At 52.5% G+C, this 230686-nt stretch carries 213 protein-coding genes, 3 tRNA genes, 1 rRNA gene and 1 other RNA gene (1 of these 218 cut by a window edge); 100 read left to right on the plus strand and 118 right to left on the minus strand.

What is annotated here, in order from left to right:
- A 5S ribosomal RNA gene (rrf, locus tag OGX96_RS22655) occupies positions 1 to 82 on the plus strand; the annotation flags it as partial.
- Positions 83 to 200: 118 nt separating this feature from the next.
- On the opposite strand, the gene OGX96_RS03505 is transcribed toward rrf, so the two are convergent.
- The 7 genes from OGX96_RS03505 to OGX96_RS03535 all read right to left on the minus strand — a co-directional run bounded on the left by OGX96_RS03505 (position 201) and on the right by OGX96_RS03535 (position 9594).
- The gene (locus tag OGX96_RS03505; RefSeq protein ID WP_003025300.1) at positions 201 to 959 is read right to left on the minus strand and encodes an amino acid ABC transporter ATP-binding protein; all 759 of its coding nucleotides are present in this window, start codon (positions 957 to 959) and stop codon (positions 201 to 203) included.
- Positions 960 to 966: 7 nt separating this feature from the next.
- Entirely contained in the window at positions 967 to 2070 is a 1104-nt protein-coding gene (locus OGX96_RS03510) for an amino acid ABC transporter permease (protein ID WP_191227193.1), read from the minus strand.
- Positions 2071 to 2079: 9 nt separating this feature from the next.
- The gene (locus OGX96_RS03515; protein WP_079934965.1) at positions 2080 to 3261 is read right to left on the minus strand and encodes an amino acid ABC transporter permease; all 1182 of its coding nucleotides are present in this window, start codon (positions 3259 to 3261) and stop codon (positions 2080 to 2082) included.
- A gap of 69 nt (positions 3262 to 3330) precedes the next feature.
- Entirely contained in the window at positions 3331 to 4356 is a 1026-nt protein-coding gene (locus OGX96_RS03520; RefSeq protein ID WP_008785976.1) for an amino acid ABC transporter substrate-binding protein, read from the minus strand.
- A gap of 460 nt (positions 4357 to 4816) precedes the next feature.
- Complete coding sequence (locus OGX96_RS03525; protein WP_003025292.1) at positions 4817 to 5038, minus strand: lipoprotein; 222 nt, start codon at positions 5036 to 5038, stop codon at positions 4817 to 4819.
- A 270-nt stretch (positions 5039 to 5308) separates the two neighbouring features.
- Positions 5309 to 8422, minus strand: a complete 3114-nt coding sequence (locus OGX96_RS03530; RefSeq protein WP_008785975.1) for an efflux RND transporter permease subunit — start codon at positions 8420 to 8422, stop codon at positions 5309 to 5311.
- 11 nt (positions 8423 to 8433) lie between these two features.
- On the minus strand, positions 8434 to 9594 hold the full coding sequence (locus OGX96_RS03535; protein WP_198801723.1) for an efflux RND transporter periplasmic adaptor subunit: 1161 nt from the start codon (positions 9592 to 9594) through the stop codon (positions 8434 to 8436).
- Positions 9595 to 10007: 413 nt separating this feature from the next.
- Between OGX96_RS03535 and envR the strand changes: the two genes are divergently transcribed.
- On the plus strand, positions 10008 to 10664 hold the full coding sequence (gene envR / locus OGX96_RS03540; RefSeq protein WP_008785973.1) for an acrEF/envCD operon transcriptional regulator: 657 nt from the start codon (positions 10008 to 10010) through the stop codon (positions 10662 to 10664).
- Between the two features lie 46 nt (positions 10665 to 10710).
- On the opposite strand, the gene OGX96_RS03545 is transcribed toward envR, so the two are convergent.
- From OGX96_RS03545 to acuI, 13 genes are all read right to left on the minus strand, one after another.
- Positions 10711 to 10875 carry a DUF2556 family protein gene (locus OGX96_RS03545; protein ID WP_003025279.1) on the minus strand — a complete coding sequence of 55 codons (165 nt, stop codon included), beginning with the start codon at positions 10873 to 10875 and terminating at the stop codon, positions 10711 to 10713.
- A gap of 82 nt (positions 10876 to 10957) precedes the next feature.
- Entirely contained in the window at positions 10958 to 11842 is an 885-nt protein-coding gene (gene yhdJ, locus OGX96_RS03550; RefSeq protein WP_198801874.1) for an adenine-specific DNA-methyltransferase, read from the minus strand.
- An 88-nt stretch (positions 11843 to 11930) separates the two neighbouring features.
- Positions 11931 to 12227 (minus strand): DNA-binding transcriptional regulator Fis, encoded by a 297-nt coding sequence (gene fis / locus OGX96_RS03555; protein ID WP_000462905.1) that lies wholly within the window; start codon positions 12225 to 12227, stop codon positions 11931 to 11933.
- 25 nt (positions 12228 to 12252) lie between these two features.
- Positions 12253 to 13218, minus strand: coding sequence for a tRNA dihydrouridine synthase DusB (gene dusB / locus OGX96_RS03560; protein ID WP_008785970.1), 966 nt, complete (start codon positions 13216 to 13218; stop codon positions 12253 to 12255).
- A gap of 298 nt (positions 13219 to 13516) precedes the next feature.
- The gene (locus tag OGX96_RS03565) at positions 13517 to 14251 is read right to left on the minus strand and encodes a carbonic anhydrase (protein ID WP_286582272.1); all 735 of its coding nucleotides are present in this window, start codon (positions 14249 to 14251) and stop codon (positions 13517 to 13519) included.
- 170 nt (positions 14252 to 14421) lie between these two features.
- Entirely contained in the window at positions 14422 to 15303 is an 882-nt protein-coding gene (gene prmA, locus OGX96_RS03570) for a 50S ribosomal protein L11 methyltransferase (protein WP_003025221.1), read from the minus strand.
- A gap of 11 nt (positions 15304 to 15314) precedes the next feature.
- Positions 15315 to 16766: a sodium/pantothenate symporter gene (panF, locus tag OGX96_RS03575; RefSeq protein ID WP_020996361.1), complete on the minus strand. Its 1452-nt coding sequence runs from the start codon at positions 16764 to 16766 to the stop codon at positions 15315 to 15317.
- Positions 16756 to 16998: a YhdT family protein gene (locus OGX96_RS03580; RefSeq protein ID WP_286582274.1), complete on the minus strand. Its 243-nt coding sequence runs from the start codon at positions 16996 to 16998 to the stop codon at positions 16756 to 16758. Before OGX96_RS03580 ends, panF begins: the two co-directional genes overlap by 11 nt.
- A 107-nt stretch (positions 16999 to 17105) precedes the next feature.
- Complete coding sequence (accC, locus tag OGX96_RS03585) at positions 17106 to 18455, minus strand: acetyl-CoA carboxylase biotin carboxylase subunit (protein WP_003828838.1); 1350 nt, start codon at positions 18453 to 18455, stop codon at positions 17106 to 17108.
- Between the two features lie 10 nt (positions 18456 to 18465).
- A complete protein-coding gene (gene accB / locus OGX96_RS03590) occupies positions 18466 to 18936 on the minus strand; it encodes an acetyl-CoA carboxylase biotin carboxyl carrier protein (RefSeq protein WP_003025210.1) in 471 nt (156 codons plus the stop codon).
- Positions 18937 to 19328: 392 nt separating this feature from the next.
- Entirely contained in the window at positions 19329 to 19928 is a 600-nt protein-coding gene (msrQ, locus tag OGX96_RS03595; protein ID WP_198801725.1) for a protein-methionine-sulfoxide reductase heme-binding subunit MsrQ, read from the minus strand.
- Positions 19929 to 20933: a protein-methionine-sulfoxide reductase catalytic subunit MsrP gene (gene msrP, locus OGX96_RS03600; RefSeq protein WP_103284660.1), complete on the minus strand. Its 1005-nt coding sequence runs from the start codon at positions 20931 to 20933 to the stop codon at positions 19929 to 19931.
- A 119-nt stretch (positions 20934 to 21052) separates the two neighbouring features.
- Positions 21053 to 22027, minus strand: coding sequence for an acrylyl-CoA reductase (NADPH) (gene acuI, locus OGX96_RS03605; protein WP_048236873.1), 975 nt, complete (start codon positions 22025 to 22027; stop codon positions 21053 to 21055).
- Between the two features lie 225 nt (positions 22028 to 22252).
- Between acuI and csrD the strand changes: the two genes are divergently transcribed.
- From csrD to tldD, 8 genes are all read left to right on the plus strand, one after another.
- Positions 22253 to 24193 (plus strand): RNase E specificity factor CsrD, encoded by a 1941-nt coding sequence (gene csrD, locus OGX96_RS03610; protein WP_048215442.1) that lies wholly within the window; start codon positions 22253 to 22255, stop codon positions 24191 to 24193.
- Positions 24194 to 24499: 306 nt separating this feature from the next.
- A complete protein-coding gene (gene mreB / locus OGX96_RS03615; RefSeq protein ID WP_000913396.1) occupies positions 24500 to 25543 on the plus strand; it encodes a rod shape-determining protein MreB in 1044 nt (347 codons plus the stop codon).
- A gap of 66 nt (positions 25544 to 25609) precedes the next feature.
- Positions 25610 to 26632, plus strand: a complete 1023-nt coding sequence (gene mreC / locus OGX96_RS03620) for a rod shape-determining protein MreC (protein WP_003828827.1) — start codon at positions 25610 to 25612, stop codon at positions 26630 to 26632.
- Complete coding sequence (gene mreD / locus OGX96_RS03625; RefSeq protein ID WP_003025196.1) at positions 26633 to 27121, plus strand: rod shape-determining protein MreD; 489 nt, start codon at positions 26633 to 26635, stop codon at positions 27119 to 27121.
- Between the two features lie 7 nt (positions 27122 to 27128).
- Complete coding sequence (locus OGX96_RS03630) at positions 27129 to 27722, plus strand: Maf family protein (RefSeq protein WP_032945152.1); 594 nt, start codon at positions 27129 to 27131, stop codon at positions 27720 to 27722.
- Positions 27712 to 29181, plus strand: coding sequence for a ribonuclease G (rng, locus tag OGX96_RS03635; protein ID WP_003025190.1), 1470 nt, complete (start codon positions 27712 to 27714; stop codon positions 29179 to 29181). Before OGX96_RS03630 ends, rng begins: the two co-directional genes overlap by 11 nt.
- A 111-nt stretch (positions 29182 to 29292) precedes the next feature.
- Positions 29293 to 33093, plus strand: a complete 3801-nt coding sequence (gene yhdP, locus OGX96_RS03640; protein WP_198801726.1) for an AsmA2 domain-containing protein YhdP — start codon at positions 29293 to 29295, stop codon at positions 33091 to 33093.
- A 147-nt stretch (positions 33094 to 33240) separates the two neighbouring features.
- Positions 33241 to 34686 carry a metalloprotease TldD gene (gene tldD, locus OGX96_RS03645; RefSeq protein WP_057067987.1) on the plus strand — a complete coding sequence of 482 codons (1446 nt, stop codon included), beginning with the start codon at positions 33241 to 33243 and terminating at the stop codon, positions 34684 to 34686.
- A gap of 86 nt (positions 34687 to 34772) precedes the next feature.
- Here the strand turns inward: tldD and aaeR are convergent, their stop codons facing one another.
- Positions 34773 to 35702 carry an HTH-type transcriptional activator AaeR gene (aaeR, locus tag OGX96_RS03650; protein ID WP_008785957.1) on the minus strand — a complete coding sequence of 310 codons (930 nt, stop codon included), beginning with the start codon at positions 35700 to 35702 and terminating at the stop codon, positions 34773 to 34775.
- A 184-nt stretch (positions 35703 to 35886) separates the two neighbouring features.
- On the opposite strand from aaeR, the gene aaeX reads away from it, so the two are divergent.
- The 4 genes from aaeX to OGX96_RS03670 all read left to right on the plus strand — a co-directional run bounded on the left by aaeX (position 35887) and on the right by OGX96_RS03670 (position 39401).
- A complete protein-coding gene (gene aaeX, locus OGX96_RS03655) occupies positions 35887 to 36090 on the plus strand; it encodes a p-hydroxybenzoic acid efflux pump operon protein AaeX (protein WP_003828816.1) in 204 nt (67 codons plus the stop codon).
- 7 nt (positions 36091 to 36097) lie between these two features.
- Positions 36098 to 37030: a p-hydroxybenzoic acid efflux pump subunit AaeA gene (gene aaeA, locus OGX96_RS03660; protein ID WP_003828814.1), complete on the plus strand. Its 933-nt coding sequence runs from the start codon at positions 36098 to 36100 to the stop codon at positions 37028 to 37030.
- 5 nt (positions 37031 to 37035) lie between these two features.
- Complete coding sequence (gene aaeB / locus OGX96_RS03665) at positions 37036 to 39003, plus strand: p-hydroxybenzoic acid efflux pump subunit AaeB (protein WP_071444711.1); 1968 nt, start codon at positions 37036 to 37038, stop codon at positions 39001 to 39003.
- 119 nt (positions 39004 to 39122) lie between these two features.
- The gene (locus OGX96_RS03670) at positions 39123 to 39401 is read left to right on the plus strand and encodes a barstar family protein (protein ID WP_003025168.1); all 279 of its coding nucleotides are present in this window, start codon (positions 39123 to 39125) and stop codon (positions 39399 to 39401) included.
- Between the two features lie 57 nt (positions 39402 to 39458).
- Here OGX96_RS03670 and yhcN read toward each other — a convergent pair whose 3' ends face one another.
- Entirely contained in the window at positions 39459 to 39725 is a 267-nt protein-coding gene (gene yhcN, locus OGX96_RS03675) for a peroxide/acid stress response protein YhcN (protein WP_003828812.1), read from the minus strand.
- Positions 39726 to 40101: 376 nt separating this feature from the next.
- The gene (gene argR, locus OGX96_RS03680) at positions 40102 to 40572 is read right to left on the minus strand and encodes a transcriptional regulator ArgR (RefSeq protein ID WP_003025162.1); all 471 of its coding nucleotides are present in this window, start codon (positions 40570 to 40572) and stop codon (positions 40102 to 40104) included.
- A 436-nt stretch (positions 40573 to 41008) separates the two neighbouring features.
- On the opposite strand from argR, the gene mdh reads away from it, so the two are divergent.
- A complete protein-coding gene (gene mdh / locus OGX96_RS03685; RefSeq protein ID WP_008785953.1) occupies positions 41009 to 41944 on the plus strand; it encodes a malate dehydrogenase in 936 nt (311 codons plus the stop codon).
- 147 nt (positions 41945 to 42091) lie between these two features.
- On the opposite strand, the gene degS is transcribed toward mdh, so the two are convergent.
- From degS to zapG, 3 genes are all read right to left on the minus strand, one after another.
- Positions 42092 to 43159, minus strand: a complete 1068-nt coding sequence (degS, locus tag OGX96_RS03690) for an outer membrane-stress sensor serine endopeptidase DegS (protein ID WP_008785952.1) — start codon at positions 43157 to 43159, stop codon at positions 42092 to 42094.
- Positions 43160 to 43248: 89 nt separating this feature from the next.
- The gene (gene degQ / locus OGX96_RS03695) at positions 43249 to 44616 is read right to left on the minus strand and encodes a serine endoprotease DegQ (RefSeq protein WP_008785951.1); all 1368 of its coding nucleotides are present in this window, start codon (positions 44614 to 44616) and stop codon (positions 43249 to 43251) included.
- A gap of 168 nt (positions 44617 to 44784) precedes the next feature.
- Entirely contained in the window at positions 44785 to 45183 is a 399-nt protein-coding gene (gene zapG / locus OGX96_RS03700; protein ID WP_003025147.1) for a Z-ring associated protein ZapG, read from the minus strand.
- 192 nt (positions 45184 to 45375) lie between these two features.
- On the opposite strand from zapG, the gene zapE reads away from it, so the two are divergent.
- The 5 genes from zapE (at position 45376) to sspB (ending at position 49022) form a co-directional block, all read left to right on the plus strand.
- The gene (zapE, locus tag OGX96_RS03705) at positions 45376 to 46503 is read left to right on the plus strand and encodes a cell division protein ZapE (protein ID WP_286582280.1); all 1128 of its coding nucleotides are present in this window, start codon (positions 45376 to 45378) and stop codon (positions 46501 to 46503) included.
- A 218-nt stretch (positions 46504 to 46721) separates the two neighbouring features.
- Positions 46722 to 47150, plus strand: a complete 429-nt coding sequence (rplM, locus tag OGX96_RS03710; RefSeq protein ID WP_003025141.1) for a 50S ribosomal protein L13 — start codon at positions 46722 to 46724, stop codon at positions 47148 to 47150.
- Positions 47151 to 47165: 15 nt separating this feature from the next.
- Positions 47166 to 47558 carry a 30S ribosomal protein S9 gene (gene rpsI / locus OGX96_RS03715; protein ID WP_003025138.1) on the plus strand — a complete coding sequence of 131 codons (393 nt, stop codon included), beginning with the start codon at positions 47166 to 47168 and terminating at the stop codon, positions 47556 to 47558.
- Between the two features lie 316 nt (positions 47559 to 47874).
- On the plus strand, positions 47875 to 48513 hold the full coding sequence (sspA, locus tag OGX96_RS03720) for a stringent starvation protein SspA (protein WP_003025132.1): 639 nt from the start codon (positions 47875 to 47877) through the stop codon (positions 48511 to 48513).
- Positions 48514 to 48518: 5 nt separating this feature from the next.
- Entirely contained in the window at positions 48519 to 49022 is a 504-nt protein-coding gene (gene sspB / locus OGX96_RS03725) for a ClpXP protease specificity-enhancing factor (RefSeq protein ID WP_032945142.1), read from the plus strand.
- 55 nt (positions 49023 to 49077) lie between these two features.
- Here sspB and dcuC (OGX96_RS03730) read toward each other — a convergent pair whose 3' ends face one another.
- The gene (gene dcuC / locus OGX96_RS03730) at positions 49078 to 50445 is read right to left on the minus strand and encodes an anaerobic C4-dicarboxylate transporter DcuC (RefSeq protein WP_060683127.1); all 1368 of its coding nucleotides are present in this window, start codon (positions 50443 to 50445) and stop codon (positions 49078 to 49080) included.
- Between the two features lie 359 nt (positions 50446 to 50804).
- Between dcuC (OGX96_RS03730) and nanR the strand changes: the two genes are divergently transcribed.
- The 5 genes from nanR (at position 50805) to nanQ (ending at position 55785) form a co-directional block, all read left to right on the plus strand.
- A complete protein-coding gene (nanR, locus tag OGX96_RS03735; protein WP_008785946.1) occupies positions 50805 to 51596 on the plus strand; it encodes a transcriptional regulator NanR in 792 nt (263 codons plus the stop codon).
- A 259-nt stretch (positions 51597 to 51855) separates the two neighbouring features.
- Positions 51856 to 52749, plus strand: a complete 894-nt coding sequence (nanA, locus tag OGX96_RS03740) for an N-acetylneuraminate lyase (protein WP_003828793.1) — start codon at positions 51856 to 51858, stop codon at positions 52747 to 52749.
- A 109-nt stretch (positions 52750 to 52858) separates the two neighbouring features.
- Positions 52859 to 54349 carry a sialic acid transporter NanT gene (nanT, locus tag OGX96_RS03745; protein ID WP_003828791.1) on the plus strand — a complete coding sequence of 497 codons (1491 nt, stop codon included), beginning with the start codon at positions 52859 to 52861 and terminating at the stop codon, positions 54347 to 54349.
- Between the two features lie 96 nt (positions 54350 to 54445).
- Complete coding sequence (gene nanK, locus OGX96_RS03750) at positions 54446 to 55315, plus strand: N-acetylmannosamine kinase (RefSeq protein WP_286582281.1); 870 nt, start codon at positions 54446 to 54448, stop codon at positions 55313 to 55315.
- 2 nt (positions 55316 to 55317) lie between these two features.
- A complete protein-coding gene (nanQ, locus tag OGX96_RS03755; protein WP_048216381.1) occupies positions 55318 to 55785 on the plus strand; it encodes an N-acetylneuraminate anomerase in 468 nt (155 codons plus the stop codon).
- A gap of 58 nt (positions 55786 to 55843) precedes the next feature.
- Here the strand turns inward: nanQ and OGX96_RS03760 are convergent, their stop codons facing one another.
- The 4 genes from OGX96_RS03760 to gltB all read right to left on the minus strand — a co-directional run bounded on the left by OGX96_RS03760 (position 55844) and on the right by gltB (position 64502).
- Positions 55844 to 57124: a cytosine deaminase gene (locus OGX96_RS03760; RefSeq protein WP_071444706.1), complete on the minus strand. Its 1281-nt coding sequence runs from the start codon at positions 57122 to 57124 to the stop codon at positions 55844 to 55846.
- Complete coding sequence (gene codB / locus OGX96_RS03765) at positions 57114 to 58364, minus strand: cytosine permease (protein ID WP_198801729.1); 1251 nt, start codon at positions 58362 to 58364, stop codon at positions 57114 to 57116. The genes OGX96_RS03760 and codB overlap by 11 nt, the downstream gene beginning before the upstream one ends.
- 246 nt (positions 58365 to 58610) lie before the next feature.
- Complete coding sequence (locus tag OGX96_RS03770; protein ID WP_032945128.1) at positions 58611 to 60029, minus strand: glutamate synthase small subunit; 1419 nt, start codon at positions 60027 to 60029, stop codon at positions 58611 to 58613.
- Between the two features lie 12 nt (positions 60030 to 60041).
- The gene (gene gltB / locus OGX96_RS03775) at positions 60042 to 64502 is read right to left on the minus strand and encodes a glutamate synthase large subunit (RefSeq protein WP_286582285.1); all 4461 of its coding nucleotides are present in this window, start codon (positions 64500 to 64502) and stop codon (positions 60042 to 60044) included.
- Positions 64503 to 65186: 684 nt separating this feature from the next.
- Between gltB and mnmL the strand changes: the two genes are divergently transcribed.
- The 4 genes from mnmL to mtgA all read left to right on the plus strand — a co-directional run bounded on the left by mnmL (position 65187) and on the right by mtgA (position 70247).
- The gene (gene mnmL, locus OGX96_RS03780) at positions 65187 to 66116 is read left to right on the plus strand and encodes a tRNA modification radical SAM protein MnmL/YtqA (RefSeq protein WP_198801875.1); all 930 of its coding nucleotides are present in this window, start codon (positions 65187 to 65189) and stop codon (positions 66114 to 66116) included.
- Between the two features lie 195 nt (positions 66117 to 66311).
- The gene (arcB, locus tag OGX96_RS03785; RefSeq protein WP_003828775.1) at positions 66312 to 68648 is read left to right on the plus strand and encodes an aerobic respiration two-component sensor histidine kinase ArcB; all 2337 of its coding nucleotides are present in this window, start codon (positions 66312 to 66314) and stop codon (positions 68646 to 68648) included.
- A gap of 229 nt (positions 68649 to 68877) precedes the next feature.
- Entirely contained in the window at positions 68878 to 69531 is a 654-nt protein-coding gene (elbB, locus tag OGX96_RS03790; RefSeq protein ID WP_003828774.1) for an isoprenoid biosynthesis glyoxalase ElbB, read from the plus strand.
- On the plus strand, positions 69528 to 70247 hold the full coding sequence (gene mtgA, locus OGX96_RS03795; protein WP_003828772.1) for a monofunctional biosynthetic peptidoglycan transglycosylase: 720 nt from the start codon (positions 69528 to 69530) through the stop codon (positions 70245 to 70247). Before elbB ends, mtgA begins: the two co-directional genes overlap by 4 nt.
- A gap of 66 nt (positions 70248 to 70313) precedes the next feature.
- On the opposite strand, the gene npr is transcribed toward mtgA, so the two are convergent.
- The 11 genes from npr to OGX96_RS03850 all read right to left on the minus strand — a co-directional run bounded on the left by npr (position 70314) and on the right by OGX96_RS03850 (position 78233).
- The gene (npr, locus tag OGX96_RS03800; protein ID WP_003828770.1) at positions 70314 to 70586 is read right to left on the minus strand and encodes a PTS phosphocarrier protein NPr; all 273 of its coding nucleotides are present in this window, start codon (positions 70584 to 70586) and stop codon (positions 70314 to 70316) included.
- Entirely contained in the window at positions 70583 to 71437 is an 855-nt protein-coding gene (gene rapZ / locus OGX96_RS03805; protein WP_003025085.1) for an RNase adapter RapZ, read from the minus strand. Before rapZ ends, npr begins: the two co-directional genes overlap by 4 nt.
- Before the next feature lie 45 nt (positions 71438 to 71482).
- Positions 71483 to 71974: a PTS IIA-like nitrogen regulatory protein PtsN gene (gene ptsN / locus OGX96_RS03810; RefSeq protein ID WP_003025083.1), complete on the minus strand. Its 492-nt coding sequence runs from the start codon at positions 71972 to 71974 to the stop codon at positions 71483 to 71485.
- 83 nt (positions 71975 to 72057) lie between these two features.
- Positions 72058 to 72345 (minus strand): ribosome hibernation promoting factor, encoded by a 288-nt coding sequence (gene hpf, locus OGX96_RS03815; RefSeq protein WP_003025078.1) that lies wholly within the window; start codon positions 72343 to 72345, stop codon positions 72058 to 72060.
- Between the two features lie 22 nt (positions 72346 to 72367).
- Positions 72368 to 73801, minus strand: a complete 1434-nt coding sequence (rpoN, locus tag OGX96_RS03820) for an RNA polymerase factor sigma-54 (RefSeq protein ID WP_008785934.1) — start codon at positions 73799 to 73801, stop codon at positions 72368 to 72370.
- A 46-nt stretch (positions 73802 to 73847) separates the two neighbouring features.
- Positions 73848 to 74573 carry an LPS export ABC transporter ATP-binding protein gene (lptB, locus tag OGX96_RS03825; RefSeq protein WP_198801732.1) on the minus strand — a complete coding sequence of 242 codons (726 nt, stop codon included), beginning with the start codon at positions 74571 to 74573 and terminating at the stop codon, positions 73848 to 73850.
- 6 nt (positions 74574 to 74579) lie between these two features.
- Entirely contained in the window at positions 74580 to 75128 is a 549-nt protein-coding gene (gene lptA / locus OGX96_RS03830; protein ID WP_003828759.1) for a lipopolysaccharide ABC transporter substrate-binding protein LptA, read from the minus strand.
- Complete coding sequence (gene lptC / locus OGX96_RS03835) at positions 75097 to 75672, minus strand: LPS export ABC transporter periplasmic protein LptC (protein WP_008785932.1); 576 nt, start codon at positions 75670 to 75672, stop codon at positions 75097 to 75099. Before lptC ends, lptA begins: the two co-directional genes overlap by 32 nt.
- Positions 75669 to 76235, minus strand: coding sequence for a 3-deoxy-manno-octulosonate-8-phosphatase KdsC (gene kdsC, locus OGX96_RS03840; protein WP_057067622.1), 567 nt, complete (start codon positions 76233 to 76235; stop codon positions 75669 to 75671). The genes lptC and kdsC overlap by 4 nt, the downstream gene beginning before the upstream one ends.
- Before the next feature lie 20 nt (positions 76236 to 76255).
- Positions 76256 to 77242, minus strand: a complete 987-nt coding sequence (kdsD, locus tag OGX96_RS03845; protein WP_003025063.1) for an arabinose-5-phosphate isomerase KdsD — start codon at positions 77240 to 77242, stop codon at positions 76256 to 76258.
- Between the two features lie 13 nt (positions 77243 to 77255).
- The gene (locus OGX96_RS03850; protein WP_003828751.1) at positions 77256 to 78233 is read right to left on the minus strand and encodes a calcium/sodium antiporter; all 978 of its coding nucleotides are present in this window, start codon (positions 78231 to 78233) and stop codon (positions 77256 to 77258) included.
- 215 nt (positions 78234 to 78448) lie between these two features.
- On the opposite strand from OGX96_RS03850, the gene mlaF reads away from it, so the two are divergent.
- The 7 genes from mlaF to murA all read left to right on the plus strand — a co-directional run bounded on the left by mlaF (position 78449) and on the right by murA (position 83297).
- Positions 78449 to 79261, plus strand: a complete 813-nt coding sequence (mlaF, locus tag OGX96_RS03855) for a phospholipid ABC transporter ATP-binding protein MlaF (RefSeq protein WP_003828749.1) — start codon at positions 78449 to 78451, stop codon at positions 79259 to 79261.
- A gap of 7 nt (positions 79262 to 79268) precedes the next feature.
- The gene (gene mlaE, locus OGX96_RS03860; RefSeq protein ID WP_003025053.1) at positions 79269 to 80051 is read left to right on the plus strand and encodes a lipid asymmetry maintenance ABC transporter permease subunit MlaE; all 783 of its coding nucleotides are present in this window, start codon (positions 79269 to 79271) and stop codon (positions 80049 to 80051) included.
- A 4-nt stretch (positions 80052 to 80055) separates the two neighbouring features.
- Entirely contained in the window at positions 80056 to 80613 is a 558-nt protein-coding gene (mlaD, locus tag OGX96_RS03865) for an outer membrane lipid asymmetry maintenance protein MlaD (RefSeq protein ID WP_003828747.1), read from the plus strand.
- An 18-nt stretch (positions 80614 to 80631) separates the two neighbouring features.
- Positions 80632 to 81267, plus strand: a complete 636-nt coding sequence (gene mlaC / locus OGX96_RS03870; RefSeq protein ID WP_008785928.1) for a phospholipid-binding protein MlaC — start codon at positions 80632 to 80634, stop codon at positions 81265 to 81267.
- The gene (mlaB, locus tag OGX96_RS03875; RefSeq protein WP_071444702.1) at positions 81267 to 81560 is read left to right on the plus strand and encodes a lipid asymmetry maintenance protein MlaB; all 294 of its coding nucleotides are present in this window, start codon (positions 81267 to 81269) and stop codon (positions 81558 to 81560) included. Before mlaC ends, mlaB begins: the two co-directional genes overlap by 1 nt.
- A 169-nt stretch (positions 81561 to 81729) precedes the next feature.
- Positions 81730 to 81984, plus strand: coding sequence for a BolA family iron metabolism protein IbaG (gene ibaG, locus OGX96_RS03880; protein WP_003025040.1), 255 nt, complete (start codon positions 81730 to 81732; stop codon positions 81982 to 81984).
- Between the two features lie 53 nt (positions 81985 to 82037).
- Positions 82038 to 83297, plus strand: a complete 1260-nt coding sequence (gene murA, locus OGX96_RS03885; protein WP_032945112.1) for a UDP-N-acetylglucosamine 1-carboxyvinyltransferase — start codon at positions 82038 to 82040, stop codon at positions 83295 to 83297.
- 56 nt (positions 83298 to 83353) lie between these two features.
- On the opposite strand, the gene sfsB is transcribed toward murA, so the two are convergent.
- Together sfsB and ispB are read right to left on the minus strand one after the other, a co-directional pair.
- Entirely contained in the window at positions 83354 to 83638 is a 285-nt protein-coding gene (gene sfsB / locus OGX96_RS03890) for a DNA-binding transcriptional regulator SfsB (RefSeq protein WP_003025035.1), read from the minus strand.
- Between the two features lie 220 nt (positions 83639 to 83858).
- The gene (ispB, locus tag OGX96_RS03895; RefSeq protein ID WP_003839953.1) at positions 83859 to 84830 is read right to left on the minus strand and encodes an octaprenyl diphosphate synthase; all 972 of its coding nucleotides are present in this window, start codon (positions 84828 to 84830) and stop codon (positions 83859 to 83861) included.
- Positions 84831 to 85088: 258 nt separating this feature from the next.
- Here ispB and rplU point away from each other — a divergent pair, with 258 nt between their 5' ends.
- From rplU to cgtA, 4 genes are all read left to right on the plus strand, one after another.
- Complete coding sequence (rplU, locus tag OGX96_RS03900) at positions 85089 to 85400, plus strand: 50S ribosomal protein L21 (RefSeq protein WP_003025032.1); 312 nt, start codon at positions 85089 to 85091, stop codon at positions 85398 to 85400.
- Positions 85401 to 85419: 19 nt separating this feature from the next.
- Positions 85420 to 85677, plus strand: a complete 258-nt coding sequence (gene rpmA, locus OGX96_RS03905) for a 50S ribosomal protein L27 (protein ID WP_003025030.1) — start codon at positions 85420 to 85422, stop codon at positions 85675 to 85677.
- 127 nt (positions 85678 to 85804) lie between these two features.
- Positions 85805 to 86770, plus strand: a complete 966-nt coding sequence (locus OGX96_RS03910; RefSeq protein WP_008785922.1) for a DMT family transporter — start codon at positions 85805 to 85807, stop codon at positions 86768 to 86770.
- A 15-nt stretch (positions 86771 to 86785) separates the two neighbouring features.
- A complete protein-coding gene (cgtA, locus tag OGX96_RS03915; RefSeq protein WP_003828732.1) occupies positions 86786 to 87958 on the plus strand; it encodes an Obg family GTPase CgtA in 1173 nt (390 codons plus the stop codon).
- Between the two features lie 105 nt (positions 87959 to 88063).
- Here cgtA and dacB read toward each other — a convergent pair whose 3' ends face one another.
- Positions 88064 to 89497 carry a serine-type D-Ala-D-Ala carboxypeptidase gene (gene dacB, locus OGX96_RS03920; RefSeq protein ID WP_032945109.1) on the minus strand — a complete coding sequence of 478 codons (1434 nt, stop codon included), beginning with the start codon at positions 89495 to 89497 and terminating at the stop codon, positions 88064 to 88066.
- A gap of 248 nt (positions 89498 to 89745) precedes the next feature.
- Here dacB and greA point away from each other — a divergent pair, with 248 nt between their 5' ends.
- Complete coding sequence (gene greA, locus OGX96_RS03925) at positions 89746 to 90222, plus strand: transcription elongation factor GreA (RefSeq protein ID WP_003025019.1); 477 nt, start codon at positions 89746 to 89748, stop codon at positions 90220 to 90222.
- Between the two features lie 153 nt (positions 90223 to 90375).
- On the opposite strand, the gene yhbY is transcribed toward greA, so the two are convergent.
- Positions 90376 to 90669, minus strand: a complete 294-nt coding sequence (gene yhbY, locus OGX96_RS03930; RefSeq protein ID WP_003025016.1) for a ribosome assembly RNA-binding protein YhbY — start codon at positions 90667 to 90669, stop codon at positions 90376 to 90378.
- A gap of 124 nt (positions 90670 to 90793) precedes the next feature.
- Here yhbY and rlmE point away from each other — a divergent pair, with 124 nt between their 5' ends.
- The 4 genes from rlmE to glmM all read left to right on the plus strand — a co-directional run bounded on the left by rlmE (position 90794) and on the right by glmM (position 95734).
- Complete coding sequence (rlmE, locus tag OGX96_RS03935; protein ID WP_003025015.1) at positions 90794 to 91423, plus strand: 23S rRNA (uridine(2552)-2'-O)-methyltransferase RlmE; 630 nt, start codon at positions 90794 to 90796, stop codon at positions 91421 to 91423.
- A gap of 99 nt (positions 91424 to 91522) precedes the next feature.
- The gene (ftsH, locus tag OGX96_RS03940) at positions 91523 to 93457 is read left to right on the plus strand and encodes an ATP-dependent zinc metalloprotease FtsH (RefSeq protein WP_003025013.1); all 1935 of its coding nucleotides are present in this window, start codon (positions 91523 to 91525) and stop codon (positions 93455 to 93457) included.
- Positions 93458 to 93555: 98 nt separating this feature from the next.
- Complete coding sequence (gene folP / locus OGX96_RS03945; RefSeq protein ID WP_020996352.1) at positions 93556 to 94404, plus strand: dihydropteroate synthase; 849 nt, start codon at positions 93556 to 93558, stop codon at positions 94402 to 94404.
- Positions 94397 to 95734: a phosphoglucosamine mutase gene (glmM, locus tag OGX96_RS03950; RefSeq protein WP_008785919.1), complete on the plus strand. Its 1338-nt coding sequence runs from the start codon at positions 94397 to 94399 to the stop codon at positions 95732 to 95734. Before folP ends, glmM begins: the two co-directional genes overlap by 8 nt.
- 44 nt (positions 95735 to 95778) lie before the next feature.
- Here the strand turns inward: glmM and dcuC (OGX96_RS03955) are convergent, their stop codons facing one another.
- Positions 95779 to 97245, minus strand: a complete 1467-nt coding sequence (dcuC, locus tag OGX96_RS03955) for a C4-dicarboxylate transporter DcuC (protein WP_048215463.1) — start codon at positions 97243 to 97245, stop codon at positions 95779 to 95781.
- A 10-nt stretch (positions 97246 to 97255) separates the two neighbouring features.
- The gene (iadA, locus tag OGX96_RS03960) at positions 97256 to 98389 is read right to left on the minus strand and encodes a beta-aspartyl-peptidase (RefSeq protein WP_198801734.1); all 1134 of its coding nucleotides are present in this window, start codon (positions 98387 to 98389) and stop codon (positions 97256 to 97258) included.
- 148 nt (positions 98390 to 98537) lie between these two features.
- Between iadA and OGX96_RS03965 the strand changes: the two genes are divergently transcribed.
- The 3 genes from OGX96_RS03965 (at position 98538) to OGX96_RS03975 (ending at position 100027) form a co-directional block, all read left to right on the plus strand.
- Positions 98538 to 99431: a LysR family transcriptional regulator gene (locus OGX96_RS03965; protein WP_008785916.1), complete on the plus strand. Its 894-nt coding sequence runs from the start codon at positions 98538 to 98540 to the stop codon at positions 99429 to 99431.
- A gap of 167 nt (positions 99432 to 99598) precedes the next feature.
- A complete protein-coding gene (secG, locus tag OGX96_RS03970; RefSeq protein WP_003025000.1) occupies positions 99599 to 99931 on the plus strand; it encodes a preprotein translocase subunit SecG in 333 nt (110 codons plus the stop codon).
- 9 nt (positions 99932 to 99940) lie between these two features.
- Positions 99941 to 100027 (plus strand) — tRNA-Leu (locus OGX96_RS03975).
- A gap of 196 nt (positions 100028 to 100223) precedes the next feature.
- Here the strand turns inward: OGX96_RS03975 and argG are convergent.
- Positions 100224 to 101567 (minus strand): argininosuccinate synthase, encoded by a 1344-nt coding sequence (argG, locus tag OGX96_RS03980; RefSeq protein ID WP_267438712.1) that lies wholly within the window; start codon positions 101565 to 101567, stop codon positions 100224 to 100226.
- Between the two features lie 333 nt (positions 101568 to 101900).
- On the opposite strand from argG, the gene OGX96_RS03985 reads away from it, so the two are divergent.
- The 12 genes from OGX96_RS03985 (at position 101901) to mtr (ending at position 115781) form a co-directional block, all read left to right on the plus strand.
- Positions 101901 to 101977, plus strand: a tRNA-Met gene (locus OGX96_RS03985).
- 207 nt (positions 101978 to 102184) lie between these two features.
- Positions 102185 to 102637: a ribosome maturation factor RimP gene (gene rimP / locus OGX96_RS03990; RefSeq protein WP_003024996.1), complete on the plus strand. Its 453-nt coding sequence runs from the start codon at positions 102185 to 102187 to the stop codon at positions 102635 to 102637.
- A 28-nt stretch (positions 102638 to 102665) separates the two neighbouring features.
- A complete protein-coding gene (gene nusA / locus OGX96_RS03995; protein WP_003024992.1) occupies positions 102666 to 104153 on the plus strand; it encodes a transcription termination factor NusA in 1488 nt (495 codons plus the stop codon).
- Between the two features lie 24 nt (positions 104154 to 104177).
- A complete protein-coding gene (gene infB / locus OGX96_RS04000) occupies positions 104178 to 106868 on the plus strand; it encodes a translation initiation factor IF-2 (protein WP_003828710.1) in 2691 nt (896 codons plus the stop codon).
- Between the two features lie 149 nt (positions 106869 to 107017).
- Entirely contained in the window at positions 107018 to 107422 is a 405-nt protein-coding gene (rbfA, locus tag OGX96_RS04005; protein WP_003024988.1) for a 30S ribosome-binding factor RbfA, read from the plus strand.
- Entirely contained in the window at positions 107422 to 108366 is a 945-nt protein-coding gene (gene truB, locus OGX96_RS04010; RefSeq protein ID WP_048225707.1) for a tRNA pseudouridine(55) synthase TruB, read from the plus strand. Before rbfA ends, truB begins: the two co-directional genes overlap by 1 nt.
- A 273-nt stretch (positions 108367 to 108639) precedes the next feature.
- Positions 108640 to 108909 (plus strand): 30S ribosomal protein S15, encoded by a 270-nt coding sequence (gene rpsO / locus OGX96_RS04015; protein ID WP_000059465.1) that lies wholly within the window; start codon positions 108640 to 108642, stop codon positions 108907 to 108909.
- Between the two features lie 246 nt (positions 108910 to 109155).
- Complete coding sequence (pnp, locus tag OGX96_RS04020) at positions 109156 to 111288, plus strand: polyribonucleotide nucleotidyltransferase (protein ID WP_008785911.1); 2133 nt, start codon at positions 109156 to 109158, stop codon at positions 111286 to 111288.
- 109 nt (positions 111289 to 111397) lie between these two features.
- Positions 111398 to 112282: a lipoprotein NlpI gene (nlpI, locus tag OGX96_RS04025; RefSeq protein ID WP_003024982.1), complete on the plus strand. Its 885-nt coding sequence runs from the start codon at positions 111398 to 111400 to the stop codon at positions 112280 to 112282.
- A 106-nt stretch (positions 112283 to 112388) separates the two neighbouring features.
- Positions 112389 to 112469, plus strand: a complete 81-nt coding sequence (gene yrbN / locus OGX96_RS04030) for a protein YrbN (protein WP_010723222.1) — start codon at positions 112389 to 112391, stop codon at positions 112467 to 112469.
- Positions 112462 to 114390, plus strand: coding sequence for a DEAD/DEAH family ATP-dependent RNA helicase (locus tag OGX96_RS04035; protein WP_003828643.1), 1929 nt, complete (start codon positions 112462 to 112464; stop codon positions 114388 to 114390). The genes yrbN and OGX96_RS04035 overlap by 8 nt, the downstream gene beginning before the upstream one ends.
- Before the next feature lie 146 nt (positions 114391 to 114536).
- The gene (gene mtr, locus OGX96_RS04040; RefSeq protein WP_003828642.1) at positions 114537 to 115781 is read left to right on the plus strand and encodes a tryptophan permease; all 1245 of its coding nucleotides are present in this window, start codon (positions 114537 to 114539) and stop codon (positions 115779 to 115781) included.
- A gap of 88 nt (positions 115782 to 115869) precedes the next feature.
- Here mtr and OGX96_RS04045 read toward each other — a convergent pair whose 3' ends face one another.
- The 3 genes from OGX96_RS04045 to ubiU all read right to left on the minus strand — a co-directional run bounded on the left by OGX96_RS04045 (position 115870) and on the right by ubiU (position 118938).
- Positions 115870 to 116877, minus strand: a complete 1008-nt coding sequence (locus tag OGX96_RS04045; protein WP_071446013.1) for a luciferase-like monooxygenase — start codon at positions 116875 to 116877, stop codon at positions 115870 to 115872.
- Between the two features lie 178 nt (positions 116878 to 117055).
- Positions 117056 to 117934, minus strand: coding sequence for a U32 family peptidase (locus OGX96_RS04050; RefSeq protein WP_416665113.1), 879 nt, complete (start codon positions 117932 to 117934; stop codon positions 117056 to 117058).
- A gap of 8 nt (positions 117935 to 117942) precedes the next feature.
- Positions 117943 to 118938 (minus strand): ubiquinone anaerobic biosynthesis protein UbiU, encoded by a 996-nt coding sequence (gene ubiU / locus OGX96_RS04055; RefSeq protein WP_003024971.1) that lies wholly within the window; start codon positions 118936 to 118938, stop codon positions 117943 to 117945.
- 220 nt (positions 118939 to 119158) lie between these two features.
- Here ubiU and ubiT point away from each other — a divergent pair, with 220 nt between their 5' ends.
- Positions 119159 to 119683 carry a ubiquinone anaerobic biosynthesis accessory factor UbiT gene (gene ubiT, locus OGX96_RS04060; protein ID WP_286582291.1) on the plus strand — a complete coding sequence of 175 codons (525 nt, stop codon included), beginning with the start codon at positions 119159 to 119161 and terminating at the stop codon, positions 119681 to 119683.
- The gene (locus OGX96_RS04065) at positions 119677 to 120180 is read left to right on the plus strand and encodes a GNAT family N-acetyltransferase (protein WP_008785907.1); all 504 of its coding nucleotides are present in this window, start codon (positions 119677 to 119679) and stop codon (positions 120178 to 120180) included. The genes ubiT and OGX96_RS04065 overlap by 7 nt, the downstream gene beginning before the upstream one ends.
- On the opposite strand, the gene OGX96_RS04070 is transcribed toward OGX96_RS04065, so the two are convergent.
- Positions 120177 to 120467 carry a GIY-YIG nuclease family protein gene (locus OGX96_RS04070; protein ID WP_032945094.1) on the minus strand — a complete coding sequence of 97 codons (291 nt, stop codon included), beginning with the start codon at positions 120465 to 120467 and terminating at the stop codon, positions 120177 to 120179. The genes OGX96_RS04065 and OGX96_RS04070 overlap by 4 nt on opposite strands.
- Positions 120468 to 120519: 52 nt before the next feature.
- Here OGX96_RS04070 and OGX96_RS04075 point away from each other — a divergent pair, with 52 nt between their 5' ends.
- Both OGX96_RS04075 and OGX96_RS04080 read left to right on the plus strand, forming a co-directional pair.
- Complete coding sequence (locus tag OGX96_RS04075) at positions 120520 to 120948, plus strand: YhbP family protein (protein ID WP_003828634.1); 429 nt, start codon at positions 120520 to 120522, stop codon at positions 120946 to 120948.
- 36 nt (positions 120949 to 120984) lie between these two features.
- The gene (locus OGX96_RS04080) at positions 120985 to 121620 is read left to right on the plus strand and encodes an NAD(P)H-binding protein (protein WP_003828632.1); all 636 of its coding nucleotides are present in this window, start codon (positions 120985 to 120987) and stop codon (positions 121618 to 121620) included.
- An 84-nt stretch (positions 121621 to 121704) separates the two neighbouring features.
- Here OGX96_RS04080 and dolP read toward each other — a convergent pair whose 3' ends face one another.
- From dolP to OGX96_RS04100, 4 genes are read right to left on the minus strand one after another with little or no spacing between them, the layout of a single operon-like run.
- On the minus strand, positions 121705 to 122280 hold the full coding sequence (dolP, locus tag OGX96_RS04085; protein WP_008785904.1) for a division/outer membrane stress-associated lipid-binding lipoprotein: 576 nt from the start codon (positions 122278 to 122280) through the stop codon (positions 121705 to 121707).
- 9 nt (positions 122281 to 122289) lie between these two features.
- Positions 122290 to 122880, minus strand: a complete 591-nt coding sequence (gene diaA, locus OGX96_RS04090) for a DnaA initiator-associating protein DiaA (RefSeq protein ID WP_003024948.1) — start codon at positions 122878 to 122880, stop codon at positions 122290 to 122292.
- Between the two features lie 34 nt (positions 122881 to 122914).
- Positions 122915 to 123310 carry a YraN family protein gene (locus tag OGX96_RS04095; RefSeq protein WP_003828625.1) on the minus strand — a complete coding sequence of 132 codons (396 nt, stop codon included), beginning with the start codon at positions 123308 to 123310 and terminating at the stop codon, positions 122915 to 122917.
- Positions 123268 to 125319 (minus strand): penicillin-binding protein activator, encoded by a 2052-nt coding sequence (locus OGX96_RS04100; protein WP_198801740.1) that lies wholly within the window; start codon positions 125317 to 125319, stop codon positions 123268 to 123270. The genes OGX96_RS04095 and OGX96_RS04100 overlap by 43 nt, the downstream gene beginning before the upstream one ends.
- Positions 125320 to 125382: 63 nt before the next feature.
- Between OGX96_RS04100 and rsmI the strand changes: the two genes are divergently transcribed.
- The gene (rsmI, locus tag OGX96_RS04105) at positions 125383 to 126246 is read left to right on the plus strand and encodes a 16S rRNA (cytidine(1402)-2'-O)-methyltransferase (RefSeq protein WP_003024942.1); all 864 of its coding nucleotides are present in this window, start codon (positions 125383 to 125385) and stop codon (positions 126244 to 126246) included.
- Positions 126247 to 126301: 55 nt separating this feature from the next.
- On the opposite strand, the gene kbaY is transcribed toward rsmI, so the two are convergent.
- From kbaY to kbaZ, 8 genes are all read right to left on the minus strand, one after another.
- Complete coding sequence (gene kbaY, locus OGX96_RS04110; protein ID WP_016151042.1) at positions 126302 to 127183, minus strand: tagatose-bisphosphate aldolase subunit KbaY; 882 nt, start codon at positions 127181 to 127183, stop codon at positions 126302 to 126304.
- A gap of 12 nt (positions 127184 to 127195) precedes the next feature.
- A complete protein-coding gene (locus OGX96_RS04115) occupies positions 127196 to 128350 on the minus strand; it encodes an AgaS family sugar isomerase (RefSeq protein WP_008785901.1) in 1155 nt (384 codons plus the stop codon).
- A 301-nt stretch (positions 128351 to 128651) separates the two neighbouring features.
- Positions 128652 to 129785, minus strand: a complete 1134-nt coding sequence (gene nagA / locus OGX96_RS04120) for an N-acetylglucosamine-6-phosphate deacetylase (RefSeq protein WP_198801741.1) — start codon at positions 129783 to 129785, stop codon at positions 128652 to 128654.
- Complete coding sequence (agaF, locus tag OGX96_RS04125) at positions 129782 to 130216, minus strand: PTS galactosamine/N-acetylgalactosamine transporter subunit IIA (RefSeq protein ID WP_048215476.1); 435 nt, start codon at positions 130214 to 130216, stop codon at positions 129782 to 129784. Before agaF ends, nagA begins: the two co-directional genes overlap by 4 nt.
- Positions 130217 to 130232: 16 nt before the next feature.
- Entirely contained in the window at positions 130233 to 131111 is an 879-nt protein-coding gene (gene agaE / locus OGX96_RS04130; RefSeq protein WP_003024929.1) for a PTS N-acetylgalactosamine transporter subunit IID, read from the minus strand.
- Positions 131101 to 131880 carry a PTS N-acetylgalactosamine transporter subunit IIC gene (gene agaW / locus OGX96_RS04135; RefSeq protein ID WP_003839998.1) on the minus strand — a complete coding sequence of 260 codons (780 nt, stop codon included), beginning with the start codon at positions 131878 to 131880 and terminating at the stop codon, positions 131101 to 131103. The genes agaE and agaW overlap by 11 nt, the downstream gene beginning before the upstream one ends.
- Positions 131881 to 131890: 10 nt before the next feature.
- Positions 131891 to 132364: a PTS N-acetylgalactosamine transporter subunit IIB gene (gene agaV / locus OGX96_RS04140; protein ID WP_003024925.1), complete on the minus strand. Its 474-nt coding sequence runs from the start codon at positions 132362 to 132364 to the stop codon at positions 131891 to 131893.
- A 19-nt stretch (positions 132365 to 132383) separates the two neighbouring features.
- Positions 132384 to 133679: a tagatose-bisphosphate aldolase subunit KbaZ gene (kbaZ, locus tag OGX96_RS04145; protein WP_020996349.1), complete on the minus strand. Its 1296-nt coding sequence runs from the start codon at positions 133677 to 133679 to the stop codon at positions 132384 to 132386.
- Positions 133680 to 133928: 249 nt separating this feature from the next.
- On the opposite strand from kbaZ, the gene OGX96_RS04150 reads away from it, so the two are divergent.
- Positions 133929 to 134735, plus strand: coding sequence for a DeoR family transcriptional regulator (locus tag OGX96_RS04150; protein ID WP_153686695.1), 807 nt, complete (start codon positions 133929 to 133931; stop codon positions 134733 to 134735).
- A 324-nt stretch (positions 134736 to 135059) separates the two neighbouring features.
- Complete coding sequence (gene agaR / locus OGX96_RS04155; RefSeq protein ID WP_003024920.1) at positions 135060 to 135830, plus strand: transcriptional repressor AgaR; 771 nt, start codon at positions 135060 to 135062, stop codon at positions 135828 to 135830.
- A gap of 37 nt (positions 135831 to 135867) precedes the next feature.
- Here the strand turns inward: agaR and OGX96_RS04160 are convergent, their stop codons facing one another.
- The 7 genes from OGX96_RS04160 to garD form a co-directional block, all read right to left on the minus strand.
- The gene (locus OGX96_RS04160) at positions 135868 to 136788 is read right to left on the minus strand and encodes an ROK family protein (protein ID WP_008785896.1); all 921 of its coding nucleotides are present in this window, start codon (positions 136786 to 136788) and stop codon (positions 135868 to 135870) included.
- Between the two features lie 18 nt (positions 136789 to 136806).
- The gene (locus OGX96_RS04165; RefSeq protein WP_048236827.1) at positions 136807 to 138063 is read right to left on the minus strand and encodes a Gfo/Idh/MocA family protein; all 1257 of its coding nucleotides are present in this window, start codon (positions 138061 to 138063) and stop codon (positions 136807 to 136809) included.
- Positions 138064 to 138099: 36 nt separating this feature from the next.
- Entirely contained in the window at positions 138100 to 139206 is a 1107-nt protein-coding gene (locus OGX96_RS04170) for an ABC transporter ATP-binding protein (protein WP_008785894.1), read from the minus strand.
- A gap of 11 nt (positions 139207 to 139217) precedes the next feature.
- Positions 139218 to 140042, minus strand: coding sequence for a carbohydrate ABC transporter permease (locus tag OGX96_RS04175; protein WP_003024907.1), 825 nt, complete (start codon positions 140040 to 140042; stop codon positions 139218 to 139220).
- Between the two features lie 9 nt (positions 140043 to 140051).
- Positions 140052 to 140996 (minus strand): carbohydrate ABC transporter permease, encoded by a 945-nt coding sequence (locus OGX96_RS04180; protein ID WP_079934944.1) that lies wholly within the window; start codon positions 140994 to 140996, stop codon positions 140052 to 140054.
- 78 nt (positions 140997 to 141074) lie between these two features.
- Positions 141075 to 142334, minus strand: a complete 1260-nt coding sequence (locus OGX96_RS04185) for an ABC transporter substrate-binding protein (RefSeq protein ID WP_071445996.1) — start codon at positions 142332 to 142334, stop codon at positions 141075 to 141077.
- 355 nt (positions 142335 to 142689) lie between these two features.
- Complete coding sequence (gene garD / locus OGX96_RS04190; RefSeq protein ID WP_198801743.1) at positions 142690 to 144261, minus strand: galactarate dehydratase; 1572 nt, start codon at positions 144259 to 144261, stop codon at positions 142690 to 142692.
- A gap of 405 nt (positions 144262 to 144666) precedes the next feature.
- Here garD and garP point away from each other — a divergent pair, with 405 nt between their 5' ends.
- The 14 genes from garP to OGX96_RS04260 all read left to right on the plus strand — a co-directional run bounded on the left by garP (position 144667) and on the right by OGX96_RS04260 (position 162337).
- Positions 144667 to 146001, plus strand: a complete 1335-nt coding sequence (gene garP, locus OGX96_RS04195) for a galactarate/glucarate/glycerate transporter GarP (protein ID WP_008785890.1) — start codon at positions 144667 to 144669, stop codon at positions 145999 to 146001.
- 15 nt (positions 146002 to 146016) lie between these two features.
- Positions 146017 to 146787, plus strand: coding sequence for a 2-dehydro-3-deoxyglucarate aldolase (gene garL / locus OGX96_RS04200; RefSeq protein ID WP_008785889.1), 771 nt, complete (start codon positions 146017 to 146019; stop codon positions 146785 to 146787).
- Positions 146788 to 146817: 30 nt separating this feature from the next.
- Entirely contained in the window at positions 146818 to 147708 is an 891-nt protein-coding gene (gene garR / locus OGX96_RS04205; RefSeq protein ID WP_003828600.1) for a 2-hydroxy-3-oxopropionate reductase, read from the plus strand.
- Between the two features lie 65 nt (positions 147709 to 147773).
- Complete coding sequence (garK, locus tag OGX96_RS04210) at positions 147774 to 148919, plus strand: glycerate 2-kinase (RefSeq protein ID WP_032941740.1); 1146 nt, start codon at positions 147774 to 147776, stop codon at positions 148917 to 148919.
- 32 nt (positions 148920 to 148951) lie between these two features.
- Positions 148952 to 149328: RNase P RNA component class A (rnpB, locus tag OGX96_RS04215), an RNA gene on the plus strand.
- 967 nt (positions 149329 to 150295) lie between these two features.
- Positions 150296 to 151234 carry a transcriptional regulator TdcA gene (gene tdcA / locus OGX96_RS04220; RefSeq protein ID WP_003828596.1) on the plus strand — a complete coding sequence of 313 codons (939 nt, stop codon included), beginning with the start codon at positions 150296 to 150298 and terminating at the stop codon, positions 151232 to 151234.
- A 98-nt stretch (positions 151235 to 151332) separates the two neighbouring features.
- On the plus strand, positions 151333 to 152322 hold the full coding sequence (gene tdcB, locus OGX96_RS04225; protein ID WP_003828594.1) for a bifunctional threonine ammonia-lyase/L-serine ammonia-lyase TdcB: 990 nt from the start codon (positions 151333 to 151335) through the stop codon (positions 152320 to 152322).
- A 22-nt stretch (positions 152323 to 152344) separates the two neighbouring features.
- Positions 152345 to 153676, plus strand: a complete 1332-nt coding sequence (tdcC, locus tag OGX96_RS04230; protein WP_008785886.1) for a threonine/serine transporter TdcC — start codon at positions 152345 to 152347, stop codon at positions 153674 to 153676.
- 31 nt (positions 153677 to 153707) lie between these two features.
- Positions 153708 to 154916 carry a propionate kinase gene (gene tdcD / locus OGX96_RS04235; protein WP_286582300.1) on the plus strand — a complete coding sequence of 403 codons (1209 nt, stop codon included), beginning with the start codon at positions 153708 to 153710 and terminating at the stop codon, positions 154914 to 154916.
- A 28-nt stretch (positions 154917 to 154944) separates the two neighbouring features.
- On the plus strand, positions 154945 to 157239 hold the full coding sequence (gene pflB, locus OGX96_RS04240; RefSeq protein ID WP_043017750.1) for a formate C-acetyltransferase: 2295 nt from the start codon (positions 154945 to 154947) through the stop codon (positions 157237 to 157239).
- A 13-nt stretch (positions 157240 to 157252) separates the two neighbouring features.
- Positions 157253 to 157648, plus strand: coding sequence for an enamine/imine deaminase (locus OGX96_RS04245; protein ID WP_003828585.1), 396 nt, complete (start codon positions 157253 to 157255; stop codon positions 157646 to 157648).
- 87 nt (positions 157649 to 157735) lie between these two features.
- Complete coding sequence (gene tdcG / locus OGX96_RS04250; protein ID WP_008785882.1) at positions 157736 to 159100, plus strand: L-serine ammonia-lyase; 1365 nt, start codon at positions 157736 to 157738, stop codon at positions 159098 to 159100.
- 570 nt (positions 159101 to 159670) lie between these two features.
- Positions 159671 to 161002 carry an SLC5/6 family protein gene (locus tag OGX96_RS04255; protein WP_020996346.1) on the plus strand — a complete coding sequence of 444 codons (1332 nt, stop codon included), beginning with the start codon at positions 159671 to 159673 and terminating at the stop codon, positions 161000 to 161002.
- A gap of 24 nt (positions 161003 to 161026) precedes the next feature.
- A complete protein-coding gene (locus OGX96_RS04260; RefSeq protein ID WP_008785880.1) occupies positions 161027 to 162337 on the plus strand; it encodes an L-cysteine desulfidase family protein in 1311 nt (436 codons plus the stop codon).
- Positions 162338 to 162391: 54 nt separating this feature from the next.
- Here the strand turns inward: OGX96_RS04260 and OGX96_RS04265 are convergent, their stop codons facing one another.
- A complete protein-coding gene (locus OGX96_RS04265) occupies positions 162392 to 162541 on the minus strand; it encodes a protein YhaL (protein WP_003828578.1) in 150 nt (49 codons plus the stop codon).
- Positions 162542 to 162567: 26 nt separating this feature from the next.
- Complete coding sequence (locus OGX96_RS04270) at positions 162568 to 163269, minus strand: pirin family protein (protein ID WP_057067547.1); 702 nt, start codon at positions 163267 to 163269, stop codon at positions 162568 to 162570.
- A gap of 104 nt (positions 163270 to 163373) precedes the next feature.
- Here OGX96_RS04270 and yhaJ point away from each other — a divergent pair, with 104 nt between their 5' ends.
- The gene (yhaJ, locus tag OGX96_RS04275; RefSeq protein WP_003024855.1) at positions 163374 to 164270 is read left to right on the plus strand and encodes a DNA-binding transcriptional regulator YhaJ; all 897 of its coding nucleotides are present in this window, start codon (positions 163374 to 163376) and stop codon (positions 164268 to 164270) included.
- 108 nt (positions 164271 to 164378) lie between these two features.
- Here the strand turns inward: yhaJ and OGX96_RS04280 are convergent, their stop codons facing one another.
- The 11 genes from OGX96_RS04280 to OGX96_RS04330 all read right to left on the minus strand — a co-directional run bounded on the left by OGX96_RS04280 (position 164379) and on the right by OGX96_RS04330 (position 172397).
- Positions 164379 to 164744, minus strand: a complete 366-nt coding sequence (locus tag OGX96_RS04280; protein ID WP_008785879.1) for a DUF805 domain-containing protein — start codon at positions 164742 to 164744, stop codon at positions 164379 to 164381.
- Positions 164745 to 165608: 864 nt separating this feature from the next.
- Positions 165609 to 166595, minus strand: a complete 987-nt coding sequence (gene yqjG, locus OGX96_RS04285; protein WP_008785878.1) for a glutathionyl-hydroquinone reductase YqjG — start codon at positions 166593 to 166595, stop codon at positions 165609 to 165611.
- A 72-nt stretch (positions 166596 to 166667) separates the two neighbouring features.
- Entirely contained in the window at positions 166668 to 167060 is a 393-nt protein-coding gene (locus OGX96_RS04290; protein WP_003024847.1) for a DoxX family protein, read from the minus strand.
- Between the two features lie 173 nt (positions 167061 to 167233).
- A complete protein-coding gene (locus OGX96_RS04295; protein ID WP_003828569.1) occupies positions 167234 to 167533 on the minus strand; it encodes a YqjK-like family protein in 300 nt (99 codons plus the stop codon).
- A complete protein-coding gene (locus OGX96_RS04300; protein ID WP_003828567.1) occupies positions 167533 to 167928 on the minus strand; it encodes a phage holin family protein in 396 nt (131 codons plus the stop codon). Before OGX96_RS04300 ends, OGX96_RS04295 begins: the two co-directional genes overlap by 1 nt.
- A 2-nt stretch (positions 167929 to 167930) precedes the next feature.
- Positions 167931 to 168236 carry an ElaB/YgaM/YqjD family protein gene (locus OGX96_RS04305; protein ID WP_003024832.1) on the minus strand — a complete coding sequence of 102 codons (306 nt, stop codon included), beginning with the start codon at positions 168234 to 168236 and terminating at the stop codon, positions 167931 to 167933.
- A gap of 33 nt (positions 168237 to 168269) precedes the next feature.
- Positions 168270 to 168638, minus strand: a complete 369-nt coding sequence (locus OGX96_RS04310) for a DUF1090 domain-containing protein (RefSeq protein WP_103284684.1) — start codon at positions 168636 to 168638, stop codon at positions 168270 to 168272.
- A 148-nt stretch (positions 168639 to 168786) separates the two neighbouring features.
- Complete coding sequence (gene mzrA, locus OGX96_RS04315; protein ID WP_172111181.1) at positions 168787 to 169155, minus strand: EnvZ/OmpR regulon moderator MzrA; 369 nt, start codon at positions 169153 to 169155, stop codon at positions 168787 to 168789.
- An 18-nt stretch (positions 169156 to 169173) separates the two neighbouring features.
- The gene (gene yqjA, locus OGX96_RS04320) at positions 169174 to 169836 is read right to left on the minus strand and encodes a DedA family general envelope maintenance protein YqjA (RefSeq protein ID WP_003828561.1); all 663 of its coding nucleotides are present in this window, start codon (positions 169834 to 169836) and stop codon (positions 169174 to 169176) included.
- A gap of 348 nt (positions 169837 to 170184) precedes the next feature.
- Entirely contained in the window at positions 170185 to 170961 is a 777-nt protein-coding gene (gene exuR / locus OGX96_RS04325; RefSeq protein WP_003828559.1) for a transcriptional regulator ExuR, read from the minus strand.
- 134 nt (positions 170962 to 171095) lie between these two features.
- The gene (locus OGX96_RS04330) at positions 171096 to 172397 is read right to left on the minus strand and encodes an MFS transporter (RefSeq protein WP_003828557.1); all 1302 of its coding nucleotides are present in this window, start codon (positions 172395 to 172397) and stop codon (positions 171096 to 171098) included.
- Positions 172398 to 172868: 471 nt separating this feature from the next.
- Here OGX96_RS04330 and uxaC point away from each other — a divergent pair, with 471 nt between their 5' ends.
- The 3 genes from uxaC to OGX96_RS04345 all read left to right on the plus strand — a co-directional run bounded on the left by uxaC (position 172869) and on the right by OGX96_RS04345 (position 176477).
- A complete protein-coding gene (uxaC, locus tag OGX96_RS04335) occupies positions 172869 to 174281 on the plus strand; it encodes a glucuronate isomerase (protein WP_048236818.1) in 1413 nt (470 codons plus the stop codon).
- A gap of 15 nt (positions 174282 to 174296) precedes the next feature.
- Positions 174297 to 175784 (plus strand): UxaA family hydrolase, encoded by a 1488-nt coding sequence (locus OGX96_RS04340; protein ID WP_008785871.1) that lies wholly within the window; start codon positions 174297 to 174299, stop codon positions 175782 to 175784.
- Positions 175785 to 175922: 138 nt separating this feature from the next.
- Positions 175923 to 176477, plus strand: a complete 555-nt coding sequence (locus OGX96_RS04345) for a YgjV family protein (RefSeq protein ID WP_008785870.1) — start codon at positions 175923 to 175925, stop codon at positions 176475 to 176477.
- Between the two features lie 16 nt (positions 176478 to 176493).
- Here OGX96_RS04345 and sstT read toward each other — a convergent pair whose 3' ends face one another.
- From sstT to OGX96_RS04365, 4 genes are all read right to left on the minus strand, one after another.
- Complete coding sequence (gene sstT / locus OGX96_RS04350) at positions 176494 to 177738, minus strand: serine/threonine transporter SstT (protein ID WP_103284687.1); 1245 nt, start codon at positions 177736 to 177738, stop codon at positions 176494 to 176496.
- Between the two features lie 242 nt (positions 177739 to 177980).
- Positions 177981 to 178949 carry a TerC family protein gene (locus tag OGX96_RS04355; protein WP_003828551.1) on the minus strand — a complete coding sequence of 323 codons (969 nt, stop codon included), beginning with the start codon at positions 178947 to 178949 and terminating at the stop codon, positions 177981 to 177983.
- A gap of 271 nt (positions 178950 to 179220) precedes the next feature.
- Positions 179221 to 180219: a Gfo/Idh/MocA family protein gene (locus tag OGX96_RS04360; RefSeq protein ID WP_048225663.1), complete on the minus strand. Its 999-nt coding sequence runs from the start codon at positions 180217 to 180219 to the stop codon at positions 179221 to 179223.
- A 72-nt stretch (positions 180220 to 180291) separates the two neighbouring features.
- A complete protein-coding gene (locus tag OGX96_RS04365) occupies positions 180292 to 180792 on the minus strand; it encodes a M48 metallopeptidase family protein (protein ID WP_008785867.1) in 501 nt (166 codons plus the stop codon).
- Positions 180793 to 180874: 82 nt separating this feature from the next.
- Between OGX96_RS04365 and rlmG the strand changes: the two genes are divergently transcribed.
- Positions 180875 to 182011, plus strand: coding sequence for a 23S rRNA (guanine(1835)-N(2))-methyltransferase RlmG (gene rlmG / locus OGX96_RS04370; RefSeq protein WP_286582303.1), 1137 nt, complete (start codon positions 180875 to 180877; stop codon positions 182009 to 182011).
- Positions 182012 to 182064: 53 nt separating this feature from the next.
- On the opposite strand, the gene OGX96_RS04375 is transcribed toward rlmG, so the two are convergent.
- From OGX96_RS04375 to ebgR, 7 genes are all read right to left on the minus strand, one after another.
- A complete protein-coding gene (locus tag OGX96_RS04375; RefSeq protein WP_191226752.1) occupies positions 182065 to 184083 on the minus strand; it encodes an oxidoreductase in 2019 nt (672 codons plus the stop codon).
- A 229-nt stretch (positions 184084 to 184312) separates the two neighbouring features.
- A complete protein-coding gene (gene ygjK, locus OGX96_RS04380) occupies positions 184313 to 186664 on the minus strand; it encodes an alpha-glucosidase (protein ID WP_286582305.1) in 2352 nt (783 codons plus the stop codon).
- A gap of 16 nt (positions 186665 to 186680) precedes the next feature.
- Positions 186681 to 187742, minus strand: a complete 1062-nt coding sequence (gene ygjJ / locus OGX96_RS04385; RefSeq protein WP_032945071.1) for a protein YgjJ — start codon at positions 187740 to 187742, stop codon at positions 186681 to 186683.
- 207 nt (positions 187743 to 187949) lie between these two features.
- Complete coding sequence (locus tag OGX96_RS04390) at positions 187950 to 189383, minus strand: amino acid permease (RefSeq protein ID WP_003828538.1); 1434 nt, start codon at positions 189381 to 189383, stop codon at positions 187950 to 187952.
- A gap of 65 nt (positions 189384 to 189448) precedes the next feature.
- A complete protein-coding gene (locus tag OGX96_RS04395) occupies positions 189449 to 189898 on the minus strand; it encodes a beta-galactosidase subunit beta (protein WP_153686680.1) in 450 nt (149 codons plus the stop codon).
- A complete protein-coding gene (gene ebgA, locus OGX96_RS04400; protein ID WP_198801747.1) occupies positions 189895 to 192987 on the minus strand; it encodes a beta-galactosidase subunit alpha in 3093 nt (1030 codons plus the stop codon). The genes OGX96_RS04395 and ebgA overlap by 4 nt, the downstream gene beginning before the upstream one ends.
- A gap of 207 nt (positions 192988 to 193194) precedes the next feature.
- Positions 193195 to 194178: a transcriptional regulator EbgR gene (gene ebgR / locus OGX96_RS04405; protein WP_032945068.1), complete on the minus strand. Its 984-nt coding sequence runs from the start codon at positions 194176 to 194178 to the stop codon at positions 193195 to 193197.
- A 209-nt stretch (positions 194179 to 194387) separates the two neighbouring features.
- On the opposite strand from ebgR, the gene OGX96_RS04410 reads away from it, so the two are divergent.
- Positions 194388 to 194720: a tRNA-binding protein gene (locus OGX96_RS04410; protein ID WP_016157522.1), complete on the plus strand. Its 333-nt coding sequence runs from the start codon at positions 194388 to 194390 to the stop codon at positions 194718 to 194720.
- A 77-nt stretch (positions 194721 to 194797) separates the two neighbouring features.
- On the opposite strand, the gene ygjG is transcribed toward OGX96_RS04410, so the two are convergent.
- Complete coding sequence (gene ygjG, locus OGX96_RS04415) at positions 194798 to 196177, minus strand: putrescine aminotransferase (RefSeq protein ID WP_167371260.1); 1380 nt, start codon at positions 196175 to 196177, stop codon at positions 194798 to 194800.
- Positions 196178 to 196607: 430 nt separating this feature from the next.
- Between ygjG and OGX96_RS04420 the strand changes: the two genes are divergently transcribed.
- Positions 196608 to 198128 carry a methyl-accepting chemotaxis protein gene (locus OGX96_RS04420; protein ID WP_103014964.1) on the plus strand — a complete coding sequence of 507 codons (1521 nt, stop codon included), beginning with the start codon at positions 196608 to 196610 and terminating at the stop codon, positions 198126 to 198128.
- Positions 198129 to 198181: 53 nt separating this feature from the next.
- Here OGX96_RS04420 and OGX96_RS04425 read toward each other — a convergent pair whose 3' ends face one another.
- Positions 198182 to 198865, minus strand: a complete 684-nt coding sequence (locus OGX96_RS04425; RefSeq protein WP_162623414.1) for a PadR family transcriptional regulator — start codon at positions 198863 to 198865, stop codon at positions 198182 to 198184.
- A gap of 235 nt (positions 198866 to 199100) precedes the next feature.
- Here OGX96_RS04425 and OGX96_RS04430 point away from each other — a divergent pair, with 235 nt between their 5' ends.
- On the plus strand, positions 199101 to 199874 hold the full coding sequence (locus tag OGX96_RS04430; protein ID WP_198801748.1) for a siderophore-interacting protein: 774 nt from the start codon (positions 199101 to 199103) through the stop codon (positions 199872 to 199874).
- On the opposite strand, the gene OGX96_RS04435 is transcribed toward OGX96_RS04430, so the two are convergent.
- A complete protein-coding gene (locus OGX96_RS04435) occupies positions 199875 to 200723 on the minus strand; it encodes a helix-turn-helix domain-containing protein (protein WP_020996343.1) in 849 nt (282 codons plus the stop codon).
- Between the two features lie 67 nt (positions 200724 to 200790).
- Here OGX96_RS04435 and cfa point away from each other — a divergent pair, with 67 nt between their 5' ends.
- A complete protein-coding gene (gene cfa / locus OGX96_RS04440) occupies positions 200791 to 201945 on the plus strand; it encodes a cyclopropane fatty acyl phospholipid synthase (protein ID WP_048215499.1) in 1155 nt (384 codons plus the stop codon).
- 200 nt (positions 201946 to 202145) lie between these two features.
- Here cfa and OGX96_RS04445 read toward each other — a convergent pair whose 3' ends face one another.
- Positions 202146 to 203804, minus strand: a complete 1659-nt coding sequence (locus OGX96_RS04445; protein WP_198801749.1) for a glycerone kinase — start codon at positions 203802 to 203804, stop codon at positions 202146 to 202148.
- Between the two features lie 562 nt (positions 203805 to 204366).
- On the opposite strand from OGX96_RS04445, the gene OGX96_RS04450 reads away from it, so the two are divergent.
- Together OGX96_RS04450 and dhaR are read left to right on the plus strand one after the other, a co-directional pair.
- Positions 204367 to 205464 carry a glycerol dehydrogenase gene (locus OGX96_RS04450; protein WP_003024745.1) on the plus strand — a complete coding sequence of 366 codons (1098 nt, stop codon included), beginning with the start codon at positions 204367 to 204369 and terminating at the stop codon, positions 205462 to 205464.
- A gap of 91 nt (positions 205465 to 205555) precedes the next feature.
- On the plus strand, positions 205556 to 207481 hold the full coding sequence (dhaR, locus tag OGX96_RS04455) for a dihydroxyacetone kinase operon transcriptional regulator DhaR (protein ID WP_003828512.1): 1926 nt from the start codon (positions 205556 to 205558) through the stop codon (positions 207479 to 207481).
- Here the strand turns inward: dhaR and OGX96_RS04460 are convergent.
- The 4 genes from OGX96_RS04460 to OGX96_RS04475 are packed head-to-tail and all read right to left on the minus strand — an operon-like array spanning position 207459 to position 209974.
- Complete coding sequence (locus OGX96_RS04460) at positions 207459 to 207989, minus strand: cob(I)yrinic acid a,c-diamide adenosyltransferase (protein WP_198801750.1); 531 nt, start codon at positions 207987 to 207989, stop codon at positions 207459 to 207461. The genes dhaR and OGX96_RS04460 overlap by 23 nt on opposite strands.
- Complete coding sequence (locus OGX96_RS04465) at positions 207990 to 208343, minus strand: glycerol dehydratase reactivase beta/small subunit family protein (protein WP_048225637.1); 354 nt, start codon at positions 208341 to 208343, stop codon at positions 207990 to 207992. It abuts the gene before it with no gap.
- Between the two features lie 16 nt (positions 208344 to 208359).
- Positions 208360 to 209523, minus strand: a complete 1164-nt coding sequence (gene dhaT / locus OGX96_RS04470; protein WP_003024734.1) for a 1,3-propanediol dehydrogenase — start codon at positions 209521 to 209523, stop codon at positions 208360 to 208362.
- 22 nt (positions 209524 to 209545) lie between these two features.
- The gene (locus OGX96_RS04475) at positions 209546 to 209974 is read right to left on the minus strand and encodes a GlcG/HbpS family heme-binding protein (protein WP_020996341.1); all 429 of its coding nucleotides are present in this window, start codon (positions 209972 to 209974) and stop codon (positions 209546 to 209548) included.
- A gap of 392 nt (positions 209975 to 210366) precedes the next feature.
- Between OGX96_RS04475 and OGX96_RS04480 the strand changes: the two genes are divergently transcribed.
- The 5 genes from OGX96_RS04480 (at position 210367) to OGX96_RS04500 (ending at position 215319) form a co-directional block, all read left to right on the plus strand.
- Positions 210367 to 212034, plus strand: coding sequence for a propanediol/glycerol family dehydratase large subunit (locus tag OGX96_RS04480; protein ID WP_198801751.1), 1668 nt, complete (start codon positions 210367 to 210369; stop codon positions 212032 to 212034).
- 11 nt (positions 212035 to 212045) lie between these two features.
- The gene (locus OGX96_RS04485; protein WP_008785852.1) at positions 212046 to 212630 is read left to right on the plus strand and encodes a propanediol/glycerol family dehydratase medium subunit; all 585 of its coding nucleotides are present in this window, start codon (positions 212046 to 212048) and stop codon (positions 212628 to 212630) included.
- A 2-nt stretch (positions 212631 to 212632) separates the two neighbouring features.
- On the plus strand, positions 212633 to 213058 hold the full coding sequence (locus OGX96_RS04490; protein ID WP_198801752.1) for a diol dehydratase small subunit: 426 nt from the start codon (positions 212633 to 212635) through the stop codon (positions 213056 to 213058).
- 13 nt (positions 213059 to 213071) lie between these two features.
- Positions 213072 to 214886 (plus strand): diol dehydratase reactivase subunit alpha, encoded by a 1815-nt coding sequence (locus OGX96_RS04495; RefSeq protein WP_286582311.1) that lies wholly within the window; start codon positions 213072 to 213074, stop codon positions 214884 to 214886.
- 109 nt (positions 214887 to 214995) lie between these two features.
- A complete protein-coding gene (locus tag OGX96_RS04500; RefSeq protein ID WP_001573898.1) occupies positions 214996 to 215319 on the plus strand; it encodes a DUF1889 family protein in 324 nt (107 codons plus the stop codon).
- A gap of 269 nt (positions 215320 to 215588) precedes the next feature.
- Here OGX96_RS04500 and OGX96_RS04505 read toward each other — a convergent pair.
- Positions 215589 to 215664, minus strand: a tRNA-Ile gene (locus tag OGX96_RS04505).
- A gap of 125 nt (positions 215665 to 215789) precedes the next feature.
- On the opposite strand from OGX96_RS04505, the gene mug reads away from it, so the two are divergent.
- Positions 215790 to 216296: a G/U mismatch-specific DNA glycosylase gene (gene mug, locus OGX96_RS04510; protein ID WP_198801753.1), complete on the plus strand. Its 507-nt coding sequence runs from the start codon at positions 215790 to 215792 to the stop codon at positions 216294 to 216296.
- 45 nt (positions 216297 to 216341) lie between these two features.
- Here mug and rpoD read toward each other — a convergent pair whose 3' ends face one another.
- From rpoD to rpsU, 3 genes are all read right to left on the minus strand, one after another.
- On the minus strand, positions 216342 to 218189 hold the full coding sequence (gene rpoD / locus OGX96_RS04515) for an RNA polymerase sigma factor RpoD (RefSeq protein ID WP_003024699.1): 1848 nt from the start codon (positions 218187 to 218189) through the stop codon (positions 216342 to 216344).
- 358 nt (positions 218190 to 218547) lie between these two features.
- Positions 218548 to 220293 (minus strand): DNA primase, encoded by a 1746-nt coding sequence (dnaG, locus tag OGX96_RS04520; RefSeq protein ID WP_267439065.1) that lies wholly within the window; start codon positions 220291 to 220293, stop codon positions 218548 to 218550.
- 237 nt (positions 220294 to 220530) lie between these two features.
- On the minus strand, positions 220531 to 220746 hold the full coding sequence (gene rpsU, locus OGX96_RS04525; protein ID WP_001144069.1) for a 30S ribosomal protein S21: 216 nt from the start codon (positions 220744 to 220746) through the stop codon (positions 220531 to 220533).
- Between the two features lie 236 nt (positions 220747 to 220982).
- Between rpsU and tsaD the strand changes: the two genes are divergently transcribed.
- Positions 220983 to 221996, plus strand: coding sequence for a tRNA (adenosine(37)-N6)-threonylcarbamoyltransferase complex transferase subunit TsaD (tsaD, locus tag OGX96_RS04530; protein WP_003024694.1), 1014 nt, complete (start codon positions 220983 to 220985; stop codon positions 221994 to 221996).
- Between the two features lie 48 nt (positions 221997 to 222044).
- Here the strand turns inward: tsaD and ureG are convergent, their stop codons facing one another.
- The 10 genes from ureG to ttdA all read right to left on the minus strand — a co-directional run bounded on the left by ureG (position 222045) and on the right by ttdA (position 230120).
- Positions 222045 to 222662: an urease accessory protein UreG gene (gene ureG / locus OGX96_RS04535; RefSeq protein WP_003828463.1), complete on the minus strand. Its 618-nt coding sequence runs from the start codon at positions 222660 to 222662 to the stop codon at positions 222045 to 222047.
- Between the two features lie 9 nt (positions 222663 to 222671).
- Positions 222672 to 223343, minus strand: coding sequence for an urease accessory protein UreF (locus OGX96_RS04540; protein ID WP_286582315.1), 672 nt, complete (start codon positions 223341 to 223343; stop codon positions 222672 to 222674).
- The gene (gene ureE / locus OGX96_RS04545) at positions 223343 to 223801 is read right to left on the minus strand and encodes an urease accessory protein UreE (protein WP_020996339.1); all 459 of its coding nucleotides are present in this window, start codon (positions 223799 to 223801) and stop codon (positions 223343 to 223345) included. Before ureE ends, OGX96_RS04540 begins: the two co-directional genes overlap by 1 nt.
- 9 nt (positions 223802 to 223810) lie before the next feature.
- Positions 223811 to 225514: an urease subunit alpha gene (gene ureC, locus OGX96_RS04550; protein WP_100271890.1), complete on the minus strand. Its 1704-nt coding sequence runs from the start codon at positions 225512 to 225514 to the stop codon at positions 223811 to 223813.
- A complete protein-coding gene (locus tag OGX96_RS04555) occupies positions 225507 to 225827 on the minus strand; it encodes an urease subunit beta (protein ID WP_003828455.1) in 321 nt (106 codons plus the stop codon). Before OGX96_RS04555 ends, ureC begins: the two co-directional genes overlap by 8 nt.
- Positions 225828 to 225836: 9 nt before the next feature.
- Positions 225837 to 226139 carry an urease subunit gamma gene (locus tag OGX96_RS04560; protein WP_003024678.1) on the minus strand — a complete coding sequence of 101 codons (303 nt, stop codon included), beginning with the start codon at positions 226137 to 226139 and terminating at the stop codon, positions 225837 to 225839.
- A gap of 10 nt (positions 226140 to 226149) precedes the next feature.
- A complete protein-coding gene (locus tag OGX96_RS04565; RefSeq protein ID WP_286582355.1) occupies positions 226150 to 226974 on the minus strand; it encodes an urease accessory protein UreD in 825 nt (274 codons plus the stop codon).
- A gap of 123 nt (positions 226975 to 227097) precedes the next feature.
- Positions 227098 to 228561 carry an anion permease gene (locus tag OGX96_RS04570; RefSeq protein WP_008785842.1) on the minus strand — a complete coding sequence of 488 codons (1464 nt, stop codon included), beginning with the start codon at positions 228559 to 228561 and terminating at the stop codon, positions 227098 to 227100.
- 48 nt (positions 228562 to 228609) lie between these two features.
- Positions 228610 to 229215, minus strand: coding sequence for a L(+)-tartrate dehydratase subunit beta (gene ttdB, locus OGX96_RS04575; protein WP_003828447.1), 606 nt, complete (start codon positions 229213 to 229215; stop codon positions 228610 to 228612).
- The gene (gene ttdA, locus OGX96_RS04580; RefSeq protein ID WP_003828445.1) at positions 229212 to 230120 is read right to left on the minus strand and encodes a L(+)-tartrate dehydratase subunit alpha; all 909 of its coding nucleotides are present in this window, start codon (positions 230118 to 230120) and stop codon (positions 229212 to 229214) included. Before ttdA ends, ttdB begins: the two co-directional genes overlap by 4 nt.
- A 213-nt stretch (positions 230121 to 230333) precedes the next feature.
- Here ttdA and ttdR point away from each other — a divergent pair, with 213 nt between their 5' ends.
- Positions 230334 to 230686, plus strand: partial view of an L-tartrate utilization transcriptional activator TtdR gene (ttdR, locus tag OGX96_RS04585; protein ID WP_048236787.1) — the 5' end (the start) only. It continues 589 nt past the right edge of the window; the window shows 353 of its 942 coding nt (coding positions 1-353); it begins with the start codon at positions 230334 to 230336; its stop codon lies beyond the right edge, outside the window.

The following is a 230686-nucleotide window of genomic DNA, read 5'->3' on the forward strand; positions in this document are numbered from 1 at the left end:
CCATGCCGAACTCAGAAGTGAAACGCCGTAGCGCCGATGGTAGTGTGGGGTCTCCCCATGCGAGAGTAGGGAACTGCCAGACATCAAATAAAAGCGAAAGGCTCAGTCGAAAGACTGGGCCTTTTGTTTTATCTGTTGTTTGTCGGCGAGCGTTCTCCTGAGGAGGACAAATCCACCGGAACTTTATCCGGCATATATATTTAATGAATAACCTGCGATAAAAACGCGCGAGTGCGTTCCGATTTGGGGTGAGCAAAAAACTCATCCGGTGGTGCCTGTTCCACAATCTCGCCAAGATCCATAAAGATCACCCGGTCAGCGACTGTGCGGGCAAAGCCCATTTCATGGGTTACACATAGCATGGTCATGCCCGATTGCGCCAGACCTATCATGGTATCCAGCACTTCTTTTACCATTTCAGGATCCAACGCTGATGTGGGTTCATCAAATAACATGATTTTGGGTTTCATACACAGCGAGCGTGCAATGGCCACGCGCTGTTGTTGTCCACCAGAGATTTGCCCGGGATATTTATGTGCATGTTCGGCAATGCGGACCCGCTCAAGGTAGTGCATTGCCAGTACTTCAGCCTCTTTTTTCGGCATCTTTTGCACCCAGATAGGCGCCAGCGTGCAGTTTTGCAAGACAGTCAAATGAGGAAAGAGATTAAAGTGCTGAAAGACCATGCCAACTTCTTGTCGGACGCGCTCAATATTGCGGATGTCTTCATTGAGCTCAATCCCATCCACTACTATGCGTCCTTGCTGATGTTCTTCCAGATGGTTAATACAGCGGATAGTTGTCGATTTACCCGAACCGGAAGGCCCGCATAATACGATGCGCTCTCCTTGTTTTACCTTCAGGTTGATGTTTTTCAGGACATGAAACTGTCCGTACCATTTGTTGACGTTTTCCAGCGTAATCATCGCGTCGGTAGACGGCATTAATAATTGGCTCATAAATTCCTCAGTGCGGTGTACGCCCGGTGTTAAAACGTTTTTCCAGATGTTGGCTGTAACGCGACATACTGAAACAGAAGATCCAGTAAATCAGTGCAGCGAAAACATATCCTTCTGTCGACATACCCAGCCACGCAGGGTCCACAGTTGCCTGCTGTACGCTACTGAAGAGATCAAACAGACCGATGATGATGACCAGGCTGGTATCCTTGAACAGGGCGATAATCGTGTTAACCAGACCCGGGATAACCAGCTTGAGGGCTTGCGGAAGAATGACCAGCCCCTGAGTTTTCCAGTACCCTAGCGCCAGTGATTCCGCGGCCTCATACTGACCTTTCGGTAGGGCCTGTAACCCTCCGCGAACCACTTCTGCGACATAGGCCGACTGGAAAAGAATAACGCCGACCAGCGCCCGGATAAGCTTGTCGATACTGGTTCCTTCGGACATAAACAGAGGAAGCATGACCGAGGACATAAACAGAACGGTAATCAACGGTACACCGCGCCAGAACTCAATGAAAATGACGGATAAAACCCGCACGACTGGCATATGGGAACGACGTCCCAACGCCAGTAAAATGCCCCATGGAAGCGCGCCTGCAATCCCCACGGATGCAATAATAAGCGTCAGTGTTAATCCGCCCCACTGCCGGGTTTCTACGCGTTCAAGTCCGAAAAAACCACCGTACATCAGCCACCAGACGACAATCGGATATATGACTGCCCAGATAGCGATATAACGGCCACGGTGGGGAATGGTTTTCCAGAACATCGGAACAATAGAAGCCAGACCAATTATCAGGGCCAGATTTACGCGCCAACGCTGATCGTGTGGATAAAGCCCATACATGAATTGCCCGAAGCGTTCATGGATGAACACCCAGCAGGCTCCGGCTTTGGTACAGTCTGCCCGGGTAGAACCGACCCAGTTGGCCTGAAAGAATACCCAGTTCAACAGTGGCGGGAGAAATGACCAAATCAGCCATACGCATAGCAGGGTGAGCAGGCTATTTGACCAACTGGAGAACAGGTTTTTACGCACCCAGAGTAGACAGCGGCTTGCCGGATTGCTGCGCTGGCGCGAGGGGTGAGACAGCAGTGCTTTTGTCATCATGGCTCCTTAGCGCTCAATCAGTGCAATACGGCGGTTATAAATATTCATCAGCAAAGAAATACTCAGACTGATGATCAGGTATACCGACATGGTGATGGCGATCGTTTCAATGGCTTGCCCTGTTTGATTGAGTACCGTGCCGGCAAACAGTGAAACCATGTCCGGGTAGCCAATGGCGGCTGCAAGAGAAGAGTTCTTGACGATATTCAGGTACTGGCTGGTCAGTGGGGGTATGATGACGCGTAGCGCCTGTGGAATGATTACCTGGCGTAGCGTCACCGGATTTGGCAGACCCAGCGAGCGTGCGGCTTCATGTTGGCCGTAAGGAACGGCCTGAATGCCCGCCCGAATAATTTCTGCAATAAATGCCGAGGTATATACCGAAAGCGCCAGAGTCAGTGCCGCCAGTTCAGGAATAAGCACCATACCGCCACGGAAGTTAAAACCACGGAGCGCGGGAATATCCCAGTGAAGCGCAGCGCCAAACATCCACTGTGAAATCACCGGTAAAAGTACGATCAACGCCAGAGCCGTGGGCCAGGTCCGACGTAGCTGACCGGTTTTGGTCTGATGCATTCTGTTGAAGCGAAATAATCCGATGGTGACGACGATAGCGATAACGACAGCGGTACAAAAGGCAAAAAAACCTTCTCCCATTTGCGGGGACGGAATATAGAGCCCCCGGTTACTCAGGAACATCAAATCCAGCGCGTTAACGGCCTGGCGTGGGCCGGGCAGATTACGTAATACGGCGAAATACCAGAAGAAGATCTGCAGCAGCGGCGGTATATTGCGGAACGTTTCGATGTAGATCGTCGAGAGCTTTCGCAATAACCAGTTATCTGACAGGCGTGCCAGCCCGAGAAAGAAACCGAGAATTGATGCGAAAACAATGCACAGTGCTGAAACTAACAGCGTATTGAGCAGGCCGACCACAAAGACACGACCATACGTATCGCCTTGCTCGTAATCGATCAGATGCTGGACAATGCCAAATCCGGCGCTGCGATCGAGAAAAGAAAACCCCGAGGTAATACCGCTATTGTTCAGGTTATTTATCGTGTTATGAATGAGATAGACCGCAATGCTGATAACCGCAATGACGGCGAGTATTTGAAATAACCAGGCGCGGACCGCAGGGTTAGAAAAGGATAACGATCCTTTTACGGTTGAGCGGCGATGGAACATAAGAAAACCTCAGTAACTATGACTCTGGGCTGAGCGCCGCAGTTGCGGCGCCCGTTACATCACTACGCATTAGCGCACCGGTGGCGCATACTGAATGCCACCGTTATTCCAGAGGTTGTTCTGTCCACGTTTGATCTTCAGCGGACTTTCCGATCCAACGTTACGTTCAAAGATCTCCGAATAGTTACCAACTTGCTTGATAATGTTGTAGGCCCATTTGTTATCAAGCTTCAGATCCTTGCCATAATCCCCTTCTTTACCCAACAGGTGTGCCATATCCGGTGTTGCTGGATTAGCCGCTTTTTCATCGACGTTTTTCGAGTTAACACCCATTTCTTCCGCATTTAGCATGGCGAACAGTGTCCAGCGAACAATGGAGAACCACTCATCGTCCCCGCGACGTACGACAGGTCCCAGCGGTTCTTTAGAAATAACTTCTGGCAGGACGATCCATTCCGCAGGATTGCTCAGCTTGATGCGTAGGGCATACAGCTGAGACTGGTCGGAAGCCAGCGTATCGCAACGTCCAGATTCCAGAGCTTTGGCTGATTCATCCGAACGGTCAAAGGTGACGGGGGTGTACTTCATCTTGTTGGCTTTAAAGTAGTCGGCCACGTTTAGTTCGGTATCGGTTCCCGCCTGAATACAGACCGTTGCACCATCCAGCTCTTTAGCGCTCTTCAGGCCTGCTTTATTGTGGGTAAGAAAACCAATGCCGTCGTAATACGTTACACCAGTGAAGGACATGCCCATACCGGCATCACGAGAAGAGGTCCACGTGGTATTACGAGAGAGCATGTCGACTTCACCAGACTGTAATGCGGTAAAGCGTTCCTTGGCGGTGAGCGGGGTATATTTTACTTTGCTATCATCGCCAAATACGGCGGAGGCAACGCCACGACATACATCAACATCAATACCCGAGAACTTGCCGCTTGCATCGGCGTAAGAAAAGCCAGGCAAGCCGTCGCTGATCCCACATTGCACAAACCCTTTTTTCTTTACGGCATCAAGTGTTGCGCCGGCATGTGCCTGATTTGCAACAGCAAGCAGCACACCGGCCGCAGCCAGGCTGGCGATTATCATCTTTTTCATAGAGCATCCTGTGTGGAGGAATTATTGTTATGGAAACGTTCTGAAAACGTCTTTTACCTGTCTGTGGCTTTGGCCATACTCTTTTAAGCAAAGGTAGTGCCAGTTTTTTGCGCCTGATTATTCGACGCAATATGCAGAGTGTAGACAGGAAAAAATAAATGCAGCGCCCTGAAGTGGTGCAAAATTGAAACGTAAGCCACATTTCGGCGCAAAAAATTTAAAAATCAGACAGGACGCGTGATAACGATTTCTGGCGTTAATATTAATGACGTGAGAATAATGAAAAGAAAATGTGGTGTTACGAAAAACAGAAAAAATGCTAATTTCAAATCGCGGATGTGTGAGTGAAATCTATAATAATTTTATTACATGTCAGGTTCTATTAAGCAACGTTTTGTCTTATATGTAGATTTTATGCTTATTGCTAAAAGCGCGGTAATAACCGCGCTTTTAATATGATTTATTTGGTCAGGGCGACAATCCCAAGCGTCAGTCCGGCAACGGCTGCAGCACCACCGGCGATGGCTCCGGCTGTTTCCCAGTTATCCTGGGTGGTGCCTTTCATACAGGTATTGGTATGAACCAGGCGTCCCTGATCGTCGTATACAGGTACGCAAGGAGAATCGTGTGCACAGCCAGCCAGGAATGCGGTAAGCAGTGCAACGGATATTAATCTTTTCATGGTGTTACCTCAAAATAAGCGTTTCGCTAATTAAGCAAAGACAAACGCTAAGCCATCTGCGAACTCGGCGATTATTTTACCACTTCTTAAAAAAGGACTGACATGAGGAATAATCTCAATTCATGTGGATTGTAAAAATAATGGATAAAAAGAAAGGCTGCAGGCGAGTTTAGAGGGATAGTTTAAATGAAATAAATGGCTATCTTACTAATAAATAAAGAGGAGCATCGTAGGTGAAAAAGGCGTCCGTAGACGCCTTTATTTTACAAATTAATCGTTGTGCCGACTAAAACGCCGTCTTACGACAACAAAGAAGACGGGGACGAAGAAGATAGCCAACAATGTTGCGGTCAGCATTCCTCCCATAACACCGGTACCGACCGCATTCTGCGCACCACTACCTGCACCGTGACTGATAACCAGAGGCATAACCCCCAGAATAAAGGCCAGGGATGTCATCAGGATAGGACGAAGACGCATGCGCGATGCCTCCAGCGTCGCTTCAATCAACCCCTTGCCTTCTTTATCCATCAGGTCTTTGGCAAACTCGACGATCAGGATGGCGTTCTTAGCCGAGAGGCCGATTGTGGTTAGTAAGCCAACCTGGAAATACACATCGTTATTCATCCCACGCAGTGATGCTGCTAACAATGCGCCCACAACACCGAGCGGTACAACCAGCATCACCGAGAAAGGAATAGACCAGCTTTCATACAATGCGGCAAGGCAAAGGAAGACAACGATTAGCGAGATGGCATACAGCGCAGGAGCCTGGTTACCCGACAGTCGTTCCTGATAGGACATCCCCGTCCAGTCATGACCAATACCGTTTGGCAGTTTTTCCGCCAGGCTTTCCATCAGCGCCATTGCTTCACCGGTACTTCTGCCAGGCGCAGCTTCTCCCAGCAGTTCCATAGAAGGCATACCGTTATAGCGCTCCAGGCGCGGTGAGCCGTAGATCCAGTGTGCGGAACTGAACGTGGAGAACGGAACCATTTCGCCATTGGCGCTACGAACATACAGATTATTGATGTCTTCCGGCAACATACGGAATTTGGCATCGGCCTGTACGTACACTTTTTTCACGCGGCCACGGTCAATGAAGTCATTGACGTAATAGCCACCCAGCGCAGCGGAGATGGTTTCATTAATATCGGACAGCGAGACGCCAAGGGCCTGAGCTTTTTCCTGATCGACATCCAGCTTGAACTGTGCGGTATCCTCGAGACCGTTTGGACGCACGCGAACCAGCAGGTCAGGGTGTTTGGCAACCATGCCCAGCAGTTGGTTACGTGCCTGGGTTAGCGCAGCATGCCCCAACCCGCCCTGGTCAATCAGCTCGAAGTCGAAGCCCGTCGCGGTACCCAGTTCAACGATGGCTGGCATGTTGAAAGGGAACACCAGACCATCACGAATCTGACTAAACGCTCGGGTAGCGCGGGCGATAATTGATTCAACGTTATTTTCGTTACCGCTACGTTCTTCCCAGGGCTTGAGGCTGACGAACGCCATCCCTGAGTTTTGCCCCTGGCCGCTGAAGCTAAAGCCGTTAACCGTAAAGACGCTTTCAACGTTGGCTTTTTCATTGTTCAGGTAGTAGTGGGTGACCTGATCCAGCACCTTCTGGGTGCGTTCTTGCGTGGCGCCTGCAGGAAGTTGAATCATCGTCAGGAAGACGCCCTGATCTTCCTCTGGCAGGAAGGAGGTTGGCAGGCGCATAAACAGCACCGCCATCCCGATGACGATTATCAGGTAGACGACCAGGTAACGCCCAGTTTTACGCACAATACCGCTGACGCTATTGGTGTAATGATTGACGCTGTGATCGAATTTGGCGTTGAACCAGCCAAAGAAACCGCTTCTTTTCTCGTGATGTTCAGCTGATACCGGCTTCAGCAACGTTGCACAAAGTGCGGGAGTCAGGATCAGCGCGACCAGTACTGAAAGCGCCATGGCGGAAACGATGGTGATGGAAAACTGCCGATAGATAGCCCCGGTTGAACCGCCAAAGAAGGCCATCGGGATAAATACCGCAGACAGCACCATGGCGATACCAACCAGTGCTCCCTGTATTTGTGACATGGATTTTTCCGTCGCCTCTTTGGGCGGCAGATGATCCTCCATCATCACGCGTTCCACGTTTTCCACCACCACTATCGCATCATCGACCAATAGACCGATGGCGAGCACCATGCCGAACATCGTCAGGGTGTTTATTGAGTAGCCAAACGCAGCAAGCACGGCAAATGTGCCCAACAATACGACAGGTACGGCGATGGTCGGAATGAGCGTTGCCCGGATGTTTTGCAGGAACAAATACATGACCAGGAACACCAGCACGATCGCTTCAAACAGTGTTTTTACCACTTCATGAATGGAGATGGTCACAAATGGCGTCGTGTCGTACGGGTAGACCACCTTCATTCCCTGCGGGAAGAATGGTTGCAGTTCAACCAGCTTGGCTTTAATAGCGTTCGCGGTATCCAGCGCGTTTGCCCCAGTTGCCAGCTTGATCCCAAGGCCGGATGCAGGCTTACCGTTAATACGCGCCACGACGTTGTAGTTTTCCCCGCCTAACTCGATACGCGCGACGTCTTTCAGGTGAACAACCGAACCATCGCTGTTCACGCGTAAAGTCACTTTGCCGAACTCTTCAGGGTCTTTCAGTCGCGTTTGCGCAATGATAGAAGCGTTAAGCTGCTGGTTAGGTAATGCAGGCGTCCCTCCTAACTGACCTGCGGCAATCTGATCGTTCTGTACCTTCAACTGATTGATCACATCAACCGGCGTGAGCTGATATTTGTTCAATAAGTTTGCATCCAGCCAGATGCGCATGGCGTACTGTGCACCAAACAGCTGCACGTCACCCACGCCATTCAGACGGCTGATTGAGTCTTTAACGTTCGAGGCGACGTAATCGGAAATGTCATCCTGTGTGGTTTGTGGGTTGTCAGAAACAAAACCCGCAACCATCAAAAAGCTGCTGCTGGATTTCTCGACGCTGATCCCTTGCTGCTGAACTTCTTGCGGCAGTAGCGGAGTGGCGAGCTGCAGTTTATTTTGCACCTGCACTTGCGCGATATCGGGATCGGTACCGGACTGGAAAGTCAGTGTAATAGTCACACTCCCGGCCGAGTCGCTGGTGGAGGACATATACATCAGGTTATCGATACCATTCATATTCTGTTCGATAACCTGTGTGACTGTATCCTGAACCGTCTGTGCATCCGCACCAGGATAGGTGGCCGAAATGGCGACCGCAGGAGGCGCAATGGTCGGGTACTGTGCCACGGGCAGTTGCATGATTGCCAGAGCACCCGCCATCATCAGAATGATAGCCAATACCCAGGCAAAGATAGGACGCCTGATAAAAAAGTTAGCCATGTCCGGTTACCTTATTGGGCTTTCGTGGCAGGGGTTTCGGTATCGGCGGTTGCTTTAACCTGAACGCCTGGACGTGCTTTCTGTAAGCCACTCACGATAACTTTGTCACCCGATTGCAGGCCTTCGCTGATGAGCCACTTGTCACCAATAGCTTGTGCGGCAACGACTGCGCGAGACTCAACCTGACTCTTGTCGTTAACGACCATTACGGTGGCATCACCGCGAGGCGTACGCGTTACCCCCTGCTGCGGAACGAGAATGGCATTCGGCTGGACGCCTTCATCAATGCGTGCGCGCACAAACATGCCCGGCAACAGCGTGTGCTGTGGGTTAGGGAACACGGCTCTGAGGGTGATTGATCCGGTGCTTTCATCAACCGTCACATCAGAAAACTGCAAAGAGCCTTTTAGCGGGTATGACTGACCATTTTCCATCACCAGTTCGACAGTACTGCTGGCGCTGTCTTTATGCAGACTCCCTTGTTCAACGGACTGTTTGAGGCGCATAAAGTCGTTACTGGACTGTGTCACGTCGACGTAAATGGGATCGAGCTGTTGAACGGTAGCAAGCTCAGTAGCCTGGCCATTCGTGACTAATGCACCTTCGGTGACGTTAGATTTACCGATGCGTCCGCTAATTGGCGATGTCACTTTGGTGTAGGCCAGATTGATACGCGCGCTTTCGACCGCCGCTTTTGCCGCGATCACGGAGGCATCGGCCTGACGAGCATCAGCAATTGCCTGATCGTACTCTTGCTGGCTGATGTACTTGGTGCCAACCAACGGCACATAGCGTTTCACCGTTAAATGCGCGATTGCAGCCGCCGCTTCACTCTTCGCCAGTTCACCTTTGGCGCTGTCATAGTCAGCCTGATAAGTCGCGGGATCGATCTGATAAAGTGACTGTCCGGCTTCAATATCGCTTCCCTCAGTGAAATTCCGTTTAAGCACTATCCCGCTGACCTGGGGACGAACTTCTGCAATTCGGAATGCCGTTGTGCGCCCGGGTAATTCGGTCGTTACGGCTAAAGGAGCCTTTTCGACGACATGGACAGTCACCTGCGGTTCTGCGGGATGAGCTTGTGTTTCTCCCTGATCGTTACAACCGGCGAGTAATGCAGCGGAGACGATGATGAATGAGGGCAGGAGTGAAAACCTGGCATTTTTCGTCATTTCTATTCCTTAAAAAAGCGAACGCTCGTTATTAACCGGGTAACGCAGGGGGCGATAACGTGCACAAGAAAAATAATAGTTGGCTATCCTACAAATTATTAGCTTGCGATGTAAGCAATACTTATTTATAGGCACGATACACGGCACGTAAAAGCAAAAAAAGATTAATCGACAGCTGTTTCATTGTGGTGTTAATAGCAATACTATGATTCGCATAAACACAAATTGAAATAAGCATTTGGTTTGTGAATATATTGTTTGTTGGTATTCGTTTTGTTTATTCGTGTGCAAAGTCCGTAATAATATTTTTTAGAACTCGTTTAAATAAATGCTAAGTGATACATTTGTTCCGTATCGCAAATATTAGATAAGAAAGTTAATCATTCTCTACTCTACCTCAGACAGTCGGAACCATGGCCAGAAAAACGAAAGCTGATGCCCTCAAAACGCGGCAGCACCTGATAGAAACGGCAATTGTACAGTTTGCCGCACGTGGCGTAAGCAATACGACGCTAAACGACATTGCGGATGCCGCCAGCGTGACGCGTGGCGCGCTCTATTGGCATTTCGAAAATAAAACTCAATTGTTTAATGAGCTATGGTTACAACAACCACCTTTACGCGATCTTATTCAGGACAAGCTAATTGGTCGTTGGGGTGATAACCCTTTACAGCGATTGCGAGAAAAGTTTGTGGTGGGGTTACAATATATTGCAGAGAACCCTCGTCAGCAGGCATTAATGCAGATTTTATATCATAAGTGTGAATTTCATAACGATATGATATCTGAGCAGGATATTCGCGATAAAATAGGTATCAGTCATCAAAGCATTCGTGATTCCCTGCAAAAGTGTGTCGATGACAATCTGATTGCCACCACTCTTGATTTAGATGTCATCATCATTATTCTGCACGGTAGTTTTAGCGGAATTATAAAAAACTGGTTAATGAATCCAGTGAGTTATGATCTATATGGGCAAGCTCCAGTATTAGTTGATAATGTACTAAAAATGTTAAGCCCAGACGGTAGCGTCATGCAATTAATGCAGAGTGAAAACCAGGTCGGATAGTTTTTACCGCCAGAGGCTGACGGCTGTCGAAGTGTTATCTGAGGTGCTATTCGAGGTCGACGCAGTTGACCAGCTTAAGGGGATTCACTGAGTTCATATTCCGGCACTTGTCGTGCTCTGTTGTCATCAGCTCTATCCATTGGATGAGCAGCGCATCAAAAAGAAAAACGAAGACCGCAAAAACAACCAGCCACCAATACTTGCGAATCATTCCTAAACCCTGTGTATTCATGCCCAAGTGTGCAGGGAATATACACGAAATTTTTAAGCTGAAAAGCAGACTTACAATGCCTTTACTTTGTTGAAAGATCGCCACTCTTTGCCGTCAATCGACTCTTTTTAGACAGGTTTTTTGTCTTACGTTTTTTCACCTTGGCAAGCTCAATTTCTGAAAAATGAGAACCGATACTCAGTCTTCTGAGCCCCATTTTTACGTATTCAGTATTGATCTCAATCCCGACAAACTTGCGACCCAATTCCACGGCGGTAGCTCCGGTGGTGAAGCTGCCGGCAAACGGATCCAGTACCTTGTCATCTGGGTTCGAGGACGCCAGAATTATACGCTCCAGGAGGGCTTTGGGTTTCTGGGTGGGGTGGTTTTCGTATTCGTCCATCAGATAGCGTACGCGTGGGAACTCCCAGACATTGCCCGGCACTTTTTTCTGATTGTAGGGCTGCGGCGGGTTTTTTCTGTAGTCTATTAGCGCGCGTTTAGCGCCAGTTTTGGCTTCAACCAGAATATCGTCACGATTAAATGTGTAGTTTTTCTGATCTTTTACCATCATCAGGATCGGTTCATACATCGAACCAAAGTAATTTTTGGCCTGTACCCCTGAGCTATCGTATGACCACACGATACGACTCTTGATGGTAAAAAGCGGGCGGCATTTGAGGTCGATGTACGGCATGTTCTCCGTACTGTTCATGATGTACATGGTGCCGTGTGGTTTGAGGATGCGATGGCACTCGTCGATGCACTCAAACAACCACGCCAGAAAGTTCTCTTCGTCCCAGGATTCAACCATCCCGTCAAAGTCTTTCCCGATGTTATAAGGAGGGTCAGCAAAAATGAGTTCGACGCTTTCAGACGGCAGTTTTTTCAGTTCAGTTAGCGCATCGCCCAGGATTATCTTTTTAGATTCATCGCCAAAATAGACAGGTTCACATCTCGCGTTCATCGCCAAAGCCTCCCGTGTGGCGTCAATAAAAAAGGCGCTTCCCCATGCCGAGTAGCGCCTTTTAAAACAAACATTTAACTGATTAGTATCAGTTCATGCCGTATTTTTTCAGTTTTTTACGCAGCGTACCACGGTTGATGCCCATCATCAGGGCAGCACGGGTCTGGTTACCGCGGGTGTATTGCATCACCATGTCCAACAGGGGCTGTTCTACTTCAGCCAGTACCAGCTCATAGAGATCATTCACATCCTGACCATTCAATTGAGCAAAATAGTTCTTCAGTGCCTGTTTAACCGAGTCACGCAGGGGCTTTTGAGTTACCTGGTCCTGAGAGTTAACGGTAGAAACGGTCAGTACGTCAGAATTTACGCGTTGTTCGAACATAGTTCTGTCAGCTCTTTATTTCTGTTTACGCAAAATTTTCGAAGTATGCCTCCAACGCCGCCAGCTGTTCGCTGGAATCTTCAATGGCGTTGAATGTGCGCCGAAACTGGTCATCCGGAGCGTGTTCCTGGAGATACCAGGATACGTGTTTACGCGCAATTCGGTACCCTTTTGCCTGACCATAAAAGTCGTGCAGTTCCCGAATGTGCGCACAAAGCAAGCGCTTCACCTCTGCCAGAGGCAGCGGGGGCAGCAGCTCCCCAGTGTCCAGATAATGCTGGATTTCCCGAAAGATCCAGGGTCTTCCCTGAGCTGCACGTCCTATCATCAGGGCATCCGCCCCCGTATAGTCGAGTACAGCTCTGGCTTTATGCGGGTCAGTAATGTCGCCATTCGCGATAATCGGAATGGAAACTTTCTGCTTAACTGCCCGAATACTGTCGTACTCAGCATCTCCATTGAACAAACAGGCGCGGGTGCGTCCATGAATGGTCAGAGCCTGAATGCCACAGTCTTCAGCCAGTTGGGCAATCTCTACGCAGTTACGGTGTTCCGGAGCCCAGCCGGTGCGAATCTTGAGTGTGACAGGAACGTCCACTGCATTGACGACCTCGGTTAGTATCGATTTCACTAAATCCGGGTACTGCAAGAGGGCTGAACCTGCGAGCTTGCGATTCACTTTTTTAGCCGGACACCCCATATTGATATCAATAATCTGGGCGCCGCTTTCCACGTTAATACGTGCGGCATCGGCCATCTCAACAGGGTCGCTACCGGCAATTTGCACCGTGCGAATTCCTGGCTCATCAACGTGCACCATCCGTAAACGAGACTTGTCACTTTCCCAAACCTGCGGGTTAGAAGACATCATCTCGGATACTGTCAATCCTGCTCCCATCTCATAGCACAGCGTCCTGAATGGTCTGTCAGTGATGCCAGCCATAGGTGCTGCGATCAGGCGATTTCTGAGCTGGTATTGTCCGATGCGCATGAGTTAAGAAATGACCATACTGTGACTGCAAGGCGGCGTATATTACGCATTTTTCGCACGAGATGAAAGGCCAAACTTTGACCAATCCACTGAGGTGGATCAATGAATTGCCGTAAATGTGAACGCATGAAAATATTTAATCATATAAATCATCGTATTATAAAAATGTGTCGATTTTATATACACATATAATTTTGCGTAACTTCTCATTTTTTCTTCAGCTGCAGACGGTACTGACAAGATATTCTGCTGAATTAATCAGCAAATTACCTCGTCATTGTGTGATCGCTACCTCATTTTAGTACAGGATCTCGGTATCCCCAGAATAGCTGTCCGTAATCTTGCGTTCATTCAACGGCTGCAGCGGGCGATTGTTTGCCGTCCCAACAATGTAGTGGAATTTATCCATCTGTTCGGCAGAAAGAGCAACAGGCGTTTTCAGGATAGTCCAGGTGACGCCTTCGGTGCAGGGAGGCGTTGTTAACGAACCACGGTAGCGCCAGTAGGTTTTATTGTCGGGTAAAAGCTGGTGGATATCGACCGGCGAGAAGATGGCCATGCTGCTGTCCTCCATGGTTGGAAAGGACTCCCACAAATTTTGAATCGCCTGGTTTGGTTCGCCGATATCAAACATAACCGCCATGATAGCGATGTCTCCGGATTGATTTTTGTGGACCAGCTGCAGCTCCAGCGGATAGGTTTTACCGTTGAGGGTATGTTCGCTCGGGGCATGAAAATCAAATTGTTTTAAATAATAAAGCGTTTCATCAATTTCAATAGAATTAGATGCGTAGCTACTCATCGTTGCCTGCAACGTATGGTTAATGCTCCGAAATCTAGTTGGGCCATCGACGTACTGCATGTTCAGCGCGGGGAGACCGAGTTTACTGGTTGTGGTGGTCTGGATGTCTATGGGGGATTGGTTTATGCCTGTCTGGCACGTTGCATACGCTTTGCTGATTTCTCCCCACCGTGCGGGGCCGTTTTCTTCGGTATATCCCCATGGTACGGCCAGCGTGGTCAGTGGCATCATGCATGCTGCCAGCAAAGTTGTTGTAAAACAGTTGAAACGCATACGTTTACTCAACGAGAATCAATATAAAAAATAACAAAATCAATTGATTATTATATCGCTGAGGAAAGTGTCGGTATGCTGGTCAATTGTCTGAAAATGGCGTGGTCAGATAACCACGCCGGAAGGGATTATTTTTTCTGGCCGGTAATGCGACACCACTCTTCTTTCTCGATAACCGGATCGAGCGTAAAGAGATCGGCATAGGCTTCACAGACGCTTTCCGCCTGGCTGGCAAGAATACCAGAAAGCCCCAGCAAACCGCCCTCAACGGGCAGTACGCTGATTAACGGAGCCAGTTCACGTAATGGGCCAGCAAGGATGTTGGCGACCACCACGTCGGCTTTCATCGCCTCTGGCTGGTCTTTCGGCAGATAAAGCTCCAGACGCTCAGAAACACCATTACGCTGGGCGTTATCACGGCTGGCCTGAATCGCTTGCGGATCGATATCCACGCCAATGGCTTTCGCCGCACCCAGCTTCAGCGCCGCAATGGCAAGAATGCCGGAGCCGCAGCCAAAGTCGATAACCGTTTTACCGTTAAGATCAAGACCGTCCAGCCATTGCAGGCACAGAGAGGTAGTGGGGTGCGTGCCTGTACCAAACGCCAGACCCGGGTCCAGCATCACGTTGACAGCATTCTCATCCGGGACATCGCGCCAGCTTGGGCAAATCCACAGACGTTCACCAAAGCGCATCGGGTGGAAGTTATCCATCCATTCGCGTTCCCAGTCTTTGTCTTCGAGCTGTTCGATTTTATGCGCGAAGCCTTCACCCAGCAGCGGATGCTGTTCCAGGATAGCAACTACTTCTTTCATGTCGGTTTCTGCATCGAACAAGCCGATAACGTCGGTATCACCCCACAGGCGAGTCTCGCCCGGCAGAGGTTCAAATACCGGCGTATCATGCGTATCCTGGAAAGTAATGGAAACGGAGCCCGCTTCCATTAGCGCATCGCTCAACTCTTCAGCGTTGGCACCGGTCGTGTTCAGTTTCAGTTGGATCCATGGCATGGCAAAACTCTTTATTTATCAGTAGTCAATATGGCGGCTTGCGGGACGGCGGAACCGAAACGGTTGCCTATCAGGAAAGCCAGCAAGCTTATCAGTAACGAGGGCACGATTGGGTGGAAGCCCAGGAACTGAACGTTAAAGGTGGCGAGTAGAGCATAAAGCACGCCGCCGACAATCATCGCGCTCAATGCGCCTGACGCGTTTGCCCGCTCCCAATAGAGGCCCAGCACCAGCGGCCACAGGAAGACGGCTTCCAGCCCGCCAAACGCCAGCAGATTAAGCCAGATAATCATCTCTGGCGGTTTCCAGGCGGCCAGCAACAGTAACGCGCCCAGCAGCAGGGTAATCACTGCCGACATGCGTTTCAGCCGGGTTTCGTTTTCCAGCTGTTCCGGGCGAAGGTTCAGGTACAGATCCTTAATGATCGTAGCGGAACTTTGCAGCAATTGGGCATTGATCGTCGACATGATCGCGGCCATAGGTGCGGCGAGGAAAATCCCGGCAGCGACCGGCGGCAGGACTTTGACCATCAGCGTAGGGATTACCAGATCCGGTACCGTCAGGTCAGGGATTACCGCCCGTCCCAGGGCGCCCGCCAGATGCATACCAAACATCAGGATCGCCACCACGATGGTGCCGATGATAATGCCGCGGTGTACCGCTTTACTGTCTTTATAAGAGATACAGCGTACCGCCGTATGCGGCAGGCCAATCACGCCAAAGCATACCAGCACCCAGAATGAGGTCATAAACGTGGGTGACAAAATGTCATCAGCGCCCTGCGGCGAAACCAGTTTAGGATCGATAGTCTGCAGGGTTACCACCGCATTGCTGAGGCCACCGGCAGCATGAACAACGCCGACCAGCAAAACGATAGTACCAATCAGCATCACCATGCCCTGCATGGTGTCGTTCAACACGCTGGCGCGAAAGCCGCCGAACGCCGTGTATAACGCGATGCTGACGCCAAAAATCAGCAGACCGGTTTCGTAGGGGATACCCGCTGCGGTTTCCAGCAAACGTGCGCCGCCAATAAACTGTACGGTCATTGCCCCGACAAACGCGACCAACAGGCTGAGGCTTGCCAGCCATACCAGCAGGCGGCTCTGGTAGCGTGCAAATAGCATATCGTTGAGGGTAACAGCATTATAACGGCGTGCCAGAATGGCGAATTTCTTACCAAGAATCCCCAATGAGAGCCATACGGCGGGCAACTGGATCATCGCTAGCAGCACCCATCCCAGTCCGTATTTGTAAGCGGCACCAGGACCGCCAATAAACGAGCTGGCGCTAATGTAGGTTGCCGTTAGCGTCATCGCTAACACGACGCCGCCCATGGAGCGGCTGCCGAGGAAATATTCATTCAGGAAGGTACCGGTCGATCTCTTGCGCATGGCATAAACTGAGAGACCGAAGACCACCAGAAGATAGGCGACCAGCGGAAAAATAACTTCAAGCTGCATCGTCATCCTCCAACGGAATGTCGCGATAGATAAACTTCACCATCGCCCAGCACAGCACGATAAAAACCAGCGGCGTTAGCAGGCAGGCCATTTCGAACCAGTGCGGTAAGCCGGTAAAACCCAGCGTTGAATCTGGTAAGTAAGCGGCCACTAACCATGTGACCATATATAAAAGGGTTAGCCACAGCGCCCAGCGCGCCTCTTTATGGGCCTGAACAAAACGAGCGTCCATTTTTTGTCCCTTGTGGATAAAGAAAGCGGGGATTGTACCTTATGGCACGTGCGGGAGGGGAGAAAAACAAAAGGCCGGAATTTCCGGCCTTTTCGGTTAACGCACGCTTACTTTTCCTGAAGTCCGAGTTTTTTCTCCAGGTAGTGGATATTGGTTCCACCGTGCTGGAAGTGCTCGTCATTCATGATACGGATCTGCAGGTCAACGTTGGTTTTGATACCGTCGATGATCAGTTCCTGCAATGCGTTTTTCATACGGGCGATAGCGACGTCGCGGTTTTCGCCATAGCAGATCAGCTTACCGATCATTGAGTCATAGTACGGAGGTACGGTGTAGCCTGCGTAAATATGAGACTCCCAACGCACACCAAAGCCACCCGGTGCGTGGAAACGCGTGATTTTACCCGGGCTTGGCAGGAAGGTGTTCGGGTCTTCGGCGTTGATACGGCATTCTACCGCATGGCCTTTAACCACAACTTCGTCCTGCTTGATGGACAGCGGTTGACCCGCTGCGATGCGCAGCTGCTCTTTGATCAGATCAACGCCGGTGATCATTTCGGTTACCGGGTGTTCAACCTGAATACGGGTGTTCATCTCAATGAAGTAGAACTCGCCGTTTTCGAACAGGAACTCGAAAGTACCCGCCCCGCGATAGCCGATATCAACACAGGCTTTGGCGCAACGCTCGCCGATGTAGCGACGCAGTTCCGGGGTAATGCCCGGCGCTGGTGCTTCTTCGACAACTTTCTGGTGACGACGCTGCATGGAGCAGTCACGTTCTGCCAGATAAATCGCGTTACCCTGACCGTCAGCCAGCACCTGAATTTCAATGTGGCGTGGGTTTTCCAGGTATTTCTCCATGTAGACCATGTCGTTATTGAAAGCGGCTTTTGCTTCCGCTTTGGTCATGGAGATGGATTGTGCCAGTTCGGCATCGCTACGCACGACGCGCATACCGCGACCGCCGCCGCCGCCGGAGGCTTTGATGATAACCGGGTAGCCGATGCGTTTAGCATGAGCGCGGTTAGCGTCCATGTCATCGCCCAGCGGGCCGTCAGAGCCAGGAACGGTCGGTACGCCCGCTTTCTTCATCGCGGTGATTGCAGACACTTTGTCGCCCATCAGGCGGATGGTGTCAGCTTTCGGGCCGATGAAGATAAAGCCAGAACGCTCTACCTGCTCAGCAAAGTTGGCGTTCTCAGAGAGGAAGCCATAGCCCGGGTGAATTGCCACCGCGCCGGTGATTTCAGCGGCGCTGATGATAGCCGGGATGTTCAGATAGCTTTTTACGGACGGAGCCGGGCCGATACAGACCGTCTCATCCGCCAGCAATACGTGTTTTAAATCGCGATCCGCACTTGAATGCACAGCGACAGTCTTGATGCCCAGTTCTTTACAGGCACGAAGAATACGCAGGGCAATCTCGCCGCGGTTGGCGATAACAATTTTATCCAACATGTTCGCCTCGTTATTCGATGACGACCAGCGGCTCGTCAAATTCTACCGGTTGACCACTTTCTACCAGAATCGCTTTAACTACGCCGGATTTGTCGGCTTCGATCTGGTTCATCATTTTCATGGCTTCAACGATGCACAGGGTATCGCCCGCATTCACTTTCTGTCCGATTTCGATGAACGCTTTAGCATCCGGGCTCGGGGTGCGGTAGAACGTACCAACCATTGGGGAGCGTACGATGTGACCACTGATTTCCGCTGCTGCCGGAGCTTCCATACTTGGAGAGGCAGTTTGTGCGACAGCGTTAGACAGAGCTGGTTGCTGCATCACTGGTGCAGCATAAGCCTGTTGCATCATCGGAAAACTTGCAGCTGGCGCTGCACGGCTGATGCGTACAGATTCTTCGCCTTCAGAAATTTCCAGTTCGGAGATGCCTGATTCTTCAACCAGCTCGATCAGTTTTTTAATCTTACGAATATCCATGAGTGGGTTCCGTACTCTTTGTTTAGTGAGATTGTGACAGGCGTTTTACCGCCGTCTGTATAGCATTTTTATAACAGTGAGTGACAAGATGCCACGCATCTCAGGCGCTGCACTGGGTGCTGCTGCCATTAAGTGAGATTGCCAGACTTGTTAGTCATTGTGCGGCTATCTTCTGCCATTTTCGGGTAAAAGACAAAATATACCTTCAATATGCGATTGTCACCCTTTCAGCGCCTTAAAAACGCTACCGAGGATAGCAAAGTCGCACATTATAACTATTTCGTAGCAATTGGCAGCTAAATACTGGTCTTATCAGGGAAGATAATCAACCGTTAACATGTAAAGAAAATCGGATCGTCCGTGTTTTGCAACGCACTGCACATATCGTGAAACTACCGCCACCACTGGCGAAACTTCTTGTAACGGCACGCTAACAGCACCGCAGCGAGCGCTGCATAAATAATCGGTTGAGGGGAGATAATTTTTACCGACCACAGATAATGTATGGGTGCCAGGATCGCCACAAGATAGACGAAGTTATGCAAATACTGCCAGTTTTTACCCAGCTTTCGCTGTGCAGCCTGCGTGGACGTTAAGGTGAGGGCGAATAATATGACCCAACTGACAATGCCCAAGGTTAAATAAGGCCGCGTAATTAATTCCCGCCCTAACAACGCCAGATTATTAATGCCCAGTTCCAGTAACGCGTAGCTGGTTAAATGCAGTGTTGCCCAGGCGAAACACCATAGCCCTAACAGGCGACGTGTGCGTATCAATAATGGCTGTTTAGCGTAGCGCGCGAGTGGAGAGACCAGCAAGGTTGCCAGCAAGAATTTCAGAGCTGTCCTACCGGTAAAGTGCTGGATATCTTTGACCGGATCGGCGCCCAGAACGCCGTGATTTATCGCCCAAAATAGCCAGATAAACGGCAAAAAACCGGCAAGATGCAGGCAAACTTTCAGCCCGGTAATGTGCTTTGCGGTCAGTCGCACTTAAAAATTCTCCTGCAAATTGAGTCCGCGATACAGTGACGCAACCTCTTCGGCATAGCCGTTAAACATCAGCGTGGGCTGACGCTGTACGTCCAGAATACCGCCAGCGCCAATAAAACGCTCTGTGGCCTGGGACCAGCGGGGATGATCGACATGCGGATTCACGTTGGCATAAAACCCGTATTCATTGGGCGCGGCCAGATTCCAGGTTGTCGGAGGGCGTTCGCGTGTGAGTTTGATACTCACGATCGACTTAATGCCTTTAAATCCATATTTCCACGGCACAATTAAGCGAATGGGCGCGCCATTTTGTGGCGGAAGGGCCTTACCATAAACCCCCACGGTAAGCAGTGTGAGTGGGTGCATCGCTTCATCCAGGCGCAACCCTTCAACATAGGGATACTTCAGCCCGCCGCCAATAAAGCGATCTTTTTGTCCTGGCATTTCTTCCGGTGCGTACAGCGTTTCGAACGCGACATACTTCGCATTGCTGGTGGGTTCTACCTGCGCCAACAGTTTATGTAACGGAAAGCCAATCCACGGCACGACCATTGACCAGGCTTCCACGCAGCGCATGCGGTAAATCCGTTGCTCCAGCGGGAAACGGGTGGTCAAGGTATCGTGATCGAGAGTGAGTGGTTTGGCGACCTCACCACTGATTTTTAATATCCACGGATCGGTTTTCAGGCTACCCGCGTTGGCTGCCGGATCCGCTTTGTCGAGACCGAATTCATAGAAGTTGTTGTAGCCAGAAACTTTATCCGCTGGCGTTAAAGGAAGCGAATTTTGCCAGGCGGCGGGCTTGCTGAAATCAAGCGGCTTTCCCGCGGGCGCGGGCGGGCGGTCATTACCCTTAAACCAACTCAGAAGGTCAGCCTGCGCAGAGTGGGGTAAAGACAACGCGGCTGCGCTGATCCCTAATGCTTTCAGCACATGGCGACGCTGCATAAAAAAAGCCGACTCGTCAGTGACGTCGGCTTCTGTAAATGGACGTAATTTCTTCATAACAGACTCCCGGCTTACGCGTCATAACTGACAGGGGACGCGTAGTTAATATGGCAGGGAGTCTGTAGATGTGCCGCGAAATTTCGTTAATTAAGTGTAAATTTCTGCGCCAGGGTCTGTTACTTCACCTTCACCAGCGTACGGCCTTGCACCTGGTTATTGATGATGGCATCGGCGAACTTCGGCGCATCCGCCAGCGTAATTTCCGTTGCCGCCTGAGCATAGAACGATTCCGGCAGATCCTTAACCAAACGCGCCCAGGCTTCTGCACGGCGTGCCGGCGGGGTCATCACCGAGTCCACTCCTTGCAAACGAACGTTACGCAGAATGAATGGCATTACCGTGGTTGGCAGAGCGAAACCGCCCGCCAGACCGCAGGCGGCAACACAGCCGCCGTAGTTCATCTGCGCGAGGACTTTCGCCAGAACTTTGTCGCCAACGGTATCCACCGCGCCAGCCCACAGCTGTTTTTCCAGCGGGCGAGATTCAGCAAATTCATCGCGGCCAAGAACACGATTAGCGCCCAGGCTTTTCAGGTAGTCGTGGGTGCTTTCACGACCCGAAACCGCCGCAACCTGATAACCCAGCTTATGCAGTAACGCAACGGCCGTGCTGCCCACGCCTCCGCTGGCACCAGTGACGACAATCTCACCGTCTTGCGGACGAATTCCTGCATCTTCAAGCGCCATGACGCAAAGCATGGCGGTAAAGCCAGCGGTACCGATGACCATGGCTTTACGTCCATCCAGCCCTTTTGGCAACGCAACCAGCCAGTCGCCTTTCACGCGTGCGCGTTCTGCCAGTCCACCCCAATGATTTTCACCTACGCCCCAACCGGTCAGTAAAACCTCCTGACCCGCATGAAAACGGGGATCTTCGCTTGCACGCACGGTACCAGCGAAATCGATACCAGGAATCATCGGAAAATTACGAATGATTTTTCCCTTGCCGGTGATAGCCAGGGCGTCTTTATAGTTCAGGCTTGACCAGTGGACATCCACCGTTACATCGCCTTCCGGTAGCTGATTTTCGTCGAGGGGTTGAACGGATGCGAGGGTTTTTCCGTCCTGCTGTTCTAAGATCAAAGCCTGCATAACCTGTCCTCAATTCGTATAGTGGATTGGAAAATTAATAATGAAGACTATACTCGCTAATCAAAACATGATGCCGATTCTGCGCAATAAATTGCCAGATATACCTGATTTGGTAGTATGCCCTCACAGTTTGTATAAATTGGCGGATTTTGCGGTCAGTTTTGCATTTTAGAGTCGATTTATCACTTTCAGGCCTGTTTCATAACTGTCGGAGTTAACACAAGGATGCGATTAACGACGAAATTTTCAGCTTTTGTCACGCTGCTTACTGGGTTAACGATCTTCGTGACTCTGATCGGCTGTTCGCTGAGTTTCTACAACGCTATTCAATATAAGTTCACCACGCGCGTTCATGCGGTCGCGACGGCGATTGATACGCATCTGGTCTCCAGAGATGTCGTTGCGTTAACCCCGCAAATCGATGAACTGATGGTTTCTGTTGATATCGTGCGCATCGAACTGTTGCAGGGCGAAAACGTGGTGTATGACCACTCCCGGACCAGCAGCTACCGACCGGCAGGGACAAACAATCTCTACCGCGAGATTACCGTACCGTTGGTCAAGCATCCGGGTATGTCATTGCGTCTGGTTTATCAGGATCCGATGGGTAACTATTTCCATTCGCTACTGACCACCGCGCCGCTCACGATAGCCATTGCTTTCATTATTCTGATGCTCTTTTTGTCTGTGCGCTGGCTTCAGCGTCAGCTTTCGGGTCAGGAGCTGCTGGAGATTCGTTCCACACGTATTCTGAACGGCGAACGTGGACCGAACGTGCGGGGAACGGTCTATGAATGGCCAGCGCGTACCAGCAGTGCGCTCGATATGCTGCTGACTGAAATTCAAAATGCCCGCGAGCAACGCAGCCGCCTGGATACGCTGATTCGTTCCTATGTCGCGCAGGATACAAAAACCGGGCTAAGCAACCGCTTGTTCTTTGATAACCAACTGGCCACGCTGCTGGAAGATCAGGAAAAAGTAGGCTCGCATGGCGTTGTGATGATGGTGCGCCTGCCGGACTTTACGCTGCTGCGTGATAGCTGGGGAATCACCCTCGCGGAAGAACAAATCTCGACGCTGATCAATTTGTTGTCGACTTTTATGACGCGCTATCCGGGCGCGTTGCTGGCGCGCTACCACCGTAGCGATTTTGCTATTCTGCTGCCGCACCGTACGCTGAAAGAGGCGGAAAGTATCGCCGGGCAATTATTAAAAGCGGTAGATGCACTTCCGGCTAATAAAATGATCGATCGTGCCGATATGGTTCATATTGGCATTTGCGTTTGCCGCAGCGGTCAGTCGCCGGAGCAAGTGATGGATCATGCTGAAGCCGCCACCCGGAATTCGGTATTGCAGGGCGGAAATAGCTGGTCGGTCTATGATGACTCGCTGCCGGAAAAAGGTCGGGGCAACGTACGCTGGCGAACGCTGATCGAACAGATGCTCAGCCGGGGCGGGCCGAGAATTTATCAAAAGCCTGCAGTAACGCGTGAAGGCCGGGTGCACCATCGGGAGTTGATGTGCCGAATTTTTGATGGCAACGAAGAGGTCATTTCGGCGGAATATATGCCGATGGTCCTGCAATTTGGTCTGGCAGAAGAATATGACCGTTTGCAGATAAGCCGTCTGATCCTGCTTTTGGGCTACTGGCCGCAGGAAAATCTGGCGATGCAGACAACGGTTGAATCGCTTATTCGTCCACGTTTTCAGCGCTGGCTGCGTGATACGCTGATGCAGTGCGAAAAATCATTACGCAAACGCATAATTATTGAACTTGCTGAGGCAGATGTCTGTCAACATATCAGCCGGTTACAGCCCGTCATCAGATTGATGAATGCGCTGGGCGTGCGTATTGCCGTTACGCAGGCGGGGTTAACGCTGGTGAGCACCAGTTGGATCAAAGAGCTTAACGTTGAGTTATTGAAGCTTCATCCAAGTCTGGTGAGGAACATTGATAAGCGAACGGAAAATCAGCTTCTGGTTCAAAGCCTGGTGGAGGCCTGTTCGGGAACACCCACGCAGGTTTACGCCACGGGCGTACGTTCGCGTAGTGAGTGGCATACGCTGACAGAACGCGGAGTTGCGGGTGGGCAAGGAGATTTTTTTGCCGCATCACAACCACTTGACACTAACGTGAAAAAATATTCGCAAAGATACTCGGTTTAACCTGCCGTTTAATTTGTTTTCACGTAGAATAACGCGCGCTGTGCCTTCTGGGGGTGTGCTTGCCTGCTCGCCAGGTTGTAACAGCAAACATGCAGGTGAATGACCTTTGACAGGTTGCAAACAAAAGCGAGGAGTGCTGCTGATTTATTCAGCCCTGATGGACTCAGGCCGGTTTTGTAACAAAGGAAACGAACTGCACTAATTTTCACCGTAGCAGATGATTTTTGCGCCTTGTCGCTGCTGCGTGTGGTTGGTAAAGTAAGCGGATTTTGTTTTCCGCCCCAGCTTTCAGGATTATCCCTTAGTATGTTGAAAAAATTTCGTGGCATGTTTTCCAATGACCTGTCCATTGACCTGGGTACCGCGAATACCCTTATTTATGTAAAAGGACAAGGCATCGTATTGAATGAGCCTTCTGTTGTGGCCATTCGTCAGGATCGTGCCGGTTCGCCGAAAAGCGTGGCTGCAGTAGGTCATGATGCGAAGCAGATGCTGGGTCGTACGCCGGGCAATATCGCTGCAATTCGCCCAATGAAAGACGGCGTTATTGCTGACTTCTTCGTGACTGAAAAAATGCTCCAGCACTTTATTAAGCAAGTGCACAGCAATAGCTTCATGCGCCCAAGCCCGCGCGTACTGGTGTGTGTACCGGTTGGAGCAACTCAGGTTGAACGCCGTGCGATCCGTGAATCCGCTCAGGGCGCAGGTGCTCGTGAAGTCTTCCTGATCGAAGAGCCGATGGCGGCCGCGATCGGTGCGGGTCTGCCAGTTTCTGAAGCAACCGGTTCAATGGTTGTGGATATCGGTGGTGGTACCACTGAAGTTGCCGTTATCTCCCTGAACGGCGTGGTTTACTCCTCTTCTGTCCGTATTGGCGGCGACCGCTTCGATGAAGCCATCATTAATTATGTTCGTCGTAACTACGGTTCACTGATCGGTGAAGCGACCGCAGAACGTATTAAACACGAGATCGGTTCCGCTTATCCGGGCGACGAAGTGCGCGAAATCGAAGTTCGCGGTCGTAACCTGGCTGAAGGCGTTCCGCGTGGCTTTACCCTGAACTCTAACGAGATTCTGGAAGCTCTGCAGGAACCACTGACCGGTATCGTAAGCGCAGTAATGGTTGCACTGGAACAGTGCCCGCCGGAACTGGCGTCTGACATCTCCGAACGCGGTATGGTGCTGACCGGTGGCGGTGCGCTGCTGCGTAACCTTGACCGTCTGTTAATGGAAGAAACCGGTATTCCAGTTGTTGTTGCTGAAGATCCGCTGACCTGCGTGGCGCGCGGCGGCGGCAAGGCGCTGGAAATGATCGACATGCACGGCGGCGACCTGTTCAGCGAAGAGTAATCGGATGCAGGTTGGGTAGCCCCCGCGGGTTGCCCTTCCGCTCTGATACGAGAATACGCATAGACTATGAAGCCAATTTTTAGCCGTGGCCCGTCGCTACAGATTCGCCTTATTCTGGCGGTGCTGGTGGCGCTCGGCGTTATTATTGCCGACAGCCGCCTGGGTACGTTTAGTCAAATCCGAACGTACATGGATACCGCCGTCAGTCCTTTCTACTTTATCTCAAATGGTCCTCGTGAATTACTCGACGGCGTGTCGCAAACGCTGGCTTCGCGTGACCAACTCGAACTTGAAAACCGGGCGTTGCGTCAGGAACTGCTGCTGAAAAACAGCGAACTGCTGATGCTGGGGCAATACAAACAGGAGAATGCGCGTTTGCGTGAGCTGCTGGGATCGCCATTGCGTCAGGACGAACAAAAGATGGTGACGCAGGTCATCTCAACGGTTAATGACCCTTACAGCGATCAGGTCGTGATCGACAAAGGGAGCGTTAACGGCGTCTACGAAGGCCAGCCGGTTATTAGCGACAAAGGCGTAGTAGGTCAGGTCGTGGCGGTGGCTAAATTGACCAGCCGCGTGCTGCTGATTTGCGATGCGACGCATGCGCTGCCCATTCAGGTACTGCGTAATGATATCCGCGTGATCGCTGCGGGTAACGGCTGCACCGACGATCTTCAGCTCGAACACCTGCCGGCTAACACCGACATTCGCGTTGGCGATGTGCTGGTCACCTCGGGGCTGGGTGGACGTTTCCCTGAAGGTTATCCGGTTGCTGTTGTTTCTTCCGTTAAGCTGGACACTCAGCGCGCATATACCGTGATTCAGGCTCGCCCGACTGCGGGTTTGCAGCGTCTGCGCTATCTGCTGCTGTTGTGGGGTGCCGATCGTAATGGCGCAAACCCGATGACGCCGGAAGAAGTACACCGCGTTGCGAATGAACGTCTGATGCAAATGATGCCGCAAGTTCTGCCTGCACCAGATACCATGGGACCGCCTGCGCCAATGCCAGCACCTGCAACAGGCGTGGCTCCAGCGCCCGCAGATACCACGCCGCCACAACCTGCTCCGCGTAAGCCGGGAGGACAGTAAGTGGCAAGCTATCGTAGCCAGGGACGTTGGGTGATTTGGCTCTCGTTCCTTATTGCACTGTTGCTGCAAGTCATGCCCTGGCCGGATGACATTCTGGTTTTCCGGCCAAACTGGGTACTGCTCATCTTGTTGTATTGGATCCTGGCGCTGCCGCATCGCGTAAATGTGGGCACGGGATTTGTGGTGGGTGCCATACTGGATCTCATCAGCGGCTCCACGCTTGGCGTGCGCGCATTGTCGATGAGTATCATTGCTTATCTGGTCGCGCTGAAATTCCAGCTATTCCGAAACCTCGCGCTCTGGCAACAGGCACTGGTGGTCATGTTGTTATCACTGGTCGTGGATATTATTGTTTTCTGGGCCGAGTTTTTAGTGATCAACGTCTCTTTCAGACCTGAAGTGTTCTGGAGTAGTGTAGTGAATGGTGTGCTTTGGCCATGGCTATTCTTACTGATGCGTAAAGTCCGTCAGCAGTTTGCGGTGCAATAAGGTTGATATGAATACTCTGTATCTTGCTTCAGGTTCTCCACGTCGTCAGGAGTTGCTCGCTCAGCTTGGTGTTACGTTTGAACGACTGGTCCCTGGGATTGAAGAACAGCGGCACCCGCAGGAAAGCGCGCAGCAGTACGTTTCCCGTCTGGCGCGCGAAAAAGCGCAGGCTGGCGTAGCGCTGGCCCAGCGCGATTTGCCGGTATTGGGTGCGGATACCATCGTTATCCTTAATGGCGAAGTGTTGGAAAAACCGCACGACGCCGACCATGCCGCAGTAATGCTGCGCAAACTGTCGGGCAAAACGCATCAAGTTATGACGGCCGTGGCACTGGCCGATCGCCAGCACAGTCTGGACTGCCTGGTAGTGACGGAAGTGACATTCAGAGCACTAACCGATGAGGACATCGCGGGCTATGTTGCCAGCGGTGAACCAATGGATAAAGCAGGTGCATACGGTATTCAAGGGTTGGGTGGCTGTTTTGTCAGGAAGATAAATGGCAGCTATCACGCCGTAGTCGGCTTACCGCTGGTAGAAACGTATGAGTTGCTGACCAATTTTAACGCACTGCGTGAGAAAAGGGATAAACATGACGGCTGAATTGTTGGTAAACGTAACGCCATCGGAAACTCGGGTGGCTTACATTGATGGTGGTATTCTGCAGGAAATTCATATTGAACGTGAGGCGCGACGCGGAATCGTAGGCAATATCTACAAAGGTCGTGTAAGTCGTGTACTTCCGGGTATGCAGGCGGCTTTTGTAGATATTGGACTGGATAAAGCCGCATTTCTTCACGCTTCTGACATCATGCCGCACACCGAATGCGTGGCGGGTGAAGAACAAAAACAGTTCACCGTACGCGACATTTCTGAACTGGTGCGCCAGGGTCAGGATCTGATGGTGCAGGTGGTAAAAGATCCGTTGGGAACTAAAGGCGCACGCCTGACGACGGACATCACGCTACCTTCCCGTTATCTCGTCTTTATGCCGGGTGCTTCGCACGTTGGCGTATCCCAACGTATCGAAAGCGAAACCGAACGCGAACGCCTGAAAAAAGTGGTGGCGGATTACTGCGATGAGCAGGGTGGCTTCATCATTCGCACGGCGGCGGAAGGCGTATGTGAAGAGGATCTGGCCTCGGATGCTGCCTACCTGAAGCGCGTCTGGACGAAAGTCATGGAGCGTAAAAAACGCCCGCAAACGCGCTACCAGATGTACGGTGAATTGGCACTGGCACAGCGCGTGTTGCGTGACTTTGCCGATGCGCAGCTTGACCGTATCCGCGTCGACTCCCGTCTGACCTATGAGGCGTTACTGGAATTTACGGCGGAATATATCCCCGAGATGACCAGCAAGCTGGAACATTACAGCGGGCGACAGCCTATTTTTGATCTCTTTGACGTTGAGAATGAAATCCAGCGCGCGCTGGAACGCAAAGTTGAGCTGAAGTCCGGCGGCTATCTGATCATCGATCAAACCGAAGCGATGACCACCGTCGATATCAATACCGGCGCGTTTGTTGGGCATCGTAATCTTGATGACACTATCTTTAATACTAATATTGAAGCAACGCAGGCCATTGCTCGTCAGCTGCGTCTGCGTAACCTCGGCGGTATTATCATTATCGATTTTATCGACATGAATAATGAAGATCACCGTCGCCGGGTGCTGCACTCCCTGGAGCAGGCTCTGAGTAAGGATCGCGTAAAAACCAGCATTAACGGTTTTTCACAGCTGGGCCTGGTGGAGATGACGCGCAAACGCACACGTGAAAGCGTGGAACATGTACTGTGCAACGAGTGTCCGACCTGCCATGGGCGTGGCACGGTGAAAACGGTGGAAACCGTATGCTATGAAATCATGCGCGAAATCGTGCGCGTACACCATGCATATGACTCTGACCGTTTCCTGGTTTATGCCTCTCCGGCAGTGGCTGAAACCCTGAAAGGTGAAGAGTCACATGCGCTGGCGGAAGTTGAGATCTTTGTCGGCAAACAGGTCAAAGTACAAATCGAACCGCTGTATAACCAGGAGCAGTTCGACGTCGTCATGATGTAAATCGTGTAGTGGCACCCGCGCATGTAGGCCGGATAAGGCGCAAGCGCCGTTATCCGGCAATATTCACTCAAGGGGTGTGAGTCATATTTTTTGGTAGACAAGGAGAGGCGCGTGAGGCGATTGCCGGGGATTTTACTGCTCACTGGAGCCGCATTCGTTGTCATCGCAGCGCTGCTGGTCAGTGGACTGCGCCTTGCGTTACCTCATCTTGATAGCTGGCGTCCGGCCATTCTTGGCAAGATTGAATCCGCCACAGGTCTGCCTGTTTCCGCTAGCCAGCTTTCTGCCAGCTGGCAAAATTTCGGTCCTACGCTTGAAGCGCGTAATATCCATGCGCAGCTGAAAGATGGGGGAGAATTTTCGGTAAAACGCGTCACGCTGGCGCTGGATGTCTGGCAAAGTTTGCTGCACATGCGCTGGCAGTTTCGCGATCTCACCTTCTGGCAACTGCAGTTGCGCACCAATACGCCTATCCAGCGCAGCGAAGGCGGAGATGGGATTGAAACCGGCCATCTCAGCGATCTCTTCCTGCGTCAGTTTGATCATTTCGATCTACGCGACAGCCATATCAGCTTTATAACCCTCTCAGGTCAACGTGCTGAACTGGCGATCCCCCAGCTTACCTGGTTGAATGGTAAAAATCGGCATCGCGCCGAGGGTCAGGTCAGCCTCTCCAGCCTGACCGGACAGCACGGCATTATGCAGGTGCGTATGGATCTGCGTGATGACGAAGGGCTGTTGAATAACGGTCGGGTCTGGCTGCAGGCAGACGACATCGACGTCAAACCATGGCTGGGCAAATGGATGCAGGATAATGTCGCGCTACAAACCGCGCGTTTTAGCCTGGAAGCATGGATGACGATCAGCAAAGGCGTCGTTTCTGGCGGTGATGTCTGGCTGAAAAAAGGCGGGGCAAGTTGGCTGGGTGAAAATCGTACGCATACGCTTTCCGTCGATAATCTGACGGCGCACATCAGCCGTGAAGAGCCGGGCTGGCAATTCTCTATTCCCGATACGCGTATCACCATGGATGATAAACCCTGGCCTAGCGGGGCATTAACGCTGGCCTGGATCCCTGAGCAGGAAGTCGGTGGTGAGAATAACAAACGCAGTGATGAGCTACGCATTCGAGCCAGTAATCTGGAACTGGCCGGGTTAGAAGGACTGCGTCCGATGGCGTCTAGGCTATCGCCTGCGCTGGGTGATATCTGGCGGGCCACGCAACCCAGCGGCAAAATAGACGTGCTTGCGCTGGATATCCCGTTACAGGCGACAGAAAAAACCCGCTTCCTGTCCTCGTGGACCGATTTGGCCTGGAAACAGTGGAAGCTGCTGCCGGGGGCAGAACATTTCTCCGGTACGCTTGCGGGAAGCGTTGAAAATGGGGCGCTCACCGCCTCCATGAAACAAGCAAAAATGCCGTATGAAACCGTCTTCCGTGCGCCGCTGGAAATAGAGAACGGCGTGGCGACGCTAAGCTGGCTGAAGAATGATAAAGGCTTCCAGTTAGACGGGCGCAACATTGATGTTAAAGCGAAAGCGGTACATGCGCGCGGTGGTTTTCGCTATCTGCAACCGGCTGATGATGAGCCATGGTTGGGCATTCTGGCCGGTATCAGCACCGACGATGGCTCCCAGGCCTGGCGCTATTTCCCGGAAAACCTGATGGGTAAGGATCTGGTTGACTACCTCAGCGGCGCTATTCAGGGCGGCGAAGCGGATAACGCCACGCTGGTGTATGGCGGTAACCCGAATCTGTTCCCGTATCTGCACAATGAAGGGCAGTTTCAGGTCCTGGTGCCGCTACGCAATGCGAAATTTGCTTTCCAGCCCGACTGGCCTGCGCTAACCGATCTTAATATCGAACTAAACTTCATTAACGATGGCCTGTGGATGAAGACGGATAGCGTCAATCTAGGCGGCGTGAAGGCCAGTAACCTGACGGCTAATATTCCCGACTATGCAAAAGAAAAGCTGCTGATTGATGCCGATATCAACGGGCCAGGCAAGGCGGTTGGACCTTATTTTGATGAGACTCCGTTGAAGGATTCTCTCGGCGCCACGCTGGAACAGTTGCAAATTGACGGTGATGTGAATGCTCGCTTACATCTTGATATTCCGCTAGACGGCTCGCTGGTTACCGCCAAAGGCGACGTCAACCTGCGTAATAACAGCTTGTTTATTAAACCACTCGACAGCACGCTGAAGAATTTGAATGGTAAATTCAGCTTTATCAACGGCGATCTGAAGAGCGAGCCGATGACGGCGAACTGGTTTAATCAGCCGCTGAACGTCGACTTCTCCACCACCGAAGGGGCGAAAGCCTATCAGGTAGCCGTGAACCTGCAAGGCGACTGGCAGCCAACCCGCATGGGGATTTTACCGGCGCAGGTCAACGATGCCTTAAGCGGCAGCATGGCGTGGAATGGCAAGGTGGGTATCGATCTTCCGTATCATGCCGGGCCGACTTACGACATTGAGCTAAAGGGTGACCTGAAGAATGTAAGTAGTCACTTACCTGCTCCGCTGAATAAAGCGCCCGGTGAAGCGTTGCCGGTGAATGTTAAGGCCAACGGCAATCTGCGCAGCTTTGAACTGACCGGTAATGCTGGCAGTAAGAACCACTTTAACAGCCGCTGGCTGCTGAATCAGAAACTGACGCTTGACCGCGCTATCTGGACGTCGGAAAGCCGTACTGTGCCCGCGTTACCCGATCAGCAAGGCATTGAGCTTAATCTTCCCCCTATGGATGGCGCGCAATGGCTGGCGTTGTTCCAAAAAGGCGCAGCGGATAACGTTGGCACTAATGCCAACTTCCCACAACGCATCACCGTGCGTACGCCATCGTTATCCCTGGGCGGTCAGCAGTGGAATAATTTGAGTATTGTGTCTGAGCCTGCGAGCAATGGCTCCATCGTACAGGCGCAGGGTCGTGAAATTAACGCCACGCTGGCGATGCGCAATAATGCGCCATGGCTGGCCAATATTAAGTATCTTTATTACAACCCCAGCGCGGCGAAAGCGTCACCGGGCAACACATCAGCCTCGCCGTTTTCCGCCGTGGACAACTTCAGCTTCCGCGGCTGGCCGGACCTTCAGTTACGCTGTGCCGAGTGCTGGATGTGGGGACAGAAATATGGGCGCATTGATGCCGATGTAGCAATTAAAGGCGACACGCTAACGTTGAGCAACGGTCTGTTGGATACGGGCTTTGCCAGACTGACCACCGATGGCGTGTGGGTGAATGCGCCGGGCAAAGAGCGAACGTCACTGAAGGGTAAACTGAGCGGCAGTAAAATTGACTCCGCTGCCAGTTTCTTTGGCGTATCGACCCCGATTCGTAATTCTTCGTTCAACGTGGAGTATGACCTGCACTGGCGTAACCCGCCGTGGGATCCGGACGAAGCATCGCTGAATGGGATTTTGCGTACCCGGTTGGGCAAAGGTGAGCTTACCGAACTCAGTACCGGGCATGCGGGGCAACTGTTGCGACTGCTGAGCTTTGATGCGTTGCTACGTAAACTGCGTTTTGATTTTAGCGATACCTTCAGTGAAGGTTTCTATTTCGACTCGATTCGCAGCACGGCGTGGATCAAAGATGGTGTGATGCATACCGACGACACGCTGGTGGATGGTCTGGAGGCAGACATTGCGATGAAAGGCTCAGTGAACCTGGTCCGTCGGGAGCTGAATATGGAAGCCATTGTCGCGCCTGAAATTTCTGCCACCGTAGGGGTTGCCGCTGCGTTTGCTGTCAACCCGATTGTCGGCGCGGCGGTATTTGCTGCCAGTAAGGTTCTGGGGCCATTATGGAGCAAAGTTTCGATTCTGCGCTATCGCATCACCGGTCCGGTCGATAAACCGCAGATTAACGAAGTTCTGCGTCAGCCGCGCAAAGAAAGCCAGCAATGATTTGACGGGGGCGAGTAATTGCCCCAATCTCAGTACATAGTATTGCCGGATGGAGCAGCGCTTATCCGGCCTACAGTAGCCTAACAACGTAGGCCGGATAAGGCGTTTTTGCCGCCATCCGGCAGAATTAAATGAGTAACCAAAACGATGAGTCTGAACCTGGTAAGTGAACAATTGCTAGCGGCGAATGGCCTGAAACATCAGGATCTGTTTGCCATTCTGGGCCAACTGGCCGAACGCCGTCTTGACTACGGCGATCTCTATTTTCAGTCGAGCTATCACGAATCCTGGGTTTTAGAAGACCGCATCATTAAAGACGGCTCTTACAATATCGATCAGGGTGTTGGCGTGCGCGCCATCAGCGGCGAAAAAACAGGGTTTGCCTATGCAGACCAGATTAGCCTGCTGGCGTTGGAGCAAAGTGCTCATGCTGCCCGTACTATCGTGCGTGACAGCGGTGACGGCAAAGTAAAAACGCTGGGAGCGGTCGAGCATCAGGCGCTTTACACTTCGGTTGATCCGTTACAGAGCATGAGCCGCGAAGAGAAACTGGATATTCTGCGTCGCGTTGATAGCGTGGCCCGTGCCGCCGACAAACGCGTCCAGGAAGTAACCGCCAGCCTGACCGGTGTTTATGAACTGATCCTGGTAGCAGCGACCGACGGTACGTTGGCCGCTGATGTTCGTCCGCTGGTACGCCTGTCCGTAAGCGTACAGGTCGAAGAGGACGGTAAGCGCGAGCGCGGTGCCAGCGGTGGTGGCGGTCGTTTTGGCTATGACTATTTCCTTGGCGACCTTGATGGTGAAGTCCGTGCTGACGCTTGGGCGAAAGAAGCCGTACGCATGGCGTTAGTTAATTTGTCCGCGATAGCAGCGCCTGCTGGTACGCTGCCGGTAGTACTCGGCGCTGGCTGGCCTGGCGTTCTGCTGCATGAAGCGGTCGGTCATGGTCTGGAAGGTGACTTTAACCGCCGTGGTACCTCGGTATTCAGCGGTCACATGGGTGAGCTGGTGGCGTCGGAACTGTGTACCGTTGTGGATGATGGCACAATGGCGGACCGTCGTGGCTCTGTGGCTATTGATGATGAAGGCACACCGGGTCAGTACAACGTGCTGATCGAAAACGGTATTCTGAAAGGCTACATGCAGGACAAACTGAACGCGCGCCTGATGGGCGTCGCGCCAACGGGTAACGGTCGCCGTGAATCTTACGCGCACCTGCCGATGCCACGCATGACCAACACCTACATGCTGCCGGGGAAATCCACGCCGCAGGAAATCATCGAATCCGTTGAATACGGTATTTATGCACCTAACTTCGGCGGCGGCCAGGTGGATATCACCTCCGGGAAATTTGTGTTCTCGACGTCTGAAGCGTATCTGATTGAAAACGGTAAAGTAACCAAACCGGTGAAAGGCGCGACGCTGATTGGGTCTGGTATCGAAGCGATGCAGCAGATTTCAATGGTAGGTAACGACCTGAAGCTGGATAACGGGGTTGGTGTGTGCGGTAAAGAAGGGCAGAGCCTGCCGGTGGGCGTGGGCCAGCCGACACTGAAGGTGGATAACCTGACGGTGGGTGGTACTGCATAACATCATGATGTATGCCCGATAAGCACCAGCGCTATCGGGCATCTTTCCGGACGCGGCGTCAACGCCTTATCCGGCCAATACTCTTTTTATTTCTCTTTTCCCCGGCCGTACATCCCCTGAAAAAGCTGCGCTACATCGACAAAATACTCCGTCAGATAGTTAATCACCACCTGGACCTTGAGCGGCAGTTTGTCTTTTTCGGTATACAGCGCATAGACCGGACGCGGATCCGACTGGTAGCGGGGGAGCAGGATCTCCACTTCGCCACGATTGATCTCATTGATCACCCACATTAGCGGCACATAGGCAATGCCTGCACCCGCAGCCAGCCAGCGCACCAATGTCATCGGATCGTTAGTCACAAAACGACCCTCTGGGATCAGGCGGGTGGAAATTCCTTCCGGAGCGATAAGCTCGAATTCATTATCCGGGCGCACGCTGTATTCCAGCCACGAGTGGTTGCTGAGATCGGCGGGTTTCTCCGGGGCACCAAACTGTGCGAGATAGCTTTTAGCCGCGCAGACCACCATCGGCATGGCGCCCAGGCGACGCGAGAACAGACTGGAGTCCTGCAACGCACCGACGCGGATGACCACGTCCAGACCATCGGCGATTAAATCCGGTGCCGGGATGCCTGTTACCAGATTTACCGTCAGACCGGGGTATTCCTTCAGCATGGTCGCGGTCAATCCGGCGAGGACATTTTGTGCCATGGTTGAAGAACAACCAATGCGCAGCGTGCCGATGGGCGTGTTGTTAAAGGCATAAAGCTGCTCGTGAACATCCTGCGCTTCGTGCAGCATTCTCCGGCAGCCCTGGTAGTAAATTTTACCGGCTTCGGTCAGCCCAATGCTGCGTGTACTGCGGTTTAGCAGCTTAACCTGTAGCTCATCTTCCAGTTTGGAGACCGTCTGGCTTATCGATGAAACGCTCATTTGTAGCTGTCTTGCGGCGGCGGTGAAGGAGCCCAGTTCGACGACTTTGGCGAACACCGACATACGTTTTAATCGTTCCATTGTTCACTCTGGCTTAAAAGTGATTTAGATCACATAATATAGATAACAGCATAACAGTTACGTTAATATATTATTATTCAAATAACAGCTATGTCGCTCTCGCCTGGCTCATCCTTGCCCTTCTCTGCGGTGACATACGCTAGAAAATCTATCACCTGCACTCTCTTAAGTTACCAAGGTCAACATGAGTCTGTTTCCCGTTATCGTGGTGTTTGGTTTGTCCTTCCCACCGATTTTTTTCGAATTACTTTTGTCACTGGCGATTTTCTGGCTGGTGCGCCGGATGCTGGTTCCAACCGGCATCTATGATTTTGTCTGGCATCCGGCTCTGTTTAACACCGCGCTGTATTGCTGCCTGTTCTATTTAATAACGCGCCTGTTCGTTTGAGGTTGAAGTGAAAACACTAACAAAAAAACTCTCCCGTACGGCCACGACTCTCGTACTGGTCATTCTGGCCTTCATCGCTATTTTTCGCGCATGGGTGTATTACACCGAGTCGCCATGGACACGTGATGCGCGTTTCAGCGCGGAAGTTGTCGCTATTGCGCCGGATGTTGCGGGTCTTATTTCCAACGTTAACGTCCATGATAACCAACTGGTGAAAAAGGATCAGATTCTGTTCACCATCGATCAGCCACGCTATAAGAAAGCCCTTGAGCAGGCCGAAGCAGATGTTTCTTATTATCAGGTTCTGGCCCAGGAAAAACGCCAGGAGGCTGGCCGTCGTAACCGCCTTGGCGTGCAGGCCATGTCTCGTGAAGAGATTGACCAGTCAAACAACGTCCTGCAAACCGTATTACACCAGCTTGCGAAAGCACAAGCGACCCGCGACCTGGCAAAATTAGATCTGGAACGTACCGTCATTCGCGCACCAGCAGACGGTTGGGTCACTAACCTGAACGTTTATAGCGGCGAATTTATTACGCGTGGTTCCACAGCGGTGGCACTGGTCAAACAGCATTCTTTCTATGTGCTGGCTTATATGGAAGAAACCAAACTAGAAGGCGTTCGCCCTGGTTATCGCGCTGAGATCACCCCGCTTGGCAGTAATAATGTCTTAAAAGGCACCGTTGATAGCGTGGCGGCGGGGGTAACAAATGCCAGCAGTACGCAGGATGCAAAAGGTATGGCGACCATTGATTCAAATCTGGAATGGGTGCGCCTGGCGCAGCGTGTACCGGTGCGAATCCGCCTTGATGAGCAGCAGGGAACTCTGTGGCCTGCCGGGACAACGGCTACCGTTGTCATTACCGGTAAGCAGGACCGTGATGCAAGCCAGGAGTCCTTCTTCCGTAAAATGGCGCACCGCCTGCGCGAGTTTGGTTAATCGCGATGGGTATTTTCTCCATTGCCAATCAGCATATCCGCTTTGCGGTAAAACTGGCGTGCGCGATTGTACTGGCGCTGTTCGTTGGTTTTCACTTCCAACTTGAGACTCCGCGTTGGGCGGTGCTGACTGCAGCCATTGTGGCGGCAGGCCCGGCCTTTGCTGCCGGTGGGGAACCCTATTCAGGGGCTATTCGCTATCGCGGCATGCTGCGTATTGTCGGGACATTTATCGGTTGTATTGCCGGACTGATCATTATAATCAGTATGATCCGCGCTCCGTTATTGATGATCCTGGTGTGCTGTATCTGGGCCGGATTTTGTACCTGGATCTCGTCACTGGTGAAGATCGAGAACTCCTATGCCTGGGGGCTTTCGGGCTATACGGCGCTGATCATCGTCATTACCATTCAGGCTGAACCGCTGCTGACGCCACAATTTGCGCTCGAACGTTGCAGTGAAATTGTGATGGGGATTGTCTGTGCCATTGTGGCCGATCTGCTTTTCTCTCCCCGTTCGATAAAACAAGAGATTGATGTTGAGCTGGACAGCCTGCTGGTGGCGCAATATCAACTGATGCAGTTGTGCATTAAGCACGGCGACAGCGAGGTTGTGGATAAAGCCTGGGGCGATTTAGTCCGTCGTACGGCAGCGCTGGAAGGTATGCGCAGTAACCTGAATATGGAGTCTTCACGCTGGGGGCGTGCTAACCGCAGGCTTAAAGCATTGAACACGCTGTCGCTCACGCTTATCACGCAGTCCTGCGAAACCTATCTTATTCAGAACACCCGACCGGAACTGATTACTGATACTTTCCGCGAGTTGTTCGATACGCCGGTTGAAACGGTGCAGGATGTCCATAAACAGTTGAAGCGGATGCGTCGGGTTATTGTCTGGACTGGCGAACGTGAAACACCGGTAACGATTTATAGCTGGGCAGGTGCGGCGACGCGCTACCTGCTGCTCAAACGTGGTGTGGTGAGTAATACCAAGATTAGCGCTACGGAAGAAGAGATCTTGCAAGGTGAGCCGGTGGTGAAAGTGGAGTCTGCCGAGCGTCATCATGCGATGGTTAACTTCTGGCGTACCACGCTTTCTTGTGTGCTGGGGACCTTATTCTGGCTATGGACCGGATGGACCTCCGGCAGCGGTGCAATGGTGATGATTGCGGTCGTCACCTCGCTGGCAATGCGTTTGCCAAATCCTCGCATGGTGGCGATAGACTTTATCTATGGGACGTTGGCAGCGTTACCGCTCGGAGCGCTCTATTTCCTGGTGATTATCCCTAATACGCAACAAAGTATGCTGTTACTGTGCCTGAGCCTGGCGGTGCTGGGATTCTTTCTGGGGATTGAGGTACAGAAACGACGGCTGGGATCGATGGGGGCGCTGGCCAGCACCATTAATATCATTGTGCTGGATAACCCGATGACCTTCCACTTTAGCCAGTTCCTTGATAGTGCGCTGGGGCAGATTGTTGGCTGCGTGTTGGCGTTTATCGTCATTCTGCTGGTGCGTGATAACTCTCGCGACCGAACGGGTCGTGTATTGCTCAACCAGTTCGTGTCGGCGGCGGTTTCAGCAATGACCACCAATGTAGTCCGTCGTAAAGAAAATCATCTTCCGGCACTTTATCAGCAGCTGTTTTTGCTGATGAACAAGTTTCCCGGCGATCTGGCGAAGTTTCGCCTGGCGCTGACGATGATCATCGCGCACCAGCGCCTGCGTGATGCACCGGTACCGGTAAACGAGGATCTATCCGCATTCCATCGTCAGCTTCGGCGTACTGCCGATCACGTAATTTCAGCAGGAAATGACGACAAGCGCCGACGCTACTTTAGCCAGTTACTGGAGGAGCTCGAGGTCTACCAGGAGAAATTAATTATCTGGCAAGCACCGCCGCAGGTGACCGAGCCGGTAAAACGACTCAGTGGGATGCTGCACAAATACCAGCATGCGCTGGTCAGTAATTAAGAGTTGTAAACCGACGCTAAAAGCGTCGGTTTTTTTATGGCTATACTTACCTGAAAATGCGAGAGACCCCTGGATATTGGCGGTCTGTAGAGTAGCTGGCGTCGGGATGGTGGCTATAGATGAACATCTATACATTTGATTTTGACGAGATAGAAGATCAGGGCGATTTCTACCGCGAGTTCACGCGCACATTCGGTCTGGCCCGGGAAAAGGTTGTTGATTTGGATTCTCTGTGGGAGGTGGTGATCGGGGAAGTCTTGCCGCTGCCGCTGGAGATTGAATTTGTCCATTTACCGGACAAGCTGCGCAGGCGATACGGCGCGTTGATTTTACTGTTCGATGAAGCGGAAGAAGAGCTGGAAGGGCAGTTGCGTTTTAACGTTCGTCACTCAATGTAAGACATAAAAAAGCCCCCGGCAGGCGGGGGCAAGTCGTCGGACTTAGACGACGAGGGTTTATTTGTAGAGTTCTGCAGTAGCGTGCCAGTGAGCACCTTCACGGAGTTCGGTGACGCGATAGCTGCTGGCGCCTGCTTTTTCAGCTTTAGCGGCGATGGCCTGACGCATGTCCATTGGTGAACTACCGATCTGAGAGACGGAGACGCTACCGATGGATTGCAGATTCTGTGCTTCTTGTGAGTTCACCTGAGTAACCGCGGCGCTTGCACCGAAGGAGAGAACAGAAAGAAGGCTTAAGGTTGCAATAGTAGTTTTGATTTTCATGATATTTACCTCGTCGAATTCTTTTATTGGGGTCTGTGTTTCGTGACCCTCATCACAAAATCAAGTATACACTAATCACCCGATAAATTAATACCACGCTAATTGTTTCATTGGGTTTTGAGTATTAAGAAAATGATTTTTTATAACTCAATGGAATTAAAAAGAGCATTTCAAACAGCTTACACAAAATAAATTTAATTAAATCATGTAGATAATTGATTTTGCAAAATGTGCGTTTTTAAGGCTGCACATTCACCATGTGAATGTATTTTGATGGTTAAACGCACCATTTGTTAAATCAATAGCAGTGGAAAAGAGAAGGAGGGGGATGAAAAGAGAGTGTTTTCCCCCGCCGCGAGGCGACGGGGAGGTGGTATTACAGTTCTTGTTCGAACAGTTCCAGAATAGCTTCGTACAGATCTTTTACCGTAAAACCCTTAGCTGGGGTGGTGAAGATGGTATCGTCACCGGCAATCGTACCCAGGATACCTTCCGCTTTCCCCAATGAGTCCAGCAGACGTGCAATTAACTGAGCAGCGCCAGGGCTGGTATGAATAACCACGACCGCATCGTTATAGTCGATATCCAGCACCAGATTTTTCAGCGGACTGGAGGTCGTGGGTACGCCCAGTTCCGCCGGAAGGCAGTACACCATTTCCATTTTCGCATTGCGGGTACGCACGGCGCCAAATTTGGTCAGCATGCGTGAAACCTTGGACTGATTGATATTATCAAAGCCCTGATCCTGCAACGCGAGGACGATTTCGCCTTGAGAGCTGAACTTTTCTTCTTTAAGTAGCGCTTTAAACGCCTTTACTAATTCTTCTTGTTTTGCCGAGCTTCGCATAAGTCACCCGTAATATGGCGGTAGAAACAACATTATTGTGCATACAGATGAATTTTTATGCAAACAGTCTGCCTTGTTCAAGGCTGAAATAATGTTATGAAAGAGCGGAATTTTATCAAATTTCGTTATCAAGAAACATGCCTGCGTCACGGCTCGCAAATAAGGTTAAAAGTAAATTAAATGTTATCAAATTGATGTTGTTTTGAGAGGCGGGTAGGGTATATTGTCAGCACCTGTTGGAAAGTTGCTCTACTGTGTGGGTGGTTTTGAATTACGTAACTTAGGTTTTATTTTACGTAAGTTAAATGCATAAAAGCCAAATTTGCGTGACTACGCATTCTTGACGCGTGGTTGTTGTATTCATTGGATTTGTGAATTAAGGTCGCCGCCGCGGAGCAATAGACATTTTGCTTATCAATATAATAAGGAGTTTAGGATGAAAGTTGCAGTCCTCGGCGCTGCTGGTGGTATCGGTCAGGCGCTAGCATTACTGTTAAAAACCCAACTGCCTTCAGGTTCAGAACTCTCCCTGTACGACATCGCTCCAGTAACACCTGGTGTGGCCGTTGATTTGAGCCATATCCCTACTGCTGTGAAAATCAAAGGCTTCAGCGGCGAAGATGCTACCCCTGCACTGGAAGGTGCTGATGTGGTACTGATCTCTGCGGGCGTCGCACGTAAACCGGGTATGGATCGTTCCGACCTGTTCAACGTCAACGCCGGTATCGTGAAGAACCTGGTGCAGCAAGTTGCTAAAACCTGCCCGAAAGCGTGTATCGGTATCATCACCAACCCGGTGAATACTACCGTTGCTATCGCTGCAGAAGTGCTGAAAAAAGCAGGCGTATACGATAAGAACAAACTGTTTGGCGTGACCACGCTGGACATCATCCGCTCCAACACCTTTGTTGCGGAACTGAAAGGCAAACAACCAGGCGACGTTGAAGTTCCGGTTATTGGCGGCCATTCTGGCGTGACCATCCTGCCACTGCTGTCACAAATTCCTGGCGTAAGCTTCACCGAACAAGAAGCAGCTGACCTGACTAAACGTATCCAGAATGCGGGTACTGAAGTTGTGGAAGCCAAAGCCGGTGGCGGTTCTGCAACCCTGTCTATGGGTCAGGCTGCTGCACGTTTCGGCCTGTCCCTGGTTCGCGCATTGAGCGGCGAAAAAGGTGTGGTTGAATGTGCTTACGTTGAAGGCGACGGCCAGTATGCTCGTTTCTTCTCTCAGCCGCTGCTGCTGGGTAAAAACGGCGTAGAAGAGCGTCAGTCTATCGGCAAGCTGAGCGCGTTTGAACAAAGCTCGCTGGAAGGCATGCTGGATACGCTGAAAAAAGATATTACTCTGGGCGAAGAGTTCGTTAAGTAACGCGAAGAAAGGCCTGCGTGTATTTGTAGGCCTGATAAGCGTAGCGCCATCAGGCATTACGTACTAACTCTCTACGATACCGCCTAATAAAAACCGGAGCCAACATGCTCCGGTTTTTTTATGGTCAGTAGGCCGCCAGACGTGACGTTAATTGGTGGCCGGGTATTCCTGGATCGTTACCTGCAGCGTCAACTGTTTGTCATCACGCATCACGACAACGGAGATAACTGAACCTGGTCGAATCTCTGCCACCTGGTCCATCGTTTCCAGTGCAGACACCGCCGGTTTGTTATTGACCGAGATAATCAGATCGTTAACCTGAATGCCCGCCTGCGCTGCCGGACCATCCGGGGAAACTTCGTTAACCACAATCCCCTGAATTTGATCCATCCCGCCGCCCTGAGCGTGCAGTGGTGCAATTTCGCGACCGCTGATGCCGATGTAGCCACGAATCACGCGCCCGTCACGAATCAGCTTATCCATGATTTTGGTCGCCAACTGAAACGGAATGGCAAAGCCGATCCCTTCCGGGGTTTCGCCATCGTTGCTCTTATCAAATGACAGCGTGTTAATCCCCATCAATTCACCCAGTGAGTTGACCAGCGCACCGCCAGAGTTTCCGTGGTTGATGGAAGCATCGGTTTGCAGGAAGTTTTGCCGTCCTGTCGGGTTCAGGCCAATTCGACCGGTGGCGCTGATAATCCCCTGAGTGATGGTTTGCCCAAGGTTGTACGGGTTACCGATGGCGAGTACCACGTCACCAATGTGCGGCACGCGTTTGTTATTAATTGGGATTGTTGGCAGCCCGCCAGTGGCGTTGATTTTCAGCACCGCAAGGTCGGTTAACGTATCAGACCCCACAAGCAGCGCTTCAAATACGCGGCCGTCCTGCAATGCGACGATGATTTGGTCGGCATCGTTAATGACGTGCTTATTGGTAATGATATAGCCGCGCTGATCCATGATAACGCCTGAGCCGAGCGTGCGGATCTCAAGCTGGTTGTGCGCGGTACTGTTCATACTGCGGTTATAAACGTTCACGACGGCAGGCGCTGCGCGGCGAACCGCCGGGTTATAGCTAGCGGGCGTTTCATCTGCACTGTCGAACTGCGGTGCGGTAAGCGTATTAATTTTTCGCAGAGAGGGCATCGCGGCCAGCAGGATGGCGCCGACGATTAAACCAATCGCGACCGAACGTAAAAGCTTCACAAACATGATGGCGGCGTCATTAATAAAGGGAACGGCAGCAGCATATCACGAGTTTACCGGACATCACACGAGGGGCTGATGTCCGGTTGCATGCGTTAACGCAGGAGCAGGTAAATACTCTCGTTACCGCGCACCACCTGCAGAGCAATGATCGACGGTTTCGCTTCCAGCACTTTTCGCATTTCGGCGATTGAGTTTACGCGATCGCGGTTAACGCCAATGATAACGTCATCTTTATGCAGACCGGCCTGTGCTGCAGGGCTGCTTTTTTCTACGTTATCAATTCTGATGCCTTTGGTGCCGTCTTTTAACTGACCATCGCTGAGCGTGGCCCCTTGCAACGCAGGCGCAATCATCTCTGCGCTGGCGGACGATGATGTGCTGGTATCGAGGGTGACTTCAACCTCCAGCGGTTTACCGTTACGCAGCAGGCCCAGTTTGACCTTGGTCCCAGGTTCAGTTGTCGCAATGCGTGAACGCAGTTCGGCGAAGCTGTTGAGCGGTTTACCGTTGAGGCTGGTAATGACGTCACCAGATTTCACTCCCGCTTTTGCGGAGCCGGAGTTAGGCAGAACCTCACTGACAAACGCGCCACGCTGTACGTCCAGTTTGAACGCTTTGGCGATATCCGAGGTCATTTCGGTGCCTTTGATACCCAACAGACCGCGTTTGATTTCACCAAACTGCATCAGCTGCTGTGCCAGCGTGCGCGCCATGTTGCTCGGGATTGCAAAACCAATCCCGATGCTGCCGCCGCCGGGGGCCAGAATCGCAGTGTTAATACCGATCAGCTCACCGTTCAGGTTGAGCAATGCGCCGCCGGAGTTACCGCGGTTGATAGAGGCGTCAGTCTGAATAAAGTTTTCCAGACCTTCCAGGTTCAACCCACTGCGACCCAAGGCAGATACAATGCCGGAGGTGGCTGTTTGACCCAAACCGAACGGGTTACCCACAGCCACCGCGAAATCACCTACGCGGAGTTTGTCGGAGTCAGCAATGGCAATTTGCGTCAGGTTGCTGGGGTGCTGAATTTGTAGCAGTGCGATATCGCTCTGATCGTCGCTGCCGATAAGCTTAGCGTCGAACTCTCGGCCATCATTAAGCTGAACGCTGATTTTTTGCGCCTGATTAATAACGTGGTTATTGGTCAGAACGTAGCCTTTGGCTGCGTCAATGATGACCCCTGAGCCCAGTCCTTCAAAGGGTTGTGACGGTTGATCGGGAAGTTCGTCACCAAAAAACTTTTTGAACTCTTCCGGGACTTTCTGCCCCTGAGTGGCGGTGCCTTCAACCCTTACGCTCACCACGGCAGGTAACACTTTCTCCAGCATCGGAGCGAGGCTGGGAAGCGCAGCCTGACCGGGAACCTGGCCGGGGATAGACGCTGCGGCCGGGAATGGCGCCGAGAGAGTTAACCCGACACTTAACGCTAATGCACTCAACAGCTGGGTTTGTTTTTTCATGGATCCTGCTCTCGTACCTTGAGTAAACGGAAGATGATTCAAAACAGGTTGATGTTATTGAATTTTCGGTTAGGTCACAATGCGGCTAACGACTAAATAATAGCTGGGACAGGAAGAGAAGCGGAGGGCGCAATTGCTGCGCCCAATAAATTTCTTAACGATGTGCGGTTAGTCGCGCTTTGCGCCGCTACGCAGCAGGCCGGATGCCCCTTCAGAATAGTCACGTGGCATCTGAACCGGCGCCTGATCGTTGCCAGCTTCAGACTCTGCCAGACGGTTACGGAACGGGTTGTTTTCCGGCGACATACCCGGCAGCAGGTTGCTGGAGCTTTTCGCCATGTGCTGGTAAATCTGACGATAATCGTCCGCCATGTTATCCAGCAATTCAGCGCTGCGGGCAAAGTGGCTCACCAGCTCTTCGCGGTACTCTTCCAGCTCAGCTTTATTTTTTTCCAGTTCGTACTGCAATGCCTGCTGTTGGCGTAATTTACGATTACCAAAACGCATGGCTACAGCACCAATAATGATACCGACGACTAACCCAATTAGCGCATATTCCCAGGTCATGAACATCTCCCGTTGTCTTGTGTTTCCGTAGGGTGTTGGCTTTAGGCTCCATGCCTGCGCCTGATTATGCCACTATAACCGCTAATCCCGTAGAAGTGGAATCCCGTGTTTATATCACGTAATGTAGAACGGCCTTTTTTTCGTCAACCGTGAGCGACGGCACATCGATTCTCAAGGAATAACAATAACATCATGCAAAGCTTTTCCCCTACATCGCGTTACCAGCAAGCCCTCAACGACGGCAGTTATCAACCCGACAACGTACAACTCGAAGCCGTGAATCGACTGGAAACCATTTTCCAGGCGCTTACGACGCCAGCACGTCCTGCGCCGCAGGAGAGTGGACTGATGGCGCGTTTTGGTAAGTTGCTGGGCAAGCGTGAGTCACCGATCAACGCGCCGGTGCGTGGTTTATATATGTGGGGCGGAGTTGGGCGCGGAAAAACCTGGCTGATGGATCTGTTCTACCATAGCCTGCCGGGCGAACGTAAACAGCGTTTGCACTTTCACCGTTTTATGCTGCGCGTGCATGAAGAGCTTACTGCCTTACAGGGGCAGAGCGATCCGCTGGAAATCATCGCCGACCGCTTTAAGGCCGAAACCGACGTGCTGTGCTTCGACGAATTTTTTGTTTCTGATATCACCGACGCCATGCTGCTCGGCGGCCTGATGAAAGCGCTGTTTGCCCGCGGTATTACGCTGGTGGCGACCTCCAATATTCCGCCAGATGAGCTATATCGCAACGGTTTGCAACGCACGCGTTTTCTTCCTGCCATTGATGCCATCAAACAGCATTGCGACATCATGAATGTCGATGCCGGCGTCGATTATCGTCTGCGCACCTTAACGCAGGCGCATTTGTGGTTGTCGCCATTGAATGAGGAAACCCGCCAGCAGATGGATAAGCTTTGGCTGGCATTAGCGGGAACCAAAGGTGAACATGCGCCAACGCTGGAGATCAATCATCGTCCGATGCAGACGCTGGCCGTCGAAAACCAAACGCTGGCGGTGTCGTTTACCACGCTCTGCGTCGATGCCCGGAGTCAGCATGACTACATTGCGCTGTCGCGTCTGTTTCACACGGTGCTGTTGTCTGATGTGCCGGTCATGACCCCGCTGATGGAGAGTGAAGCGCGACGCTTTATCGCATTGGTGGATGAGTTCTACGAACGCCACGTCAAGCTGGTGGTCAGTGCGGCATCACCCCTCTATGAAATTTATCAGGGCGAGCGTCTGAAGTTTGAATTTCAGCGTTGTTTGTCGCGTTTGCAGGAGATGCAAAGCGAAGAGTATCTGAAGCGGGAACATTTAGCCGGTTAAACCTGCCGCAAATCACATAAAGGGGTCGATCTTTGACCCTGACTTCTCTATAATCTTGCGACCCCACGTTACGAGAGAGTTTTTTTCCCAAAACTTTCTATGCGCCGGCATAGGCTATTCGAAGGGGTAGGTTTGCTGGACAATGTCGTGTGAACCTCAACTGACAAAACGTTTGGGTGTTCACCAACGTGTAACTTATTTATTTGGGTAAGCTTTTAATGAAAACTTTTACAGCTAAACCAGAAACCGTAAAACGCGACTGGTATGTTGTTGACGCGACCGGTAAAACTCTGGGCCGTCTGGCTTCCGAACTGGCTCTGCGCCTGCGCGGTAAGCACAAAGCGGAATACACTCCGCACGTAGATACCGGTGATTACATCATCGTTCTGAACGCTGACAAAGTTGCTGTAACCGGCAACAAGCGTACTGACAAAGTGTACTATCACCACACCGGCCACATCGGTGGTATCAAACAAGCGACCTTTGAAGAGATGATTGCTCGCCGTCCTGAGCGTGTGCTTGAAATCGCGGTTAAAGGCATGCTGCCAAAAGGCCCGCTGGGTCGTGCTATGTTCCGTAAACTGAAAGTTTACGCTGGCAACGAGCACAACCACGCGGCACAGCAACCGCAAGTTCTTGACATCTAATCGGGATTATAGGCAATGGCTGAAAATCAATACTACGGCACTGGTCGCCGCAAAAGTTCCGCAGCTCGCGTTTTCATCAAACCGGGCAGTGGTAAAATCGTAATCAACCAACGTTCTCTGGAACAGTACTTCGGTCGTGAAACTGCCCGCATGGTAGTTCGTCAGCCGCTGGAACTGGTCGACATGGTTGAGAAACTGGATCTGTACATCACTGTTAAAGGTGGTGGTATCTCTGGTCAGGCTGGTGCGATCCGTCACGGTATCACCCGCGCTCTGATGGAGTACGACGAATCCCTGCGTGGCGAACTGCGTAAAGCTGGCTTCGTTACCCGTGATGCTCGTCAGGTTGAACGTAAGAAAGTCGGTCTGCGTAAAGCACGTCGTCGTCCTCAGTTCTCCAAACGTTAATTGTACTCTGCTTCGGCAGACGACAATTTGCGAAAAAACCCGCTTCGGCGGGTTTTTTTATCGTTATTTCTCGCCTCAGATCCACGGTAATCCGCTGATTGCCACCTCTTTTTCCCCATTTCAAGAATCGACTCACCACAAAGGTCACAAAATCTGGTAAACTATCATCCAATTTTCTGCCCAAATGTCCGGTATCGTTCATTTTTTGTTTGCATTTTGAGCAGTAATGACTTTCCCGAGTTTGGGTGACATCACTTCTGGCTGGCCACTGAGTGGCTGGTAGCAGTAAAAATTCTGAATATACCTGGAGGTTTTCATGGCTGTCGCTGCCAACAAACGTTCGGTAATGACGCTGTTTTCTGGTCCTACTGACATCTATAGCCATCAGGTCCGCATTGTGCTGGCTGAGAAAGGTGTTAGTTTCGAGATTGAGCATGTGGAGAAGGACAATCCACCTCAGGATCTGATCGACCTCAACCCGAATCAGAGCGTACCGACACTGGTGGATCGTGAGCTGACCCTGTGGGAATCTCGCATCATTATGGAATACCTGGATGAGCGCTTCCCGCATCCGCCGCTGATGCCGGTTTACCCGGTTGCGCGTGGTGAAAGCCGCCTGTACATGCAGCGTATTGAAAAAGACTGGTACACGCTGATGAACGTCATCGTGAACGGTTCTGCATCTGAAGCCGAAGTCGCGCGTAAGCGTCTGCGCGAAGAACTGCTGGCAATCGCGCCAGTATTTGGCCAGAAACCTTACTTCCTGAGCGATGAGTTCAGCCTGGTAGACTGCTACCTGGCGCCGCTGCTGTGGCGTTTACCGCAGTTGGGTATTGAATTCAACGGTGCAGGTTCGAAAGAACTGAAAGGGTACATGACTCGCGTCTTCGAACGAGACTCTTTCCTGGCTTCTCTGACTGAGCCTGAACGTGAAATGCGTCTGGGCCGGGGTTAACCTGTATGGATTTGCCACAGCTAACACCACGCCGTCCGTATCTGCTGCGCGCGTTCTATGAGTGGTTGCTGGACAACCAGCTCACGCCGCATCTGGTGGTGGATGTGACGCTCCAGGACGTGCAGGTTCCAATGGAATATGCGCGTGACGGGCAAATTGTTCTGAATATTGCACCGCGTGCGGTGGGCAACCTGGAACTGGCTAACGATGAAGTGCGCTTTAACGCGCGCTTCGGTGGTGTGCCGCGTCAGGTGTCTGTGCCGTTGGCTGCCGTTCTGGCAATTTATGCACGTGAAAATGGCGCCGGTACGATGTTTGAACCGGAAGCCGCCTACGACGAAGATGTTGCCAGCTTAAATGATGACGACAACGACACGTCTGGTTTTGAGAGTGAAACGGTCATGTCGGTCATTGATGGCGATAAACCTGATAATGGCGACGACAACGATCCGGATGATACTCCGCCACCGCCTCGCGGTGGGCGTCCAGCGCTGCGCGTAGTGAAATAAGTAGTGAAATAAAAAACAGGCCCTTTGGGGCCTGTTCTGTTTTCTGGCTTTGGTATCAATAAAACAGCGCGATGGTGGCTACCATATTCACCACAAATCCTACTGCCATCGGGATTGCTGTACGTTTTACCACTTCAAAGGGCGATACGCCGGCAATACCCGATGTCACGACAATTACAGCGGTTATGGGTGACACCGCGCGGGCAAGCGTAGTGGCAAAATGCATCGGCATAATCATTACTACCGCAGGAATATGCAGCCCGGCGGCAATATCCGGAATGAGGCTGGCAAAAGACATAAACGGCGCGTTGCCTGACCCCATGACGATTGCGCAGGCGGCGATGACCACCGCCATGATGATCATCACGCCGATACCGCCAAGACCGGAATGCTCTGCGCCTTTTATTACGGCATCGACAGTCCCGATAGTCGTCAACCCTTTCGCAAAGATTTCACCGGCGACCACCAGGGTGACAACGTTGGCAAACTGCGTCCCCATGCCGTCAAAAAAAGCCTGCACATCATCCATCGTTTCGCGCAGATTATGTTTATGCAGGAATTCAACAAACATAGTCAGCGTCATGCTCATCAACATTACCACCACCAGATTCAACTCTGCTTTCATTAGCCCCATTTGTGCAAGGGCAAGCGAGCCCAGCATCAGGATCAGCGGCATCACCGGCAAAATGGCGTAATAGAGCGGGGGTACGTTTTCCAGCGTCTTTTGTTCCGCAAATCCGTTACTTTCCGGTGCGGCTTTTTTATCAAATTGACGCTGAACGAAAAAATGCGCAATGGCGACGGCGACAATGACACACGACGCGACGGGCAACTGGTATTGAAAGAAATAGGTGGCGATTTTCATGCCCGCGACCTGCGCGGCAAAAATAGAGTTGGTTTCCAGAATGCCCCATTCAATCGACATCGAAGTGGCAATGACCGCAACAGCGGATAAACGGCTTACGCCAAGACTAACCAGCGTTGGGAACAGCGTCACCATCAGCAACATACCTAACCCGGATGCGCTGGTAATGAACTGCGCCATGATCTGACCAATCACATAGGTGGCGGCAAGCACTACATAGGGGGAGCGGATTAGCTTGAGCGGGCGACTTAACAGGCTAACCATCGCTCTGCTGGCCCCCATTCTGTCCATATAACGGGCATAACCGCCCACCGCCATGATTGATAACCCCAGTCCGGCCGCGCGGTTGGAGAGCATACGCAAAATTTCATTGTAAATATCGACCAGTAGATAGCCACTGCTTTTGTCGTTAGCGACCAACGCGCCGTAGCCCAGCCAGACGCCGCAGATCATCAGGAAGATCCCGGCGGCGGCCAGCACGACCTGCGGTTTGTAGTTTTTGAGGATCAGGTAACCCATCGTTAATAAAACGATGACAGAGATAATGATGCCGAACATTGTTTCACTCCATGCCAGAGAAGAAGATAAATCCGGTAATAATGCTGTTGTCAAAACGGATGTTATATTTTTCTGGGCATTTTTTATGGAGTGAATATCTTATTTTTAATTCGATGATGTAATTATTTATCGTTATAAAATAGAAGGTTATGATAAATAATCACGTTCATATTCATAATTTTCATGAAGCTATTTAACTCCATTCAATTAAAGTGAGGCAGAAGATACTCGCTTAAAATAATATTGCTGTTACGTATATTATCAATAAGCCAGCCGGATCAGATCGTCCATCATTTCACCCTGCTTTCGATCCTGTGTTAGGATAAACCCGCTGTTGTTTGTCACCACGACTTAGCTGAATGGACCCTATGAACGCATTTGATTCGCAAGCTGAAGACTCTCCATCCACCATTGGCCGTAGCTTACGCAATCGCCCGTTGGCGCGTAAAAAACTGTCTGAAATGGTTGAAGAAGAACTGGAGCAGATGATTCGTCGTCGGGAATTTGGCGAGGGCGAACAGTTGCCGTCTGAGCGGGAGCTGATGGCCTTCTTTAACGTGGGCCGTCCTTCTGTACGAGAAGCGCTGGCCGCGTTAAAACGCAAAGGTCTGGTACAAATCAACAACGGCGAGCGCGCCCGCGTTTCGCGTCCTTCAGCTGATACCATCATCAGCGAGCTGTCTGGTATGGCGAAAGATTTCCTCGCACATCCCGGTGGCATTGCCCACTTCGAGCAGTTGCGACTGTTCTTTGAATCCAGCCTGGTACGATACGCCGCCGAACATGCGACAGATGAGCAAATCGACAGACTGGCTAAAGCACTGGAGATCAACAGCCAGTCGCTCGATGACAATACGTTGTTCATCCGCTCGGACGTTGATTTTCACCGTGTACTGGCTGAGATCCCGGGTAATCCTATCTTTATGGCTATCCATGTTGCGCTGTTAGACTGGCTGATTGCCGCCCGTCCGACCGTCGCCGATCAAGAGTTGTATGAGCACAACAACGTGAGTTATCAGCAGCATATCGCTATTGTCGACGCAATTCGCCAGCGCGATCCTGAAGAAGCTGACCGCGCACTGCAAGAACACCTCAACAGCGTTTCCGCGACCTGGCACGCCTTCAGCAAAAGTAAAAAGCTGCGTAAGTGATTGCGATCCCGACGATCGTTTAAACACAAAATCATTCAAGTTGCATCAAGGCGGCAAGAGAGCGAGTTCCCTGGAGCATAGATAACTATGTGACAGGGGTGAGCGAACGCAGCTAACGCAGAGGCGGCTCGAAGGATGAAGTGTTTAGTGAAGTAGATCGCACTATAAGCGTTCTGTATTGTATTGCTGCTTATTTGATCTGGTATAACAGGTATAAAGGTGTGCAGTTAGATAACACTAATCATCGTCAGAGGTCGTTATGGCAAGAGATTTAAAAGGCGTAATGCCAGCGTTGTTAACCCCATTCGATAACCAACAGAGACTGGACATCGAGAGTTTGCGCCGCCTGGTGCGTTTCAACATTGGTCAGGGTGTAGACGGGCTCTATGTCGGTGGCTCAACGGGTGAGGCCTTTGTCCAAAACCGCGTTGAAAGAGAGCAGGTACTGGAAATTGTTGCCGAAGAGGCGAAAGGTAAGGTGACGCTGATCGCCCATGTTGGCACGGTGAGTACTGAAGAGAGCCAACAGCTGGCGAGTGCGGCACATCGTTACGGCTTTGATGCTGTTTCGGCCGTTACACCGTTTTACTATCCGTTCAGCTTTGAAGAACATTGCGATCACTACCGCGCAATTATTGATTCCGCTGATGGTTTACCGATGGTGGTCTATAACATTCCGGCGCTGAGTGGCGTAAAACTGACGCTGGATCAAATCAACACACTGGTGACGCTGCCAGGTGTTGGCGCACTGAAGCAAACTTCGGGCGATCTCTATCAGATGGAACAGATCCGCCGCGCTCATCCCGATCTGGTGCTTTATAACGGCTATGACGAGATCTTTGCTTCCGGACTGCTTGCGGGCGCAGATGGCGGTATCGGTAGCACTTACAACATCATGGGGTGGCGCTATCAGGGAATTGTGAAAGCGCTCAAAGAAGGTGACATCCGCACGGCGCAAAAGCTGCAAACCGAGTGCAATAAGGTTATCGATCTGCTTATTAAGGTTGGCGTATTCCGCGGTCTGAAAACAGTACTGCACTATATGGATGTGGTTTCTGTCCCACTGTGCCGTAAACCCTTTGCCCCGGTAGATGAACACTATCTGCCGGAACTGAAAGCGCTGGCAAACCAACTGCTGGCGGAAAAGGCGTAATCACGGGTAGCCGGGGGCGCTTCGCTTGCCCGGCCTGGATCTTCGACCGTAGGCCGGGTAAGGCAAAGCCACCACCCGGCACAACAACAAAAATCGTCGGGAGAGTAAAATGAGTACTTCTACCCAGAACATCCCGTGGTATCGCCATCTCAATCGGGCACAATGGCGGGCATTTTCCGCCGCCTGGCTGGGATATTTGCTTGATGGTTTCGATTTTGTGTTAATCGCCCTGGTGCTGACAGAAGTGCAGGGCGAATTCGGACTGACGACGGTGCAGGCTGCCAGCCTGATCTCGGCCGCCTTTATCTCCCGTTGGTTTGGCGGGTTAATGCTGGGGGCAATGGGCGACCGCTACGGACGCCGCCTGGCAATGGTCACCAGCATCATTCTGTTCTCTGTGGGAACGCTGGCCTGCGGTTTCGCGCCGGGCTACACCACCATGTTTATCGCCCGCCTGGTTATCGGTATGGGAATGGCCGGTGAGTATGGCTCCAGCGCAACCTATGTTATTGAAAGTTGGCCTAAACACCTGCGAAACAAAGCCAGTGGTTTCCTGATTTCCGGCTTTTCCGTTGGTGCCGTGATCGCCGCCCAGGTTTACAGTCTGGTGGTCCCGGTCTGGGGATGGCGCGCGCTGTTCTTCATCGGCATCCTGCCAATTATCTTCGCCCTCTGGCTGCGTAAAAATATTCCGGAAGCGGAAGACTGGAAAGAGAAACACGAAGGCAAAGCGCCAGTGCGCACGATGGTGGACATTCTCTACCGGGGCGAGCATCGGGTAATTAATATTCTGATGACGCTCGCCGCTGCAACTGCGCTGTGGTTCTGCTTTGCTGGCAACCTGCAAAATGCGGCTATCGTGGCGGTTCTTGGACTGATATGCGCGTTTATCTTCATTAGCTTTATGGTGCAAAGCAGCGGGAAACGCTGGCCGACGGGCGTGATGCTGATGGTGGTCGTGCTATTCGCCTTCCTGTACTCGTGGCCGATTCAGGCGCTGTTGCCAACCTATCTGAAAACCGAACTGCTGTACGATCCTTCCACGGTGGCCAGAGTGCTCTTCTTTAGCGGCTTTGGTGCGGCGGTCGGTTGTTGCGTCGGCGGTTTTCTTGGTGACTGGCTGGGCACGCGTAAAGCTTATGTCTGCAGTCTGTTGGCCTCGCAGTTGCTGATTATTCCGGTGTTTGCGATAGGCGGTTCAAACGTCTGGGTACTGGGTTTGCTGCTGTTTTTCCAACAAATGCTCGGCCAGGGGATCTCCGGGATCTTACCAAAACTGATTGGCGGCTATTTCGATACCGATCAGCGTGCGGCGGGATTGGGCTTCACCTATAACGTGGGCGCACTGGGCGGGGCTTTGGCACCGATCATCGGCGCACTGATTGCCCAACGTCTGGATCTGGGTACCGCGCTGGGATCGCTCTCTTTCGGCCTGACATTTGTAGTGATCCTGCTGATTGGTCTTGATATGCCGTCCCGTGTACAGCGCTGGCTGCGTCCTGAAGCGTTGCGTACGCATGATGCCATTGATGGTCGACCGTTTAGCGGTGCCGTGCCGTTCGGCGGTGACAAAAGCACTATGGTGAAATCCAAAAGTTAATCCAGTTGCCCGGTGCTGAACCGGGCAATAGCCGTAAGGGAAGAATATGTCGTTCTTTGAGCTACAGAGCGCCACCACGATGCATGAGGCGGCGTCATGACCACATTGGCGATTGATATTGGCGGCACCAAATTGGCTGCCGCGCTGATAGACAACAATCTGCAAGTCCGCGAGCGGCGTGAACTTCCGACGCCTGCCAGTAAAACGCCGCAAGCGCTGCGCGCCGCGTTACAAACACTGGTTGCACCGCTACAGGGGCGTGCTAATCGGGTGGCGATCGCCTCGACGGGGATTATCCGTGAGGGGGCTTTACTGGCGCTGAATCCGCATAACCTCGGCGGGTTGATGCATTTTCCGCTGACACAAACGCTGGAACAAATCACCGGCCTGCCGACGCTGGCCGTCAATGACGCACAGGCAGCGGCGTGGGCTGAGTACCATGCGCTTGGTGGTGAGTACCGCGATCTGGTGTTTATTACCGTCTCCACAGGCGTTGGCGGGGGAGTCGTCAGCGGTGGGAAACTGCTGACTGGAGTCGGCGGTTTGGCTGGGCATCTGGGACATACGCTGGCCGATCCGCATGGGCCTGTTTGCGGCTGCGGGCGTGTGGGCTGCGTTGAGGCGATCGCATCCGGTCGTGGAATAGCGGCGGCTGCCGAAGGCGCGCTTGCCGGATGCGACGCCAAAACTATTTTTAGCCGTGCCGGGCAGGGGGATGAGCAGGCAAGCCGGTTGATCCATCGCTCAGCGCGTACTTTGGCAAGGCTTGTTGCCGATGTGAAGGCCACGACTGATTGTCAGTGCGTGGTCATTGGCGGCAGCGTTGGGCTGGCTGAAGGGTATCTGGCGCTGGTGGAACATTATCTGGCACAAGAGCCTTTGGCCTATCACGTGGAATTGCTGGCGGCGCATTACCGTCATGACGCTGGATTACTGGGGGCCGCGCTGTTGGCCCAGGGAGAATGATGATGATATCAGATGCGTTGAATTCACTGCCTTCTGCCGGATTACATCCGGTCTTGCAGCAGGCGTTAACGCTTGCCATTGCGGCGAATCCGCAGGAGAAGACGCCTGGGCGCTACACGTTGCAGGGCGAGAATATTTTTATGAATGTCATGCAATTTACAACGCAGAGCCCAGAGCATAAGAAAGCGGAGCTGCATCAGCAGTACATTGATATTCAGATGCTGTTGTCCGGCGAAGAACGGATTCTGTTCGGGATGACAGATTCTGCTCGTCACTGTGAAGAGATGCACATCGAGGATGATTATCAGCTGTGCAGCCAGATTGCCGATGAACAGGCTATGGTACTGAAGCCGGGAAAATTTGTGATTTTTATGCCGGGCGAGCCGCATAAACCGGGTTGTGTGGTGCAGGCCCCGATGGACATCAAAAAAGTGGTGATCAAAGTCCGCGCCAGCTTATTACAAGCTTGAGAATGAGAGACTGTGTCGGATGGCAGGGCTAACGCCATCCGACATGGAATGTAACGACCTAGCGCTTAAACGTCACCGTTTCTGGCTGCGTCAGATGCAGTGTGGTTTGGCTTGGGACCGTCTCGGCAATGACTCGACCATGACGAATGGAATAACGGGCAGGCGTCTGGCGACGAACCGCGTCAAACCCATTTTCTGCAGGCAAAATCACCAGATTCGCAGAATTCCCCACGTTCAGACCGTAGTCCTGCAGGTGCAGGGTTTTCGCGCTGTGGGTGGTGACCAGGTTCAACCCATCGTTAATTTGTCCGTATCCCATCAGCTGGCACACGTGTAATCCCATATGCAGCACCTGCAGCATATTCGCAGTGCCCAGCGGATACCACGGATCGAAGACGTCATCATGACCGAAGCAGACGTTGATATCCGCTTCCAGCATCTCTTTGACGCGCGTAACACCACGACGCTTAGGATAAGTGTCAAAGCGCCCTTGCAGGTGAATATTCACCAGTGGATTTGCGACAAAGTTAATGCCGGACATTTTCAACAGGCGGAAAAGACGGGAAGCATACGCGCCGTTGTAGGAATGCATCGCCGTGGTATGGCTGGCGGTCACGCGCTCGCCCATATTGTAGCGATGCGCCAGCGCCGCAACGGTTTCAACAAAGCGGGATTGCTCATCATCGATTTCGTCACAGTGCACGTCGATAAGTTTGTCGTATTTTTGCGCCAGAGCGAAAATCTTATGCAGCGACTCTACGCCATATTCACGCGTGAATTCAAAGTGCGGGATCGCGCCAATGACGTCGGCGCCCAGACGCACGGCTTCCTCCAGGAGCGCTTCACCGTTGGGATAAGAAAGAATGCCTTCTTGCGGGAACGCGACAATCTGTAGCTCTACCCACGGAGCGACTTCTTGCTTCACCTCCAGCATGGCTTTTAGCGCCGTCAACGTAGGGTCGGAAACGTCAACGTGAGTACGGACATACTGGATGCCGTTGGCCATCTGCCACTTCAGGGTCTGCATGGCGCGCGCTTTGACGTCTTCGTGAGTGAGCATTGCCTTACGTTCAGCCCAGCGTTCAATGCCCTCAAACAGCGTACCAGACTGATTCCAGCTCGGCTCGCCCGCGGTTTGCGTAGTGTCCAGATGGATATGTGGCTCAACGAACGGTGGGATAGCCAGACCGCCTTCAGCATCAAGCACTTCACCCTGTGGTAACGTCGCTGCGTCTTGAGGCTCAATACGGCTAAAGCGCCCGTTTTCAATCGTGATTTGCCATAACCCTTCACGTCCCTGTAAACGCGCCTGATGAATGGTGATGTTATTATTCTGCATGGCTGACCTCCGGGGATTTAGCAAGGCTGCGATTGAAAAGTGGATTCAGCAGGATATAGCTGAATACGCCGCCGAGTACGGCATTGACGGGCACGATGCCGGGAATATAGTGGCCTGCGGCAATGCCCAGTGCAACGGACAGGATCGCTATCCAGTTTACGGAAATAAATTGCGCTTTGCTGAAGTCGGCATAGCGGCTATGGTTCAGCAGATAGTCGGCGATGATCACCCCGCCAATCGGGGGAATCGCTGCCGACAGAAATGTCAGCCAGCCGACAAAGTTATTGTAAAGCCACAGCGCGCACAGTGTGCCAATAATACCGTTAGCCACCGACAGCGTACGGCTGGAAAGGCCGGTAATATTGGCAAATCCCAGGCCCGATGCGTACAGCGCATTATCGTTGGTGGTCCAGATATTCAGACCAAGAACGATGATTGCGGGCAGCAGCAGTCCCTGGGCAATCATCACGTCAGAGATATCCGCCTGTCCAACCGCAGCCGCGCCCGCAGCGCCGAAGATGAACATCAAGGAGTTGCCAAGGAAAAACGCCACCATGGCGATCAGCACCGCGCCTTTGGCGTTGCGGCCAAAACGGACGAAGTCAGCGGTTAACGTCCCTGCGCTGACAAACGAGCCGACTACCAGCGCCAGTGCGGTGGAGAAATCCAGCGGCGTTTGCGGCACTATCGCTTTTAAATGCTCCAAACCGCCGACATCGCTCACCGCCAGCCAGACGGAGTAGCTGCCAAGAACAACGATGGCAGGTACGGCGATGATTGATAAAACGGTCAGCGCTGAGATGCCAAAAAAGATGGTCAGGGTCATCAACAGACCGGAAACCGCAATCAGGATATTGACGTCAATTCCCGTCGCTTTGCCAACCGGGATAGCAAACATGGCCACACCAACGCCAAACCAGCCTACCTGTGTGCCGCCTAACAGCAGAGAGGGAAGCCATGAACCTTTCACACCAAATGAGTAACGCGCCAGAAGGTGGGTTGAGAGCCCTGTTTTTGCGCCGATAAAACCGAGAAATGCAGTGTAAATACCGAGGAGAAGATTACCGAAGAGAACTGCCAGGAAGAAATCATTATAAGAAAGACCGGTACCGAGTGTGCCACCGGTCCACATACTGGCGGAAAAGAATGTGAGTCCCAACATGACAAATGTTAGTGGAACTACGCCTTTTCGCGCCGCCAGAGGGACGGGGCCCTGGCTATAATTGTTGTCTTGCGACACAACGCCTCCATGAATTTTGCCCAAAAAATCCGCCGCATAATATACAGTTCTCAACGTAAAGCAAACGTTTTCGTCTGATTTTTACATGGTTATTATTCATGATGTTGATCTGTTTGGGGTGTTAAGGTTATTTGCCCTGTTTACTAAACGTGTTGTCAGACTGGCTTAATCGGCAGGTTTGGCGGTATGCGGCAGGAATTTGGCATCTCACCCACCAGAGCAGATGAGATGCCTTAAGAGGCTGTATTACACTTCCAGGTAGTTCAGGATACCGTCTGCCGCTTTACGACCTTCGGCAATCGCGGTGACTACCAGATCCGAACCGCGCACGATGTCGCCACCGGCGAAGATTTTCGGGTTGCTGGTCTGGAAGGCGTTGTCGCTGCGCTCTGGAGCAATAATGCGGCCCTGAGAATCCAGTTCGACGCTGTGTTTTGCCAGCCACTCCATACTGTGCGGACGGAAGCCAAACGCCAGTACCACCGCATCTGCCGGAACAACGTGTTCGGAACCGGCGACGATCTCCGCACGGCGACGGCCCTTCGCATCCGGTTCACCCATTTCGGTACGCGCCATTTTCACACCGCATACCTTACCGTTGGCGTTCACTTCCACGCCTAAAGGCTGGACGTTGAACTGGAATTCGACGCCTTCTTCACGCGCATTTTTCACTTCGCGTTTGGAACCCGGCATGTTCTCTTCGTCACGACGATAAGCGCAGATGACATGTGCTGCGTTCTGGCGAACCGAGGTCCGCACGCAGTCCATCGCGGTATCGCCACCGCCGAGAACGACGACGCGTTTGCCTTCCATGCTGATGTACGGCTCGTCGCTGCTTTCGCCAAAGCCCATCAACTGTTTGGTATTGGCGATCAGGAACGGCAGGGCATCAAACACACCGGAAGCGTCTTCGTTTTCCAGCCCACCGCGCATCGACTGATAGGTACCTACGCCAAGGAACACGGCGTCATAATCTTTCAGCAGATCGTCAAGCTGTACATCGCGGCCCACTTCCACGTTCAATTTGAACTCAATGCCCATATCGGTGAAGATTTCACGACGGCGGGTCATCACCTCTTTTTCCAGTTTGAAGGCTGGAATACCGAAGGTCAGCAGACCGCCGATTTCCGGGTGGCGGTCAAATACCACCGCCTTCACGCCGTTGCGGGTCAGCACATCAGCACAGGCCAGGCCTGCCGGACCGGCACCGATGATCGCCACGCGCTTGTCGGTTTGACGCACGCCGGTCATATCCGGGCGCCAGCCCATTTCGAATGCTTTATCGTTGATATAGCGCTCGATGTTACCGATAGTCACCGCGCCGAACTCATCGTTCAGCGTACAGGATCCTTCACACAGACGATCCTGTGGGCACACGCGGCCACAGACTTCCGGCAGAGTGTTGGTCTGGTGCGACAGTTCTGCCGCTTCAAAAATACGCCCCTCGTTCGCCAGTTTCAGCCAGTTCGGGATGTAGTTATGCACCGGGCACTTCCACTCGCAGTACGGGTTACCGCAGGACAGGCAGCGGTCTGCCTGTGCTTTGGCCTGGCCTTCGGAAAACGGCTCGTAGATCTCGATAAACTCGATCTTACGGATCTTCAGCGGCTTCTTAGGCGGATCAACGCGCTGCAGGTCGATAAATTGGTATACGTTCTGACTCATTGCTGCTACCCCTTACTGCGCCTGCACACGCAGCTCTGCTGCGCTACGACTACGGTGACCCAACAGTGCTTTCACATCACTGGATTTTGGTTTTACCAGCGCGAATTTCGCCGAGAATGCTGGCCAGTTAGCCAGGATCTCTTCGCCGTGTGAAGAGCCGGTATGCTGTACGTGCTCGGTAATCAAACCGCGCAGGTGTTCCTCGTGGATAGCCAGCGAGTCCACGTTCAGCACTTCTACCAGTTCCGGGTTCACGCGTTTGCGGAACTCACCGTCTTCGTCGAGCACGTAGGCGAATCCGCCCGTCATACCCGCTCCGAAATTGACGCCCGTTTTTCCGAGAATACAGACGATGCCGCCGGTCATATATTCGCAGCCGTTGTCGCCAATACCTTCAACCACGGTGATTGCGCCGGAGTTACGTACTGCAAAGCGCTCACCTGCACGACCCGCGGCAAACAGGCGGCCACCGGTGGCGCCATACAGACAGGTGTTACCAATGATGCTCGCCTCATGGCTACGGAAAGCAGAGCCAACCGGAGGACGCACTGCCAGCAGACCGCCCGCCATACCTTTACCGACATAGTCGTTGGCATCACCGGTCAGATACAACTCCACGCCGCCCGCGTTCCACACGCCGAAGCTCTGGCCTGCGGTACCGCTGAAGTGCGCTTTGATTGGGTCAGACGCCAGCCCCTGATCGCCATGCGTTTGCGCGATATAGCCCGACAGCGACGCGCCAACGGAACGGTCGGTGTTGCGGATATCGAACCAGAAGGTTTTACTCTGGCGCTCGTCGACAAACGGTTTCGCTTGCTGTAACAACTGAGCGTTCAGCACGCCGTTATCAAACGGCGGGTTGTTCTCGGTGCAATGCAGCGCTTTACCCGGATGCGGTTCGGCGGTTTCCAGCAGACGAGACAGCTCCAGTTTCTGTTGCTTGGCGGTAAACCCTTCCAGCTCTTTGAGCAGGTCGGTACGACCAATCAGATCCACCAGACGCTTCACACCCAGTTGCGCCATCAGCTCACGGACTTCGCGGGCGATAAATTCAAAGTAGTTAGTCACTTTGAACGGCAGGCCGTGATAGTGATTCTTACGCAGTTTGTCATCCTGAGTCGCCACGCCGGTTGCGCAGTTGTTCAGGTGGCAAATACGCAGGTATTTACAGCCCAGCGCCACCATTGGACCGGTACCGAAGCCGAAGCTTTCCGCACCCAGAATCGCCGCTTTAATGATATCGACACCGGTTTTCAGACCGCCATCAACCTGCAGGCGAATCTTGTGACGCAGACCGTTAGCGACCAGCGCCTGCTGGGTTTCCACCAGACCGAGTTCCCACGGGCAGCCCGCATATTTCACCGAGGAGAGCGGGCTTGCGCCGGTACCGCCATCGTAGCCAGCAATGGTGATCAGATCCGCATAGGCTTTCGCCACGCCTGTGGCGATGGTGCCAACGCCTGGTTCGGAAACCAGCTTCACGGAGATCATCGCTTTCGGGTTGACCTGTTTGAGGTCGAAAATCAGCTGCGCTAAGTCTTCGATAGAGTAAATATCGTGGTGCGGCGGCGGGGAGATCAGCGTCACGCCCGGTACCGAATAGCGCAGTTTGGCGATGTACGGGGTGACTTTATCACCCGGTAACTGACCGCCTTCGCCAGGTTTCGCGCCCTGAGCGACTTTAATCTGGATGACATCGGCGTTGACCAGATACGCCGGGGTTACGCCAAAGCGACCGGAAGCAACCTGCTTAATGCGCGACACTTTATTGGTGCCATAGCGCGCCGGGTCTTCGCCGCCTTCACCGGAGTTCGAGTTGCCGCCGATGCTGTTCATGGCTTCGGCCAGCGCTTCGTGTGCTTCGGGGCTTAATGCGCCGATGGACATAGCTGCGGTATCAAAGCGTTTAAACAGTTCGGTCGCGGGTTCTACTTCGCTAATGCTTACGGCTTCATCGCCAGGCGTTATCGCCAGCAGATCGCGCAGCGTGGCCGCCGGACGCTCATTGACCAGCTTGGCATATTCCTGATAGTCGCTGTACTCGCCGCTTTGTACCGCCTGTTGCAGCGTGCGCACCACGTCCGGGTTGTAGGCATGGTATTCGCCGCCGTGGACGTATTTGAGCAAACCGCCCTGGCTGATAGGTTTACGTGCCAGCCATGCATGTTTGGAGAGGTTCAGCAGATCCTGCTGGAAGTCGCTAAACCCTGCGCCGCTGATGCGGCTGACCACGCCCTGGAAGCACAGCGCCACGACATCATCATGCAGACCAACGGCTTCAAACAGCTTCGAGCAGCGGTAAGAGGCAATGGTCGAGATGCCCATTTTGGACATGATTTTGTACAGACCTTTGTTGATGCCGTTACGGTAGTTCAGCATCACGGTCCGGTAATCTTTGGCAATCGCCTGAGTGTCGATCAGTCGTCCCAGCGTTTCATACGCGAGATACGGATAAATGGCCGTCGCGCCAAAGCCGAGCAGGACAGCAAAATGGTGCGGGTCGCGGGCACTGGCGGTTTCAACGATGATGTTGGCGTCGCAACGCAGACTTTGTTCTACCAGACGCGTTTGCACTGCGCCTACGGCCATCGGTGCCGGAACCGGCAGGCGGTTTTTCGCGATGTTACGGTCAGAGAGCACCAGCAGCACCGTACCGTTACGCACCATCTGTTCCGCCTTATCGCACAATGCCTTGACGGTCTCTTCGAGGGTGGTTTCGGTCACGTCGAAGGTGATATCGAGACGGTCGGCGCGGTAATGCTCCTCTTTCATGGTGGTGAGCTGGGTGAAATCGGAGTACAGCAGGATCGGCGATTTAAAGCTCAGGCGGTGTGCCTGACCTTCGGCTTCGCAGAAGACGTTCATCTCACGACCGATGCTGGTGGCCAGCGACATAACGTGCGCTTCACGCAGCGGGTCGATCGGCGGGTTAGTCACCTGCGCGAACTGCTGGCGGAAGTAGTCATAAATGATGCGTGGCTGGCTTGAGAGCACCGCAAACGGGGTATCATCACCCATTGAGCCGACCGCTTCCTGACCGTTTTCACCGAGCACGCGGATCACGGAATCCAGCTCTTCGGCGCTGTAGTTAAACTGTTTCTGATAGCTGGCGAGCGTGTCATCGTCCAGTTCGCGGCTGCCGACCTGATCGTCAGCGAGGTCTTCGAACGGCACCAGACAGCGGACGTTCTTCTCCATCCACTCTTTGTACGGATGGCGGCTTTTCAGATCGTCATCGGTTTCGGCGGAGTGCAGAATGCGCCCGCTGCGGGTATCGATAACCATCAGCTCGCCAGGGCCGACGCGACCTTTCTCGACGACTTCATCCGGCTGATAATCCCAGATCCCAACTTCAGAGGCGCAGGTAATCAGCTTGTCTTTGGTGATGACGTAGCGCGCCGGACGCAGGCCGTTACGGTCAAGGTTACAGGCGGCAAAGCGGCCGTCGGACATAACAATGCCCGCCGGGCCATCCCACGGCTCCATGTGCATGGAGTTAAAGTCAAAGAACGCGCGCAGCTCCGGGTCCATATCCGGGTTGTTCTGCCAGGCCGGCGGCACCAGTAAACGCATGGCACGGATAATGTCCATCCCGCCAGCCAGCAGCAGTTCCAGCATGTTATCCATTGAGCTGGAGTCGGAGCCGGTTTCGTTAACGAACGGTGCGGCGTCGTGCAGGTCTGGGATCAGTGGCGTCTGGAATTTATAGGTACGTGCGCGTGCCCACTGGCGGTTGCCGGTGATGGTGTTGATTTCACCGTTATGCGCCAGGTAGCGGAACGGTTGCGCCAGCGGCCAGCGCGGTACGGTATTGGTGGAGAAGCGCTGGTGGAACAGGCAGATGGCCGATTCCAGACGCAGATCCGCCAGGTCCAGGTAAAAGCGCGGCAGATCCGCCGGCATACACAGACCTTTATAGATATTGACCAGGTTCGACAAGCTACAGACGTAGAAGTCTTTATCGTCCTGGAGGCGTTTTTCGATGCGACGGCGCGCGATGAACAGGCGGCGCTCCATATCACGCGGACGCCAGCCCGCAGGGGCGTTGACAAAAATTTGCTCGATACGAGGCAGGGAGGAGAGGGCGATTTCACCGAGAACACCTTCGTTGGTCGGCACGTCGCGCCAGCCGACAATCGACAGGGTCTCCTGCTGTAATTCTTCTTCGATAATGCGACGAGAAGCCGCAGCCAGTTCAGCGTCTTTATTTAAAAAGATCATGCCGACGGCGTAGTTTTTAGCTAAACGCCAGCCGCGCTCTTGCGCCACGATGCGGAAAAAGCGGTCAGGTTTTTGTAACAGCAAACCGCAACCATCGCCGGTTTTACCATCGGCTAGAATTGCGCCACGGTGCTGCATGCGGGCCAGTGCGTGTATGGCGGTACGCACTACCTTGTGGCTAGGTTCGCCTTCTATGTGGGCGATCAGGCCGAAACCACAGTTATCCCTCTCAAGGGATTTATCGTACAACATATCAGTGAACCTCCCCAGGCTCTGCGGGATTCCCATCTGGACCGTTGCGCACGGGCACACCAAGAGCATGGCGACGGGGTTTGCGTGTCATACGCTTACCTCGCATTCGCCCTCTTTATCCTTTTCGCATAGGTCAAACAAGTTTGAGGACTTGCTTCAGAGGGAATCTCAATTACTGCATAAATATGATGAGCAGACTGCTCATCCAGAAAGCTTCCAGCGGATTTCCACGTTATCGGGAATCCACACACAGGTCAAATGGCAATCTTATTTATGCAAAAATGTGCTATAGGGCGATTAACTTTATGAATATGTTGAAATTTAAGGCTTTTTTACATTGATTTAACGCAAGGAGAATGGAGAGCGAAGTGTGATCTGTCTCACTGTCAGAAAGGCTGTATATCCCCCGTCCTCCCTTTGTTTATCGCTATGCTTGGCATTTTATGCTGGTTTTTGGAGTTTTGGCGTCTTAAAGATACTGTTTTTATGCTGAGAGTATAAGAAGATAAAAAAAACAGTCGGATATAAGGAAAAGTAATTTCATTTTGAATGAATGAAATTTCGATTATTTTGATTTGTTATGCAATGAATAAAGGCACGCCAGGGCGATTGATCCAGGTCATCGCCGACTGGGGCAAAAAATGGCAGGCTTTGGCCTCTTTTCAAGGCGCGGTCTACCAGATTATGCAGTTACAGAAATTAGTCAATATGTTTGGTGGGGATCTTTCTCGCCGTTACGGGCAAAAGGTTCATAAACTCACGCTTCACGGCGGCTTTAGCTGTCCAAATCGTGATGGCACCATCGGACGTGGCGGGTGTACTTTCTGCAATGTCGCCTCGTTTGCCGATGAAGCACAGCAGCACCATTCTATTGCCGAGCAGCTTGAGCATCAGGCGCATCTGGTCAATCGCGCGAAACGCTATCTGGCCTATTTCCAGGCCTATACCAGCACCTTTGCTGAAGTGCAGGTGCTGCGTTCGATGTATCAGCAGGCGGTTAGCCAGGCCAGTATCGTCGGGTTATGCGTTGGGACGCGCCCCGACTGCGTGCCGGGTTCGGTACTCGATCTGCTTTGCGAGTATAAAGACCTCGGCTATGAGGTATGGCTGGAGCTCGGTTTGCAAACCGCGCATGACAAAACCCTGCATCGTATTAACCGCGGCCATGATTTTGCCTGCTACCAACGCACTACGCGATTGGCACGCGAGCGTGGGCTGAAAGTGTGCTCGCACCTGATTGTCGGTCTGCCGGGAGAAGGGCAGGCAGAATGCCTGCAAACCATGGAACGTGTAGTGGAGACGGGTGTTGACGGTATTAAGCTGCACCCGCTGCATATTGTGAAAGGCAGTACGATGGCGAAAGCCTGGGAAGCCGGGCGGCTGAACGGAATTGAACTGGACGACTATACGGTTACCGCCGGGGAGATGATCCGTCATACGCCGCCAGAGGTGATTTATCATCGAATTTCCGCCAGCGCGCGCCGCCCAACGCTGTTGGCACCGCTATGGTGTGAAAACCGCTGGACCGGCATGGTCGAACTGGATAAGTACCTTAACAAGTACGGTGTGCAAGGCTCGGCGCTCGGTACGCCATGGGTACAGCCTGAGAACTAACTCTCCGTAGGCCGGATAAGGCAAAGCCGACATCCGGCAATCTGCGCCTGCTTGCCTGATGGCGCTTTGCTTATCAGGCCTACGATGGCCTCTCCGCGGTCATTTCACCGATAACCTCCGCATTTCTTGCACAATCTTCAACGTCACGCTGAGAATTGAGTATTATTGTGCCAAGTTGTCGTGAAGGAACCCTCTATGAAGCAAATCCGTATGCTGGCGCAATATTACGTCGACCTGATGATGAAGTTAGGTCTGGTGCGCTTTTCGCTGCTGTTGGCGCTGGCTCTGGTCGTGTTGGCAATTGTGGTGCAGATGGCTGTCACCATGGTGCTGCATGGCCAGGTAGAAAGCATTGATGTCATCCGTTCTATCTTTTTTGGTCTGTTAATTACCCCCTGGGCCGTCTATTTCTTGTCTGTGGTGGTGGAGCAACTTGAGGAGTCCCGGCAACGCCTGTCACGACTGGTACAAAAGCTGGAAGAGATGCGCGAGCGAGATCTCAAGCTCAATGTGCAGTTGAAAGATAATATTGCCCAGCTCAATCAGGAAATTGTTGAGCGTGAAAAAGCCGAAGCAGAGCGCCAGGAAACATTCGAGCAACTGAAGGTTGAAATCAAAGAGCGCGAAGAGGCGCAGATCCAGCTTGAGCAACAGTCTTCCTTTTTACGCTCTTTCCTTGATGCCTCGCCGGATCTGGTTTTTTATCGCAATGAAGATAAGGAGTTTTCCGGCTGTAACCGTGCCATGGAGCTGCTGACCGGCAAAAGCGAAAAGCAGCTGGTGAACTTAAAACCGGCTGACGTTTACTCTCCTGAAGCGGCTGAAAAGGTGATTGAGACCGACGAGAAGGTGTTCCGTCATAATGTTTCGCTCACCTACGAACAGTGGCTGGACTACCCGGACGGACGCAAAGCCTGCTTTGAAATTCGCAAAGTGCCTTACTATGACCGCGTAGGTAAGCGACATGGTCTTATGGGCTTTGGGCGCGATATTACCGAGCGTAAGCGTTATCAGGACGCGCTTGAGCGCGCCAGCCGCGATAAGACCACCTTTATTTCTACCATCAGCCACGAGCTGCGCACCCCGCTTAACGGCATTGTCGGCTTAAGCCGGATCCTGCTGGATACGGATCTGACCGCGGAGCAGGAAAAATACCTGAAAACAATCCACGTCTCTGCTGTGACGCTGGGGAATATTTTCAACGATATTATCGACATGGATAAGATGGAACGACGTAAAGTTCAGCTCGATAACCAGCCAATCGATTTCACCAGCTTTATGGCGGATCTGGAAAACCTCTCTGGCCTACAGGCGCAGCAAAAAGGGCTGCGCTTTGTGCTTGAGCCGACGTTACCGCTGCCGCATAAGGTCATTACCGACGGAACGCGTCTGCGTCAGATCCTGTGGAATCTGATCAGCAACGCCGTGAAGTTTACCCAGCAGGGGCAGGTGACCGTGCGGGCGCGCTATGACCAGGGGAATATGCTGCATTTCGAAGTTGAAGATTCCGGCATCGGCATTCCGCAGGATGAGCAGGATAAAATCTTCGCTATGTATTATCAGGTGAAGGACAGCAACGGCGGTAAACCGGCTACGGGGACAGGGATTGGTTTGGCCGTGTCGAAGCGTCTGGCGAAAAACATGGGCGGTGATATTACGGTTTCCAGCCAGGCAGGAAAAGGGTCCATCTTTACGCTAACCGTGCATGCCCCTGCGGTAGCGGAAGAGATTGAAGATGCTTTTGAAGACGATGAACTGCCGCTGCCAGCCCTGAATGTGCTGCTGGTAGAAGACATTGAGCTGAACGTTATTGTTGCGCGCTCCGTGCTGGAAAAATTAGGCAACAGCGTGGATGTCGCGATGACCGGGAAAGCCGCGCTGGAAATGTTTACGCCGGGTGAATATGACCTGGTGCTGCTGGATATTCAGCTACCGGATATGACCGGTCTGGATATCTCGCGGGAGCTCACGCAAAAATACGCCCGTGAAGATCTGCCACCGCTGGTTGCACTCACCGCCAACGTTCTGAAAGATAAAAAAGAGTATCTGGACGCAGGCATGGACGACGTGCTGAGTAAGCCGCTGTCGGTTCCGGCGCTAACCGCCATGATCAAAAAATACTGGGATACCCGAAACGAAGAGGAGAGCACTGTGACATCTGAAGAAAGCAGTAAATCGCAAGCGCTGTTAGATATTCCTATGTTGGAACAATACCTCGAGCTGGTGGGACCGAAGTTAATTACCGACGGGCTGGCGGTGTTTGAGAAGATGATGCCGGGATATTTGAGCGTGCTGGAGTCCAACCTGACGGCACGGGATAAAAAAGGTGTTGTTGAGGAAGGCCATAAAATTAAAGGCGCAGCAGGTTCAGTGGGGCTGCGTCACCTGCAACAGCTAGGTCAGCAAATCCAGTCGCCGGATCTTCCTGCCTGGGAAGATAACGTTGCTGAATGGATTGAAGAGATGAAGCAGGAGTGGCAGCACGACGTGGCAGTATTAAAAGCCTGGGTGGCGAGTGTGGAAAAAAAATGACCCCGGCTTGACCGGGGTGCGCGAATACTGCGCCAACACCAGGGAAATCGTGGCTGCGCCGTAAATTATTATCATTGTTTACAAGGGCGCAGCCCTAATTTTCAGGCCGCACGCAGTTAAGATAGCAAATCTTAAATAATTTGTTACATGAATCAGTTAAATGTGTGAAGCGTAGCATTTAAATCATAATAACTAATATGTTTCAGCCAGTTGAGAAAGGAGTATTGCGATGAAAAAAGTGGGTGTAGTGCTCAGCGGATGCGGCGTGTATGACGGTGCAGAGATCCATGAAACTGTTCTCACGCTTCTGGCGATTGCCCGCAACGGCGCTCAGGCTGTCTGTTTCGCACCAGATAAACAACAAGCGGATGTGATTAATCATCTGACCGGCGAGCCGATGCTGGAAACTCGCAATGTGCTAATTGAAGCCGCGCGTATCACACGTGGCGATATTCGCCCACTTGCGCAGGCAGTCTCATCGGAACTGGATGCGTTGATCGTGCCGGGTGGGTTTGGTGCGGCCAAAAATCTGAGCAATTTTGCCAGTCAGGGCAGCGAATGCCGGGTTGACAGCGATTTAGCCGCGCTGGCGGTGGCCATGCATCAGGCGGGTAAGCCGTTGGGGTTTATGTGCATTGCGCCTGCCATGTTACCTAAAATTTTTGACTTCCCGCTGCGTCTGACCATCGGCACTGATATCGACACGGCAGAGGTGCTGGAAGAGATGGGCGCTGAGCATGTGCCTTGTCCGGTTGATGACATTGTCGTCGATGAAGACAACAAAATCGTCACCACGCCTGCCTATATGCTGGCGCAGGACATCGCTCAGGCTGCGAGTGGCATCGATAAACTGGTATCGCGTGTGCTGGTGCTGACCGAATGAGAAAAGGAGTAACCGCCTTTCTGCGACGTATTTTTCTGCGGGTGGTGGTTGTCCTCGCCGTATTCTGGGGCGGGGGCATCGCACTTTTCAGCGTGATGCCTGTGCCTTTCTCGGCGGTAATGGTCGAGCGACAGCTGGGCGCATGGCTGTCCGGTGATTTCGGCTATGTGGCGCACTCGGACTGGGTGAGCATGGATGAGATCTCACCGTGGATGGGACTGGCGGTGATTGCTGCAGAGGACCAGAAGTTTCCAGACCACTGGGGGTTTGACGTCACCGCCATAGAGAAAGCGCTGGCGCACAATGAACGCAATGAAAACCGCATTCGCGGGGCGTCGACGTTATCGCAACAGACGGCGAAAAACCTCTTTTTGTGGGATGGACGTAGCTGGGTGCGTAAGGGCCTTGAAGCCGGGCTAACGCTGGGTATGGAAACCGTCTGGAGTAAGAAACGTATTCTGACCGTCTATTTGAATATCGCCGAGTTTGGCGATGGGATATTTGGCGTGGAGGCGGCGGCGCAACGGTATTTTCATAAACCGGCCAGTCGGTTGAGCCTGTCTGAAGCGGCCTTGCTGGCGGCAGTATTGCCCAATCCTTTGCGTTTTAAGGCGAATGCGCCTTCTGGTTATGTGCGTAACCGCCAGGCCTGGATTATGCGCCAAATGCGCCAGTTAGGTGGTGAGTCGTTTATGCGGGAAAATAAGCTGTATTAGCGTAGTTATTGCCGGATGCGGCGTAAACGCCTTATCCGGCCTACTGGCTACGTTCTGTGTACTCGATTAATCTTCATCAAACCCTGAATTAAACAGGGCAATCACTGCGGCCAGGGCTTCTACTTCCTGTGGTCCCGTGGCTTCGACTTCTATCTGACGCCCTTTGGCTGAATCCAGCATCAGCAGAGCGATAACGCTGTTGGCCTCGGCTTCCGTTCCTTCATCATTACGCAGCAAAACTTCTGCTTCGAAACCCTGCATCAATTCAAACAGTTTCATCGCTGGGCGGGCATGCATGCCCAGCTTATTGGTGATTTCAACGGTTTGCTTCACGGTCATGATTTACGTTTTTCCAGCGTACGATGGCGTGACTGCACGTTTTTACCGCGTGAGCGGAAGTAGTCTGCCAGCTGCTCTGCAATATACACCGAACGGTGTTTCCCGCCGGTACAGCCGATGGCTACGGTAAGGTAGCTACGGTTGTTGGTCTCCAGCATGGGTAACCATAGCTCAAGATAGCTGCGAGTCTGGTAGATAAAATTGTGTACTTCTGTGTGCCTGTCGAGGAATGCGGCGACGGGGCGGTCAAGACCGGTCATTGGGCGCAGCTTCGGATCCCAGTGTGGGTTAGGCAGAAAGCGCACGTCAAAGACGTAATCCGCATCAATCGGGATACCGTGTTTGAAACCAAAGGATTCGAATACCATCGTCAATTCACGTTCACGTTTACCCAGCAGTCGGGTACGTAACATTTCCGCCAGTTCGTGTACGGACATTTCGGAGGTATCAACGATCAGGTCAGCGCGAGAGCGCAGTGGCTCCAGCAAATCGCTTTCCTTATCGATAGCGCTTTCCAGAGACAAGTTCTTGCTGGAGAGCGGGTGTAAACGGCGCGTGTCACTGTAGCGACGAATCAGCGTGTTACGGTCTGCATCAAGGAACAGCAGCTGTGGTGAGAAACCCTCGGGCAGATTATTCATTGCCTGCTCGAAAATTTCCGGGGACTCAGGCATGTTGCGCACATCAATGCTGACGGCCGCAGAAATCTGGCGATCGGCCAGTGTACGAGCCAGATCGGGCAACAGCACTACGGGAAGGTTATCCACGCAGTAAAAACCCATATCTTCCAGCGCACGCAGGGCGACAGATTTACCTGACCCTGAACGGCCGCTGACGATCATCAGTACCATGTACTGTTTCTCCTCACAACGACAAAAAAGGATGCCATTGGGTTGTTATGCTTCATCCTGTCCACCTTCGGTGTCCGTGATGATTTGATACAACTCCTGGTCACTCTGCGCGGCGCGCAGACGACGACAGATGGTTTTATCTGCCAGACGTTTTGCGACCAGTGACAACGTATGCAAATGCGTCTTGGTTTGGTCTGCCGGGACCAGCAGGGCGAAAAGCAGATCGACAGGTTGATTATCAATGGCGTCGAAGGCGATGGGTGTTTCGAGTTGAACAAACACACCAACCGCGCGCATCGTGTCTTCTTCCAGCTTTCCGTGCGGGATTGCAATACCATTACCGATGCCGGTACTGCCCATTTTTTCACGCGTCAGAATGGCTTCAAATACCACCTGAGAAGGCAGGCTAAGCTGTTTTGCCGCAAGTTCGCTGATGATTTCCAGTGCGCGTTTCTTGCTTTGGCAGTGAACGCCTGCGCGTGTACATTCCTGGTTAAGAACAGTGCTCAGTTGTAGAGTCGTATCGTTATTTGTCATAATTTCACCTAAGCGCTAACTGTACAAATGGCCCGTTGTGCTACACAACAGGCCGTCCTGCACCCGCTAACTGCCCGGACAAGTTAGTGCTGTTTCAGTTTATCTTTATGTTTTGTTAACTGCCGAGCCAGTTTATCAATTAAACCGTCAATGGCGGCGTACATATCCTGACCTTCCGCGCTGGCATGAATTTCGCCACCGTTCACATGCAGTGTTGCATCCGAGATATGTGTAACCTTCTCCACTTTCAACACAATATAGACCTGATTAATCCGGTCGAAATATTGTTCGAGCTTGGCAAATTTTGTATTCACAAAATCGCGCAGGGCTTCGGTGATTTCGACGTTGTTTCCAGTGATGTTGAGCTGCATAGTGTCTTCCTTATCGGTTGGGTCACACCAGCTGTTTGCGCTGGTTAGACGGCGGAATGGATAAAGACTCTCGGTACTTCGCAACGGTGCGGCGCGCCACCATGATACCCTGTTCTGACAGCATAGAGGTTAACTTGCTGTCACTCAGCGGTTTCGCGGGGTTTTCCGCAGCAATTAATTTCTTCACCAGCGCACGGATAGCTGTGGATGAGGCTTCACCTCCGCCTTCAGTGTTAACGTGACTGGAAAAGAAATACTTCAATTCAAAAATGCCGCGCGGACTGTGCAGATACTTTTGCGTGGTCACACGGGAAATGGTCGATTCGTGCATCTCGACGGCCTGGGCGATATCCGCCAGTACCATCGGTTTCATATACTCTTCGCCTTGCTCAAAGAAGGCTTGCTGTTGCTCCACGATGCAGCGACTGACGCGCAGCAACGTATCATTGCGGCTTTCCAGGCTTTTAATCAGCCACTTCGCATCTTGCAGATTGCTACGAATAAACTGGCTGTCGGCATCGTTACGCGCGCTATTGCACATGGCGGCGTAGTGCTGGTTAATCTGTAAGCGCGGAATGCTGTCGCCGTTGAGTTCGACCACCCAGCGATCGTTATGCTTACGCACCAGCACATCCGGAATGACGTACTCCGGCTCGCCGGTCTGGATCGATTGCCCAGGTCTTGGATCCAGCGACTGAATAAGATTGACGGCTTCTTTCAGCACGTCTTCTTTCAGCCGGGTCACGCGCATCAGGGTGCGGAAGTCATGGTTGGCTAACAGATCGAGGTGATCGCTGATGATCAGACGCGCTTCTTCCAGCCACGGTGTGGCTTTATCAAACTGCGAAAGTTGGATCAGTAAGCAGTCGCGGAGATCTTTGGCGGCCACGCCAACGGGATCAAAGCGCTGAACGCGTTTAAGCACAGCTTCGATTTCGTCCATACCGACGTCGTCATCGCCCATGCTTTCGAGAATATCGTCCAGGGTCACGGTGAGATAACCGGTTTCGTCTACCGCATCCACAATGGATGTCGCAATGGCGCGATCGGTATCCGAGAACGGGGTCAGTTCCACTTGCCACATCAGGTAATCTTGTAGTGATTGCGTGGTCTCACCCTGATACACAGGCAGTTCGTCGTCGATGTAATCTCCGCTGGTGCCCGAAGGCGTCCCGGCGGTGTAAATTTCATCCCAACTGGCGTCAAGCGGCAACTCCTCAGGCATCTCTTTTTGTTCGAGTGCATCTGCGGTGTCGAGGGTTTCGCTGTCCTGTTTTTCCTGGGTATCAATTTCGTCGTGAAGATCGGTTTGCTCGAGCAGTGGGTTACTTTCCAGCGCTTGCTGAAGTTCTTGCTGAAGTTCCAGCGTGGACAGCTGCAACAGACGGATAGCCTGTTGTAGCTGAGGCGTCATCGCCAGTTGTTGGCTAAGCCTGAGTTGCAAACCTTGCTTCATGTTCAGAGTTGTTTTCTCCTGCAGTGACGTGAAGTCTTCTACCCTATCAGAGTCTGAAGTCTTCCCCAAGGTATACGCGCTTAACGTGCTCATCCTGCAGTATTTCTGTTGGCGTGCCGTGCGCGATCAGGTGCCCCTGACTTACGATATAGGCGCGCTCACACACTGCCAGCGTTTCGCGGACGTTATGGTCGGTAATCAGCACGCCAAGGCCGCTGTCGCGCAGGTGTTCGATGATCCGTTTAATATCAATAACAGAAATCGGGTCAACACCGGCAAACGGTTCATCCAACAGGATAAATTTCGGATTAGCGGCCAGTGCGCGGGCGATCTCCACGCGGCGTCGTTCACCACCGGAGAGCGACTGACCTAAGCTGTCGCGCAGGTGCTCGATGTGGAATTCTTCCATCAGCTCGTTAGCGCGATCGTCCCGCTGCTCGCTGGTCAGATCGTCACGAATTTGCAGTACCGCCATCAGGTTATCAAACACGCTCAGGCGACGGAAAATAGACGCTTCCTGCGGTAAGTAGCCGATGCCGCGACGCGCGCGCGCATGCAGAGGCAGCAGACTGATGTCTTCGTCATCAATGATAATGTTGCCCGCATCGCGCGGGACAATGCCGACTACCATGTAAAAGGTTGTTGTCTTGCCTGCACCGTTAGGACCGAGCAGACCGACGATCTCCCCGGAGTTGACGGTCAGACTGACATCTTCAACCACACGACGGCCTTTATAGGCTTTTGCAAGGTTCTTTGCAGTTAATGTTGCCATAACGAATCAGTTACCTTTTTTCTCTGCCGGAGCCTTGTTTTTGTCCTGCAACTGCGACGGAACCAGAACGGTGGTGACGCGTTTGCCTTTATCGCTGAAGGCCTGCATTTTCTGCTCTTTTACCAGATAAGTGATCTTATCGCCCGTGATGTTGCTATCGAGCTGTTCCAGATACGCCTTGCCGGTGAGAACGACAAAGTCTTTCGCCAGTTCATAGTGCATCTGAGAGGCGTGGCCTTTAACCGGTTTACCGTTGTCCTGCATCTGGTAAAACGTCGCTGGATTGCCATAGCCATCAATCACTTCTTTGCCGTCTTCACCGCCAGGACGGGTCACGACGACTTTATCGGCGTTAATTTTGATGGTGCCCTGAGTCACAATCACGTTGCCAGTAAACGTCACCACGTTGCCCTGCATATCCAGGGACTGCTGGTCCGATTCAATGTGAATCGGCTGCTCGGTATCGCCGGTGACGGCAAATGCCGGAATGCTGGCGGCCAGAAGTGAGCTGGCAAGTACAAGATTAAGGCTGAGTTTGTTTGTTTTGGATTTCATATGAGGTTCTAACCTTTTCAATCAGCTCGGCGTTCTTGCTGCGTAAGTTGCCGCGCATCTTCAGTCCGCTGGAGTTAAATGTTGTGCCATACAACGTCACCAGATCATCGGAAGTGACGTCTTGTGTCACCAGGTTAATCTGCGCGTTATCGGTCGTAATTCTGCGTAGTTGAGAGTCAGGCACCAGGGCGTTAACCTCAACATGGCCGTACAGATACAGCATCCGATCGTTGGTCAATTTGGCTTTGTCGGCCTTGATCGTCCAGGTCGGTACTTTATCCTTATCAAACGTGGTTAATACTGGTTGAGTAAACCACGAAACCGCTTGTTCCGAATAATATTCAACGTGTTGTGCGATCAAGTGATAGCTCAGCGCGCCTTCCGGACTATACACGACGGTATCAGTATGTTCGCTCTTATAGGTTGGCTCGTTGTTATTGACGACGACCTGAGTGGTGTCATCTTTGTCTGCCAGATTAATACCAATCATCACAAGGACAGCCAGCGACAGTAGAATGATAACCCAACGTCTGGTTTTGCTCATATCGATTGCCCTTTGGCCTCGTCCAGTTTGCCCTGCGCCAGGAGTAATAAATCGCAGACTTCACGCACAGCGCCACGTCCCCCATCAATGTGGGTGACATAATCAGCTCGCGGGATCAGCAAAGGGTGGGCATCTGCCACCGCGACGCTTAATCCCACTTTAGCCATCACCGGCCAGTCGATCAGGTCATCGCCAACGTAGGCGACATTCTCCGGCGCGATCGCCAGTTTGCTAATGAGATCGCCAAAGGCAACCAGTTTGTCTGACTGTCCCTGATACAGGTGGGTGATCCCCAAAGTGGCACAGCGATCTTCTACAAGTTTAGCCTTTCGTCCGGTAATAATGGCAACCTCAATACCGGAAGTGAGCGCACAGCGAATTCCGTAACCATCACGGACGTTAAAAGCCTTCAGCTCTTCACCGTTGTTGCCCATATAAATCAGACCATCAGACAGTACGCCATCCACATCCAGGATCAGCAAACGGATGTTTTCTGCCCGGGTGATAACGTCTGCGCTGACGGGTCCATAACAGGTCGCAAGCGACGCACCTGCTTTACTCATTTTCGTTATCCTTGAGTTTCTTACACTACACCTGCACGCAGCAGATCATGCATATGTAACACACCGAGTAACTGGTCGCCATCAGCAACCATTACCGAGGTGATATGGCGGGACTGCATTAAGTTCAGGGCATCGACGGCAAGAATACCCGGACGCACGCGAATGCCTCCAGGGGTCATCACATCGGCAATGCCTAACTGGCGTACATCAACGCCCATATCGAAGACACGACGTAAATCGCCATCGGTGAAAATACCGTCAATCTTCATGGCATCATCGCAAATGACGGTCATGCCGAGATTTTTACGCGTGATCTCAATTAAGGCGTCACGCAGGCTGGCGTTTTTGGTCACATGCGGGATCTCGTCGCCCGTATGCATAATATCGTTAACGCGCAGTAAAAGCTTACGGCCCAGTGCGCCACCGGGATGAGACAACGCAAAATCTTCCGCGGTAAAGCCGCGCGCTTTTAATAATGCCACCGCTAGGGCATCGCCCATCACCAGTGTTGCTGTCGTACTGCTGGTCGGTGCCAGACCTAACGGACAAGCTTCCTTGGGCACTTTAACACACAGATGCACATCTGCCGCACGCGCCATACTGCTTTCAGGACGACCGGTCATGCAGATAAGCGGTACATGAAGACGTTTTAATACCGGGATCAGCGCCGCTATCTCATTGGATTCACCGGAGTTAGAGATGGCGATGACCACATCCTGCGGCGAGACCATACCCAGATCGCCATGTGCGGCTTCGCCTGGGTGTACAAAAAATGAGGGGGTGCCGGTGCTGGCAAATGTGGCTGCCATTTTCCGCCCGATATGGCCGGATTTCCCCATTCCCATCACCACCACTTTGCCCGGGCAACTGAATATTTTCTCGCATGCGAGGGTAAAATTTTGGTTGATGTACTGATCAAGCTCCGCCAGGCCTTCACGTTCAATTGCCAGGACTTCCTTGCCTGCTTGCTGAAAGTCAAAACCCGGTTGCAACTCTAAGTGCGACATAATGCGTTTCCAGTTATCCAACGAGAAGTGGCGATAACCAATACAGCATCGCCAGCCATATGATAAAACCGCCGGTCAGCAGCGCACCTGCGCCGCGACCAATCTGGCGCGGACGTCGCCAGCAGAGTAGTGCAAAAATCACGCTCACCAGCAGCATGACGCTATAGTCACGGGTGAAGGCCATCGGATTGACTTCACCCGGCGTAATCAGCGCCGGTAGCCCGAGGACGATAACGATATTAAAAATGTTTGCGCCGATAATGTTACCGACGGCAATATCGTTTTCACCTTTACGCAGACCCGCAATCGCTGTTGCCAGCTCCGGCAGGCTGGTACCAATGGCGACCACTGTCAGCCCGATAGTAAGTTCGCTCATGGCGAAATAGTTCGCCAGCACGGTAGCGTTATCCACCACCATACGTGTTGCCATTGGCATAATAATCAGCGCAATGCCCAGCCACAAAAACGCGACAGGTAACCCGCCTTCGCGCGGCAGCTCAGCTATCTGCTCACGCGTCAGGCTGTCATTGCCTTGTCGCTCGGCCAGACGGGCGATTTTAACAATGAATAGCAGCCATAGCACGGCCAGAAGCAGAAGAAAGAAACCGTCGCTGCGGCTTAACTGTCCGTCATACAGGACGGATGCAGCTAAAATACTTACCAGCAACATTAGCGGTAATTCACGACGCAGAACATCAGAATGCACGGTAAAAGGATGAATCAGCGCCGACAGGCCTAAAATAAGCAGAATGTTGGTGATGTTAGAACCTATGGCGGTCCCGACAGCCAGATCGAGTTGCCCATTCATCGATGCGGCAACGGAGACAATTATCTCGGGTAATGACGTACCCATGCTGACCACGGTCATTCCGATGATAATGGGAGGAATACCGAAGTTTCGACATAAAATGGATGCAGCAAATACCAGACGGTCGGCACCGTAGACCACCAGAAGTAAACCAATTATTAACAGCGCCGTCGCTAAAAGCATCTAAAGTCCTTTCTTCAGGTATACTCGCCGGTCCACTTGAAGGATCTTCTGGAAGCCGTAACGAAGTCTTAATTTTGACTTTATGCGGCTAAAAAGTAAAACAAATGCCAGCTTTCGCTAACCAGGACAGGCAATAATCTGTAAATATGTTGAGTTCATGGCTAAATTGAGCGCCAAACTCTTCGATCAACGAGGCAATAGTAAAGGATGAATCAATGGGGCAGTCTGTGGCGAATCTAGTCGATATGCGCGATGTCAGCTTTTCCCGGGGTGACCGCTGCATCTTTGATAATATTTCCCTGACGGTACCGCGCGGTAAGGTGACGGCGATCATGGGGCCATCAGGCATCGGCAAAACGACGCTGTTGCGTCTGATTGGCGGACAGATCCCCCCGGATAAGGGCGAGATCCTGTTTGACGGTGAGAACGTCCCGGCCATGTCCCGTTCGCGTTTATTTACCGTGCGTAAGCGCATGAGTATGCTGTTTCAGTCTGGTGCGCTGTTTACCGACATGAACGTGTTTGACAACGTCGCGTACCCTCTGCGCGAGCATACGACGTTGCCAGCGCCGTTGCTGAAGAGCACGGTGATGATGAAGCTCGAGGCCGTCGGCCTGCGGGGTGCGGCCAAATTAATGCCTTCTGAATTATCCGGTGGGATGGCGCGTCGCGCCGCGTTAGCACGTGCTATCGCGCTGGAGCCAGACCTCATCATGTTTGATGAGCCGTTCGTCGGCCAGGATCCCATCACCATGGGCGTTCTGGTGAAGCTGATTTCAGAACTGAACAGCGCGCTGGGCGTCACCTGTGTGGTGGTATCCCATGATGTGCCTGAGGTACTGAGTATTGCGGATTACGCCTATATAATGGCGGACAAAAAAATAGTGGCCTACGGTAGTGCTCAGGCACTACAAGAAAATGCCGATCCGCGCGTACGCCAGTTCCTGGACGGCATTGCCGATGGACCGGTTCCGTTCCGTTACCCGGCGGGCGACTACCACATCGATTTACTCAAAACAGGGAGTTAAGCCACCCATGTTGTTAAATGCGCTGGCATCACTCGGACATCGGGGAATAAAAACCCTCAGGACGTTCGGGCGAGCCGGATTAATGTTGTTCAATGCGGTTGTCGGCAAGCCGGAGTTTCGCAAACATGCGCCGCTGCTGATCCGCCAGCTCTATAATGTCGGTGTCTTATCGATGCTGATCATTATTGTTTCTGGCGTGTTCATCGGTATGGTGCTGGGGTTGCAGGGATACCTGGTGCTGACCACCTACAGCGCGGAAACCAGCCTCGGTATGCTGGTGGCACTGTCATTGTTACGTGAGTTGGGACCGGTTGTTGCGGCGCTGCTGTTTGCCGGGCGGGCCGGGTCGGCCTTAACCGCAGAAATTGGCCTGATGCGGGCGACCGAACAGCTTTCCAGTCTGGAGATGATGGCCGTCGATCCACTGCGCCGGGTGATTTCCCCACGTTTTTGGGCTGGCGTCATTTCATTGCCGTTGCTGACGATTATTTTTGTCGCAGTGGGTATCTGGGGTGGTTCACTGGTTGGCGTAAGCTGGAAGGGTATTGATGCAGGCTTTTTCTGGTCGGCTATGCAAAATGCCGTCGACTGGCGTCTGGACCTGGTCAACTGTCTGATTAAGAGCGTGGTGTTCGCCATTACGGTCACCTGGATTGCATTGTTCAATGGTTATGATGCGATCCCGACCTCTGCCGGGATTAGCCGGGCAACGACACGCACCGTTGTGCACGCCTCTCTTGCCGTTCTGGGGCTGGATTTTGTGCTGACCGCACTGATGTTTGGGAATTGAGTTCATGCAAACGAAAAAAAATGAAATTTGGGTCGGGTTATTCCTGTTGGTTGCGCTGCTGGCAGCGCTGTTTGTTTGCCTGAAGGCGGCGAACGTTACCTCAATGCGTACTGAGCCGACTTACACGATTTATGCGACCTTTGATAATATCGGCGGCCTGAGAGAGCGTTCTCCGGTGCGGATTGGCGGGGTGGTAGTTGGACGCGTATCGGACATCTCGTTAGATCCGAAAACGTACCTGCCGCGCGTGACGCTGGAAATCGAATCGCGTTTTAACCATATTCCTGACACCAGTTCTCTGAGCATCCGTACTTCCGGTCTGCTGGGCGAACAGTATCTGGCATTGAATGTGGGTTTTGAAGATCCTGAGCTGGGAACGTCTATCCTCAAAGATGGCGGTACGATTCAGGACACGAAATCCGCGATGGTGCTGGAAGATATGATTGGTCAGTTCCTTTACAACAGCAACAGTAAAGGTGATGACAATAAGAATTCTGGCGATGCGCCAGCCGCAACTGACGGCAATAATGAAGCCACTACGCCTGCGGGCGCAACGAAATAATCTCAGGAGAATCGACGTATGTTTAAACGATTGATGATGGTGGCTATGCTGGTGATTGCCCCGCTTAGCGCAGCAACTGCAGCCGACCAAACGAACCCGTACAAACAGATGAATGAGGCGGCGCAGAAGACATTTGACCGTCTGAAGAATGAACAACCTAAAATCCGCGCAAACCCGGATTACCTGCGTCAGGTTGTCGATCAGGAACTATTGCCATACGTGCAGGTTAAATATGCGGGTGCGCTGGTACTGGGGCGCTACTACAAAGATGCGACCCCTGCTCAGCGTGAAGCCTATTTTGCCGCATTCCGTGAATATCTGAAGCAGGCCTACGGCCAGGCTCTGGCGATGTACCATGGCCAGACTTATGAAATTGCACCAGAGCAACCGCTGGGTGATGCGACCATCGTGCCTATCCGCGTAACCATCATCGATCCAAACGGTCGTCCTCCGGTACGTTTGGATTTCCAGTGGCGTAAAAACTCCCAGACCGGTAACTGGCAGGCTTATGACATGATTGCTGAAGGCGTAAGTATGATCACCACCAAACAAAATGAGTGGAGCGACCTGCTGCGTACCAAAGGTATTGATGGCCTGACGGCGCAGCTGAAATCTATTGCTCAGCAGAAAATCACGCTGGAAGAGAAAAAATAATGACGCAGTCACTCACCTGGTCGCGTGAAGGTGACAAGCTGGTGCTGGTGGGGGAGCTGGATCAGGACGTGTTAAACCCATTATGGGATGCGCGAATTGAGGCGATGAAAGGGGTGTCCTGCATCGACCTGAACCAGGTATCCCGGGTAGATACCGGCGGTCTGGCGTTACTGTTGCATCTGATTAATCAGGGCAAGCAGCAGGGAAACAGCGTTTCACTCACTGGTGTTAACGATAAAGTGTACACGCTGGCGCAGCTTTACAATCTGCCTGACGACGTCCTTCCGCGTTAATTTTTCCAGGCCGGATAAGGTCTTGTGCCGCTATCCGGCAAAACCCCTGAGGGGGATCTGCCACTAAAGCCTTGTCTGATTTATCAGCGAGGCTTTTTGCTTATTTATGACAGCGCCACTTTGCTCTAAGATGTTGGGCTGTTTTCACTATCTGACGAATGAAGAGCCCATGGAAAATAATGAAATTCAGAGCGTGCTGATGAATGCACTCTCCCTCCAGGAAGTCCACGTTTCTGGCGACGGCAGTCACTTTCAGGTTATTGCCGTGGGTGAGATGTTTGAAGGCATGAGCCGGGTCAAGAAGCAGCAATCGGTCTATGGCCCGTTGATGGAGTACATTGCGGACAACCGCATTCATGCCGTGTCGATTAAGGCGTTTACCCCAGCGGAATGGGCGCGCGATCGCAAACTTAACGGTTTTTGAGCTACGGGTGATGTGCCGGTAGCGAAGATAAATTCTTAACAGAGAACAGAATAATGGATAAATTTCGTGTTCAGGGGCCAACTAAGCTCCAGGGCGAAGTCACAATTTCAGGCGCTAAAAACGCCGCACTGCCGATCCTGTTTGCGGCGCTGCTGGCTGAAGAACCTGTAGAGATCCAAAACGTCCCGAAACTGAAGGACGTTGACACATCAATGAAGCTGCTGAGCCAACTGGGTGCGAAAGTTGAGCGTAATGGTTCTGTGCACATCGATGCGCGTGATGTGAACGTCTTCTGTGCGCCGTACGATTTGGTGAAAACCATGCGTGCATCCATTTGGGCGCTCGGGCCGCTGGTTGCCCGCTTTGGTCAGGGCCAGGTTTCACTGCCGGGTGGCTGTACCATCGGTGCACGTCCGGTTGACCTGCACATTACCGGCCTGGAGCAGTTAGGCGCGACAATTAAGCTGGAAGAAGGCTATGTGAAGGCGTCCGTTGAGGGCCGTCTGAAAGGCGCGCATATCGTCATGGACAAAGTGAGCGTCGGCGCGACGGTCACCATCATGTGCGCAGCAACGCTTGCCGAAGGCACCACTATCATCGAAAACGCTGCGCGCGAGCCGGAGATTGTGGATACCGCGAACTTCCTGATTGCGCTGGGCGCGAAGATCACTGGTCAGGGCACCGATCGTATTACCATCGAAGGCGTTGAGCGTCTTGGCGGTGGTGTTTATCGCGTTCTGCCAGATCGTATCGAAACCGGTACCTTCCTGGTGGCGGCGGCAATTTCTCGCGGCAAGATTATCTGCCGTAATGCACAGCCGGACACGCTGGATGCCGTTCTGGCGAAGCTGCGTGATGCGGGTGCGGATATTGAAGTGGGTGATGATTGGATCAGCCTTGATATGCACGGTAAACGTCCGAAAGCGGTCAATGTGCGTACTGCACCGCATCCGGCGTTCCCTACCGACATGCAGGCCCAGTTTACATTGCTGAACCTGGTGGCAGAAGGGACCGGCTTCATCACGGAAACCGTGTTTGAGAACCGCTTTATGCACGTGCCTGAGCTGAGCCGTATGGGCGCTCACGCAGAAATCGAAAGCAATACCGTGATTTGCCACGGCGTGGAAACGCTCTCTGGCGCACAGGTTATGGCGACCGATCTGCGCGCATCTGCAAGCCTGGTGCTGGCAGGGTGTATTGCTGAAGGTACGACGGTAGTCGACCGTATTTATCACATCGATCGCGGCTATGAGCGCATCGAAGATAAACTGCGTGCGCTGGGCGCAAACATTGAGCGCGTGAAAGGCGAGTAATCGTCAACGTCTCTTGTAACCCCCAGTTCAGTTGGCCGGGGGTTATAGCTCAATGTTCATTCCGGATTCTTTTTCTCTCTGCGACTCCTCATCATCCGCGTTCTGTCGATGAACTCATGCGTTTTGGCATCGTGATAGCGTGACGGCCAAATCACCCAGGGGTCAGTTCCCAGTGCCCGGGCGATAATCAACTCACCTTTTGGCCATGGTCTCGTTAACGCATTGGCCAGCGTTGATGAACTCAATCCATTTTTACGTGATTCAGCGGCCATTGAGGTCCCTTTCTTGCGCAGTCCGGCGATGATGTCGGCCGGATGCCAGTCAATCAGCTTGCTTTCCATCAATTCATCTCTCCTTTGGTTAACGGCTTACGGTTTCACGATCGGTTGTGCCGACACTATAACGCCCGAAGAACGAATGTTCTAAAATGTTCATGTAAGGTGTGTGTATATTCAGAATATGCCAAGGTTCTGCGTGATTATCTGGAAGGGGAAAATGATTATTGGAACTTATAAGAAAATCCCGTGCAGGGCACGGGATGAGGGAAGATGCTGTAGGGAATTAACGGTCGCGCTGCACGGCGATATGTGCCAGACCAATCAGCGCTTCTCTCCACGGCGTATCGGGCAGCACCTGAAGCGCAGCGATGGCTTTATCAGCCTCTTCTTCTGCCCGCTGACGGGTCCATTCCAGAGAACCACAGGCGTTCATCGCTTCCAGAACCGGCTCCAGAAGGTGACGACCATTACCTTGCTCAATGGCCTGGCGAATCATTAGCGCTTGTTCTGGGGTGCCGTGGCGCATGGCATGCAACAGTGGCAGCGTTGGTTTACCCTCGTTGAGGTCATCACCGACGTTTTTACCCAGTTGCTCGCCATCTGCGCTGTAATCCAGCAAATCGTCAATTAACTGGAAAGCGGTACCGAGATAACGGCCATAATCCTGCAACCCTTTTTCTTGTTCTTCGCTACAGCCAGCCAGAATACCTGAACATTGGGCTGCCGCTTCAAACAAACGCGCGGTCTTACTGTAGATGACGCGCATATAGTTTTCTTCGGTGATGTCCGGGTCGTTGACGTTCATCAACTGCAAGACTTCGCCTTCAGCAATGACGTTGACTGCTTTCGACATGACTTCCAGCACTTTCAACGAGCCAAGGCTGGTCATCATCTGAAATGCACGGGTATAGATAAAATCGCCAACCAGCACGCTGGCCGCATTACCAAACGCCGCATTTGCTGTGGCTTTCCCACGGCGCATGTCTGACTCATCCACAACATCGTCGTGCAGTAGGGTCGCTGTGTGGATAAACTCGATGAGGGCCGCAATCGTAACGTGCGCATTTTCCTGGTAGCCAACGGCCCGCGCGGCGAGGACGGCGATCATTGGGCGAATGCGTTTTCCGCCGCCGCTAACGATGTAGTACCCCAGTTGATTGATCAACTGAACGTCGGAATTGAGCTGTTCAAGGATTGTCGCATTGACCCCCGCCATATCTTGCGCGGTTAACTCATTGATTTTTTCTAAATTCATCGCAAAAGCCGGGCTTCTCGCCCCGATTACCTTACTGTGTGGGAAGGTAACGTCGGGTTTAGGGTTATAAATATATGCTGATTGTACTGAAAAAACGCCGTAGATAAACGTTACCGTACGTGTTGTGTTTTTTTTCTTCATGTATTGACGGTAGCACTTGTCAAAGGCTCGCGTTTTGCGTAATATTCGCGCCCTATTGTGAATATTTATAGCGCACTCTGAATCATCAAAAAGGTGTGCGCGGAAGCGGAGTTTTTTATGTACGCGGTTTTCCAAAGTGGTGGTAAACAACACCGAGTAAGCGAAGGTCAGACCGTTCGCCTGGAAAAGCTGGACATCGCAACTGGCGAATCTGTTGAATTCGCAGAAGTTCTGATGATCGCAAACGGTGAAGAAGTCAAAATCGGCGTTCCTTTCGTTGATGGCGGCGTTATCAAAGCTGAAGTCGTTGCTCACGGTCGTGGCGAGAAAGTTAAAATTGTTAAGTTTCGTCGTCGTAAACACTACCGTAAGCAGCAGGGCCATCGTCAGTGGTTCACTGATGTGAAAATCACTGGCATCAGCGCTTAAGTTAAGGGGAGCAGATTAAATGGCACATAAAAAGGCTGGCGGCTCGACTCGTAACGGTCGCGATTCAGAAGCTAAACGTCTGGGCGTAAAACGCTTCGGCGGTGAAACAGTTCTGGCTGGTAGCATCATCGTTCGTCAACGTGGTACTAAATTCCACGCTGGCTCCAACGTTGGTTGCGGCAAAGACCACACTCTGTTTGCTAAAGCAGACGGTAAAGTGAAATTTGAAGTGAAAGGCCCGAAAAACCGTAAATTCATCAGCATCGTTGCTGAATAAGTTTTTCGCGTCCCGGTAACGGATAAAAGCCCCGCAACACGTTGCGGGGCTTTTTACATTCGACGGCCGGTAAATACGCTCGTCGCGCCGTGACAACCCGGAAACGAGCCCTTGCAGGGAATACGGCATGAAGCAGCAGGCAGGCATTGGTATTCTGTTAGCACTCACAACGGCGGTATGTTGGGGCGCTTTGCCAATAGCAATGAAGCAAGTGCTGGAGGTGATGGAGCCTCCTACCGTGGTGTTCTACCGTTTTTTAATGGCAAGCGTTGGCCTTGGCGCTATTCTTGCGGTTAAAAAAAAGCTCCCTCCGTTGCGTATTTTTCGCAAAGCGCGTTGGCTGGTGTTGCTGGCTATCGCAACCGGTGGGCTGTTCGGTAACTTCATTCTGTTTAGTTCATCCTTGCAGTATTTGAGCCCAACGGCTTCGCAGGTTATCGGTCAGCTGTCACCGGTTGGTATGATGATCGCCAGCGTCTTTATCCTGAAAGAAAAGATGCGCGGCACGCAGGTGATTGGCGCCATTATGCTTCTGAGCGGCCTGGTCCTGTTTTTTAATACCAGTCTGATCGAAATTTTTACCCGACTCACCGATTACACCTGGGGCGTTATCTTTGGTGTCGGTGCGGCGATGGTCTGGGTGAGCTATGGGGTCGCGCAAAAGGTGTTATTGCGCCGCCTGGCATCACCGCAGATCCTGTTTTTACTGTACACTTTATGTACGATTGCGTTGTTGCCGCTGGCTAAACCCGGTGTCATCACGCAGCTCAGCGACTGGCAGCTGGCATGCCTGATATTCTGCGGCCTGAATACGCTGGTAGGATATGGCGCTCTCGCGGAAGCGATGGCGCGTTGGCAGGCGGCGCAGGTGAGCGCTCTTATCACGCTCACACCGCTGTTTACGTTGTTATTTTCAGATTTATTATCACTGGCCTGGCCCGATTTCTTCGCCAGACCGATGCTAAACCTATTAGGTTATCTCGGTGCGTTTATCGTGGTTGCGGGCGCGATGTATTCCGCCATTGGTCATCGAATTTGGGGCGGTTTACGTAAGCATGAAACGGTGGTTTCGCAACCCCGCTCAGGCGAATGATTTACGGAGAGTAAAATGAAGTTTGTTGATGAAGCATCGATTCTGGTCGTTGCAGGTGATGGCGGTAATGGTTGCGTCAGCTTCCGCCGCGAAAAGTACATCCCAAAAGGCGGTCCGGACGGTGGTGATGGTGGTGACGGTGGTGACGTTTGGCTGGAAGCCGACGAAAACCTGAACACGCTGATCGATTACCGTTTTGAAAAATCATTCCGTGCGGAACGTGGTCAGAATGGCGCGAGCCGTGATTGCACCGGTAAGCGTGGCAAAGACGTTACCATTAAAGTACCTGTTGGTACGCGTGTTATCGATCAGGGCACGGGCGAAACCATGGGCGACATGACCAAACACGGTCAGCGTCTGATGGTCGCTAAAGGTGGCTGGCACGGTCTGGGCAACACCCGTTTCAAATCCTCGGTTAACCGTACTCCGCGTCAGAAAACAATGGGTACGCCGGGTGATAAGCGCGATCTGATGCTGGAGCTGATGCTGCTGGCGGACGTGGGTATGCTGGGCATGCCAAACGCTGGGAAATCGACCTTTATCCGTGCGGTGTCCGCGGCGAAGCCGAAAGTCGCTGATTATCCGTTTACCACCCTGGTGCCGAGCCTGGGCGTGGTGCGTATGGACAACGAAAAGAGCTTCGTGGTTGCCGACATTCCGGGACTGATTGAAGGCGCGGCTGAAGGCGCAGGCCTGGGCATCCGCTTCCTGAAACACCTGGAACGTTGCCGTGTACTGCTTCACCTCATCGATATCGATCCGATTGATGGCTCTGATCCAGTTGAAAACGCCCGTATCATTATTGGCGAACTGGAAAAATACAGTCAGGATCTGGCATCTAAACCGCGCTGGTTAGTGTTCAACAAAATTGATTTGATGGACAAGGCTGAAGCGGAAGAGAAAGCGAAAGCGATCGCCGAAGCGTTGGGTTGGGAAGGTAAATATTACCTGATCTCTGCCGCCAGCCAGCTGGGCGTGAAAGATCTCTGCTGGGATGTGATGACCTTTATCATCGAGAACCCGATTGTTCAGGCTGAAGAAGCGAAACAGCCAGAGAAAGTTGAGTTCATGTGGGATGATTATCACCGCCAGCAGCTCGCTGAAGTCGAAGACGAAGCGGAAGATGACTGGGATGACGATTGGGACGAAGACGACGAAGAAGGCGTTGAGTTCATCTACAAGCGTTAATCGCATTAAAAACCCCGGCCATGTTGCCGGGGTTTTTGTTTCCAGGTCTCACTGTAGGCCGGATAAGGCACGTTAATGCCGCCATCCGGCAATCAAATTACCCATTTAGTTGTTCTGATAAATATCCTTGTACAACCGGCTCTCGAAGCGCACCAACGGAATACGGCGATTACGCTGGTCAGCCGGCTCTACCGCATAACCAGATAAATACTGCACGAATGCCATGCGTTGGCCGCTTGCCGTGGTGATGAAACCTGCGAGGTTATAAACCCCCTGCAACGAGCCTGTCTTCGCCGATACTTTGCCATCCACACCAGCCTGATGCAGACCCGCACGGTATTGCAGAGAGCCGTCGTGGCCCGCCAGCGGCAGCATAGTGATAAAGTTCAGCTCGTTATCGTGTTGAGCGATATATTGCAGCACCTGCATCATGGTCGCTGGGGCAATCAGGTTATGGCGGGAGAGGCCAGAACCGTCGGCAATAATAGTGTTGCCGATATCGACGCCTGCCTGCTGACGCAAAATCTGGCGCACGGCGTCAGAACCCGCCCGCCAGGTGCCCGGCACGTTAAATCGGGCATGACCAATCATACGGAAAACGGTATCGGCAATCATGTTGTCCGATTTTTTCAGCATAATCTTAAGCAGGTCATGTAGCGGCGCAGACTGCTTACTGGCGACCACCGTTCCTGGTTCGTTGACCAACGTCTGGCGCAGCAGTGTACCGCTGTAGGTGATACCTGCTTGTTTTAGCTCATCTTTGATAATTGCCCCGGCATAGCTGGCACCGTCCTGAATGGCGAACGCCAGCGGCAGCGGATCGGCACGTTGTGGCAGGCATCCGGTCAGCGTATAGCGGTTGAGATCGCCGGGAACTACATCCAGTTCACAATATTGCGCTTCCGCAGAACCTCGGGCGAGAGTACGCACCTGACTGAACATGGTGACCGGGTAATAAGATGCCACGCGAATAAAGGCGAGATCGTTGGGTTTTTGCGCGCTGTAGAGTGAAACTGAGAAACAGTTTCTATCGACAATAGCCGCTGCGGGCGGTGCACTAAAACACTGCGTCATGTCGTTCCAGGGCCAGCCGGGCGCTTTATCATGACTGGCAAAAATAGAGGTGTCGATCAGGACATTTCCGGCAATTTGCGTCACACCTGATTTTTTCAGGGTTGCCACCATATTGCGAATATCCTGGCGTTTTAGCGTCGGATCGGCACCAAATCGTGCCACTAAGTCACCTTTCAATACGCCGCCTTCCACGCTGCCTTTGGTCTCAAGCGTGGTGGTAAAACGAAAGTCAGGCCCGAGCTGAATCAATGCTGCCAGCGCGGTGATTACTTTCTGGGTACTGGCGGGCAGCGCCATCTGCTGGCTATGAAAATCAATCGCGGGTGCAGGTGCGCCAACCTTCTGTACCATAAGGGCGAGGTTGGCCCCGGCAGGGAGCTGATTGATATACTCGTCGACGTTCGCAGCCTGAACGCTGAACGCTATACTGGCAGTCAATCCGATGGTAAATCTGGAAAATCGCATAATCTCGCGCTAACAACCTGGAAACAGGCCGTCATACTACGGCGCAACGCCCCAAAAAGTAAACGATGACCCATAAGGAACTCCAGGGTAAAATGATCATCAAATAGAGAATTGTAGCTGACCTGGGACCTTGAGCCCCGGGTCGGTATTTTTTTGCTTCTGACTCTGGCATGACACACGCCAGGGTGGGCTTAGCAGCCGGGGTGAGAGCAACTACCCCCTACAGGAATGTTCAAGAGGTATAACAAATGCAAGCTATCCCGATGACCTTACGTGGTGCTGAAAAACTGCGCGAAGAGCTGGATTTTCTGAAATCTGTGCGCCGTCCTGAAATTATTGCCGCTATCGCTGAAGCGCGTGAGCACGGTGACCTGAAAGAGAACGCGGAGTATCACGCGGCGCGCGAACAGCAGGGTTTCTGCGAAGGACGCATTAAAGATATCGAAGCTAAACTGTCCAACGCGCAGGTAATCGACGTTACTAAAATGCCGAACAATGGCCGCGTTGTTTTCGGTGCGACGGTTACCGTTCTGAATCTCGATAACGATGAAGAGCAGACATGGCGTATTGTCGGCGATGATGAAGCCGATTTTAAACAGAACCTGATTTCAGTGAACTCGCCTATCGCTCGTGGCCTGATCGGTAAAGAGCAGGATGACGTCGTAGTTATCAAAACGCCGGGCGGCGAAGTGGAATATGAAGTGACGAAGGTAGAATACCTGTAATTCGCATCTTGGTTAAGATGTTGATACATTGTAAAGAAAGGAAAAAGGCCGCATAGCGGCCTTTTATCAACGAAGAGAGCGTGGCATTTTGCTCTCCTGCTAGCGGAAAACCCCGCGTTTTACACAAACTTCGTGTGCAACTTTGGGATATTCTTAGCGTGGCAGCGAGATTTTACGTTCTTTAGTCGGGCGATACAGTACCAGCGTTTTGCCGATGACCTGTACATTGCAGGCGCCGGTTTCGCGTACGATAGCTTCCACGATCAAGGTTTTAGTATCGCGATCTTCCGAGGCGATTTTCACCTTGATAAGTTCATGGTGCTCTAACGCTTGTTCAATCTCGGCCAGTACCCCTTCGGTCAAACCATTATTGCCAAGCATAACTACAGGCTTGAGCGGATGTGCCAGACCTTTCAGGTGCTGTTTTTGTTTAGTACTCAGATTCATCGTATATTTTTGCTTACGTTGGGATTGAAAACGGGTCATTCTACCGCCATCTCCCATATATCACCAAATAGCTGTGTAGAAATTTACACCATTGGTTACGATGAACTGCCCTTGGGAATGTGAAATGACAGGTAAAAAGCGTTCTGCCAGCTCGAGTCGCTGGCTTCAGGAACACTTTAGCGATAAATATGTTCAACAGGCGCAGAAAAAGGGGTTACGTTCCCGTGCCTGGTTTAAACTTGATGAAATACAGCAAAGTGACAAAATTTTTAAACCGGGGATGACGATAGTTGATCTCGGTGCTGCACCCGGTGGCTGGTCGCAATATGCAGTTACGCAGATCGGCAACACCGGCCGCATTATCGCTTGCGATCTTTTACCTATGGATCCAATCGTTGGTGTGGACTTCCTTCAGGGCGACTTTCGTGATGAATTAGTCCTGAAAGCGTTACTTGAACGCGTAGGTGACAGTAAAGTACAAGTTGTCATGTCTGATATGGCGCCAAATATGTGTGGAACACCGGCGGTGGATATTCCCCGGGCCATGTATCTGGTAGAGCTGGCGCTTGGAATGGCTCGTGATGTATTAGCGCCAGGTGGTAGTTTTGTAGTGAAGGTGTTCCAGGGCGAAGGCTTCGATGAGTATCTAAGAGAGATTCGCTCCCTGTTTACGAAGGTCAAAGTTCGTAAGCCGGACTCTTCTCGCGCCCGTTCGCGTGAAGTGTATATTGTAGCGACCGGGCGTAAACCATAACCGGCAGATTTCAAACGAAAGTTTGAAAGAAACTGGATATAGAGTATCCTGACGCTGTTTTTAACACAGTTGTAATATGAGGTTAATCCCTTGAGTGACATGGCGAAAAACCTAATTCTCTGGCTGGTCATTGCCGTTGTGCTGATGTCAGTATTCCAGAGCTTTGGGCCCAGCGAGTCTAATGGCCGTAAGGTTGATTACTCTACCTTCCTGCAAGAGGTCAATCAGGACCAGGTTCGTGAAGCGAAGATCAACGGACGTGAGATTAACGTTACCAAGAAAGATAGTAACCGTTACACGACCTACATCCCGGTTAACGATCCGAAGCTGCTTGATAACCTGCTGACCAAAAACGTCAAGGTTGTTGGCGAACCACCTGAAGAGCCGAGCCTGCTGGCTTCTATCTTCATTTCCTGGTTCCCAATGCTGCTGCTGATTGGTGTCTGGATCTTCTTCATGCGTCAGATGCAGGGCGGTGGTGGCAAAGGTGCCATGTCGTTCGGCAAGAGCAAAGCGCGCATGCTGACGGAAGATCAGATCAAAACGACTTTTGCTGACGTTGCGGGTTGTGACGAAGCAAAAGAAGAAGTCGCTGAGCTGGTTGAGTATCTGCGCGAACCGAGCCGTTTCCAGAAACTGGGCGGTAAAATCCCGAAAGGCGTCCTGATGGTTGGTCCTCCGGGTACGGGTAAAACCCTGCTGGCGAAAGCTATCGCAGGTGAAGCGAAGGTTCCATTCTTCACAATTTCCGGTTCTGATTTCGTGGAAATGTTCGTGGGTGTCGGTGCATCTCGTGTGCGTGACATGTTCGAACAAGCCAAGAAAGCGGCACCGTGCATCATCTTCATCGATGAAATCGACGCCGTAGGTCGCCAGCGTGGCGCAGGTCTGGGCGGTGGTCACGATGAACGTGAACAGACTCTGAACCAGATGCTGGTTGAGATGGACGGCTTCGAAGGTAACGAAGGTATTATCGTTATCGCGGCAACTAACCGTCCGGACGTTCTTGACCCTGCGCTGCTGCGTCCAGGCCGTTTCGACCGTCAGGTTGTGGTTGGTCTGCCAGACGTTCGCGGTCGTGAACAGATCCTGAAAGTGCATATGCGTCGCGTACCGCTGTCTCCGGATATCGATGCGGCAATCATTGCACGTGGCACACCTGGCTTCTCCGGTGCGGACCTCGCGAACCTGGTGAACGAAGCGGCGCTGTTTGCTGCTCGTGGCAACAAGCGCGTAGTGTCGATGGTTGAGTTCGAAAAAGCGAAAGACAAAATCATGATGGGTGCGGAACGTCGCTCCATGGTGATGACGGAAGCGCAGAAAGAATCTACCGCGTATCACGAAGCTGGCCACGCGATTATCGGTCGCCTGGTACCGGAACACGATCCGGTGCACAAAGTAACGATTATCCCGCGCGGTCGTGCGCTGGGTGTGACCTTCTTCCTGCCTGAAGGCGACGCAATCAGCGCCAGCCGTCAGAAACTGGAAAGTCAGATCTCCACACTGTACGGTGGCCGTCTGGCGGAAGAGATCATCTACGGTGCTGAACATGTTTCTACCGGTGCGTCGAACGACATTAAAGTCGCGACTAATCTGGCGCGTAACATGGTTACTCAGTGGGGCTTCTCCGATAAACTCGGTCCGTTGCTGTACGCTGAAGAAGAAGGCGAAGTGTTCCTGGGACGTTCTGTGGCGAAAGCGAAACACATGTCCGATGAAACCGCTCGCATTATCGATCAGGAAGTTAAGCTGCTGATTGAGCGTAACTATGACCGTGCACGTCGTTTGCTGAACGAAAACATGGACATTCTGCACTCAATGAAAGATGCGCTCATGAAATATGAGACCATCGATGCGCCGCAGATTGACGATCTAATGGCTCGCCGCGACGTACGTCCGCCAGCGGGTTGGGAAGAACCGGGTTCTTCTAACAACAACTCTGGTAGCACCGGTAAGCCGAGTGCACCGCGTCCGGTTGATGAACCGCGTGCGCCGGACTCTGGCACTATGTCAGAGCAACTGGGCGACAAATAAGTTATCGTTGATGATGACCGTGTTTTAATTGAAAACCCTGGGGCTTGCTCCGGGGTTTTTCTTATCTGCATATTCAAGATTTTACCAGGGATAAAACTATGAAACTCTTTGCTCAGGGTTCTTCACTGGATCTCAGCCATCCGCACGTCATGGGGATTTTGAACGTTACGCCAGACTCATTTTCCGATGGTGGAGCGCACAACTCTCTGGTTGAAGCGGTGAAACACGCAAACCTGATGATTAACGCCGGGGCGACTATCATTGATGTGGGCGGTGAGTCCACGCGTCCGGGCGCGGCTGATGTGAGTGTGGAAGAAGAGTTGCAGCGAGTGATCCCAGTGGTCGAGGCGATTGCTCAGCGTTTTGAAGTGTGGATTTCGGTCGATACCTCAAAACCCGAAGTGATTCGCGAATGCGCCAGAGTTGGCGCGCATATCATCAATGATATTCGCTCACTCTCGGAGCCTGGAGCGCTGGAAGCCGCAGCGGAGACCGGATTACCGGTTTGCCTGATGCATATGCAGGGGCAGCCGAAAACCATGCAGGAAGCGCCAAAGTATGAGGATGTTTTTGCTGAGGTAAACCATTACTTTGTTGAGCAAATAGCACGTTGCGAGCGGGCTGGAATCACAAAAGATAAATTGTTGCTCGACCCCGGATTCGGATTCGGTAAAAATCTCACTCACAACTACACATTACTGGCACGTTTGTCTGAGTTTCATCATTTTAATCTGCCATTGCTGGTTGGGATGTCACGAAAATCAATGGTTGGCCAGTTACTGAATGTGGGGCCATCTGAACGCCTGAGCGGTAGCCTTGCGTGCGCGGTGATTGCCGCAATGCAGGGGGCGCAGATCGTTCGTGTCCATGACGTCAAAGAAACCGTAGAAGCGATGCGTGTGGTGGAAGCCACATTGTCTGCAAAGGAAAAAAAACGCTATGAGTAATCGTAAATATTTTGGCACTGATGGGATCCGCGGTCGCGTAGGCGATGCCCCAATTACTCCTGACTTTGTGCTCAAGCTGGGCTGGGCTGCAGGGAAAGTGCTTGCTCGTCATGGTTCACGTAAAATTATTATCGGTAAAGATACGCGTATTTCCGGCTATATGCTGGAGTCTGCGCTGGAAGCGGGCCTGGCTGCCGCCGGACTCTCAGCCTCATTCACAGGGCCAATGCCAACACCCGCCGTTGCGTATCTGACGCGCGCCTTCCGTGCTGAGGCCGGGATTGTTATCTCCGCTTCGCACAACCCGTACTATGACAACGGGATTAAATTCTTCTCTACCGACGGGACTAAACTGCCAGATGCAGTGGAAGAAGCCATTGAAGCCGAGATGGAAAAAGCGATCACCTGCGTGGATTCCGCTGAACTGGGTAAAGCCACGCGTATCGTTGATGCTGCCGGTCGTTATATCGAGTTTTGCAAAGGCACCTTCCCGAACGAACTGAGCCTGAATGAACTTAAAATTGTGGTGGATTGCGCTAACGGTGCGACGTACCACATTGCGCCAAATGTACTGCGTGAACTGGGTGCAAACGTGATTGCCATTGGCTGTGAGCCAAACGGTGTGAATATCAATGAAGAAGTCGGCGCCACCGACGTCCGTGCTCTGCAGGCGCGCGTGATTGCGGAAAAAGCCGATCTGGGTATTGCGCTGGATGGCGATGGCGACCGTGTCATTATGGTTGACCACGAAGGTAATAAGGTCGATGGCGATCAGATCATGTACATCATCGCCCGTGAAGCCCTGCGTCAGGGTCAGCTGCGCGGTGGCGCGGTAGGTACGCTGATGAGCAACATGGGCCTCGAGCTGGCGCTGAAACAGCTGGGTATTCCGTTTGCCCGTGCAAAAGTTGGCGACCGCTATGTGCTGGAAAAAATGCAGGAAAAAGGCTGGCGTATCGGTGCCGAAAACTCAGGTCATGTGATCCTGCTGGACAAAACCACCACTGGTGACGGTATCGTGGCGGGTCTGCAGGTGCTGGCGGCGATGGTACGCAACCATATGAGCTTGCACGACCTGTGCAGCGGCATGAAAATGTTCCCACAGCTGCTGGTTAACGTACGATACACAGCAGGTAGCGGCGATCCACTGGAACATGAAAACGTGAAAGCGGTGATGGCGGAAGTGGAAGCGGCGCTGGGTAACCGTGGACGCGTCCTGCTGCGTAAGTCTGGTACCGAACCGTTAATTCGTGTGATGGTTGAAGGTGAAGACGAAGCGCAGGTGACTGAATTCGCCCACCGTATTGCCGATGCTGTGAAAGCGGCGTAATTCCGAAGAAAGTGAAAGCCGGAGTCTGAGACTCCGGCTTTTTTTTACTGTACGGCAAGCTGCTGTTTACGTCGGCGCTGCCAGAAGTAACCACCGACCATCAGTAGCACAAGGACTGCCAGCCACGGCAGAACCGCCAGCAGATGCCCAGACCGGGCAAAGGTTAACGCAATCATCAGTAGCCAACCGCCCAGCATCGGAATCGCGGTACGCTTAACAATATCCACAGGCGAGACACCTGCAATCCCTGCGATAGCAATGATTACGCCGGCGATGGGCGATAGTGTACGACCAATACCCGCCGAGATCTGGATAGGCAACATCATGACAGCGATATCGCTACCGATATGACGGCTGATGTCCGGCACCATGGGTGCGAAGGAGAAAAATGCCGCATTCCCGGAGCCCATCAGCGCTGAAATTGCGAAGGTGATCAGGGTCATCAGCAGGATAATAGAGGCGGCGCTGAGGCCAAATTCACCGGAAAGTGACAACAGTGCGTCAACGGCACCAATGGCTTTCAGTCCGGCGGAAAAGACTTCACCGGCGATAATCAGTGTCACGACGGTGGCAAAAACGCTGCCCATGCTGTCGAAAACCTTTTGTACGCCAGCCATCACCTCGCGCGCCTTGCGATGACGGCAGTACTCACAAACCAGCGTAATAGCGAGGCTTATCAGTACGGCGGTATCCAGCGTGATCTTGAGAGAGCTGAATACTAAATCGCTGCACACCAGCATCAATACCAGCGGCAGCATGGGCAGAAACAGCCAGGCGATAGGTGCGTCGGCTTCATCAGTCGCCGTTAATGTCTGCATTTGCTGAGCTGCATTGTCGCCACTTTCCCGACGGTCAAAAAAGCGTTGCACAACAATATGCAGTAGGGCGATGAAAAGAATGACGGGCACAACGATCGGCAACTGATCCTGCACGAAATAGTTCACGACCTCGATGCCTGCGGTTTTGGCGGCGAGAACAGAGTTGCCGGAGCCGGGGCCAAACTCAACCGCACAGGTACTGGCGATAACGGCGGCAACCGCGGCGCGGCTACAGCCAAGACGGGTAAGCAGCGGGTAAAGCGTCGCCATCAGCAGCAGACCCAATCCGGTGGCGCTGCTGATAAACAGCGACAGGAATTGACCCAATAGCAGTGCCAGCCCCAGCAGCAGATATGGCGAGTTCAGCCGTTGCAAAGGACGAGACGTCACCCGAACCAGTACCTGGCTTGCGCCAATGGCCGACATATAAGTGGCAAAACCACCAATCAGCATAATTTGCAGACCGAGGCCGCCGAGACGCACGCTCAGGGTATCGCGAATAAACTCAAAGGCGTCAAAGGGGCCAAATCCGGTGCTCTTTTTCACCAGGCCACTGAGTGAGGTCATTCCGCTAAAATGCGCGATAAGCAACAGCACAATCCCGGTCAATAACAGTACCGACTGGGGGTGATATTTTTTGAGGATCAGACGTCCGGCAAAAATGATGGCGATTAGCGCCAGTAGCAATGACATTCTTGCCCCCTTACTCGAAGTTGCCGGTAACCAGGCACTCGCCATCCCGCAGCAACGGTTTACCCGCGGCAAACAGATGGGCCAGCGAGAGGTCATCATTGAGTACACAGATATCGGCACGTTCCCCGGCGCAGAGCACGCCCCCGGAAATACCCAGCGAGCGCGCAACGTTTGCCGTCAGCATCGCGATGGCCTGTGGCACCGGAATCCCGACATCAATCAGGCGAGGAAGCAGGTTAAGATTGCCTGCGACCGGTGCCGCGCTTAAACCTTCAACGATACCCTGAGCGTTAAAGCGCGGAACGCTGCCATTGCCGTCAGAACTGATCGTGATGCGCTCCGCCGGAACCTGTGCGTCGAGTGCGTGGAGAATCGCTTGCTCCTGAGGCATAAAACGACTGCCACCGGACGTAATATCGATATGGCCGCCGCGATGGGCGAAAGCAATCGCCTGTTCGAACAAGGGTTCAGTTCTCGCAACATGCGTCGGTGAAATATGGTGAATCGGAATACCCGCATCACACAGCTCAATAAGTTGCGACATCCCTTCCGGCAGATTCCCCAGGTGCACATGCAGCAAGCCTTTTTTCCCAGCCAGCAGGGAAGCGACGCGAATATCGCTCACTATCCTCAGCAACTCCTGGAAAGAGGGGTAAGAACCGCGGTGATCGGCGAGGGCGATTTTTACACCAAGAATTGCCGGAATGAAGGCCATATCATCGCGGATGGATCGCGTAATAGTTGGGCTGGGAACGGCGTAGGCTCCCGTGTGCATAAACGCGCGTAATCCCTCAAGGTTGAGAGACTGCATTTTAGCGTAGAGATCTTTGGGGGAACGAGAAATGGCATCGGTGCCTAACACGCCAACCACCGTGGTAATACCTGCCTGAATCAGATCGCGCAGCTTGACGGCGGGCGTCCGACTGGCAAATCCGGCTTCACCACCGCCACCGGTGAGATGAACATGCTGATCGATGATACCAGGGATAACCCATTTACCCCGACAATCGATGACCTCGTTGATGCCATCAAACAATGAAATATCTTTTTCTACCGCCACAATTCGGTCGGCATGAATGAGCAGGGAGCAGAGGCCTAAATCCTCAGGAGAAAAAACACGGGCATTGGTCAATAAAGTAAACATAGCGGTCCTGTCAAACGTCGAGGGTGAGAGTCGGCAGGTGAAACGAAATATTGTTGTTATGATGCCCACCATAAAGCCATTACTATAACTATGACTATTACCGATTTGTTATTGGAGGATGCGGTTATGGCATGGCGGAGAGCACAACGTGGATTGTAAGTGGCTGGAAGATTTTCTGGCCTTGAGCCAGCATGGAAACTACTCTCAGGCCGCTGCGCAGCGGCATATTACTCAACCTGCGTTGAGTCGGCGTATAAAGGCGCTGGAAGAGGTGCTGGGCGTACCTTTGTTTGACCGGACAACGACCCCTGTCACGCTGACGCGCTATGGTGAACGCTTTGAACCTTATGCCCGGCACGTTCTCAGCACGTTAACAGAGGCACGCCATGAGCTGTCGGCGATGACGCCAGCAACGGATAACACGCTGGTGATGGTCAGCCTGCATACGCTGTCGGTGAATATCCTGCCGGATATGATCAACTACCTGCGACAGAGTGAGCCGCAGTTAAACTTTACGGTAAACGCCAGTATCCAGGGGATAGACAACCACTTCAATGCCCTGATGAACCGGCAAATTGATTTACTGGTAACCTACGATTTACCGTCTGCCCAGCCGGGGCTGGAGATCGCCGGAGGGTTAAAACGTTCACTATGGCGGTATGAGCGATTTATACCGGTTATTTCCGCCCAGTTGGCTGATGCGCTTAATGATCCGCATGCTCCGATTCCGTGGCTATGCTATAGCGACTACACCTTTGTCAGACGTATTATTGAGTCGGCAGAACAACGCGTCCGCCCACGGCTAAAAAAAGTATTTGAGAGTGGTTTAAGCGAAACGATACGAGAAATGGTACTGCGCCATATGGGAATGGCCTGGTTACCTGAATCGATGGTGGCGGAAGAGTTGGTGAATCAGCAAATTATTCACTGCTGGCCAGAAAATACAGACCTGATTTGTGAAATCCCCGTTGTGGTATGGGCGAATCTTGAAGATCAACGTGCCGTTATGCAGAGATGCTGGGAGAAGTTGCTGCGTTTTTGATTGATATGGCGATTTTTTCCGCAGTTGATACAATGCTAACAAATTGCCCTTGCGAAGGTTATTCGCTTTGGTTAGTATTCACACCCGCTTCAGTGGGAAACAGTAAATATTCCCGCTTTAATGGTCGAAGCATTGTACGCGGCAACTCCGCAAGGAACAGGTTGATTATGCACGAAGCTCTTTTAGTAGTTTTCCTTATTGTGGCAATTGGCCTGGTAGGCTTGATCATGCTGCAGCAAGGCAAAGGCGCTGATATGGGAGCCTCTTTTGGCGCAGGCGCTTCTGGTACTCTGTTTGGTTCAAGTGGTTCTGGTAACTTCATGACCCGTATGACAGCTGTATTGGGAACCTTGTTCTTCATCATCAGTCTGGTGCTGGGTAACATGAACAGCAATAAGACCAATAAAGGAAGTGAGTGGGAAAATCTGAGCGCACCGGCGAAAACCGAGCAAACTCAGCCAGCTGCTCCGGCTCAGCCGACCAGCGATATCCCACGCTAAGTATTCTGTACCGAGGTGGTGGAATTGGTAGACACGCTACCTTGAGGTGGTAGTGCCCTAACGGGCTTGTGGGTTCGAGTCCCATCCTCGGTACCAAATTCCAAAAAAAAGACGCTGCAAAGCGTCTTTTTTTTCGTCTGTTATTTATGGCTATCCTGTAGGTCGGATAAGGCGTTAACACCTTATCCGACATTATTACAACGCCTGATGGCGCTACGCTTATCAGGCCTACAGACACCTTATATTTCGCGCATAAAAAAGGCCGCTTTCGCGGCCTTAAGATAGTGAATCTTTACTTCGCCTTATTTTCCAGATTCTCAACCTGCGGCAGGCCGGTTGCGGAAGAGGCGGTCAACAGACCGGCTTTCGCGTAGCCGAACAGCTTCTCGCGGGTATCGGTGATGTCCAGATTACGCATGGTCAACTGGCCGATACGATCGTCAGGTGAGAATACTGACTCGCCTTTCTCCATGGTCAGACGCTCAGCCTTATAAGTCAGGTTGTCGGACACGGTATTGAGGATCGAGTAGTCGTTGCCGCGGCGCAGTTCCAGCGTGACTTCGCCGGTAATCTGGCTGGCGACCCAACGCTGCAGACCGTCACGCAGCATCAATGCCTGCGAGTCGAACCAACGGCCCTGATACAGCAGTTTGCCCAACTGACGACCATGAGAGTGATATTGCTCAATGGTGTCTTCGTTATGGATACCGGTCAGCAGACGCTCGTAGGCGATGTGCAGCAATGCCATCCCCGGGGCTTCGTAGATGCCACGGCTCTTCGCTTCAATGATACGGTTTTCAATCTGATCGCTCATACCCAGACCGTGACGGCCGCCGATACGGTTGGCTTCCAGCATCATCTCAACGTCGTCGCTGAAGGTTTTACCGTTCAGAGCAACCGGATGACCCTGTTCAAAACGCACGGTCACTTCTTCTGCCGGGATCTTCACGCTCTCATCCCAGAACTTCACGCCCATAATCGGGTTGACGATTTTGACGCTGGAATTCAGGAATTCCAGATCTTTTGCTTCGTGAGTCGCACCGAGCATATTGGAGTCTGTTGAGTACGCTTTCTCAACGGACATTTTGTAGTCGAAACCACAGGCAATCATAAATTCGGACATCTCATGGCGACCACCGAGTTCATCGATAAAATCGGTATCCAGCCATGGTTTGTAAATCTGCAGTTCGGCGTTGGTCAGCAGACCGTAACGATAGAAACGTTCAATATCGTTACCTTTATAGGTGCTACCGTCGCCCCAGATGTTTACACCATCTTCTTTCATGGCGGCAACCAGCATGGTGCCGGTCACGGCACGGCCCAGCGGGGTGGTATTGAAATAGGTCAGTCCGCCGGTGGTGTTGTGGAATGCACCGCACTGAATGGCAGCGATCCCTTCGGCAACCAGCTGCTTACGGCAATCTACCAGGCGAGCATTCTCAGCACCATATTCCATTGCACGGCGAGGAATGGCGTCATAGTCATCCTCATCCGGCTGGCCCAAATTCGCAGTATATGCATATGGGACAGCCCCTTTTTGTCGCATCCACAGCAGTGCTGCACTGGTGTCCAGGCCGCCGGAAAAAGCGATACCAATACGTTGACCTACCGGGAGATGCTTGAGAATCGTCGTCATAAAATAAAACCCTGCTTGATAGACTGGTGAAGAGGTTGGCTTATTATGTTAATTGCATTTTTATGCAAAATAAATGAGTTTTCATTTAATCATCTTTTCTGGATGACAGGAAGAGTTTAGTGATAATTTCGTTAAATAACGGCGTGGGCGGCATATTTATCTTGCTGGGCTAGCGCTGGGCAGCATTCATTGATTTGCATAGTCGTAACAAGGTTGACATAACGCATAGTGAATCAATATACTGTGCGCAGATTTTACGTCCCGTCTCGGTACCAAATCCCAGCAGTATTTGCATTTTTTACCCAAAACGAGTAAAATTTGCCACGTTTCAGGCGCGGGGTGGAGCAGCCTGGTAGCTCGTCGGGCTCATAACCCGAAGGTCGTCGGTTCAAATCCGGCCCCCGCAACCACTTTCCCTTAGAGTTCTTTTTCAAATATACTGTGAAGACTTAGGCCTTCGTAGCTGGATTTGAAAAAAATTCTTTCGGAAGGTTCTCCGAACCGCAGGTGCGGTTATAGGGTTCAGTTATCTAAAGCCCCGATTTATCGGGGTTTTTTGTTATCTGACTACAGAATAACTGGGCTTTAGGCCCTTTTTTTATGTCTTGGGGGTGGGCTTGTCCACATTAGAGCAAAAATTAACAGAGATGATTACAGCGCCAGTTGAAGCCCTGGGCTACGAACTGGTCGGCATCGAATTTATTCGTGGTCGCACATCCACACTGCGCATCTATATTGATAGTGAAGATGGCATCAATGTTGATGATTGTGCTGATGTGAGCCATCAGGTAAGCGCCGTGATGGATGTCGAAGACCCAATCACCGTTGCCTATAACCTGGAAGTCTCCTCTCCGGGTCTCGACCGTCCTCTGTTCACAGCTGAACACTACGTGCGTTTCCTGGGTGAAGAAGTCACGCTGGTTCTTCGTATGGCGGTACAAAACCGTCGTAAATGGCAGGGCGTTATCAAAGCGGTGGACGGTGAGATGATCACGGTCACAGTCGAAGGCAAAGATGAAGTGTTCGCGCTGAGTAATATCCAGAAGGCGAACCTGGTTCCCCACTTTTAACAGTCTGGATTGAGGTGAAAAGCCCGCGATGAACAAAGAAATTTTGGCTGTTGTTGAAGCCGTATCCAACGAAAAAGCGCTGCCACGCGAGAAAATTTTTGAAGCGCTGGAAAGTGCGCTGGCTACAGCAACAAAGAAAAAATATGAGCAAGAGATCGACGTTCGCGTAGAAATCGATCGTAAAAGCGGTGATTTCGATACCTTCCGTCGTTGGGTAATCGTAGAAGAAGTTACTCAGCCGACCAAAGAAATTACGCTGGAAGCGGCACGCTTCGAAGACGAAAGTCTGAACGTGGGCGAATATGTTGAAGATCAGATTGAATCTGTCACCTTTGACCGTATCACTACCCAGACCGCGAAGCAGGTTATCGTACAGAAAGTACGTGAAGCTGAACGCGCAATGGTTGTTGATCAGTTCCGCGAACATGAAGGCGAAATCGTCACCGGTGTGGTGAAGAAAGTAAACCGCGACAACATTTCACTGGATCTGGGCAGCAATGCTGAAGCTGTGATCCTGCGTGAAGACATGCTGCCGCGTGAAAACTTCCGCCCTGGTGACCGTATTCGTGGCGTTCTGTACTCAGTTCGCCCGGAAGCGCGCGGTGCACAGCTGTTCGTAACCCGTTCCAAGCCGGAAATGCTGATTGAGCTGTTCCGCATTGAAGTGCCGGAAATCGGCGAAGAAGTTATCGAAATTAAAGCGGCTGCTCGCGATCCGGGATCGCGTGCGAAAATCGCCGTTAAGACCAACGACAAGCGTATTGATCCGGTCGGCGCCTGTGTTGGTATGCGCGGTGCGCGCGTTCAGGCGGTTTCTACCGAACTGGGCGGCGAGCGTATCGATATCGTCCTGTGGGATGATAACCCGGCGCAGTTCGTGATTAACGCAATGGCACCAGCAGACGTCGCTTCTATCGTGGTGGATGAAGACAAACACACCATGGATATCGCGGTTGAAGCCGGTAACCTGGCTCAGGCGATTGGACGTAATGGTCAGAACGTCCGCCTGGCTTCACAACTGAGCGGTTGGGAACTCAACGTGATGACCGTTGATGACCTGCAAGCGAAGCATCAGGCTGAAGCACATGCAGCCATCGATACCTTCACCAAATATCTCGATATCGATGAAGATTTCGCGACCGTTCTGGTGGAAGAAGGTTTTGCGACGCTGGAAGAACTGGCCTACGTGCCAATGAAAGAACTGCTGGAAATTGACGGCCTGGATGAACAGACCGTTGAAGCGCTGCGCGAGCGTGCTAAAAACGCACTGACCACTCTGGCACTGGCCCAGGAAGAAAGCCTCGGTGATAACAAACCGGCTGACGATCTGCTGAATCTGGAAGGATTGGATCGTGAGATGGCCTTCAAACTGGCGGCCCGTGGTGTTTGTACGCTGGAAGATCTCGCTGAACAGGGCATTGATGATCTGGCTGATATCGAAGGGTTGACCGACGAAAAAGCCGGTGAGCTGATTATGGCTGCCCGTAATATTTGCTGGTTCGGCGACGAAGCGTAATAAACTGTAGCAGGAAGGAACAGTATGACAGATGTAACCGTAAAAACGCTGGCTGCAGAGATACAGACTTCCGTAGATCGCCTGGTACAGCAATTTGCTGATGCCGGTATCCCGAAGTCTGCTGACGACTCTGTGTCCGCACAAGAGAAACAAACCTTACTGGCGCATTTGAACCGTGAAAACGGCTCAGCGCCGGATAAGTTGACATTGCAGCGTAAAACGCGCAGTACTCTCAATATTCCAGGTACCGGTGGAAAAAGCAAATCGGTACAAATCGAAGTCCGCAAGACACGCACCTTTGTGAAACGCGATCCGCAAGAGGCTGAACGCCTTGCCGCGGAAGAGCAGGCGCAGCGTGAAGCGGAAGAGCAAGCCCGTCGTGAGGCAGAAGAAGCTGCCAAACGCGAGGCGCAACAAAAAGCCGAACGTGAGGCCGCAGAACAAGCTAAGCGTGAAGCCGCTGATAAAGCGAAACGTGAAGCTGCGGAAAAAGACAAAGTGAGCAATCAACAGACCGACGATATGACTAAAACCGCCCAGGCCGAAAAAGCCCGCCGTGAAAATGAAGCCGCAGAACTGAAGCGTAAAGCGGAAGAAGAAGCACGTCGCAAGCTTGAAGAAGAAGCGCGCCGCGTAGCGGAAGAAGCTCGCCGTATGGCGGAAGAAAACGAGAAAAATGGTGTGAATAACGCTGAACCTGTCGAAGACACCAGTGATTATCACGTCACCACCTCTCAGCATGCTCGCCAGGCTGAAGACGAGAACGATCGTGAAGTTGAAGGCGGTCGTGGTCGTACTCGCAGCACTAAAGCAGCGCGTCCGGCGAAGAAAGGTAACAAACACGCTGAATCTAAAGCTGACCGTGAAGAAGCACGTGCAGCGGTTCGCGGCGGTAAAGGCGGTAAGCAGCGTAAAGGTTCCGCTCTGCAGCAGGGCTTCCAGAAGCCAGCTCAGGCCGTTAACCGTGACGTTGTGATCGGCGAAACCATCACCGTTGGCGATCTGGCGAACAAGATGGCGGTCAAAGGCTCTCAGGTCATCAAAGCAATGATGAAACTGGGCGCAATGGCGACCATCAACCAGGTCATCGACCAGGAAACCGCACAACTGGTTGCCGAAGAGATGGGCCACAAAGTTATCCTGCGTCGTGAAAACGAACTGGAAGAAGCAGTAATGAGCGACCGTGACACCGGCGCTGCGGCTGAACCGCGCGCACCGGTAGTGACCATCATGGGTCACGTTGACCACGGTAAAACGTCTCTGCTGGACTACATTCGTTCAACGAAAGTGGCCTCTGGCGAAGCGGGCGGCATTACTCAGCACATCGGTGCGTACCACGTTGAAACTGACAACGGTATGATCACCTTCCTGGACACCCCGGGTCACGCCGCGTTTACCTCCATGCGTGCTCGTGGTGCTCAGGCGACGGATATCGTTGTTCTGGTTGTTGCAGCAGACGACGGCGTGATGCCGCAGACTATCGAAGCTATCCAGCACGCGAAAGCGGCAGGTGTGCCGGTAGTTGTTGCAGTCAACAAAATCGATAAACCGGAAGCGGATCCAGATCGCGTTAAAAACGAACTGTCCCAGTACGGCATCATGCCGGAAGAGTGGGGCGGCGAGAGCCAGTTCGTTCACGTTTCTGCGAAAGCGGGCACCGGTATCGACGAACTGCTGGATGCTATCCTGCTGCAAGCCGAAGTACTGGAACTGAAAGCTGTGCGTAAAGGTATGGCGAGCGGTGCGGTTATCGAATCCTTCCTGGATAAAGGTCGTGGCCCGGTTGCTACCGTCCTGGTTCGCGAAGGTACCCTGAACAAGGGCGATATCGTTCTGTGTGGTTTCGAATACGGCCGCGTTCGTGCGATGCGTAACGAACTGGGTCAGGAAGTACTGGAAGCAGGTCCGTCCATTCCGGTGGAAATCCTCGGTCTGTCCGGTGTTCCGGCTGCGGGTGACGAAGTTACTGTTGTTCGTGACGAGAAGAAAGCGCGTGAAGTTGCACTGTACCGTCAGGGCAAATTCCGTGAAGTTAAACTGGCTCGTCAGCAGAAATCTAAACTTGAGAACATGTTCGCCAACATGACCGAAGGCGAAGTTCACGAAGTGAACATCGTGCTGAAGGCTGACGTACAGGGTTCTGTAGAAGCGATTTCCGACTCTTTACTGAAACTGTCTACCGACGAAGTAAAAGTGAAGATCATCGGTTCTGGCGTAGGTGGTATCACCGAAACCGACGCGACCCTGGCTGCGGCATCCAACGCGATTCTGGTTGGCTTCAACGTACGTGCTGATGCCTCTGCACGTAAAGTTATCGAATCAGAAAGCCTGGATCTGCGTTACTACTCCGTCATCTATCATCTGATCGACGAAGTGAAAGCAGCGATGAGCGGCATGCTGTCTCCGGAACTGAAACAGCAGATCATTGGTCTGGCTGAAGTTCGTGATGTGTTCAAATCACCGAAATTCGGCGCTATCGCAGGCTGTATGGTTACCGAAGGCACGATTAAACGTCACAACCCAATCCGCGTACTGCGCGACAACGTGGTTATCTATGAAGGCGAGCTGGAATCCCTGCGCCGCTTCAAAGATGACGTCAACGAAGTCCGTAACGGTATGGAATGTGGTATCGGCGTTAAGAACTACAACGACGTTCGCGTTGGCGATATGATCGAAGTGTTCGAGATCATCGAGATCAAACGTACAATTGCTTAAGGTTGTTCGGGTGTAGGCCGGATAAGGCGTTTACGCCGACATCCGGCAATGTAATGCCTGATGGCGCTACGCTTATCAGGCCTACAGCCTAATCACCGAATTATTTTCAAAAGGGGCTGAATGCCCCTTTTTTGTCTGGAGAATTTATTATGGCGAAAGAATTTGGTCGCCCGCAGCGTGTCGCGCAGGAGATGCAGAAAGAAATCGCACTCATCCTGCAACGCGAAATCAAAGACCCGCGTGTTGGCATGATGACCACCGTATCGGGTGTTGAGATGTCCCGTGATCTGGCATATGCCAAAGTATTCGTGACTTTCCTCAACGATCAGGACGAAGCTGCCGTGAAAAACGGCATTAAGGCACTGCAGGAAGCCTCTGGTTTTATCCGCTCTCTGCTGGGTAAAGCAATGCGTCTGCGTATCGTGCCTGAGCTGACCTTCTTCTACGACAACTCGTTGGTTGAAGGGATGCGCATGTCCAACCTGGTGACCAGCGTGGTGAAACATGACGATGAGCGTCGTGTGAACCCAGCGGACGACAGCAAGGAGGACTGATGAGTCGTCCTCGTCGTCGTGGTCGCGATATTCATGGTGTCCTGCTGCTGGATAAGCCGCAGGGCATGTCCAGCAATGACGTGCTGCAAAAAGTAAAGCGCATCTACAATGCCAACCGCGCGGGACATACCGGCGCGTTGGATCCGCTGGCGACAGGCATGCTGCCTATCTGCCTTGGTGAAGCGACAAAGTTTTCACAGTATTTGCTGGATTCTGACAAACGCTATCGCGTGGTTGCCCGTCTGGGCCAGCGTACTGACACTTCCGATGCCGATGGGCAGATCGTACAGGAGCGTCCGGTAACCTTCACCGCAGAACAACTGGCGAGCGCGCTGGAGACTTTCCGCGGCGATATCGAGCAGATTCCGTCGATGTATTCGGCGCTGAAGTATCAGGGTAAGAAGCTGTACGAATATGCGCGTCAGGGCATTGAAGTGCCGCGTGAAGCGCGCCCGATTACCGTCTATGAGCTGCTGTTTATCCGTCATGAAGGTAACGAACTGGAGCTGGAAGTTCACTGCTCCAAAGGCACCTATATTCGTACCATCGTTGACGATCTCGGTGAGAAGCTGGGCTGCGGCGCGCACGTAACGTATCTGCGTCGTCTGACGGTCAGCAAGTATCCGGTGGATCGTATGGTCACACTGGAACACCTGCGTGAGCTGGTTGAACAGGCAGAACAGCAGAACATTCCGGCGGCTCAGTTGCTTGATCCTTTGCTGATGCCAATGGACAGTCCGGCATCGGACTATCCTGTTGTTAATTTGCCTTTAACATCGTCGGTTTACTTTAAAAATGGTAATCCGGTACGGACGACAGGCGCCCCGCTGGAAGGGCTGGTACGCGTGACGGAAGGCGATGACGACAAGTTTATTGGCATGGGGGAGATGGACGATGAAGGTCGTGTCGCCCCCCGCCGCCTGGTGGTTGAGTATCCTGCATAGCGCTCTCTGTCTTGCGATAAAAGGGCGCTGCGAGTAGAATACTGCCGCTTAACGTCGCGTGAATTGTTTAACAATCCGCGTGGCGTATACACAAAATCATTCGAGCTGCATCAAGGCGGCAAGTCTGAGGATCCTCAGGAGCTTACTTAGGTAAGTGACTGAGGTGAGCGGACGCAGCCAACGCAGAGTCAGTTTGAAGGATAAAGTGTATACACTGGGATAGCTGAATTAGAGATCGGCATCCTTTCATTCTTATCACTTTGGAGTTTTAAAATGTCTCTAAGTACTGAAGCTACCGCTAAAATCGTTTCTGAGTTTGGTCGTGATGCAAACGACACCGGTTCTACCGATGTTCAGGTTGCTCTGTTGACTGCACAGATTAACCACCTGCAGGGCCACTTTGCAGAGCACAAAAAAGATCACCACAGCCGTCGTGGTCTGCTGCGCATGGTTTCTCAGCGTCGTAAACTGCTCGACTACCTGAAACGTAAAGATGTTGCACGTTACACCGCGCTGATCGAGCGTCTGGGCCTGCGTCGCTAATTCTTTCGAGTTTCAGAAAGAGGGGGCCTTCATGGCCCCTTTTTTCCAGCAGATGGCAGCAATTCGCTGGAAACTAATGTATTGTTGCTATGAATGATCTTCCGTTGCAGAGGTTCGCGCGGCTAATGAGAGGCTTTACTCATGCTTATGGGTTAGGGTTGTCATTAGTCGCGAGGATGCGCAGAAGATCGGGTATTAACGATGGCGCAAAAATGTGCCGTCAAAAAATAGAGAAAGGATATTATTTTGCTTAATCCGATCGTTCGTAAATTCCAGTACGGTCAGCATACCGTTACGCTGGAAACCGGCATGATGGCGCGTCAGGCGACTGCCGCTGTTATGGTTAGCATGGATGACACCGCGGTATTCGTTACCGTTGTTGGTCAGAAAAAAGCGAAACCAGGCCAGGACTTTTTCCCGCTGACCGTTAACTATCAGGAGCGTACCTACGCTGCTGGCCGTATCCCGGGTAGCTTCTTCCGTCGTGAAGGCCGTCCGAGCGAAGGCGAAACTCTGATCGCGCGTCTGATTGACCGCCCGGTTCGCCCGCTGTTCCCGGAAGGCTTCGTTAACGAAGTTCAGGTTATCGCGACCGTTGTTTCCGTTAACCCGCAGGTTAACCCGGACATCGTGGCAATGATTGGTGCATCTGCTGCGCTGACTCTGTCTGGTATCCCATTCAACGGCCCGATCGGTGCTGCACGTGTTGGTTACATCAATGACCAGTACGTACTGAACCCGACTCAGGACGAACTGAAAGAAAGCAAGCTGGACCTGGTTGTTGCAGGTACTGAAGCAGCCGTACTGATGGTTGAATCCGAAGCTGAACTGCTGAGCGAAGATCAGATGCTGGGCGCTGTTGTGTTCGGTCACGAACAGCAGCAGGTTGTGATTCAGGCGATCAACGAGCTGGCGAAAGAAGCTGGCAAACCGCGTTGGGACTGGCAGCCAGAAGCCGTCAACGAAGCGCTGAATGCACGCGTTGCCGCACTGGCGGAAGCTCGCCTGAGCGATGCTTACCGTATCACTGACAAACAAGAGCGTTATGCTCAGGTTGACGTGATCAAATCTGAAACCATCGCGACTCTGGTGGCTGAAGACGAAACCCTGGACGCTAACGAACTGGGTGAAATCCTGCACGCTATCGAGAAAAACGTTGTTCGTAGCCGCGTACTGGCAGGCGAGCCGCGCATCGATGGCCGTGAAAAAGACATGATCCGTGGCCTGGACGTGCGTACTGGCGTTCTGCCGCGTACCCACGGTTCCGCACTGTTCACCCGTGGCGAAACTCAGGCGCTGGTTACTGCGACCCTGGGCACCACGCGTGATGCGCAGAACCTCGACGAACTGATGGGCGAGCGTACTGACAACTTCCTGTTCCACTACAACTTCCCTCCGTACTGCGTAGGTGAAACCGGTATGGTCGGTTCTCCGAAGCGTCGTGAGATTGGTCATGGTCGTCTGGCTAAGCGTGGCGTACTGGCAGTAATGCCGGAACTGGATAAATTCCCGTACACCGTGCGTGTGGTTTCTGAAATCACCGAATCTAACGGTTCTTCTTCCATGGCTTCCGTATGTGGTGCTTCCCTGGCGCTGATGGACGCAGGCGTGCCGATCAAAGCAGCCGTTGCGGGTATCGCGATGGGTCTGGTGAAAGAAGGCGACAACTTTGTTGTTCTGTCTGACATTCTGGGCGACGAAGACCACCTGGGCGATATGGACTTCAAAGTGGCGGGTTCCCGCGACGGTATCTCTGCACTGCAGATGGATATCAAAATTGAAGGTATCACCAAAGAAATCATGCAGGTTGCTCTGAACCAGGCTAAAGGTGCGCGTCTGCACATCCTGGGTGTGATGGAACAAGCGATCAACGCTCCGCGTGGCGATATTTCTCAGTTCGCTCCGCGTATCCACACTATCAAGATCAGCCCGGACAAGATCAAAGACGTTATCGGTAAAGGCGGTTCTGTTATCCGTGCTCTGACCGAAGAAACCGGCACCACCATTGAAATCGAAGATGATGGCACCGTGAAGATTGCTGCGACCGACGGTGAGAAAGCGAAATATGCTATCCGTCGTATCGAAGAGATCACCGCAGAGATCGAAGTAGGCCGTATCTACAATGGTAAAGTGACCCGTATCGTTGACTTTGGCGCATTCGTTGCCATCGGTGGCGGTAAAGAAGGTCTGGTACACATCTCTCAGATCGCTGATAAGCGCGTTGAGAAAGTGACCGACTACCTGCAGATGGGCCAGGAAGTACCGGTCAAAGTTCTGGAAGTTGATCGCCAGGGCCGTGTGCGTCTGAGCATTAAAGAAGCAACTGAGCAGTCTCAGCCTGCAGGCGAACCGGAAGCTCCGGCAAGCCAGGGCGAGTAAGGTTGCCATTGCCCTCCGTGAAAGCGGAGGGCCTTTAACCCGGCAGGATGCCTTGTTAGCAACCGGGGAACCTGGACGTTCATTCAATCGTTGTCTTCGGGAGTGGGAAATGAAGCCTTTTTTGCGCTGGTGTTTCGTTGCGACAGCACTCACGCTGGCTGGATGCAGTAATTCCGCCTGGCGAAAGAGTGAAGTCCTCGCAGTACCATTGCAACCGACTTTGCAGCAGGAAGTGATTCTGGCACGTATGGAACAAATTCTTGCCAGTCGGGCTTTAACCGATGACGAACGCGCACAGCTTTTATATGAGCGCGGAGTGTTGTATGATAGTCTCGGTCTGAGGGCATTGGCGCGAAATGATTTTTCACAAGCGCTGGCAATCCGACCAGATATGCCTGAAGTATTCAATTACTTAGGTATATATTTAACGCAGGCAGGCAATTTTGATGCTGCCTATGAAGCGTTTGATTCTGTACTTGAGCTTGATCCAACTTACAACTACGCGCACTTAAATCGCGGTATCGCATTGTATTACGGCGGTCGCGACAAGTTAGCGCAAGATGATCTGCTAGCGTTTTATCAAGACGATCCCAATGATCCTTTCCGTAGTCTGTGGCTTTATCTTGCCGAGCAGAAGCTCGATGAGAAGCAGGCTAAAGAAGCGTTGAAGCAACGCTTTGAGAAATCGGATAAAGAGCAATGGGGATGGAACATTGTCGAGTTCTACCTGGGCAACATTAGCGAAGCAACGCTGATGGAACGCCTGAAGGCGGACGCAACGGATAACACCTCGCTCGCTGAGCATCTCAGTGAAACCAACTTCTATTTAGGTAAGTACTACCTAAGTCTGGGGGATTTGGACAACGCTACGGCATTGTTCAAACTGGCGGTGGCTAACAACGTTCATAACTTTGTTGAGCACCGATACGCATTGTTGGAATTATCGCTCCTGGGCCAGGACCAAGATGACCTGGCAGAATCGGACCAGCAATAGCTGACGTACACATCAGCCCGTAATCTTTTTTGATTGCCATCACCTTCACGGGTGAGGGCGTTGTTGTTCGTTAATACACCTACTTTGAGCCGGTTCACACTTTTCAATGAAAATTGCAGATCAATTTCATGATGAGTTATGTAGACTGGCCGCCATTAATTTTGAGGCACACGTACTACATGGCTGAATTCGAAACCACTTTTGCAGATCTGGGCCTGAAGGCTCCTATCCTTGAAGCCCTTAACGATCTGGGTTACGAAAAACCATCTCCAATCCAGGCAGAGTGCATTCCGCATCTGCTGGGCGGCCGCGATGTTCTGGGTATGGCCCAGACAGGTAGCGGCAAAACCGCAGCGTTCTCTTTACCGCTGCTCAACAATCTTGATCCTGAGCTGAAGGCACCTCAGATTCTGGTGCTGGCACCGACCCGCGAACTGGCGGTTCAGGTAGCAGAAGCCATGACGGATTTCTCTAAACATATGCGCGGCGTGAACGTGGTTGCCCTGTACGGCGGCCAGCGTTATGACGTGCAATTACGTGCCCTGCGTCAGGGGCCACAGATCGTCGTCGGTACGCCGGGTCGTCTGCTGGATCACCTGAAGCGCGGTACTCTGGACCTCTCCAAACTGAGCGGTCTGGTACTGGACGAAGCTGACGAAATGCTGCGTATGGGCTTCATCGAAGACGTTGAAACCATCATGGCACAGATCCCGGAAGGTCATCAGACCGCTCTGTTCTCTGCAACCATGCCGGAAGCGATTCGTCGTATTACCCGCCGCTTTATGAAAGAGCCGCAGGAAGTACGTATTCAGTCCAGCGTAACTACCCGTCCTGACATCAGCCAGAGCTACTGGACTGTGTGGGGCATGCGTAAAAATGAAGCGCTGGTGCGTTTTCTGGAAGCGGAAGATTTTGATGCGGCGATTATCTTCGTACGTACCAAAAATGCGACCCTGGAAGTAGCAGAAGCGCTGGAGCGTAGCGGTTATAGCAGCGCTGCACTGAACGGCGACATGAACCAGTCCCTGCGTGAGCAGACTCTGGAGCGTCTGAAAGATGGCCGTCTGGATATTCTGATTGCAACCGACGTTGCGGCCCGTGGCCTGGACGTTGAGCGTATCAGCCTGGTTGTTAACTACGACATCCCGATGGATTCCGAGTCTTACGTTCACCGTATCGGCCGTACCGGTCGTGCGGGTCGTGCGGGTCGTGCGCTGCTGTTCGTTGAGAACCGCGAGCGTCGTCTGCTGCGTAACATCGAACGCACCATGAAGCTGACTATTCCGGAAGTAGAACTGCCGAACGCAGATCTGCTGGGCAAACGCCGTCTGGAAAAATTCGCTGCTAAAGTTCAGCAGCAGCTGGAAAGCAGCGATCTGGATCAGTACCGTGCTCTGCTGGCGAAAATGCAGCCGGAAGAAGAGCTGGATATCGAAACGCTGGCAGCTGCACTGCTGAAAATGGCTCAGGGCGAACGTCCTCTGATCCTGCCGCCAGATGCGCCGATGCGTCCGAAACGCGAATTCCGCGACCGTGATGACCGTGGTCCGCGTGACCGCAACGATCGTGGCCCTCGTGACCGTAATGACCGTGGTGGTGAAGACCGTCCGCGTCGTGAACGTCGTGATGTTGGTGACATGCAGCTGTACCGCATTGAAGTGGGCCGTGATGACGGTGTTGAAGTTCGTCATATCGTTGGTGCGATTGCTAACGAAGGTGATATCAGCAGCCGTTACATCGGTAACATCAAGCTGTTTGCTTCCCACTCCACCATCGAACTGCCGAAAGGTATGCCGGGCGACGTGCTGCAGCACTTTACCCGTACTCGCATCCTGAACAAGCCGATGAACATGCAGCTGGTTGGCGATGCAGTTCCGCACACCGGTGGTGAGCGTCGTGGCGGTGGTCGTTTCAGCGGTGAGCGTCGTGAAGGCGGTCGCGGTGAAGGTCGTAACTTTAGCGGTGAACGTCGTGAAGGCGGTCGTGGCGATGGTCGTCGTTTCAGCGGCGAACGTCGTGAAGGCAACCGTGGTCCGCGTCGTGACGATTCTTCTGCTCCGCGTCGTGATGATTCTGCTGGTCGTCGTCGTTTCGGCGGTGATGCATAAGCCTTTTAGCTTTATAGCTGTAAAGTAAAATATACGGCCCCGATCTCAACAATCGGGGCTTTTTTTATTTCAATTGTACTCGTGTACTGGTACAGTGCATCACATTGAGATGTAGTCACAATATAAATGACTGGAGAGATGGCTAAATGGCAACACTAACCACCACCCAAACGTCACCTTCGCTGCTCGGCGGCGTGGTGATCATCGGCGGCACCATTATTGGCGCGGGGATGTTTTCTCTGCCAGTGGTCATGTCCGGGGCGTGGTTCTTCTGGTCAATGGCAGCGCTGATCTTCACCTGGTTCTGCATGCTGCACTCCGGGCTGATGATCCTTGAAGCTAACCTCAATTACCGCATTGGCTCCAGCTTCGACACCATTACCAAAGATCTGCTGGGCAAAGGCTGGAACGTGGTGAACGGCATCTCGATTGCTTTCGTTCTCTATATTCTGACCTACGCGTATATCTCGGCGAGCGGGTCAATCCTGCATCACACCTTCTCGGAGATGTCGTTGAACGTTCCGGCGCGTGCGGCAGGTCTTGGCTTTGCGTTGCTGGTGGCGTTTGTGGTGTGGTTAAGTACCAAAGCGGTGAGCCGCATGACGGCGATTGTGCTGGGCGCGAAGGTGATTACCTTTTTCCTGACCTTCGGCAGCTTATTGGGACACGTTCAGCCCACAACGTTGTTTAACGTGGCGGAAAGCAATGCTTCGTATACGCCGTACCTGCTGATGACGCTGCCGTTCTGTCTGGCCTCATTCGGCTATCACGGCAACGTCCCGAGCCTGATGAAGTACTACGGTAAAGATCCGAAGACCATCGTTAAGTGTCTGGTGTACGGCACGCTGCTGGCGCTGGTGCTGTATACCGTATGGTTGCTGGGGACGATGGGTAATATTCCGCGTCCGGAGTTTATCGGTATTGCGCAGCAGGGCGGTAACATTGATGTGCTGGTACAGGCGCTGAGCGGTGTACTAAACAGCCGCAGTCTGGATCTGCTGCTGGTGGTGTTCTCCAACTTTGCGGTGGCGAGTTCATTCCTCGGCGTTACGCTCGGTCTGTTTGACTATCTGGCGGATCTGTTTGGCTTTGATGACTCGGCAATGGGACGTTTCAAAACGGCATTGCTGACGTTTGTCCCACCAATTATCGGTGGCTTGCTGTGGCCGAACGGTTTCCTGTACGCCATTGGCTATGCAGGACTCGCGGCAACCATCTGGGCCGCCATTGTTCCGGCGCTGCTGGCACGTAAATCCCGCGAGCGTTTCGGTAGCCCGAAATTCCGTGTCTGGGGCGGCAAGCCGATGATTGCGCTGATCCTGGTATTCGGTATCGGCAACGCGGTTATCCATATTCTGTCGAGCGTGAATCTGTTGCCTGTATACCAGTAGAACAATTGCCCGGTGGCGCTACGCTTACCGGGCCCACAGAGATTGAGTAGGCCGGATAAGGCGCTGCCGCCATCCGGCACAAATAGTACTACCCCAATAATTCCTGCTTCACATCCATCGCCAAATCAAACGAATGTAGACGTGCCTGATGATCAAAAATCTGGCCGTTAACCATAATCTCATCAGCCTGGGTTTCACGCAAAATGGCGTCGAGACCATGCCGCACTTTTGCCTTATCACCGACCAGCGACATGCTCAGCGCCTGTTGTACGCCGTACTGCTCAGAAGCGGACCACAGCTGCTGCATATTCTCTACCGGCGGCGGTAGCTGGCCGGTTTCGCCACGACGCAGCTTCACAAATGCCTGCTGCATGGAGGTGAAAAGAAACTCGGCGTCGCGATTGCTGTCGGCGGCAATAATGTTGATGCACACCATCGCATACGGTTTTGCCAGCCGCGCTGAGGGTTTGAATTGGGTGCGATACAGATGCAGCGCCTGATGCAGCATATCCGGGGCAAAGTGCGAGGCGAAGGCAAACGGCAGACCAAGCTGGGCCGCCAGTTGTGCACTGTACAGGCTGGAGCCTAATAACCAGACCGGGATCTGCTCGCCGTAGCCGGGAACCGGGCGTACATGGGGATTAGGATCGCGGGCGTCGAACCAGTCCACCAGTTCAGCGACGTCGCGTGGGAAGTTATCGATATCACCGCTCATATGGCGGCGCAGTGCGCGCATGGTTGGTTGATCGCTACCCGGTGCGCGACCAAGCCCGAGATCGATTCGTCCCGGATATAGCGTGTTCAGGGTACCGAACTGCTCGGCGATCACCAGCGGCGAATGGTTAGGCAGCATCACGCCGCCAGACCCGAGATGCAGCGTAGTGGTATTGGCAGCCAGAAAACCAATCAGCACTGAGGTTGCTGCGCTGGCGATGCCGGTCATGTTGTGATGTTCCGCCAGCCAATAGCGGTGGTAGCCGCGCTTTTCAGCCAGTTGAGCGAGATCAAGCGAGTGTGTGAAGGCCTCTTTTGCCGAGGATCCTTCAGGGATCGGCGCCAGATCCAGCACCGAGAACGGAATAGTTTTGTCAGTCATAACGGCTCACTTTGTTACCGGTTAATCTTTTAATACTGCATTAAAGATTAGCGAATGTTGTTAACAAAGTGAGCTTTATACGGCGGGCACCGAATATAACATGTCCGATGGCGCTGCGCTTATCGGGCCTACGGGATCGCTATTTGTAGGCCCGATAAGGCATTTATGTCGCATCCGGCTAGGCCTGCAGCTCCAGTCCAGCCAGTCGCTTCCAGTAGCCGTTACAGTCACTGTGGGCGGCAAGCGGTAATGGGGCCGTGCCATTTTCATTGGCGCGGAAGGCGTCGAGCATGGCGAATGTTTCAGTGCCTGAAGGGGACAGACGCACAATATCAACCAGCCCCTGCATCGATGTCAGTTCGTTGCCGAGGTTGTAAACATAGCCGCTCATGGTCTGGATCCCGTTAAGGACAAAGACCTGCTGATTCTCCTGCGACAGCACATCGCGCCCGTTCGGGTATTTTATGCAGCAGGTTTCACACTCGTCTTTTGGACGGTCTTCAGAGCGTGCGGTAAAGCAGCGGGCAGAGTACGCCAGCGGCAGATGCCCGTAGCTCAGCACTTCTACTTCAAACTGATTGCGAATACCCAGCTCATCACACTGGTTGAGCAAGTTTGCCAGCCAGTCGCGGGAAAGCTCTACCGGCATACACCAGCGCACCATGCCTTGTTTGAGCAGAATACGCAGGGTAACCGCGTTGTAGCAGTTGAGCGCATGCCCGGCGACAAACGGCAGCTTACGCTCGGCGCACATGTTTACTACGCCGAGATCGCTGGCTTCCAGCAGGAAGTCACCGTTTTCGACATAGCGCTTCAGCTCTCCCAGTTCAGAAGAGGCCTGTACCAGCGCCAGTGTTGACAGCACAACCTGTTTACCGCTGCCAGCGAGCGATTTCGCCATATCGAGCCAGTCGCCCACTTTGGTGGCACGGCGTTTACTGCATACCGCTTCACCAAGATAGATAACGTCGGCCTGGCTTACGGCAGCCTGCTGATAAAAATCTTCCAGCGTTTCTTTCGGCCAGTACCACAGCACCGGCCCTAAGGAATATTTCATTGCTTCTCTCACTGCCATTTACGGTGATACGCGCCAAGCGTGGTCTGTGTGCCTTCGGACATAGAACCGAGCGTTTCCATCCACGCGGCCTGCGGGACGTAGTTTTGCGGGTCGGCCATACAGCGGTCGATCGCCTGACGCCACACTTTCGCCACCTGGCTGACATAGGCCGGACTACGCTGACGACCTTCGATTTTCACCGAGGCAATATTGGCTGCCAGCAGTTCCGGCAGCAGCTCCAGCGTGTTCAGGCTGGTGGGTTCTTCCAGCGCATGATAACGCTCGCCGTCAACCAGATAGCGGCCTTTGCATAGCGTCGGATAACCGGCGTTTTCCCCGTCCTGATAGCGGTCGATCAGCACTTCATTAAGACGGGATTCCAGCCCCTGTTGGGTCTGTTGCCAGCGGACAAAACGGGCAGGTGAGCAGGCACCAACCGTGTTAGGAGACTCACCCGTCAGATAGGACGAAAGATAGCAACGGCCTTCCGCCATAATGCACAGGCTACCGAAGGCGAACACTTCCAGGGGAACAGGTGTGACGCGAGCAAGCTGCTTCACCTGATGAATAGACAGCACGCGCGGCAGCACCACGCGGGCGACGTCAAAGTTGCGATGATAGAAATTAATTGCCTCTTCATTGGTTGCAGATGCCTGAACAGAGACATGGCGCTCAATATGCGGGTAGCGCTCTGCGGCATACTCAAGCATGGCGAGGTCGGCAAGGATCAGCGCGTCTGCACCCAGTTGCGCTGCCATATCAACGGCACGTTGCCAGCGCGCGTAACCATCCGGGTGCGCAAAGGTGTTAATCGCAATGTGCAGCTTACGGCGGTGCTGATGGACAAAACTCACCGCTTCCTGCAATTTTTTCTCGGTAAAATTAAGGCCGGCGAAATGACGGGCGTTGGTATCATCTTTCAGCCCGATGTAGACAGCATCAGCGCCGTTCTCGATGGCCGCCTTAAGCGCCGGTAGGTTTCCGGCAGGGCAGAGCAGCTCCATAATTTATCCTGAACGTTGCGCCGTGATGGGCGCAGAAATGTTAACGAATGGGGATTTTAGTTAACCTTGCTGAGACAATTTTTGATTTGAGGCAGTTAAAGTCGTATTGGTGACACCAATAAAGAGGTAACAATTTCGCATCGAATTGTTGATTTATGCCGCTATGTCGTTTATTTGATATGGCAAAATAGCAGGACTATTGAAACAGGGAGTAAAGCTCGTGTTGGATAAACTGCGTTCACGCTTAGTACAATTTGGTCCTTCTCTGATGAGTGTACCAGTTAAACTGACGCCCTTTGCGCTGAAGCGCCAGGTTCTGGAACAGGTCCTGAGCTGGCAGTTTAGTCAGGCGCTGGCCGATGGGGAGCTGGAGTTTCTCGAAGGTCGCTGGCTGAGCATTCATGTGCGTGACATTGACCTCAAATGGTATACCTCTGTTGAGAACGATAAACTTATCGTCAGCCAGAATGCAGATGCGGATGTAAGTTTTAGCGCCGATGCCAGCGATCTCCTGATGATCGTGGCCCGCAAGCAGGATCCAGATACGCTTTTCTTCCAGCGTCGCCTGGTGATTGAAGGTGATACAGAATTAGGGCTATACGTAAAAAATCTGATGGATGCCATCGAAGTGGAGCAGATGCCTAAAGCGTTGCGCGTCATGCTGATGCAGTTGGCGGATTTTGTTGAGGCGGGGATGAAAACGTCGCCAGAAACCAAACAGACCTCGGTAGGTGAGCCATGCTGATTCGAGTTGAAATTCCCATTGATGCCCCTGGTATTGATGCGCTGCTGCGCCGTTCATTTGAGAGCGATGCGGAAGCGAAATTAGTGCACGACCTGCGTGAAGATGGTTTCTTAACGCTGGGTCTGGTTGCTACCGATGACGAAGGTCAGGTAGTGGGTTACGTCGCGTTCAGCCCAGTCGATGTTCAGGGTGAAGATCTGCAATGGGTCGGCATGGCGCCGCTCGCGGTGGATGAAAACTACCGGGGGCAGGGCCTGGCGCGTCAGCTGGTCTATGAAGGACTCGATTCACTGAACGAGTTTGGCTACGCAGCGGTGGTTACGCTGGGGGATCCGGCCCTGTACAGCCGCTTTGGCTTTGAGCTGGCGGCCCATCATGACCTGCGTTGCCGCTGGCCGGGCACCGAAAGCGCGTTCCAGGTTCATCGCCTGGCGGACGATGCGCTGGATGGCGTGACGGGACTTGTGGAATACCACGACCACTTCAATCGCTTTTAAGCTTCCGGGGTTTGCAGGCTGCTTAATAGCGCCTCAAACCCTTCGCCTTCGACAAGGCGCTCTTTCTGCCGCTTGGTGAGCTGTTTAACGCGATACTCTATGCGCAGGGCCAGCGAACGGTCGCCGACCTGCGCCGCAAATGCCAACGTGAGTTCCCCCTTTCCGCGTAGCGCCTTCGCGCCTTTCCCACTTTGATGCTGCTTATAGCGGCGCTGCACATCGGTGGTTATTCCGGTGTATAAGGCGTTGTCTGCGGTACGGATCAGGTACAGATACCAGGGTGTCATTGTTACCATCGACGTGATAATTTTCAGGCCTACAGTATAAAAGAGAACAGAAATGGAAACACTGACTGCGGTGTCTCGCTGGCTGGCAAAACAGCACGTCGTGACCTGGTGCGTACACCATGAAGGTGAATTGTGGTGCGCCAATGCGTTTTACCTGTTTGATGCGCAGAAGATGGTGTTCTATGTGCTGACCGAAGAGAAAACGCGGCATGCGCAGATGTCCGGACCACGCGCACCGATTGCCGGTACAGTAAACGGTCAGCCTAAAACCGTCGCTCTGATTCGTGGCGTACAGTTTAAAGGGGAAATCCGGCGTCTTGAAGGGCAGGAGAGCGAAGACGCGCGTAAAGCCTACAACCGCCGTTTCCCCGTCGCCAGAATGCTGCCAGCGCCCGTATGGGAGATTCGACTGGATGAAGTCAAATTTACGGACAACACGCTGGGCTTCGGTAAAAAGATGCACTGGCTGCGTGATCTATAGTTAGAACAGTGATTGAAGACCTGGGGAAGATAAGCGATGAGTCAGGTGTTAATAACGGGAGCCACGGGGCTGGTGGGCGGACATTTGCTGCGTATGTTGCTCAATGAACCCCGGGTCAATGCCATCACGGCACCAACGCGTCGACCGCTGGCAGATACGGTTGGTATCTATAACCCCCATGATCCGCAGCTAACCGATGCTCTGGCACAGGTCACCGATCCGGTCGATATTGTCTTTTGTTGTTTGGGGACTACCCGGCGTGAAGCGGGCAGCAAAGAGGCGTTTATCCATGCTGACTATACGCTGGTGGTAGATACAGCCCTGACGGGACGTAGGTTAGGCGCCCAGCATATGCTGGTGGTGAGTTCGATGGGCGCCAATGCGAATTCACCGTTTTTTTATAATCGGGTGAAAGGTGAAATGGAGCAGGCGCTGATCGCGCAGAATTGGCCACGGCTGACGATTGTCCGGCCTTCAATGCTACTGGGTGATAGGGACAAACAGCGGACGAATGAGATGTTTTTAGCGCCGTTGTTCAGGCTGCTGCCGGGTAACTGGAAGTCGATTGAAGCGCGCGATGTTGCGCGGGCAATGCTGGCAGAAGCGTTGGCGCCTGGGCATGAAGGGGTTTCGATCCTGACCTCTTCCGAGCTACGCGAAAGGGCTAAATAAAAAAATGCCGGATGGCGCTGACGCTTATCCGGCCTACAAACGATTACGTTCTGTAGGCCGGATAAGATGCCATCTACAGGCGTGTTACTTAATAAACGTAAAGGCCGTCGTGACGCGTTTCACGCCGCTTACCCGGCTGGCGATATCCGCCGCCGCCTTCGCTTCACGCTCGGTCACCAGACCTAACAGGAACACTTCTCCGTTCTCAGTCGTTACTTTCACGTTAGAGGATTTCACCTGATCGCTGGTCAGTAACTGGGAACGTACTTTGGTGGTTATCCAGGTATCGTTGGACGCATCGCCCAGACCGATTGGCTGGCCCTGACGGATCTCATTAAAGACCTCAGTCGTACCTTCTACGCCCATCGCAATCTGTTTTGCACGTGCAGACAGTTCGCTATTCGGCGACTGGCCGACCAGCAGCACTTTACCCTGATATGCGCTCACGTTGATTCGCGCTTCTTTCTTGATCTGGGCATCTTTCGACAACGCCGTATTGACGCGTAATTCCAGGGTACTGTCATCAACCTGGGTGCCGACACTACGAGGATCCGTCGCGGCTTTAGTCCCGACAGCTGCAGTTCCAACAACGGCGGCAGCGACACAGCCTTGCAGCAGCAGTGCAGCGATAATCACAGCAAGCGGCGAAAATGCCTTCATGTGTACTCCTTAATCATCCTGGTGAGGGAAAAGCGTGTTATCGATAAGATCGCAAAGGCAGTTGACCGTCAGCATGTGCATTTCCTGAACGCGGGCGCTGTGGTGTGAGGGTATACGGATTTCAACATCCTGTGGCCCCAGTAATCCGGCCAGTTCCCCTCCGTCATACCCGGTCAGCGCGACGATTGTCATGTCGCGTGTCACGGCGGCTTCAACGGCTTTTACGATATCGCGGCTATTACCACGCGTAGAGATTGCCAGCAGAACATCACCTGCATGTCCCAGCGCACGGACTTGTTTTGCATAAACTTCGTCGTGCAGGCGATCGTTGGCAATCGCAGTTAAGACCACATTATCAGTATTTAGTGCAATCGCAGGTAAACTTGGGCGTTCTGTTTCAAAACGATTGATCATGCTGGCAGCAAAATGCTGTGCGTTGGCAGCGGACGTCCCATTACCACAACAGAGAATTTTGTTGCCATTGAGCAGGGACTGAACCAGCGTCATGGCGGCACGGGAGATCGCATCCGGAAGTGCTTCAGCCGCAGCTATCTGAGTTTGAATGCTTTCTGTAAAGCAGACTTTAATTCTATCTAACACGCTAATCCTTAAGAACCAGGCTCTGAATCTTCAACTATGAGCGGTCGTTGAACGCGTCCTTAAACCACTCAACATCATTTCCGGTGAAGGCTAACACATCGAACCGGCAATCCACAGTATCAAAACTCCCATTGTGGCGCGCAAGCCACAAGCGGGCGGTCTGTAATAATTTGTGTTGTTTGCTCCGGGTCACACTCGCCGCCGCACCGCCGAACTGTGCTGAGCGTCGGTAGCGAACCTCAACAAATACGGTGGTGTTGCCTTCACGCATTATCAGGTCGATTTCGCCACCACGTTCACGCACGTTGGCGGCGATAAAATGCAGTCCCTTGCTCAGCAGCCAGTCACGCGCGGTGGATTCCCACGCGTCACCGGTCTGTTTACTCGTTAACTGGCGGGGACGACTTGTCCTTGCTGGTATTTGAGCCATGATAACTTCCTGTTAATCACACAATCCTGCGTTGCGGTTAAGGCCCCGGTATTACCGTTAATTTCGAAACCCTGCACCTGACGCATTTGCGAGAAGTGGTTGGCAAGCGACCAGGCATCGACACCCATGGCATACATACGCGCCAGCGAGTAGTCGTTACGAACCGCGCCAAGCGCCTGCTGCATAAGAGGTGCGTTAGCGCCTGCCAGCATCGGAATTTCGCTGTACTGCAAGCCTTCCATCTCCAGACGGAAATCCGGGCCGGCAGTGCCCTGCGCACTACGAGAGCTGGCGTACAGCGTTGCTCCGCTCTGGCTGCCGTTGCGCATGGCGATCATCGGCTTAATAAATGCAATTTCTTCCGGCGTCGCCAGAATATACACGGCATCAACACGACCGCTGCCGCCGGTGATTTGCGCATCGGTAGGTGCTGCCGGGATGGTGAGACCGCCAATCGTCACGCCGGGTTGGGCTGTCACAGAGGAGGCCACAGGGCTGCCTGTCAGGGAAATCCCTGAGCCGCCGTTGACGCCCATTTTCAGTTCAGCGGTGGAGCCGAACTTCTGCTGCAATACCACGCCGCCACCCAGTTTTTGCCATTCCTGTGCAAAGGCGTTGGCAACGCGATCGCCTAATGAACTCCGTGGAATCAACAACAGCGGCGTCTGTTTTCCCTGATCGCGGATGTGGCGTGCGGCGTCGCGCGCTTCATCTTCTGGCGACAGGGCGAAGTAGCAGACGTTCGGCAGATTTTTCACCGACTCCGGCTGGTTAAGCGCCAGGACGTTCAATGGCGTGTTGCTTTTCATCAGCTCTTCAACATTGTTCTTCAACAGTGGGCCAACCACGATGCTGGCGCCATCCTGCTGAACCTGAGTCAGGATCTGGTTCAGCGGCTGTGATGAAGTGTCGTAGATTTTCAGCTCAGCGGATGGATTCGCCGGTGCGCTGGCGGTTGTTGGCTGAGCGGGTGCTGCGGGCTGCACAGCAGGGGTTTCTGGCTGAGCCGGCGTCTCATTGGTCAGATCGCTTACTGACGCCTGAGACGGGCTGGCAACGCCGTCAGTCGTTTGCGGCTGTTCTGTGGTGGTCGCGGCAGCTGGAACTGCGGCAGGTGCGACAGCAACAGGGGCTGCGACAGGTTGAGTGCCCATGTTTTTCGCAGCTTCAAAGCCTTGCTGAATAGTACGGCCAAATACAGCGGCCTGACCGTTCAGTGGTAACAGCAGGGCGATTTTGCTGGTGGAGGCGGGCTTAAAGCTCTGCACGTTAACCAACTGTGTTGGTAACAGTTTTGCTCCTGGGTTTTGCGGATAACGTTTCTGCCAGTCCGCAATACCAGCTTTCATCATGTCCGGATCGTTACGGTTATCGAACCAGACGCGCTGGAGATCCAGCCAGCCTTGCAGCACGTTTTCATCAGCATTGATGACCAGCGCTTGCGCTTGCTCCTGGGTCATGGACGACAGCGCCTGCCAGGTGGCGTCCATATTTTTCTGCTTAGCATTCGCGGCCAGCAGCGGTTCCTGGGCGATCAGGGCGCGCAGCAGCGTCAGAGACGGGCGACCCTGGTTGACGTCGATTTGCGCCTGCCAGTAGCGTGCCTGTTGGTTTTGATCAAAATCGGCGGGAGTTAACTTATCCAGCAGGGCCTGTGCGCCAGCGACATCTTTCTGCGCGAGCTTAATCTCGACGGCCAGCAGTGACTGCTCACGCTGCTGGGTATCGCTTAGCTTCTGCGGTAGCTGGTTAAACAGTTCGATAGCCTGCTGGCTCTTGCCTTCTTTCAGCAGTGCACGAATGGCGAGTAATTGCCAGTTGGTCTTGCTATCATCTGAGCTTTGCTGCATTTGTTGCAGATAAAAGCCGGAATCAGCCTGCGCAGTGCCCTGCATATGGGCTGCACTCTGGTCTGGCGCCTGGGTGCCACAGCCTGCGAAAATCAGTGCTGCCAGAATGACTGGTAGCGCGCGTGCGGCTTTCAAACGAGAAAATGTTGAGGGTACCATACTGTATCCAGTGATATTTTTTTACTCAATGCTCAATATTAAATCGGCAATACGGACGACACAATGAAACAACACGAATCGGCGGATAATTCTCAAGGCCAACTCTTTATTGTACCTACTCCTATAGGAAATTTGGCTGATATTACCCAACGAGCGCTCGAAGTTTTACAAGCCGTTGATTTGATTGCCGCTGAAGACACTCGTCATACAGGATTATTGTTACAACACTTCGCGATTAACGCGCGTCTGTTCGCGCTACATGACCACAACGAGCAGCAAAAGGCCGAAACGCTGGTCGCGAAGCTCAAGGAAGGACAAAACATTGCGCTGGTTTCCGATGCCGGAACGCCGCTGATTAACGATCCTGGTTACCATCTGGTGCGTACCTGTCGCGAAGCGGGGATCCGCGTTGTTCCTCTGCCAGGTCCTTGTGCGGCGATTGCTGCCCTGAGCGCTGCAGGCCTGCCTTCAGACCGTTTTTGCTATGAAGGATTTCTGCCTGCCAAATCGAAAGGGCGTCGTGATGCGATGAAAGCCATTGAGGCCGAGCCGCGTACGCTTATTTTTTATGAATCTACCCACCGCTTGCTGGATAGCCTGGAAGACATGGTTGCCGTGTGGGGCGAATCCCGCTACGTGGTGCTGGCGCGCGAGCTGACCAAAACCTGGGAAACTATTCACGGTGCACCGGTTGGTGAACTGCTGGCGTGGGTCAAGGAAGATGAAAACCGTCGCAAAGGCGAAATGGTGCTGATTGTCGAAGGGCATAAAGCGCAGGAAGACGACCTTCCTGCCGATGCGCTGCGTACGTTGGCCTTATTGCAGGCAGAACTGCCGCTGAAAAAGGCCGCCGCGCTGGCTGCTGAAATCCATGGCGTGAAAAAGAATGCGTTGTATAAGCACGCGCTGGAACAGCAGGGAGAGTAAGCCCGATTGCTGATGGCCAAACCGACAAGGGTATGGCCATTAGCTAACACAGTGCTTAAGACTGAGCGGCAGTTTCACTGATTAATAAGCGGTTTGCTGACCCGCATACAGTGATTTTGCTACGCACCACTTCTTTCATCGCATCCATACCGACCCGCATGTAATAGCGAGGATCGTTGCCCTGCGGATTCTCCGCAAACCACGCTTTGACCGCATCGGCAAAAGCGATTTTCAGTTCGGTCGCGACGTTAACTTTGCAAACGCCAAGCTCGATCGTGCGGCGGACGTATTCGTCAGGGACATCGCTTGCGCCATGCAGCACCAGCGGAACGTCGACTACCTCACGAATTTCACCCAGCCGCTGGAAATCGATTTTGGGCGTTTTGGTGTACAAACCGTGTGCTGTGCCGATGGCAACAGCAAGGCTATCTACGCCAGTACGCTCAACAAACCGTTTAGCTTCTTGTGGATCGGTGAGGAAGGCGCTTTCTGCATCCACACTCATATCATCTTCTACGCCACCGAGGCGACCCAGCTCAGCTTCCACGCTGCAATCTTTGGCATGGCAAAAATCCACAACGGATTTCACCAGCTTCACGTTTTCTTCAAACGGAAAGTGGCTGCCGTCAATCATTGCGCTGCGCACTCCTGCATTCACTTTACGACGAATGTCGTCCAGCGACTCATGGTGATCGAGGTGCAGCGCCAGCGGTATACCGTAGCTGGTGGAATAAGCGCTGCACAGCGCGTAGATCTCTTCCAGAGCGATATGCTTAAAGGTACCCGGCGTTCCTGCCAGGATCACCGGCGATTGCATTTCATAGCACACTTCAAGGATCGCCTGGATCGTCTCGGCGTTATGAATGTTAAAGGCGGGTACGGCATAGCCCTTTTTTTGGGCATCCAGCAGGAGGTATTTCGTGGAAATAATGCTCATAAAACGATCCTTTTAGGCGTTCCAGGGATGAATAACAACGCCCTGTACAACGCGGTTCACAGTGCCGCTGGCAGAAGGCGTATCCGGTGTATTGCCGATATTGATGGATTGCGTCAAAGCAAAAACCTGGGCGTAGATCAGGAAGCAGAACGCCAATTCCATATCGATGAAAGAGCGTGCTGGTGGCAGCAGAATATGTGGGCCTGCTTCAATCACCTCATGGGTTTGTGCGGCAATCGCGACAACCCGCAATGCCTGCCGATCGCGGCGTAACTCTGCCAGCAGATCGAGATCGTATTGACGTGTATACGGATGGCTGGAAACAAAGACCACTACCAGCGTTTCGTTATCAACCAGTGACTTTGGACCGTGACGAAAGCCTGTCGGGGAGTCATAGAATGCGGCCAGTTTGCCTGCAGTCAGCTCCAGGACTTTCAGTGCTGATTCCCGCGCTGCTCCCTGTAATCCACCGCTACCGAGGTAAACGATCCGTTTCCAGGGTTCATTGCCAAATACACCGTCGCTGAAATCGCCCAGCGAAGTCAGAATCGTCTGGCACCGATCGGCCACGTCACGGAAGGTCTGGCTGTTGATTTTCTCTGGGGCAAATACTGCCAGGCAGCTGGCCATCATGGTGGTAATGCTGCTGGTCATGGCGAAGCCACGGTCATGTGTCTCTGCGGGCATTAACAGAGCAAAGGCATTGTCGCTTGCAACTGCGTTTTGATAGAGGCTACCTGCTTCGTTGCAGGTGATCGGCAGGTGATAACACTCAGGCACAAACTGATTAGCCAGTTCCACTGCCGCAACGCTTTCAGGGCTGTTACCTGAGCGAGCGAAAGAAATGAGCAGCAGCGGATGTGCGGGATTCAGGTAATCCATCGGATTGGTGACCAGATCGGTGGTCGGCACAGCGCTGATATTTTTTCCGGTGTAGCTTGCCAGCCAGGGAGCGATGATGTCGCCAATGAATGCTGATGTTCCAGCCCCGGTCAGTATGATACGCAGATCGTTTTTGCGCAGTAATGGCGCGAGAAAGCTGTCAATGGCAGATCGAATGTTGTCGATATTCGTAAGGGAACGGATCCAACTGGCAGGTTGTTGACGGATCTCTTCTTCGGTCCAGGTGCCCGTTACCGCGGTAACAGGGGTATAGGTTTCTGGCATAACTTAAGTCCTTAGTCTTGTAAATTCCACATAAGACGCTGGCGAGAATGTCGCTATCTTTCGTTTCGTTTCACTTGTTCATCTTGTCGATTGATTAAAATTTATAGGAAAGAAATCGAAAGAGCAATAATCCAAAAGGAAATAAAACGAAATTTGTGATCGTGGGAACGAAAGGTGTGGTTATCTTATTGATCTATAAGAAGTAGGCTTGTTGTAGGATGGTTAGGTATTTACTCAAGCGAAAGGAAAAGAAAGGCCTTGCGATCGAAGACCGCAGGCCAACACGAGACAAAATGAAAGGTCAAAGGGGGAGAGCCTGACCCTGAATCCAGATCTGTTGTAAATGTAGCCCGCTATTGAGCGCGATCGCGTCTGCACGTTTTCCCACTGCTAACGATCCCAGTTGGCGATCGATACCCAACAGACGTGCGGGGTGGAGAGAGGCCATATGAATTGCCTCTTCTGCCGTTATCCCGGTGAGCTCGACCATATTACGTACGGCGGCGTCAACCGAGAGCGTGCTACCAGCCAGGCCACCGGAAGCGGTACGCACAATACCACTGTGCATTTCTACTTCCTCACCGCAGAGCGTATAGCGTCCGTCTGGCATTCCTGCAGCCTGCATGGCATCGGTGATCAGCACCAGCCTGTCTTTGGCGCAACAGCAGCAGAGTTTCATGGCTGCCGGGTGGACATGGTGTCCGTCAGCGATAAGTTCCAGCCAGGCGCGAGGGTCGGTTAACCCTGCGCCAACCATTCCTGGCTCCCGATGATGTAAGCCGGTCATACCGTTGTAGCAGTGAACCAGTCCGTCAGCGCCGGCGTCAAAGGCTGCGCGGGTTTGTTCCCAGGTAGCTGCGCTGTGTCCCAGCATCACCCGTACGTTGCGCTGCTTCAGATGTTCGATGGCCTGCAATGCACCAGGTTTTTCTGGTGCCAGCGCAACGACGCGCAATGTTTGCTGGGAAATCGATATCAGTTCATCCAGTTCACTGAGTTCCAGTTCCCTGAAAAGCTCAGGTGGGTGCGCCCCTTTGTTCTGCGGCGTAAAGTACGGGCCTTCAAGATAACTGCCCAGTACCTGTGCGCCGGGCCCTCCGGAATGGTAGCGCTGGGCGATACGCTCAAGCGCCTTGTGAATATCCGGTAATGGAGCGGTGACGGTAGTGGGTAGCCAGTTGGCTACCCCTTCACGTGCTTTGTGCATCGCCAGTTTGTCGAGTGTATCCGGTGCTTCATCCATCACATCGGCACCCGCGCCCCCGTGTACGTGGGTATCAATGTATGCCGGACAGAGCAGTTCAGCATCGCGGACCATAACGCCGGAAGGAATTGGCTCTATTGCCGCAATGATACCGTCTTCAACATGCAATTGATGATCGTCCAGCCAACCCTGTTCGGTCAGTAGACGTCTGGCGCGCAGTAGCAGTGTCATATCCCTTCCTCAACGGGCTTTTCCTCACGGCAGCGTCCCAGCTCGTCCACCAGGCTGGTTAAACCCCGGTGCCCGCACTCCAGCGCCTGCAAACGAAACGCTTCGCTGCTCAGGCCGTCGCGCTCCAGCACCATCTCCAGTAGCAGTTGTAGATTGGTACCGGTGATCACTTCAGTACCTTGCCTTTGCATGGCTAGTGTGGAAGCGACGCGAAATGGTGTTCCGCCCAACAAATCAGTCAGAAACACGATGTCTTGCTGCGCATCCAGTTCACCCACCGCCTGTTCAAGTTGTGAGGTGAGCAAGGCAGTGGTTGAGGTTTCCGGAAAGTCGATGGCAATGAACTGAGTCTGCTCACCCAGAATCTGTTTCATCGCTTTTTCCATTCCGCTGGCAAACCCGCCATGACCCGTCAAAATAATACCTAACATCTACAACCCCTTATATTTACAGGAAATGACAGAACTTACCTACGACGCCGAGCACCACGGTAATGGCGATAAGGCGCAGAGGACTCCAGCCACGGCGGACCAGCCAGAACATGGTTAATGTGTAGACCAGCGGTAAAAAAGCAGGCATCAGCTTGTCTATCACGTCTGTTTGCAGTTTCACTACCGCATCGCCAGCAGTGATTTCCAGCGTAGTGCTCAGGCGAACATAGGTCGCTACCAGCGCACCAATCACCGTCATCCCAACGATGGATGCCGCATGTCCAACCTTTTTGGTGTTAGCTTTAATCAGCGGAATGGCAGCAACGCCCATTCGATAAGCATAGTGTGCCAGCCCAAAGCGCAGACCAAGATGAACCACGTTGAACATAACAATAAAGACAACTGCGCCAAGAATAGAGCCTTGCAGCGCCAGACTAGCCCCGATACCGCCGCAAATAGGCAGTAACGTTAACCAGAACATGGCATCGCCGATGCCGCCAAGCGGCGCACCCACGGCAATCTTGGTGCTTTGAATACTGTTCACATCCTGCTTGGAGCGTTCCATCGCCAGGATAATCCCGATAACAAACGTGACCAGGAACGGGTGCGTGTTGAAGAAGCCCATATGGCCTTTCATCGAACGCGCCAGATCGCGCTTATTGGTATGGATCTTTTTCAGAGCAGGTAACAGGCCGTACAGCCATCCTGATGCCTGCATACGCTCGTAGTTAAAAGAGGCCTGCAACAGCATTGAACGCCAGGCAACACGGTTGATATCTTTTTTCGTCAGCTCGGCACCGATATTCTGGTCTTCGTAGACGTTTTCATTGGTGCCGGACAGCAGCGTTTCTTCGGTTTCGGAAACGTTCGGCAGAGCCGTTTGATTAGATGCCATCTTCGAATTCCTCTTTTTGTGCTGCGGGAGCTGTAGGTTCAGGTGATTTACGCAGAAAATCGATCAGCGCCATTGCCAGTGCTGCGGCGGCGATCGCCAGCACAGGGAGTTTGAGCCAGGCTGCTGCTACAAAACCCAGGATGAAGTAGGGGATATAGACGTTTTTCATCATGATTTTCAGCAGTACGGCGAAGCCGATAGCTGGCATGATGCCGCCTGCCACACCCAGGCCGTCAATCAGACGCGTCGGCAGAACATCTATCGCGGTTTTGGCATGTTCCGCGCCAAAGTAAATCGGCAGGAACGCGCATAAAAAGTAGAAGGTCCCCAGCGCGAGCAACGCCAGATAGTTGACTCGCTCAATCCCGGCGGTATCGGCATTCGCTGCCATGCGATCGCAGCGAGCCATCACCCCGGACATCACAGAGAACAGGAAGGTAATCCCCATCTGTACTGCTACGGCGAACGGTACCGCCACACCTACGGCAACTTCAGGTTTCACTCCGGTCGTTATGGCAAACGTGGTTCCCACGATAGTGCCGATAATCACGTTTGGCGGTTGAGCTCCCGCCAGTGGGGCAAGACCCATCCACACCAGTTCCAGCGTACCACCTGTTAAAATACCGGTATGCAGATCGCCCAGAATCAGGCCGACCAGCGGCCCGAGAACAACCGGGCGGTGCATGTGCGTTAACCCATTGAACATATCCAGGCCTGCAATAAAGGCGAGAATACCCAACGCAAAAGCCTGCAACAGACTGATTTCCATTGTGAATCCCTCAGAGAAGTTTATAGAGGTCCTGGGCGGGTTCTGTTGGAACGCCCTGAACGAAGCATTCCACTCCAGCGGCTTTGAGCCCGTTGAACGCCGTAATATCTGCAGCGTCTACAGAAACCGTTTTGGCGATTTGTTGCTTGCCGTTGGCGTAGTGCATATTGCCAACGTTGATACGGTTAACAGGAACACCGCCTTCGACCAGACGGAAGAAATCCGCAGGCGATTTGCAGACCAGCAGAATTTTCTGGCGATCGGCGGCACGGTGAATATTGTCGATCACTTTTTGTAGTGACCAGAAGCGTACGGCGATCCCTTCTGCCAGTACCATTTCCATCAGGTTTTGCTGCACTGGATCTTCAGCCACCTCATCATTAGCGACCAGCACCAGGTTTGCCCCCGCAAACCCGACCCATTGCACACCAACCTGACCGTGAATCAGACGTTCATCAATGCGACTTAATACAATGTTTGGCATGGTATTTTTCTCTTTTTTGTTATGCGTTACGATCTGGAGCACCCAGGCAGGCGCAGTGATATTGCTGCAGTATGTCCTGAATATGGTTAATGATGAGTTCTCGCGGCGTGGCGCTGAGATCTCCCTCGCGCACTTTTACGTACTGCAAAGGTAAATACTGGCTAATCAGCGGTAGTGGAATGGGGTCGTCCGCCAGGTTACGTACCAGACGTTCAAATGCTTCATCAATCTGGCTGTCCGGCCAGTAGTAACGAACCCGATCAGAGTAGCTGTATCCACGGGCCAGACGGCGTGCGTTGCCATCACCGTGATAATGGCTCTGCCAGTACTCTGGTCTATCAAGCATTACGCTTTCCAGCACATGTCGCAGGCCTGAGCTGGCTTTTGCAGGCAGCAATTCTTCTTCAATGGCAGCTAACGAAAACAGCGCTTCGCGCAGGGCGAAGGTAAGCGCGGGTCCCACTTTCAGAATAGCGAAGTGGTCTATCACCAGTTGGCGCAAGGACTGTGGCGTTTGGTAATCGGTAGAATGCGCTTCAAAAACCAGCGTGTCGTAGTCTTCCACCATTTTGCTGAGTGCCACGGCTTTCTGCGGTTGATAATCAATGATGTGCGTGTGGTCGAATTCAACGCCAGGTTGCACGACCAGGGCGATAATACGTGCCCATATACCTTCCAGCCCGCGCTTTTCAAAGGCGTGATAGTGGGCCTGCAGCGTTGCACGTGCGGCATCTGGCGTTGTTACCGCCAGTTCGGTTAACGCTTCGTGTGCGCCACCAGGAACCGGAACTTCTGTGCCAATCACATAGACCAGGTCAGACTCGCCAAAATGTGCCATACAGGTTTCTTCGGCGACTTTGGCCAGGCGTGCGGCGCGCTCAGCGACGATTTCATCCGTCAGTGGAACCGGGTCGTTGGCACAAGACATGCTGCAATCGAGGTGGATTTTTTTAAAGCCTGCGGCGACATAGCTCTTGATCAGATCGTCAGCATTGGCCATTGCCTGTTCCGCAGGCAGATTTTGCCAACGGTTTGGCCCGAGATGGTCTCCGCCGAGAATCAGCATATCCTGAGAAAAATCAAGCGAGTCGGCTAATCGGCAGACAAAACTGCGAAAATCGGCTGGCGTCATACCTGTATAGCCGCCAAACTGGTCAACCTGATTAGAGGTTGCTTCGATCAACAGCGGTGTATGGTTTGCATGGGCGTAGCGTATTGCGGCTTCCAGTACGATTGGATGCGCGGAACAAACGGCATAAATCCCATTTGCCTTCCCCCGTTTATGCTGCTCGACCATTTTAGTTAGATGTTTCACTTTCCTCTCCAGGTCAGATTACTGCGACATCAATCTTTCGTTTTGTTTCATTTAATACTGCATCATGGTGTTATAAAAATAAAACGAAAGATAATAGTTTTCCGATCTGTTTCACAAAAGAAACACAATGAAAGGTTTCAGCGTAAGTTCGTCCGGCTCTTCCCTGCTTGCGGGGCTTGCATTCGCGCAAAAGAAAGGCGTTAATAGACAAAACGAAATAAAACGAAAGGTTCAACTAAAGGATTTCTTATGAGTAACACCGAGTCCTCTGCAGACAAGCGCGTTATTGGCACCAGCGAAAGACGTGAGCAGATCATCCAGCGGTTACGGCAGCAGGGAAGCGTTCAGGTTAACGATCTCTCCTTATTTTTTGGCGTCTCCACGGTCACTATTCGCAACGACCTCGCTTTTCTGGAAAAGCAGGGGATTGCGGTACGTGCCTATGGCGGAGCGCTGATTTGCGAAAGCAATGCATCTGTTGTGGAGCCTTCTGTTGAAGATAAGAGTTCACTTAATACGGCAGTAAAACGCAGTATTGCCAGAGCTGCCGCAGAGTTGATTCAACCGGGACACCGCGTGATCCTTGACTCCGGTACCACGACCTATGAAATTGCCCGCCTGATGCGCCAGCATACTAATGTCATTGCTATGACCAACGGTATGAATGTCGCCAATGCGCTACTGGAAGCCGAAGGGGTTGAGCTGCTGATGACCGGCGGTCATTTGCGTCGTCAGTCACAATCGTTTTATGGCGATCAGGCTGAGCAGTCGCTACAAAATTATCACTTCGACATGCTGTTTCTTGGCGTTGATGCTATTGATTTAGAGCGTGGTGTTAGCACGCACAACGAAGATGAAGCGCGTCTCAACCGTCGGATGTGTGAAGTGGCTGAACGTATTATTGTTGTTACCGACTCGACGAAGTTTAACCGCTCCAGCCTGCATAAGATCATTGATACCCAGAGGATCCATACCATCATTGTTGATGAAGGTATCCCAGAGGAGAGTTTGCAGGAACTACGCCGCAGCGGTGTTGAAGTGATCATTGTTGAGTAGTCCCGCTCTAAAATTCAAAAATGTGATCCCATTCAATTAAACAAAAACAAACCATAAGCGAGCTTTTTTAGTAGCTCGCTTTCGTTTTTTTGCATGCTTCCCGTCTCTTTCTCGCATCTTACCCGCTTTGAGTCTTTTCATTTTTTCGGTTTTCTTCGTTTCGGTTTGCTAAAACGAAAGAAAATAGTCAGTTTTGGTTAAATTAAACGCTGAGTCTGTGCGCACAAATTCACCTTATTGCTTCTGATGTAATATATTCAAAAGAAAACGAAAGTGCTAAAGCGCTAAAACAAAACAACATGAATATTTGATGGAGCAATAGAAATGCTGGATAACTTAAGACGTCGCGAGCAAATAATTGATCTGCTGTGCGATCAGGGTAGCGTTCGTGTCGAGCCACTGAGCGTCCATTTTGGTGTGTCATCGGTCACGATCCGCAACGACTTACGTTATCTGGAGCAGAAAGGATGCGTCATGCGCTCCTACGGCGGGGCGGTTCTCAATCAGCACTTTGCCCTTGACCGGCCTTTGCAGGATAAGGACCGGCTGAATCGCGATGTGAAAACGCGTATTGCCGAAAAAGCAGCCAGCTTTGTGAAAGATGGTGACACGTTAATCCTCGATTCCGGTTCGACCACCACGCTCATTCCTCCAATGTTAAAGAATCGCCGCGATCTGGTGGTGATGACCAATGCGCTCAACATTGCGTGGGAACTGGCGAATTTTGAGCGCGTAGACGTCATGATCCTGGGAGGGAATGTCAGGCAAAGCGTCTATTCATTGTATGGCCCTTCAGCAGAACACCAGCTCAGACAATACCGGTTTGATAAGCTTTTTTTGGGCGTTGATGGATTCTGCCTTGAAGCGGGGATTACCACGCCACATCCGGGAGAAGCACATCTGAATCAGGTAATGTGTGAGGTTGCGCAGGAGGTCACGGTAGTCGCTGACTCCAGCAAGTTTGGCCGCAAAAGTTTCTGTATGATTAGCGAAATCAGCGGGATTGACCGGGTGATTACCGACAGCGGTATCCCTGAAAATTATCACCGGACGTTAATCCAGCTTGGGGTGGATGTGGTGATTGCGGATGAATAACTGAAATTGCTGGCGAGATTTTCTCGCCAGCAGTGTTTTAGTGGGTCAGCGTACCCTGTTCAACCAGCAGCAATGCGGCACCGCGAACCCCGCTGGATGCACCATGGATGGCCGGGAATACGCGGGCAGGCTCTAATCCCGGGAACAAGTAACGTGACATGGCCTGCGGCAGCAACGTATAAATTTCCTCGATGTTGGAAACTCCACCGCCGAGAACAAAAGCATCGACATCCAGAATCAACTGCAATTGCGCCAGCGTACAACCCAACATATCAATCCATGCTTCTATGGTTGTAACGGCGCTGGCATTGCCATGACGATAATGCTCCAGCAGGGTCTCCATTTTGAGTTGTTCTCCACTGAAGTGTTTGTGGAGCCACAGTAAACCAGGACCGGATTGATAGCGTTCCAGACACCCTTGTAAGCCACAGCCGCACTTCAACTCCGGCAAGTGATAACGACGCATAAACGTTGCCGGAAGCGGTAAATGGCCGAACTCACTGGCCATTCGGTTGCGACCCCGATACAACTGACCGTCAATGACTAACCCTCCACCCATGCCGGTGCCAATAATGGCACCAAAAATTCGGGAGAACTGGCGAGCCTGCTGGGTATGGGCTTCCGAGAGTGCAAAACAGCAGCAGTCATTGTCCAGTTCAACCGAACGATTGAGGCGGTGGGCCAGATCGTTCATCACCTGGCGTCCTGTGAGGCAAGGCACGTTAGATGACAGTAATTTTCCGGTATGTCTGTCCATAAGACCGGGCATGCCGATGCCAATTTTTCCTTGCGTTCCAGTCGCCCAGTCGGCGGTATCAATAAGTGAAGTAAAGGTCGAAAGAAAGAGTTCATAATCCTGCACTGGCGTGGCGACGCGCTTACGCCAGCAAACCTGCATTTCCTTATCAAAAGCGACAATTTCAGTTTTGGTTCCACCAATATCAACACCGTAAAACATGCCTCATCTCCTCCGGCTTCACAGCGTAACCAGACAGTTTTCCTTGCGAGCGCGCTCTGCGGCAAAGACCATTAAGTGACTTTCCAGTGATTCATCCGGGCCAGAAAGGATCATATTTTGATCGTTGGCCATCACTGCGTGGATGAAGCGATCCATCAGGTAGTAATCGCCACCACCATGCCCCCCCATCTGGGTTTGTGTGCCAGCGGCGATCTCCTCGATCTGATGCACTGTTTCTTTGTCTGTCAGGAAATCAAACACCCGGATCTGCTCGCCATCGCCTTCCAGATAACCTCTGGTACCAAACAGGCGCGTTTTTCGATCTTCCATTTTGGTAAACGCGGTCATGGTAAAGGTCACTGTCTGTTGGTGGGCAAAACGTAAGTTAACAACCTGATGATCCACCACATCATTATCACAACGATAAACGCAACGACCATAAGGCCCATCGCGCAGCGCCTGGCGAACATTCTCTTCGCTAGGATCTGCAGTCAGCACCCGACGGAAGTGTGGAGTGCATTTGTGGTTTTCACCCAGATAAATTTTGCAGGCAGACCAGGGACAGGTTGATTCAACCTGACAATCAAGGCAGCGGTCGGCGGCACCAGCAGGCTGATTCTCTTTCACAAAGTGACTCAGGCTACCAAATGATCCTACGTCCTGGCAGTTGTCGCTCATGATGTAGCGGATCCAGTCCAAATCATGACAGGATTTCTGTAACAACATAAATGACGATTCTGCTTCATTGCGCCAGTTACCACGTACAAACGAGTGCGCCTGATGCCAGTAACCTACGGGTTCGAGATGCTGCATGCTGACAATATCGCCAATTACGCCATCATCAAGCAGTGATTTCAGCTTTTGCGTATAGCGGGTGTAACGCAGGACGTGCGCGACGGCCAGTAATACGTTGTTGCGTTTGACCGCATCAATAATGATCCGGCAATCTTCTGGCGTAGGGGCGAGCGGTTTTTCCAGCAGAATGTGATAGCCGAGATTAGCAAACGCCACGGCAGGATCTTTGTGCATATTATCCTGCGTGCAAATAAGTACCACATCGGCCATTTTGGGTTGGGCCGCAGCTTCTTGCCAGTCGCAAAACACGTTATTTGGGTCAATCTTATGCTGTGCGACAAACTGCTGGCGGTATGCCTCTCTGGGCTCGGCAACGCCTACCACCTGCATTCTGTCTGGATGTTCAAGCGCATAGCGAGAATATATTTCTCCGCGCGCACCAGCCCCTACCACTAATACGGTCACTTTATTCGCACACATATAAACCTCTCATTTTTCACTTAGCCTGAATAACGGTCAGGCCAAATTTTCTTCATGTTTTTTATCAAACAAAAAGGCGGCATCCAGATTAAATTTCACTTTGATAGATTCACCGGGAAGTGGGGTCCAGTCGGGTGAGGAGTTAATACGTAAGATCATATGTTGCTCACCAATATCAAAATGCAGAAGGTCTTCGTTGCCCATCCTTTCTACGTTGGTAATGTGCGCATCGAACGCAGAGGCATCATGCTGCGAGGCTAACTGAATGGCCTCTGAGCGGATGCCAAACCAGACGCTGGAGTGCGGATATTGCTCCAGTAGGTTACTCAAGCGCGTATTTAATGGCAGGATTAAATTATCAGCCAGGCGCAGGCCACGAGTGCTGGGGTCAATATCAAGCAGCATAATATTCATTGCCGGATTACCAATAAAACCAGCAACAAATTTATTCCTGGGGTGATGGTAAATATTCCCTGGGGTATCCACCTGCATAATACGACCGCCATTTAGAACGCAAATCCTGTCTCCCATCGTCATCGCTTCAATCTGATCGTGCGTGACGTACACCATGGTTGCGCTCACGCCTTCGTGACGCAGTTGTCGATGCAGTTCTGTCAGCCGCACGCGCATTGAAACACGCAGTTTTGCATCCAGGTTGGACAGCGGCTCATCAAACAAAAAAACGTCTGGCTTACGCACGATGGCCCTGCCAACGGCTACTCGCTGGCATTGACCGCCTGAAAGCTGACCGGGCTTTTTGTCGAGCAATGTTTCGATTTCCAGCTTGTGTGCAGCTTCCCGGACGCGGATATCAATTTCTTCTTTGCTCATTTTCCCTAACAGACTGAATGCCATATTTTTATAAATCGTCATGTGGGGATAGAGGGCATAATTCTGGAAGACCATGGCAACGCCTCGCTCCTTTGGTAGCAGGTCGTTGACGCACTTCTCTCCGATTGCGATATGGCCATGAGTGATATCTTCCAGACCTGCAATCATGCGTAGCAGCGTTGATTTGGCGCAGCCTGATGGCCCGACAAACACCATGAATTCGCCGTCGTGGATTTCAAGATCAACGCCATGGATCGCCTGAAAGCCATTGGGATAGACTTTGCTTACTGCCTGTAATTGAATACCTGACATAACACTGCCCCTTATCCTTTAATTCCGGCACCAGCGATGCCGCGAATAAAATAGCGCTGGAAGAAGATATAAAGTAACAACATCGGGATAATCGCCAGCAATGCGCCCGCCATTAACATCGGATATTCCACGCCTGAACGGCCAGAAAGTGAGGCTAATCCTACTGGTAATGTCATTTTATCCATGGAGGTGTTGACGATCAGTGGCCACATTAAATTATTCCAGCTCCACAGTCCGTTAATAATGACGCAGGCAATCAGTCCCGGTTTAATTAATGGCAGCATAATTTTGAAGAAAATAGTCAGATGGTTATACCCATCCATAATGGCTGCCTCTTCCAGTTCTTTAGGTACTGACAGAAAAAACTGACGTAATAAAAAGGCGCTATATATGCTGAATAAACCCGGTAACACCAGTCCAGGAATTGAGTTCAGCAAACCGATTTTTTCAACGGTTAAAAACTGTGGGATTAAAAAGATCTGACCGGGCACCATCAGAATTGAAATACACAGCATAAACAGGACATCTCGTCCTTTGAAACGCAGTCGGGAGAAACCGTACGCTGCCATTGCCGCAATCAGCGTCTGCAAAATGACGATGACCAGCGTGGAGACGATCGAGTTAAAGTAAAAGCTGCCAAAAGGCATTTCATGCAAGATTTTACCGTAAGCCTGAAACCCTGGGTTGGCGGGTAGCAGTATCGGCGGAAAGGCGATGCTTTCTGCCTGGGTTTTAAAAGAGGTGATGATCATCCAGATAAACGGAACCACCGTTACCAGCGTCGCGAGGATCATCAGGCCGTAAATTAGCCATTTTTCACGTTTTGTCATGAACATCGTGGTGCCTCACTGTGCTTTAAGTCGTTTACCAATCCATATTTGCAGCAGCGTCAGGACCATCGTGATAACGAAAATCACCACGGCGATTGCTGAGGCATACCCTTTTTCATGGTAGATAAAGGCGTATTTATAGAAGAGATAGGCGATGGTCATCGTCTGATCGTCCACCATGGATGAACTGCCAAACAGCAGATAAACCACATCGAAAATTTGCAGCGTTTCGATAAAAGAGATCACCAGTACGAAAAACAGCGTTGGGATCATTAGCGGTAAGGTAATAGACCAGAATCCACGCAATTTGCTGATGCCATCCAGCGACATCGCTTCATAAATTTGTTTGGGGATCCCCTGCAATCCAGCGAGCAGAATGATCATCTTCAACGCAATAGCCGACCAGATGATAACCAACGAGGCGCTCAGGCGGACGACATCGGGATCGGATAACCAACCGATGGACGGAAGATCGAAAAAAGCCAGGATCTGATTAATTAAGCCGAAGTTTCGGTTCATCAACCACTGCCAGACCATAGCAATGGCCGCAGGCATAGTGACAGCGGGTAGAAATAATAGCGTGCGAAACAACCACTGACCGCGAATCGCCTGATTCAGGCCAATTGCGAGCAGTAATGACAAAACGGTGATTATCGGTACGCAAATAAAAACATAGGCCAGGGTGTTATATATTGCTGAACGAAACTCATCATCGCTGAATAAATTAATATAGTTATCTAAGCTGATCGTCGTCCAGATCTGAAACTCGCCCAGGTCGGTGAAACTATAAAAAACGTTCTGGAAGAATGGAGTAAAGTAAAAAACAATTAACCCCGCCAGTAACGGCATAATCATTATCCATCCCCAAAAGCGTTCTTCTTTTTCCAGCTTGGTCAGGGATTTTTTGTGCACTTCCCTGGCTGGTAATTGTGGGGATGCAGCTTCATCTGAATAGCTCATACAGACTCCGGGATGCTCACTGTGCAACCAAAATATATTGCGTGGGCGAAAGCGAGAGGGAGCATGGCTCCCTCAGGATTATTTCTGCATTTCTCGTTCAACGCGTTTTGCAACACCAGGCATGACTTTTTCAGGGTCAGTACCCGTCCAGACTTTTTTCAAGCCATCATTCAGGATGCTATTCCACTTGGCGGTATTAGAGCCTGCGGTTGGATATTTATGTGAGAAAGCCAATGAATCTATATAGGCTGAAACATCAATACCCTTAAAGCCTTCAGCCCACTCTTTGGCCACTTTTTGGTTCGCAGGGATCACGACTTTTCCCGTAGCCAGCGTCTGCTGCGCATGCTCAGAACTCATGAACTCAATGAACTTCCACGCCGCATCTTTATGCTGACTTTTTGCTGACATGGCAAATGCCAGGCTATGGGATACACCTGCTTGCTCTGCCATTTTAGGCATTGGTACCACGCCGATGTGATCCTTAATCAGCTCATTTTGAGAGAAGGGTAATGCCCACCATGAGCCTGCGTAGACCATGGCTACCCGGTTTGACTGGAAGACATCCGAGGCTTCCATCTCGCCTGGCGGTTGGATTAGTCCCGCGTTCAGCATGCCTTGAACATCGCGATAGACGGCGATGGCTTTGTCATTGGCAACATCCGTTTTGCCCTCAGGCAGGACAATCTTATCGCCAGCCTGTAATAGCAGGTTAAAATAACTGTCCTGTCCGCTGCTGAATTCCATTGCCAGTGGATAAGACTGTTTATCCAGCCCTTTACGCAACTGCGCTGATTTTTGTTTTAAATCGTCCCATGTCCAGTTTTTATCGGGATAGCTCACGCCAGCCTGATCGAACATTTTTTTGTTGTACCAGACGGCAATTGCATCAATATCTCTTGGGATGGCATATTGCTGCGACTGGTATTGATAGGCATCGACTGAGCTTTTAACAAAATCATCCAGTTTCGGCGCTGATTTCTCTTTCAGATAATTGCTCAGTGGTTCCAGCATGCCATTTTTAACATATTGCTGGAAATTAGGCATGTTCATCCAGAATACATCCGGTGCTACATTTCCACCGACTGCTGAACTTAGCTTGATAAAATATTGGTCATAAGGTGTTAATTCAATTTCGACTTTGATGCCAGGGTTGTTTTTTTCGAATTCATTAACGAGCTGTTGTTCGCCAGGGAGTTGATTACGGTCCCATAACGTGTAGCGTAATTTAACAGGCTTTGCGTCCGATTGGCCTTCAGCACTCGCGACGACAGGAGTTGCCAGTAAACAGGAAATAAGACAGGCCAATGCGACATTATTTTTATTCAGGGTATACATAACTTCCCTCTTTATTCAGGTCAGAATGCTTATGAGGTAAATTACAGGAGCCTATGAATAATCTGTTTTACATCGGAGAAAGTCAAAGCGGTAAAAAATAGGGGATTATCGCATTAAAACAAGGTCGTCTTTCGGTAGGTTTCTCTTTTATCAAAACGAAAATATAACATAAAACAATGGCGATGTTATTTCGTTTAATTTCATGTTGTTAGGTTCATTTTGTGGGTTTGAATCGAAAAAAACAGATGTTTAAAAAAACCTCTTAAAATGCGAACGTTATCACTTTATTTGTTGTTACATAGACATAAAAAACGGGGATAAATCCCCGTTTTTTCGTTGGCTTTCGTTTCGATAATCAGGTCACTGGCGCTGGGTTAAACACCGCCAGCTGGTTATGCAGTCCCCACTGATCCGAGAAGGTTTTCTTACGCCCGCTGGCGACGTCGAGAATAAATTCGAACAGTTTCAGACCCACATCTTCAATGGTTTCTTCTCCGGTGGCGATGGTGCCCGCGTTAATGTCCATCAGGTCAAACCAACGGTTGGCCAGCTCGGTGCGTGTCGCCATTTTAATCACCGGCACGGCCATCAGGCCATATGGCGTACCGCGACCGGTAGTGAACACCTGCACGGTGATCCCGGAAGCGACCTGTTGTGTACCGCAAACAAAATCACTGGCGGGGGTTGCAGCGTAAATCAGGCCACGTTTGGTTGGACGCTGACCCGGCGACAATACTTCGACAATCGCGCTCTTGCCAGACTTGGCAATCGAACCCAGCGCCTTTTCCACCACGTTTGCCAGACCGCCTTTCTTGTTGCCCGGAGAAGGGTTGGCGCTGCGATCCGTTTTGCCCATATCAAGGTAGTTATCGTACCAGGCCATCTCTTCGAGCAGGCGTTTACCTACTTCTTCGTTAATCGCACGTGGGGTCAGAAGGTGGATGGCATCGCGCACTTCGGTTACTTCAGAGAACATTACGGTCGCGCCGCAGCGTACTAACAGGTCGGAGGCATAACCCACCGCCGGGTTGGCCGTCACGCCGGAGAACGCATCGCTACCGCCGCACTGCATGCCGACCACCAGTTCTGAAGCCGGGCAGGTTTCACGTTGGCGCTGATTGAGTTTTGCCAGGTGACGTTCGGCCACCTGCAGAATATCGGTGACCATCGATTGAAAGCCGACGTGCTTTTCATCCTGCAGGCTGACGATACTGGCGCTGTCGACCGGAATACTTTTCACGTCGTGCGTGCCTTCCAGCAGCCGCTCTGGCTGCAGTTTTTCGCAACCGAGGCCGATGACCATCACTTCACCGCCAAAATTTGGGTTAAGCGCAATATTGTGAATGGTGCGAATCGGCATGATGGCGGCTGGAGCATTGATCGCCACGCCGCAGCCGTAGAGATGATTGAGCCCCACCACACCGTCGACGTTCGGGTATTTAGGCAGCAGATCGCGCTCAATGATTTTCACCACATAATCCACCACGCCCGCTACGCAGTGCACGCTGGTGGAGATACCGAGTAGATTTTTGGTACCAACGCTACCGTCAGCATTGCGGTAACCTTCAAAGGTATAACCCTCAAGAGGCGGCAGCGGCTCTGGCACTTTAGTTGCCAGCGGCAGCGTCTCCAGCGGCGGGGCTTTGGGCAGCTCAACCATTGATTCATCAATCCAGCTGCCGCGTGGGATATCGCGAACGGCATAGCCTATCACTTCGCCATAACGCACGATTTCGCCATGAACAGGAATATCCAATAGCGCCACTTTATGACCCTGGGGAATATGTTCAATGAGTTCCAGTCCGTCCGGAAAACGCGTTCCGGCTTTCAGACCATTGTCATTGACAATTATCGCCACATTATCTGTTTCGTGAACTTTAATATAAAACGCCGTTGGCGATTCTTGTCTGATTTCGATGTCGGCCATTGTCCAGTATTCTCCAACAAGGTGGTGATAATAGTGTGGATATTTATATTTTGAATCTAATTGTAAGTAATAAAGATTCGGTATCGTGAAATAAGAATGTCAGGAGTTTAACGTGAAGAATGTGACGATGATCACTTAAACTCAGCAAGGCCGCGTCACCAGTGGTAGCAATACGTAAATGTGTGCATTAGCGCCCATGCTTGTGTGCATATGCCCAAAACATTAATTTAATAACGTGTATTTAATGAGCGCTTGCACAATGATTAACGTTGTGCTGATGATTATACTAAATCACGGTTTCATAACGTCTGATAAATTATTATCTATTTTTATTATCGGTAATTTATCACGAGAAATACCCACAAAATAATAATAAAAACCTTTTATGTGCCCGAGGTAAATAGAATGATATTGGATACAGTTGTCGAGAAAAAGAAAGGTACGCACACCCGTTATTTAATATTGCTGATAATATTTATTGTTACAGCCGTTAACTATGCGGACCGTGCGACGCTGTCTATTGCCGGAACTGAAGTGGCGAAAGAGTTACATCTCAGCGCCATCTCAATGGGTTACATTTTCTCCGCCTTCGGCTGGGCTTACCTGTTGATGCAAATCCCCGGCGGCTGGCTGCTGGATAAATTCGGCTCGAAGAAAGTCTACACCTACAGTTTGTTCTTCTGGTCACTGTTTACCTTCCTGCAGGGCTTTGTGGACATGTTCCCGCTGGCCTGGGCGGGTATTTCAATGTTCATCATGCGCTTTATGCTGGGCTTCTCGGAAGCGCCATCCTTCCCGGCTAATGCCCGTATCGTGGCAGCCTGGTTCCCAACGAAAGAGCGCGGCACGGCATCCGCGATTTTTAACTCCGCACAGTATTTCTCCCTGGCGCTGTTTTCCCCGCTGCTCGGCTGGCTGACCTTCGCCTGGGGCTGGGAGCACGTCTTTACCGTGATGGGTGTGATTGGTTTTGTGCTTACCGGACTGTGGGTAAAGTTTATTCATAACCCAACCGATCACCCGCGCATGTCGCAAGAAGAGTTGAAGTTTATCTCTGAAAACGGCGCGGTCGTGGATATGGACCATAAAAAACCGGGCGATGTGAAGTCAGGTGGTCCTAAACTGCATTATATCAAGCAGTTGCTGACAAATCGTATGATGCTTGGTGTGTTCTTTGGCCAGTATTTTATCAACACAATTACCTGGTTTTTTCTCACCTGGTTCCCGATTTACCTGGTTCAGGAAAAAGGTATGTCGATTCTGAAAGTGGGCCTGGTGGCTTCGATTCCGGCACTGTGTGGGTTTTTCGGTGGCGTGCTCGGCGGCGTGTTCTCTGATTATCTGATTAAACGTGGTTTCAGCATTACCCTGGCGCGTAAGCTGCCGATAGTGCTCGGCATGTTGCTCGCATCGACCATTATTCTGTGTAACTACACCGATAATACCGCTCTTGTGGTGGCGCTGATGGCGCTGGCGTTCTTCGGTAAAGGTTTCGGCGCGCTGGGTTGGCCGGTGATTTCCGATACCGCGCCGAAAGAGATTGTCGGTCTGTGCGGTGGGGTATTTAACGTATTTGGCAACGTGGCTTCCATCGTCACCCCGCTGGTGATTGGGTATCTGGTGAGCGAGCTGCACTCATTTAATGCTGCGCTGATGTTTGTAGGGTGCTCGGCGCTGATGGCAATGGTTTGCTACCTGTTTATTGTCGGTGACATTAAACGTATGGAATTGCAGAAATAAACAAAGGTATAGGCGATGAATAACACGATTTTCCCGAATAAGTTTAAAGCGGCCCTCGCGGCGCAACAAATTCAGATTGGCTGCTGGTCTGCATTGGCCAGCCCAATCAGTACCGAAGTTTTAGGCCTGGCAGGTTTTGACTGGCTGGTACTGGATGGCGAACATGCGCCGAATGATATCTCGACGTTTATTCCGCAATTGATGGCGCTGAAAGGCAGCGACAGCGCGGCGGTAGTGCGTGTACCAACCAACGAGCCGGTAATTATCAAGCGTCTGCTGGATATCGGGTTTTACAACTTCCTGATCCCGTTCGTTGAGACGGAAGAAGAAGCGGTTAACGCTGTGGCGTCGACCCGCTATCCGCCGGAAGGTATTCGCGGCGTGTCCGTATCCCATCGCGCCAATATGTTTGGCACCGTACCGGACTACTTTGCGCAGTCGAATAAGAACATCACCATCATCGTGCAGATCGAAAGTCAGCAGGGCGTTGATAACGTTGACGCAATCGCGGCGACAGAAGGTGTTGACGGTGTCTTCGTCGGACCAAGCGATCTGGCCGCGGCGCTAGGTCACCTCGGCAATGCGTCACATCCTGATGTGCAGAAAGCTATCCAGCACATTTTTGCCCGCGCGAAAGCACACGGCAAACCAAGCGGCATTCTGGCCCCGGTAGAGGCGGATGCGCGTCGTTATCTGGAGTGGGGCGCGACGTTTGTTGCCGTTGGCAGCGACCTTGGCGTGTTCCGTTCAGCCACGCAGAAACTGGCTGATTCTTTTAAGAAATAACCACCATCGACAGTAGAGAGAGATAAAGACATGACAATGAAAGTTGGTTTTATTGGCCTCGGTATTATGGGTAAACCAATGAGTAAAAACCTCCTCAAGGCAGGTTACTCGCTGGTGGTTGCTGACCGTAACCCGGAATCTATTGCGGAAGTGATTGCCGCAGGCGCTGAAACTGCCGCCACGGCGAAAGATATCGCTGAGCAGTGTGATGTGATCATCACCATGCTGCCGAACTCTCCGCATGTTAAGGAAGTAGCACTGGGTGAAGGCGGCATTATTGAAGGGGCGAAACCGGGCACAGTGCTTATCGACATGAGCTCCATCGCGCCGTTAGCCAGCCGTGAAATTAGCGATGCGCTGAAAGCGAAAGGCGTGGATATGCTGGATGCGCCGGTCAGCGGCGGCGAGCCAAAAGCGATTGACGGCACGTTGTCGGTGATGGTCGGCGGCGATAAAGCGATTTTCGACAAGTACTACGATCTGCTGAAAGCGATGGCAGGCTCCGTGGTACATACCGGTGAAATTGGCGCGGGTAACGTCACCAAGCTGGCGAATCAGGTGATTGTGGCGCTGAACATTGCCGCGATGTCTGAAGCGCTGACGCTGGCGACCAAAGCGGGTGTGAATCCGGATCTGGTGTATCAGGCGATCCGTGGCGGGCTGGCAGGCAGCACCGTGCTGGATGCGAAAGCGCCGATGGTGATGGATCGCAACTTTAAACCAGGTTTCCGTATTGACCTGCATATCAAAGACCTGGCGAACGCGCTGGATACCTCTCATGGCGTTGGCGCTCAGTTGCCGCTGACTGCAGCAGTCATGGAGATGATGCAGGCGCTACGCGCAGATGGATTGGGTACTGCCGATCACAGTGCGCTCGCATGCTACTACGAAAAACTGGCGAAAGTGGAAGTCACTCGCTAACAAGAAGGGCGCGGATGTGCGCCCTGTATTTCTTGCCTTGCGCGGCACAGTCAGGCTACATAACTATGAAAATCGTAATTGCCCCAGACTCTTATAAAGAAAGCCTTTCTGCCACCGAGGTAGCTCAGGCAATAGAAAAAGGATTTCGGGAAATTTTCCCCGATGCGCAATATGTTTCTGTTCCGGTTGCCGATGGCGGCGAAGGAACGGTTGAAGCCATGATTGCCGCGACGCAAGGGAGTGAACATTCAGCGCAAGTAACGGGGCCGCTGGGCGAAAAAGTGAATGCCTGCTGGGGCATGTCTGGAGATGGTAAAACTGCGTTTATCGAAATGGCGGCAGCCAGCGGTCTGGCGTTGGTGCCTCCTGAAAAGCGCAACCCTTTAGTCACTACGTCACGCGGTACCGGAGAGCTGATTTTGCAGGCGCTGGATAGCGGTGCGCAGAGCATCATTATTGGCATCGGCGGCAGTGCGACCAACGACGGTGGCGCGGGTATGGTGCAGGCGCTGGGGGCAAAACTTTGTGACGCCAACGGGACAGAAATTGGCTACGGTGGGGGAAGCCTGATGAGTCTGAACTCCATCGATATCTCGGGTCTGGATCCGCGCTTAAAAACCTGTTCTATTCGCGTGGCCTGCGATGTGACTAATCCACTCATCGGCGATTCTGGCGCTTCGCGCATTTTTGGCCCGCAGAAAGGGGCGACGGAAGAACGCATTCTCGAACTGGACCGTAATCTGTCTCACTATGCCGACATCATTAAAAAATCGCTGCGGGTCGATGTGAAAGATGTGCCAGGCTCCGGTGCGGCAGGCGGAATGGGCGCGGCATTAATGGCTTTTTTAGGCGCCGAGCTACGCAGCGGTATCGAGATTGTGACCCAGGCGCTCAATCTGGAAGAGCATATTCACGACTGTACGCTGGTGGTGACCGGCGAAGGGCGGATCGACAGCCAGAGCATTCACGGCAAAGTGCCGGTAGGCGTGGCGAATGTCGCGAAGAAGTACCACAAGCCGGTTATTGGTATTGGCGGCAGCCTGACGCGCGATGTGGAGATAGTGCATCAATATGGTATCGATGCGGTGTTTAGCGTATTGACCAGCATCAGCACGCTGGAAGAGGCCTTCCGTGGGGCATTTGATAATATTTATCGCGCCTCAAGAAACATCGCTGCCACGTTAGCGATAGGAATGCGCAGTGCGGGGTGACATTGCCCCGCAAACCCTCTATACTGCGCGCCGAAGCTGACCAGACAGTCGCCGCTTCGTCGTCGTCCTCTTCGGGGGAGACGGGCGGAGGGGAGGAAAGTCCGGGCTCCATAGGGCAGGGTGCCAGGTAACGCCTGGGGGGGAAACCCACGACCAGTGCAACAGAGAGCAAACCGCCGATGGCCCACGCAAGTGGGATCAGGTAAGGGTGAAAGGGTGCGGTAAGAGCGCACCGCGCGGCTGGTAACAGTCCGTGGCACGGTAAACTCCACCCGGAGCAAGGCCAAATAGGGGTTCACAAGGTACGGCCCGTACTGAACCCGGGTAGGCTGCTTGAGCCAGTGAGCGATTGCTGGCCTAGATGAATGACTGTCCACGACAGAACCCGGCTTATCGGTCAGCTTCACTCTTTATAAAACCCCGCTTCGGCGGGGTTTTTGCTTTCTGGGTAAGCCAGATGAATGACTGTCCACGACGTTATGCTCAAAAGAACGCGCCTTATCGGTCAGCTTCACTTTTTAATAAAACTCCGCTTCGGCGGGGTTTTTGCTTTCTGGGCAGGTTGCCATGCCTGATGGCGCTGCGCTTATCAGGCCTACTGGGGGAGAGACTGGTTTTGTAGGCCGGATAAGGTGTTTACACCGCCATCCGGCAGAGGTTTTACAGCGAGCATTGAGATTGGTTTTCGAGGATGCAGGCGCTTATTTCCTTCTTATCTAATTTTTATATCCCTATTATTTATGCACCGAATTTCTTTTATCTGAGGGGAATGTGTCGGTGGATATTTCTAATTTTGTGACGACCAACACAAAACACTGTGCGATACGTTTTTATCGAGAATAATCGAACGCAATCGATCGCCATCACAAAATTACTTGCTAATAAATTGCACAAAATCAGTGTTAATATAATGTTGCATATGATAATTGTTTGTGTTTTTTAGATTGAATTTTAATAAATGCAATGTTTCTTTACAAACAAATATGGCGAAAAAATGTGATGCATAACGTTATTTAATAGCCATAATCATTAAAATATAATTAAATTTGATAAGTTGTTTATTAAATTTAAGCGCCATCTTGCCTGATAATTGTTCTGTAATTGATTGAAATATAGCCTTTCATGGTTTTAAAAAATAGTGGAAAAAATGGGGGGGTTATAGCCATAAAAAATCGTTATCCCCCCATCTTTTTTTGACTAAAATCAGGATAAAGTGAGATCGATAATTCATATCTATATGATTATTAAGTGATTTAAATTTCAACGATAGTCTTACAAAATGTAAGTCAAGGGGATTTGTGAGGGGTAGCACATATCCTTGTTCGCTTAATTTGGTACACTTCCTGCCGTCAACAAAGTAATTAACGCAGGTCGATATGAATACTATTACACTCCCTAAAACACAGCACTTAGTGGTCTTTCAGGAAGTCATTAGAAGCGGTTCTATCGGCTCAGCTGCAAAAGAATTAGGTTTAACTCAACCGGCTGTCAGCAAAATCATTAATGATGTAGAGGCTTATTTCGGTATTGAGTTAGTTGTACGTAAAAATACTGGTGTGACATTGACTCAGGCAGGGCAGGTGATGCTCTCATGGTCTGAATCTATTACCCGTGAAATGAAAAACATGGTTGATGAGATGAACAGCATGACGAGCAACGCGGTCGTTGATGTGTCGTTTGGCTTTCCTTCACTGATTGCCTTCACCATCATGTCCGGCATGATTAAAAAATTCAAAGAAGTGTTCCCGAAGGCGCAGGTTTCTATGTATGAAGCTCAGCTCTCCTCCTTCTTACCGGCAATCCGTGACGGACGTCTGGATTTCGCCATCGGTACGCTGAGTGATGAGATGAAACTGCACGATCTGCATGTTGAGCCGCTCTTTGAGTCAGACTTTATCCTGGTTGCCAGCAAGTCCCGAACATGCACCGGCATCACCTCGCTGAGCGCGTTGAAAAACGAACAGTGGGTGTTGCCACAAACGAATATGGGGTACTACAGCGAACTTCTTACCACGTTACAGAATAATGGCATCAGCAGTGAAAACATCGTTAAAACAGACTCTGTCGTTACGATTTATAATCTTGTTCTCAATGCTGATTTCTTAACAGTAATTCCCTGCGATATGACCACACCGTTTGGCTCAAACCAGTTTATTACTATCCCGGTAGAAGAAACCTTACCCGTCGCGCGCTATGCCGCCGTGTGGTCGAAAAATTATCGAATTAAAAAAGCAGCATCTATTTTGGTGGAATTAGCCAAAGAATATTCATCATATAATTGTCGGAGACGAAGGCAATTAATTGAAATTGATTAAAGATTGAATTTGTTTTAACACGAAATAAACGCCATTTGTCTATATCTGACAATGGTCACGGCTATCTATTTACTTTAATACCCAGGTAAGAGGTTCTAATGCACATTACATACGATCTCCCAGTTGCAATTGAAGATATCCTCGAAGCGAAAAAAAGACTTGCGGGGAAAATTTATAAAACGGGAATGCCTCGCTCTAACTATTTTAGTGAACGTTGCAAAGGGGAAATTTTCCTCAAGTTTGAAAACATGCAGCGTACCGGTTCATTTAAAATCCGTGGTGCTTTTAACAAGCTCAGTTCATTAACCGAAGCTGAAAGATGTAAGGGCGTGGTGGCTTGCTCTGCAGGTAACCATGCGCAAGGTGTTTCTCTCTCCTGCGCTATGCTCGGAATCGACGGCAAAGTGGTGATGCCGAAAGGCGCACCGAAGTCTAAAGTAGCGGCAACCTGCGATTATTCCGCAGAAGTTGTACTGCACGGCGACAACTTCAACGACACCATCGCTAAGGTTAGCGAGATTGTGGAAACTGAAGGCCGCATCTTTATTCCACCCTATGATGACCCGAAAGTTATTGCTGGTCAGGGCACTATTGGTCTGGAAATTCTGGAAGATCTGTACGATGTCGATAACGTGATTGTGCCAATTGGCGGTGGTGGATTGATTGCTGGTATTGCGGTGGCAATTAAATCTATTAACCCGACCATTAAAATTATTGGCGTACAATCTGAAAACGTTCACGGCATGGCGGCTTCTTTCCACGCTGGAGAAATAACCACGCACCGAACGACCGGCACCCTGGCGGATGGTTGTGACGTTTCCCGCCCGGGTACTTTAACGTATGAAATTGTTCGTGAGTTGGTGGATGACATTGTCCTGGTCAGCGAAGATGAAATTCGCAACAGCATGGTGGCATTAATTCAGCGAAATAAAGTTGTGACTGAAGGTGCCGGCGCGCTGGCATGCGCAGCATTATTAAGCGGGAAATTAGATAGCTATATCCAGAACAGAAAAACAGTCAGCATTATTTCTGGCGGTAATATCGACCTTTCTCGTGTATCTCAAATTACTGGTTTAGTTGACGCTTAATATACTTCGTTGAGGATAGGATATGAGTACTACTGATAGCATTGTATCCAGCCAGACAAAACAGTCGTCCTGGCGCAAATCGGACACCACCTGGACACTGGGTTTATTTGGTACAGCCATCGGCGCTGGGGTGCTGTTCTTCCCTATCCGCGCAGGTTTTGGCGGACTGATCCCCATTCTGATCATGCTGGTGTTAGCATACCCCATCGCCTTCTATTGCCACCGTGCGCTGGCACGCCTGTGTCTTTCCGGTTCTAACCCTTCCGGTAACATCACAGAAACGGTTGAAGAGCACTTTGGTAAAACGGGCGGCGTGGTTATCACGTTCCTCTACTTCTTTGCGATTTGTCCGCTGCTGTGGATTTATGGCGTCACCATTACCAACACCTTTATGACCTTCTGGGAAAACCAGCTGCAGATGCCCGCGCTGAACCGTGGCTTCGTGGCGCTGTTCCTGCTGCTGCTGATGGCATTCGTCATCTGGTTTGGTAAAGATCTGATGGTTAAAGTGATGAGCTACCTGGTATGGCCGTTCATTGCCAGCCTGGTGCTTATCTCTCTGTCACTGATTCCTTACTGGAACTCTGCGGTTATCGATCAGGTTGATATCAGCAATATCGCCCTGACTGGCCATGACGGCATCCTGGTTACCGTATGGCTGGGTATTTCCATCATGGTGTTCTCTTTCAACTTCTCGCCAATCGTTTCTTCCTTCGTCGTCTCTAAACGCGAAGAGTATGAAAAAGATTACGGTCGCGAATTCACCGAGCAGAAATGTTCTAAAATCATCTCCCGCGCCAGTATGCTGATGGTTGCGGTGGTAATGTTCTTCGCCTTTAGCTGCCTGTTCACGCTCTCTCCGGCAAACATGGCGGATGCGAAAGCGCAAAACATTCCTGTGCTGTCTTACCTGGCAAACCACTTCGCTTCACTGTCCGGTACGAAGTCCACCTTCGCAACTGTTCTGGAGTACGGTGCTTCAATCATCGCCCTGGTTGCTATCTTCAAATCTTTCTTCGGCCACTATCTGGGGACGCTGGAAGGTCTGAACGGTCTGGTGCTGAAGTTTGGTTACAAAGGCGATAAAACGAAAGTTTCTGCCGGCAAACTTAATACCATCAGCATGATCTTCATCATGGGATCCACCTGGGTTGTGGCTTACGCCAACCCGAACATCCTGGACCTGATTGAAGCAATGGGCGCGCCGATTATTGCCTCTCTGCTCTGCCTGCTGCCGATGTATGCCATCCGTAAAGCGCCATCACTGGCGAAATACCGTGGCCGTCTGGATAACGTGTTTGTTACCGTGATTGGTCTGCTGACCATCCTGAACATCGTCTACAAACTGTTTTAATCCTTAAGCTCAGGATGAGCGGAGTAGTGAAATGAATGAGTTTCCGGTAGTACTGGTTATTAACTGTGGTTCGTCTTCCATTAAATTCTCAGTGCTGGATGCAGCAAACTGTGAAGTTTTAATGGCGGGGATCGCAGACGGTATTAACTCTGAAAATGCGTTCATAGCAATTAATGGGGGAGAGCCAGCTAAGCTGGCTCACCACAGCTACGAAGACGCATTAAAAGCAATTGCCGTTGAACTAGAGAAACGTAATTTAATGGACAGTGTGGCCTTAATTGGCCACCGCATTGCCCACGGCGGAAATATCTTTACCGAATCAGCAATTATTACTGACGAAGTTATCGATAATATTCGTCGGGTATCGCCGCTAGCTCCGTTACATAATTATGCGAACCTGAGTGGGATCGAATCTGCTCAGCACCTTTTCCCAGGCGTGCAGCAGGTGGCGGTATTTGATACCAGCTTCCACCAGACGATGGCTCCTGAAGCCTATCTGTACGGTTTACCGTGGAAATATTTTGAGGAGTTGGGCGTTCGTCGTTATGGCTTCCACGGCACGTCGCACCGCTATGTTTCTCAACGGGCGCATGAGCTTCTTGAGCTGCAGAGTGATGACTCCGGTCTGGTTGTGGCGCACCTTGGGAACGGCGCGTCAATCTGTGCGGTACGTAATGGACAGAGCGTTGATACCTCAATGGGCATGACGCCGCTGGAAGGGCTGATGATGGGCACACGCAGCGGCGACGTCGATTTCGGCGCGATGGCGTGGATTGCCAGCGAAACCAACCAGACGCTGAGCGACCTTGAGCGCGTAGTGAATAAAGAGTCCGGTTTACTGGGTATTTCCGGTCTGTCCTCTGACTTACGTACGTTAGAAAAAGCCTGGCACGAAGGACATGAGCGTGCGCAGCTGGCGATTAAAACGTTTGTGCATCGTATTGCACGCCATATCGCCGGACATGCCGCATCGCTGCATCGTCTTGATGGGATTATTTTCACCGGCGGAATTGGTGAAAACTCGGTATTAGTTCGTCGTCTGGTTATTGAACATCTCGCCGTTTTAGGGGTGAATATCGACAGCGAAATGAATAGCCTGCCAAATTCCCATGGCGAAAGAATTATCTCTAATAAAGATGCTCGTGTTATTTGTGCGGTTATTCCCACAAATGAAGAGAAAATGATTGCGCGTGATGCCATTGCCTTAGGCAAAATTAATACACCAGTAGAATTTGCATAATTAAATTTCAGCAGAGAGATTATTTTTCATGAAGGTAAATATCGATACCAGCGATATGCTGTATGCCGAAGCCTGGAATGGCTTTAAAGGTACGGACTGGAAAGAAGAAATTAATGTCCGTGATTTTATTCAGCACAACTATACGCCTTATGAAGGGGATGAATCTTTCCTCGCCGAAGCAACGCCTGCGACCACTGCATTGTGGGAAAAAGTCATGGCGGGCATCCGTATTGAAAACTCGACGCACGCGCCGGTTGATTTCGATACCAATATTGCTACCACGATAACCGCGCATGATGCGGGTTATATTGAACAAGAACTGGAAAAAATCGTCGGTCTGCAAACGGATAAGCCGCTCAAGCGTGCTCTGCATCCGTTTGGCGGCATCAACATGATCAAAAGCTCTTTTGATGCTTATGGTCGTGAGATGGATGCTGATTTTGAATACCAGTTTACTGAACTGCGTAAAACCCATAACCAGGGCGTATTCGATGCCTACTCTCCGGATATGCTGCGCTGCCGTAAATCCGGCGTGCTGACCGGTCTGCCGGATGGTTACGGTCGTGGCCGTATCATCGGTGACTACCGCCGCGTCGCGCTGTACGGTATCCGCTATCTGGTGCGTGAGCGTGAACTGCAGTTTGCCGATCTCCAGTCGAACCTGGAGTGGGGCCAGAATCTTGAAGCCACGATTCGTCTGCGCGAAGAGCTGTCTGAACACCGTCGCGCCCTGCTGCAAATGCAGGAAATGGCGGCGAAATACGGCTGCGATATCTCCCGTCCGGCGCGTAATGCGCAGGAAGCGGTGCAGTGGGTGTACTTTGCTTACCTGGCTGCGGTGAAATCTCAGAACGGTGGCGCTATGTCGCTGGGCCGTACCGCATCGTTCCTCGACATCTACATTGAGCGCGATTTCAAAGCGGGAATTTTAAACGAGCAGCAGGCGCAGGAGCTGATCGACCACTTCATTATGAAGATCCGTATGGTGCGCTTCCTGCGTACGCCGGAATTCGACACCCTGTTCTCAGGCGACCCAATCTGGGCGACCGAAGTTATCGGCGGTATGGGACTGGATGGCCGCACGCTGGTGACCAAAAACTCGTTCCGCTATCTGCATACGCTGCACACCATGGGCCCGGCACCTGAGCCGAACCTGACGGTGCTGTGGTCTGAGCAGCTACCGATAGCCTTCAAAAAGTACGCCGCCCAGGTGTCTATCATCACCTCGTCTTTGCAGTATGAAAACGACGATCTGATGCGTGCCGACTTTGACAGCGATGACTATGCCATTGCCTGCTGCGTCAGCCCGATGGTTATCGGCAAGCAAATGCAGTTCTTCGGGGCGCGTGCCAACCTCGCCAAAACGTTGCTGTATGCAATCAACGGCGGCGTGGATGAGAAGCTGAAAATCCAGGTCGGGCCGAAAACGGCACCGCTGATGGATGACGTGTTGGACTACGACACGGTGATGGAGAGCCTGGACCACTTTATGGACTGGCTGGCCGTGCAGTACATCAGTGCGCTGAACATCATCCACTACATGCACGACAAGTACAGCTACGAAGCTTCGCTGATGGCGCTGCACGATCGTGATGTCTATCGCACGATGGCCTGTGGTATGGCGGGTCTGTCCGTGGCGGCGGATTCTCTGTCGGCTATCAAATACGCTCGCGTGAAACCGATTCGTGATGAAAATGGTCTGGCAGTTGATTTCGAAATCGAAGGCGACTATCCGCAATACGGTAACAACGATGAGCGCGTAGACAGCATTGCCTGCGACCTGGTCGAACGCTTTATGAAGAAAATTAAGGTGTTGCCAACCTACCGTAACGCGGTGCCGACGCAGTCCATTCTGACCATTACCTCCAACGTGGTGTACGGACAGAAAACCGGTAACACGCCGGACGGACGTCGCGCAGGTACGCCGTTTGCGCCAGGGGCGAACCCGATGCACGGCCGCGATCGTAAAGGTGCGGTGGCGTCGTTAACCTCGGTTGCCAAACTGCCGTTCACCTATGCCAAAGACGGTATCTCGTACACCTTCTCCATTGTTCCGGCAGCGCTGGGCAAAGAGGATGGGGTGCGTAAAACCAACCTGGTCGGTCTGCTGGACGGTTACTTCCACCATGAAGCGCATGTGGAAGGCGGGCAGCATCTGAACGTTAACGTTATGAACCGTGAAATGTTGATGGATGCCATTGAGCACCCGGAAAACTATCCGAACCTGACGATCCGCGTGTCTGGCTATGCGGTGCGCTTCAACGCGCTGACCCGCGAACAGCAGCAGGATGTTATTTCACGTACTTTCACCCAGGCGCTCTGACGCCGGAGGGACTATGAGAAAAGTAATTGCAACCGAATGTGCGCCAGGGGCGATTGGGCCTTACGTACAGGGTGTGGATCTGGGCAGCATGGTGTTGACGTCAGGTCAAATCCCGGTGTGTCCACAGACCGGTGAAGTGGCTGAAAACGTGGCCGATCAGGCGCGTCAAAGCCTGGAAAACGTGAAAGCGATCGTCGAGTCCGCAGGTTTGAAAGTGAGCGATATCGTGAAGACGACCGTTTTCGTTTCTGACCTGAACGACTTCGCCACCATTAATCAGGTGTACCAGCAGTTCTTTGATGAGCATAAGGCAATCTACCCCACGCGCAGCTGCGTGCAGGTCGCCCGCTTACCAAAGGATGTGAAACTGGAGATTGAAGCCATCGCCGTACGTGGCGACACGCTGTAATCCCTTGCGGGGCGATCTCAGGATCGCCCCGATCCTTAATGAGTGTGAAACCTGGTCTTCACTGAACGGCAATCCGAGGGTGTGGATATGATTAGCGCATTCGATATTTTTAAGATTGGCATTGGACCTTCCAGCTCCCATACCGTGGGGCCAATGAACGCAGGTAAAAGCTTTATCGATCTGTTGGTCAGCAGCGGGGAACTCCCCAAGGCTACGCATATTGTGGTCGATCTTTATGGATCACTTTCCCTGACCGGAAAAGGTCATGCGACAGATGTCGCCATCATGATGGGACTGGCCGGTAACAGTCCGCAAAACGTTAATATAGATTCTATCGCTGGTTTTACTCAGGAAGTGGCCCGTACCGGACGTTTACCGGTTGCAGAGGGCACGCATATTGTCGATTTCTCCCCAGACAAAAATATCCTCTTTCACGCCGAAACGCTGCCGCGCCATGAAAATGGCATGCGTATCACCGCATGGAACGGTACCGAGACGCTATTAAGCAAAACCTATTACTCCGTCGGCGGTGGTTTTATCGTTGAAGAGGAACAATTTGGTCAGGCGCATGATGTTGAAGCACACGTGCCCTACAATTTTCATTCCGCCAGCGAACTGCTGAAACTGTGCGAGCGCAACGGGCTATCCGTTTCCGGTCTGATGATGCAGAACGAACTGGCGATGCGTAGCAAAGAAGAAATCGATGCTGGTTTTGCCGCCATCTGGGACGTCATGCATGCCGGAATTGAGCGCGGCATGAACACCGAAGGCGTCCTGCCTGGCCCGCTTAACGTCCCGCGCCGCGCTGTGGCATTACGCCGGTTGCTGGTTTCCAGCGATAACCTGTCCAGCGACCCGATGAACGTTATTGACTGGATCAACATGTTTGCGCTGGCCGTGAGCGAAGAAAACGCCGCCGGATGCCGGGTTGTGACGGCACCGACCAACGGCGCATGTGGAATTATCCCTGCCGTATTGGCCTATTACGACAAGTTCCGCCGTCCGGTGAATGCAAACTCCATTGCCCGTTACTTGCTGGCCGCGGGGGCGATAGGGGCGCTGTATAAGATGAACGCCTCTATTTCTGGTGCCGAAGTCGGCTGTCAGGGTGAAATTGGCGTAGCCTGTTCAATGGCGGCAGCCGGGCTGACCGAGTTGCTCGGCGGTAGTCCGTCGCAGGTTTGTATTGCGGCGGAAATTGCCATGGAGCATAACCTGGGGCTGACCTGCGATCCGGTTGCTGGACAGGTGCAAATACCGTGTATTGAACGTAATGCGATCAACGCGGTAAAAGCCGTCAACGCCGCGCGTATGGCGCTACGTCGCACATCTGAGCCACGCGTTTCGCTCGATAAAGTGATCGAGACCATGTATGAAACGGGCAAAGATATGAACGACAAATACCGCGAAACGTCACGCGGTGGTCTGGCGATTAAAGTGGTCTGTACCTGAGATGAAAGGGTGCGTTTGTAGGCCGGATAAGGCGTAAGCACCGCCGCCTCCCTTGCATCCCAGGCTCCCGGCGGGAAAATCGTCGCTGCGCGAGCTATTCGTCTTATTCCGTCTGCCTGTCGGGTCGGGGCCGAGCCTGCATCCATGCAGGCCGTCCCCTCTGCCCGCATCCCTGCGGGCAGTCCCGGTCAGCCGTCAACGCCTCATCGATTTTCAGCCGGACCGGGGTCATCGCTTCAACCCTCTGACTTCCAGTTAAATCTGTTTTGCTGTTTTAACAAAAAACGCAGAAGGTGAGGTGTTAACTGATCAGCATTAGCACTTTGGTGTGCATTTTTTGTTGTGATCTGCTTCAAAAATAGAATTTAAATCCTATATATGCATATAAAAGAGAAAATATTTCTTAACTTTTAGAAATTACAGGGGTTTGTTTGTGAAGTTTTTCTCTGATCCTGCGCGTATGATTTCTTCATTACTCCAATAGCTCACCTGCACCTAAGTACTGCGTATCGCATTGATGCAGTACGAAAAAAATATAAAAACCTCTACCTACACATTAAGCGGGAAATTATGGAAACGGCAACGAATAGTAGCGTAATACTCGACGCATCTGCTCCGGCACGTCGGGCGGGAATGACCGAAAGCGAATGGCGTGAAGCCATTAAGTTCGACAGCACGGACACCGGCTGGGTCATTATGAGTATCGGTATGGCAATTGGCGCGGGGATTGTTTTTCTTCCTGTCCAGGTTGGATTGATGGGGCTGTGGGTGTTCTTGCTCTCCTCTATCATCGGCTACCCTGCCATGTACCTGTTCCAGCGCCTGTTTATCAACACGCTGGCTGAGTCCCCAGAGTGTAAAGACTACCCGAGCGTGATCAGCGGCTATCTGGGTAAGAACTGGGGCATCCTGTTAGGTGCGTTGTATTTTGTGATGCTGGTTATCTGGATGTTCGTTTATTCCACCGCCATCACCAATGACAGCGCCTCCTATCTGCACACGTTTGGTGTGACGGAAGGTTTACTGTCCGACAGCCCGTTCTATGGCCTGGTACTGATTTGCATCCTGGTGGCTATCTCGTCACGCGGGGAACAAATGCTGTTTAAAATCTCCACCGGCATGGTAATGACCAAGCTGCTGGTTGTGGCAGCGCTTGGCGTGTCGATGGTAGGGATGTGGCATCTGCATAACGCGGGTTCACTGCCGCCGATGGCGCTGCTGATCAAAAATGCGATCATCACTCTGCCGTTTACGCTGACCTCGATTCTGTTTATTCAGACCTTAAGCCCGATGGTTATCTCATACCGTTCACGCAACAAATCCATCGAAGTGGCGCGCCATAAAGCCCTGCGTGCCATGAACATCGCGTTCGGTATTCTGTTTGTTACCGTCTTTTTCTACGCCGTTTCCTTCACGTTGGCGATGGGCCACGACGAAGCGGTTAAAGCTTATGAGCAGAACATTTCCGCTCTGGCGATTGCCGCGCAATTTATCAATGGTGCGGGTGCTGGCTGGGTGAAAATCGTCAGCGTTATTCTGAACATTTTCGCCGTTATGACCGCTTTCTTCGGTGTCTACTTAGGTTTCCGTGAAGCGACTCAAGGGATCGTGATGAACATTCTGCGCCGCTATATGCCGGCTGAGAAAATCAACGAAACCTTTGTTCAGCGCGGCATTATGATTTTTGCCATCCTGCTGGCCTGGAGCGCAATTGTGCTCAACGCGCCGGTGCTGAGCTTCACCTCTATTTGTAGCCCTATCTTCGGCATGGTGGGTTGTCTGATCCCGGCCTGGCTGGTCTACAAAGTTCCTGCACTGCACAAATACAAAGGCGCTTCCCTGTATCTGATTATTTTCACGGGCCTGCTGTTGTGCGTTTCTCCGTTCCTGGCATTTTCCTGAGATATTTGAGCAAAGGTTGTTGTTATGTTTGAGACTACATTGAATCCATTATGGGATAGTTTTATCCGCGCGGTGCAGGAAGAAGTTAAGCCTGCGTTGGGCTGTACAGAACCTATCTCTCTGGCTCTGGCGGCGGCGGTTGCATCCTCTGAGCTGGACGGCGCGGTTGAACGCATTGACGCGTGGGTCTCACCGAACCTGATGAAAAACGGCATGGGCGTTACCGTGCCGGGTACCGGAATGGTCGGGTTACCTGTCGCGGCGGCGCTGGGTGCGCTGGGGGGAAATGCCCGTGCCGGTTTAGAGGTACTGAAAGATGCGTCACCACAAGCGATCGCCGATGCGAAAGCGATGCTGAGCGCTGGCAAGGTTGCGGTGATGCTGCAGGAGCCTTGCGAGGACATCCTCTTTTCCCGCGCGAAGGTTTACAGCGCTGAAGGATGGGCGTGCGTGACGATTGTGGGCGGTCATACCAACATTGTGCACATCGAGACCAATAAGGGCGTAGTGTTCACCACAGAACAGAATGCTCAGGAAGAGGAACAGGAGTCGCCGCTGGCGGTACTGTCTCACACCTCGCTGGAAGAGATTCTGGCGTTCGTGAATGCGGTACCGTTTGAGTCAATCCGCTTCATTCTCGATGCGGCAAAACTGAACGGTGCGCTGTCTCAGGAAGGGCTGCGCGGTAACTGGGGTTTGCACATCGGAACCACGCTTGAGAAGCAGTGTGCGCGTGGCCTGCTGGCGAATGATCTCTCCACCTCTATTCTGATCCGCACCAGTGCGGCATCGGATGCGCGAATGGGCGGGGCGACGCTGCCGGCCATGAGCAACTCCGGCTCCGGTAATCAGGGCATTACCGCGACTGTTCCGGTGATGGTGGTGGCTGAGCACTTTGGCGCGGATGAGGAGAAACTGGCACGTGCGCTAATGTTGTCTCATCTGAGCGCTATCTACATCCATCATCAGCTTCCGCGTTTGTCTGCACTGTGTGCGGCAACCACTGCGGCGATGGGGGCAGCTGCGGGGATGGCATGGATCGTAGATGGTCGCTACAACACCATCGCGATGGCGATCAGCAGCATGATTGGCGACGTGAGCGGAATGATTTGCGATGGCGCTTCAAACAGCTGCGCGATGAAAGTCTCAACCAGTGCTTCCGCGGCGTGGAAAGCGGTACTGATGGCGCTGGATGATACTGCTGTAACCGGCAATGAAGGGATTGTGGCACATAACGTGGAGCAATCTATCGCTAACCTGTGTGCGCTGGCGTGTCGTTCAATGCAGGAAACCGACAAGCAGATTATTGAGATCATGGCCAGTAAGGCACATTAATCTGTAGGCCGGGTAAGGCGTTGCCGCCACCCGGCATAAGTCTAAGCCGCCTGTTCAGGCGGCTTCTTCGTCTTCCAGCCGTAGTTCGGCATCGGCCACAATCGCTTCCAGCTCTGTCAGCATTTCTTCATAGCCGAAGGTAACTGTTTCCTGTTTTTTCGGCTCAACCTGAGGCTGGCGTTTTTTTGATGATTTCTTGCTCAATAGTCGTACTCCATTGTTTTCCCTGACTATACGGGCAAATCTATCAGCAAAGCGCGCAGCGGGGTATCGGCGACTAACGTTATGTTAGTTTCGTCACGAATAAATGCCCCATCGCCACAGGTGAGCGCTTCTTTTTCGGCGCCAGACGTCACCGCATGGAATCTGCCGTGAATCGACTGTAAATAAGCACGTGGCCCATGTAACTGAAAACTCAACGATTCACCTTGCTGTAGCTCAACGTGGTGTACCCATACCTGTTGGCGCAGATGCAGGCTGCCTTGTTCACCGTCCGGTGAGGCCAGCAACTGATGCTTACCGGTGCTCAGCATGGCTTTCTGTACACAGGCGTTTTCACGCTGCGGGCAGGCGTCCAGCCAGAGCTGCATCCGGGTTAACGGTTTGTCTTTGCTGATATTGTGTTCGCTATAGCTAATCCCGGGCTGTGTCGCGAGCAGCAAAACTTCACCTGCTTTGGCCTTGATATGGTTGCCTTCGCTGTCTCGGTACTCCGCTTCCCCTTCGAGGATCAGATTGACGATATCCACCTTCGGATAGGTCCGTGGCTGGAAAGAGGCCCCCGGTGCCAGAACTTCCTGGTTCAGAACACGCAGCGAGGCATAACCCAGCAGTTTAGGATCAAAATAGTGTCCAAAGGAGAAGGTATAACGGGCCTGCAGCCAGCCGTAGTCTGCTTGCCCGCATTGTTTGGCTGTACGGGTAGTAATCATAGTTCTTGACCTCTCTTTACTTCCTTTTATGTTAAATGGCTAGACGCTGCATTGTTAGCCAGATATTCTGCCCGGTATGTTCAAATTTCCTGAATGAGAACGAGATGGCCAAAGAAAGGGCTTTAACGCTTGAAGCGTTACGCGTCATGGACGCAATAGACAGACGCGGTAGTTTTGCTGCTGCGGCAGACGAACTGGGACGTGTTCCTTCCGCACTTAGCTATACCATGCAGAAGCTGGAGGAAGAGCTGGACGTGGTGCTGTTTGACCGCTCAGGGCACCGCACAAAATTCACTAACGTTGGGCGTATGTTGCTGGAGCGCGGGCGCGTACTGCTGGAAGCTGCGGATAAACTGACTACCGATGCCGAAGCATTGGCTCGCGGTTGGGAAACGCATCTGACTATCGTTACCGAAGCGCTGGTGCCGACGGCGGCGTTTTTCCCGCTGATCGACAGGCTTGCCGGGAAGGCCAATACCCAGCTTTCCGTTATTACCGAAGTTCTGGCCGGGGCGTGGGAGCGTCTTGAGCAGGGGCGGGCGGATATCGTGATTGCGCCGGATATGCATTTTCGCTCATCCTCAGAAATCAACTCGCGCAAGCTGTACTCGCTGATGAACGTCTATGTAGCGGCCCCGGATCATCCCATTCATCAGGAGCCGGAACCGTTATCGGAAGTCACCCGCGTTAAATACCGTGGGATCGCGGTGGCGGATACCGCCCGTGAACGTCCGGTGCTGACGGTTCAACTGTTGGATAAGCAGCCGCGTCTGACGGTGAGTACGATAGAAGATAAACGTCAGGCGCTGTTGGCAGGACTTGGCGTGGCGACGATGCCGTACCCACTGGTGGAAGAGGATATTGCGGCTGGTCGGCTGCGGGTCGTTAGTCCGGAATCGACAAGCGAGATAGATATTATTATGGCCTGGCGTCGTGACAGCATGGGCGAGGCGAAATCCTGGTGTCTGCGGGAAATCCCCAAGCTGTTTGCGGGTAAATAGCCTGACTGTTACGCCGGATGCGGTGCGAAGCACCTTATCCGGCCTGGAAGACGGAGTATGTTGTAGGCCTGATAAGCGCAGCGCCATCAGGCATCTACATATGCTACGTCAGGATAACTGTTTGGGATCGGGCCCGAAGCGGTTACTCCCCTGAGTACCGTTTTGACAGTTGAAAATGATGATCACCAGCCAGCCTACGATCGGGATCAGCAGCACCAGTAGCCACCAGGCTGAACGATCGGTGTCATGTAAACGCCGGAACTGTACCGCCCACCACGGAATAAAGACCAGAACCCCGTAAATCGTCGTTAATATGCCTTCTCCACCGGCGCGCTCCCAGCCAAACATTCTGTCCAGAATACCCAGCACGAATGTGAAGATGATGTTGACCAGCACAAACATCCAGTATTCTTTACGACGTGCGCGGCCACCAAAACCAAAGTAATTCTTTAATACGTTTAAATACCAATCCATTTTTGCCTCGTTCTGCATTCAATTACTTGTTTTTAAAGTAATCAAATTAAGAATAGCTGTGAATGAAATGATGGTAAATATTTGTGGTGTTAATTATTTGGTCCTCTGATGGGTAATACTTATCAGTGAACGCCTCAGTTTCAGAAAGTATCAACCTGTGTTGGCGGGAGTAATGAATATGCGCTCTCAGAGAAAGGGTTCCGTTCACCTTATGTTCATCGCTTCTCTTAAGCATTGGTTCATGTGAACGTGTAAAGGGCGTTCTCCGCCACGCCCTTTACAATCCCGGCTCCCGGCGGGAAAATTGCCACTTCGTGGTTCCCTCCGCTTTTTCCTTCAGGCTTTCGGGCCGGGCGCGATGTAACGTCCCTGTAAAGCGCGCCCTGAACCCGCATCCCTGCGGGTTCTCCCGGCCTTACGGAAACACGTCGGCAATTTTCAGCCGGACCAGCCACGCCTAACCACCGGTATTTTTATATGAATATGTCTGAACAGCATAAGAGATTTAACTGAAAGTCAGAGAGTTGAAGCGATGACCCATGTCCGGCTGAAAATCGATGAGTCGTTGACGGCTGACCGGGTCTGCCCGCAGGGATGCGGGCAGAGGGGACGTCCTGCAAGGATGCAGGCTCGGCCCCGACCCGACAGGCAGACGGCATAAGACGAATGAATCGCGTAGCGACGATTTTCCCGCCGGGAGCCTGGGTTGCAAGGGAGGCGGCGGTGAGCCTCCCTTGCACGTTCACGGGTAACGGCGTTTCAGAGAAATGACACAGCTGAGGTGAACGGAACCCTGAGCAAAAATCACATGTTCGCCATACATGCTTAACTAATCGGCCTAACCCCAAAGTGGACCCGTGTAAATCATGCGAAACGCTCGTCACGCCCATGAGGTTCGTTGAGGTCCTGCCACGGCCCAACAGAAATAATGCCGGTCGGGTTAATGGTTTTGTGGCTACGGAAGTAGTGATTGCGGATATGATCGAAATTGACGGTTTCCGCAATACCCGGCATCTGGTAGATATCACGCAGGAAACCGTACAGGTTCAGATAGTCGCTAATCCGGTGTTTGTCGCACTTGAAGTGGGTGACATACACGGGATCAAAGCGTACCAGCGTGGTCCACAGGCGAATGTCGGCCTCGGTTAACTGGTCGCCGGTCAGGTAGCGATGTTGCCCAAGGATCTGCTCCAGTCGTGCCAGAGATTGAAAGACGTTATCCACGGCGTCGTCGTAGGCTTCCTGACTGGTGGCAAATCCGGCTTTATACACGCCGTTATTAACGTTGTCATAAATCCAGCCGTTCAGCTCGTCGATTTTGCTTTGCAGGGCTGGGGGATAGTAATCTCCGGCTTTGGCGCCCAGCGCATCAAACGCGGTGTTAAACATGCGGATGATTTCTGCAGATTCGTTGCTGACAATGGTGTGGTTCTTTTTATCCCACAGCACCGGAACGGTGACCCGACCACTGTAGTGCGGATCGGCGTGTAAATAGAGCTGATAAAGAAATTCGTGTTGATACAGGGTATCGCCGGTTGCCGCCGGGAAGTTATCGTCAAAGGTCCAGCCGTTTTCCAGCATCAGCGGATGCACAACAGAAACGGAAATAAACGGTTCCAGCCCTTTGAGTTTGCGCAAAATCAGCGTGCGATGCGCCCACGGACAGGCCAGAGAAACGTACAGATGATAGCGGTCTTTTTCGGCAGCAAAGCCACCTTCACCGGTCGGGCCAGGCGCGCCATCCGCGGTGAGCCAGTTACGGAAAGCCGATGCAGAACGTTGAAATTTTCCACCGGTTGATTTGGTGTCGTACCAGGTGTCATGCCAGACGCCGTCAATCAGTTGTCCCATGATTTTCGCCTCCTCAGATAGCAAAAGCGAGGAGATATCTCCTCGCTTTTTGATGTGTTCAGTATAGTTTGCTTACCACTTTTTATTCAGCACGCGGTCAATACTAAATGCGCCTGGACCGGTGATAGCCAGCAGCAGGAAACCGCCTGCGATGGTCAGGTTTTTCATGAACATCAGAGAGTTCACACCTTCCGCAAAGTTGCTGTGGAAGAGGAACGCCGTCAGCAATGTGAAGCCTGCGGTGAACAGCGCGGTTGTACGGGTCAGGAAACCGAACAGAATTGCCAGACCGCCGCCAAACTCAAGCAGAATCACCAGCGGCAGCATAAATCCTGGGACGCCCATGGCTTCCATGTATTGTTGGGTACCCGCATATCCGGTGATTTTTCCCCAACCTGCGGTAATAAACAGGATTGGCATCAGAATGCGCGCTACCAGTACACCAACATCTTCTAATTTCTTCATCATACTCTCCAGGAAACCACTCAGGCGGCTTATTGTGTTTTTTTGTGCATCGACGCTGCAGAGCGCGTCGTTGCTGTCGATGGAGAGAATCATAAACGTGCTTAATGAGAATTGTTAGCAAGGAAAACTGTCAGTATTTTTCAAAATTTTTGAGGTTGGGGGTAAGGAAAGGATTAGCCGCGCAGTTGCTGCTGTCTGATGGTCGATTTCACCAGACGCCAGATACTCCAGACGCTAAAGCCGCGCTTAGCCCAGCGTACCAGCAGATTCGGGTTGCGGATGGTGCGAACCGCCATAATACTGCTCCCGACCAACACCCAGCCACGCAGGTTCAGTAGCGTCTTCCAGCCACGATCGTAGACCTCGGTGGCTTCCAGCCAGTCGCGGCGAGTAGCAGACAAATCCAGCCGTTGCTGCTGGATCTGTCCAAGCAGTTGCGCCTTACGCTTTTGACGTTCGACTTTGCTGCTCATTATGCATCATCCTCCAGGGCTTGCCTGTCATTAGCGAGTTCCTGGCGTGTATGGCGTAGCAGCGTTGTTTTACGTGCTTTACGCAGCGTCCATATCCCGCCAATCAGCGCTAACAGCAACAGCACAACGGTGGTAGCAATCATGGCGTTCAGGCGGTATTGAGGGTCAATGGCCCAGATGATAAGCACCATCAGGCTCATCAGGCCAAACGCCGCGAACAGCATAGTCAGCCCAAGCATCAGCAGGATCTGGATGAGATTGGCTTTTTCCTCTTCCAGCTCAACGACGGCCAGCCGCAGCCGTGTTTCTACGATCTCAACGAGAATCGTCAGGATCCGCTGTCCAATACCCAGTACGCCTTTGCCTGGACCTTGTGCGTGTTGAGAATCAGCCATTGTTAACGGCGCGACAGCAGTACACCAAGCACCACACCGACTGCAGCGCCAATGCCGACGCCTGTCCATGGGTTTTCGCGCACGTAGTTATCGGCTTTAGCCGCGGCCTCACGGGTCTGTTTGGCAATTACATCGCTGGTTTCACTCAGACGATGGCGGCTCTCGCGCAGCGCATGTTCGGCTTTGCTGCGAATTTTACTCATCTCTTCCTTCGACTTATCGCCAGAGGAGCTAAGTACTTCTTCAAGCGTATCCGCAAGAGATTTCAGCTCAGCGCGCAGGTTTTCCGTAGCATTATCTTTCGACATAGTTTTCTCCAGTTGAGTGGCTAGTTACCGTACTTAGTAATCGCGGGTCTCGAGTTCTTTTAGCTCTTGCTGAGCTTCAGCAAGCTTGTGTTCGCGCTTTGCGATTTTTTCCGCATCGCCTTTTTGCTTAGCTTCGGCTAAGTCACGTTGACGCTCGGCAATCTCATTTTTCTGCTCGGCGATTTTTTTCTGATGGTTAGCGCGCAGTTTGCTGTCAGTACAGTTTGCTCTGACTTCGCTCAGCGCTTTGTTCAGCCCATTGATACGGCTCTGATTGTTGTGTTTTTCGGCATAGCTAATCTCCCGCTGAATGTCTTGTTCTTTTTCCTGACAGAGGGTGGTGGCGTAGCTGCCGGCACTGAGAGCGAAAAGGCTAATTGCCAAAGCGATGCGGTATTTCATTCTTGAACCTTCCATTGTGATTCGACCTCGTCGTTTAGGGTCGATGCTCCAGAATAATAAAGCGTTGGGTCATAAACCCAGTTTATTAATCATAGGCGCTAAACGGTGAAATCACCAAAGTGAGTGATCTAATTCAGATTCCTGGAAATTAACCAAAACGGTGTGGGGTCTCACGTAAGCGGGATAACCACTGAACCGCCTGATTATTATCATCCTGCTGAGCGATAACGAAACCGTGCGGTAACGTTCGATCCAGTACGACCTTCGCCGCTGCGCTCTGTGCACTGGAATCAAAGGTAATCAGCAGGGCGTCATTTTGCGGAGTGATGCTTTTAAAACGAATGCCGTTGGCATCCAGGTGATGCCAGATAGAGAAGCCATCAGGCATGCTGACTCCCTGGTTTACGGCACGAATGGCAAGCGTTGACTCCTGCTGGCGAATGACCGACCAGGTCAGGAGCAACGCGCCGATGAACAACATAAAAGTGGTGGACCAGGCAAGTCGTCGGAGCGTTATGCATGATTTCAGCATAATTTACCCTCGGTTCCCGTATTTCTTTTTCCAAAGAACAACCAGTGAACCTGCCAGACCAAACACCAGTAACACCACAGGAAGCAGCATCAGGCAAGACATCAGTTGATCTTCATATTTGAGAAACACCGGTGTTTTGCCAAGCAGATAGCCCAGCGATGTGAGAATAAGGACCCAAAGCAGTCCGCTCATCCAGTTGAAGAACTGAAAGCGCGCATTGTTCAGGCCGGACAATCCTGCGATGGTCGGCAGTAATGTTCTGACAAACGCGATAAAGCGACCGACCAGCAGCGCAGACAAGCCATGCTTATGGAACAGATGATGCGCACGCTGATGGTAATGTGCAGGAAGATGAGATAACCAGTTTTGCACTGTGCGGGTATTGCCCAACCATCGACCTTGTATATAGCTGAGCCAGCAACCGAGGCTGGCTGCGGTGGTGAGTAGTAGCACCGTTTGCGGAAAACCCATTGCGCCTTTGGCAATAAGTACGCCGACCAGTACCAGCAAACTGTCGCCAGGTAAAAAGGCTGCTGGCAGCAGTCCGTTTTCCAGAAACAAAATGGTAAAGAGTACAAAATAGAGCATGCCAATCATGGAAGGATTGGCCAGCGTTTCAAAATCCTGAGCCCATAAAGCATTTAGTAATTGAGTCAGTAGTTCCATTCAATATTCCTGGAGAATCGGTTGTCGTCATGCCGGTTTTCTGGTTTTTGTAACACCACGATTTTATTAATATTTTTTACATGACTCGCGGTTTGATACAAATTCACGGCCTGAACTATTCCCTGTAAAGTTGTGAAGTTAGCAAGCTCTTAAACACAAAAATTCAAACAGCATCTAATTGTAACAAAGGTCAACGTAGTCCGTTATAGAAATTACGGTTGTTGAACTGTGATTTTGCTTATCGCAATGGAGGGTGGCGAGAGGATTTACACAGGCTGACATTTTATACCTAATGCTTACCAAGTGTCAGAAACAGGCGCGTGGTCGCGCCTGCATTGATAAGATTGTTTATTTTGCGCTGTTAGCCGCTGTATCAAGATGAACGACCGGATTTTCGGTAAATAGATAACGGTCCGCATTGAACTCAAAATCATCGCTGGTTTCGTTAAACAGCATCTGCTTCGTGTTCTCAAGATGCTGCCACATCGCCAGTTTGGCGGCATGAGGATCTTTGCGAATCAGCGCCCGAAGGATCTGGTCATGGTCATCACACCAGTTATCAACCGTGCGCAGGTCGATGTGGTCGTGCAGTTTCTTCCAGTAGGGGTTATGAATGCGCTGAGTCCACATTTTTTCAACAATCGCGGCCAGAGCCGAGTTCTGCGTTGCCAGGGCAACCTGCACATGGAACTGGAGATCCCACTCGGAGTCACGAAAGCTTTTTTCGTTACGTGATTTCTCCTGAATCTCCATCAGCTTCATGATGTCCTGTTTGGTCACCTGGGTGGCGGCAAACTCGGCAATGTTACTCTCAATGAGCTGACGCGCCTGGAGCAGCTCGAAAGGACCGTAGCTGGCAAATTCCAGGTTTTCATCTGGCGCAACATAATGTCTGGGTTGGTTGGAAATGACGTGGATCCCCGATCCTTTGCGCACCTCAACGTAACCCTCTACCTCGAGCATGATAATTGCTTCACGAACCACGGTACGGCTGACATTTTTTTCATCGGCGATAAAGCGCTCGGCAGGGAGTTTGTCACCCACCAGATAGACGCCTTGCTCAATGCGTTCTTTCAGATCAGCTGCAAGTTGTTGGTACAAACGTCGTGGTTCGGTGATTTCCATATGCGCTCCAGGCATGATACGGCAGACTATATTTGTTATACCACTTTTGCGATTACTGCTCCACTCGCGGCGATAAAAAAGCCGCCAGATGACTGGCGGCTTTGCATTATATACCCTTGATGAAAAGCAGCGGGTTAATTTTGCGGAGCGGGATCGCCAGTCTGTGATCCCGAGTCGACCTCGCTGGCCGATTTGTTTTGCAAGACCGTCCAGATAACGAGTGCGCCGAGCAGGTCGAATACCGCCAGTACGGCGAACAGCGGGCTAAAGCCGATAGTGTCAGCCAATGCGCCAACAACCAGTGCAAACAGCGTACTGGCAAGCCAGGCGGACATACCGGTCAGGCCGTTTGCCGTTGCCACTTCATTACGACCAAATACGTCAGAAGAAAGCGTAATCAGCGCACCGGACAGCGCCTGGTGAGCAAAGCCTCCGACGCACAGCAGGGCGATAGCAATGTACGGGCTGGTGAACAGACCAATCATCCCTGGGCCAATCATCAGCAATGCGCCCATGGTGACGACCATTTTACGTGAAACGATCAGGTTAACGCCGAACCAGCGCTGGAACAGCGGCGGTAAGTAGCCCCCAACGATACAGCCCAGGTCAGCAAACAGCATCGGCATCCAGGCAAACATCGCAATCTCTTTCAGGTTAAAGCCGTAGACTTTAAACATGAACAGCGGGATCCAGGCGTTGAAGGTACCCCAGGCCGGCTCTGCCAGGAAACGCGGCAGCGCGATGCCCCAGAACTGGCGGTTACGCAGGATCTGACCGAGCGACATTTTTTTCGAGGTCGCGTTTTTATGCTGTGATTCCTGACCATTCAGAATGTAATCACGTTCTTCATCAGACAGTTTTTTCTGGTCGCGCGGGTGTTTGTAGAACACAAGCCAGCACATCGCCCAGATGAAGCTCAGCGCACCGGAAATAATGAATGCCATCTGCCAGCTGTGCATGACGATTGCCCAGACGACCAGCGGCGGAGCAATCATCGCACCGATAGAAGAGCCGACGTTAAAGTACCCAACGGCAATTGAACGTTCTTTTGCCGGGAACCACTCAGAACTGGCTTTCAAACCCGCAGGGATCATTGCGGCTTCAGCGGCACCTACCGCGCCACGCGCCAGCGCCAGTCCACCCCAACTGCCAGCCAGTGCGGTCGCGCCACAGAAGACGGCCCACAGAACGGCGAACATCGCGTAACCAACTTTTGTGCCGAGCACATCGAGCACGTAGCCGGCAACGGGTTGCATTACGGTGTAAGCAGCAGAATACGCTGCGATGATATAGGAATACTGTTGAGTGGAGATGTGTAACTCTTCCATCAGAGTTGGCGCAGCTGCCGCCACAGTGTTACGTGTCAGGTAACCCAGCACGGTGCCAAGCGTCACCAGTGCAATCATGTACCAACGTAACCCTTTAATTTTACGCATGTAAAACCTCATCGTTTTGTTATGTCCGCGAACGAGCGGTCATCTTCCAGTTCAGGGCGGAGGATGTTCTTTTACGAGGGGGGACCGAAAAAAAGCCGGTACTCCCCGAACTTTGCCATGTCAATAATTGTGCTAATTCGGTTTCCGTACCGGTCAATCCGATGGTGATACATCGGTAATTTGCATTCCGTCGGCTTATGTATCGCGACGGCCAAAAGATAACTTGTCATACAGCTTTAAAAGGTGAGTGCCATCACAAAAGTGTGAATCTTCGTGTGGTCATTATTTCGATTCAGCAAAGCCAGCACTGGCGCGGCTTGACGCGTGATTTACCTCTTTGAGAGTAATTTTTTTGTCACCATTTGTTGATCTAACTCACGAAAATATCTTCTGTGTATGGAAATTGGTGTGATAACTTTGTCAACATCAAAACATAAGCAATCTGACGCACTCGTTGAGAGGAAGACGATAATGACCCCGTTTATGACTGAAGATTTCCTGCTGGACACCGAATTTGCCCGCCGTCTGTACCATGATTACGCCAAAGACCAGCCGATCTTCGATTACCACTGCCATTTACCACCGCAACAAATCGCTGAAAACTACCGTTTTAATAACCTGTATGACATCTGGCTGAAGGGTGATCACTACAAATGGCGTGCGATGCGTACCAATGGCGTCGCTGAGCGCTTGTGTACCGGCGATGCGTCCGATCGCGAGAAGTTTGACGCATGGGCCGCCACGGTTCCGCACACTATCGGTAACCCGCTGTACCACTGGACCCACCTCGAATTACGTCGCCCGTTTGGTATTACAGGTAAGCTGCTTTCTCCTGCGACTGCTGATGAAATCTGGAACCAGTGCAACGAGCTGCTGGCGCAGGATCAATTCTCCGCGCGCGGCATCATGCAGCAGATGAATGTGAAAATGGTCGGCACTACCGATGACCCGATCGACTCTCTGGAGCACCATGCGGCCGTTGCTAAAGACGGAAGCTTTGATGTGAAAGTGCTGCCGAGCTGGCGTCCGGATAAAGCCTTTAACATTGAGCTGGCGACCTTTAATGACTACATGGCGAAGCTCGGTGAAGTGTCTGACACGGATATCCGCCGCTTCAGCGATCTGCAAGCTGCACTGACCAAACGTCTGGATCACTTCGCGGCTCACGGCTGTAAAGTTTCTGACCACGCGCTGGACGTGGTGCTGTTTGCCGAATCTAACGAATCTGAACTGGATAGCATTCTGGCGCGTCGCCTGGCGGGTGAAACCCTGAGTGAGCATGAAGTTGCCCAGTTTAAAACCGCCGTGCTGGTGTTCCTTGGTGCGGAATATGCTCGTCGCGAATGGGTACAGCAGTACCACATCGGCGCGCTGCGTAATAACAACCTGCGCCAGTTCAAACTGTTGGGCGCGGATGTTGGCTTCGACTCCATCAATGACCGTCCGATGGCTGAAGAACTGTCCAAACTGCTGAGCAAGCAGAACGAACAGAACCTGCTGCCGAAAACCATTCTCTACTGCCTGAACCCGCGTGATAACGAAGTGCTGGGCACCATGATCGGCAACTTCCAGGGCGAAGGTATGCCGGGCAAGATGCAGTTCGGTTCCGGTTGGTGGTTCAACGATCAGAAAGACGGGATGGAACGTCAGATGACGCAGCTGGCCCAGCTCGGCCTGCTGAGCCGTTTCGTCGGCATGCTGACCGATAGCCGTAGCTTCCTGTCATACACGCGCCATGAATACTTCCGTCGCATTCTGTGCCAGATGATTGGCCGTTGGGTTGCTGCAGGTGAAGCACCGGCAGATATCCAGTTGTTGGGTGAGATGGTCAGAAATATTTGCTTTAACAATGCGCGTGATTACTTCGCCATTGAACTGAACTAAGGCCCGGGTGAAGGTATGCAATACATCAAGATCCATGCGCTGGATAACGTCGCGGTAGCGCTCGCTGATTTGGCTGAAGGAACCGAAGTCACCGTTGATGGGCAGGCGGTAACCCTGCGTCAGGCGGTCTCTCGTGGCCATAAATTCGCTTTACGCGATATTGCGAAAGGCGAAAACGTCATTAAATACGGTTTGCCAATTGGCCATACGCTGGTGGACGTTGCGGCGGGTGAGCATATTCATGCTCACAACACGCGCACCAATCTGAGCGACCTGGACACGTATAGCTACCACCCTGATTTTCAGGCGGAAGTTGCACAACCGGCGGATCGTGATGTGCAGATCTACCGTCGTGCCAACGGGGATGTTGGCGTGCGCAACGAACTGTGGATCCTACCGACGGTAGGCTGTGTTAACGCCATGGCGCGCCAGATGCAGAACCGTTTTCTGAAAGAGACTAACGACGCCGAAGGAATCGACGGCGTGCATCTCTTCAGCCACACCTACGGCTGTTCACAGCTCGGCGACGACCACATTAACACCCGCACCATGCTGCAAAACATGGTTCGTCACCCGAATGCGGGTGCGGTGCTGGTGGTTGGCCTTGGTTGTGAAAACAACCAGGTTGATGCCTTCCGCGAAACCTTAGGCGAGTACGATCCTGAGCGCGTTCACTTCATGGTCTGCCAACATCAGGAAGACGAAGTGGAAGCGGGGATTGAACATCTTCACCAGTTGTACAACGTGATGCGTAACGATAAGCGTGAGCCGGGTAAGCTGGGCGAGCTGAAGTTTGGTCTGGAATGCGGCGGCTCTGACGGCCTGTCTGGTATTACCGCCAACCCGATGCTGGGGCGTTTTTCTGACTACGTGATTGCCAACGGCGGCACCACCGTACTGACCGAAGTACCGGAAATGTTCGGCGCCGAGCAACTGCTGATGGACCACTGCCGCGATGAAGAAACCTTTGGCAAGCTGGTCACCATGGTCAATGACTTCAAGCAGTACTTCATTGCTCACGACCAGCCGATCTACGAGAACCCATCGCCGGGTAACAAAGCTGGCGGTATCACCACGCTTGAAGATAAATCTCTCGGCTGCACGCAAAAAGCAGGCTCCAGCCAGGTGGTGGACGTACTGCGCTACGGCGAACGTCTGAAGACGCATGGTCTGAATCTACTGAGCGCACCGGGTAACGATGCGGTGGCGACCAGTGCCCTGGCGGGCGCGGGCTGTCATATGGTGCTGTTCAGTACCGGTCGCGGTACACCTTACGGTGGTTTTGTGCCGACGGTGAAAATTGCCACCAACAGCGAGCTGGCGGCGAAGAAAAAGCACTGGATCGATTTTGACGCTGGACAGTTGATCCATGGTAAAGCGATGCCGCAGTTACTGGAAGAATTTGTCGATACCATCGTCGATTTTGCCAACGGCAAGCAAACCTGCAACGAGCGGAATGATTTTAGAGAGTTAGCGATATTTAAAAGCGGCGTAACGTTGTAGTAAATACCTGATGGTACCTGCATACAGGTCTGCGCAAACCGTAGGCCTGATAAGCGCAGCGCCATCAGGCACAAACCGTTGCCGGATGGCGGCGAACTCGCCTTATCCGGCCTACGAGATAGAATTGGGGTTGCTTGCATGACCGCGTATTGGCTGGCCCAGGGCGTAGGTGTCATCGCCTTTCTGATCGGCATTACCACCTTTTTCAATCGCGATGAGCGCCGGTTCCGGCTGCAACTCGCTGTCTATAGCGCCACCATCGGCGTGCATTTTTTCCTGATGGGTGCCTGGCCTGCGGGAATGAGCGCAGAACTCAACACCATCCGCACACTTGTCTCAATGCATACCCGCAAACTGTGGGTAATGACCGTTTTTATTGTCCTCACCCTGGTTCTCGGGCTGGCGAAATTACAGCATGCGATGGAGCTGTTGCCGATAATTGGCACGCTGGCCAGCACCTGGGCGCTGTTTCGCTGCAAAGGGTTAACCGTGCGCTGCGTCATGTGGTGCGCAACTGCCTGTTGGGTTATCCATAATTTCTGGCTGGGATCGATTGGTGGGACGATGATCGAAGGGAGTTTTCTGGTGATGAACGGCCTGAACATTATTCGCTTCAGGCGGATGCAAAAACGCGGAATTGATCCGTTCAAAATTGAAAAAAGCGTACAAGAAGAGAACCCCTCCGCCCGATGACGGAGGGGCGTAGGGATTAGCCGCGCAGGGCGTTATTTGCCAGACGCTCGTCTTCTGCCTGGCAGGCTGCAGCGGTAAACAGGACGTCTGTAGAAGAGTTCAACGCCGTTTCACATGAGTCCTGCAATACGCCGATGATAAAGCCAACGGCAACAACCTGCATGGCGATGTCATTCGGGATACCGAACATGTTGCACGCCAGCGGGATCAGCAGCAGAGAACCGCCGGCCACGCCCGATGCACCACAGGCACACAGCGAAGCCACCACGCTCAGTAACAGCGCAGTCGGTAAATCAACCGGAACACCCAGCGTATTCACCGCCGCCAGCGTTAGTACGGTAATGGTGATCGCCGCGCCCGCCATATTGATGGTGGCTCCAAGCGGAATAGACACCGAATAGGTATCACGATCCAGATTCAGCTTCTCACACAGTGCCATGTTCACCGGAATATTTGCCGCCGAACTGCGGGTAAAGAAGGCATACACGCCACTTTCACGCAGACAGGCCAGCACCAGCGGGTACGGGTTACGGCGAATTTTCCAGAAGACCAGCAGCGGGTTGACCACAAACGCCACCAGCAGCATACAGCCTACCAGTACGGTCAGCAGTTGGGCGTAGCCCCAAAGCGTTGCGAAACCGGTGGTTGCCAGCGTGGAGGAGACCAGACCAAAGATACCGATTGGCGCGAAACGAATCACCAGTTTCACCATAAAGGTGACGGCGTTGGACATATCATTGACCAGATTTTTGGTCGTTTCATTACCGTGGCGCAGTGCAAAGCCCAGACCAACGGCCCATACCAGAATACCGATATAGTTAGCGTTAAGCAGGGCATCAACTGGGTTAGAAACCATGCTCATCAGCAGGCCGCGCATCACTTCAACAATCCCGGACGGCGGTACGATATCCCCCGCGCTGCTGGAAAGATGCAGTGTTGATGGGAAAGCAAAGCTGAAGACAACGGCGGTTAATGCCGCTGAAAATGTTCCGAGCAGGTAGAGGAACAGAATGGGGCGGATATTGGTTTTTTGCCCGTGCTGGTGGTTGGCGATAGAAGCCATCACCAGCATCAGAACCAGAATTGGCGCGACGGCTTTTAATGCGCCGACGAACAGCGTACCCAGCAAACCAACGGCTTCAGCCGCAGGTTTTGACACCAGTGCCAGTAAAATCCCCAGTACCAAACCGATCAAAATTTGTTTAACCAGGCTCCCTTGCGCCAAACGCGAGAGTAGCCCCGATGAACGTTGCGTAGTCATGTAGTAATCCTTTCATTGTGTTGTTGCCTTACCTTTGTGCGTTCTGTTGACGCATCTTTCAGGATCGGGCAAATGTTTGCATGGCTGAGTATAAGGAAAGAACAGGGTTCTGGAAGCGAAATATCCTGGATTCCGCGTTGAGATCATATTTTATAACTTTGACTTAACATTATTTTGACATGATAAACAAAAAGCCCGACGCACGCAGTGTGCTGTCGGGCTTTTCAGCTAGCAGATGAAACTTACTGTATTTGCTGCTTTTTATCGTGCTGGTGGTTGACCCACGCGTTCACAATCAGCGTCACAAACAGAATGCCAAATACCACGCCTAACGAGATAGCGATCGGGATATGGTAGAAATCGACGATCAGCATCTTAATACCGATAAACACCAAAATGACCGACAAGCCGTACTTCAGCATGGAGAAACGCTCCGCCACGCCCGCCAGCAGGAAGTACATCGCACGCAGACCCAAAATAGCAAACAGGTTCGAGGTCAGCACGATGAACGGGTCGGTGGTCACGGCAAAGATAGCCGGAATACTGTCGACGGCAAAAATCACATCGCTCAGCTCAACCAGAATCAACACCAGCATCAGCGGCGTAACAAACAGCAGGCCGTTTTTACGCACGAAGAATTTTTCATCTTCGATGGTATCGGTCATGCGCAAATGACCGCGCAGCCAGCGTACTAACGGTCTGTCGCCAATACCGGAGGCATCTTCTTTCGCCAGCGCCATCTTCACGCCGGTAAACAACAGGAACGCGCCGAACACGTATAACAGCCACTCAAACTGGGTGATAAGCCAGCTGCCCGCGAAGATCATGATCGTACGCAGCACAATCGCACCCAGCACGCCATACACCAGTACCCGACGCTGCAACGCAGGCGGCACGGAGAAGTAGCTGAAGAGCATCAACCAGACAAAGACGTTATCTACAGCCAGCGATTTTTCGATCAAATAGCCGGTAAGGAACGCCAGCGCCTGTGGGTCGGCAACGGCTCGCCCCTGGGTTTCCGCCAGGTACCACCAGAAGGCAGCGTTAAACAGTAACGACAGCGTTACCCAGACGATTGACCAGGCCGCAGCCTGCTTCATTGACATCGTATGCGCGCCACGACGCCCCTGCAACAGCAGGTCGATGGCCAGCATAATTACCACTACGACAGCGAAGCCACCCCATAACAACGGTGTGCCGACAGTATTCATTGTATTTCCCCATGCATAAAAAAAACGGCCAACGCCGAATGACGTTAGCCGCTGCTTTTTATGCATAGACCTTGCCATTCGGCAAGGTCTCACTTACAACAACAAAGGAATACGGTGGCGTATTCCTTTGTTATCGCCCGGTGACCGGATGTGGTTTTTCACACATCGTAATGACGATCAACCGACAACGAAGTTACTCCCCTTTGCGGGTTACAAAATATTACAGGCCATGCTTTCAGTCAATGGCCTGCAACATTCGTTTTACACACCTTTACGCAGTCAGCGATGTTTCCGCTTCGTCTGCCGGGAAAACCACGCCGGTCTGGCGGCGAATCTCCGTTTGCAGTTTGGCGGTAATACGGCTGACGGCCAGTGCCGGGTGATCCACTTCGCCGGATTCAACCAAATGGGCAAAAGCCTCTGCCTCATACAGCATAGTATTGATGTGCTGAGGCGTCGTCAGATCCTGCGTTTTCCCCCCGCGTGGCACGAAGCACACCTTTTGGCATTCGGAGATATGCTCGATGACCAGCGATCCCGACTCGCCCTGAATTTCACTGGCTAATACCGAGTCGCTTACTTTTGAGTGCTGGAGAGTAACGCTGAAATCACCGTAATTCAGCACCACCACGCCGTGGGCATCCACGCCGCTTTCCAGCAGGCTGGCGCTGGCCTGAACGCTCAGCGGTTCGCCCCACAGCGCAACCGCTGAGGCCAGGCAGTAAAAACCGATATCCATAATCGAGCCATTGGAGAATGCCGGATTAAACGTGTTCGGATTTTCACCGTCCAGATAGCGCTGGTAACGCGAGGAGTACTGGCAGTAATTGATAAACGCTTTCCTGATTTTTCCTACTCTGGGTAGTGATTGCTGTAACTGCAGGAAATTAGGCAGGTAGGCGGTTTTAAACGCTTCAAACAGCACGACCTGATTCTCACGCGCGCAGGCGATAGCGGCTTCGGCTTGCGCCAGATTGGAGGCCAGCGGCTTTTCGCAAATAACATGCTTTTTGTGCCGCAAAAACAGCTCGGTCTGAGGGAAATGCAAAGAGTTTGGACTGGCTATGTAGACGGCGTCGATCGCCTCGCTTTGCGCCATCGCTTCCAGCGAGGTAAACAGATGTTCGACAGGGTAATCGTTGGCGAAGGTCTGCGCCTGCTCAAGGCTACGAGAATAGACTGCGGTTAACTTATATTTGCCGGTTTCATGGGCGGCATCGACAAACTGGCGGGTGATCCAGTTTGTGCCAATTACTGCGAAACGTATCATAAAGGCCTTCAGGCTGCGAAAAGGGATTCTTTCGTCAATTTAGCATGCCCTGAAGACAAAGCCAGTGCGCGACTACGCAGTTTGCTTTAACGATTGTTGCGTTAACCACAGGCGGGTATCGAACTCCAGTTGATGATACTGAGGCTCCATATGACAGCAAAGCTGGTAAAACGCTTTGTCGTGCTCTTTTTCCTTCAGATGCGCCAGTTCATGAACGACGATCATGCGTAAAAAGGGTTCTGGGGCGCTGCGAAACACGGTGGCGACGCGGATCTCCGCTTTGGCTTTGAGCTTACCGCCCTGCACGCGAGAGACGGCGGTATGCAGCCCCAACGCATTCTTCAGAACGTGGATCTTGCTGTCATACATGACTTTATTCAGCGGAGGGGCGTTACGCAGAAACTGATTTTTCAGATCCTGGGTATATTGCCAGAGCGCTTTGTCAGTCGCGAAGTCATGCGTACCCGGATAGCGCTTCTCCAGCACTGCGCCCAGGCGCTGCTCAGCAATCAGCGTTCTCACTTGAGAAAGCAAATGTTCCGGGTAGCCCTGGAGGTAAGTTAGTTGGTTCATTCATGTCCACGCAAATCATAAAAGTGTATACTCACGCACCCTTTTCAGGGATACGCCGAAATTTTACCATTCAGGAGGGCCGATGAGCCACATAGACAACGGTTTCCGTTCGCTGTCACTTAAACGTTTCCCGGAAACGGATGACGTTAACCCGCTGCTGGCGTGGGAAGCTGCAGATGAATATCTGCTGCAACAGCTGGACGATACCGAGATTAGCGGCCCGGTGCTGATCCTGAATGATACCTTCGGCGCGCTGGGCTGTGCGCTGGCGGAACATACGCCGTACAGCATCGGCGATTCCTATCTTAGCGAGCTTGCCACGCGCGAGAACCTGCGTCACAACGATATTGCCGAGTCGAGCGTCAAGTTCCTCGACAGTACCGCTGACTATCCGCAGGCGCCGGGCGTGGTGCTGATTAAGCTGCCAAAAACCATGGCGCTGCTGGAGCAGCAACTGCGTGCGCTGCGCGAAGTGGTAACGCCAGAAACGCGCATCATCGCCGGGGCAAAAGCGCGTGATGTACATACCTCGACGCTGGAACTGTTTGAAAAAGTGCTGGGTCCAACCACCACTACGCTGGCGTGGAAAAAAGCCCGATTGATCAACTGTACGTTCAGCAAACCGGAGCTGGCCGCTGCCTCACAGACGCTAAGCTGGAAGCTGGAAGGCACCGACTGGACTATCCATAACCACGCCAACGTCTTCTCCCGTACCGGGCTGGATATCGGCGCGCGCTTTTTTATCGAGCATCTGCCGGAAAACCTTGAAGGGGAGATTGTTGATCTCGGCTGCGGCAACGGCGTCATCGGTGTGACGCTGCTGGCGAAAAACCCAGAAGCCAGTGTGGTATTTGTTGATGAATCGCCAATGGCGGTGGCTTCAAGCCGCCTGAACGTGGAAAGTAACATGCCTGAAGCGCTGGATCGCTGCGAGTTTATGATTAACAACGCGCTGTCTGGCGTCGAACCGTTCCGCTTTAACGCTGTGCTGTGCAACCCACCGTTCCACCAGAAGCACGCGCTGACGGATAACATTGCCTGGGAAATGTTCCACCACGCCCGTCGCTGCCTGAAAATCAACGGTGAGCTGTATATTGTGGCTAACCGTCACCTCGACTACTTCCACAAGCTGAAGAAGATTTTCGGCAACTGCGTAACCATCGCCACCAATAATAAATTCGTGGTGCTGAAAGCGGTCAAAACCGGTCGCCGTCGGTAATAGCGGGTGCCGGATGCGGCTAACGCCTTATCCGGCCTACGAAATACATCCTGTTAAATTTCCAGTGCCAGCCTGGTGCCTTGCGCAATAGCGCGTCGGGCATCCAGTTCCATCGCCACATCGCAGCCGCCGATCAGATGCACCGTTTTACCTGCCGCGTGCAGCGGATCGACCAGCTCACGGCGCGGCTCTTGTCCGGCACAAATCACCACGTTATCCACGTTAAAGATCACCTGTTCACCGTTCAACACAACGTGTAACCCATCATCATCAATCTTCTGATAGCTGACTGCCGGGATCATTTTCACGCCGCGTGAGAGCAGGGTGGCGCGATGGATCCAGCCCGTCGTTTTACCTAAACCTTGCCCCGGTTTGCTGGCTTTTCGCTGTAACATCACTATCTGGCGCGGGCTGCGGGATAAGTGCGGGCCTTCCGGGCGTAAGCCGCCAGGCTGTTGCAGGCTGGTGTCGATCCCCCATTCCACGCAGAACTCCGCAATGTTCTGGCTGGTGGGTTCACCGGGCTGACTCAGATACATTGCGGTATCAAAACCGATCCCGCCGCAGCCCACGATCGCCACGCGTTTACCCACTGGCGTCTTATCGCGCAGAACGTCGAGATAGCTCAGCACTTTAGGATGATCGATCCCCTCGATCGGCGGCATGCGTGGCTCGATCCCACTGGCAAGGATCACTTCGTCGAAGGAGTGCAGATCGTGTGCGCTGACAAAGTGATTCAGCTTCAGGGTCACGCCAGTCACGTCGATCATCCGGCGGTAGTAGCGCAGGGTTTCATAAAATTCTTCTTTGCCGGGGATCTGTTTGGCGATATTAAACTGCCCGCCAATCTCGCCATGTGCGTCAAACAGCGTCACGTGATGCCCGCGCGCTGCGGCATTAATGGCGAAGGCGAGGCCCGCAGGACCCGCACCGACAACCGCCAGGTTCTTTGGCACAGCTGCCGCAACGATCGGCATTTTGGTTTCATGGCAGGCGCGCGGATTGACCAGGCAAGAGGTGACTTTGCCGACGAAGATCTGATCCAGACAGGCCTGGTTACAGCCGATACAGGTGTTGATCTCATCCGCTCGTCCGGTTTGCGCTTTTGACAGCAGTTCGGCATCGGCGAGGAACGGACGGGCCATCGACACCATATCGGCATCGCCACGGGCCAGAATGTCATCGGCGACCTGGGGATCGTTAATGCGGTTGGTGGTGACCAGTGGGATTGTCACATGCCCTTTTAGCTTACGCGTCACCCAACTAAACGCGCCGCGCGGTACCGGGGTAGCGATAGTGGGAATACGCGCCTCATGCCAGCCAATACCGGTGTTAATAATGGTGGCCCCCGCGGCTTCTATAGCCTGCGCCAGTTGAACGGTTTCGTCGAAGGTTCCGCCGTTTTCCACCAGATCGAGCATCGACAGGCGGAAGATAATAATAAAGTCATTCCCGGCACGCTGACGTACCGCTCGCACCACCTCAACGGCAAACCGCATGCGGTTGGCATACTCACCACCCCATTGGTCATCGCGCTGGTTGGTACGCAGGGTCAGGAATTCGTTGATGAGATACCCTTCCGACCCCATCACTTCCACGCCATCGTAGCCCGCTTCCCGCGCCAGCTGTGCGCAGTGGGCAAAATCTTCAATCAACTGCAGCACTTCATCGTGCGTTAATTCATGTGGCGTAAAGCGGTTAATGGGTGCCTGAATAGCAGAAGGCGCCACCAGATGCGGCTGGTAGCTGTAACGTCCGGTATGCAGGATTTGCAGGGCGATTTTGCCGCCTTCGTCATGCACGGCATCGGTAATCACGCGATGGTGAGCAAGCTGGCTGGTGTCGTTCAGCATCGCACCGCCTTCCATCCCCACGCCGGAAAGCGCAGGCGCAATACCTCCGCTCACAATTAACGCTACGCCGTGACGAGCGCGCTCGGCGTAGAACGCGGCCAGCCGTTCTGCACCATCAGGATACTCTTCCAGCCCGGTATGCATTGAACCCATCAGCACGCGGTTTTTAAGCGTGGTGAAGCCTAAATCGAGCGGGGCGAACAGCGACGGATAGCTCATAAAGGTGTCCAGTATGTAAAATTATTGTTATGTGGTCGGATGAGTTAATAATTTAGCCGTCGCCGCGTAAAAGGGAAAAGGGGAATGCCGTGATTGTGATGGGATTCAAAAAAGGAGTGGAGCCAGAGGACGAATATGCCGGATATCGGTGCAAGCACCTAATCCGGCCTGTGAAAATGTGTCTTTGTAGGCCGGATAAGCGAAGCGCCATCCGGCGTTATGTCACAGATTACTGTTTTTTAAGAAAATCGTTATACAGCATATAGAGATGCGCCGCGCTCCAGGAGAAATTCGGTGCGCCCTGCTGTGCGCCGGTCAGCGGGTTATAGTTTTCCTGAATCGGACCGTCAGCGGTGAGGCCTTTGGCGTGGCTGAAGAAGGTATCCGCCAGTTTTAACGCGTCATCGCGATAGCCGTAACGCTCCATCCCTTTTAGCCCGAACCAGAACTGATCCACCCAGACGCGCCCGCGCCAGTATATATCCGCACCAAAAGCCGGGTTGGTCAGCGCCGCTGTGCCAAGTGGGACAAAGGTGTTGAACTCTTTGGGGTCGAGCATCACCTTAACCACTGCGTCCGCATGGGGCTGTGTTGCTGCGCCGTTAAACAGCGGCGACCAGCCTTCCGGCCCTTTGCCACGTTCGACGATCGGTTCACCCGCGCAGCCGTTTGCCAGCGGTTGGTCCTCAATACGAACGTCATAAAAGAATTTTGTTGCCGGGTCGAACATGCAGGTGTTGATGTAATCTGCGAGGTTTTGCGCCAGTTGGCGATAGCGCTGCGCCTCTTGGTGTTTGCCGAGCAGGGTTGCCATCTGCGCCAGATAATGGTTGTCGCTGTACATGTAGCTGGCCTGATCGACTGACTCCTGCAACAGCGAGTAACCCAGCAAATTACCGTCTTTACTGCGATTTTCGGCAAATTTCACCACCCAGTCGCTGCGTTTTCCACCACCCGCGACGTATTTATCCAGTTGATCTTTATCGATAAAACCGAATACAGCCGCATCGTCACGACCGGACTCCCACGAGGCGGCAACCTGCGCTGGGATCTCCAGGCTGTCATACTGACCCTTATCGATCACGGTGGCGTAGTTGTTAAGCCCGGAGAGCGTTTCTTCCTTGTCGCCTTTTTTCACCGTAAACAACATTTCGCCGCGGTCAGTATTGTGGGCTTTATCGCGGGTAGCGCCGTATTCCGGCACGCCGTTGCCGTTATGATCGCGGTTACGCAGCCACCAGTCGTGATACGCAACCAGCTTTGGATACATCTCTTCGAGCCAGGCCTTGTCTTTGGTGACGTTGTAGACCTCCATCACCGACCAGGCTGCCAGGCTGGGTTTGGTGTTGCGCTCGTTCCAGTTACCGCCGTCGCCGCCGCGTTCCGGGCTGAGATTCCAGGCAATCAGGTCGGGAATGAATCCGGCATCCTGCGGGCGAACCGGATCACCGGGTTTAACCTGCCATGAAAAGACGGCGCGAATATTCTCTTTGGCGATCTCCGGGTTAAAGTGCGCCATAGCGAAGGCCTGCTTCCAGGTGTCCCACGGCCAGGTTTGGTTGCCGGAGAACCAGCGGCCGGTGACCGATGGCGTCACGGTATTGTGTTTTACCGCACCGCCTGGCGAGCGCCAGTTGCCGTTTAGCGTTTCAATAGCTTTTACCGCGACCCGGGTTTGTTCCGTTGTGGCATCCGGGTTGGTTAAGCCTTTTTGCAGATAATCTGCCCAGCGCTTTTGTGATGCAGCAAGATACCAGGCCGGGCGCGCCAGAATATCGCGGATCTGCGGCTGCTCTTTCGCTACATCCTCGGCGGTAAGCAGATGAGACCAGGTGGTGTAAATAGTTGTCGAACCGCTGATATGGGCCTTCCCCGTAAAGCGATGACCGTTAACCGTGGTTTTCATAGCGACAGATTTGTGCACCTGATACTCCGACTCACCGGAGGTGAGCAGATCCCAGGTTGAGCGCACTTTGCCGAAGGTGACTTTCAGACCGTCGTGCGTGGCGGTGATTTTGCGCTGATAGCCAGGGAATTCGCTATCAATGGTTTTATCCGACAGCGCTTTTCCCTCTTTGGCTTCCAGTTTCTCCAGCAGCTCGCCGTCCCACACCAGATCCAGCGGCGTGTTGCTGGTGATTTTGGTTTCCAGCAGCGAGGTGCGCGGGCTGGCAAAACGCAGCGTCATCTCTATTTGCACATGCTTAGATGACAGCTTTTGCACCAGCGCGCCGGGAATGCTGTAGGCCTCAAGCGCAAAATCGACCTTTTTACCGTGCTGGTACACCGTCAGACGGTCAAAATTATTGGCCATAAAATTGATGTATTCTTCGGTCAGCAACGCCACGCCTGGAAAGCCGCCCATCGTTGCAGGGCCGTCCGGGAGCAAATGACCGTGCCAGGCGCCAAGATCGAAAAATGGATTAAAGCGCTGGTGGTCGTCGTGATCGTAGTCATGCATGTAGCCCGGCGCACCGGTGCGATTAATGATGTTTTTAAAGTCGTTAGCACTGGTGGCATATGCGGAGAAGTTCATCAGCAGGATACAGGCCAGCGGCGTAAGAATAGGTTTCATGTTCATGGTATTCCGGTCCTTGTTACCAATAGAAATATTGCATCAGGAAGATTTGGTCGCTCGGGTCGCCGGATGCATTCTGCATATAGAACCGACTGTCGAAGGCGGTAGCGAAACGGCCGCCGCCGTATTCATACCAGATACCGAACTGCATAAAGGAAGTGGTTTCGTCCTCGGCGCGATCCGGTCGGTGTTTGGCGTAGCTATAAGCAGTGGAGAGGTAAACGCCTTTTAGCGCTTCATACATCGCGCTGACCATGTAGCCGGTTTCGGTGCCGGACACATCCAGCCCGTCGGCGCGGCCCGTGTGGTGCCAGGCGCGGGCGGCGAAGTTGGGCGAAAGGATGCCGGTCAGGAACAGCTGTCCGGTACCATCTGTGATCTCCAGGCCGTTCATCCAGGTTACGCCTTCAGTCAGGTCGTACTGGATATAGCCGTTCATCATGGCCGGATAGGTATATTTATCGTCGTAGCGATCGTATTTACCAAAGTGCAGCCAGGCTTTGCTCTCGTCGTGGTGTCCGGCGGGCGTTGCTGTCACGCTGTAGCGCAAAGGACCGGTCAGGTTTTGTACCTTAATGGCGGTCATGATGTCACGGGTGTTGGGAATAACGTAGCCCAGGTCTGGAGTGAAATCCCCCCACCATTGCAGGTCATCCAGCGAAGAGTCCTGGCGCAGACTGAGCATCAGCTCCGTTCCGTCATTGGTACGATAACCGCCGTAAAAGCGGTTGATCCCGCCCTCGAATCCGCCCCAGCTATGGTCAGGAACCCAGGCATTGCCCTGATGGTCGGCCTGCACGGTCCAGCCCTCGCCGTAGATCAGACCAAACCAAGAGCCGTGTTTTATCTCCAGGCCACCTTCTATATAGGTACCATCACTGTATTTATGTTTGTCTTGTCCTTCTAAATCCATATATCCTCCCATGCCCAATTCGCCATAAAAGCGAAATGAGGGGGAAGATATTTCTGGCGTTTTCGTGTCGTCGTGTTCTGCAGGGCGAACTTCTTCTGCACCCAGAGAGGAGACGCAGAAAAAGGGCAGGGCAATAATTGCCCTGCAACAATGGCTAATGTTTTTCATGCTTCGATCCTAAGCAAATAAAATATAATTTTTATTGTTATATACCCGTCATACTTCAAGCTGCATGTGCGTTAGCTACGTTCGTTCACCCCAGTCACATAGTTATCTATGCTCCTGGGAATTCACTCACTTGCCGCCTTCATGCAACTCGAATTATTTTGGTTATAGCCTTGGAGAATATTGTTTATTGTTATTATGTTTTAGTCATTAATTGATATCTGAAGCAGGGGCTGCCTCAATAGCTTTTTCTTCTTTGGTTAGCCCTTTGATATATTTACTGTATTTCCACCAGGCAAAACCGAGGAAAATAACAATCCCACCGACGTTATAGAAAATAATGGTCATGATATTGCCGCCGGTTGGGAAGGTAGAGGCAATAAATCCGATGGTGAAAAGAACGATCAGCATCGACACCACAACAATGCCGGTTTTTTGCGAACCCATACGGAAGTCGCGCGGTAAGTGGTCCAGTTTTGCACGCAGATTCAGGTAAGCCAGCATAATAAACAGCGGCGGCAGCATCGAGGCGGCGGCGGTCATGTTGATGATAGTGTTCATTAAATCCTGCACGGTATTGGAACCGAGCGTCGGGATAATCATCAGCGGGATAACGATCAGGAACTGGATCCACGCTGCGCGGGCCGGAACGCCATTTTCATTCAGTTCGACGGTTTTTTTACCGAAAATACCCGCCGGAATTTCAGAGAAGAAGATCTTCACCGGCGTGGCGGTCCACATCAGCAGAGAGCCGAACATCGCGGTAAAGGAGACCAGGCCGACAAAGCGGTTCACGACCAGTTCCGGCAGGCCGAAATATGCCGCCAGGCCGTGGAATACCTGCACCGAACCACCGGTAAACTTCAGCTCTTTGCTGCTGACGAAGACGTTGATTAGCACCGAGGAGATGGAATAGAGCACGCCGATAAAAATCCCGGCAATGATAATGACCTTCACGAATGATTTGGAGCCGCCCTTGACGTCGTTGACGTAAACCGCCACCGACTCCGCGCCGCCTGCCGCCATAAAAATCCAGGTGGTGATACCGAGGAAGGCCCAGTTAAAATTCGGGATCATTGCGTCTACGGTGATAGGGTCAGCAGGCTGTACGCCGCCAACCAGCGCCGTACCTGCCAGTAAGATATAGGACAGCGTCAGCAGCAGCATCAACGTGGAGGTGACCGAGGTAATCGGCCCTAACATTTTTGCACCATTGGTCGAAACCCAGGTGGAGAAGGCAAACAGCACCATACTTAACACGGTGGTTGCGAACGGCGTCAGAATGTATTCGTAGCCTAAAAAAGCATATGAGGCGTAGGCAATAACGCGGGGCAAAAGCGAGGTAAAAAAGAACAGGTTAACGAACCAGTAGGTGTAGGCAGTAATAAATGCCCAACGTCCACCCAGCGAACTTTTTACCCATGCGTAGACACCGGCTTCGGAGTTTTTATTCAGCGAAACAAATTCGGCGATGATTAAGCAAAACGGAATAAAGTAGAAAATCGTCGCGAGGAAAAACATCGGTGCGGATGCCAGACCAAGCTCAATATTATTGTTGATTACGTTATTAAAACTATAAACCGCGGCAAAGGTGAGTGAAAGTAAGCCGAACTTGCCGATGGTATTACGTTTGGTATCAGACATAGCACATCTCCGATTCCTGATTATTATAGGGTACTGGCGGCGCAACGTCGGCGCCGCCTGTGTTTTTATTTATTATGAAAATAACCATCTTCGATGGTGACTTTGAGTACGACTTTTTTCACTGCGTTATTACAAATAAAACGATAGGCTTCATGGTTGTCACAAATAACCATTTGTCCTTCGTGCACTTCGATGGTTTTTCCACAACCTTTCAGATATTCGCGATCGGTTTCATCGCGATAATATTCAACCACCTGGAGATCCTCTTTGGCGGCATACTCTATTTTTTGCTGCCCTTGCAGGTAGTAATGGATCTCAAAATAACGACGATGACCGGTAAACAGCGCATCGGTCGCGGAGTCTGTCTCCACGCGGTAGCTCAGGGAATCACCGATAGAGTGGGCGACGCCTGGCTGAATATTGTCAATATTTTCAATAGCCTCGACGCAGCGTTGCCATTTCCGACCTGAAGCATAGCGTTGCTGGAACTGCTCTAAGTTGTCGATGATCCTCATTTTGTATTCTCGCTGTGCATATTCGTGGAAAAGAACCCGGTGCCAAAGGCGCGGTTGGCGGTGGTTTGAGCGCCAGATTCGCTGCCGGAAACCGGCAACAACGTGAAGCCGTAGCTGAATGACGTAAACCAGACGCGCCAGGAATCGAGCACTTCACTTCCCCACGAGTTGGAACCTAAGCCCAGCAACTGGTGGTCCAGATTCAGGGTGATGTCATCGCTACGCTGTAGCGCGTTGCAGTGTTGTGCGGCAAAGATATTTTCAGGCGTATAGCGCCAGGCGCTCAGGTTGACAGGGCGCTGTGGAACCACCAGCAGACCGTTGCCGTGGCGGTTGGTTAGCGTTGCCCAGCGCACGTCCTGACGATTGCCGTTGTTTTGCGGGAAAGGATAATTTTCGAACATCTCATCCACGCTGCTGCGCCAGATGTCGATGATGTTGGCCTGCTGGCTATCGGCATAGTTTTCACCGGGACCACGTCCGTAATACGCCACCTGGCCCAAATCACCGTTGATGCCCATCGTGAAACCGATGCACGGAATAATGTCCCGGTACTCGCCGTAAGGCTGGCCAGAAAGTTCCACATTCAGCTGACCGTCCGCGGCAATGCGCCAGCGATAGGTGCAGCGCATACCGAAATCGAATACCGGCGGGGCGATAATGGTCTGGCTGGTTATCAGCAGCGCATCATCGGTTTGCTCAAGGGTAAACTCGCGCAGATGCTCCTGCATAATCTGTAAATGATTCGGCTGCCAGAGGCCTTCGAACTCTTGCTTGTGGTTATCAATGGTCGGTTTGAAGAAATTAATCTTCGGCTCGCGGGTAATCAGCTCTTCGCCATTGACGTTCCAGGCGATCGGTTTACCGGTCAGCTTTGAGAAGGTCAGATGGAAGTTATAACCGCGAACGGTGCAGCTCTGGCGGCTGTCTTCCAGCGTCAGAGGGTTGGCGTTTTGCAGGCTAAACGGTACGGCAGCCGCCGTTCTGGCCTTCAGCGGGAACTGATAAGTCGCGATGTGATGCCCGGCTTCGCTGTATGACGTGCGGGAATCTTTCGTCACGGTGACGTTAAGGAACGCTTCGCGCGCATCCAGCTCCGGCAGTGCGCATTGCAGCAGCGCGTCGCTGTTGGGAGGAACGTCGCGCAGTTTTATCTGCTGAACAGAGAGCGTATCTCCTTCGGCGCGAACCTCAATATGCAAGGTGTAGTCGTCAAGCGTGGTGAACCAGAGTTTGTTTTCTACCCGTAGCTCGCCGCGGGCCAGATCCTGTGCGCGCACTTTCACCGGCGCAATTACCTGCTTGTACTCTTTCAGTCCCGGTCCTGGGGTTTGATCGGAATAAATCAGGCCATCAAGGCAGAAGTTGTAGTTGTTCGGATAGTCGCCGTAGTCGCCGCCATAGTTGTACCAGACGTTGCCGTCGTCATCTTTAGCCTGAATCCCGTGATCGCACCACTCCCAGACATAGTGCCCCTGAATGCAATCATGCTGATAGAAGACGTTCTGATATTCCGTTAGCCCGCCGGGACCGTTGCCCATGGCGTGAGCATATTCACAGATGATGCGCGGTTTAGGATGCGGATATTCACCAAACTCATTCATCAGCGGCACGCGGGTGTACATGGTGGAGATGATATCCACCACTTCAGCGTCACGATCTTCTTCGTAATGGATCAGACGCGTGTCATCCAGCGCTTTCGCAGCGTGATACATGGCGCGGATGTTACAGCCGTATCCGGATTCGTTACCGAGCGACCAGATGATGATCGAAGGGTGATTTTTCTGCGCATGGACGTGGCGCACGATGCGCTCAACGTAGACATTTTCCCACAGTGGATCGTCGGTGATCCGACTGATATCGCCGATATTGGCGAAGCCGTGAGATTCAACGTCTGTTTCGGCCATCACGAACAGGCCGTAGATATCGCACAATTCATAGAAACGCGGATCGTTCGGGTAATGGGCGGTGCGTACGGAGTTGATGTTGTGCTGCTTCATTAACAGCAGATCTTTTTCAACGCGATCCATACCGACCGCGCGGCCCTTAAGATGATCGTTATCGTGGCGGTTAACGCCATGCAGCATCACGTAGCGGTTATTGATGTAAAACAGACCGTCGCGAACTTTAATATCGCGGAATCCAACGCGCTGTGGCACGACCTCAAGGATGTTGCCGCTGGCATCTTTCAGCGTCATCACCAGATGGTAGAGATACGGCGATTCCGCAGACCACTGCTGCGGCGCGCTAACCTTGAAATGAAAAGCGGTCTGCGTTTGTTTATCCACCTTCAGGGTGTTAATCACATCGCTATGCAGCGCCTTCTCACCGTCAAACAAGGTGTATTCGAGCGACGCTATCGCTGGCGTAGAGGCCAGGTTTTCCAGCGCAATGTCGCAGGAGAGGGTGGCGTCGCGATAGTCATCATCGAACTCGGTGCGAACGGTAAAATCCTGAATGTGGGTCGCCTGTTTGCCGACCAGATAGACGTCGCGGAAAATTCCCGCCGACCACCACATATCCTGGTCTTCAACGTAGGTGGAATCAGCCCATTGCATTACGCGAACGCACAGCAGGTTATCACCGGTCTTCACCACCGCGCTGATATCAAATTCGGCCGTCAGGCGGCTGCCTTTACTGAAGCCAACGTACTGACCATTCACGTAAACTTCGAAGTAGGTTTCTACGCCATCAAACTTAATCAGCGTCTGTTTGCCCTGCCAGCCTTCGCTGAGGGTGAAAATGCGCTGATAGGCCCCGGTGGGGTTATTGGTCGGAACGTAGGGGACATCAATCGGGAAAGGAAAACCTTCGTCGGTATACTGCAGCTTACCGTGTCCTTCCATCTGCCACATGCCGGGGACGGTGATGCTGCCCCAGTCGTTCATAAATTGCGACGTAAAGGCTTCCGGCACCTGTAGCGGATGCTCAAAGAACTGAAAATTCCACTGACCGCTTAGCAGCTGAAAGAGGCTGCTGGTTTCGCGGGCAAACGAGCGAGCCTGCGCAACGGAGTCATAAGAGAAAAAATATGCGCGTGGCGCCAGTCGATTTTCGTGGGTGAGCTGAATGTTTTCCCAGCGATTCATAAGGCCTCCCGGTGGAGAAAAATCGGAACCATTCATTTTAATGGTGAGTAAGTGTGATTGATGGTGATTTTAGTAAAAGTTTTACTAAAATATAGCGAGTGAGGTGATTTACTTTAACTGGATCACGAAAATAATTCGGACGCGGAAAAGAATGCATGACAATGCGCGCCCGGCATCAGAAGAAACCGGGCGGGTTAGCGGGGGATTTTAGCGGGTGGTGCCGCGCAGTTTCAGCTTGCTGGGAACAAAAACCAGCAGGGGGAGCGCACGCCCGTCACGGGCTTTTTCGAACAGCAGGTTGACGCCCTGACTGCCCATCATTTCCGAATGAATGCGAACGGTGGAAAGCGGAGGAAAGGTGAAACGCGCCGTTGGGATATCATTAACGCTAATCAGCGAAATATCCTGCGGAATATTCAGACCACGCTCGTGGATGGCGCGCAGAACGCCAATGGCAATCGAGTCTGAAGCCACAAACAGGGCGCTGGGATAGTCGGGTTTCGCCAGCATTTCTTTAGCCAGTTCATAGCCTGATGAACTGGAGAAACCGCCGCGATAGATATCCTGTTCAGAAACGACCTGCTGCAGACGACCGTATTCGACAAACGCGGCTTCGCGGATATCGGCCTTGCCTGGCTGGTCTTCGCCACCGATGAAACCAATGCGGGTGACGCCCTGGGCAATGAAGAAGTCGATGCTCTCTTTGCTGATGCGTGCCAGATCGATATCGACGGCATCATATTCGCTGCCGGATTCATGGAAATCGATAAAGCAGATGTTGTCGGTAAGCGCTGTTGCCGCCTCGCGCAGAGCGGGAGAAGGTTTGCCGACAATAAGAATGCCGGTAATGTGTTTGCTCTCCGGCAGACCACTGTGCTCATAGCAGTTGGTCAGTTCGATCCCGAGTTTCTCACACTGGGTTTCAATCCCATGGCGGATCGCGAGGTAGTAAGGATCGTTGATTTCCAAATCTTGCTGATAGCTGTAGAGAGCCAGAATATGCTGGGGGCCGAGCGCGCTGGTCTGGTTCTTTCGGGCGCTGCTGGTTTTGTACTCCAGCTTTTCCGCGATCTCCAGAATGCGATGCTTAGTCTCTTCTTTTACATTCAGCGTGGGGTCATCGTTTAAAACCCGGGACACTGTCGCCAGGGACACGCCAGCTTCGATTGCGATGTCTTTAAGTGTTGCCATGTTTGCCTTTTCCCTGAGTTACCTGCGCATTGTAAATGAAGCGCTTATCTATTCATCTGTTTTCAGTAAAAAAAGCATGATTAATTGACATGCTCGGGGTAAAACTGGGCTTTCAGAGTGTGATGAGTACGTCATTTTCCCGCTTTTGAGAACAATGCCCGGAAAATATTTTGCTAGTATTTAGTAAAATTTTACCAAAGGAGAAAACAATGGATACCGTCGCATTTGCTGATTTTGCCCGAATGGAAATACGTGTTGGAAAAATCGCACAGGTAAAGCGCCATGACAATGCCGATAAGCTGTATATCGTACAGGTAGATGTGGGAGAGCGTACGCTGCAAACCGTAACCAGCCTGGTGCCTTACTACAGTGAAGAGGAGTTGATGGGCAAAACGGTGGTGGTGCTGTGTAATCTGCAAAAGGCCAAAATGCGCGGTGAGACATCAGAGTGCATGCTGCTGTGTGCGGAAACCGACGACGGTAGTGAAAGCGTACTGTTGACGCCAGAACGCCTTATGCCTGCTGGTGTGCGGATTGTTTAAGTTAGGCTAATTGCCGGATGGCGGCTACGCCTTATCCGGCCTACAAAAGAGTGTCTTTTATAGGCCGGGTAAGGTTGTTACATTTGCTCCACGCTCACCCGTAATGCTGCCAGGGCTTTGCGTGTCGATCGCAATACCAGATCGCATTGCTCGATCGTTAACGTCAACGGCGGTTCGATGCGGATCGTCTTTGCATTGTTAAGCGTGCCGGCGACCAGCACCCGCTGGCGGAACATCTCACTGGCAAAGTTGTAGCCGATTTCATTATCGACAAACTCAATCGCCATCAGCATTCCCTTACCGCGTACATCATGCACCAGGTCCGGGTACTCCCGCGCAAGCTGGCGGAAACCATCCAGCAACATATCGCCTTTCTGCTCCGCCTGAGCCGGTAAATTTTGCTCCAGCAGGACGTTAATGGTGGCCAGCGCAGCCGCACAAGCGAGCGGGTTGCCGCCAAACGTGGTGGTATGCAGGAAAGGATTGTCGAACAGGACGGAGAACACCTCTTCGGTGGCAATGGTCGCGCCAATTGGCATCACACCGCCGCCCAACGCTTTGGCCAGGCACATAATGTCGGGTTGCACGTTTTCGTGTTCGCAGGCGAACATCTTGCCGGTACGCCCCATGCCGGTTTGCACTTCGTCAAGGATCATCAGCGCGCCAAACTCATCGCAAAGTTTACGAACGGCGGTCAAATAACCTTGCGGCGGCAGGATCACCCCTCCTTCACCCTGGATCGGCTCGAGGATCACAGCTGCGACATCGTCACCGGTCTTTTTACACTCGCTGAGCATGGTGCGCATTGCGTTAATATCGCCAAACGGCACATGACGGAAGCCCGGCAGCAGCGGCATAAAAGGTTTACGGAAGGTGGATTTAGCCGTAGCGGACAGCGCGCCCAGTGATTTACCGTGGAATGCGCCGCTGGTGGCAATAAACGTAAATTTACCGCGCGGCGATTGATATGCTTTCGCCAGCTTCAGCGCGGCTTCAACCGACTCGGTCCCGCTGTTACAGAAAAAACTGTATTTCAGTTTACCGGGCGCCAGTGCGGCGAGGGTTTTTGCCAGCATGGCCCGCAGAGGGTCAAGTAACTCCTGGCTGTGTAGAGGTTGTTTCGCGAGTTGATTCTGTACGGCGGAAACCACGACTGGATTACGGTGCCCCACGTTGAAAATTCCAAAACCGCCCAGGCAATCGACGAACTCTTGCCCCTGGGTGTCGACAAGCGTATTAAGGCTTCCTGCTTGCCATTCTACGGCTCCGTAATCCCCGCCTGCAGTTACAGATTTTCGATACTCTAAGAACCCCGGATTGACATGCTCCTTGAAGTACTCAATCACCTCTCGGTTTAACGATTTCATTTCCTCATGATCAAGCGTGCGCTTTTCGATGAGATTCAGTGCGTGTGCGCTGCAGGCCAGGGCCGATGCGCTGGAAGGTAACCTGTTCAAAATATGCTCCCGGAGCTCGCGTATCACATGATACTGAATTAAGTATTGCAGGGATTGCGCCATTCCGGCGCGCTTAGCAAAAATCGGGATAAACACCAGGAAACATCTCATTTACGCAACATTTAATGCCGCGATTTAACATTTGCTGGCATTTTGCCCAAGTAAGGAGCCTGAAAACAGATCGAATAAACGCAAATTTGCGCTAAAAATGGGCAATATTTGCACTGTGACGGTGCGCTGGTAGAAGTGACGTTGAATAGTTACTAGGTGAAAGTATTTTAAATCAATGGATTAGAATGCGTACAGATTTTGAGGTTTAATCGCAAATTGCGATCTAAATCAAATTTAACAACTAAAGATAAAAAAATTATCGCCGAAATAACATAAGCCGAAAGAGTTAACAACCAGATAACCTGCACAGGACGCAATCATGTCTTCTCATCCCTACGTTAGTCAGCAAAATACACCGCTGGATGATGATATCACCCTCATGTCTACCACCGATTTACAAAGCTATATCACCCATGCGAACGATACATTTGTCCAGGTCAGTGGCTATCAGCTGAATGAATTGCTCGATAAGCCGCACAATCAGGTTCGTCACCCGGACATGCCAAAAGCGGCGTTTGCGGATATGTGGTACACCCTGAAGCAGGGCGAGCCATGGAGCGGGATTGTGAAAAACCGGCGTAAGAATGGCGATCACTACTGGGTGAGGGCCAATGCGGTGCCGATGGTGCGGGAAGGACGCGTGACCGGGTATATGTCGATTCGTACCCGGGCAACTGACGAGGAAATTGCGGCGGTCGAGCCTTTATATAAAGCGCTGAACGAAGGACGTTGCAACCGGCGTATTCATAAAGGGCTGGTGGTACGCAAAGGCTGGCTGGGTAAACTGCCGGCGATGCCGATTCGCTGGCGGGTGCGCAGCGTGATGGCATTCATGTTTGTCCTGCTAGCGGTCGCATTGCAGCAAATGGGCGCCGAATGGCCGTTACTGCTGATGAGCGCGTTGGTGATGGTGCTGGGAACGGCTATTTTCGAATGGCAAATTGTGCGTCCTATTGAGAATGTCACCCGTCAGGCGCTGAAAGTGGCGACCGGTGAGCGGAACAGCGTGTCGCATCTTAACCGTAGTGATGAACTAGGCCTGATGCTACGAGCAGTGGGCCAGCTTGGGTTAATGTGTCGCTGGCTCATTCACGACGTCTCCAGCCAGGTGAGTTGCGTGCGCAGCGACAGCGAAACGCTGGCGAAAGGCAGCGACGATTTAAACAAGCATACGCAGCAGACCGTAGAGAATGTGCAGGAAACGGTGACCACCATGAATCAGATGGCGGCATCGGTGAAACAAAACTCAGAGACCGCCGCCGCGGCCGATAAGCTCTCTATTGCCGCCAGTAGCGCGGCAACGCACGGCGGTGAGGCGATGGATACCGTCATCAAAACCATGGACGATATCGCCAACAGCACCCAGCGGATCGGCACCATTACGACGCTGATTAACGATATTGCCTTCCAGACCAACATTCTGGCTTTGAATGCTGCTGTTGAAGCCGCGCGGGCGGGCGAGCAGGGGAAAGGGTTCGCCGTGGTGGCGGGAGAAGTACGTCATCTTGCTAGCCGTAGCGCCAGTGCAGCCAATGATATCCGCAAGTTGATTGATGCCAGCGCTGACAAGGTGCAGTCCGGATCTGACCAGGTTCACGCCGCAGGACGCACGATGGACGATATTGTGGCGCAGGTGCAAAACGTCACTCAGCTGATCGCCCAAATCAGCCACTCCACGCTGGAACAGTCAGATGGTCTTTCCAGCCTGACCCGCGCGGTGAATGAATTAAGCAACATTACACAGAAAAACGCCGAACTGGTTGAAGAGAGTGCGCAGATTTCCGCGATGGTAAAACATCGCGCGGGTCGTCTGGAAGATGCGGTTACGGTGCTGCATTAATACTAAAAATACAGGCGGAACGTTGGGCATACGGGTTCCGCCTGCTGTGCAGATTAATCCAACTGAGTAATATCCAGCGCAGCGCGATCGATAATACCGATGATTTTTTTGATCTGCGCATCGCTGGTATCACCATGATTGACGCGTAGATCCAGCACGGCTTTGAAGTTTTCCAGCGCGCGTTTCATCTGTGGATTTTTGCGTAATTCAAAACCCACGCAGCGGGCTTTAATCCGTTCGTGGATATGTTCCAGATGTTCACGGTTCTCATCCAGCCACTGCTGGCCCTGAGTCGTGATCGCAATCTGTTTACGCCCACCTTCCTCGTCGCTGACGGTGATCAGTGCCTGATCCTGCAAGAAATCCAGCGTTGGATAGATAACGCCCGGGCTTGGGGTGTAATTACCCTGGGTCAGGGTTTCAATCGCTTTAATCAGCTCATAGCCGTGGCTGGCGTCGCGGGTCAAGATATCCAGAATCACCAGGCGTAATTCGCCGTGGCCGAAGAACCGCTGACGACGCCCCCCTCCGCCGCCACCACGACCGTGGCGATGTCCGCAACCCTGCTCGTGGTGATGTTCTTTGTTACAGCCTTCATGGCGATATTCTTCACCTTTGCAGCAACCTGCATGGTGCTCGTTGTGGCGGCCTTCATGGTGATGTCCTTCACCCTTGCAGCAGCCTTCGTGTTGGTGCTCTGAGTGCTTACAGCAACCTTCATGATGGTTTTGCATCATCGTCTCCTGATGTTGTTTAGATATATCTAATTTATATCTAAAAATTATCAGTTTGCAAGTCTACAAATAAAATGTTGTATAACATTATGATTATTATCTATTTTTATGTGTCTGTGATAACTGGGTAATCATAAGTTAACTATATCAAAAAGTGCTTGCAATATTTTTGATTAGCAATCATTATCATTTAAAAAATCAATTTAGATATATCGTATTATCTTCACAAGGCGAAAAAATGACAAAAAACATCTCACGCTACCCACAGCGCGTTCGCAATGAACTGCGTTTTCGAGAACTTACTGTCCTGCGCGTAGAGCGTATTAGCGCGGGCTTTCAGCGTATTGTATTGGGCGGTGACGCTCTGGACGGTTTTAGCTCACACGGCTTTGACGACCATACCAAGGTCTTTTTCCCTGAACCGGGCAGCAACTTTGTACCACCTGTCGTCACCGATGAAGGCATTGTCTGGGCTGACGGTGTACGTCCGTTATCCCGTGACTACACGCCGTTGTATGACGAAGCGCGCCATGAGTTGGCACTGGATTTCTATATTCATGACGGCGGCGTGGCAAGTACGTGGGCGATGAATGCCCGTGAGGGTGACAAGCTGACGATCGGCGGGCCGCGCGGTTCTTTGGTGGTACCAGAGGACTATGCGTATCAGGTTTACGTGTGTGATGAGTCGGGAATGCCCGCGTTGCGCCGACGCCTGGAGTCGCTCAGCCGTTTGGTGGTACGTCCGCACGTCACGGCGCTGGTTAGCGTGCAGGATGCAGCCTACCAGGACTATTTTGCCCATCTCGACGGATTTACTCTTCAGTGGTTTATCGGCCATAACGAGCAGGCGGTGAATGAACACTTATCGCGGCTAAGCATGCTCACAGACGATTATTTCATCTGGATCACTGGCGAAGGCAAGGTGGTCAAAAACCTGAGTGCTCGTTTTGAAACCGAGGCGTTCGATCAGCAACGGGTTCGTGCAGCGGCTTACTGGCATCAACGCCGTTAATCAGTAATTAGAGGGCGGAACGCCAAACGCCTGGCGGAATGCGTAGCTAAATGCCGCGGTACTTGAATACCCAACGTCGAGTGCCACGGCGGTTACGCTTTTATTTTTCTTCAGCATTAATACCGATTCAAGTATTCGCATTTTTTGCTTCCAGACGCTGAAGGGCAATCCGGTTTCTTTTTTGAAATGACGTGAAAAGGTACGGGCAGACATACCCAAATGCTGCGCCCAGTATTCAACCGAATGCTCCAGTGCGGGGGATTCTTGTATTGTTCGGCAGACTTTGGTTAATTCGCGATCCTGCGGCCAGGGTAATACAAAAGCGACTTCCGGGAGTTGCAGAATAATATCGACCAGCACACTAACCAGCTTGCCCTCTTTTGACTGACTATCATAATGGCCTGAAATTGAATTCGTGGCGTAATGAATAAACTCTCTGGCGAAATCACTGATAGCCACTACTTTGCATTCATTGATGCTCTCTTCAAGAAAACCCGGTTTAATATCCAGATTTTCTAAATATACATCATCTAATGCCCAAACCGCATGCTCCGTATTATTTGGGATCCAGATGCCATAATGCGCCGGGATTATCCAGCACTTACCGGCAACATCAATGCGCATGCTGCCTTTGCGGGCGAAATGAAACTGCATAAAAGAGTGTGAATGCTGCGGTACATGGTGGTTGGCTTCCAGGACATAAGAGCGAAAGAATACGTCCTGCGGCAGTTCGGTCATGGAGTTATCCGGGAAGGAGTTCCACTGTTTTTGCGCGAGAGTTTCCATAAATGAATCGTCAATGCTCCCGATGGTGTGTCCGCTGTTCGATAGATCTTGTCCGCGGATCATAATACATACACTCTTTTTTCCATAATAATCTTGCGTAATAATTTTTAGTCCACTTTTGGTAAATACCATGAACTCGCTTTGTTCAGATGCTGTCATCGTCAATGAAACAAATGATAACTGGACCCGAATGGGAAAAGAGCTGCTTTCGCAAGCGGATATCAGAATTAATGGCTCGCGCGCCTGGGACATTCAACTTCATCATACCGGTTTCTTTAAACGGGTATTGCAACAAGGCTCGTTAGGGCTTGGCGAAAGCTATATGGAAGGCTGGTGGGACTGCGAACGGCTCGATATTCTGTTCTGCAAAATCCTGAAAGCAAAACTCGACCAGCAGATGCCAGGTAATCTGAAAGATATTTTACGCATTGCCAGCGCACGCCTGTTTAATTTGCAGTCACGTAGCCGTGCATGGATCGTCGGTAAAGAACATTATGATATTGGTAACGATCTCTTTGCGCTGATGCTTGATCCGCATATGCAATATTCCTGCGGTTACTGGAAAGACGCGACCACATTAGACGAAGCGCAAAATGCCAAATTAAAAATGATCTGCGAGAAGCTGCAGCTTAAGCCGGGTATGCGTTTACTCGATATCGGTTGTGGATGGGGCGGGTTGGCAGAATATGCGGCGCGTCATTATGGCGTGGCGGTAGAAGGCGTTACCATTTCCAAAGAGCAGCAGAAAATGGCGCAGCAGCGCTGTGAAGGGCTGGACGTTAACATTCTGCTGCAGGATTATCGCGATCTTGATAAACACTACGATCGCATTGTGTCCGTGGGGATGTTTGAACACGTCGGGCCGAAAAACTACGACACCTATTTCAGCATCGCTGACCGTTGTTTAAAACCGGATGGACTGTTCCTGCTGCATACCATTGGTAGCAATAAAAAAGGGATGAGCGTCGATCCGTGGATCAATAAATACATTTTCCCGAACGGTTGCTTGCCGGCAATTTCCCATATTGCCGAGGCCAGCGAATCACGGTTTGTGATGGAGGACTGGCATAACTTCGGCAGCGATTATGATAAAACGCTGATGGCCTGGCATGAACGCTTTAATCAGGCCTGGCCGGAGCTGTCGTCACGTTATTCCGCCACATTCAGAAGAATGTTTAATTATTATTTATGTGCCTGCGCAGGGGCTTTCCGCGCCAGAGATATTGAGCTTTGGCAGGTGCTGTTTAGCCGCGGCGTAGAGGGCGGGATCCGCGTTTATCGTTAACGTTCTGCCGGATGGCGGCGCAAGCGCCTTATCCGGCCTACATAGGTTTGCACTCGCAGGCCAGATAAGCGTAGTGCATCAGGCTGCGCAAAAGCCTTATCTGGCCTACAAAGGTTTGTACTCGTAGGCCTGATAAGCGCAGCGCATCAGGCGTATCTTCGCCAGATGGCGGCGCAAGTGCCTTATCAGGCACTTATGGCTTAGCTCAATTCACTCTCTGCCAGCGCTTTAAATACCATCGCGACGGCGTGCGCGCCGGGGTCCATATTTCCGAGCAGGCTTTCACTGCTCAGATACGATGCGCGACCCGCATTGGCTTTGCTCGACAAACAGGTTCGTTCGGCTCCCGCTTGCGCGGCGTCGAAGGCGGCCTGCAGATTTTGCGGCTGCGTGAGCAGCGAAGTCAGGGCCGGTTGCAGTGCATCAATCATGGTGCGATCGCCTTCGTCTGCGCCGCCGTAGAACTTCATCTGCGCCAGTCCCGTATTCAGGGCTTCGGCAACGTTAGCTCCCTGTTCCAGTTTCTGCCCCGCAGCGGTAAAGAAAATAGACATCAGCACACCGCTGGAACCGCCCATCACCACGGTCAGACGTTCGCCAATCAGCGCAAACAGCGTGGCAAGGTTATCCAGCGGCAACTGCTGACGATGCAACAGGCTGGCAATTTCCCGTGCGCCTGCGGCAAAGGTTGAACCGGTATCGCCATCGCCGACTTTGGCATCAAGCGCATTAAGATGGGTCTCCAGATCGGAAAGGGTTGTGGTGACAAGCTCCACAATCCCGGCCACCAGGGCGTTCGCCGAAGGCTGGAATTCCACGCGTGCGCTACGCTGAGATGACGGTACACAGCTGATTTCACGCGGTGGGACCGGCGTCGGCCAGTTACTGGTTTCCACCTCTGTGAGCAGCGCTTTTTCGATGCTCTCTTCCAGCACGATAGCCGTCAGTGAAAAGCCTTTCATATCCAGCGCGGTAACCAGCGAGGCCGGGCCAATCAGCCAGTCGATACGCGGATGCAGCGGGCTGCTGGCCAGTTCGCGGGTAATGATGGCCATTTCGGCAACAGAAACGCCGCCAAGATTGTTAATCATCACCGCCAGACGGCCGGTTTCAGGCAGGGCAGCCAGCAGTTTATCCACCATCAGGTTCACCACCTGCGCACTGTTCTGGGTGTCGATGACCGAGGCGCCTGGTTCGCCGTGAATGCCCATACCCAGCTCCGCGTGGCCCGGATGATGACGCGGGGCGGCGTCGGTTTCTTGCGGCAGATGACAGCTGGAAAGCGCAACACCCAGACTGAAGGTGTTATTGGCCGCGTATTGCGCTTCACGCAGGACGGTGGCGAGGTTGTAGCCGCGTTCGGCAAAATAGCCCGCGATTTTATGCACCAGGATGGTTCCCGCAATGCCGCGCGGGTGTTTGTTATCCGGCAGGGAGATGTCATCGCCGACAATCAGCATTTCAACGTTGTAACCAAGGCGACGGGCTTTCTCGGCGGCAAGACCGAAATTAAGACGGTCACCGGTGTAATTTTTCACGATCAACAAACAGCCCGCCTCACCGGTTACCGCCTGAATGGCGGTCAGTACCGCATCTACGCTCGGGGAAGCGAACACGTCGCCACAGACTGCGGCGGTTAGCATACCTTTACCGATAAACCCAACGTGCGCGGGTTCGTGCCCTGAACCGCCGCCGGAAATGACCGCTACGTTATTTTTGTTGAGGTCACGACGGACCACGATGCGAATGGCCGGATCGCTTTCCAGACGCGCCAGGTTATTCCACGGGCTGGCGATAATCGTACCGTCGATGACGTCGCTCACGAGATGGGTGCGTTGATTAAAAAAGAATTGAGACATAACGGCTCCTTGAGGTTGAGTGTAAGACAAACCCCCGGAAGCATGGTCATGGTGCGGAGGCGATAGAGAGATTCTGGCGAAGTCAGCGTGGAAAAAAACAACGTTAAAATGAGTTTCATTACGGAACGTTGTTATTGTTTTTTGTTCCGAAATGAAACCTAAAAGAACGGTGAACGACCACAATGCGAGCTCGCTCGACTTTTTCCTCTCGCGATGAATGCAGGTCACACGGTACTGTCAGCTTTTTTTTTACCGGTATTTTGGCAAGTGAGTGGGTAAAAGAGAAAGTGAGATTCGTCTGTGCCGGAGATTTGGTGGCAAATGAACGGATCGGGATCGCAAACCTTATATTTTTTATGGTTAAGCGTTCCAATATGAAACATGTGTTGTTTTTATCTGTTTCATATCAGAACAAAAAGACGAAAGATTTTTTTGTGCACGCCTCGCCCTACAGTTATTGCATCGCTCCGGTACCTCCCGTTTTCGCCGTCAGCATCAGGCCAAACAGGTTAACGCCAGGGCTCACCATGTAAAAACATGTACTTATTTGAGGATGAAAGGAATGCTAAAAGTTATTCAATCTCCAGCCAAATATCTCCAGGGTCCTGACGCTTCCACCTTGTTTGGTCAATACGCTAAAAATCTGGCGGACAGCTTTTTCGTGATTGCTGATGACTTCGTGATGAAGCTGGCGGGAGAGAAGGTACTAAACGGCCTGCACAGTCATGACATTAGCTGCCATGCGGAACGCTTTAACGGTGAATGTAGCCATGTTGAAATTAATCGCCTGATTGCCATTTTGAAACAGCACGGTTGCCGCGGCGTGGTTGGGATTGGTGGTGGGAAAACGCTGGATACCGCCAAAGCGATTGGCTACTACCAGAAGTTGCCGGTGGTGGTGATCCCGACTATCGCGTCTACCGATGCGCCAACCAGCGCGCTGTCCGTTATCTATACCGAAGCCGGTGAGTTTGAAGAGTATCTGATCTACCCGAAAAACCCGGATATGGTAGTGATGGACACTGCAATCATTGCCAAAGCGCCGGTACGTCTGCTGGTGGCCGGGATGGGCGATGCGCTCTCGACCTGGTTTGAAGCGAAAGCCTGTTATGACGCCAGAGCGACCAGCATGGCGGGCGGACAGTCCACCGTGGCGGCGCTGAGCCTGGCGCGCTTGTGCTATGATACCCTGCTGGCGGAAGGCGAGAAGGCACGCTTTGCCGCGCAGGCCGGCGTGGTGACCGATGCGCTGGAGCGTATTGTCGAAGCTAACACTTACCTCAGCGGCATCGGCTTTGAAAGCAGCGGTCTGGCAGGGGCGCATGCGATCCACAACGGCTTTACGATTCTGGAAGAGTGCCACCATTTGTACCACGGTGAAAAAGTCGCCTTTGGTACGCTGGCGCAACTGGTGCTGCAAAACAGCCCGATGGAAGAGATCGAAACCGTGCTGAATTTCTGTCAGAAAGTAGGCCTGCCGGTAACGTTAGCGGAAATGGGCGTGAAAGAAGACGTTGACGGCAAGATCATGGCGGTGGCAAAAGCGACCTGCGCAGAAGGTGAAACCATCCACAATATGCCGTTCCCGGTAACGCCTGAAAGCGTACATGCCGCTATTCTGACGGCAGATCTGCTGGGACAGCAGTGGCTGGCGCGTTAATCAGTCGTCGGTAGGTTTTTATCCGGCATCTTCTCCCCCTCTGACAGTCTCTGCCGGAGGGGTTGTCTATGGTTAAACAGCGGAAAGGGATATGACGGCGCACACGCATAGCATCGGGAAGGAAGTCTCTTCAGTCATTGCCCAGTCATGGCATCGTTGCAGCAAGTTTATGCAGCGGGAAACCTGGCAGGCGCCGCATCAGGCGCAAGGGCTGACCTTTGAGTCGATTTGTCGTCGCAAGACGGCGTTGCTGACGATTGCTCAGGCTGCGCTGGAAGATGCCTGGGAGTTTATGGACGGCCGCCCGTGCGCGCTGCTGATTCTGGATGAATCAGCCTGTATTCTCAGCCGTTGCGGCGATCCGCAGACGGTGGAACAGTTGGCGGAGCTTGGGTTTCGTGACGGCAGCTACTGTGCAGAAAGCATCATTGGCAGTTGTGCCCTGTCGCTGGCGACGATGCCGGGCCAGCCGACAAAAACCTCTGGCGATCAGCATTTTAAGCAGGCGCTGCATCCGTGGTCGTTCTGCTCGACGCCGGTCTTCGATAACCATGGTCGACTGTTTGGCTCCATCTCGCTGTGCTGTCTGGTGGAACATGAGTGCGTTTCTGATTTATCCCTGACGCTGGCGATTGCCAGAGAAGTCGGCAACTCTTTGCTGACCGACAGCCTGCTGGCTGAATCCAACCGCCATCTGAACCAGATGTACGGGCTGCTGGAGAGTATGGATGATGGTGTGATGGCCTGGAACGAACAGGGCGTATTGCAGTTCCTCAATGCGCGTGCGGCGCTGCTTTTGCATCTCGACGCGCAGGCCAGTCAGGGGAAAAACATTCACGATCTGCTCAATCTCCCCATGCTGCTGCGCCGGGCGATCAAACATGCCCGCGGTCTGAATCACGTCGAAGTTACCTTTGAAAGCCAGCATCAGTTTGTTGATGCCGTCATCACCCTGAAACCGATTGTTGAGGAGCAGGGCAACAGCTTTATCCTGCTGCTACATCCGGTGGAGCAAATGCGCCAGCTGATGACCAGCCAGCTCGGCAAGGTGAGCCACACTTTTGAGCAGATGTCGACTGACGATCCGGAAACCCGCCGCTTGATCCATTTTGGACGCCAGGCGGCGAGGGGAAGTTTCCCGATCCTGCTGTGCGGGGAAGAGGGTGTTGGTAAGGAGCTGCTGAGTCAGGCCATTCACAATGAAAGTGAGCGCGCTAGCGGGCCGTATATCGCCGTGAACTGTCAGCTGTATGCCAACAGCGTGCTGGGGCAGGATTTTATGGGCAGTGCGCCTACCGACGATGAAAATGGCCGGTTGAGCCGTCTTGAACTGGCGAACGGCGGCACGCTGTTTCTGGAAAAAATTGAATATCTGGCGCCGGAGCTGCAATCCGCGCTGTTACAGGTGATCAAGCAGGGGGTACTAACCCGCCTGGATGCCCGTCGGTTGATTCCGGTGGATGTCAAAGTGATCGCCACCACCACGGTTGATCTCGCCAATCTGGTGGAGCAAAACCGCTTTAGCCGTCAGCTATATTACGCGCTGCACTCTTTTGAGATAGTGATCCCCCCGCTGCGGGCGCGGCGTAACAGTATTCCCTCGCTGATTTATACGCGGCTGAATAGCCTGAAAAAACGCTTTTCATCCAGTTTGAAGATCGACGACGACGCGCTGGCACAACTGGTGGCCTATTCGTGGCCGGGCAATGACTTTGAGCTGAACAGCATTATCGAAAACATCGCCATCAGCAGTGATAACGGCCATATTCGGCTGAGCAATCTACCGGATTATCTGTTTGCCGAACGTCCTGGTCTGGAGACGGCGTCTTCACTGCTGCCAGCCAGTCTGACCTTTACCGCTATCGAAAAAGAGGCGATTATCCATGCTGCTCGCGTCACCAGCGGGCGCGTACAGGAGATGTCGCAACTGTTGAATATCGGTCGCACTACCTTGTGGCGCAAGATGAAGCAATACGACATTGATGCCAGCCAGTTTAAGCGCAAGCATCTGGACTAGTTTCTTCAATTCTCGCCATCGAGAACAGCGCGTCCGACAGTCGGTTGATGTAACGCCTGGGTTCATCGCGTAACGTCAGCGTTCTGCTCATCGCGATAAGGATCCGCTCCAGTCGGCGGGTTAGGGTTCGCGCAACGTGTAGCTGTGCCGATGGCAGATTTTTCCCCGGAATAACAAACTCTTTGAGCGGGCCGCTTTGCGCCATATTGCGGTCAATAAGCTGCTCCAGCGCCTGAATATCCTCATCGCCAATAAGCTGTTGTAAGCGAGCGAGTCCTTTCTCATCGCTGGCGAGTTCCGCACCCAGTACAAACAGCATCTTCTGCATGGCGTGCAGATCCTGGCGTAGTTCAGCCTGGTGCGTGCTGGCATAGCAGAGGCCAAGCTGGGAAATCAGTTCATCCACCGTGCCATAGGCCTCAACGCGGATGTCGTCTTTGTCGATACGGCTGCCACCAAACAGCGCGGTCGTGCCTTTATCGCCGGTTCGGGTGTAGATGCGATACATTTATTTTATCTCGCTGAAGGGAAGTACTTTGACCAGTTGACCGGCATTGGCGCCGAGGACGCGAAGCTGGGCTGCTCCGGCGCGGATATGCCCACGGATCAGCGCCCGATCCTCGGGCAACTGGGCGTGGGTTAAAGCAATATCACCCGTGGCATTAAGACCCAGACCGACACGTAGCGTTGAGCTTTTGGCCGCAAGTTTGCTCAATGCCAGCGCGCAGTCATGCTCGTCGCAACAGATTGCCCGGCAAGGGACGCCTTGCTCTTCCAGTCCCCAGCACAGCTCATCAAGCACGCGAGTATCCTGCCAGCGTGAGTGATAAAACAGATGTACGCCCGGTGATGAAAGTGACATTGCGCCCCCTGCGTTATCAGAATGCCTGACGGAAGATCTCGGCAATTTCTTTCTCGTTCCCTTTGCGTGGGTTAGAGAAGGCGTTGCCGTCCTTCAGCGCCATTTCCGCCATGTACGGGAAATCGGCTTCTTTGACGCCCAGATCGCGCAGATGCTGCGGAATGCCGATGTCAGCGGAGAGACGGGCAATGGCGTGAATGGCCAGTTCGGCGGCATCCATGGTGGAAAGTCCGTCAGTGTTTTCGCCCATAAATTCTGCGATATCGGCAAATTTCTCCGGGTTAGCGATCAGGTTATAGCGCGCCACGTGCGGGAGCAGAACGGCATTCGCCACGCCGTGTGGCATGTCGTACAGACCGCCAAGCTGATGCGCCATTGCGTGAACGTAGCCGAGGTTGGCGTTGTTGAAGGCCATGCCCGCCAGCAGAGAGGCGTAGGCCATGTTCTCGCGAGCTTTCAGGTTGCTGCCCAGCGCTACGGCCTGACGCAAGTTGCGTGCGATCAGGCGAATAGCCTGAATAGCGGCGGCGTCGGTGACCGGGTTGGCATCTTTGGAAATATAGGCTTCTACGGCGTGGGTCAGGGCGTCCATACCGGTCGCGGCGGTCAGCGGAGCGGGTTTGCCGAGCATTAGCAGCGGATCGTTAATGGAGACCGACGGCAGGTTGCGCCAGCTGACAATCACAAACTTCACTTTGGTTTTGGTATTGGTCAGTACGCAGTGGCGGGTGACTTCGCTGGCGGTACCGGCAGTGGTATTCACCGCAACGATAGGCGGCAGCGGGTTGGTCAGGGTTTCAATCCCAGCATAGCTGTAGAGATCGCCTTCGTGAGTTGCCGCGATACCGATGCCTTTACCGCAGTCATGCGGGCTACCGCCTCCAACGGTAACGATGATATCGCAATGCTCTTTGCGAAAGACCTCCAGACCATCGCGCACGTTGGTGTCTTTGGGATTTGGCTCAACGCCGTCAAAAACCACCACGTCAATGCCCGCTTCACGTAAATGGGCGAGGGTTTTATCTACCGCACCGTCTTTAATAGCCCGCAGACCTTTATCAGTAACCAGCAGCGCTTTTTTACCGCCTAACAGTTTGCAGCGTTCGCCGACAACGGAAATAGCATTGGGGCCAAAGAAGTTCACATTTGGCACCAGGTAATCAAACATACGATAGCTCATAATATACCTTCTTAGATTTAAATTATAATTCAGAGAAACAATTCAGTGCGGTTTCTGCTAATAATATGTCTTGTTCGACAGTGCCGCCGCTAACGCCAACGGCACCAATTAATTTACCGTTTAATATGACAGGTAAGCCGCCGCCGAAAATAACAATGCGCTGTTGGTTAGTAAGCTGCAAACCATATAGCGAAGCGCCAGGTTGTACCGCGTCGGTAATTTCATGGGTACCCTGACGCAGGCAGCAGGCGGTATACGCTTTATTAAGAGAGATATCACAGCTGGTGACAAACGCATCGTCCATGCGTTGCATTAGTAGCGTATTCCCGCCGTGATCCACCACGGAAAAGACCACCGGAACATTGATCTCAAGCGCTTTAGCCTCAACGGCCTGCGCCATTTTTTTTGCAGCCGCCAGCGTAATGGTGGCAATTTGTTGGCTCTTATTCACAGTCTCTCCTGAAAATGTTGTAGGGCTGAGGTCACGAAACATATCGCGCAACAGCTATTTTTATCATTGGCTTTACCTTATTTTCTCGCCGCGCATTATTAAGTCAATAGGGTGGGGTTTTCATAAAAATTAAATTCATTTCCCTGATTTTGCGTTTATTGATAATGATCATTTAACCTCGTCACAATTCACGATGGATATTCCTGAGTTGCGTTTCAATATGAAACGATGCGTTTTTATTAGGTGCCAAATTGGAACGAAATTAATTTTATTTTTTTATTGCTTGGCTCATTTAGAGTTCGGCCATTGCTGATGAAAGGCGAATGCCGGGTGTGGTGTCCCCGGTAATGCGGCCCGGCGTCCCTATTTTTTACCTTTTGAGTCAATAAATCATGAGAAGATCAAAACGATTCGAAGTGCTTGCGAAGCGGCCTGTAAATCAGGATGGGCTGATTGGCGAATGGCCTGAAGAGGGGCTGATCGCCATGGAAAGCCCTTACGATCCGGCGTCGTCGGTGAAGGTCGAAAATGGTCGTATTGTTGAGCTGGACGGTAAGAGCCGCGCCGAGTTCGACATGATCGACCGTTTCATTGCCGATTATGCCATTAACGTGGCCGAAGCTGAGCGCGCCATGCAGCTCGACGCGCTGGAAATCGCCAGAATGCTGGTGGATATCCACGTCAGTCGGGAAGAGATTATTGCCATTACCACCGCCATCACCCCGGCGAAAGCGGTGGAAGTGATGGCGCAAATGAACGTGGTGGAGATGATGATGGCGCTACAAAAAATGCGCGCCAGACGCACTCCCTCCAACCAGTGCCACGTGACTAACCTGAAAGATAACCCGGTACAGATTGCCGCCGACGCTGCTGAAGCGGGGATCCGCGGCTTTTCCGAGCAGGAAACGACGGTCGGGATCGCCCGCTACGCGCCGTTTAACGCCCTGGCACTGCTGGTGGGTTCCCAGTGCGGTCGCCCCGGTGTGCTGACGCAATGTTCCGTTGAAGAGGCCACGGAGCTGGAGCTGGGGATGCGAGGGCTAACCAGTTATGCCGAAACGGTGTCGGTGTATGGCACAGAATCGGTGTTTACCGACGGCGATGACACGCCGTGGTCCAAAGCGTTTCTCGCCTCGGCTTATGCGTCGCGTGGTCTGAAGATGCGCTACACTTCCGGCACCGGCTCGGAAGCGCTGATGGGCTATTCCGAAAGTAAATCGATGCTTTATCTGGAGTCGCGCTGCATTTTTATCACCAAAGGCGCGGGCGTACAGGGGCTGCAAAATGGTGCGGTCAGCTGTATCGGCATGACCGGCGCAGTGCCGTCAGGGATCCGCGCGGTGCTGGCGGAAAACCTGATTGCCTCAATGCTCGACCTTGAAGTGGCCTCCGCCAATGACCAGACCTTTTCCCACTCCGATATTCGCCGTACTGCCCGCACCCTGATGCAGATGCTGCCGGGTACCGACTTTATTTTCTCCGGTTACAGCGCGGTACCCAACTACGACAACATGTTTGCCGGGTCGAACTTCGACGCTGAAGATTTCGATGATTACAACATTCTGCAACGCGATCTGATGGTTGACGGCGGTCTGCGTCCGGTCACGGAAGAGGAAACCATCGCCATTCGCAATAAGGCCGCACGCGCCATTCAGGCAGTGTTCCGCGAACTGGGCCTGCCGCTGATTAGCGATGAAGAAGTCGAAGCTGCTACTTATGCTCACGGCAGCAAAGATATGCCTGCGCGTAATGTAGTTGAGGATTTGGCTGCCGTGGAAGGGATGATGAAGCGCAATATCACCGGGCTGGATATCGTCGGCGCGTTGAGTTGCAGCGGCTTCGAAGATATCGCCAGCAATATCCTCAACATGCTGAGACAGCGTGTTACCGGTGATTACCTGCAAACGTCGGCCATTCTGGATCGCCAGTTCGACGTCGTCAGCGCCGTCAACGACATCAATGATTATCAGGGACCTGGTACCGGCTATCGCATCAGTGCCGAACGCTGGGCGGAAATTAAAAATATTGCGGGCGTGGTTCAGCCCGGCTCGATCGAATAAGGCGGTACACAGTGGAATGCACAACTGAACGTAAGCCGGTTTTCACCTTACAGGTGAGCGAAGGCGAGGCGGCTAACGCGGATGAGCGCGTGGATGAGGTGGTGATTGGCGTCGGCCCGGCCTTTGATAAGTATCAGCATAAAACCTTGATTGATATGCCGCACAACGCGATTTTGAAAGAGCTGGTTGCTGGCATCGAAGAAGAGGGACTGCATGCGCGAGTAGTGAGGATCTTGCGCACCTCGGATGTTTCTTTTATGGCATGGGATGCGGCAAATCTCAGCGGCTCAGGCATTGGGATTGGTATCCAGTCGAAAGGAACCACGGTGATTCATCAGCGCGATCTGCTGCCGCTAAGTAACCTGGAACTGTTTTCTCAGGCTCCGCTGCTGACGCTGGAAACCTATCGTCAGATTGGTAAAAACGCCGCGCGATATGCACGCAAAGAGTCGCCTTCGCCGGTGCCAGTGGTCAATGACCAGATGGTGCGCCCTAAATTTATGGCCAAGGCCGCGCTGTTTCATATCAAAGAAACCAAACACGTGGTGCAGGATGCTGCGCCTGTCACGTTGCATATTGCACTGGTAAGGGAATGACCATGAACGACAACATCATGACCGCGCAGGATTACCCATTAGCCACCCGCTGCCCGGAGAAAATCCAGACGCCTACCGGCAAGCCGCTAACCGACATTACCCTTGAGAATGTGCTGGCGGGCCGCGTAGGGCCGCAGGATGTGCGTATTTCTCAGCAAACGCTGGAGTACCAGGCGCAGATTGCCGAGCAGATGCAGCGTCATGCCGTGGCGCGCAATTTTCGTCGTGCGGCAGAACTGATTGCGATCCCGGATGCCCGCATTCTGGAGATCTACAACGCACTGAGGCCGTTTCGTTCTTCGTTCGCCGAGTTGCAGGCCATTGCCGATGAACTGGAACACACCTGGCACGCCACGGTGAACGCCGGGTTTGTCCGCGAATCGGCAGAGGTATACCAGCAGAGAAATAAGCTGCGTAAAGGCAGTTAGTGACGGAGGCAGCATGCCGTTAATTGCAGGGATCGATATCGGCAACGCCACCACTGAAGTGGCGTTGGCGCAGGATGGCCGGTTTATCGGCAGCGGGATTGTCGCCACGACCGGGATGAAAGGCACGCGGGAGAATATCGCCGGGGTGGTCGCGTCCCTGCAGCAGGCGCTGGATAAAACGCCGTGGTCGCTGCAGGACGTGGCAAAAATCTGCATCAACGAGGCCGCACCGGTGATTGGCGATGTGGCGATGGAAACCATCACTGAAACCATCATTACCGAATCAACGATGATTGGCCATAACCCGCAAACGCCCGGCGGCGTTGGCGTGGGCATGGGAACTACCATCGCCGTGGAGAAGTTGGCGGCGTTGAGCGAGGATCGATTTGCCCAGGGTTGGATACCGTTGGTGGGTGAGGAGATGGATTTCCTTGAGGCGGTTTGGTTTATCAATGAAGCGCTGGATCGTGGCGTCAACGTGGTGGCGGCCATCCTGAAAAAAGATGATGGCGTGCTGGTGAATAATCGCCTGCATCGGCCAATACCGGTGGTTGATGAAGTCACTCTGCTGGAGAAGGTGCCGGAAGGCGTGCTGGCGGCGGTGGAAGTGGCGGCCCCGGGACAGGTGGTGCGGGTGCTGTCGAATCCTTACGGTATCGCGACCTTCTTTGCCCTGACCCCTGAGGAAACGCAAACTATTGTCCCCATCGCCAGAGCGCTGATTGGCAACCGTTCCGCCGTGGTGCTGAAAACCCCGCAGGGAGATGTGCGATCAAGAGTGATCCCGGCGGGTAAGATCTTTATCCGTGGTGAAAAGCGTGGCGGTGAAGCCGACGTAGCGCAAGGCGCGCAGGCCATTATGCAGGCGATGAGCGCCTGCGCGCCCGTGTGTGATATTCGTGGTGAAGCAGGCACGCACGCAGGCGGCATGCTGGAGCGGGTGCGAAAGGTGATGGCCTCGCTGACCGGTCATGACATGAACACGGTGCATATTCAGGATCTGTTGGCGGTCGATACATTTATTCCGCGCAAGGTGCAGGGCGGCATTGCCGGAGAGTGTTCAATGGAGAACGCCGTGGGCATTGCGGCGATGGTGAAAGCCGATCGCTTACAGATGCAGGCCATCGCCAGTGAGCTGAGCGCCCGGTTAAATACCCCAGTTGAAGTCGGTGGTGTGGAGGCCAACATGGCCGTAGCAGGGGCGTTAACAACGCCCGGATGCGCCGCACCGCTGGCGATCCTCGACTTAGGCGCAGGATCTACCGATGCCGCCGTCATCAATAGCGACGGCGTAGTGAAAGCGGTACATCTGGCCGGCGCGGGGAATATGGTCAGCCTGTTGATTCAAACTGAGCTGGGCTTAAGCGATGCATTTCTGTCGGAGGAAATAAAAAAATACCCGCTGGCAAAAGTGGAGAGCCTGTTCAGCATTCGCCATGAGAACGGCGCGGTGGAGTTTTTCCGCGAACCGCTCAGTCCGTCAGTATTCGCCAAAGTGGTGTACTTGAAAGAGGGTGAGCTGATCCCGGTAGATAACCAGACCTCGCTGGAAAAAATCCGTCTGGTGCGCCGACAGGCTAAAGAGAAGGTTTTTGTGACCAACTGCCTGCGCGCGTTACGCCAGGTGTCACCCGGTGGCTCTATTCGCGATATGACTTTTGTGGTGCTGGTAGGCGGTTCTTCGCTGGATTTCGAAATCCCGCAGATGATCACCGATGCGCTGGCGCATTACGGCGTTGTCGCCGGGCAGGGCAATATTCGAGGTACCGAAGGGCCGCGTAATGCGGTGGCAACTGGGCTGGTTTTAGCCGGAGAAGCAAAAAAATAGCGCAGAAAACAGCCGCGCAAGCGTTTAGCTGCGGGGTAAGTCAAATAAAGGCGATGTTCTCTTTGATATCCCGGCGGAGTTGGGTACATAGTATAAATGTGTCTCTCACGTGGTTAATTTTAAGGATAAGAGCATGCCAACAGCAATTGAGAAAGCATTGGATTTTATTGGTGGTATGAACACTTCGGCGTCAGTACCACATTCAATGGATGAAAGTACCGCTAAGGGAATCTTAAAGTATTTGCATGACTTAGGTGTGCCAGCGAGTCCGGAAGTTGTAATGGCACGGGGTGAGCAAGAGGGATGGAATCCCGAGTTCACGAAAAAAGTGGCCGGATGGGCAGAAAAAGTCGCCTCCGGTAACCGCATCCTTATCAAGAACCCAGAGTATTTTTCAACCTATATGCAGGAGCAGCTCAAAGAGCTAGTGTGAGCTGACTATCGAATTAAACTCTAACGGACGTTTCCATCCCAGGATGGCGGCGTCCAAATGGGGTTGCCATTAACATGCTGTTTTCTGAACAGGTGTATCGCGTAAATAGCTTTAGCCCCCGCCAGCCATGTTCTTCTGTGTACTCATTCAACATATTGATGCAAGCAAGTATTGATTTGTTCCAGGGCAAACTCTTTTTTGCTACATGCCAATTTCTACGGAATACCCATAAAAAAAGGACCTGCGATTTCTCGCAAGTCCTTGAGATTTGGTGGCCCCTGCTGGACTTGAACCAGCGACCAAGCGATTATGAGTCGCCTGCTCTAACCACTGAGCTAAGGGGCCGTGGCGGTGGATTATAAAGTAACTCCGCGTTGCAATCCAGACATAAGCGTACGGATGCTGTTTTTATAAGCAATGTATTTTCAGTCCGTTATACTGGTTCCTCTGATGTATTGTTCGGAGTAATTATGGTTAAGGACATACTGGCACCGGAGCTGCGGGTGGTGTTTTGCGGCATCAATCCGGGGCTTTCTTCCGCAGGTACAGGATTCCCCTTTGCGCACCCCGCTAATCGCTTCTGGAAGGTTATCCATCAGGCGGGATTTACCGATCGCCAGCTTAAACCTGAAGAGGCACTGCACCTGCTGGACTTCCGCTGCGGCGTGACTAAGTTTGTCGACAGACCAACGGTACAAGCCAATGAAGTGAAGCTACAAGAGATGCGTAGCGGCGGTCGTCTGCTTATTGAGAAAATAGAAGAGTATCAGCCAGCCGCACTCGCTATCCTTGGGAAGCAGGCATTTGAGCAGGGGCTTAGCCAGCGTGGGGCGCAGTGGGGAAAACAGACGCTGACCATTGGCGCGACGCAGATTTGGGTATTGCCGAATCCCAGCGGATTGAGCCGGATTACACTGGATAAGCTGGTGGAGGCGTATCGCGAGTTGGATGATGCGCTGGTCATGCGCGGGATGTAAAGAAAAACGCCACCTTGCGGTGGCGTTTGAACTTATACGGCGAGATTAATCGTCGAGGAAGCTACGCAGTACTTCAGAGCGGCTTGGGTGGCGCAGTTTACGCAGCGCCTTCGCTTCGATCTGACGGATACGTTCGCGGGTAACGTCGAACTGTTTACCTACTTCTTCCAGCGTGTGGTCGGTGTTCATATCGATACCGAAACGCATACGCAGAACTTTCGCTTCACGGGCAGTCAGGCCAGCCAGAACGTCGTGCGTTGCGGCACGCAGGCTCTCGGTGGTCGCAGAGTCCAGCGGCAGCTCGAGGGTGGTATCCTCGATGAAATCACCCAGATGCGAATCTTCATCGTCGCCGATCGGCGTTTCCATGGAGATAGGCTCTTTAGCGATCTTCAGCACTTTACGGATCTTGTCTTCCGGCATCAGCATGCGCTCAGCCAGTTCTTCTGGCGTCGGCTCGCGGCCCATCTCTTGCAGCATCTGACGGGAGATACGGTTGAGCTTGTTGATAGTCTCAATCATATGTACCGGGATACGGATGGTACGCGCCTGATCCGCGATCGAACGGGTGATCGCCTGACGGATCCACCAGGTTGCATAGGTGGAGAACTTGTAACCACGACGGTATTCAAACTTATCAACCGCTTTCATCAGACCGATGTTACCTTCCTGAATCAGATCCAGGAACTGCAGGCCACGGTTGGTGTATTTTTTAGCGATAGAGATAACCAGACGTAAGTTCGCTTCAACCATCTCTTTTTTCGCACGGCGTGCTTTCGCTTCACCGATGGACATGCGACGGTTGATATCTTTAACCTGCTCGATGGTCAGGCCGGTTTCTTCTTCAATCTGCTGCAGTTTCTGCAGGCCACGGTGAACGTCATCTGCCACGTCGTGCAGTTTTTCAGACCACGGTTTGTTCATCGCGATTGCCGCGTTGAACCAGGTTTCACTGGTTTCATTGCCAGTAAACAGGGTGATGAAGTTTTTCTTCGGCATTTTGCACTGCTCAACGCAGAGCTTCATGATCAGACGTTCCTGAGTACGCACGCGGTCCATCATGACGCGCATGCTGTTTACCAGGTAGTCGAACTGCTTCGGCACCAGGCGGAACTGTTTGAACACTTCGGACAGCTTCTGAATTTCTTCCTGCGCGGCAGCATGGCTGCGGCCTTTCGCTTTGATGGTGTCGCGAGTGATTTCGTACTGAGTACGCAGTTCACCGAATTTTTCACGCGCTAACTCAGGGTCGATGCTGTTGTCATCATCGCTGCTGTCGTCGTCGCCATCTTCTTCATCTTCATCTTCATCGTCATCCATCTCTTCCTGAGAGAGTTCAGAACCGACGTGGGTCGCCGTTGGCGCCATGTCTTCTTCCGCATTTGGATCGACAAAGCCAGTGATCAGATCGGAAAGACGTGCTTCTTCAGCTTCTACGCGATCGTACTGCTCAAGCAGGTAGGTGATAGCTTCCGGGTATTCGGCAACGGAGCATTGAACCTGGTTAATCCCGTCTTCGATGCGTTTAGCGATGTCGATTTCGCCTTCGCGGGTTAACAGTTCAACGGTACCCATTTCACGCATGTACATGCGGACCGGGTCAGTCGTACGACCGATTTCGGACTCAACGCTGGACAGAACCTGGGCAGCCGCTTCTTCCGCGTCTTCATCGGTGCTGTTGGAGGTTTCAGCAAGCAGCAGATCATCGGCATCAGGTGCTTCTTCCATCACCTGAATACCCATGTCATTGATCATTTGGATGATGTCTTCGATTTGATCTGAATCGACGATATCTTCCGGCAGATGGTCATTGACCTCGGCATAGGTCAGATAGCCTTGCTCCTTACCACGTTGGACAAGAAGCTTCAGCTGTGACTGCGGGTTTTGCTCCATAAGACGGTATCCACACTTAATTCGTTTGATTGGTGTTGGGCGGTAAAACCGCCAACGGCAAAACGAGGGCATACTTATATTTTGCCGCTGCCTCTCCGTGCGGCTGTCGGGGGCTTCCCGATCGATATTCGGCAGTTAAGCCGTTAAATACTTCATCTTTCACGTTGTCTCTGCGTTAGCTGTGTTCGTTACTCGGCTCATCCTGAGCTTCGCCCCTTACGGGGCCGCCGCAAGCAGCGTTCAAATCCGCTCCCGGCGGATTTGTCATCCTGGTCATGTACTTATGTACACTCCCAGGCGTTCGTTCACTTGCTGCCTTGATACAACGCGAATGATTTTGTCTTTGTTTGTCTTTCTCTTATTTCTTGGCCAGTTCCTGGTTCAGTGTCCAGAGTTCCCGGCGTTCTTCACTGCTTAAACCGTGTGTGCGCTCACGAGCTATCAACTCTTCCTGGCGCAGTTCAAGCATCGAATCAAACATATGGTTGAGTGAGTCGGTGAAGGTTTTTTCCGCGATATCTTTATCTGCTATATCGTCCCACATCGACAGTTTTTCAAGGGTCACAGCATCATTTGTGCCACGGTAGTGTTCTAAAAGTTGCCCGGTGGTCAGACCTGGCTGAGCCAGACAAGTGTTGACCAGTTCTCTGAATAAGCCAAGTCCAGGCAGCTTATTACTATCCAGTGCGCCTAACGGTGGAACCAGCGGGGCGAGGCCCGGGTTCTGTACCAGCAACCCTATAAGTATACGCATGGTCGTACGTTTTAGCTGTGGAACAGGGCGGGAAGCCCCATTTTCTGCCAGTTTAGGCATTAAACGTTCAAGCTGGCTGTCATCCAGAATGCCGAGCTTGTTCCCCAACTCCTGTCGCAAGTAAATGCGCAACGTTTCGCCTGGTACCTGAGTAATCAGAGGTAATGCCAGCGTACTGAGCTGTGCGCGTCCGTCCGGGGTACTCAAATCCACCTGCGGCAGCAGGCTGTTAAATAAAAACGCGGAGAGCGGCAGCGCCTGCTCCATCCGGGCTTCAAAGGCCTCTTTCCCTTCTTTACGCACCAGCGTATCGGGGTCTTCGCCGTCAGGTAAAAACATGAAGCGTAGCTGGCGTCCGTCTGTCATATAGGGCAGTGCGGTTTCCAGTGCGCGCCATGCTGCGTCGCGTCCGGCACGGTCGCCGTCGTAACAGCAAATTACGTTGTTCGTCGCGCGGAACAACAGTTGGATGTGATCGGCAGTAGTTGACGTCCCTAGGGATGCCACGGCGTAGTTAATGCCGTATTGCGCCAGCGCCACCACATCCATATAGCCTTCTACCACTAACAGGCGCTGTGGATCGGCGTTATCCTGCTGGGCTTCATAAAGGCCATACAGCTGGCGGCCTTTATGGAAAATATCGGTTTCCGGGGAGTTCAGATATTTCGGCAGGGCATCGCCCAGCACGCGTCCACCAAAACCAATGACTCGACCACGTTTGTCGCGAATGGGGAACATCACCCGTTCGCGGAAGCGATCGTAACTGCGTCCCTGATCGTTGGTGACCAACATCCCCGCATCGACCAGCGATTTGCGATTCTCAGCATTGCCGCCAAACCGTTTCAGGACGTTGTCCCAGCCGGGGGGCGCAAAACCAATAGCAAAACGGGTGATAACGTCGCTACTTAATCCTCGCTTTTCCAGGTACTGGCGCGCAGGGGTAGCGGCGGGCTGCATCAAAGACTGTTGATAAAAAGTGTTCAGGCCGTCCATCAATTGATAAAGGCTTTGCCGTTGATGGCGCTCTATCTGACTGGGGCCACTGCCTGCTTCATAGGGCACTTCAAGGTTGTGCATTGCGGCCAGTTCTTCGACGGTTTCCACAAACTCGAGCTTGTCGTAGTTCATGAGAAAGTCGACGGCGTTGCCATGCGCGCCACACCCAAAGCAGTGATAAAACTGTTTTTCACCGTTTACGGTGAAAGAGGGGGTTTTTTCGTTATGGAACGGACAGCACGCGTGATAATTTTTGCCCTGCTTTTTCAGCTTTACCCGCGCGTCGATGAGATCGACGATGTCGGTTCTTGCCAGCAGGTCATTGATAAAAACGCGAGGAATTCGTCCAGCCATAAGCCCCTGTTTTTTGATGACTCATATACACAAAATCATTCAGGATGCATCAAGGCGGCAAGGAAGCGAATCCTCAGGAGCGTACAGCAGTACGTGACTGGGGTGAGCGACTGCAGCCAACACTGAGGCAGCTTGAATGATGACGTGTATAAACGAAAATAAGCCGCGCATTCCTTCCGGAAGCACGGCCTTACAACTACAACTCAGTCTGAATTGAGAGCTTTGGCTCTCAATGGATTAGTACAGACGAGTACGGCGTGCGTTTTCGCGAGCCAGTTTCTTCGCGTGACGTTTCACAGCAGAAGCTTTAGCGCGCTTACGTTCGGTAGTCGGTTTTTCATAGAACTCACGACGACGAACTTCCGCCAGAACACCTGCTTTTTCGCATGAACGCTTGAAGCGACGCAGTGCTACGTCGAACGGCTCGTTTTCACGTACTTTAATTACCGGCATGTAACTCTCACCTTTAATAAATTCGGTTTGCCGCTGGCATCAACGCCAGCTTATTTCAAAATGGTGCGGAATTTTACTGCAATTGCTGCTGCTTTGTAAAGCACCGACGCGATTTTGAAAGGGACTTTTATAAGGACAAGGAGTATACACGAGCGAAACTCCTGGGGCGAACAAAGTTTTACATCAACCCGCATTGGTCCTACACTGCGCGGTAATAGAGCGAGGTAAAACAAGTCATGCGTGTACTGGGTATTGAAACATCCTGCGATGAAACCGGCATCGCCATTTACGACGATGAAAAAGGTCTTTTAGCCAACCAATTGTATAGTCAGGTGAAATTACATGCTGACTACGGCGGCGTAGTGCCTGAACTGGCCTCGCGCGATCACGTACGTAAAACCGTACCGTTGATCCAGGCCGCGCTGAAAGAAGCGGGACTGACGGCAAAAGAGATCGATGCGGTGGCGTATACCGCAGGTCCTGGTCTGGTTGGTGCGCTGCTGGTTGGCGCAACCGTAGGACGTTCGCTGGCGTTCGCCTGGGGCGTACCGGCAATTCCTGTGCACCACATGGAAGGGCATCTGCTGGCGCCAATGCTGGAAGATAATCCCCCTGCATTCCCGTTCGTCGCGCTGCTGGTTTCCGGCGGCCACACGCAGCTGATCAGCGTCACCGGTATCGGTCAGTATGAATTGCTGGGCGAATCGATTGATGATGCTGCCGGTGAAGCGTTCGACAAAACCGCCAAGCTGCTGGGATTGGATTATCCTGGTGGCCCAATGCTGTCAAAGCTGGCATCACAAGGCGTTGAAAAACGTTTTGTCTTCCCGCGTCCGATGACTGACCGTCCGGGGCTGGATTTCAGCTTCTCAGGTTTGAAAACCTTCGCTGCGAATACCATTCGTAATAACGAAAATGACGATCAGACCCGCGCTGATATCGCCCGAGCGTTTGAAGATGCGGTGGTTGATACGCTGATGATCAAGTGCAAACGCGCGCTGGATCAAACCGGTTTTAAACGTCTGGTGATGGCGGGAGGCGTGAGTGCGAACCGTACGCTGCGCGCAAAGCTGGCTGAGATGATGCAAAAACGTCGTGGCGAAGTGTTTTACGCGCGTCCGGAATTTTGTACCGATAACGGGGCGATGATCGCCTACGCGGGCATGGTGCGCTTTAAAGCGGGTGCAACGGCGGATCTTGGCGTGACCGTGCGTCCACGCTGGCCGCTGGCGGAATTACCGGCAGCATAAGCTCACAATATCGTAGGCCCGGTAAGCGTAGCGCCACCGGGCAATACGCTACATCCGCAACATTCCTTTCTCTTCCAGAAACGCGATAATTTTTTCCAGGCCTTCTCCAGATTTTAAATTACTAAACGTCCATGGACGCTCGCCGCGCATGCGCAAGGTATCGCGCTCCATCACCTCCAGCGATGCGCCGACGTAAGGGGCAAGATCGGTTTTATTGATCACCAGAAAATCGGATTTGGTGATCCCCGGACCGCCTTTACGCGGGATCTTCTCGCCTTCGGCAACATCGATCACATAGATCGTCAGATCCGCGAGTTCCGGGCTGAAGGTGGCGCTCAGGTTATCGCCGCCGCTTTCCACAAAAATCAGATCCAGATTGCCGAATTTCTCGCTCAGCGCTTCTACGGCGGCCAGATTCATCGACGCATCTTCGCGGATGGCGGTATGTGGGCAGCCACCGGTTTCCACGCCGACGATCCTCTCTGGCTCCAGTGCGCCCGCCTCGGTGAGAATGCGCTGATCTTCTTTGGTGTAGATATCATTGGTCACTACCGCCAATTGATAGCTGCTGCGCATGGCTTTGCATAACGCTTCCAGCAGCGCCGTTTTGCCCGAGCCAACCGGGCCACCAACGCCCACACGCAAGGGATGTTTGTAGTTACTCATTTTTTCTCCTCAGGAGCGGAATAATCGGGAATATTGGGTTTCATGCCGGGCAGAGGCGATAGCGGCCAATGGCGTTGCGGAGCCGAGGCTGATGTCAGGCGTCGCCAGCGCCTGTGCCAGGCCCTGCGCATAGCGATCGCAGAGCGCAATAATCAAACGCTGGGCCGCCTGTTGTCCAAAAGGAACCAGCTTGACGCCAGCCATGACAGCGCTCTCAATCCAGCTGTAGCCGAGGCTTAACGCCAGCTCCGTCAGCGGAATTTTCCAGCGCACGCCCAGCCAGGCCATGCCGCAGAGTTGGCTGTCGACAAAGAGGGTGCGCCATTCTCGCGAGCAATCCGACTCCCAGTCGGTGACCAGCCGCGTAAACGCCGCACCCCGACTGCGTTCTTCATCCCGCAGTTCGCGGGTTTCGCGACAGGCCAGCAGGTAAGCGCTCCAGCGGCGTGCTGCGTCGAGATCGTCCTGCTCGCAGGCGCGATACAGTCTCGCCAGCAGCGGTAGGTCAACGGTAAAAAAGTTCTGCTCCATCTGCTGGATTTGCCAGGCAGAGAAGTCATCGACGCTTTTCACCCAGCCGATTTCCACCGCCCACTCCAGACCCTGGGACCAGGTAAATGACCCTACCGGGAGCGCGCTGCTGGCGAGCTGCATCAGACGTAGCTGTTGGCTGTTATGCATCAGTGCGCATGGCCGTGGTGATGCCCGTGTGATTCACTGGCATAAGCGCCTGCTTCAGGTTCAAACGGCAACTGGGCGAACGTCACCTCAAGGTTGAACTGGCGCAGCATGTCGTCCAGCACATGATCGTGGTGGTAGCGCAGTTCGTCCGGCAGGATTTGCAGTGGAACGTGACGATTGCCGAGGTGATAACAGGCTTTGGCGAGCAGGAAAGGATCGGCGCAGCGCACCACGGAAACCGACTCCGGTGCGGCGATCACTTCGATCACTTCGCTGCCATCTTCGGTACTTAGCAGATCGCCACCGCGCAGCAGCAAACCACGCGGTAGCATTAGCCCGGCTTCGCGACCGTCGTTCAGTGCTACTCTGGCGCGACTTTTTACCCGGACATCAATGGGCAGCGTGACGCTTGCAGTAACGCGGTGAGCGTGGTCAAGGCGTTGGGTCAGATAGATCATCGTCACTCCTCAAAACAGAAAATAGCGTTGCGCCATCGGCAAAATATCTGCCGGTTCGCTGGTGATAAGTTCGCCATCAATACGCACCTCGTAAGTCTGAGCATCGACGGTGATATTGGGTTGCAGGCCGTTGTGGATCATGTCGACCTTTTTCACCGTCCGACAGCCTTTGACGACGGCGATAGCGCTTTGCAGATTGAGCTGCTGCGGGATGTTTTGCGCGTCAGCGGCCTGCGAAATAAAGGTCAGCCGGGTGTGGTGTCGCGCCGCGCCAAGCGCGCCGAACATCATGCGGTAATGCACCGGCTGCGGGGTGGGGATCGAGGCGTTGATATCGCCCATTGGCGCGCAGGCAATCATCCCGCCCTTGACGATCGTCGCCGGTTTTACGCCAAAAAAGGCGGGCGACCACAGCACCAGATCGGCCAGTTTGCCTGGCTCAACGGAACCGACTTCATGGGCGATACCGTGGGTTAATGCCGGGTTGATGGTGTATTTGGCGACGTAGCGTTTAACGCGCAGGTTGTCGTTGTCACTGGTTTCTTCTGCCAACGGGCCACGCTGAACCTTCATGCGGTGCGCCACCTGCCAGGTACGCAGGATCACTTCGCCCACGCGCCCCATCGCCTGTGAGTCGGACGAGGTCAGGGAAAACGCGCCAATGTCATGCAGAACATCTTCTGCTGCGATTGTTTCCCGGCGAATGCGGGATTCGGCAAAGGCCACGTCTTCGGCGATATCCGGATCGAGGTGGTGGCAAACCATCAGCATGTCGAGATGCTCGTCGATAGTGTTGACGGTATAGGGCAGCGTCGGGTTAGTGGAGGAGGGCAGAATATTCGGATGCGCGCAGGCGGTGATGATATCCGGCGCATGGCCGCCGCCCGCGCCTTCAGTGTGAAAAGTATGAATGGTGCGATCGCCAATCGCCGCCAGCGTATCTTCAACGAAACCGGACTCGTTGAGCGTATCGCTATGCAGCGCGACCTGGATGTCCATCTCGTCGGCTACGGTCAGCGCGCAGTCGATAGCGGCAGGCGTGGCGCCCCAGTCTTCATGGATTTTCAGGCCAATTGCGCCCGCGCTGATTTGCTCGCGTAGGGCGTCTGGATTTGAGCCATTGCCTTTGCCCAGCAAACCAATGTTAACCGGCAACGCATCTGCCGCCTGCAGCATGCGCGCGATATACCACGGGCCCGGTGTGCAGGTGGTGGCGTGAGTGCCTGCGGCCGGACCGGTGCCGCCGCCGATCATCGTCGTCACGCCGGAAACCAGCGCCTCCTGCGCCTGCTGTGGGCAGATCCAGTGAATATGCGTATCCACGCCGCCCGCGGTGACGATCTTACCTTCTCCAGCGATGACTTCAGTTCCTACGCCTATCGGGATCGTGACGTTGGGTTGAATATCGGGATTACCTGCTTTGCCGATGGCGAAGATCCTGCCGTTTTTGATGCCGATATCCGCTTTCACGATCCCCCAGTGATCGACGATCAGCGCGTTGGTTATCACCAGATCCACGCATGCATCGGCGCGCATTTGTCCCTGGCCCATGCCGTCGCGGATCACTTTTCCGCCGCCGAATTTGACCTCTTCGCCGTAGGTGGTGAAGTCTTGTTCCACCTCGATCCACAGGTCGGTATCCGCCAGGCGCACTTTATCGCCGGTGGTTGGGCCAAACATGTCGGCGTACGCCTGCCGGGAAATGTCACTCATTATCTGCCTCCAGTGCGCCCATCACTTCGCTGCGAAAACCCACGATCCTTTGTGCACCAGCAACGCGCACCAGTTCGACTTCGCGTTTTTGTCCCGGCTCAAAACGCACCGCTGTGCCCGCAGCAATGTTCAGACGAAAACCGCGTGCAGCCAGCCTGTCAAAGCGCAGCGCCGGGTTCACTTCGTAAAAGTGATAGTGCGATCCCACCTGGATGGGTCTGTCGCCATGATTTTCCACCACGATCGTGCAGATCTCCCGCCCTTGATTAAGCGCAATATTGCCTTTTGCGATCTGATATTCACCTGGGATCATTGCTGCTCCTTAGACGATCGGATTGTGGACGGTGACCAGCTTCGATCCGTCCGGAAATGTGGCTTCAACCTGAATATCCGGGATCATCTCCGGTACGCCTTCCATCACCTGATCTCGGCGCAGGACGTGACGCCCGTCTTCCATCAGCGCGGCCACGGTTTGCCCGTCGCGCGCCCCTTCCATGATGAAAGCGCTAATCAGCGCCACCGATTCCGGGTAGTTCAGCTTCAGCCCGCGGGCCAGGCGACGTTCCGCCACCAGCGCGGCGGTAAATAGCAACAGCTTGTCTTTTTCTCTGGGAGTCAGTTCCATTAGGGTTCTCTTAGGTTTGCCAGATTCGCGGGAGTACGGGCGCTTTGTGTGTCAGCAGCGGGCGCAGAAATTGCCAGATGTCGCGCATAACGCGCTGGACAACCAGGTTGTCGCTAGCAAGAAAACGGATTGTCAGCAGCGAATCGTTAAGCGTTGCCCCGGCGTAATCGCCAAGCGCCGTAAGCCGCTCCCGCGTGCCCTCGAGCATATGTTCGCTGGCCGGATAACACAGCAACGTGCCGACCCAGGGATGATGTGCGACGCCGCTCAGATTCCCCTCCTGCAACTGCAAGCGTTCTATCAGCAGTGGCTGCCCATCTCGCCATACTTCCTGGCGGTTTTGCAGCGTGCCGTAACTGAAGGTCTCCTGCATAACCGGTCGGCCAAGACACAGCAGATCCCAGGCCAGCAGGCGGCTTGCGGATGTCAGATGAAAGACGGTCTGAATAGCGGCGTTGGCGCCGGGAAAGATAATCGTATCCTGCGGCAGCCACTCCAGCGTCGCGTGAGGAGTGAGGGTAAAATGCTGGCGCAGTAATGCCTGCGGTCCACGGCTGCGGTAAAACTTTCCCGCGCCAGGCTGGGTGATTAACGCGTGGCTGTTTTCGTCGAGCGTTACGGCGATATGGAGCTCATCCCCGCCGACGATCCCCGCCGGTGGATGAAGCAAATAGAGATGGCAAACGTCCTCTTCCGGGTAAAACGGGCGTTGAACCGTCAATGGACCATGATGACGCGCCGAGGCGAGCACCGTTTTGTGCCCGGTGCAGGTAAAATGCAGATCCAGTTCGGCCTGCCAGCCCCGTGTGAGTGTCTCGTGCGCAACCGTGTCCAGAGCGTTTCCCCTATCAGCATGAGGGTGTTTGCATACAAAAAAGTATGCCTCAGCGCGTCGGGAAATCGATCATATGAGAAGCTTATGGATAAAGGGGCGACAATACGCCGCCCCACCAGGGTTTTACAGTAAAACGAGGGGCATCCAGACCAGACCGGTAATCACCAGTAGCACGAGGAAAATCAGGCCAAAAATAGCACCGAGTCGCCAGTAATCCACCGTTGGTAAATAGCCGCTGCCGTAGTAGATAGGGCTAGGGCCGGTGGCGTACGGGGTTAGAATGCTGCCCAGACCAATGGCGGCGCCGACCATCAGGCAGAAGACCGGTAGCGGGATTTCCGGCATTGCCAGCGCGGCGGCAATCATCATCGGTGCGAGGGCGGAGGTATAGGCTGTGGCGCTGGCAAAGAAGTAACGCAGCAGATAGAACACCACGATCAGCGCTACCATCACCATCATCGGCGAATAGCCACTCAGCCCGTTTGCCAGCAGCTTGCCGAACCAGGTAATAAAACCGGTGTTATTGAGCCCGGTGGCCAGCGTGATCAGCGAGGCCAGCCAGAAAAAGACGTTCCATGCGGCTTTATTGCTGACGATGTCATCCCAGCTAATGATGCGCAGTACCAGCATCAACGCCACCACGCTGTATCCAACCATCGCGGCGTCAATATAATCGCCGCCGAAGATCCACAGCACCAGCGCGCCGACCATCAGCACCAGCATCTTTTTCTCGCGAGCGCAGAGCGGTCCCATCGCTTTTAGTTCAGTATCCGCCCAGCGTGGAACCTGATCGCCGGATTTCAGCTCCGGCGGATATAACACGTACGCCAGCCACGGCACGATCAGCACCAGTAAAATGCTCAGCGGCAGCATGCCTAAGAACCAGTCACCCCAGCTCAGCGCGGTGTGGGATGCGCCTTTCATCAGACCGATCAACAGCAGGTTCGGCGCCATTGCCGTTAAGAAAATGGCGCTGGTAACGCAGTCAGCGACAATGCCCATCCACATGATGTACGAGCCAATAGAGCGTGAACTGGCGCTATTGGGCTGTGAGTTATACAGCGGCGGCAGGTTGCGGATAATCGGGTAGATTATTCCGGCCCCACGGGCGGAGTTGGAAGGTGTGACGGGAGCGAGGATAAGTTCGGAGAACATCACCGCATAGCCGAGAAACAGCGTCCTATGCCCCATCTTTTTCACCAGCATCAGCGCGATTCGCCGACCGAGTCCGGTTTTCTCATAGCCAGTACCAAACATAAAGGCCGCGAAGATCAGCCAGATGACCGAGTTTGAAAAGCCAGATACCGCCCACGACAGCGATTTGGCGGTAAATTTAAAACCGTCCTGCGCGAGTTGCTCCGGGCTGAACAGCAGCCACGGTGAAAGGACGGCGATGATCGAAATGCCAATCATCGCCACTACCGCGCCCGGTACAGGTTCCAGAATAAGCCCGACAATCACACCGGTAAAGACGGCAAAATAGAGCCAGGTGTGGCTCTCAAGACCGGTGGGGACGGGTAGAACAGCAATAATGGCGATGACCACCAGCGGAGCCAGGTATCGCCACCAACCAGCTAAAGGTGCCATTGTTGTATCCCTACGAAAGGGGAGAGGCGTAGCGCCTCTCCGGGAGGGTTATTTGATGTAATGCACGTGCTCGCAGATTTCATCGACGATAGGGTCGCGACGTTCAGCGAACAGCTTTTTGTTTTCAGCGATCAGGTTATTGCCGTGGGTATCGATGGAAACGATCAGCGGGCCGAACTCTTTTACCCGACACACCCACAGGGACTCCGGCATGCCGAGTTCCGTCCAGTGCACCTCTTCGATCTCCTCAACCTGGGTTGCCGCCACGACTGCGCAGCCTGCCGGGAAGATGACGTGCAGCGCTTTAAACTGCTTGCAGCCTTCTTCCGTCAGCGGTCCCATGCCGCCCTTGCCGACCACCAGTTTGACGCCAGTCTGTTCGATAAAGTCTTTCTCAAACGCTTCCATACGCATGCTGGTGGTTGGGCCGACAGAAACCATTTCCCATTTTTCACCGTTCTTACGTACGATCGGGCCCGCGTGGAAAATGGCTTTGCCGTTCAGGTCATAAGGAATCGGGCGCTTCAGTTCGATCAGGCGGCGGTGGCAAACGTCACGGCAGGTCACCAGCGTACCGGTCAGGTAAATGACATCGCCAACGCGAATGTCTGCCAGATCTTCGGCTTTGATCGGGGTTGTGAGGATCTTTTTCATAACGCGCTCCGGGTGTGAGACAGGTTTTCGAAGGAGAGGTCAGCATGAACCAATAGCGTGCCGCGACGGTGGGCCCAGCAGCCGGTAGAGACGGCAACGCCGATAGTCGACGGGTGGCGCGCGGCGGATTCGATATGCACGCCCATCACCGAGCTATTACCGGTCAATCCTTGCGGACCAATGCCCAGACGGTTAAGTCCTTCTTCCAGACGCAGTTCCAGTTCGGCCGCTTTCGGATTCGGATGACGTGAGCCGATAGGGCGCAGCACCGCTTTACGAGAAAGAACGGCTGCGGTTTCTACGGAGGTGGCAATACCTACGCCCACCAGCACTGGCGGACAGGCGTTGACTGCCAGCGTGGAGATATTTTCAAAAACAAATTTCACCACGCCTTCGTAGCCCTCAGAAGGCATTAACACTTTCGAGCGTCCCGGTAGCGTACAGCCGCCGCCTGCCATGTAGACTTCGATTTCCGCGTCATCGTTATCGGGGATGATGTCCCAGGTGACCCACGGCACACCGGTACCTGTATTTTTGCCGGTATTCACTTCGTCAAAAATCTCGACCGCGTTATGGCGCAGCGGCGCTTTTACCGTGGCGTCTTCAACGGCCTGCTTCAGAATGCTTTGCAGTTCGCCGAGGAGCGGAAAACGGGAACCGACCTTCACGAAGAACATAATCTCGCCGGTGTCCTGACAGGCTGGGCGGTTCAGGTCGATAGCTTTCTGCATGTTGTCAAACATGGTGTGGTAGATGATTTTACCCATCGGCGAGGTTTCGCCTTCACGCAGCTGTTTTAATTTATCCACGACGTCATCGGGCATGCGGGTAGAAATCATGGCGGTAAAATCAGCGACAATGTTCGTCAGCGTATTTATCGCATTTTGGTTATTTTGATTGCTCATCTTGTTAACTCCAGTTCTTTTATTTATCTGGAAATAAATTCTCCGCCACAAACTACCACTAAAAATGTGGGTTAATATTATTTGCCACTGTGAATATCTAATTAACAGTTCGTGAATGATGTCCGGATAAGGCAATAAAAATTGCGCAAAGGCAGGGTTTAAGACGCATGAGAGAATTACACTGTGGTGAACAACATTACGGATAGACCGATCATGCTGAACACGTATCCCCTGGCGAAAGACCTGCAGGTGTTGGTTGAAATTGTGCATAGTGGTAGCTTCAGCGCCGCCGCCGCGACGCTGGGGCAAACGCCGGCGTTTGTGACGAAACGCATTCAGATCCTAGAGTCCGCGCTGGGGACGACGCTGCTAAGCCGCTCTGCGCGTGGTGTAGCGCTCACGGAGAGTGGTCAACGTTGCTATGAACATGCGCAGGCGATCCTCGCGGGCTATCAGCATCTGGTCGATGACGTCACGCAACTCAAAACGCGCCCGGCAGGGATGATTCGTATCGGCTGTAGTTTTGGCTTTGGGCGCAGTTATATTGCACCGGCAATTACCGAATT

This window comes from Citrobacter sp. Cpo100 (genome assembly GCF_030332595.1).
In the GTDB taxonomy this organism is placed as follows: Bacteria; Pseudomonadota; Gammaproteobacteria; order Enterobacterales; family Enterobacteriaceae; genus Citrobacter; species Citrobacter portucalensis.

Excerpts from the sequence above, each read along its gene's own strand:
- OGX96_RS04345 (WP_008785870.1), top strand. The coding sequence starts at position 175,923 with ATGACCGCGTATTGGCTGGCCCAGGGCGTAGGTGTCATCGCCTTTCTG.
- yhdJ (WP_198801874.1), bottom strand. The coding sequence starts at position 11,842 with ATGAACGCGAGATGTGAACCTGTCTATTTTGGCGATGAATCTAAAAAG.
- tldD (WP_057067987.1), top strand. The coding sequence starts at position 33,241 with ATGAGTCTGAACCTGGTAAGTGAACAATTGCTAGCGGCGAATGGCCTG.
- rpoN (WP_008785934.1), bottom strand. The coding sequence starts at position 73,801 with ATGAAGCAAGGTTTGCAACTCAGGCTTAGCCAACAACTGGCGATGACG.
- OGX96_RS04560 (WP_003024678.1), bottom strand. The coding sequence starts at position 226,139 with ATGGAACTGACTCCCAGAGAAAAAGACAAGCTGTTGCTATTTACCGCC.
- garR (WP_003828600.1), top strand. The coding sequence starts at position 146,818 with ATGACAATGAAAGTTGGTTTTATTGGCCTCGGTATTATGGGTAAACCA.
- garP (WP_008785890.1), top strand. The coding sequence starts at position 144,667 with ATGATATTGGATACAGTTGTCGAGAAAAAGAAAGGTACGCACACCCGT.
- OGX96_RS04255 (WP_020996346.1), top strand. The coding sequence starts at position 159,671 with ATGGAAACGGCAACGAATAGTAGCGTAATACTCGACGCATCTGCTCCG.
- garL (WP_008785889.1), top strand. The coding sequence starts at position 146,017 with ATGAATAACACGATTTTCCCGAATAAGTTTAAAGCGGCCCTCGCGGCG.
- OGX96_RS04245 (WP_003828585.1), top strand. The coding sequence starts at position 157,253 with ATGAGAAAAGTAATTGCAACCGAATGTGCGCCAGGGGCGATTGGGCCT.
- agaR (WP_003024920.1), top strand. The coding sequence starts at position 135,060 with ATGCTGGATAACTTAAGACGTCGCGAGCAAATAATTGATCTGCTGTGC.
- OGX96_RS04165 (WP_048236827.1), bottom strand. The coding sequence starts at position 138,063 with ATGTGTGCGAATAAAGTGACCGTATTAGTGGTAGGGGCTGGTGCGCGC.
- OGX96_RS04095 (WP_003828625.1), bottom strand. The coding sequence starts at position 123,310 with ATGGCTCAAATACCAGCAAGGACAAGTCGTCCCCGCCAGTTAACGAGT.
- dolP (WP_008785904.1), bottom strand. The coding sequence starts at position 122,280 with ATGAAGGCATTTTCGCCGCTTGCTGTGATTATCGCTGCACTGCTGCTG.
- mug (WP_198801753.1), top strand. The coding sequence starts at position 215,790 with ATGGTTAAGGACATACTGGCACCGGAGCTGCGGGTGGTGTTTTGCGGC.
- dnaG (WP_267439065.1), bottom strand. The coding sequence starts at position 220,293 with ATGGCTGGACGAATTCCTCGCGTTTTTATCAATGACCTGCTGGCAAGA.
- OGX96_RS03580 (WP_286582274.1), bottom strand. The coding sequence starts at position 16,998 with ATGGACGCTCGTTTTGTTCAGGCCCATAAAGAGGCGCGCTGGGCGCTG.
- ibaG (WP_003025040.1), top strand. The coding sequence starts at position 81,730 with ATGGAAAATAATGAAATTCAGAGCGTGCTGATGAATGCACTCTCCCTC.
- envR (WP_008785973.1), top strand. The coding sequence starts at position 10,008 with ATGGCCAGAAAAACGAAAGCTGATGCCCTCAAAACGCGGCAGCACCTG.
- rlmG (WP_286582303.1), top strand. The coding sequence starts at position 180,875 with ATGAGCCACATAGACAACGGTTTCCGTTCGCTGTCACTTAAACGTTTC.
- agaE (WP_003024929.1), bottom strand. The coding sequence starts at position 131,111 with ATGGCATCTAATCAAACGGCTCTGCCGAACGTTTCCGAAACCGAAGAA.
- prmA (WP_003025221.1), bottom strand. The coding sequence starts at position 15,303 with ATGCCATGGATCCAACTGAAACTGAACACGACCGGTGCCAACGCTGAA.
- OGX96_RS04290 (WP_003024847.1), bottom strand. The coding sequence starts at position 167,060 with ATGAAGAAATTAGAAGATGTTGGTGTACTGGTAGCGCGCATTCTGATG.
- cfa (WP_048215499.1), top strand. The coding sequence starts at position 200,791 with ATGAACTCGCTTTGTTCAGATGCTGTCATCGTCAATGAAACAAATGAT.
- OGX96_RS04375 (WP_191226752.1), bottom strand. The coding sequence starts at position 184,083 with ATGAGCTATCCGTCGCTGTTCGCCCCGCTCGATTTAGGCTTCACCACG.
- OGX96_RS04365 (WP_008785867.1), bottom strand. The coding sequence starts at position 180,792 with ATGAACCAACTAACTTACCTCCAGGGCTACCCGGAACATTTGCTTTCT.
- OGX96_RS04330 (WP_003828557.1), bottom strand. The coding sequence starts at position 172,397 with ATGCGTAAAATTAAAGGGTTACGTTGGTACATGATTGCACTGGTGACG.
- OGX96_RS04355 (WP_003828551.1), bottom strand. The coding sequence starts at position 178,949 with ATGAATACTGTCGGCACACCGTTGTTATGGGGTGGCTTCGCTGTCGTA.
- garD (WP_198801743.1), bottom strand. The coding sequence starts at position 144,261 with ATGGCCGACATCGAAATCAGACAAGAATCGCCAACGGCGTTTTATATT.
- OGX96_RS04280 (WP_008785879.1), bottom strand. The coding sequence starts at position 164,744 with ATGGATTGGTATTTAAACGTATTAAAGAATTACTTTGGTTTTGGTGGC.
- npr (WP_003828770.1), bottom strand. The coding sequence starts at position 70,586 with ATGACCGTGAAGCAAACCGTTGAAATCACCAATAAGCTGGGCATGCAT.
- glmM (WP_008785919.1), top strand. The coding sequence starts at position 94,397 with ATGAGTAATCGTAAATATTTTGGCACTGATGGGATCCGCGGTCGCGTA.
- OGX96_RS04150 (WP_153686695.1), top strand. The coding sequence starts at position 133,929 with ATGAGTAACACCGAGTCCTCTGCAGACAAGCGCGTTATTGGCACCAGC.
- iadA (WP_198801734.1), bottom strand. The coding sequence starts at position 98,389 with ATGTTTACTTTATTGACCAATGCCCGTGTTTTTTCTCCTGAGGATTTA.
- garK (WP_032941740.1), top strand. The coding sequence starts at position 147,774 with ATGAAAATCGTAATTGCCCCAGACTCTTATAAAGAAAGCCTTTCTGCC.
- rpsU (WP_001144069.1), bottom strand. The coding sequence starts at position 220,746 with ATGCCGGTAATTAAAGTACGTGAAAACGAGCCGTTCGACGTAGCACTG.
- rng (WP_003025190.1), top strand. The coding sequence starts at position 27,712 with ATGACGGCTGAATTGTTGGTAAACGTAACGCCATCGGAAACTCGGGTG.
- nusA (WP_003024992.1), top strand. The coding sequence starts at position 102,666 with ATGAACAAAGAAATTTTGGCTGTTGTTGAAGCCGTATCCAACGAAAAA.
- mnmL (WP_198801875.1), top strand. The coding sequence starts at position 65,187 with ATGCAGTTACAGAAATTAGTCAATATGTTTGGTGGGGATCTTTCTCGC.
- ttdA (WP_003828445.1), bottom strand. The coding sequence starts at position 230,120 with ATGAGCAATCAAAATAACCAAAATGCGATAAATACGCTGACGAACATT.
- OGX96_RS04270 (WP_057067547.1), bottom strand. The coding sequence starts at position 163,269 with ATGATTACTACCCGTACAGCCAAACAATGCGGGCAAGCAGACTACGGC.
- mreC (WP_003828827.1), top strand. The coding sequence starts at position 25,610 with ATGAAGCCAATTTTTAGCCGTGGCCCGTCGCTACAGATTCGCCTTATT.
- OGX96_RS04570 (WP_008785842.1), bottom strand. The coding sequence starts at position 228,561 with ATGGCACCTTTAGCTGGTTGGTGGCGATACCTGGCTCCGCTGGTGGTC.
- OGX96_RS04295 (WP_003828569.1), bottom strand. The coding sequence starts at position 167,533 with ATGAGCAGCAAAGTCGAACGTCAAAAGCGTAAGGCGCAACTGCTTGGA.
- OGX96_RS04305 (WP_003024832.1), bottom strand. The coding sequence starts at position 168,236 with ATGTCGAAAGATAATGCTACGGAAAACCTGCGCGCTGAGCTGAAATCT.
- panF (WP_020996361.1), bottom strand. The coding sequence starts at position 16,766 with ATGCAGCTTGAAGTTATTTTTCCGCTGGTCGCCTATCTTCTGGTGGTC.
- OGX96_RS04445 (WP_198801749.1), bottom strand. The coding sequence starts at position 203,804 with ATGTCTCAATTCTTTTTTAATCAACGCACCCATCTCGTGAGCGACGTC.
- tdcC (WP_008785886.1), top strand. The coding sequence starts at position 152,345 with ATGAGTACTACTGATAGCATTGTATCCAGCCAGACAAAACAGTCGTCC.
- mlaF (WP_003828749.1), top strand. The coding sequence starts at position 78,449 with ATGGGGCAGTCTGTGGCGAATCTAGTCGATATGCGCGATGTCAGCTTT.
- ttdB (WP_003828447.1), bottom strand. The coding sequence starts at position 229,215 with ATGAAAAAGATCCTCACAACCCCGATCAAAGCCGAAGATCTGGCAGAC.
- tsaD (WP_003024694.1), top strand. The coding sequence starts at position 220,983 with ATGCGTGTACTGGGTATTGAAACATCCTGCGATGAAACCGGCATCGCC.
- dacB (WP_032945109.1), bottom strand. The coding sequence starts at position 89,497 with ATGCGATTTTCCAGATTTACCATCGGATTGACTGCCAGTATAGCGTTC.
- fis (WP_000462905.1), bottom strand. The coding sequence starts at position 12,227 with ATGTTCGAACAACGCGTAAATTCTGACGTACTGACCGTTTCTACCGTT.
- OGX96_RS04175 (WP_003024907.1), bottom strand. The coding sequence starts at position 140,042 with ATGTTCATGACAAAACGTGAAAAATGGCTAATTTACGGCCTGATGATC.
- OGX96_RS04080 (WP_003828632.1), top strand. The coding sequence starts at position 120,985 with ATGAGTCAGGTGTTAATAACGGGAGCCACGGGGCTGGTGGGCGGACAT.
- agaW (WP_003839998.1), bottom strand. The coding sequence starts at position 131,880 with ATGGAAATCAGTCTGTTGCAGGCTTTTGCGTTGGGTATTCTCGCCTTT.
- csrD (WP_048215442.1), top strand. The coding sequence starts at position 22,253 with ATGCGATTAACGACGAAATTTTCAGCTTTTGTCACGCTGCTTACTGGG.
- OGX96_RS04065 (WP_008785907.1), top strand. The coding sequence starts at position 119,677 with ATGCTGATTCGAGTTGAAATTCCCATTGATGCCCCTGGTATTGATGCG.
- OGX96_RS04070 (WP_032945094.1), bottom strand. The coding sequence starts at position 120,467 with ATGACACCCTGGTATCTGTACCTGATCCGTACCGCAGACAACGCCTTA.
- mlaE (WP_003025053.1), top strand. The coding sequence starts at position 79,269 with ATGTTGTTAAATGCGCTGGCATCACTCGGACATCGGGGAATAAAAACC.
- OGX96_RS04425 (WP_162623414.1), bottom strand. The coding sequence starts at position 198,865 with ATGATGCAAAACCATCATGAAGGTTGCTGTAAGCACTCAGAGCACCAA.
- ftsH (WP_003025013.1), top strand. The coding sequence starts at position 91,523 with ATGGCGAAAAACCTAATTCTCTGGCTGGTCATTGCCGTTGTGCTGATG.
- dhaR (WP_003828512.1), top strand. The coding sequence starts at position 205,556 with ATGACGGCGCACACGCATAGCATCGGGAAGGAAGTCTCTTCAGTCATT.
- OGX96_RS04100 (WP_198801740.1), bottom strand. The coding sequence starts at position 125,319 with ATGGTACCCTCAACATTTTCTCGTTTGAAAGCCGCACGCGCGCTACCA.
- OGX96_RS04260 (WP_008785880.1), top strand. The coding sequence starts at position 161,027 with ATGTTTGAGACTACATTGAATCCATTATGGGATAGTTTTATCCGCGCG.
- OGX96_RS04180 (WP_079934944.1), bottom strand. The coding sequence starts at position 140,996 with ATGAGCTATTCAGATGAAGCTGCATCCCCACAATTACCAGCCAGGGAA.
- rpsO (WP_000059465.1), top strand. The coding sequence starts at position 108,640 with ATGTCTCTAAGTACTGAAGCTACCGCTAAAATCGTTTCTGAGTTTGGT.
- exuR (WP_003828559.1), bottom strand. The coding sequence starts at position 170,961 with ATGGAAATCACCGAACCACGACGTTTGTACCAACAACTTGCAGCTGAT.
- yhaJ (WP_003024855.1), top strand. The coding sequence starts at position 163,374 with ATGGCCAAAGAAAGGGCTTTAACGCTTGAAGCGTTACGCGTCATGGAC.
- ygjJ (WP_032945071.1), bottom strand. The coding sequence starts at position 187,742 with ATGAAAAACATTAGCCATTGTTGCAGGGCAATTATTGCCCTGCCCTTT.
- rlmE (WP_003025015.1), top strand. The coding sequence starts at position 90,794 with ATGACAGGTAAAAAGCGTTCTGCCAGCTCGAGTCGCTGGCTTCAGGAA.
- elbB (WP_003828774.1), top strand. The coding sequence starts at position 68,878 with ATGAAAAAAGTGGGTGTAGTGCTCAGCGGATGCGGCGTGTATGACGGT.
- argG (WP_267438712.1), bottom strand. The coding sequence starts at position 101,567 with ATGACGACGATTCTCAAGCATCTCCCGGTAGGTCAACGTATTGGTATC.
- ureG (WP_003828463.1), bottom strand. The coding sequence starts at position 222,662 with ATGAGTAACTACAAACATCCCTTGCGTGTGGGCGTTGGTGGCCCGGTT.
- OGX96_RS04310 (WP_103284684.1), bottom strand. The coding sequence starts at position 168,638 with ATGAAATACCGCATCGCTTTGGCAATTAGCCTTTTCGCTCTCAGTGCC.
- OGX96_RS04075 (WP_003828634.1), top strand. The coding sequence starts at position 120,520 with ATGGAAACACTGACTGCGGTGTCTCGCTGGCTGGCAAAACAGCACGTC.
- rplM (WP_003025141.1), top strand. The coding sequence starts at position 46,722 with ATGAAAACTTTTACAGCTAAACCAGAAACCGTAAAACGCGACTGGTAT.
- OGX96_RS03520 (WP_008785976.1), bottom strand. The coding sequence starts at position 4,356 with ATGAAAAAGATGATAATCGCCAGCCTGGCTGCGGCCGGTGTGCTGCTT.
- OGX96_RS03565 (WP_286582272.1), bottom strand. The coding sequence starts at position 14,251 with ATGATGCCACTGACCACGCTGGCCGTACCATGGGGATATACCGAAGAA.
- pflB (WP_043017750.1), top strand. The coding sequence starts at position 154,945 with ATGAAGGTAAATATCGATACCAGCGATATGCTGTATGCCGAAGCCTGG.
- mdh (WP_008785953.1), top strand. The coding sequence starts at position 41,009 with ATGAAAGTTGCAGTCCTCGGCGCTGCTGGTGGTATCGGTCAGGCGCTA.
- OGX96_RS03760 (WP_071444706.1), bottom strand. The coding sequence starts at position 57,124 with ATGCAGAATAATAACATCACCATTCATCAGGCGCGTTTACAGGGACGT.
- OGX96_RS04555 (WP_003828455.1), bottom strand. The coding sequence starts at position 225,827 with ATGATCCCAGGTGAATATCAGATCGCAAAAGGCAATATTGCGCTTAAT.
- nanT (WP_003828791.1), top strand. The coding sequence starts at position 52,859 with ATGAGTACTTCTACCCAGAACATCCCGTGGTATCGCCATCTCAATCGG.
- lptC (WP_008785932.1), bottom strand. The coding sequence starts at position 75,672 with ATGAGCAAAACCAGACGTTGGGTTATCATTCTACTGTCGCTGGCTGTC.
- mtr (WP_003828642.1), top strand. The coding sequence starts at position 114,537 with ATGGCAACACTAACCACCACCCAAACGTCACCTTCGCTGCTCGGCGGC.
- uxaC (WP_048236818.1), top strand. The coding sequence starts at position 172,869 with ATGACCCCGTTTATGACTGAAGATTTCCTGCTGGACACCGAATTTGCC.
- OGX96_RS04115 (WP_008785901.1), bottom strand. The coding sequence starts at position 128,350 with ATGCCAGAAACCTATACCCCTGTTACCGCGGTAACGGGCACCTGGACC.
- rapZ (WP_003025085.1), bottom strand. The coding sequence starts at position 71,437 with ATGGTACTGATGATCGTCAGCGGCCGTTCAGGGTCAGGTAAATCTGTC.
- mtgA (WP_003828772.1), top strand. The coding sequence starts at position 69,528 with ATGAGAAAAGGAGTAACCGCCTTTCTGCGACGTATTTTTCTGCGGGTG.
- OGX96_RS04490 (WP_198801752.1), top strand. The coding sequence starts at position 212,633 with ATGAACGACAACATCATGACCGCGCAGGATTACCCATTAGCCACCCGC.
- nanA (WP_003828793.1), top strand. The coding sequence starts at position 51,856 with ATGGCAAGAGATTTAAAAGGCGTAATGCCAGCGTTGTTAACCCCATTC.
- rsmI (WP_003024942.1), top strand. The coding sequence starts at position 125,383 with ATGAAACAACACGAATCGGCGGATAATTCTCAAGGCCAACTCTTTATT.
- accB (WP_003025210.1), bottom strand. The coding sequence starts at position 18,936 with ATGGATATTCGTAAGATTAAAAAACTGATCGAGCTGGTTGAAGAATCA.
- hpf (WP_003025078.1), bottom strand. The coding sequence starts at position 72,345 with ATGCAGCTCAACATCACTGGAAACAACGTCGAAATCACCGAAGCCCTG.
- acuI (WP_048236873.1), bottom strand. The coding sequence starts at position 22,027 with ATGCAGGCTTTGATCTTAGAACAGCAGGACGGAAAAACCCTCGCATCC.
- accC (WP_003828838.1), bottom strand. The coding sequence starts at position 18,455 with ATGTTGGATAAAATTGTTATCGCCAACCGCGGCGAGATTGCCCTGCGT.
- OGX96_RS03630 (WP_032945152.1), top strand. The coding sequence starts at position 27,129 with ATGAATACTCTGTATCTTGCTTCAGGTTCTCCACGTCGTCAGGAGTTG.
- lptB (WP_198801732.1), bottom strand. The coding sequence starts at position 74,573 with ATGGCAACATTAACTGCAAAGAACCTTGCAAAAGCCTATAAAGGCCGT.
- OGX96_RS04170 (WP_008785894.1), bottom strand. The coding sequence starts at position 139,206 with ATGTCAGGTATTCAATTACAGGCAGTAAGCAAAGTCTATCCCAATGGC.
- OGX96_RS04495 (WP_286582311.1), top strand. The coding sequence starts at position 213,072 with ATGCCGTTAATTGCAGGGATCGATATCGGCAACGCCACCACTGAAGTG.
- mlaB (WP_071444702.1), top strand. The coding sequence starts at position 81,267 with ATGACGCAGTCACTCACCTGGTCGCGTGAAGGTGACAAGCTGGTGCTG.
- OGX96_RS04160 (WP_008785896.1), bottom strand. The coding sequence starts at position 136,788 with ATGTTTTACGGTGTTGATATTGGTGGAACCAAAACTGAAATTGTCGCT.
- infB (WP_003828710.1), top strand. The coding sequence starts at position 104,178 with ATGACAGATGTAACCGTAAAAACGCTGGCTGCAGAGATACAGACTTCC.
- OGX96_RS04435 (WP_020996343.1), bottom strand. The coding sequence starts at position 200,723 with ATGATCCGCGGACAAGATCTATCGAACAGCGGACACACCATCGGGAGC.
- nlpI (WP_003024982.1), top strand. The coding sequence starts at position 111,398 with ATGAAGCCTTTTTTGCGCTGGTGTTTCGTTGCGACAGCACTCACGCTG.
- OGX96_RS04420 (WP_103014964.1), top strand. The coding sequence starts at position 196,608 with ATGTCTTCTCATCCCTACGTTAGTCAGCAAAATACACCGCTGGATGAT.
- kdsC (WP_057067622.1), bottom strand. The coding sequence starts at position 76,235 with ATGAGTAAAGCAGGTGCGTCGCTTGCGACCTGTTATGGACCCGTCAGC.
- mlaC (WP_008785928.1), top strand. The coding sequence starts at position 80,632 with ATGTTTAAACGATTGATGATGGTGGCTATGCTGGTGATTGCCCCGCTT.
- dhaT (WP_003024734.1), bottom strand. The coding sequence starts at position 209,523 with ATGAGCTATCGTATGTTTGATTACCTGGTGCCAAATGTGAACTTCTTT.
- OGX96_RS04390 (WP_003828538.1), bottom strand. The coding sequence starts at position 189,383 with ATGTCTGATACCAAACGTAATACCATCGGCAAGTTCGGCTTACTTTCA.
- OGX96_RS04450 (WP_003024745.1), top strand. The coding sequence starts at position 204,367 with ATGCTAAAAGTTATTCAATCTCCAGCCAAATATCTCCAGGGTCCTGAC.
- rplU (WP_003025032.1), top strand. The coding sequence starts at position 85,089 with ATGTACGCGGTTTTCCAAAGTGGTGGTAAACAACACCGAGTAAGCGAA.
- secG (WP_003025000.1), top strand. The coding sequence starts at position 99,599 with ATGCACGAAGCTCTTTTAGTAGTTTTCCTTATTGTGGCAATTGGCCTG.
- tdcB (WP_003828594.1), top strand. The coding sequence starts at position 151,333 with ATGCACATTACATACGATCTCCCAGTTGCAATTGAAGATATCCTCGAA.
- dcuC (WP_060683127.1), bottom strand. The coding sequence starts at position 50,445 with ATGTTCGGCATCATTATCTCTGTCATCGTTTTATTAACGATGGGTTAC.
- mlaD (WP_003828747.1), top strand. The coding sequence starts at position 80,056 with ATGCAAACGAAAAAAAATGAAATTTGGGTCGGGTTATTCCTGTTGGTT.
- yqjA (WP_003828561.1), bottom strand. The coding sequence starts at position 169,836 with ATGGAACTACTGACTCAATTACTAAATGCTTTATGGGCTCAGGATTTT.
- OGX96_RS03535 (WP_198801723.1), bottom strand. The coding sequence starts at position 9,594 with ATGACGAAAAATGCCAGGTTTTCACTCCTGCCCTCATTCATCATCGTC.
- OGX96_RS04045 (WP_071446013.1), bottom strand. The coding sequence starts at position 116,877 with ATGACTGACAAAACTATTCCGTTCTCGGTGCTGGATCTGGCGCCGATC.
- ureE (WP_020996339.1), bottom strand. The coding sequence starts at position 223,801 with ATGATCTATCTGACCCAACGCCTTGACCACGCTCACCGCGTTACTGCA.
- truB (WP_048225707.1), top strand. The coding sequence starts at position 107,422 with ATGAGTCGTCCTCGTCGTCGTGGTCGCGATATTCATGGTGTCCTGCTG.
- OGX96_RS04035 (WP_003828643.1), top strand. The coding sequence starts at position 112,462 with ATGGCTGAATTCGAAACCACTTTTGCAGATCTGGGCCTGAAGGCTCCT.
- OGX96_RS03670 (WP_003025168.1), top strand. The coding sequence starts at position 39,123 with ATGAACATCTATACATTTGATTTTGACGAGATAGAAGATCAGGGCGAT.
- zapG (WP_003025147.1), bottom strand. The coding sequence starts at position 45,183 with ATGACCTGGGAATATGCGCTAATTGGGTTAGTCGTCGGTATCATTATT.
- ygjK (WP_286582305.1), bottom strand. The coding sequence starts at position 186,664 with ATGAACATGAAACCTATTCTTACGCCGCTGGCCTGTATCCTGCTGATG.
- aaeR (WP_008785957.1), bottom strand. The coding sequence starts at position 35,702 with ATGGAACGATTAAAACGTATGTCGGTGTTCGCCAAAGTCGTCGAACTG.
- sfsB (WP_003025035.1), bottom strand. The coding sequence starts at position 83,638 with ATGGAAAGCAAGCTGATTGACTGGCATCCGGCCGACATCATCGCCGGA.
- ubiU (WP_003024971.1), bottom strand. The coding sequence starts at position 118,938 with ATGGAGCTGCTCTGCCCTGCCGGAAACCTACCGGCGCTTAAGGCGGCC.
- kdsD (WP_003025063.1), bottom strand. The coding sequence starts at position 77,242 with ATGTCGCACTTAGAGTTGCAACCGGGTTTTGACTTTCAGCAAGCAGGC.
- tdcG (WP_008785882.1), top strand. The coding sequence starts at position 157,736 with ATGATTAGCGCATTCGATATTTTTAAGATTGGCATTGGACCTTCCAGC.
- OGX96_RS03510 (WP_191227193.1), bottom strand. The coding sequence starts at position 2,070 with ATGACAAAAGCACTGCTGTCTCACCCCTCGCGCCAGCGCAGCAATCCG.
- sspB (WP_032945142.1), top strand. The coding sequence starts at position 48,519 with ATGGATTTGCCACAGCTAACACCACGCCGTCCGTATCTGCTGCGCGCG.
- OGX96_RS03515 (WP_079934965.1), bottom strand. The coding sequence starts at position 3,261 with ATGTTCCATCGCCGCTCAACCGTAAAAGGATCGTTATCCTTTTCTAAC.
- kbaY (WP_016151042.1), bottom strand. The coding sequence starts at position 127,183 with ATGAGCATTATTTCCACGAAATACCTCCTGCTGGATGCCCAAAAAAAG.
- OGX96_RS03530 (WP_008785975.1), bottom strand. The coding sequence starts at position 8,422 with ATGGCTAACTTTTTTATCAGGCGTCCTATCTTTGCCTGGGTATTGGCT.
- degS (WP_008785952.1), bottom strand. The coding sequence starts at position 43,159 with ATGTTTGTGAAGCTTTTACGTTCGGTCGCGATTGGTTTAATCGTCGGC.
- murA (WP_032945112.1), top strand. The coding sequence starts at position 82,038 with ATGGATAAATTTCGTGTTCAGGGGCCAACTAAGCTCCAGGGCGAAGTC.
- ebgR (WP_032945068.1), bottom strand. The coding sequence starts at position 194,178 with ATGGCAACACTTAAAGACATCGCAATCGAAGCTGGCGTGTCCCTGGCG.
- nanQ (WP_048216381.1), top strand. The coding sequence starts at position 55,318 with ATGATATCAGATGCGTTGAATTCACTGCCTTCTGCCGGATTACATCCG.
- degQ (WP_008785951.1), bottom strand. The coding sequence starts at position 44,616 with ATGAAAAAACAAACCCAGCTGTTGAGTGCATTAGCGTTAAGTGTCGGG.
- lptA (WP_003828759.1), bottom strand. The coding sequence starts at position 75,128 with ATGAAATCCAAAACAAACAAACTCAGCCTTAATCTTGTACTTGCCAGC.
- OGX96_RS04465 (WP_048225637.1), bottom strand. The coding sequence starts at position 208,343 with ATGTCACTTTCATCACCGGGCGTACATCTGTTTTATCACTCACGCTGG.
- rpmA (WP_003025030.1), top strand. The coding sequence starts at position 85,420 with ATGGCACATAAAAAGGCTGGCGGCTCGACTCGTAACGGTCGCGATTCA.
- OGX96_RS04540 (WP_286582315.1), bottom strand. The coding sequence starts at position 223,343 with ATGCATAACAGCCAACAGCTACGTCTGATGCAGCTCGCCAGCAGCGCG.
- OGX96_RS04360 (WP_048225663.1), bottom strand. The coding sequence starts at position 180,219 with ATGATACGTTTCGCAGTAATTGGCACAAACTGGATCACCCGCCAGTTT.
- aaeB (WP_071444711.1), top strand. The coding sequence starts at position 37,036 with ATGGGTATTTTCTCCATTGCCAATCAGCATATCCGCTTTGCGGTAAAA.
- OGX96_RS04460 (WP_198801750.1), bottom strand. The coding sequence starts at position 207,989 with ATGTATCGCATCTACACCCGAACCGGCGATAAAGGCACGACCGCGCTG.
- gltB (WP_286582285.1), bottom strand. The coding sequence starts at position 64,502 with ATGTTGTACGATAAATCCCTTGAGAGGGATAACTGTGGTTTCGGCCTG.
- OGX96_RS04480 (WP_198801751.1), top strand. The coding sequence starts at position 210,367 with ATGAGAAGATCAAAACGATTCGAAGTGCTTGCGAAGCGGCCTGTAAAT.
- OGX96_RS04410 (WP_016157522.1), top strand. The coding sequence starts at position 194,388 with ATGGATACCGTCGCATTTGCTGATTTTGCCCGAATGGAAATACGTGTT.
- tdcD (WP_286582300.1), top strand. The coding sequence starts at position 153,708 with ATGAATGAGTTTCCGGTAGTACTGGTTATTAACTGTGGTTCGTCTTCC.
- OGX96_RS03525 (WP_003025292.1), bottom strand. The coding sequence starts at position 5,038 with ATGAAAAGATTAATATCCGTTGCACTGCTTACCGCATTCCTGGCTGGC.
- yqjG (WP_008785878.1), bottom strand. The coding sequence starts at position 166,595 with ATGGGACAACTGATTGACGGCGTCTGGCATGACACCTGGTACGACACC.
- yhcN (WP_003828812.1), bottom strand. The coding sequence starts at position 39,725 with ATGAAAATCAAAACTACTATTGCAACCTTAAGCCTTCTTTCTGTTCTC.
- greA (WP_003025019.1), top strand. The coding sequence starts at position 89,746 with ATGCAAGCTATCCCGATGACCTTACGTGGTGCTGAAAAACTGCGCGAA.
- OGX96_RS03850 (WP_003828751.1), bottom strand. The coding sequence starts at position 78,233 with ATGCTTTTAGCGACGGCGCTGTTAATAATTGGTTTACTTCTGGTGGTC.
- sstT (WP_103284687.1), bottom strand. The coding sequence starts at position 177,738 with ATGACTACGCAACGTTCATCGGGGCTACTCTCGCGTTTGGCGCAAGGG.
- ureC (WP_100271890.1), bottom strand. The coding sequence starts at position 225,514 with ATGAGTGACATTTCCCGGCAGGCGTACGCCGACATGTTTGGCCCAACC.
- OGX96_RS03770 (WP_032945128.1), bottom strand. The coding sequence starts at position 60,029 with ATGAGTCAGAACGTATACCAATTTATCGACCTGCAGCGCGTTGATCCG.
- folP (WP_020996352.1), top strand. The coding sequence starts at position 93,556 with ATGAAACTCTTTGCTCAGGGTTCTTCACTGGATCTCAGCCATCCGCAC.
- rpoD (WP_003024699.1), bottom strand. The coding sequence starts at position 218,189 with ATGGAGCAAAACCCGCAGTCACAGCTGAAGCTTCTTGTCCAACGTGGT.
- arcB (WP_003828775.1), top strand. The coding sequence starts at position 66,312 with ATGAAGCAAATCCGTATGCTGGCGCAATATTACGTCGACCTGATGATG.
- OGX96_RS04340 (WP_008785871.1), top strand. The coding sequence starts at position 174,297 with ATGCAATACATCAAGATCCATGCGCTGGATAACGTCGCGGTAGCGCTC.
- rpsI (WP_003025138.1), top strand. The coding sequence starts at position 47,166 with ATGGCTGAAAATCAATACTACGGCACTGGTCGCCGCAAAAGTTCCGCA.
- OGX96_RS03505 (WP_003025300.1), bottom strand. The coding sequence starts at position 959 with ATGAGCCAATTATTAATGCCGTCTACCGACGCGATGATTACGCTGGAA.
- rbfA (WP_003024988.1), top strand. The coding sequence starts at position 107,018 with ATGGCGAAAGAATTTGGTCGCCCGCAGCGTGTCGCGCAGGAGATGCAG.
- yhbY (WP_003025016.1), bottom strand. The coding sequence starts at position 90,669 with ATGAATCTGAGTACTAAACAAAAACAGCACCTGAAAGGTCTGGCACAT.
- zapE (WP_286582280.1), top strand. The coding sequence starts at position 45,376 with ATGCAAAGCTTTTCCCCTACATCGCGTTACCAGCAAGCCCTCAACGAC.
- nagA (WP_198801741.1), bottom strand. The coding sequence starts at position 129,785 with ATGACACTGCTACTGCGCGCCAGACGTCTACTGACCGAACAGGGTTGG.
- tdcA (WP_003828596.1), top strand. The coding sequence starts at position 150,296 with ATGAATACTATTACACTCCCTAAAACACAGCACTTAGTGGTCTTTCAG.
- mreB (WP_000913396.1), top strand. The coding sequence starts at position 24,500 with ATGTTGAAAAAATTTCGTGGCATGTTTTCCAATGACCTGTCCATTGAC.
- argR (WP_003025162.1), bottom strand. The coding sequence starts at position 40,572 with ATGCGAAGCTCGGCAAAACAAGAAGAATTAGTAAAGGCGTTTAAAGCG.
- nanR (WP_008785946.1), top strand. The coding sequence starts at position 50,805 with ATGGACCCTATGAACGCATTTGATTCGCAAGCTGAAGACTCTCCATCC.
- ebgA (WP_198801747.1), bottom strand. The coding sequence starts at position 192,987 with ATGAATCGCTGGGAAAACATTCAGCTCACCCACGAAAATCGACTGGCG.
- yrbN (WP_010723222.1), top strand. The coding sequence starts at position 112,389 with ATGAAAATTGCAGATCAATTTCATGATGAGTTATGTAGACTGGCCGCC.
- cgtA (WP_003828732.1), top strand. The coding sequence starts at position 86,786 with ATGAAGTTTGTTGATGAAGCATCGATTCTGGTCGTTGCAGGTGATGGC.
- dcuC (WP_048215463.1), bottom strand. The coding sequence starts at position 97,245 with ATGTCATTGCTACTGGCGCTAATCGCCATCATTTTTGCCGGACGTCTG.
- OGX96_RS04300 (WP_003828567.1), bottom strand. The coding sequence starts at position 167,928 with ATGGCTGATTCTCAACACGCACAAGGTCCAGGCAAAGGCGTACTGGGT.
- ispB (WP_003839953.1), bottom strand. The coding sequence starts at position 84,830 with ATGAATTTAGAAAAAATCAATGAGTTAACCGCGCAAGATATGGCGGGG.
- aaeX (WP_003828816.1), top strand. The coding sequence starts at position 35,887 with ATGAGTCTGTTTCCCGTTATCGTGGTGTTTGGTTTGTCCTTCCCACCG.
- agaV (WP_003024925.1), bottom strand. The coding sequence starts at position 132,364 with ATGCCAAACATTGTATTAAGTCGCATTGATGAACGTCTGATTCACGGT.
- OGX96_RS03545 (WP_003025279.1), bottom strand. The coding sequence starts at position 10,875 with ATGATTCGCAAGTATTGGTGGCTGGTTGTTTTTGCGGTCTTCGTTTTT.
- agaF (WP_048215476.1), bottom strand. The coding sequence starts at position 130,216 with ATGTTAGGTATTATTTTGACGGGTCATGGCGGGTTTGCCAGCGGAATG.
- dusB (WP_008785970.1), bottom strand. The coding sequence starts at position 13,218 with ATGCGCATCGGACAATACCAGCTCAGAAATCGCCTGATCGCAGCACCT.
- sspA (WP_003025132.1), top strand. The coding sequence starts at position 47,875 with ATGGCTGTCGCTGCCAACAAACGTTCGGTAATGACGCTGTTTTCTGGT.
- ptsN (WP_003025083.1), bottom strand. The coding sequence starts at position 71,974 with ATGACAAATAACGATACGACTCTACAACTGAGCACTGTTCTTAACCAG.
- msrP (WP_103284660.1), bottom strand. The coding sequence starts at position 20,933 with ATGAAGAAATTACGTCCATTTACAGAAGCCGACGTCACTGACGAGTCG.
- OGX96_RS04395 (WP_153686680.1), bottom strand. The coding sequence starts at position 189,898 with ATGAGGATCATCGACAACTTAGAGCAGTTCCAGCAACGCTATGCTTCA.
- OGX96_RS04185 (WP_071445996.1), bottom strand. The coding sequence starts at position 142,334 with ATGTATACCCTGAATAAAAATAATGTCGCATTGGCCTGTCTTATTTCC.
- OGX96_RS04430 (WP_198801748.1), top strand. The coding sequence starts at position 199,101 with ATGACAAAAAACATCTCACGCTACCCACAGCGCGTTCGCAATGAACTG.
- OGX96_RS03910 (WP_008785922.1), top strand. The coding sequence starts at position 85,805 with ATGAAGCAGCAGGCAGGCATTGGTATTCTGTTAGCACTCACAACGGCG.
- OGX96_RS04050 (WP_416665113.1), bottom strand. The coding sequence starts at position 117,934 with ATGAAATATTCCTTAGGGCCGGTGCTGTGGTACTGGCCGAAAGAAACG.
- nanK (WP_286582281.1), top strand. The coding sequence starts at position 54,446 with ATGACCACATTGGCGATTGATATTGGCGGCACCAAATTGGCTGCCGCG.